The organism is Peribacillus sp. FSL E2-0159, from assembly GCF_038643155.1.
GTDB classification, from domain to species: domain Bacteria; phylum Bacillota; class Bacilli; order Bacillales; family DSM-1321; genus Peribacillus; species Peribacillus simplex.
Genome location: NZ_CP152053.1, coordinates 1,647,303 through 1,877,988 on the forward strand (window position 1 = coordinate 1,647,303; position 230,686 = coordinate 1,877,988).

At 41.3% G+C, this 230,686-nt stretch carries 219 protein-coding genes and 4 pseudogenes (2 of these 223 only partly in view); 211 read left to right on the forward strand and 12 right to left on the reverse strand.

Annotated features, from left to right (window positions below; all coding sequences use genetic code 11):
- On the reverse strand, window positions 1–578 hold the 5' portion of the coding sequence (gene ylbJ, locus NYE63_RS08215) for a sporulation integral membrane protein YlbJ (RefSeq protein ID WP_342604762.1). Its footprint begins 640 nt before the window's first position; the window shows 578 of its 1,218 coding nt (coding positions 1–578); the start codon lies at window positions 576–578; the stop codon falls past the left edge of the window.
- Window positions 579–887: 309 nt separating this feature from the next.
- Here ylbJ and NYE63_RS08220 point away from each other — a divergent pair, with 309 nt between their 5' ends.
- Both NYE63_RS08220 and NYE63_RS08225 read left to right on the forward strand, forming a co-directional pair.
- Window positions 888–1,685, forward strand: coding sequence for a patatin-like phospholipase family protein (locus NYE63_RS08220; protein ID WP_076366700.1), 798 nt, complete (start codon window positions 888–890; stop codon window positions 1,683–1,685).
- Window positions 1,675–2,700, forward strand: coding sequence for a SepM family pheromone-processing serine protease (locus NYE63_RS08225; protein ID WP_342604763.1), 1,026 nt, complete (start codon window positions 1,675–1,677; stop codon window positions 2,698–2,700). Before NYE63_RS08220 ends, NYE63_RS08225 begins: the two co-directional genes overlap by 11 nt.
- An 89-nt stretch (window positions 2,701–2,789) precedes the next feature.
- Here the strand turns inward: NYE63_RS08225 and NYE63_RS08230 are convergent, their stop codons facing one another.
- Window positions 2,790–3,995 carry a nucleotidyltransferase gene (locus tag NYE63_RS08230; RefSeq protein ID WP_342604764.1) on the reverse strand — a complete coding sequence of 402 codons (1,206 nt, stop codon included), beginning with the start codon at window positions 3,993–3,995 and terminating at the stop codon, window positions 2,790–2,792.
- Between the two features lie 218 nt (window positions 3,996–4,213).
- On the opposite strand from NYE63_RS08230, the gene NYE63_RS08235 reads away from it, so the two are divergent.
- From NYE63_RS08235 to NYE63_RS08250, 4 genes are all read left to right on the forward strand, one after another.
- Window positions 4,214–4,735 (forward strand): DUF177 domain-containing protein, encoded by a 522-nt coding sequence (locus NYE63_RS08235; protein WP_342604765.1) that lies wholly within the window; start codon window positions 4,214–4,216, stop codon window positions 4,733–4,735.
- Between the two features lie 65 nt (window positions 4,736–4,800).
- Window positions 4,801–4,974, forward strand: a complete 174-nt coding sequence (gene rpmF / locus NYE63_RS08240; protein WP_034313929.1) for a 50S ribosomal protein L32 — start codon at window positions 4,801–4,803, stop codon at window positions 4,972–4,974.
- A gap of 149 nt (window positions 4,975–5,123) precedes the next feature.
- Window positions 5,124–5,888, forward strand: a complete 765-nt coding sequence (locus NYE63_RS08245) for an enoyl-CoA hydratase/isomerase family protein (protein ID WP_342604766.1) — start codon at window positions 5,124–5,126, stop codon at window positions 5,886–5,888.
- A 78-nt stretch (window positions 5,889–5,966) separates the two neighbouring features.
- Window positions 5,967–6,587 carry an RsfA family transcriptional regulator gene (locus NYE63_RS08250; RefSeq protein WP_342604767.1) on the forward strand — a complete coding sequence of 207 codons (621 nt, stop codon included), beginning with the start codon at window positions 5,967–5,969 and terminating at the stop codon, window positions 6,585–6,587.
- Between the two features lie 44 nt (window positions 6,588–6,631).
- On the opposite strand, the gene NYE63_RS08255 is transcribed toward NYE63_RS08250, so the two are convergent.
- Window positions 6,632–7,120 (reverse strand): N-acetyltransferase, encoded by a 489-nt coding sequence (locus tag NYE63_RS08255; protein WP_063231944.1) that lies wholly within the window; start codon window positions 7,118–7,120, stop codon window positions 6,632–6,634.
- 466 nt (window positions 7,121–7,586) lie between these two features.
- Between NYE63_RS08255 and NYE63_RS08260 the strand changes: the two genes are divergently transcribed.
- The 42 genes from NYE63_RS08260 (at window position 7,587) to pyrE (ending at window position 53,129) form a co-directional block, all read left to right on the forward strand.
- A complete protein-coding gene (locus NYE63_RS08260) occupies window positions 7,587–8,471 on the forward strand; it encodes a 2-dehydropantoate 2-reductase (RefSeq protein ID WP_342604768.1) in 885 nt (294 codons plus the stop codon).
- Between the two features lie 4 nt (window positions 8,472–8,475).
- Window positions 8,476–8,868 carry a DUF3397 domain-containing protein gene (locus NYE63_RS08265; protein WP_230160907.1) on the forward strand — a complete coding sequence of 131 codons (393 nt, stop codon included), beginning with the start codon at window positions 8,476–8,478 and terminating at the stop codon, window positions 8,866–8,868.
- 109 nt (window positions 8,869–8,977) lie between these two features.
- Window positions 8,978–10,606, forward strand: coding sequence for a bacillithiol biosynthesis cysteine-adding enzyme BshC (bshC, locus tag NYE63_RS08270; protein ID WP_342604769.1), 1,629 nt, complete (start codon window positions 8,978–8,980; stop codon window positions 10,604–10,606).
- 342 nt (window positions 10,607–10,948) lie between these two features.
- Window positions 10,949–11,380: a division/cell wall cluster transcriptional repressor MraZ gene (gene mraZ, locus NYE63_RS08275; protein ID WP_034313914.1), complete on the forward strand. Its 432-nt coding sequence runs from the start codon at window positions 10,949–10,951 to the stop codon at window positions 11,378–11,380.
- 52 nt (window positions 11,381–11,432) lie between these two features.
- Complete coding sequence (gene rsmH / locus NYE63_RS08280; protein ID WP_144478625.1) at window positions 11,433–12,365, forward strand: 16S rRNA (cytosine(1402)-N(4))-methyltransferase RsmH; 933 nt, start codon at window positions 11,433–11,435, stop codon at window positions 12,363–12,365.
- A gap of 32 nt (window positions 12,366–12,397) precedes the next feature.
- Window positions 12,398–12,754, forward strand: a complete 357-nt coding sequence (gene ftsL, locus NYE63_RS08285) for a cell division protein FtsL (RefSeq protein WP_076366682.1) — start codon at window positions 12,398–12,400, stop codon at window positions 12,752–12,754.
- 2 nt (window positions 12,755–12,756) lie between these two features.
- Window positions 12,757–14,913 (forward strand): penicillin-binding protein, encoded by a 2,157-nt coding sequence (locus NYE63_RS08290; protein ID WP_342604770.1) that lies wholly within the window; start codon window positions 12,757–12,759, stop codon window positions 14,911–14,913.
- A 111-nt stretch (window positions 14,914–15,024) separates the two neighbouring features.
- The gene (locus NYE63_RS08295; protein WP_098371086.1) at window positions 15,025–16,947 is read left to right on the forward strand and encodes a stage V sporulation protein D; all 1,923 of its coding nucleotides are present in this window, start codon (window positions 15,025–15,027) and stop codon (window positions 16,945–16,947) included.
- 158 nt (window positions 16,948–17,105) lie between these two features.
- Window positions 17,106–18,578, forward strand: a complete 1,473-nt coding sequence (locus NYE63_RS08300; protein WP_342604771.1) for a UDP-N-acetylmuramoyl-L-alanyl-D-glutamate--2,6-diaminopimelate ligase — start codon at window positions 17,106–17,108, stop codon at window positions 18,576–18,578.
- 89 nt (window positions 18,579–18,667) lie between these two features.
- Entirely contained in the window at window positions 18,668–19,645 is a 978-nt protein-coding gene (mraY, locus tag NYE63_RS08305; protein ID WP_034313901.1) for a phospho-N-acetylmuramoyl-pentapeptide-transferase, read from the forward strand.
- On the forward strand, window positions 19,646–20,998 hold the full coding sequence (murD, locus tag NYE63_RS08310) for a UDP-N-acetylmuramoyl-L-alanine--D-glutamate ligase (RefSeq protein WP_342604772.1): 1,353 nt from the start codon (window positions 19,646–19,648) through the stop codon (window positions 20,996–20,998).
- Between the two features lie 159 nt (window positions 20,999–21,157).
- On the forward strand, window positions 21,158–22,258 hold the full coding sequence (gene spoVE, locus NYE63_RS08315) for a stage V sporulation protein E (protein ID WP_098371083.1): 1,101 nt from the start codon (window positions 21,158–21,160) through the stop codon (window positions 22,256–22,258).
- A gap of 353 nt (window positions 22,259–22,611) precedes the next feature.
- Entirely contained in the window at window positions 22,612–23,520 is a 909-nt protein-coding gene (gene murB / locus NYE63_RS08320) for a UDP-N-acetylmuramate dehydrogenase (RefSeq protein ID WP_342604773.1), read from the forward strand.
- A gap of 131 nt (window positions 23,521–23,651) precedes the next feature.
- Window positions 23,652–24,452: an FtsQ-type POTRA domain-containing protein gene (locus NYE63_RS08325; protein WP_342604774.1), complete on the forward strand. Its 801-nt coding sequence runs from the start codon at window positions 23,652–23,654 to the stop codon at window positions 24,450–24,452.
- Window positions 24,439–25,131: a DUF881 domain-containing protein gene (locus NYE63_RS08330; RefSeq protein WP_342604775.1), complete on the forward strand. Its 693-nt coding sequence runs from the start codon at window positions 24,439–24,441 to the stop codon at window positions 25,129–25,131. Before NYE63_RS08325 ends, NYE63_RS08330 begins: the two co-directional genes overlap by 14 nt.
- Window positions 25,132–25,173: 42 nt before the next feature.
- Window positions 25,174–25,884, forward strand: coding sequence for a DUF881 domain-containing protein (locus tag NYE63_RS08335; RefSeq protein WP_342604776.1), 711 nt, complete (start codon window positions 25,174–25,176; stop codon window positions 25,882–25,884).
- Window positions 25,884–26,249, forward strand: a complete 366-nt coding sequence (locus NYE63_RS08340) for a small basic family protein (protein ID WP_063231929.1) — start codon at window positions 25,884–25,886, stop codon at window positions 26,247–26,249. The genes NYE63_RS08335 and NYE63_RS08340 overlap by 1 nt, the downstream gene beginning before the upstream one ends.
- Before the next feature lie 262 nt (window positions 26,250–26,511).
- Window positions 26,512–27,810, forward strand: coding sequence for a cell division protein FtsA (gene ftsA / locus NYE63_RS08345; RefSeq protein WP_342604777.1), 1,299 nt, complete (start codon window positions 26,512–26,514; stop codon window positions 27,808–27,810).
- A gap of 44 nt (window positions 27,811–27,854) precedes the next feature.
- On the forward strand, window positions 27,855–29,012 hold the full coding sequence (gene ftsZ / locus NYE63_RS08350) for a cell division protein FtsZ (protein ID WP_134783292.1): 1,158 nt from the start codon (window positions 27,855–27,857) through the stop codon (window positions 29,010–29,012).
- 502 nt (window positions 29,013–29,514) lie between these two features.
- Window positions 29,515–30,441, forward strand: coding sequence for a sigma-E processing peptidase SpoIIGA (spoIIGA, locus tag NYE63_RS08355; RefSeq protein ID WP_342604778.1), 927 nt, complete (start codon window positions 29,515–29,517; stop codon window positions 30,439–30,441).
- 58 nt (window positions 30,442–30,499) lie between these two features.
- Window positions 30,500–31,219: an RNA polymerase sporulation sigma factor SigE gene (gene sigE, locus NYE63_RS08360; RefSeq protein ID WP_034313874.1), complete on the forward strand. Its 720-nt coding sequence runs from the start codon at window positions 30,500–30,502 to the stop codon at window positions 31,217–31,219.
- 150 nt (window positions 31,220–31,369) lie between these two features.
- Window positions 31,370–32,149: an RNA polymerase sporulation sigma factor SigG gene (gene sigG / locus NYE63_RS08365; protein ID WP_034313871.1), complete on the forward strand. Its 780-nt coding sequence runs from the start codon at window positions 31,370–31,372 to the stop codon at window positions 32,147–32,149.
- Window positions 32,150–32,381: 232 nt separating this feature from the next.
- A complete protein-coding gene (locus NYE63_RS08370; RefSeq protein ID WP_251427762.1) occupies window positions 32,382–32,651 on the forward strand; it encodes a YlmC/YmxH family sporulation protein in 270 nt (89 codons plus the stop codon).
- A 55-nt stretch (window positions 32,652–32,706) separates the two neighbouring features.
- Window positions 32,707–33,534 (forward strand): peptidoglycan editing factor PgeF, encoded by an 828-nt coding sequence (pgeF, locus tag NYE63_RS08375; RefSeq protein WP_342604779.1) that lies wholly within the window; start codon window positions 32,707–32,709, stop codon window positions 33,532–33,534.
- A gap of 2 nt (window positions 33,535–33,536) precedes the next feature.
- Window positions 33,537–34,208 carry a YggS family pyridoxal phosphate-dependent enzyme gene (locus NYE63_RS08380; protein WP_342604780.1) on the forward strand — a complete coding sequence of 224 codons (672 nt, stop codon included), beginning with the start codon at window positions 33,537–33,539 and terminating at the stop codon, window positions 34,206–34,208.
- A gap of 21 nt (window positions 34,209–34,229) precedes the next feature.
- Window positions 34,230–34,694, forward strand: coding sequence for a cell division protein SepF (locus tag NYE63_RS08385; protein ID WP_342604781.1), 465 nt, complete (start codon window positions 34,230–34,232; stop codon window positions 34,692–34,694).
- A 6-nt stretch (window positions 34,695–34,700) separates the two neighbouring features.
- Window positions 34,701–34,967 carry a YggT family protein gene (locus NYE63_RS08390; RefSeq protein ID WP_053345253.1) on the forward strand — a complete coding sequence of 89 codons (267 nt, stop codon included), beginning with the start codon at window positions 34,701–34,703 and terminating at the stop codon, window positions 34,965–34,967.
- Window positions 34,968–35,100: 133 nt separating this feature from the next.
- Window positions 35,101–35,874 (forward strand): RNA-binding protein, encoded by a 774-nt coding sequence (locus NYE63_RS08395; protein ID WP_342604782.1) that lies wholly within the window; start codon window positions 35,101–35,103, stop codon window positions 35,872–35,874.
- Window positions 35,875–35,959: 85 nt separating this feature from the next.
- Entirely contained in the window at window positions 35,960–36,475 is a 516-nt protein-coding gene (locus tag NYE63_RS08400; RefSeq protein ID WP_034313857.1) for a DivIVA domain-containing protein, read from the forward strand.
- Window positions 36,476–36,867: 392 nt separating this feature from the next.
- Entirely contained in the window at window positions 36,868–39,636 is a 2,769-nt protein-coding gene (gene ileS / locus NYE63_RS08405; protein ID WP_342604783.1) for an isoleucine--tRNA ligase, read from the forward strand.
- Between the two features lie 207 nt (window positions 39,637–39,843).
- Entirely contained in the window at window positions 39,844–40,314 is a 471-nt protein-coding gene (lspA, locus tag NYE63_RS08410) for a signal peptidase II (RefSeq protein WP_063231919.1), read from the forward strand.
- A complete protein-coding gene (locus NYE63_RS08415) occupies window positions 40,307–41,224 on the forward strand; it encodes an RluA family pseudouridine synthase (protein ID WP_342604784.1) in 918 nt (305 codons plus the stop codon). The genes lspA and NYE63_RS08415 overlap by 8 nt, the downstream gene beginning before the upstream one ends.
- Before the next feature lie 196 nt (window positions 41,225–41,420).
- Complete coding sequence (gene pyrR, locus NYE63_RS08420; protein WP_192203975.1) at window positions 41,421–41,963, forward strand: bifunctional pyr operon transcriptional regulator/uracil phosphoribosyltransferase PyrR; 543 nt, start codon at window positions 41,421–41,423, stop codon at window positions 41,961–41,963.
- Between the two features lie 176 nt (window positions 41,964–42,139).
- On the forward strand, window positions 42,140–43,429 hold the full coding sequence (locus tag NYE63_RS08425; protein ID WP_063231917.1) for a solute carrier family 23 protein: 1,290 nt from the start codon (window positions 42,140–42,142) through the stop codon (window positions 43,427–43,429).
- A gap of 196 nt (window positions 43,430–43,625) precedes the next feature.
- Entirely contained in the window at window positions 43,626–44,561 is a 936-nt protein-coding gene (locus NYE63_RS08430) for an aspartate carbamoyltransferase catalytic subunit (protein WP_342604785.1), read from the forward strand.
- Window positions 44,524–45,810 carry a dihydroorotase gene (locus NYE63_RS08435; RefSeq protein WP_342604786.1) on the forward strand — a complete coding sequence of 429 codons (1,287 nt, stop codon included), beginning with the start codon at window positions 44,524–44,526 and terminating at the stop codon, window positions 45,808–45,810. The genes NYE63_RS08430 and NYE63_RS08435 overlap by 38 nt, the downstream gene beginning before the upstream one ends.
- Window positions 45,807–46,913, forward strand: a complete 1,107-nt coding sequence (locus tag NYE63_RS08440) for a carbamoyl phosphate synthase small subunit (protein WP_063231915.1) — start codon at window positions 45,807–45,809, stop codon at window positions 46,911–46,913. Before NYE63_RS08435 ends, NYE63_RS08440 begins: the two co-directional genes overlap by 4 nt.
- On the forward strand, window positions 46,892–50,098 hold the full coding sequence (gene carB, locus NYE63_RS08445) for a carbamoyl-phosphate synthase large subunit (protein ID WP_342604787.1): 3,207 nt from the start codon (window positions 46,892–46,894) through the stop codon (window positions 50,096–50,098). Before NYE63_RS08440 ends, carB begins: the two co-directional genes overlap by 22 nt.
- Window positions 50,095–50,874, forward strand: coding sequence for a dihydroorotate dehydrogenase electron transfer subunit (locus tag NYE63_RS08450; protein ID WP_342604788.1), 780 nt, complete (start codon window positions 50,095–50,097; stop codon window positions 50,872–50,874). Before carB ends, NYE63_RS08450 begins: the two co-directional genes overlap by 4 nt.
- A complete protein-coding gene (locus NYE63_RS08455) occupies window positions 50,871–51,812 on the forward strand; it encodes a dihydroorotate dehydrogenase (RefSeq protein WP_342604789.1) in 942 nt (313 codons plus the stop codon). The genes NYE63_RS08450 and NYE63_RS08455 overlap by 4 nt, the downstream gene beginning before the upstream one ends.
- Entirely contained in the window at window positions 51,784–52,500 is a 717-nt protein-coding gene (gene pyrF, locus NYE63_RS08460) for an orotidine-5'-phosphate decarboxylase (protein ID WP_342604790.1), read from the forward strand. Before NYE63_RS08455 ends, pyrF begins: the two co-directional genes overlap by 29 nt.
- Entirely contained in the window at window positions 52,494–53,129 is a 636-nt protein-coding gene (pyrE, locus tag NYE63_RS08465) for an orotate phosphoribosyltransferase (protein ID WP_342604791.1), read from the forward strand. The genes pyrF and pyrE overlap by 7 nt, the downstream gene beginning before the upstream one ends.
- A gap of 52 nt (window positions 53,130–53,181) precedes the next feature.
- Here pyrE and NYE63_RS08470 read toward each other — a convergent pair whose 3' ends face one another.
- Window positions 53,182–54,903, reverse strand: a complete 1,722-nt coding sequence (locus tag NYE63_RS08470) for an NFACT RNA binding domain-containing protein (RefSeq protein ID WP_342604792.1) — start codon at window positions 54,901–54,903, stop codon at window positions 53,182–53,184.
- Window positions 54,904–55,326: 423 nt separating this feature from the next.
- Between NYE63_RS08470 and NYE63_RS08475 the strand changes: the two genes are divergently transcribed.
- The 17 genes from NYE63_RS08475 to spoVM all read left to right on the forward strand — a co-directional run bounded on the left by NYE63_RS08475 (window position 55,327) and on the right by spoVM (window position 73,331).
- Window positions 55,327–58,005, forward strand: coding sequence for a calcium-translocating P-type ATPase, SERCA-type (locus NYE63_RS08475; RefSeq protein WP_342605711.1), 2,679 nt, complete (start codon window positions 55,327–55,329; stop codon window positions 58,003–58,005).
- A 156-nt stretch (window positions 58,006–58,161) separates the two neighbouring features.
- Window positions 58,162–59,037, forward strand: coding sequence for a YicC/YloC family endoribonuclease (locus NYE63_RS08480; protein WP_342604793.1), 876 nt, complete (start codon window positions 58,162–58,164; stop codon window positions 59,035–59,037).
- A gap of 53 nt (window positions 59,038–59,090) precedes the next feature.
- Complete coding sequence (locus tag NYE63_RS08485) at window positions 59,091–59,354, forward strand: DUF370 domain-containing protein (protein ID WP_034313813.1); 264 nt, start codon at window positions 59,091–59,093, stop codon at window positions 59,352–59,354.
- Window positions 59,355–59,364: 10 nt separating this feature from the next.
- Window positions 59,365–59,979: a guanylate kinase gene (gmk, locus tag NYE63_RS08490; protein ID WP_034313809.1), complete on the forward strand. Its 615-nt coding sequence runs from the start codon at window positions 59,365–59,367 to the stop codon at window positions 59,977–59,979.
- 3 nt (window positions 59,980–59,982) lie between these two features.
- Entirely contained in the window at window positions 59,983–60,189 is a 207-nt protein-coding gene (gene rpoZ, locus NYE63_RS08495) for a DNA-directed RNA polymerase subunit omega (protein WP_098371057.1), read from the forward strand.
- 261 nt (window positions 60,190–60,450) lie between these two features.
- The gene (coaBC, locus tag NYE63_RS08500; protein WP_342604794.1) at window positions 60,451–61,659 is read left to right on the forward strand and encodes a bifunctional phosphopantothenoylcysteine decarboxylase/phosphopantothenate--cysteine ligase CoaBC; all 1,209 of its coding nucleotides are present in this window, start codon (window positions 60,451–60,453) and stop codon (window positions 61,657–61,659) included.
- A 6-nt stretch (window positions 61,660–61,665) separates the two neighbouring features.
- The gene (gene priA / locus NYE63_RS08505) at window positions 61,666–64,077 is read left to right on the forward strand and encodes a primosomal protein N' (protein ID WP_342604795.1); all 2,412 of its coding nucleotides are present in this window, start codon (window positions 61,666–61,668) and stop codon (window positions 64,075–64,077) included.
- 95 nt (window positions 64,078–64,172) lie between these two features.
- Complete coding sequence (def, locus tag NYE63_RS08510) at window positions 64,173–64,658, forward strand: peptide deformylase (RefSeq protein WP_063231903.1); 486 nt, start codon at window positions 64,173–64,175, stop codon at window positions 64,656–64,658.
- Window positions 64,655–65,614 (forward strand): methionyl-tRNA formyltransferase, encoded by a 960-nt coding sequence (gene fmt, locus NYE63_RS08515; RefSeq protein ID WP_342604796.1) that lies wholly within the window; start codon window positions 64,655–64,657, stop codon window positions 65,612–65,614. Before def ends, fmt begins: the two co-directional genes overlap by 4 nt.
- Complete coding sequence (gene rsmB / locus NYE63_RS08520) at window positions 65,601–66,953, forward strand: 16S rRNA (cytosine(967)-C(5))-methyltransferase RsmB (RefSeq protein WP_342604797.1); 1,353 nt, start codon at window positions 65,601–65,603, stop codon at window positions 66,951–66,953. The genes fmt and rsmB overlap by 14 nt, the downstream gene beginning before the upstream one ends.
- Window positions 66,953–68,047: a 23S rRNA (adenine(2503)-C(2))-methyltransferase RlmN gene (gene rlmN, locus NYE63_RS08525; protein WP_342604798.1), complete on the forward strand. Its 1,095-nt coding sequence runs from the start codon at window positions 66,953–66,955 to the stop codon at window positions 68,045–68,047. Before rsmB ends, rlmN begins: the two co-directional genes overlap by 1 nt.
- A 4-nt stretch (window positions 68,048–68,051) precedes the next feature.
- On the forward strand, window positions 68,052–68,801 hold the full coding sequence (locus NYE63_RS08530) for a Stp1/IreP family PP2C-type Ser/Thr phosphatase (RefSeq protein WP_342604799.1): 750 nt from the start codon (window positions 68,052–68,054) through the stop codon (window positions 68,799–68,801).
- 5 nt (window positions 68,802–68,806) lie between these two features.
- The gene (gene pknB / locus NYE63_RS08535) at window positions 68,807–70,840 is read left to right on the forward strand and encodes a Stk1 family PASTA domain-containing Ser/Thr kinase (RefSeq protein ID WP_342604800.1); all 2,034 of its coding nucleotides are present in this window, start codon (window positions 68,807–68,809) and stop codon (window positions 70,838–70,840) included.
- A 23-nt stretch (window positions 70,841–70,863) separates the two neighbouring features.
- Window positions 70,864–71,745, forward strand: coding sequence for a ribosome small subunit-dependent GTPase A (rsgA, locus tag NYE63_RS08540; protein ID WP_342604801.1), 882 nt, complete (start codon window positions 70,864–70,866; stop codon window positions 71,743–71,745).
- 1 nt (window position 71,746) lies between these two features.
- Window positions 71,747–72,394, forward strand: a complete 648-nt coding sequence (gene rpe, locus NYE63_RS08545) for a ribulose-phosphate 3-epimerase (protein ID WP_342604802.1) — start codon at window positions 71,747–71,749, stop codon at window positions 72,392–72,394.
- Between the two features lie 81 nt (window positions 72,395–72,475).
- Window positions 72,476–73,129, forward strand: a complete 654-nt coding sequence (locus NYE63_RS08550) for a thiamine diphosphokinase (protein WP_342604803.1) — start codon at window positions 72,476–72,478, stop codon at window positions 73,127–73,129.
- A gap of 121 nt (window positions 73,130–73,250) precedes the next feature.
- Window positions 73,251–73,331 (forward strand): stage V sporulation protein SpoVM, encoded by an 81-nt coding sequence (gene spoVM / locus NYE63_RS08555; RefSeq protein ID WP_034313769.1) that lies wholly within the window; start codon window positions 73,251–73,253, stop codon window positions 73,329–73,331.
- A 191-nt stretch (window positions 73,332–73,522) separates the two neighbouring features.
- Here spoVM and rpmB read toward each other — a convergent pair whose 3' ends face one another.
- The gene (rpmB, locus tag NYE63_RS08560) at window positions 73,523–73,711 is read right to left on the reverse strand and encodes a 50S ribosomal protein L28 (RefSeq protein WP_034313767.1); all 189 of its coding nucleotides are present in this window, start codon (window positions 73,709–73,711) and stop codon (window positions 73,523–73,525) included.
- A 253-nt stretch (window positions 73,712–73,964) separates the two neighbouring features.
- Between rpmB and NYE63_RS08565 the strand changes: the two genes are divergently transcribed.
- The 104 genes and pseudogenes from NYE63_RS08565 to NYE63_RS09080 all read left to right on the forward strand — a co-directional run bounded on the left by NYE63_RS08565 (window position 73,965) and on the right by NYE63_RS09080 (window position 177,582).
- Complete coding sequence (locus NYE63_RS08565) at window positions 73,965–74,327, forward strand: Asp23/Gls24 family envelope stress response protein (protein WP_048684651.1); 363 nt, start codon at window positions 73,965–73,967, stop codon at window positions 74,325–74,327.
- Between the two features lie 18 nt (window positions 74,328–74,345).
- Complete coding sequence (locus NYE63_RS08570; protein ID WP_342604804.1) at window positions 74,346–76,016, forward strand: DAK2 domain-containing protein; 1,671 nt, start codon at window positions 74,346–74,348, stop codon at window positions 76,014–76,016.
- Window positions 76,017–76,225: 209 nt separating this feature from the next.
- Window positions 76,226–76,888, forward strand: a complete 663-nt coding sequence (sdaAB, locus tag NYE63_RS08575) for an L-serine ammonia-lyase, iron-sulfur-dependent subunit beta (RefSeq protein WP_342604805.1) — start codon at window positions 76,226–76,228, stop codon at window positions 76,886–76,888.
- Window positions 76,889–76,925: 37 nt separating this feature from the next.
- A complete protein-coding gene (gene sdaAA / locus NYE63_RS08580; protein WP_048684931.1) occupies window positions 76,926–77,810 on the forward strand; it encodes an L-serine ammonia-lyase, iron-sulfur-dependent, subunit alpha in 885 nt (294 codons plus the stop codon).
- The gene (recG, locus tag NYE63_RS08585; protein ID WP_342604806.1) at window positions 77,807–79,858 is read left to right on the forward strand and encodes an ATP-dependent DNA helicase RecG; all 2,052 of its coding nucleotides are present in this window, start codon (window positions 77,807–77,809) and stop codon (window positions 79,856–79,858) included. The genes sdaAA and recG overlap by 4 nt, the downstream gene beginning before the upstream one ends.
- A gap of 119 nt (window positions 79,859–79,977) precedes the next feature.
- A complete protein-coding gene (gene fapR / locus NYE63_RS08590) occupies window positions 79,978–80,535 on the forward strand; it encodes a transcription factor FapR (protein WP_034313744.1) in 558 nt (185 codons plus the stop codon).
- A gap of 24 nt (window positions 80,536–80,559) precedes the next feature.
- On the forward strand, window positions 80,560–81,546 hold the full coding sequence (gene plsX, locus NYE63_RS08595; RefSeq protein ID WP_342604807.1) for a phosphate acyltransferase PlsX: 987 nt from the start codon (window positions 80,560–80,562) through the stop codon (window positions 81,544–81,546).
- A gap of 27 nt (window positions 81,547–81,573) precedes the next feature.
- A complete protein-coding gene (gene fabD / locus NYE63_RS08600) occupies window positions 81,574–82,521 on the forward strand; it encodes an ACP S-malonyltransferase (RefSeq protein ID WP_342604808.1) in 948 nt (315 codons plus the stop codon).
- Window positions 82,518–83,261, forward strand: a complete 744-nt coding sequence (gene fabG, locus NYE63_RS08605; RefSeq protein WP_063231889.1) for a 3-oxoacyl-[acyl-carrier-protein] reductase — start codon at window positions 82,518–82,520, stop codon at window positions 83,259–83,261. The genes fabD and fabG overlap by 4 nt, the downstream gene beginning before the upstream one ends.
- A gap of 57 nt (window positions 83,262–83,318) precedes the next feature.
- On the forward strand, window positions 83,319–83,552 hold the full coding sequence (locus NYE63_RS08610) for an acyl carrier protein (protein WP_034313729.1): 234 nt from the start codon (window positions 83,319–83,321) through the stop codon (window positions 83,550–83,552).
- Between the two features lie 264 nt (window positions 83,553–83,816).
- Window positions 83,817–84,557: a ribonuclease III gene (rnc, locus tag NYE63_RS08615; RefSeq protein ID WP_063231888.1), complete on the forward strand. Its 741-nt coding sequence runs from the start codon at window positions 83,817–83,819 to the stop codon at window positions 84,555–84,557.
- A 24-nt stretch (window positions 84,558–84,581) separates the two neighbouring features.
- Window positions 84,582–88,145 carry a chromosome segregation protein SMC gene (gene smc, locus NYE63_RS08620; protein ID WP_342604809.1) on the forward strand — a complete coding sequence of 1,188 codons (3,564 nt, stop codon included), beginning with the start codon at window positions 84,582–84,584 and terminating at the stop codon, window positions 88,143–88,145.
- A 27-nt stretch (window positions 88,146–88,172) separates the two neighbouring features.
- Window positions 88,173–89,189, forward strand: a complete 1,017-nt coding sequence (gene ftsY / locus NYE63_RS08625) for a signal recognition particle-docking protein FtsY (RefSeq protein ID WP_063231886.1) — start codon at window positions 88,173–88,175, stop codon at window positions 89,187–89,189.
- A 255-nt stretch (window positions 89,190–89,444) separates the two neighbouring features.
- Window positions 89,445–89,777, forward strand: coding sequence for a putative DNA-binding protein (locus tag NYE63_RS08630; protein ID WP_061462382.1), 333 nt, complete (start codon window positions 89,445–89,447; stop codon window positions 89,775–89,777).
- A gap of 11 nt (window positions 89,778–89,788) precedes the next feature.
- Window positions 89,789–91,129 (forward strand): signal recognition particle protein, encoded by a 1,341-nt coding sequence (ffh, locus tag NYE63_RS08635; protein WP_342604810.1) that lies wholly within the window; start codon window positions 89,789–89,791, stop codon window positions 91,127–91,129.
- A 153-nt stretch (window positions 91,130–91,282) separates the two neighbouring features.
- A complete protein-coding gene (rpsP, locus tag NYE63_RS08640) occupies window positions 91,283–91,555 on the forward strand; it encodes a 30S ribosomal protein S16 (protein ID WP_034313715.1) in 273 nt (90 codons plus the stop codon).
- A gap of 13 nt (window positions 91,556–91,568) precedes the next feature.
- Complete coding sequence (locus NYE63_RS08645) at window positions 91,569–91,799, forward strand: KH domain-containing protein (protein WP_048684915.1); 231 nt, start codon at window positions 91,569–91,571, stop codon at window positions 91,797–91,799.
- A 221-nt stretch (window positions 91,800–92,020) separates the two neighbouring features.
- Complete coding sequence (locus NYE63_RS08650) at window positions 92,021–92,407, forward strand: YlqD family protein (RefSeq protein ID WP_034313711.1); 387 nt, start codon at window positions 92,021–92,023, stop codon at window positions 92,405–92,407.
- A 10-nt stretch (window positions 92,408–92,417) separates the two neighbouring features.
- Window positions 92,418–92,936, forward strand: coding sequence for a ribosome maturation factor RimM (gene rimM, locus NYE63_RS08655; RefSeq protein ID WP_342604811.1), 519 nt, complete (start codon window positions 92,418–92,420; stop codon window positions 92,934–92,936).
- Window positions 92,936–93,670, forward strand: coding sequence for a tRNA (guanosine(37)-N1)-methyltransferase TrmD (trmD, locus tag NYE63_RS08660; protein WP_342604812.1), 735 nt, complete (start codon window positions 92,936–92,938; stop codon window positions 93,668–93,670). Before rimM ends, trmD begins: the two co-directional genes overlap by 1 nt.
- Window positions 93,671–93,800: 130 nt before the next feature.
- Entirely contained in the window at window positions 93,801–94,148 is a 348-nt protein-coding gene (rplS, locus tag NYE63_RS08665; protein ID WP_034313702.1) for a 50S ribosomal protein L19, read from the forward strand.
- A gap of 217 nt (window positions 94,149–94,365) precedes the next feature.
- Window positions 94,366–94,926 carry a signal peptidase I gene (gene lepB / locus NYE63_RS08670; protein ID WP_342604813.1) on the forward strand — a complete coding sequence of 187 codons (561 nt, stop codon included), beginning with the start codon at window positions 94,366–94,368 and terminating at the stop codon, window positions 94,924–94,926.
- 17 nt (window positions 94,927–94,943) lie between these two features.
- Window positions 94,944–95,816, forward strand: a complete 873-nt coding sequence (gene ylqF / locus NYE63_RS08675; RefSeq protein WP_342604814.1) for a ribosome biogenesis GTPase YlqF — start codon at window positions 94,944–94,946, stop codon at window positions 95,814–95,816.
- Window positions 95,817–95,980: 164 nt separating this feature from the next.
- Window positions 95,981–96,754: a ribonuclease HII gene (locus NYE63_RS08680; protein ID WP_342605712.1), complete on the forward strand. Its 774-nt coding sequence runs from the start codon at window positions 95,981–95,983 to the stop codon at window positions 96,752–96,754.
- Window positions 96,755–96,766: 12 nt separating this feature from the next.
- Window positions 96,767–96,898, forward strand: a complete 132-nt coding sequence (locus NYE63_RS08685) for a hypothetical protein (RefSeq protein ID WP_342604815.1) — start codon at window positions 96,767–96,769, stop codon at window positions 96,896–96,898.
- A 96-nt stretch (window positions 96,899–96,994) separates the two neighbouring features.
- Complete coding sequence (locus NYE63_RS08690) at window positions 96,995–97,522, forward strand: hypothetical protein (RefSeq protein WP_342604816.1); 528 nt, start codon at window positions 96,995–96,997, stop codon at window positions 97,520–97,522.
- A gap of 338 nt (window positions 97,523–97,860) precedes the next feature.
- On the forward strand, window positions 97,861–98,688 hold the full coding sequence (locus NYE63_RS08695; protein WP_342604817.1) for a hypothetical protein: 828 nt from the start codon (window positions 97,861–97,863) through the stop codon (window positions 98,686–98,688).
- Entirely contained in the window at window positions 98,685–98,957 is a 273-nt protein-coding gene (locus tag NYE63_RS08700) for an EscU/YscU/HrcU family type III secretion system export apparatus switch protein (protein WP_342604818.1), read from the forward strand. Before NYE63_RS08695 ends, NYE63_RS08700 begins: the two co-directional genes overlap by 4 nt.
- Before the next feature lie 490 nt (window positions 98,958–99,447).
- Window positions 99,448–100,608 carry an ADP-forming succinate--CoA ligase subunit beta gene (gene sucC, locus NYE63_RS08705; protein ID WP_061462395.1) on the forward strand — a complete coding sequence of 387 codons (1,161 nt, stop codon included), beginning with the start codon at window positions 99,448–99,450 and terminating at the stop codon, window positions 100,606–100,608.
- Between the two features lie 18 nt (window positions 100,609–100,626).
- Window positions 100,627–101,529: a succinate--CoA ligase subunit alpha gene (sucD, locus tag NYE63_RS08710; RefSeq protein WP_342604819.1), complete on the forward strand. Its 903-nt coding sequence runs from the start codon at window positions 100,627–100,629 to the stop codon at window positions 101,527–101,529.
- Between the two features lie 117 nt (window positions 101,530–101,646).
- A complete protein-coding gene (dprA, locus tag NYE63_RS08715) occupies window positions 101,647–102,513 on the forward strand; it encodes a DNA-processing protein DprA (RefSeq protein WP_342604820.1) in 867 nt (288 codons plus the stop codon).
- A 264-nt stretch (window positions 102,514–102,777) separates the two neighbouring features.
- Window positions 102,778–104,853, forward strand: a complete 2,076-nt coding sequence (topA, locus tag NYE63_RS08720; RefSeq protein WP_342604821.1) for a type I DNA topoisomerase — start codon at window positions 102,778–102,780, stop codon at window positions 104,851–104,853.
- A gap of 426 nt (window positions 104,854–105,279) precedes the next feature.
- Window positions 105,280–106,587, forward strand: coding sequence for an FADH(2)-oxidizing methylenetetrahydrofolate--tRNA-(uracil(54)-C(5))-methyltransferase TrmFO (gene trmFO, locus NYE63_RS08725; protein ID WP_063231875.1), 1,308 nt, complete (start codon window positions 105,280–105,282; stop codon window positions 106,585–106,587).
- Window positions 106,588–106,646: 59 nt separating this feature from the next.
- Window positions 106,647–107,549 carry a tyrosine recombinase XerC gene (xerC, locus tag NYE63_RS08730; RefSeq protein WP_342604822.1) on the forward strand — a complete coding sequence of 301 codons (903 nt, stop codon included), beginning with the start codon at window positions 106,647–106,649 and terminating at the stop codon, window positions 107,547–107,549.
- Window positions 107,550–107,569: 20 nt separating this feature from the next.
- On the forward strand, window positions 107,570–108,097 hold the full coding sequence (hslV, locus tag NYE63_RS08735) for an HslU--HslV peptidase proteolytic subunit (RefSeq protein WP_048684874.1): 528 nt from the start codon (window positions 107,570–107,572) through the stop codon (window positions 108,095–108,097).
- 12 nt (window positions 108,098–108,109) lie between these two features.
- Window positions 108,110–109,519 (forward strand): HslU--HslV peptidase ATPase subunit, encoded by a 1,410-nt coding sequence (hslU, locus tag NYE63_RS08740; RefSeq protein WP_048684871.1) that lies wholly within the window; start codon window positions 108,110–108,112, stop codon window positions 109,517–109,519.
- Window positions 109,520–109,627: 108 nt separating this feature from the next.
- Window positions 109,628–110,407: a GTP-sensing pleiotropic transcriptional regulator CodY gene (codY, locus tag NYE63_RS08745; protein WP_057278408.1), complete on the forward strand. Its 780-nt coding sequence runs from the start codon at window positions 109,628–109,630 to the stop codon at window positions 110,405–110,407.
- 766 nt (window positions 110,408–111,173) lie between these two features.
- Complete coding sequence (flgB, locus tag NYE63_RS08750; RefSeq protein ID WP_342604823.1) at window positions 111,174–111,569, forward strand: flagellar basal body rod protein FlgB; 396 nt, start codon at window positions 111,174–111,176, stop codon at window positions 111,567–111,569.
- Window positions 111,569–112,027: a flagellar basal body rod protein FlgC gene (gene flgC / locus NYE63_RS08755; RefSeq protein ID WP_342604824.1), complete on the forward strand. Its 459-nt coding sequence runs from the start codon at window positions 111,569–111,571 to the stop codon at window positions 112,025–112,027. The genes flgB and flgC overlap by 1 nt, the downstream gene beginning before the upstream one ends.
- 23 nt (window positions 112,028–112,050) lie before the next feature.
- On the forward strand, window positions 112,051–112,359 hold the full coding sequence (gene fliE, locus NYE63_RS08760) for a flagellar hook-basal body complex protein FliE (RefSeq protein WP_342604825.1): 309 nt from the start codon (window positions 112,051–112,053) through the stop codon (window positions 112,357–112,359).
- A gap of 94 nt (window positions 112,360–112,453) precedes the next feature.
- On the forward strand, window positions 112,454–114,052 hold the full coding sequence (fliF, locus tag NYE63_RS08765) for a flagellar basal-body MS-ring/collar protein FliF (protein WP_342604826.1): 1,599 nt from the start codon (window positions 112,454–112,456) through the stop codon (window positions 114,050–114,052).
- A gap of 13 nt (window positions 114,053–114,065) precedes the next feature.
- Window positions 114,066–115,085 (forward strand): flagellar motor switch protein FliG, encoded by a 1,020-nt coding sequence (gene fliG / locus NYE63_RS08770; RefSeq protein ID WP_342604827.1) that lies wholly within the window; start codon window positions 114,066–114,068, stop codon window positions 115,083–115,085.
- A complete protein-coding gene (fliH, locus tag NYE63_RS08775) occupies window positions 115,078–115,842 on the forward strand; it encodes a flagellar assembly protein FliH (protein ID WP_342604828.1) in 765 nt (254 codons plus the stop codon). Before fliG ends, fliH begins: the two co-directional genes overlap by 8 nt.
- Window positions 115,843–115,844: 2 nt before the next feature.
- A complete protein-coding gene (fliI, locus tag NYE63_RS08780; RefSeq protein ID WP_342604829.1) occupies window positions 115,845–117,164 on the forward strand; it encodes a flagellar protein export ATPase FliI in 1,320 nt (439 codons plus the stop codon).
- Between the two features lie 2 nt (window positions 117,165–117,166).
- On the forward strand, window positions 117,167–117,613 hold the full coding sequence (gene fliJ, locus NYE63_RS08785) for a flagellar export protein FliJ (protein ID WP_342604830.1): 447 nt from the start codon (window positions 117,167–117,169) through the stop codon (window positions 117,611–117,613).
- A gap of 4 nt (window positions 117,614–117,617) precedes the next feature.
- On the forward strand, window positions 117,618–118,235 hold the full coding sequence (locus NYE63_RS08790; RefSeq protein ID WP_342604831.1) for a hypothetical protein: 618 nt from the start codon (window positions 117,618–117,620) through the stop codon (window positions 118,233–118,235).
- Window positions 118,236–118,260: 25 nt separating this feature from the next.
- Window positions 118,261–119,562: a flagellar hook-length control protein FliK gene (locus NYE63_RS08795; RefSeq protein ID WP_342604832.1), complete on the forward strand. Its 1,302-nt coding sequence runs from the start codon at window positions 118,261–118,263 to the stop codon at window positions 119,560–119,562.
- An 8-nt stretch (window positions 119,563–119,570) separates the two neighbouring features.
- On the forward strand, window positions 119,571–120,206 hold the full coding sequence (gene flgD / locus NYE63_RS08800; protein ID WP_342604833.1) for a flagellar hook assembly protein FlgD: 636 nt from the start codon (window positions 119,571–119,573) through the stop codon (window positions 120,204–120,206).
- 11 nt (window positions 120,207–120,217) lie between these two features.
- Window positions 120,218–120,379: a hypothetical protein gene (locus tag NYE63_RS08805; RefSeq protein ID WP_342605888.1), complete on the forward strand. Its 162-nt coding sequence runs from the start codon at window positions 120,218–120,220 to the stop codon at window positions 120,377–120,379.
- Window positions 120,327–120,434: pseudogene (locus tag NYE63_RS08810) on the forward strand (flagellar protein); the annotation flags it as partial. The gene NYE63_RS08805 and the pseudogene NYE63_RS08810, both read left to right, overlap by 53 nt.
- Before the next feature lie 72 nt (window positions 120,435–120,506).
- On the forward strand, window positions 120,507–121,772 hold the full coding sequence (locus NYE63_RS08815) for a flagellar hook protein FlgE (protein WP_342604834.1): 1,266 nt from the start codon (window positions 120,507–120,509) through the stop codon (window positions 121,770–121,772).
- 49 nt (window positions 121,773–121,821) lie between these two features.
- On the forward strand, window positions 121,822–122,037 hold the full coding sequence (locus NYE63_RS08820) for a flagellar FlbD family protein (RefSeq protein ID WP_342605713.1): 216 nt from the start codon (window positions 121,822–121,824) through the stop codon (window positions 122,035–122,037).
- Window positions 122,034–122,462 carry a flagellar basal body-associated protein FliL gene (fliL, locus tag NYE63_RS08825; protein ID WP_342604835.1) on the forward strand — a complete coding sequence of 143 codons (429 nt, stop codon included), beginning with the start codon at window positions 122,034–122,036 and terminating at the stop codon, window positions 122,460–122,462. Before NYE63_RS08820 ends, fliL begins: the two co-directional genes overlap by 4 nt.
- Window positions 122,463–122,514: 52 nt before the next feature.
- A complete protein-coding gene (gene fliM, locus NYE63_RS08830; protein ID WP_342604836.1) occupies window positions 122,515–123,513 on the forward strand; it encodes a flagellar motor switch protein FliM in 999 nt (332 codons plus the stop codon).
- Window positions 123,503–124,720 (forward strand): flagellar motor switch phosphatase FliY, encoded by a 1,218-nt coding sequence (fliY, locus tag NYE63_RS08835; RefSeq protein ID WP_342604837.1) that lies wholly within the window; start codon window positions 123,503–123,505, stop codon window positions 124,718–124,720. The genes fliM and fliY overlap by 11 nt, the downstream gene beginning before the upstream one ends.
- Window positions 124,721–124,737: 17 nt before the next feature.
- Entirely contained in the window at window positions 124,738–125,100 is a 363-nt protein-coding gene (locus NYE63_RS08840; RefSeq protein WP_125161940.1) for a response regulator, read from the forward strand.
- A gap of 15 nt (window positions 125,101–125,115) precedes the next feature.
- Window positions 125,116–125,775 carry a flagellar biosynthetic protein FliO gene (locus tag NYE63_RS08845; RefSeq protein ID WP_342604838.1) on the forward strand — a complete coding sequence of 220 codons (660 nt, stop codon included), beginning with the start codon at window positions 125,116–125,118 and terminating at the stop codon, window positions 125,773–125,775.
- Window positions 125,772–126,437: a flagellar type III secretion system pore protein FliP gene (fliP, locus tag NYE63_RS08850; RefSeq protein WP_342604839.1), complete on the forward strand. Its 666-nt coding sequence runs from the start codon at window positions 125,772–125,774 to the stop codon at window positions 126,435–126,437. Before NYE63_RS08845 ends, fliP begins: the two co-directional genes overlap by 4 nt.
- 14 nt (window positions 126,438–126,451) lie before the next feature.
- On the forward strand, window positions 126,452–126,721 hold the full coding sequence (gene fliQ, locus NYE63_RS08855; protein WP_342604840.1) for a flagellar biosynthesis protein FliQ: 270 nt from the start codon (window positions 126,452–126,454) through the stop codon (window positions 126,719–126,721).
- 3 nt (window positions 126,722–126,724) lie between these two features.
- A complete protein-coding gene (gene fliR / locus NYE63_RS08860; RefSeq protein WP_342604841.1) occupies window positions 126,725–127,501 on the forward strand; it encodes a flagellar biosynthetic protein FliR in 777 nt (258 codons plus the stop codon).
- Window position 127,502: 1 nt separating this feature from the next.
- Window positions 127,503–128,585 carry a flagellar biosynthesis protein FlhB gene (gene flhB, locus NYE63_RS08865; protein ID WP_342604842.1) on the forward strand — a complete coding sequence of 361 codons (1,083 nt, stop codon included), beginning with the start codon at window positions 127,503–127,505 and terminating at the stop codon, window positions 128,583–128,585.
- Window positions 128,586–128,625: 40 nt separating this feature from the next.
- Window positions 128,626–130,662, forward strand: a complete 2,037-nt coding sequence (gene flhA / locus NYE63_RS08870) for a flagellar biosynthesis protein FlhA (protein WP_342604843.1) — start codon at window positions 128,626–128,628, stop codon at window positions 130,660–130,662.
- Window positions 130,659–131,816: a flagellar biosynthesis protein FlhF gene (gene flhF, locus NYE63_RS08875; RefSeq protein WP_342604844.1), complete on the forward strand. Its 1,158-nt coding sequence runs from the start codon at window positions 130,659–130,661 to the stop codon at window positions 131,814–131,816. The genes flhA and flhF overlap by 4 nt, the downstream gene beginning before the upstream one ends.
- Window positions 131,800–132,666, forward strand: a complete 867-nt coding sequence (locus tag NYE63_RS08880; RefSeq protein WP_342604845.1) for a MinD/ParA family protein — start codon at window positions 131,800–131,802, stop codon at window positions 132,664–132,666. The genes flhF and NYE63_RS08880 overlap by 17 nt, the downstream gene beginning before the upstream one ends.
- 10 nt (window positions 132,667–132,676) lie before the next feature.
- The gene (locus tag NYE63_RS08885) at window positions 132,677–133,774 is read left to right on the forward strand and encodes a chemotaxis response regulator protein-glutamate methylesterase (RefSeq protein ID WP_342604846.1); all 1,098 of its coding nucleotides are present in this window, start codon (window positions 132,677–132,679) and stop codon (window positions 133,772–133,774) included.
- Between the two features lie 21 nt (window positions 133,775–133,795).
- Window positions 133,796–135,838, forward strand: coding sequence for a chemotaxis protein CheA (locus NYE63_RS08890; protein WP_342604847.1), 2,043 nt, complete (start codon window positions 133,796–133,798; stop codon window positions 135,836–135,838).
- A gap of 107 nt (window positions 135,839–135,945) precedes the next feature.
- Window positions 135,946–136,401 carry a chemotaxis protein CheW gene (locus tag NYE63_RS08895; RefSeq protein ID WP_342604848.1) on the forward strand — a complete coding sequence of 152 codons (456 nt, stop codon included), beginning with the start codon at window positions 135,946–135,948 and terminating at the stop codon, window positions 136,399–136,401.
- Window positions 136,402–136,423: 22 nt separating this feature from the next.
- Window positions 136,424–137,024 (forward strand): annotated as a pseudogene (locus tag NYE63_RS08900) (chemotaxis protein CheC).
- Entirely contained in the window at window positions 137,021–137,524 is a 504-nt protein-coding gene (locus NYE63_RS08905) for a chemotaxis protein CheD (RefSeq protein ID WP_342604849.1), read from the forward strand. The pseudogene NYE63_RS08900 and the gene NYE63_RS08905 overlap by 4 nt, the downstream one beginning before the upstream one ends.
- A gap of 125 nt (window positions 137,525–137,649) precedes the next feature.
- On the forward strand, window positions 137,650–138,414 hold the full coding sequence (locus NYE63_RS08910) for a FliA/WhiG family RNA polymerase sigma factor (RefSeq protein ID WP_342604850.1): 765 nt from the start codon (window positions 137,650–137,652) through the stop codon (window positions 138,412–138,414).
- A gap of 255 nt (window positions 138,415–138,669) precedes the next feature.
- Window positions 138,670–139,308, forward strand: coding sequence for a hypothetical protein (locus NYE63_RS08915; protein ID WP_342604851.1), 639 nt, complete (start codon window positions 138,670–138,672; stop codon window positions 139,306–139,308).
- A gap of 154 nt (window positions 139,309–139,462) precedes the next feature.
- Window positions 139,463–140,176 carry a 30S ribosomal protein S2 gene (rpsB, locus tag NYE63_RS08920; protein ID WP_034313644.1) on the forward strand — a complete coding sequence of 238 codons (714 nt, stop codon included), beginning with the start codon at window positions 139,463–139,465 and terminating at the stop codon, window positions 140,174–140,176.
- A 299-nt stretch (window positions 140,177–140,475) separates the two neighbouring features.
- Window positions 140,476–141,360 (forward strand): translation elongation factor Ts, encoded by an 885-nt coding sequence (gene tsf / locus NYE63_RS08925; protein ID WP_342604852.1) that lies wholly within the window; start codon window positions 140,476–140,478, stop codon window positions 141,358–141,360.
- 125 nt (window positions 141,361–141,485) lie between these two features.
- Window positions 141,486–142,208, forward strand: coding sequence for a UMP kinase (gene pyrH, locus NYE63_RS08930; protein WP_057913387.1), 723 nt, complete (start codon window positions 141,486–141,488; stop codon window positions 142,206–142,208).
- A gap of 3 nt (window positions 142,209–142,211) precedes the next feature.
- Window positions 142,212–142,769 carry a ribosome recycling factor gene (gene frr / locus NYE63_RS08935; protein ID WP_034313637.1) on the forward strand — a complete coding sequence of 186 codons (558 nt, stop codon included), beginning with the start codon at window positions 142,212–142,214 and terminating at the stop codon, window positions 142,767–142,769.
- A 398-nt stretch (window positions 142,770–143,167) separates the two neighbouring features.
- Complete coding sequence (locus tag NYE63_RS08940) at window positions 143,168–143,941, forward strand: isoprenyl transferase (protein WP_342604853.1); 774 nt, start codon at window positions 143,168–143,170, stop codon at window positions 143,939–143,941.
- 25 nt (window positions 143,942–143,966) lie between these two features.
- On the forward strand, window positions 143,967–144,764 hold the full coding sequence (locus NYE63_RS08945) for a phosphatidate cytidylyltransferase (protein ID WP_342604854.1): 798 nt from the start codon (window positions 143,967–143,969) through the stop codon (window positions 144,762–144,764).
- Window positions 144,765–144,807: 43 nt separating this feature from the next.
- Window positions 144,808–145,968: a 1-deoxy-D-xylulose-5-phosphate reductoisomerase gene (gene dxr / locus NYE63_RS08950; protein ID WP_342604855.1), complete on the forward strand. Its 1,161-nt coding sequence runs from the start codon at window positions 144,808–144,810 to the stop codon at window positions 145,966–145,968.
- A gap of 7 nt (window positions 145,969–145,975) precedes the next feature.
- Window positions 145,976–147,244: an RIP metalloprotease RseP gene (rseP, locus tag NYE63_RS08955; protein ID WP_063231839.1), complete on the forward strand. Its 1,269-nt coding sequence runs from the start codon at window positions 145,976–145,978 to the stop codon at window positions 147,242–147,244.
- 267 nt (window positions 147,245–147,511) lie between these two features.
- Window positions 147,512–149,212, forward strand: a complete 1,701-nt coding sequence (locus NYE63_RS08960) for a proline--tRNA ligase (protein WP_342604856.1) — start codon at window positions 147,512–147,514, stop codon at window positions 149,210–149,212.
- A gap of 164 nt (window positions 149,213–149,376) precedes the next feature.
- Complete coding sequence (locus tag NYE63_RS08965; protein WP_342604857.1) at window positions 149,377–153,699, forward strand: PolC-type DNA polymerase III; 4,323 nt, start codon at window positions 149,377–149,379, stop codon at window positions 153,697–153,699.
- A 193-nt stretch (window positions 153,700–153,892) separates the two neighbouring features.
- Window positions 153,893–154,366, forward strand: coding sequence for a ribosome maturation factor RimP (gene rimP / locus NYE63_RS08970; RefSeq protein WP_342604858.1), 474 nt, complete (start codon window positions 153,893–153,895; stop codon window positions 154,364–154,366).
- A 43-nt stretch (window positions 154,367–154,409) separates the two neighbouring features.
- Window positions 154,410–155,540 carry a transcription termination factor NusA gene (gene nusA / locus NYE63_RS08975; protein WP_076366463.1) on the forward strand — a complete coding sequence of 377 codons (1,131 nt, stop codon included), beginning with the start codon at window positions 154,410–154,412 and terminating at the stop codon, window positions 155,538–155,540.
- 16 nt (window positions 155,541–155,556) lie between these two features.
- Window positions 155,557–155,832, forward strand: a complete 276-nt coding sequence (locus NYE63_RS08980) for a YlxR family protein (RefSeq protein WP_061462443.1) — start codon at window positions 155,557–155,559, stop codon at window positions 155,830–155,832.
- Between the two features lie 4 nt (window positions 155,833–155,836).
- Window positions 155,837–156,142: a YlxQ family RNA-binding protein gene (locus NYE63_RS08985; protein WP_061144653.1), complete on the forward strand. Its 306-nt coding sequence runs from the start codon at window positions 155,837–155,839 to the stop codon at window positions 156,140–156,142.
- A gap of 19 nt (window positions 156,143–156,161) precedes the next feature.
- On the forward strand, window positions 156,162–158,318 hold the full coding sequence (gene infB, locus NYE63_RS08990) for a translation initiation factor IF-2 (RefSeq protein WP_342604859.1): 2,157 nt from the start codon (window positions 156,162–156,164) through the stop codon (window positions 158,316–158,318).
- Window positions 158,315–158,596: a DUF503 domain-containing protein gene (locus NYE63_RS08995; protein ID WP_057913375.1), complete on the forward strand. Its 282-nt coding sequence runs from the start codon at window positions 158,315–158,317 to the stop codon at window positions 158,594–158,596. Before infB ends, NYE63_RS08995 begins: the two co-directional genes overlap by 4 nt.
- A 17-nt stretch (window positions 158,597–158,613) precedes the next feature.
- Entirely contained in the window at window positions 158,614–158,982 is a 369-nt protein-coding gene (gene rbfA / locus NYE63_RS09000) for a 30S ribosome-binding factor RbfA (protein WP_034313607.1), read from the forward strand.
- 169 nt (window positions 158,983–159,151) lie between these two features.
- A complete protein-coding gene (gene truB, locus NYE63_RS09005; protein ID WP_342604860.1) occupies window positions 159,152–160,072 on the forward strand; it encodes a tRNA pseudouridine(55) synthase TruB in 921 nt (306 codons plus the stop codon).
- A gap of 33 nt (window positions 160,073–160,105) precedes the next feature.
- Window positions 160,106–161,056 (forward strand): bifunctional riboflavin kinase/FAD synthetase, encoded by a 951-nt coding sequence (gene ribF / locus NYE63_RS09010; RefSeq protein WP_342604861.1) that lies wholly within the window; start codon window positions 160,106–160,108, stop codon window positions 161,054–161,056.
- Window positions 161,057–161,191: 135 nt separating this feature from the next.
- A complete protein-coding gene (gene rpsO, locus NYE63_RS09015) occupies window positions 161,192–161,461 on the forward strand; it encodes a 30S ribosomal protein S15 (RefSeq protein ID WP_053345367.1) in 270 nt (89 codons plus the stop codon).
- A gap of 319 nt (window positions 161,462–161,780) precedes the next feature.
- Entirely contained in the window at window positions 161,781–163,898 is a 2,118-nt protein-coding gene (gene pnp / locus NYE63_RS09020) for a polyribonucleotide nucleotidyltransferase (protein WP_342604862.1), read from the forward strand.
- A 158-nt stretch (window positions 163,899–164,056) separates the two neighbouring features.
- Entirely contained in the window at window positions 164,057–165,016 is a 960-nt protein-coding gene (locus NYE63_RS09025; RefSeq protein WP_342604863.1) for a polysaccharide deacetylase family protein, read from the forward strand.
- Between the two features lie 46 nt (window positions 165,017–165,062).
- Window positions 165,063–166,289 carry a pitrilysin family protein gene (locus NYE63_RS09030; RefSeq protein ID WP_342604864.1) on the forward strand — a complete coding sequence of 409 codons (1,227 nt, stop codon included), beginning with the start codon at window positions 165,063–165,065 and terminating at the stop codon, window positions 166,287–166,289.
- 161 nt (window positions 166,290–166,450) lie between these two features.
- Window positions 166,451–166,720, forward strand: coding sequence for a YlmC/YmxH family sporulation protein (locus NYE63_RS09035; RefSeq protein ID WP_342604865.1), 270 nt, complete (start codon window positions 166,451–166,453; stop codon window positions 166,718–166,720).
- A 226-nt stretch (window positions 166,721–166,946) separates the two neighbouring features.
- Window positions 166,947–167,849 carry a dipicolinic acid synthetase subunit A gene (gene dpaA / locus NYE63_RS09040; protein ID WP_342605714.1) on the forward strand — a complete coding sequence of 301 codons (903 nt, stop codon included), beginning with the start codon at window positions 166,947–166,949 and terminating at the stop codon, window positions 167,847–167,849.
- Window positions 167,846–168,448: a dipicolinate synthase subunit B gene (locus tag NYE63_RS09045; RefSeq protein ID WP_034313581.1), complete on the forward strand. Its 603-nt coding sequence runs from the start codon at window positions 167,846–167,848 to the stop codon at window positions 168,446–168,448. Before dpaA ends, NYE63_RS09045 begins: the two co-directional genes overlap by 4 nt.
- Window positions 168,449–168,660: 212 nt before the next feature.
- Window positions 168,661–169,716 (forward strand): aspartate-semialdehyde dehydrogenase, encoded by a 1,056-nt coding sequence (gene asd, locus NYE63_RS09050; protein WP_063231826.1) that lies wholly within the window; start codon window positions 168,661–168,663, stop codon window positions 169,714–169,716.
- 96 nt (window positions 169,717–169,812) lie between these two features.
- Window positions 169,813–171,039: an aspartate kinase gene (gene dapG, locus NYE63_RS09055; RefSeq protein WP_342604866.1), complete on the forward strand. Its 1,227-nt coding sequence runs from the start codon at window positions 169,813–169,815 to the stop codon at window positions 171,037–171,039.
- Between the two features lie 50 nt (window positions 171,040–171,089).
- The gene (dapA, locus tag NYE63_RS09060) at window positions 171,090–171,959 is read left to right on the forward strand and encodes a 4-hydroxy-tetrahydrodipicolinate synthase (protein WP_289324425.1); all 870 of its coding nucleotides are present in this window, start codon (window positions 171,090–171,092) and stop codon (window positions 171,957–171,959) included.
- Window positions 171,960–172,242: 283 nt separating this feature from the next.
- Entirely contained in the window at window positions 172,243–173,913 is a 1,671-nt protein-coding gene (locus NYE63_RS09065; protein WP_342604867.1) for a ribonuclease J, read from the forward strand.
- A 128-nt stretch (window positions 173,914–174,041) separates the two neighbouring features.
- Entirely contained in the window at window positions 174,042–174,788 is a 747-nt protein-coding gene (locus tag NYE63_RS09070; protein ID WP_094246577.1) for an ATP-dependent Clp protease proteolytic subunit, read from the forward strand.
- Complete coding sequence (locus NYE63_RS09075) at window positions 174,785–175,012, forward strand: YlzJ-like family protein (protein ID WP_063231821.1); 228 nt, start codon at window positions 174,785–174,787, stop codon at window positions 175,010–175,012. Before NYE63_RS09070 ends, NYE63_RS09075 begins: the two co-directional genes overlap by 4 nt.
- Window positions 175,013–175,251: 239 nt before the next feature.
- Entirely contained in the window at window positions 175,252–177,582 is a 2,331-nt protein-coding gene (locus NYE63_RS09080; RefSeq protein WP_342604868.1) for a DNA translocase FtsK, read from the forward strand.
- A gap of 30 nt (window positions 177,583–177,612) precedes the next feature.
- Here NYE63_RS09080 and NYE63_RS09085 read toward each other — a convergent pair whose 3' ends face one another.
- Window positions 177,613–177,912: a DUF6509 family protein gene (locus NYE63_RS09085; RefSeq protein WP_342604869.1), complete on the reverse strand. Its 300-nt coding sequence runs from the start codon at window positions 177,910–177,912 to the stop codon at window positions 177,613–177,615.
- A 305-nt stretch (window positions 177,913–178,217) separates the two neighbouring features.
- On the opposite strand from NYE63_RS09085, the gene NYE63_RS09090 reads away from it, so the two are divergent.
- From NYE63_RS09090 to NYE63_RS09185, 20 genes are all read left to right on the forward strand, one after another.
- A complete protein-coding gene (locus NYE63_RS09090) occupies window positions 178,218–178,943 on the forward strand; it encodes a GntR family transcriptional regulator (protein WP_283917434.1) in 726 nt (241 codons plus the stop codon).
- Window positions 178,944–179,103: 160 nt separating this feature from the next.
- Window positions 179,104–180,195: a BMP family protein gene (locus NYE63_RS09095; protein ID WP_342604870.1), complete on the forward strand. Its 1,092-nt coding sequence runs from the start codon at window positions 179,104–179,106 to the stop codon at window positions 180,193–180,195.
- A 211-nt stretch (window positions 180,196–180,406) separates the two neighbouring features.
- A complete protein-coding gene (locus NYE63_RS09100) occupies window positions 180,407–181,942 on the forward strand; it encodes an ABC transporter ATP-binding protein (RefSeq protein ID WP_342604871.1) in 1,536 nt (511 codons plus the stop codon).
- Complete coding sequence (locus tag NYE63_RS09105; protein ID WP_342604872.1) at window positions 181,935–182,978, forward strand: ABC transporter permease; 1,044 nt, start codon at window positions 181,935–181,937, stop codon at window positions 182,976–182,978. The genes NYE63_RS09100 and NYE63_RS09105 overlap by 8 nt, the downstream gene beginning before the upstream one ends.
- Window positions 182,979–183,938, forward strand: a complete 960-nt coding sequence (locus NYE63_RS09110; RefSeq protein ID WP_342604873.1) for an ABC transporter permease — start codon at window positions 182,979–182,981, stop codon at window positions 183,936–183,938.
- Between the two features lie 210 nt (window positions 183,939–184,148).
- Window positions 184,149–185,429 (forward strand): pitrilysin family protein, encoded by a 1,281-nt coding sequence (locus NYE63_RS09115; RefSeq protein WP_342604874.1) that lies wholly within the window; start codon window positions 184,149–184,151, stop codon window positions 185,427–185,429.
- Entirely contained in the window at window positions 185,429–186,715 is a 1,287-nt protein-coding gene (locus NYE63_RS09120; RefSeq protein ID WP_342604875.1) for a pitrilysin family protein, read from the forward strand. The genes NYE63_RS09115 and NYE63_RS09120 overlap by 1 nt, the downstream gene beginning before the upstream one ends.
- Before the next feature lie 18 nt (window positions 186,716–186,733).
- Complete coding sequence (locus tag NYE63_RS09125; RefSeq protein WP_307262650.1) at window positions 186,734–187,459, forward strand: SDR family oxidoreductase; 726 nt, start codon at window positions 186,734–186,736, stop codon at window positions 187,457–187,459.
- A 79-nt stretch (window positions 187,460–187,538) separates the two neighbouring features.
- Window positions 187,539–187,796 carry a DUF3243 domain-containing protein gene (locus NYE63_RS09130; protein WP_342604876.1) on the forward strand — a complete coding sequence of 86 codons (258 nt, stop codon included), beginning with the start codon at window positions 187,539–187,541 and terminating at the stop codon, window positions 187,794–187,796.
- Window positions 187,797–188,037: 241 nt separating this feature from the next.
- The gene (locus NYE63_RS09135) at window positions 188,038–188,829 is read left to right on the forward strand and encodes a DUF3388 domain-containing protein (RefSeq protein WP_063231810.1); all 792 of its coding nucleotides are present in this window, start codon (window positions 188,038–188,040) and stop codon (window positions 188,827–188,829) included.
- An 8-nt stretch (window positions 188,830–188,837) separates the two neighbouring features.
- The gene (locus NYE63_RS09140; protein WP_342604877.1) at window positions 188,838–189,746 is read left to right on the forward strand and encodes a RodZ domain-containing protein; all 909 of its coding nucleotides are present in this window, start codon (window positions 188,838–188,840) and stop codon (window positions 189,744–189,746) included.
- A 166-nt stretch (window positions 189,747–189,912) separates the two neighbouring features.
- Window positions 189,913–190,497, forward strand: a complete 585-nt coding sequence (pgsA, locus tag NYE63_RS09145; protein ID WP_034313524.1) for a CDP-diacylglycerol--glycerol-3-phosphate 3-phosphatidyltransferase — start codon at window positions 189,913–189,915, stop codon at window positions 190,495–190,497.
- A gap of 22 nt (window positions 190,498–190,519) precedes the next feature.
- On the forward strand, window positions 190,520–191,752 hold the full coding sequence (locus NYE63_RS09150; RefSeq protein WP_307262640.1) for a competence/damage-inducible protein A: 1,233 nt from the start codon (window positions 190,520–190,522) through the stop codon (window positions 191,750–191,752).
- A gap of 347 nt (window positions 191,753–192,099) precedes the next feature.
- The gene (gene recA / locus NYE63_RS09155) at window positions 192,100–193,146 is read left to right on the forward strand and encodes a recombinase RecA (RefSeq protein WP_207437422.1); all 1,047 of its coding nucleotides are present in this window, start codon (window positions 192,100–192,102) and stop codon (window positions 193,144–193,146) included.
- Window positions 193,147–193,499: 353 nt separating this feature from the next.
- On the forward strand, window positions 193,500–195,059 hold the full coding sequence (gene rny / locus NYE63_RS09160) for a ribonuclease Y (protein ID WP_063231807.1): 1,560 nt from the start codon (window positions 193,500–193,502) through the stop codon (window positions 195,057–195,059).
- 152 nt (window positions 195,060–195,211) lie between these two features.
- Window positions 195,212–196,009 carry a TIGR00282 family metallophosphoesterase gene (locus NYE63_RS09165; RefSeq protein ID WP_342604878.1) on the forward strand — a complete coding sequence of 266 codons (798 nt, stop codon included), beginning with the start codon at window positions 195,212–195,214 and terminating at the stop codon, window positions 196,007–196,009.
- 174 nt (window positions 196,010–196,183) lie between these two features.
- The gene (gene spoVS / locus NYE63_RS09170; protein ID WP_029281188.1) at window positions 196,184–196,444 is read left to right on the forward strand and encodes a stage V sporulation protein SpoVS; all 261 of its coding nucleotides are present in this window, start codon (window positions 196,184–196,186) and stop codon (window positions 196,442–196,444) included.
- Between the two features lie 134 nt (window positions 196,445–196,578).
- Window positions 196,579–197,514, forward strand: a complete 936-nt coding sequence (locus tag NYE63_RS09175; RefSeq protein ID WP_342604879.1) for a dipeptidase — start codon at window positions 196,579–196,581, stop codon at window positions 197,512–197,514.
- 217 nt (window positions 197,515–197,731) lie between these two features.
- The gene (locus NYE63_RS09180) at window positions 197,732–199,489 is read left to right on the forward strand and encodes a 2-oxoacid:acceptor oxidoreductase subunit alpha (RefSeq protein WP_342604880.1); all 1,758 of its coding nucleotides are present in this window, start codon (window positions 197,732–197,734) and stop codon (window positions 199,487–199,489) included.
- Window positions 199,476–200,342: a 2-oxoacid:ferredoxin oxidoreductase subunit beta gene (locus NYE63_RS09185; protein ID WP_342604881.1), complete on the forward strand. Its 867-nt coding sequence runs from the start codon at window positions 199,476–199,478 to the stop codon at window positions 200,340–200,342. Before NYE63_RS09180 ends, NYE63_RS09185 begins: the two co-directional genes overlap by 14 nt.
- A gap of 86 nt (window positions 200,343–200,428) precedes the next feature.
- Here the strand turns inward: NYE63_RS09185 and NYE63_RS09190 are convergent, their stop codons facing one another.
- Window positions 200,429–200,551, reverse strand: a complete 123-nt coding sequence (locus NYE63_RS09190) for a hypothetical protein (protein ID WP_342604882.1) — start codon at window positions 200,549–200,551, stop codon at window positions 200,429–200,431.
- A gap of 402 nt (window positions 200,552–200,953) precedes the next feature.
- Between NYE63_RS09190 and tdh the strand changes: the two genes are divergently transcribed.
- The 6 genes from tdh to mutL all read left to right on the forward strand — a co-directional run bounded on the left by tdh (window position 200,954) and on the right by mutL (window position 209,930).
- Window positions 200,954–201,994, forward strand: a complete 1,041-nt coding sequence (gene tdh, locus NYE63_RS09195) for an L-threonine 3-dehydrogenase (protein ID WP_342605715.1) — start codon at window positions 200,954–200,956, stop codon at window positions 201,992–201,994.
- 343 nt (window positions 201,995–202,337) lie between these two features.
- Window positions 202,338–203,882: a tRNA (N6-isopentenyl adenosine(37)-C2)-methylthiotransferase MiaB gene (miaB, locus tag NYE63_RS09200; protein ID WP_141992140.1), complete on the forward strand. Its 1,545-nt coding sequence runs from the start codon at window positions 202,338–202,340 to the stop codon at window positions 203,880–203,882.
- Window position 203,883: 1 nt separating this feature from the next.
- Window positions 203,884–204,312, forward strand: a complete 429-nt coding sequence (locus NYE63_RS09205; RefSeq protein WP_063231802.1) for a RicAFT regulatory complex protein RicA family protein — start codon at window positions 203,884–203,886, stop codon at window positions 204,310–204,312.
- Window positions 204,313–204,524: 212 nt separating this feature from the next.
- Window positions 204,525–205,064 (forward strand): outer spore coat protein CotE, encoded by a 540-nt coding sequence (locus NYE63_RS09210; RefSeq protein WP_057278378.1) that lies wholly within the window; start codon window positions 204,525–204,527, stop codon window positions 205,062–205,064.
- 272 nt (window positions 205,065–205,336) lie between these two features.
- Entirely contained in the window at window positions 205,337–207,967 is a 2,631-nt protein-coding gene (gene mutS / locus NYE63_RS09215) for a DNA mismatch repair protein MutS (RefSeq protein WP_342604883.1), read from the forward strand.
- 22 nt (window positions 207,968–207,989) lie between these two features.
- Window positions 207,990–209,930: a DNA mismatch repair endonuclease MutL gene (gene mutL, locus NYE63_RS09220; protein ID WP_342604884.1), complete on the forward strand. Its 1,941-nt coding sequence runs from the start codon at window positions 207,990–207,992 to the stop codon at window positions 209,928–209,930.
- 532 nt (window positions 209,931–210,462) lie between these two features.
- Here the strand turns inward: mutL and NYE63_RS09225 are convergent.
- Window positions 210,463–210,716, reverse strand: a pseudogene (locus NYE63_RS09225) (Tn3 family transposase); the annotation flags it as partial.
- A 368-nt stretch (window positions 210,717–211,084) separates the two neighbouring features.
- On the opposite strand from NYE63_RS09225, the gene NYE63_RS09230 reads away from it, so the two are divergent.
- Together NYE63_RS09230 and NYE63_RS09235 are read left to right on the forward strand one after the other, a co-directional pair.
- Entirely contained in the window at window positions 211,085–211,756 is a 672-nt protein-coding gene (locus tag NYE63_RS09230; RefSeq protein WP_251436268.1) for a hypothetical protein, read from the forward strand.
- Between the two features lie 304 nt (window positions 211,757–212,060).
- Window positions 212,061–213,458 (forward strand): annotated as a pseudogene (locus NYE63_RS09235) (IS4 family transposase).
- 366 nt (window positions 213,459–213,824) lie between these two features.
- On the opposite strand, the gene NYE63_RS09240 reads toward NYE63_RS09235, so the two are convergent.
- A complete protein-coding gene (locus NYE63_RS09240) occupies window positions 213,825–214,478 on the reverse strand; it encodes a cupin domain-containing protein (protein WP_342604885.1) in 654 nt (217 codons plus the stop codon).
- Window positions 214,479–214,787: 309 nt separating this feature from the next.
- On the opposite strand from NYE63_RS09240, the gene NYE63_RS09245 reads away from it, so the two are divergent.
- From NYE63_RS09245 to NYE63_RS09260, 4 genes are all read left to right on the forward strand, one after another.
- The gene (locus NYE63_RS09245) at window positions 214,788–216,680 is read left to right on the forward strand and encodes an oligopeptide transporter, OPT family (protein ID WP_283901894.1); all 1,893 of its coding nucleotides are present in this window, start codon (window positions 214,788–214,790) and stop codon (window positions 216,678–216,680) included.
- A complete protein-coding gene (locus tag NYE63_RS09250; protein WP_342604886.1) occupies window positions 216,670–217,035 on the forward strand; it encodes a PqqD family protein in 366 nt (121 codons plus the stop codon). Before NYE63_RS09245 ends, NYE63_RS09250 begins: the two co-directional genes overlap by 11 nt.
- A gap of 219 nt (window positions 217,036–217,254) precedes the next feature.
- On the forward strand, window positions 217,255–218,064 hold the full coding sequence (locus NYE63_RS09255) for an SDR family NAD(P)-dependent oxidoreductase (RefSeq protein WP_342604887.1): 810 nt from the start codon (window positions 217,255–217,257) through the stop codon (window positions 218,062–218,064).
- A 112-nt stretch (window positions 218,065–218,176) separates the two neighbouring features.
- Window positions 218,177–218,785, forward strand: coding sequence for a methyltransferase domain-containing protein (locus NYE63_RS09260; RefSeq protein ID WP_342604888.1), 609 nt, complete (start codon window positions 218,177–218,179; stop codon window positions 218,783–218,785).
- Between the two features lie 643 nt (window positions 218,786–219,428).
- Here the strand turns inward: NYE63_RS09260 and NYE63_RS09265 are convergent.
- Window positions 219,429–220,145 (reverse strand): GntR family transcriptional regulator, encoded by a 717-nt coding sequence (locus tag NYE63_RS09265; RefSeq protein WP_342605716.1) that lies wholly within the window; start codon window positions 220,143–220,145, stop codon window positions 219,429–219,431.
- A 288-nt stretch (window positions 220,146–220,433) separates the two neighbouring features.
- Here NYE63_RS09265 and NYE63_RS09270 point away from each other — a divergent pair, with 288 nt between their 5' ends.
- From NYE63_RS09270 to chbG, 5 genes are read left to right on the forward strand one after another with little or no spacing between them, the layout of a single operon-like run.
- Window positions 220,434–220,742, forward strand: coding sequence for a PTS sugar transporter subunit IIB (locus NYE63_RS09270; RefSeq protein ID WP_144478530.1), 309 nt, complete (start codon window positions 220,434–220,436; stop codon window positions 220,740–220,742).
- Window positions 220,743–220,746: 4 nt separating this feature from the next.
- Window positions 220,747–222,102 carry a PTS transporter subunit EIIC gene (locus tag NYE63_RS09275; RefSeq protein ID WP_342604889.1) on the forward strand — a complete coding sequence of 452 codons (1,356 nt, stop codon included), beginning with the start codon at window positions 220,747–220,749 and terminating at the stop codon, window positions 222,100–222,102.
- A gap of 8 nt (window positions 222,103–222,110) precedes the next feature.
- Entirely contained in the window at window positions 222,111–222,458 is a 348-nt protein-coding gene (locus tag NYE63_RS09280; RefSeq protein WP_063232121.1) for a PTS lactose/cellobiose transporter subunit IIA, read from the forward strand.
- Window positions 222,455–223,798: a 6-phospho-beta-glucosidase gene (locus tag NYE63_RS09285; protein WP_342604890.1), complete on the forward strand. Its 1,344-nt coding sequence runs from the start codon at window positions 222,455–222,457 to the stop codon at window positions 223,796–223,798. The genes NYE63_RS09280 and NYE63_RS09285 overlap by 4 nt, the downstream gene beginning before the upstream one ends.
- Complete coding sequence (gene chbG / locus NYE63_RS09290; RefSeq protein WP_342604891.1) at window positions 223,795–224,526, forward strand: chitin disaccharide deacetylase; 732 nt, start codon at window positions 223,795–223,797, stop codon at window positions 224,524–224,526. Before NYE63_RS09285 ends, chbG begins: the two co-directional genes overlap by 4 nt.
- A 90-nt stretch (window positions 224,527–224,616) precedes the next feature.
- On the opposite strand, the gene NYE63_RS09295 is transcribed toward chbG, so the two are convergent.
- Both NYE63_RS09295 and NYE63_RS09300 read right to left on the reverse strand, forming a co-directional pair.
- Complete coding sequence (locus NYE63_RS09295) at window positions 224,617–225,798, reverse strand: NAD(P)/FAD-dependent oxidoreductase (RefSeq protein WP_094246575.1); 1,182 nt, start codon at window positions 225,796–225,798, stop codon at window positions 224,617–224,619.
- 35 nt (window positions 225,799–225,833) lie between these two features.
- Window positions 225,834–226,271: a DUF1641 domain-containing protein gene (locus NYE63_RS09300; RefSeq protein ID WP_342604892.1), complete on the reverse strand. Its 438-nt coding sequence runs from the start codon at window positions 226,269–226,271 to the stop codon at window positions 225,834–225,836.
- Between the two features lie 1,183 nt (window positions 226,272–227,454).
- Here NYE63_RS09300 and NYE63_RS09305 point away from each other — a divergent pair.
- From NYE63_RS09305 to NYE63_RS09325, 5 genes are all read left to right on the forward strand, one after another.
- Window positions 227,455–227,910, forward strand: coding sequence for an SMI1/KNR4 family protein (locus tag NYE63_RS09305; RefSeq protein WP_342604893.1), 456 nt, complete (start codon window positions 227,455–227,457; stop codon window positions 227,908–227,910).
- A gap of 105 nt (window positions 227,911–228,015) precedes the next feature.
- Window positions 228,016–228,723, forward strand: coding sequence for a response regulator transcription factor (locus NYE63_RS09310; protein ID WP_342604894.1), 708 nt, complete (start codon window positions 228,016–228,018; stop codon window positions 228,721–228,723).
- Window positions 228,720–229,781 carry a sensor histidine kinase gene (locus tag NYE63_RS09315; protein ID WP_342604895.1) on the forward strand — a complete coding sequence of 354 codons (1,062 nt, stop codon included), beginning with the start codon at window positions 228,720–228,722 and terminating at the stop codon, window positions 229,779–229,781. Before NYE63_RS09310 ends, NYE63_RS09315 begins: the two co-directional genes overlap by 4 nt.
- Before the next feature lie 97 nt (window positions 229,782–229,878).
- Complete coding sequence (locus NYE63_RS09320; RefSeq protein ID WP_342604896.1) at window positions 229,879–230,655, forward strand: ABC transporter ATP-binding protein; 777 nt, start codon at window positions 229,879–229,881, stop codon at window positions 230,653–230,655.
- A protein-coding gene (locus NYE63_RS09325; protein ID WP_342604897.1) for an ABC transporter permease crosses the window boundary here: on the forward strand, window positions 230,633–230,686 show its start. The gene runs 1,887 nt beyond the window's last position; the window shows 54 of its 1,941 coding nt (coding positions 1–54); the start codon lies at window positions 230,633–230,635; the stop codon falls past the right edge of the window. Before NYE63_RS09320 ends, NYE63_RS09325 begins: the two co-directional genes overlap by 23 nt.

The window sequence follows — 230,686 nt, forward strand, 5'->3', positions numbered from 1 at the left end:
TGGCTAAAGGCTTGTCTTATGGAGGGGAGCTTGGTCATTACTTTTATATGGGATTTTTCTTCTTTCCAACGGTAAAAACGCATGATGATGCCTACACAAAAATTTCCTAGGTAGTGGGAAAGTGCAAGGATGATCCCTAAATGAGGATTGTGGAAAAACCCAACGGCAACCGCAACGAACAGGAACAATGGATTAGATGAATTAGTAAAACAAACGAGTCTTTCAGCTTCAATGCGGGTCAATTGTTCTTCCTGACGAAGCCTTACAGTGAACTTCGCTCCAGCTGGAAACCCTGATGCAAGTCCCATCGCCCAAACGAAACCGCCCACTCCCGGTACACGGAATAAGGGACGCATAAATGGCTCGAGCATGACGCCAATGAACCTGACAACCCCAAAACTGATTAATAACTCCGAGAAAATCAAGAAAGGTAGAAGCGAAGGGAAAACAATTGTCCACCACATATTCAGTCCGCCTTTGGAAGCTTCAAAGGATTCTTGGGGGAAGATGATCAAGCCAACTGCCATCATCGTGACGGAGGTAGCTAACAGTACTGTTTTAGATTTTGATTTTAGCAAAATTCAGCCTCCTCTTGAAGGTTACTAAATAAGGGCAGTTCGTTTCGTATATAATAATATATGAACTTCCTTTTCTCTAAAAGTAAGCGCATGATGGAATGTGGATTGTACCGACATGTATAAATGAGAATGATCCGCACAATGGAATTTCAATGCAGCCCTTCACTTCATTGGCTACATAGTTTATATCTGCCATGCTTGTTTCACTGTCAATATAAATAATATGCTTCTATAAATCCGTTTAAGACCATAACTTTGAATGAGTGTTATTTCAATATTTTGAACTAGTTATAGGCGGGAGGGTTTTCTTTGTCGAAACCAAAAGTCGGGCTTGCACTTGGGTCAGGAGGAGCTAGGGGATTTGCACATATTGGCGTGATAAAGGTATTGCAGCAAGAGGGCATTCCGATAGATATGATTGCTGGAAGCAGCATGGGAGCTATGGTTGCTGCCTTTTATGGAGCGGGTTCGGATATTGAGAGGCTGTATAAGTTGTCCCGTGCATTTAAGCGAAAGTATTATTTAGACTTCACCATACCTAAAATGGGCTTCATCTCTGGTAAACGTACAAAGGATTTAATCAGGGTATTTACATATGGTAAGAAATTTGAAGAACTTGATATTCCTGTGGCGGTGGTCGCCACTGATATAAAAACGGGGGAAAAAGTCATTTTTCAGGAAGGTCCCATCGCACCGGCTGTAAGGGCAAGCATCTCCATTCCCGGCATTTTCACTCCCGAAAAAATCGGAAACCGACTGCTTGTTGATGGCGGCGTTGTTGACAGGGTTCCTGTTTCAGTCGTGAAGGATATGGGAGCAGACATCATAATTGGTGTGGATGTAGCCCACGTGAAACAGGATATGGAGATAAATTCCATATATGATGTCATCATGCAAAGCCTCGATATTCTGCAAATGGAGTTGGTCAAAAGTAGGGAGTTTGCATCAGACGTCATGATACGCCCCAGGGTTGAGAAATACAGCTCTAAATCATTTACAAACGTACAGGAAATAATTAGTATTGGAGAAGAAGCTGCAAGAGGAAAAATAGATCAAATTAAGCAGAGCATTGTTACTTGGAAGGAGTCCTTTGAAGATGAGCCGTAAAATGTATGTACGCACTTTCCTGGTGGTGGCTATACTACTCATAGCATCAGCCCTTTATTCCCTACCTTTTTATGTATCAAAACCAGGAATGGCTAAAGAGTTGGAGCCAATCATTGAGGTATCCGGAGGAGATGAAGCAGAAGGAAGTTTTATGTTAACCACTGTAAGGATGGGCAGGGCGAATATATATTCCTACATGATGGCGAAGTGGAGCAAATATCAGGAGCTTTATCCGGAAAACTCCATTCGAAGCGAAGATGAAACAGATGAAGAATATAATATCAGGCAACTGCACTTAATGGATGGTTCTAAAAATAATGCCATTCAGATCGCATATGAAAAAGCAGGGAAAGAAGTCGATTACGAGTACCTGGGTGTATATGTTTTGGACGTGCTAAAAGGAATGCCGGCAGCTAAAGAATTGAAAGCGGGCGATCAAATCATTCAGGTCGATGATGTTAAATTCAAGTCTGCACAGGAATTCATGGACTATATTAACGGAAAAAAGGCTGGAGATGAAGTTAAAATAGTGTATAAGCGGGAAGAGACGGAGAAAACGGCCGTTCTTGCATTGCAGCCTTTTAAAGATGACCCAAATAGGGTCGGAATAGGCATTTCGCTAGATGATAACCGAAAAGTGATCACAAAACCTGCGATTGCCATAGATTCAGAACAAATAGGCGGTCCTTCAGCAGGTTTAATGTTTTCATTGGAGATTTATAATCAATTAACAAAAGGCGATCTTACAAATGGGTATGATATAGCCGGTACAGGAACGATGTCAGATGATGGGACAGTCGGTCCAATTGGCGGGATTCAACAGAAAATAGTTGCAGCCGATAAATCTGGAGCCGAAATATTTTTTGCCCCAAATGAAAACGGAGCAGCAGGTTCGAATTATGAAGATGCACTCATTGCAGCAAAGGATATCGACACGGACATGAAGATCGTGCCGGTGGACAACTTTGAGGATGCAATAGCCTATTTAACGAAGCTAAAAGGAAAAGAAAAATGAAAAAAGCGCAAGCAGTCATCTACTGTTTGCGCTTTTTTGATGATTAGATTTTTACTCTTAAGGATGGACGTGCCAAGCTTAACCATTCTTCACTTAAAAATGATGGGAGATTCATACTCCCGTTTCATCAAGGCAGCTTGATACGGTTCGGGCAAGCCCAGTGCATACACCTGTGCTGCTCGCAAGTCCGTATCGATGTTCTGCTTCTGATAGGACGAAAGTTTAGAGATGAGCGGGAGGGGTAAGCCTTTTTTTACTGTGCGAAGATATTCTTGTCCATGGCCATTCATGCCAAGAAGTCTGATATAGGCTGGTTGGTCATTGTGAATCATCTGTTCCTTTAATGTATGGGTCAATATATGGACACACATCCGTTGTAGACGTGTCCATGTGTAGCGTTTTGTCTTCAGAGCTGCCATGAATCCAGAAAAGCTCGAAGATTGCTTGGCCATCTCCTTAATTCTGTGTTCTATGCCTTCCTCAATTTCGTATATCCCTGCCAATTCGATTAAAGAGGAAGAAAGGATTCGGTATTTCAACATGGGCCAATACATTTCCCAGTCATGCAAGGCATGGTAGTCGGTTAAATATTGCTCAAGACCACTCATTGTCGGTTGAGGAATATAACTGGAAACAGAATTTAATTCCTGGTGTTCATGGATGGCTTTACGTATCCCCGTTGCACTGGCGATAGGGTCTTTAGACAACTTTGTTTCATGGTATCCGGCAGCGACCCTTTGAATCGTATAAGGGCGAATGGAGTAGCCGTTTGAAAGTGCAGCACTTACATATTCCTTTCCAAGAATATTATTTGGCTTCGTCAAATCCAATGCCGCATCACCATTGATGATCGATCGATAAGCCTGGGCAGCACTGGCTGGATAACTATTACCAGCATTCATAGCCATTTTAATTGCGGCATCGAATGCGGGGGAATTATCCGAAAGAATTCTGTGGGCGGTAATGAATGGTTCAATTCTGCCATCCTCGCTTCCGAAGCAAAAGGAGTCACAGCCAAGGGACTCCAAAAGAGAAATAGATCCTTTTGCAAATATTTCCGCCTTCTGTGTCGCGAAAGTATAGGGAAGCTCAATGACAAGATCTATACCTCCATTCAAGGCCATTTCGGCACGTGTCCACTTGCTGACGATAGCGGGCTCGCCACGTTGTAAGAAGGGCCCGCTCATAACAGCCACCACAACATCTGCCCCTGTTTTTTCTCTACTTTCTCTTGCATGTAAAACATGTCCATTATGAAAAGGGTTATATTCGACTACTAAACCGCAAGCTTTCATTCGTTCACCTCAGAGAAAAACTTTGTATTTTATCAACTTAGTGCTAAAATAGTATTTCAAGTAAAATACTATAAGTAATCGTCGGGATTTTTTGTTTGAAATGATTCTTAAAACTTAGACAATCAGTTAGGATGACTACATTATAGTGTAAAGAAAAAATATTGACAAACTTATAATTGAAAGCTATAATTATTTTTGTTGCCTTGAGGTGATTTCATTTGAAATGGACGATTAGTCAACTTCAAAAAATTCGGGACAAAGATTTACGGTTTGATGAACTGGTGGATGTCTTGGACATTAGAGAAAGAGACCCGCAAATTCGCGATGTTTCTCCTATCAGAGTAGCAGGAAGAGTTGATATCAGCTCGACCGAGATTACTTTTCACTTGCATCTTTCAGGTGAATTAACATTACCTTGCTCCCGTACACTGGTAGACGTTAAATATCCGATTGATATTGATACAAAGGAAACCTTTCTTTTAAAGGCAGATGGCACTGATTTCTACGGAGATGATGTCACTGTTGTGGAAGGTGATGTTGTAGACCTAATACCGGTAATTAAAGAAAATTTATTGCTAGAAATTCCGATGCAGGTTTTTTGTGAGGATGTCGATTCGAACGAAGCTGCTCCTCAATCTGGGAAAGACTGGGCTGTTATTTCTGAAGAGGAAAATGAGCATAAGGTTGATCCGAGATTTGCAAAGCTTGCCGACTTTTTTGACAACAATAAAGAATCTTGATTGGAACGAAAAATCGTTAATCCGATTTTTCCAGCTTTTTTATATTTTTTAAGGAGGTGGGAATAATGGCTGTACCTTTTAGAAGAACGTCGAAAACTGTAAAAAGAAAACGTCGTACGCACTTCAAGCTTCAAGTACCTGGTATGGTAGAATGCCCGAGCTGTGGTGGAATGACTCTTTCACATCACGTTTGTAAAGAATGTGGAACATATAAAGGAAAAGAAGTTGTCGCAAAATAATTTCTTGACCTACTTGAGAGCATTGCTTTCTTGATGCAACACGCTAATCAAAGCACAGGGATTTTTCTCTGTGCTTTTTTTACAAATATATTTGGCAGAATATTTTGAATCATCCGTGTTTTGCCGATGATTTTGGAGAAGGTGTTTACGTGGATCAGGTGATTGATGTAGAAAAGGATAAACGCGGTTTCATGAAACTCCTGTTTAATAGACCGGAGAAAAGGAATGCCGTGAATTATCAATTGATGGACGAACTTGAGTCGATATTGTCAGAAGCTGCATGCGATGATGAAGTCAAGTTGCTGGTCCTAACAGGGGCGGGCTCTGAGGCATTCTGTTCAGGTGGGGATCTAAGGGAATTTCAGGATTTGCATACAGAAAAAGAGGCCTTTGCTATGTTATCGAAAATGGGTGAAATTCTGTATAAACTAGCAGTTTTCCCTAAACCAACAATAGCGCTCATCAATGGAAGTGCTTTCGGCGGTGGATGCGAAATAGCGACAGCTTGTGATTTCAGATTAGCAAAGAGCGGAGTTAAGCTAGGATTTGTACAAGGTACTCTAGGAATAACGACAGGCTGGGGCGGAGCTTCACTTTTACTTGAGAAAATACCAGAGCAAAAAGCGCTAAAGCTATTATTGGATGCAAAAATACATAAAGCTGAGGAAGCAAAGGAATATGGTTTCGTAGATGAGATAGTCGGAGAAGGTACGGATGGATGGGAAAGGTTCGCAGATGATTTTCTTCGCCATGAGACAGGGGTATTGATGGCCTATAAACGATTGTTGGTCCATAAATGGCAGGGTAGCGGGCTTAAAGGAAGAATGGATGCAGAAATCCGGGAATGTTCTAAACTTTGGGCTAGTGATGAGCATCATGCTGCAGTCGATCGTTTTTTAAATAAGAAAAAATAAATATTACCCGCTCTATATATCTTCTATCTTTCCTAGCATGTGCATATTATGAATTAAAACTTGCTGGGAGGTAGAGAGATGACGATTGCGAGACAAGATGCATGGACTCATGATGAGGATCTGTTGTTGGCTGAAGTGGTACTAAGGCATATACGAGAAGGAAGTACACAATTAAAGGCGTTTGAAGAAGTGGGGAAACAGTTATCGAGGACATCTGCTGCTTGTGGGTTCCGTTGGAATTCCTTTGTAAGGAAGCAATATAAATCAGGGATAGAGCTGGCGAAAAAACAAAGGAAAGAACAGGTAATCAATACCCCTGGAATGGAAAGGGATTCGGTTGCACCAGTGGAAAATGTCACGATTGAAGAAAAAACACCCGAGCATGAAGATAAAGAATCTATTACCCTTCAGGAAGTTATATTATATTTAACCAAAATGGATGAATTCTTTCAGCTTGATAATAAGGAAAAAGAACGGATTTCTGAGCGGTCCCTATTTCTTGAACGGGAAAATGACCGATTACTGGAAGAGAATGTTTTGCTTAAAGAAAACCTGAAAGCTGTTGAGGAAGATTATCGTGCGTTAATGCAGATTATGGAGCGCGCAAGAAAGCTTAGTGTACAAGAGGACGAAAAGACGAATCCGAAGGTGAGTTTCCAAATGGATAAAAATGGTAATCTGGAAAGGGTCAATAAATAAAAAATGCGGGTGGAAAAATCCGCCCGCATTTTCTTGATATTCCCTTATTCTTGTGTATCTATTTCTTTATTATCTTGTATGTCAAATGGGCTCCAAATCAGCGGGTTTTCTCCGAGGTCCCTGTCCAAATCGTAGGAAACAGCAGAAAAACCCATCTTTTTCCAAAAGTCCTGTGAATGAACTCTTGGGTTGGTTTTGATAGGCATGTTCAGGCTTTTGGCGAATTCGACCAAAGCTCTTCCATAACCTTTTTTCTGATAGTTAGGCAGGACTTCAAGTTTCCAAAGAACAAGGAAGTCCCTAGAATTGTCAAAATACTGGTCGAATTTAGCGCTTCTTTTATACAGGCTCATGCGGGCTACAAGTTTGTCGCCATAAAAGATTCCGTAAAAAGGTGATTGGCTGTCATTTTCGATGATGTTACCCTCTAAATCATCTAGCATGGACAGTTCCTGTATCCCGTATTCTTTGAATTTTTTGAATTCCTCAAGCGTTTTAAAATTTACAAGTAATCGTTCCACCTTGTATTCCATAAAAAAGCTCCCCCTTAATTCTGATAAACCTCTTCCGATAGTACCCTTTGAAAGTCATCCCACTGATCTCTTTACCATGTGGAATTCCAGCTTAGGTTAAATCTAGTATGACATCATCGACTTATCCTAGCTGTCTAAATGCTTATAGCCTTTTATCCCCCGCCCTTTTCCCTTCAATTTCTTGTGGGGTGAGATTGGAGTTATCTTTTGTTCCTATAAAGTCTTCAAAATGGCTAAGCTTTTCGTATCTAATATACCATTAAATTAGGACTTAAAGAAGAAAATATATCTTCAATGGCGTATTAATAATTCTTCCCATTGATATTTATGGCGAGCCTTGTTGATGGCAGTTCCATTTCATTCAATCAGATTGGCTGCGTTTTCCAACGATGGGAAAATTGATGCAGGATAAAAAAGATAATGTGATAAAATAGTAAATATATTTCAAAAAGTAAGGAAGGTTATTATGAGAATTGGAATCGTTGGGGGAGGGGCCATCGGGCTGCTGTTTGCGTCTCATTTAAGTGAAAAACATAGTGTGACTCTCTATACCCATACTGCGGATCAGGCGTCAATCATTAAACGTGATGGAATCCGTCTTATTGCGGATGGTGAAAGCAGGCTGCTGACAGGCATCATTTCTAAGTGCCTGGGTGATGGGATATCGGATGTGGATCTTCTTATATTGGCCGTCAAGCAATATCACCTGCCGCAAATATTGCCCAGGATCAAAGGTATTCAGGTTCCATTGCTATTCTTGCAGAATGGCTATGGTCATATTTCTTATTTAAAGCAGCTTCAATCCCCGACCATATATGTGGGGGTAGTGGAGCATGGAGCGTTGAAACATGACGGAAATACCGTGGAGCATACAGGGCTCGGCATTACAAGGATCGCTTCCTTTAAGGGGGAACTTGAGCAACTATCGTTAGTGAATGAAGGGATCGATCATTTTCCTTTTTCGAAGAGTGATGATTTTCACTCGATGCTGATGGATAAGCTAGTTGTTAATGCAGTGATAAATCCATTAACAGCGATACTTGACGTGGAAAATGGCGGTTTAATCACTAACTCCTTTTACTACCGATTGTTTCAAGACCTTTTTGAAGAAATCTCCGATATTTTGGAAGTTAAAAATAAGGATGAGTCATTTGAACATGTGAAATCCGTTTGTATGGCAACAGCGGAAAATCGATCGTCAATGCTAAAAGATTTAGAAAATGGCCGTAAAACGGAAATTGATGCTATTTTGGGTCATATCCTCTCGGAGGCAAAGAGTAAAGGGAAAAGTGATTGCCTGACTTCTTCTCTATATAAGATGGTTAAAGGAAAAGAGTCTCAGGGGGGATGAGAATGTGCCGTACGTAGTATCAAGCCTTGCCGCGATATTTATTACCTTGCCTTTCGTGGGGTATATACTTTTTTTTATAAGTGCCAAACAATTCACTGGAAACCATAGGCGCTCTGTTCAATTTGCAATGGACATGAGTACGCTGCTGTTCGTATTATCCGTCCATTATTTGATCATTACCATTTGGGATAAGCAAATTCTTTGGGTGATCATGCTCGTCATGATCATCAACGCATTCGTGGTGGTCCTTGTCCATTACAAGGTAAAAGAAGAAATCATTTTCCATAAGGTATTAAAGGGTTTTTGGAGAGTAAACTTCGCCTTCTTTTTCGTAGCTTACCTACTATTATTTTCCATTGGCATAATTACAAGTATTACGAAGATATTGACTACATAATATAGAACATCGCATCAATTTTCTGCTGCTGGGCAACTTCTTTTGTTTTCTTAAACCGGAATGTTATACTCTAAAAAGAATTGTAGTTGCAGAGAAAGGGAGAACAGAAATGGAGATGAAAGATCTCGCGTTACCATCTTTAAACCGTTTTGCATCGGACTATTTACAAAACCGTCTTGAAACGGAGGATTATTTTCACTATGACTTGTCAAAGCCGGACATTTATCTCAATAAATATAATGAATTGATGAACCGCTCTTTTTCACGTGATGAATTGTCGGATTACATACAACAATACATGTCTCGTCTTTCATTCAGTGAGGCAGTTAAGGGGAATATTGAAAGGTTGCGCAGGGATGATTCCGTGGTTGTGATTGGAGGACAGCAGGCTGGGTTATTATCAGGGCCGCTGTACACCATTCATAAAGTGATTTCGATCATTAAGCTTGCGGAAGAACAAGAAAGGGAACTGGGGCAGCCAGTCATTCCAGTTTTTTGGATAGCTGGAGAAGATCATGATTTGGCTGAAGTCAATCATGTTTATGTTATGAAAAACGGTAAACCCGATAAAAAAACCTATCCTTCCTATCAGCCGTATAAAACAATGGTTTCCGATGTGGAGCTGGAAACGGAAAAGGCAGAGAAGTGGCTTGAGGAAATCATTGAAACATATGGAGAAACGGCCTTTACGAATAAACTCCTGATTGATATGAAGGAGACCATTAAGCAATCGAATACTTTCGTCGATTTCTTCGCCATGCTGATTCATGAATGGTTCAAAGAATATGGCCTTTTACTAGTCGATGCCGGAGATCCGGAATTAAGGCGAATTGAAAAGACATACTTTGAATTGATGGTCAATGAAAGTGGACGGATTGCTGAAGTGGTCGAGGAACAGCAATCATTCATGCATGCGAAAGGGTATGCAAAAATGATTGAAATGGATAAACGGGCAGCTAATTTATTTTATTATGATCCAGAAAAAAAAGATCGATGTTTACTCGAACGTGTAGAAGGCGGTTTCAGCGGAAAAAACGGTGAGGTATCATTTACCGAGCAGGAACTCTTGCAGATAGCCAAAAATCATCCAGAACGATTAAGCAACAATGTCATTACACGCCCGCTCATGCAGGAAATGCTTTTCCCTGTATTGGCTTTCGTTTCTGGGCCAGGGGAAATAGCCTATTGGGCAGAATTAAAAAAGGTATTTGAGTTGTTTTCCATGAAGATGCCGCCAATCATTCCTAGGTTAAACATCACGCTGATAGAGCGCGGTATCCATAGCGACCTTGAAGAAATGGAACTCAGTTTGGAAACTGTTCTGACTGAAGGAACCGCTAATTCTGTGAAAAGTTACCTTGATTCCGTGAAAGATGAGACGGTTGACAACCTGTTCGGGACGCTGAAATCACAGCTTGAAGAGAACCATGAAAAGCTATTTGCCCACGCTGTCGCTTTAGATAGAGGACTTGAGCCGATGTTGAACAAAAACATTGAATTCATTCAAAAGCAATTGAATTTCATGTATGGCAAAATCGGTGACCGTACTAAGGAACGACATTCGGTCATATTGAAAAAATATGAACGGATAGCAAATTCACTGTACCCTCTTGGATCACCCCAGGAGAGGATTTGGAATGTGTTTTATTACTTGAATCAATACGGGCCAGAGTTCGTACGGGATATGATGAAACTGGAATACCGGTTCAATAATCAGCATAAATTGATTTTCATTTAGAAAATCCATCCGTTTTGGGGAAAAGTGGCGGACACTTCAATTTGAATAGGGTTGCCACAAACCAATCCTGCCGGAGGGATTAAAAAGTGTAAAAAAGACAGGTGCTAAAGCCTGTCTTTTTTCTGTTTCCTGGGCTATTGTCAGGTAGTGCTTCGACAGTAATGGTGGGACTGCGTCTTAGTCTGAGTCCATTCGAGGGAATTGCACGTTTCTGTGAATAATTTGGCTAAATAAACTTAAGTAGAAAAGAAGGGAATTTTTACTTAGAAGGAGAAAGTAAAAACAAGTGGAGAAAGGTGGGGGAATGTGGTACATTGAGATTAGAATGTGGGGGTTGTGGGTATGTTCATGGGAGAGTACCATCATAACATCGATATAAAGGGCCGTTTGATTGTCCCAGTGAAATTCAGGGAAAATCTCGGGGAGCAATTTGTCCTTACCCGCGGACTCGATCAATGTTTATTTGGTTACCCTATGGAAGAGTGGAAGCTGCTTGAAGAAAAGCTGAAAGCCCTGCCTTTAACAAAAAAAGATGCCCGAGCCTTTACCCGTTTTTTCTTTTCTGCAGCTACAGAGTGCGAAATTGATAAACAAGGGCGAATTAATATCCCCACGCCGCTTACTTCATATGGCCAATTGGAAAAAGAATGTGTAATTCTTGGTGTTACCAATCGTATTGAGATTTGGAGCAAATCCCTTTGGGAAAACTATTTTTCAGCTTCTGAGGATTCTTTCGCTGAGATAGCAGAAAATATGATTGGCTTTGATATTTAAGGCTGCCCCCAGAAATAGGGTCACTCAATAACCGATTGGAAGGATGTCTAGCATGTTTCAACATACAACAGTGTTATTAAAAGAGACGGTTGATGGATTGAACATCAAACCTGATGGAATTTATGTGGATTGTACTTTAGGAGGAGCCGGTCACAGCGAATACTTACTTTCACAGCTCTCTGACAAGGGTAGGCTTTATGCTTTTGATCAGGACGAAACGGCGATTCGGAATGCTAAGGAAAAATTGGAAAGCTATGGCGAACGTATTGTTCTTGTTCCTAATAATTTTAAATACTTAAAAGAAGAGTTGAATGCCCGGGGAATCGAGAAAGTGGACGGGATCCTTTATGATTTAGGTGTGTCATCCCCACAATTGGATACACCAGAGCGTGGTTTCAGCTATAACCATGATGCACCTTTGGATATGAGGATGGACCAAAGTGCTGCCATTTCTGCCTATGATGTCGTGAATACTTGGTCATTCCATGATTTGCTGAGAATTTTCTTCCAATATGGCGAAGAAAAGTTTTCGAAACAAATTGCCAGGAAAATTGAAGCGGCACGTGAAATAAAACCGATTGAAACGACATTCGAGCTTGTGGAGTTAATTAAGGATGGAATACCGGCCCCGGCAAGACGTAAAGGCGGACACCCTGCGAAACGAGTGTTCCAAGCAATAAGAATCGCTGTGAATGACGAACTTGGTGTCTTTGAAGATTCCTTGGAGCAAGCCATATCGCTTTTGGATAAAGAAGGAAGAATATCTGTCATTACATTCCATTCACTAGAAGATAGAATTTGTAAAACGGTATTTAAAAAAGCAAGTGCCCTTCCGGACCTACCGCCCGGACTTCCAGTTATCCCGGATGAATTCAAGCCACCTATGAAAATAATTACGAGAAAACCGATTTTACCTTCAGAAGAAGAATTGGAAGGGAATAATCGTTCCCGGTCGGCTAAGCTAAGAATCGCCGAAAAGCAATAATTACAGAAAAAAAACAGTAAGGGGGAACATGAATGAGTTCCATAGCCAAAAAAATACAAGAACAGCAATATGAAGACCAGCAGCAGCAACAGACGCATCAAACAGTGGTCATCCGTAAAGCGAAGATATCCATTGGTGAAGTTTTCTTACTATGTGCCCTTGCTATCATGGTTACCTTTATGGGAGTGAAAATAGTCTCTAATCAAGCGGCCATCTATGAAACGAATAAAGAAATCCAGCTAGTGGAAACGTCGATTGAAAAACAGGGTAAAGTGAATGAAGATTTGAAAGTGCAGGTTGCTGAACTTAGTACATACGAAAGAATTTGGAAAAAAGCTGCAGCACTAGGGTTCAAGTTAAATGAGAATAATGTGAAGGGTGTGCAGTAATAATGCAGAAACAAAAAAATATGAAGCATGGGGCAGCCGGATTATTCTTCTTATTCGGCCTGCTCTTTTTTGTGTTAGTCTGCCGCTTTTTGTATATTCAGGTGACAGGTACAGCAGGCGGGGAGGTTCTGGCTTCAAAAATCGACAAGAAATATGAAAAAAAACAGGTCATAGAAGCCAAAAGGGGAAGCATACTCGATACTAAGGGTGAAGTCATCGCCGAGGATACTCCCTCCTATATCTTAAGGGCTGTACTCAGTGAAAAGGAGCCGGAGCATGTCAAGGATCCGGAGATGACGGCTAGTAAGCTTGCTAAATATATCGACATGGATGAACAGGACATTTATGAAAGACTTACGAAAAAAGGGGCATACCAGGTGGAGTTTGGCAGTGCCGGCAAGGATTTGACTCAGGTCGTCAAGCAGAAAATAGAAAAAATGGAACTGCCGGGAATTACATTCGGAAGTACGAATAAACGTTTTTATCCTAATGGAATTTTCGCCTCCCATCTGATTGGCTATGTAGAAAAGGATGAGGAAACGGAAGAAATGGCTGGTAAGTTCGGCATTGAAAAGTACCTCAATAAAGAATTACAGGAAACGAACGGGGAGCTGACATATGACAGTGACTCATGGGGCTTCCTCTTACCGGATAAAGAGGAAAAGGTTGTTGCTCCTGATAATGGCAATGATGTCATGCTTACAATCGACAAAAAAATACAAACGTTCCTGGAAGATTCGATGAGCAAAGTGCAGGAAAAATACGATCCCGAGCAAATCATAGCGATTGTCTCCAATCCCAAAACGGGGGAGATTGTGGCGATGGGGCAAAGGCCTACTTTCCATCCGACAACGAAAGTCGGGCTTACGGATACATGGCGTAACCTAGCTATTGAAGAATCCTTCGAACCGGGGTCAACCATGAAAACATTCACCCTTGCCGCGGCTGTTGAGGAAGGGGTCTTTAATCCGAATGAAAGTTTTGTTGCTGGAACCTACAAAGCCGGATCGGGGAAAATCGGAGATCATAGCGGAATCGAAAGAGGGAAGAGCATGACCTTTCTTGAAGGGGTTCAACGTTCCTCCAACGTCGCTTTTGCTACTCTTGCAATGGATAAGATAGGAGCGGATACTTTCCGTGAGTATTTGACAAAGTTCGGATTTGATAAAAAAACGGGAATTGACCTGCCGAACGAGATAACCGGTAAAATTCAATACAAGTATAAGCTTGAAAAAGTTACTACTTCATTTGGACAGGGTTCAACCGTTACACCGATTCAACAAATCCAAGCTGCATCCGCAATAGCCAATGACGGAAAAATGATGCGGCCGTACGTGATAAAAAGCATTTCCGATCAGGATACCGGAAAAATTTTGAAAACGACTAAGCCGAAAGTGACAGGGCAACCGATTTCGGAAGAAACTGCAAAACAAGTACGTGATTATTTGGAAACGGTAATTTCCGCGAAAAAAGGTACAGGGAAAAAATATGCCATTGATGGATATAAAGTTGCGGGGAAAACCGGTACTGCACAAATTGCGGGTCCGACAGGTAGATATTTAGAAGGGAAAAATAACTATGTATTCTCCTTTTTAGGTATGGCTCCAAAAGATGATCCGCAGTTGGTCATGTATGTGGCGGTTAAGCAGCCGAAGCTAGGTGTCTCTTATGTTGGGGCTGATCCATTGTCAGAGATATTTAATCCTGTCATGCAAAATAGCTTGCAATATCTAAACATCAAACCTTCTGATGTTAAAAAACAAAAAGCAAATAAAATCGTTGACTATACGAATCAAACCGAGAGTTCAGCTGTCAAAGAACTGAAGGAACTTGGATATGATGTAAGTACGATCGGAAGTGGACGTAAAGTGCTCGATCAATCTCCAAAAGCAGGGAGTATACTCTTACAGGGGGAAAAGATAATCCTGAGGACGGAAGGCGAAATGAAAGTTCCTGACATGAAGGGATGGTCCCTGCGCGATGTTATGAAATTGGCTAAGGTTGCAAAACTGGATCTGAAAACTGAAGGTACCGGATATGTGAGTAAGCAGAGTCTTGAGGCAGGGAAAAAGGTTAATGAGGGAGAGACCTTCAATATAGAATTATCCCAGCCTGACGGGGCTGGTGAAGAAATACCGACAAAAGAGAAAACAGAGTGAAGATAAAGAGGGGATCCGAATGGATCCCCTCTTTAATTCTTTCGAAGTTTCTAGTCTAGCATCAAGTAGACAAGCATATATTGAAGCATGTATGAAATGGAGGTGCCTTTTTTGCGTGTTTCGAATGTTACTGTCCGAAAACGGCTGGCAATCGCATTGGCGATCGGTATCGTTGTTTTTTTTATCATTGATATCCGATTGGGAATTGTACAGTTTTATCTAGGGGATAAGTTGACGGGGCTGGCTAAAGATTCCTGGAGCAGGAATATTCCTTTTGAAGCCAAACGAGGAGAAATTCTGGATCGGAATGGTGTCGAGCTAGCAACGAATATATCTGCGCCAACAGTCTATGTCATCCCAAGACAGATTGAGAATCCTGGGGAGACGGCGGAACAGCTTGCTTCAATATTGGATATGACAAAGGAAAAGGCTTATCAATGGTTAACGAAACAGGCGATGAGCGTCAGAATTCCGGAAGGCAGAAAGATATCTCATGAAAAGGCGAAGGAAATTAAAGCATTAGGGATAAAGGGTGTTTATATCGCTGAAGATTCAAAGCGCCATTACCCATTTGGGGAATATCTTTCGCATGTTCTTGGCTTTACAGGCTCTGACAATCAAGGGTTGATGGGTATTGAATTGTCTTATGATAAGGAACTAAGTGGGGAAAAAGGATTCGTTAAATTTTACTCGGATGCGAAAGGGAAAAGGCTTGAGAATATGGCCGATGACTATAAGCCCCCTGTTGATGGTGATAACTTGAAGCTTACAATCGATAGCAAAATCCAGACAATTGTGGAGAGGGAGCTTGATAATGCAGAGGCGACATATGATCCCGATGGTTTAATTGCCATTGCAATGGACCCAAATACAGGGGAAATATTGGCAATGTCAAGCAGGCCAACCTTCGACCCGGCCAATTTTCAAAATGTACCTTCAGAAGTATATAATCGTAATTTACCAGTTTGGAGTATATATGAACCAGGTTCGACCTTTAAGATTATCACGCTTGCTGCGGCGCTTGAGGAAGGGAAGGTCGACTTACAAAAGGAACATTTTTATGATTCTGGACATGTGGAAGTGTCAGGGTCTACACTGCATTGCTGGAAAAGCGGAGGACATGGGGACCAGACTTTTCTTGAAGTCGTCGAGAACTCATGTAACCCTGGTTTTGTAGAATTAGGGAACCGGCTAGGTAAAGACAAGCTGTTTAAATATATAAATGATTTCGGGTTTGGGCAAAAAACGGGGATTGATTTAACCGGAGAAGGAAAAGGAATCATGTTCAACATGGATCAAGTGGGTCCGGTTGAGCAGGCAACAACCGCGTTTGGACAAGGTGTAGCCGTAACGCCCATTCAGCAGGTGACAGCGGTATCGGCGGCTGTGAATGGAGGCACTTTGTATACACCTTATATCGCGAAGGAACTGGTGAATCCAAAAAATGGGGAAGTGCTGATGCGAAAGACCCCACAGGCGAAGAAAAAAGTGATTTCAGAAGCAACCTCGAAGAAAGTCCGTGAAGCACTTGAATCCGTTGTCGCCCAAGGTAGCGGTAAAGGAGCATTCGTCGAGTCGTACCGAGTCGGCGGGAAAACGGGTACAGCCCAAAAAGCTGAAAATGGCAGGTACCTTGAAAATAATTATATTCTCTCATTCATTGGTGTCGCACCAGCGGATGATCCGCAAATCGTCGTTTATATAGCTGTGGATAATCCGAAAGGAACGGTACAATTCGGCGGGGTCGTTGCCGCACCGATCGTTGGGAATATCATGGAGGATTCACTTAGGGCCATGGGCGTCAAGCCAAGGAAAAATCAGATTGAGAAGGAAACGGTCTGGACGGATCCCGTCATGGTCGAGGTACCTGACGTTGTGGGTCTCAGCAAAAAAGAGTTGCAAACCCAGCTCATCGACCTTAAGCTGGATATTGCAGGCAATGGGGATAAAGTCATAAATCAAGCCCCGGATCCAGGTGTTAAAGTAAAACAAGGCTCTACAATAAGAATTTATCTTGGCGAAAATACAGAATAAGTATAATATAATATATGAATAGTTAAAGCGGCTGAAGAATCATCAGCCGCTTTGTTTACGGAGTCGGGATAACCCCGTATAATTGAAATTGGTTTCTCGACAAGCCAAGGCTAATCACATATAATGAATCCTCAAATTAAGTTGAGAGGGATGGAAAAATGAAGCTTCACAAATTACTACCTTATTTACACTCCTTATTTACGTATGAAGGAGAAAATCCTGAAATCACCTCCATTGAAAATGATAACCGTAAAGTCATAGACGGAAGTTTATTTGTTTGTATAAAAGGTTATACAGTTGATGGTCATGATTTTGCCCAACTTGCTGTAGAACATGGAGCTGCAGCAGTCATTGCGGAAAGGCCGCTTGACCTCGATGTTCCCGTGATCGTAGTTAGGGATTCGAGCAGGGCGATGGCGGTGCTTGCCGACGCATTCTATGGCCATCCGACTCAAAAGATGCGCTTGATCGGAATTACGGGTACGAATGGAAAGACGACGACCAGTCACTTATTGGAAAAGATTTTCGAGGATCGACAAGAAAAAACAGGCTTGATTGGCACGATGTATACAAAAATTGCCGATACAGTATATGAAACTAAGAATACGACGCCAGATAGCGTTACGCTGCAGAAGGCTTTTCATGAAATGGCCGAAGCATCTGTCACCACGGCCATAATGGAAGTTTCATCGCATGCACTTGAGCTTGGACGCGTCCATGGCTGTGACTATGATATTGCCGTCTTTACGAATCTAACACAGGATCATTTGGATTTTCATAAAACCATGGACAGATATAGGCAGGCAAAATCCTTATTTTTCTCACAGCTCGGCAATGCTTACATAGAAAATCGTCCTAAATATGCTGTGCTTAATGCTGATGATGAGGCAACTGCTGATTTCATTAAAGCGACTGCTGCTACAGTCGTAACATACGGCATAGACAAAGAAGCAGATATCAGGGCCAAGGATATAAAAATTGATGCAAATGGCACATCGTTCACCTTGACAGCAGGTAAAGAAGAGCGTTACATTCAGCTGAAGCTAATTGGTAAATTCAGTGTTTATAATGTACTCTCTGCCATCTCTGCTGCTTTGTGCGCCGGTAACAATCTAGATCAGACAATTAAATCCATCGAGGAAATAAAAGGTGTTGCAGGCCGTTTTGAGCTCATTACAGCGAATCAGGACTTCCCGGTCATTGTTGACTATGCCCATACTCCGGACAGTTTAGAAAATGTTCTAAAGACTGTTGGTGAGTTTGCTAGAAAGAAAATCTTTGTTATAGTGGGCTGCGGAGGGGACCGAGACAAGACAAAGCGTCCCATCATGGCCGAAATTGCATGCAGCTTGGCGACTGACCCGATCTTCACTTCGGATAATCCACGCAGTGAAGATCCTGCCCAGATTCTACGGGATATGGAAGCTGGTGTAGCAGGCAAAGAATATACGGTTATTGAAGACCGCAGGCAGGCGATAGCTTACGCTGTTTCCAAGGCAGAAGAGGGCGACGTTATATTAATAGCTGGAAAAGGTCATGAAACCTATCAATTGGTCGGTGACGAAGTGCTTCACTTCGATGACCGTGAAGAAGCGGAAAAGGCGATTCAAGGTCGTTTGGGTTCAGTTTGAACCAACGCTGAAATTGCCCTGCAACAAATAAGAAAAGACATCAAGCAGAATTTTATATTTGAATTGTGTTAGGAATGAGGGAGTAAGGAATGTTGGAACAAGTGATTTTTTATACGATTTTGGTGGCGTTTTTAGTAACCGTTCTTCTTTCGCCGATTTTCATCCCGTTTTTAAGAAGATTGAAATTCGGGCAAAGTATCAGGGAAGAAGGCCCACAATCGCATCTTAAGAAAACGGGAACACCCACAATGGGCGGATTGGTCATATTATTATCTGTTACCATCGCAACACTAGTCATGACTTTGAAATTTTCGGCACCTTCAACCGAAACGTATTTATTATTATTCGTTACTTTAGGATTTGGTTTATTAGGTTTCCTGGATGATTTCATCAAAGTGGTCATGAAGCGAAACCTAGGACTGACTTCCAAGCAAAAACTGCTTGGACAAATTGTGATTTCGGTCATCTTTTACTTCGTCTTTAAGCAGACAGACCGTTTTAATCCTGAATTGACGATTCCAGGCACTGACTTTGCTTTTGATTTTGGCTGGTTTTATCTGTTTATCGTTATTTTCTGGCTGGTAGGTTTTTCGAATGCCGTCAATTTGACGGATGGGCTTGATGGACTTGTCTCAGGAACATCAGCCATTGCCTTTGGTGCTTTTGCCATTTTGGCCTGGAGTCAGTCACAATATGATGTCGCTATTTTTTCGGTGGCAGTAGTCGGTGCAGTACTTGGATTTTTGGTATTCAATGCACATCCAGCAAAGGTTTTCATGGGGGATACGGGTTCCTTGGCCCTTGGAGGAGCGATTGCAACCATCGCCTTGTTAACGAAGCTTGAAATCCTCCTGGTAATCATTGGCGGAGTCTTCGTCATTGAGACGCTCTCGGTCATCCTGCAGGTAGGGTCTTTTAAAACGACTGGTAAACGTATTTTTAAAATGAGTCCGCTTCACCATCATTATGAGCTTTCCGGCTGGTCGGAATGGCGCGTCGTCGTGACTTTCTGGACAGTAGGGCTGCTGTGTGCGGTACTCGGAATCTATTTAGAGGTGTGGATATAATTGAAAGAGACTGTAAAGTATTCAGAGAAAAAGATATTAGTATTGGGTTTGGCAAAAAGCGGAGTGATGGCAGCTTCGCTTCTACATAAATTAGGTGCTTTCGTGACGGTTAATGACATGAAGCATTTATCGGAAAATCCTGAGGCTCAAGGACTTCTTGAACAGGGAATAAAAGTCATCTGCGGTAGTCATCCGATCGAGCTTCTTGATGAGGGTTTCGAGCTGATCGTTAAAAACCCGGGAATCCCCTATCGGAACCCTATTGTAAAAGGGGCATTGGAGAAAGGGATTCCTGTTATCACGGAAGTCGAACTGGCCTATCAGATAAGTGAAGCACCTTTTATAGGAATCACTGGTACAAATGGGAAAACGACCACGACAACCTTGATATTCGAAATGTTGAAGACCGGTGAAAAATCCCCGCTGATTGCAGGTAATATCGGGACAGTGGCTTCAGGTGTTGCTGAAAAAGCAAAACCAGATGACTCGATCGTCATTGAATTATCATCGTTTCAGTTAATGGGAATAGACGAATTTCGTCCTGAAATCTCAATCGTGACAAATTTGTATGATGCACATTTAGATTATCACAGTTCCAAACAGGAATATGTCGAAGCAAAAGCTGCCATTACGAAAAATCAAATAGCCTCAGATTTCATGATTTATAATGCAGATCAAGATCTTGTTTTATCCATGGCGAAAAAGACCAAGGCTGAACTTGTTCCTTTTTCAGCTGAAATGAAACATGAGAATGGAGCCTATGTGGAAGATGGTGCAGCCTGTTTCCGAGGAGAAAAAATCATTGAAGTTTCAGAGATAGCCCTTCCTGGGAAGCATAATTTGGAAAATGTGCTCGCGGCCATCTCAGCGGCGAAACTGAAGGGTGTAGCTAACGAAGCCATTCAGACTGTACTGAAAACATTTTATGGTGTGGAGCACCGTCTGCAGTTCGTAGCAACGATCGATAACCGTAAATTTTATAATGATTCGAAAGCGACGAACATTCTTGCAGCATCCAAAGCGCTAACATCCTTTACGGAACCTGTCATCTTATTGGCAGGCGGTTTGGATCGGGGAAATGAATTTGATGAGCTGAAACCGGCGATGAAAAATGTCAAAGCCGTGATAACTTTTGGTGAAACGGCGGAAAAAATTGAACGGGTAGCCAAAGAAATAGGAATAGCGAATATAAAACGTGTCGATAATGTAGAAAAGGCCGTGCCGGCTGCATTTGAATTATCAAATGAAGGCGACTGCATTCTTCTCTCACCGGCTTGTGCAAGCTGGGATCAATATAAAACTTTTGAGCAAAGAGGAGACATGTTTATGGAGGCCGTGCATAAACTTAAGTAAGAGCTTTCGCAGAGAGAAGTGAACCTGCTTCTACGTTGACACCTTGGAAAAAAGCGATAATGAGCCGTTATCGCTTTTTTTTTGACTAAAGTGCTGACAAGCAATCAGCATTGATGTTTATATTCGTAGGCTCGAAAAACTTCCTAGAGGTGGATGTCCGTGCCATTAAAAAAATCGAATCCTGATCTCATTCTCATAATCGTCACCTTAAGTCTTTTGACTGTTGGATTAATCATGGTTTACAGCGCAAGTGCCATTTGGGCAACATATAAATTTGATGATTCGTTTTATTTTGCTAAAAGACAGTTGCTGTTTGCCTGCGTTGGTGTCATAGCCATGTTTTTCATCATGAATGTAGATTACTGGACGTGGCGGACATGGGCCAAGATCCTTATCATCATTTGTTTCATTATGTTACTGGCTGTGCTTGTACCAGGTATAGGGATGGCGAGAAATGGTTCGAGGAGCTGGATTGGTGTAGGTGCCTTTTCGGTCCAACCTTCTGAGTTCATGAAGCTGGCGATGATCGCTTTTTTAGCTAAGTTTTTATCAGAACGGCAAAAGCTGATCACCTCCTTTAAAAAGGGGATGCTTCCATCCTTGGGTTTAGTGTTTTTGGCATTTGGATTGATCATGTTACAGCCGGACCTTGGAACGGGAACGGTAATGGTTGGAACATGCATCGTTATGATTTTTATTTCCGGGGCAAAAATCAGTCACTTTGTCGGCTTGGGGCTAATCGGGGTAGCAGGTTTTATCGGTCTGATTTTGTCAGCGCCCTACCGGATAAAAAGGATCACGTCTTTTCTGGATCCTTGGGAAGACCCTTTGGGCAGTGGATTTCAAATGATTCAATCGTTTTATGCAATCGGGCCCGGGGGGTTGTTCGGATTGGGACTCGGGCAAAGCCGTCAAAAGTTTTTCTATTTACCGGAACCGCAGACTGATTTCATTTTTGCCATACTTTCCGAGGAACTTGGCTTCATCGGGGGCTCTCTGGTCATTTTATTATTTGCCCTTATGCTTTGGCGGGGCATTCGGATTGCACTTGGTGCCCCTGATTTATATGGGAGCCTTGTAGCGGTTGGAATCATTGCAATGGTCGCCATACAAGTTATGATCAATATAGGGGTGGTAACGGGACTGATGCCAGTTACGGGGATCACCTTGCCCCTCTTAAGTTATGGAGGTTCATCTTTGACACTTATGTTGATGGCGATTGGGGTGCTCCTGAACATTAGCCGTTATTCAAGGTTCTGAAATAAGTAAAATATATGGTGTGGCAAAAGGGAAGTCCTGTTAAACGCAGGGCTTCCTTTTTTACGTTAAAAACCCTTGCAGGAAAACGATTTTGGAGGGTGCTTCGCCGAAATTTAGAAATAAATGAAATGTCGCTTAAATATTACCATGTATGAATGTTGGGGAATCCACAATAAATATTGGCAATACGGCTTTGTTTAGACTATAGTATAAGAGGGTTAGGCCGTACTGGGGCTTGCTTCTGTTCATTTTTCTGCTAAAAAGGCGTTGTTAATCTTGTAATATAAGTGACCTCATGGAAGAGGAAATGAAAATCATAACTTGGAATTTTTGGAACAACAAGGAGGTTTATCATGGATAATGTGATAAAGCAATTAACTGAAATGAAAATCGGCAAAGTTCTAGAACAGGAACCGCTTGCGAATCATACAACTATGAAAATTGGGGGGCCGGCTGATTTATTCATCGTGCCGTCATCCATTGAAAATATAGAAAAAACGATGCAGGTCATCAAAGAACATGGGATGCCATGGAGGGTGGTCGGCAGGGGCTCGAACCTACTTGTCAGTGATGGCGGAATTGAAGGTGCCGTGCTTAAATTGGGTAAAGGACTTGATCATCTCGAGATAAATGGAACGGAGATTAAAGCAGGAGCTGGGGTATCACTTGTCAGCCTGTCCGTACAAATCAGTAAAAAAGGGTATGCAGGATTGGAATTTGCTAGTGGTATTCCTGGTTCCGTCGGCGGAGCTGTCTATATGAACGCTGGTGCACACGGTTCCGATATGAGTGAAATCCTCAAGGAGGCACATGTTCTTTTTGAAGATGGAACTCTAGCTTGGCTTTCTAAGGAAGACATGGAGTTTTCTTATCGAACTTCTCTACTTCAGAAGAAAAGACCTGGTATCGTACTAGAAGCAATTTTTCAATTGACAGAGGGCGATAAAACCGAAATCGTTGAAAGAATGCAGAATAACAAGAATTATCGTAAAGAAACCCAACCGTATAATCTTCCATGTGCCGGGAGCATATTTAGGAATCCACTTCCACATCATGCTGGTAAATTGGTCGAGAATGCGGGCTTGAAGGGACATTCTATTGGCGGAGCTCAGATTTCACCGATGCATGGGAACTTTATCGTTAACACTGGTAATGGAAGTGCAGCGGATGTTCAAGCCTTGATACAGCATGTGAAGGATACTGTGTATGATAAATTTGAAATTGAAATGGAAACAGAAGTGGAAATTATCGGCAGAAAATAATAGGATTCATTATATCCAAATATTGTGATATAATGTGTTACCTTTTAAAGTTTGTTAATAACCAAATATTGAGTTTGTCTTGATTGCGCACTGTCAAGAGCCATCCATTTTTTCAGGAAGAGGTGAAGGGGATGGAAAAGGGGAAAATCGTTTCCATTGAGGACCGCATCCCGAAATTAAAACAATTAAGAAAAAGCAAAGCAAACAGGCGACTTGTTCTTTTGCTTTCCCTTTTCTTCATTCTGGTTGCTTGTGTGCTATATTTCTTATCCCCGTTGAGCTATGTAAAATCTGTGCAGGTTGAGGGGAATCGTTATATTACTTCCAAACAGATCATTAAATTGAGTAAGGTGAAGATGGATCGTAGCATCTGGAAGGTTGATACAGGGACAGCCGCAGCCAATATCAAAAAAAATCAAGAAATAAAAAGCGTTAAGGTTACACCGGTATTTCCTAATTCCATTAAAATTACGGTTACGGAGCATAACAGGATGGCATATCTGTCCAATAATGGGAAGTTTGCACCTATTTTGGAAAACGGGTCCGTTTTAGAAGAGTTAGCAACAGGAGAAATTCCAGTATTTGCCCCTGTTTTAATTGGTTTCAAAGAGGGTAAAGCATTAAAGTTGCTTTTAGAAGAGCTGGACAAGCTTCCTGTCGAGATTCAGAATGCCATTTCAGAAATTCATTACGCCCCAACCAAAACCGATGTCTATCATATCGTCATGTTTATGAACGATGGGTTTGAAGTAAGTGCGACAAGCCGTACTTTATACGAGAAAATGATTCACTATCCATCGATTGTCAGTCAATTGGATCCAGAGGTAAAGGGAGTCATCGATCTGGAAGTGGGTTCTTATTTTAAGGCATATGAAGACGATGAACAAAAGGAAGACGATGAACAAAAGGAAGACGCTAATGAGGAAAATTAATGGCAAACAGGTGGTTTTACCCTTGGTTTGCGTGGTTCTCGGATTCATGATTGCCTTCTCTTACAATTTGACCAAAAAAGGTGAAGGAGCAGGAAAGGATAAAGCCTGGGATCAGGAATATGAGCTCAGGCAGCAGCTGATCGAACAAGAGAAACAAAACCGGGAACTTCAGAAGGAACTCCTTCAGAAGCAAGAAAATGTATCTCAAATAGAAAAGGACCTAGCTCAGGAAAAGCAGCTTTTTTTCAATTTGGCAAAGGAAACGGAAAAATACCGTATGTTTCTCGGAAAAGTGAAAGTGAAAGGCTCAGGCCTTCAAGTGACGCTTGAAGATGGTACAGATATGGATTCAGAAGCCAATGTTAATAATTACCTCGTCCATGAACAGCATGTCTTCAAGGTCGTCAATGAACTATACATATCAGGTGCAGAGGCTGTTGCGATTAATGGTCAAAGGTTAAATCATGATTCATACATAATTTGTAATGGGCCAGTGATTACAATCGATGGCCATCAGCATCCTGCTCCCTTCATCATATCTGCGATTGGGGACCCGGATGTCCTGGGTGCTTCACTAGACTTACCCGGTGGCATCAAGGAACAGCTTGTAAATGAGAATATTATCTTTACAGTGGAAAAGCAAAAGAATATCATTTTTGATCCAATTATTGGAGGGTGATCAGACCGTCGGATTCGATGAAAGATTGGTGAGAAACTGGAAATGAAAAAAAAGCTTTCTTTTAGTTTGGTTACGTTGATTGCTGGCTTCATGCTCGCTATTCAATTCAATTTGGTGAATCAGCCTGTCGTTTCCGATACAAGGGATATGTGGGAGCTGAAAAATGATTTATTGGAAGAACAGCAGACCCAGGCGGATTTAATAGAGGGTATCAGTAAGCTTGAGGGAAAAATAGCATCCTATGAAACAAAGAAAAATGAGAGTAAAGAAGAAGTATTGCGTGACACCCTGACCGAATTAAAGACTGACGCAGGTTTGACTGAAATAAAAGGAAATGGAGTAATCGTATCTATACAGCCTATCAAAGCAGATATCCTTCTTGGTGAGAAGGTCGAGTATATTTCACCTGTATTGATCATTCGGCTCATTAATGAAATGTATAGGTATGGTGCTGACGAAATTTCCATTTCAGGACAAAGGTATATATCGACATCTGTTATTCGTGATATAAATGGGCAGCCGAAAATGGACGGATATCCTCTTGTTCATTACCCGGTCGAAATTCAGGCAATAACGGTTGATCCAAAGAAACTGAAGCAGCGTATTGAAGGTTCCGAACTTATGGATGATTTCTTTATAGATAATTTTGAAGTGCAAATTAAGGTGCCTTCCGGTCAGTTGACATTGCCGGCCTACCAAAATGCTATTAATGTGGATCACATGGAACCCATTATGGATGGGGGGGAATCGTAATGTGGCTGCCAGTTTTTGGACTCTTGATTGGAATCACCCTCGGTTTTTTGGTTGATTTTGATATTCCCCATGAATATTCAAATTATCTCTCCATTGCCGTGCTTGCTGCTTTTGATACCTTATTTGGGGGCATACGGGCACACCTGCAAAATATTTATGATGAAGTTGTATTTGTAACAGGATTCTTCTTTAATATTGTTTTAGCTGCAGGTTTGGCTTTTCTAGGTGTACATCTTGGTGTAGACTTATATTTAGCCGCAATCTTTGTGTTCGGTGTAAGGCTCTTTCAAAATATCGCCCTGATTAGAAGGATCCTAATTGAAAAATGGTCTATTTCCCGGAAAAAGCAGAAAAAAAATCTATAATTTTAAAGGGAATTAAGTTGTAAATGACGAATAGTTTAAGGCAGTATCTAGTTTATTAAGTAGATCAGTCTTGTAGAGAAGCGAACAATAAACATCATAGAGTGAGAAATCTACGAGTTTTGTTCGGGAATACAAAATGAACCGCTTAATATGAAATTCGCGAGTTGTTGTAATCAGTTCTGTTATTCTATAATGTATAAGTCTTCGATATAAAAATGTTATTCTACTAATACATGTATAAAACTGAAGGAGGTGCCATGGAATGAACAGCAACGAAATATACGTAAGTCTTGACATCGGTACATCCAGTGTAAAAGTTATCATTGGGGAAATGGTCAATGACACATTAAATATAATCGGTGTAGGAAATATTAAATCAGAGGGGCTCAAAAAGGGTTCGATCGTCGGTATAGATGAAACCGTCCAATCCATTCAAAAGGCTATAGAGCAAGCAGAACGGATGATAGGGCTGGAGATAAAAAAGGTAATCGTCGGCATAAGTGGAAACCATGTAACGCTTCAGCCGTGTCATGGGGTAGTAGCGGTATCCAGTGACAATAAAGAGATTACCGAGCATGACGTTTTCCGTGTTAGAGAAGCAGCGGAGTTAATAACGATACCATCCGACAGGGAAATCATCGACGTGGTGCCGATTCACTACAAAGTTGATGAACTTGATGAAATCAGTGATCCAAGGGGCATGATAGGTGTCCGGTTGGAAATGAGAGGGATTTTAATCACAGGTCTTCGGACAATTTTACATAATACGCTGCGCTGTGTGGAAAGGGCAGGATTAGAAATAACCGATATCGCCCTTCAGCCCTTAGCCGCAGGTTCCCTTGTTTTATCCAAGGATGAAAAAGAACTTGGTGTGGCACTTGTCGATATTGGCGGAGGTTCCACGACTCTGGCAATTTTCGAACAAGGCTATTTACAATATACGTCTGTGATACCTATAGGCGGGGAAACACTTACTAAGGACCTTTCCATCGTTCTAAGGACAACGATGGAAGAAGCTGAGAAAATAAAAGTAAAGCATGGACATGCCTTTTATGATGACGCGTCTGAAGATGAAGTATTCCAAATACCGATCATCGGCAGCGATCAGCAGCAGACCTGCAACCAGTTAATGCTTTCGGATATCATTGAAGCACGGGTGACCGAAATATTCGAGTTGATTCAAGATGATTTGAGGAGACTTGGCTTCCAGGATATACCGGGTGGTTTCGTGTTGACCGGGGGCGTCGTCAAGATGCCGGGAGTCCTGGAGCTAGCTCAATATGTGTTCCAAAACCGAGTAAGGACAGCTGAACCAAATTACATCGGTGTTAGGGAACCCCAATACACGACAGCTGTTGGTTTGATTAAACACGCATGCAAGAAAGAGAGAATGCAAAAAAACACCGCTAATAAAACTCCTGTAGCAGCTGGACAAGCTCAAGAAGATAACGACCAGCGCAGCCAGAAGGTTTCTCAGAAAAACAAAGAGAACACGGCTAAAAAACAAGGTGAAAAAGGTGAATCTAAATTCAAAAAAATCCTGGGTTACTTTTTTGAATAACAATCATTAAGAATCGGGAATTTCGTCAAAATAGGAGGATTGTCATGTTGGAGTTTGATTCTAATCTAGAACAATTAGCAACGATAAAAGTAATAGGTGTTGGCGGCGGCGGAAACAATGCGGTAAACAGAATGATCGAGCATGGTGTACAGGGTGTTGAGTTTATTTCTGTCAATACTGACGCACAAGCTCTTAATCTATCAAAAGCAGAAATCAAAATGCAAATCGGTGGGAAGCTTACACGAGGTTTGGGTGCAGGTGCCAATCCCGAGGTAGGAAAAAAGGCTGCTGAAGAAAGCAAAGAGCAGATTGAAGAAGCGCTTAAAGGTGCCGATATGGTATTCGTAACGGCTGGAATGGGCGGCGGTACAGGAACGGGTGCTGCTCCTGTCATAGCGGGCATTGCTAAAGATCTAGGGGCTCTTACAGTGGGGGTAGTTACACGTCCATTTACTTTCGAAGGCCGAAAACGTGCAACACAGGCACAAGGCGGCATTTCATCCATGAAGGAATCGGTTGACACACTGATCGTCATACCGAACGACCGCCTCCTTGAAATCGTCGATAAAAGCACGCCAATGCTTGAAGCATTCCGTGAAGCCGATAATGTACTTCGTCAAGGTGTACAAGGGATTTCAGATTTAATTGCTGTTCCAGGTCTTATTAACTTGGACTTTGCCGATGTGAAGACCATCATGTCCAACAAAGGTTCCGCACTTATGGGAATCGGGATTTCCTCAGGGGAAAACCGTGCGGCGGAAGCGGCGAAAAAAGCCATTTCCAGTCCGTTGCTTGAAACATCGATTGATGGTGCCCAAGGCGTACTGATGAATATTACCGGTGGTACGAACCTAAGTCTTTTTGAAGTCCAGGAAGCTGCCGATATCGTGGCTACTGCATCCGATCAAGACGTAAATATGATTTTTGGTTCGGTTATCAATGAAAACCTTAAAGATGAAATCGTCGTTACGGTAATTGCAACAGGCTTTAACGAGGTTGAAGCTTCAATACGGCCTACTGGACGTCCAACACTCGGACAACAGCAGCAATCAAGACCTCAGACACAACAAACGCCACAGACAAACGTGAAGCGTGAAGTGAAGAGAGAAGAAGTCAACGAACAGCCTGCACGTAATGCCAATCAAGGTGATGAGGCTTTGGATATTCCAACCTTCCTTCGTAACCGTAATAGACGCCGTTAAAATCGATGTCATATGCCGTTCCCATTTGGGGACGGTTTTTTTGTCGTCAATAAATGAATTCCTTAATAGCATTAGTATCCAATGACCTTATAATAATGGGGCTTTCTCGAGCTTTATCACTTGGACTGAAGTGCTAAACGAAATCTGCATAATTGTATCCCTGATCTTGTCTTAATGTCCCTGGGCCCATAGATTACCGGATTGTGCTGGATGTAGTGCCTGGGCAGAAGCCCATCTTTAGTTCACTTCCATTCATTAATGTAAAAAGATGAGAGAGCAATAAATTATTAAACTTTTATAACATAAATCGACAGAAGTAAAAGGGAGCAGGATAGTCTCTAAGACAGTATCTAAAATATCAATAGCTGTTTTTCTACAAAAAGGGTAAAAATGACTGAAAAACTCTTAAGTTTTCAGTACAAAAAGTGACACACTTTCTAAGGGCAGGTACGCTATACTTTTTGCTAGTGGAAGGTTAGTTCATAAAAGGAGGGGAGGGCGTTTGACTTTATATTTAGATGTGATCTGGTTGTTGAATTGGTTATTTGACTGCCTCCTTTTATATTGGACCGCAATCATTCTCAAACGAAGGGTAGCTCTTTGGCGGGTATGCATCGGCGGGCTGGTTGGTTCTTTCATTATCGTATTGGCATTCACTCCTTTTTATGCAATTGCCGACCGAGTGTACATGAAGATTTTAGTATCCCTGGTCATGGTGCTGGCAACCTTTGGGTTTAATAGGTTAAAACTTTTCATGAAATCGGTGGCTACTTTATATTTCGTGACGTTTTTATCGGGAGGGATCCTTCTGGGACTTCACTACCTATTTGAATTTCAAATCGTGTCCAAGGACCCTGGCCAATATGCAGGAATCAATCGTTTTGGCGACCCTGTCAGCTGGATATTCGTCATGATCGGGTTCCCGCTCGCATGGCAATTTTCCAAGCGAACACTTGAAGGGATGGAGATGACCAAGCTTACACATGAACAAATGGTTTCGGTCTCGGTTAAAATTTCTGACTTTGAAGGAACGTTTCATGGATTGGTGGATAGTGGCAATCAATTATATGACCCGATTACACGTTCCCCAGTAATGATCATCTCTCTTTCAGGTGGGGAAACAGGAATTCCGAACGATATGCTAGAGCTCTTTAAAAACCCTGATAACCTGATTAGTCAGGAAGTGCAGCCCGAATATTCATGGACAGGAAGAATGCGTGTCATCCCTTATAAAGTCGTGGGTCATGAACATCAGCTGTTAACCGCAATCAAACCGGATTACATTAAAATCGTTCAAGGAGAAAAAGAATTTCATGTCAAGCAGGGTCTCGTTTCGTTTACCTTTCAGCAACTCTCTCCCGACAATAGCTATCAATCTATCGTTCACCCAAAAATGTTAACCGGGATACCGGTGCAAAATGCCTCCTGAACCATCGCTTCACTCTTAAATTTGACCCATAATCCGTTTATTAGAAGGGAGAATTATTTTGAAGAAATTCATTCTTCGGCTCACTTATTTTTGGTACAAACTATTGTTCAAGCTCGGATTGAAAACGGACGAAATTTTTTATATAGGAGGGAGTGAGGCACTGCCGCCGCCCCTTTCAAAGGAAGAAGAGGCAATACTGATCAATAAATTACCCAATGGCGATGAAGCTGCACGCTCGATCTTGATTGAACGTAATTTAAGGTTAGTGGTTTATATTGCCAGGAAATTCGAAAATACTGGCATAAATATTGAGGATTTAATCAGCATCGGTACGATAGGTTTGATCAAAGCAGTGAATACATTCAATCCTGAGAAGAAAATAAAACTTGCTACATATGCTTCGAGATGCATCGAGAATGAAATATTAATGTATTTACGCAGAAATAACAAAATCCGCTCTGAAGTTTCTTTTGATGAACCTCTCAATATTGATTGGGATGGAAATGAGCTTCTGTTATCCGATGTACTTGGAACGGACGATGACATTATCACGAAAGACTTGGAGGCAAACGTTGACCGTAAGCTGCTGACAAAAGCACTTACGCAGTTATCCGAACGTGAAAAACAGATAATGGAACTCCGTTTTGGACTTGCAGGCGGAGAAGAAAAAACCCAAAAGGACGTTGCCGACATGCTGGGGATTTCCCAATCTTACATTTCACGTTTGGAAAAAAGGATTATTAAGAGGCTTCGAAAAGAATTTAATAAAATGGTGTAAAAAAATAATGTGCTTAAATGTCAATCAAATCAATACTTTTGTAGCTAAAATGAAAAATAATGAAGATTTTCTGTTCTAGCCACGTGCATATTTTTTCCTCCCGCGGAAATACTGTTTTTTGTACAGCGCTCCTGTGAGGAGGGAATAATTTTGTCTCGTAATAAGGTTGAAATCTGCGGTGTGGATACATCAAAATTACCGGTTTTAAAGAATGAAGAAATGAGAAAACTCTTTAAAGAACTGCAAGATGGCGATATTTCAGCAAGAGAGAAACTGGTAAACGGGAATCTTCGACTCGTTCTTAGCGTAATTCAACGCTTCAACAATCGGGGAGAGTATGTAGATGATCTATTTCAGGTAGGCTGTATAGGGTTGATGAAGTCGATAGATAACTTTGACCTAGGTCAAAATGTTAAGTTTTCAACGTATGCTGTACCGATGATTATTGGAGAGATCAGAAGATATCTTCGTGACAATAATCCGATTCGGGTATCCCGTTCTTTAAGAGACATCGCTTACAAAGCTCTGCAGGTAAAAGAAAAGCTCATAAGCCAGACCCTTCGTGAGCCAACAGCTGAAGAAATCGCCAAGGTGTTGGAAGTACCTCATGAAGAAATTGTTTTTGCACTAGATGCTATACAAGATCCAGTTTCACTTTTTGAACCGATTTATAATGATGGCGGGGATCCGATTTATGTACTCGACCAACTGAGTGATGAAAAAAATAAAGATAGTACCTGGATTGATGAAATAGCTATAAATGAAGGCATGAGACGGTTGAATGACCGGGAGAAAATGATCCTTCGCAAACGGTTTTTCCAGGGGAAGACGCAAATGGAGGTAGCCGAGGAAATCGGCATCTCACAAGCACAGGTCTCCCGATTGGAAAAAGCGGCAATCAAGCAAATGAATAAAAATATCCAACAGTAGAAGCTGAGCATGAGAGAAAGTTAGCTTGAAGCGGGTAGGGCAAAAATGTCGATACCCGCTGACAGCTACTTTTCCATAGCGGCTTTTTTATTTTGTTGAAATTCCCTTTCGGTAGGTAAGTCGTGAATCGAGTGGACGTTTATTTATCGTATTCTTCATCCTTGAGCGCATCATGTCATATACATAGGAATAGGACCTTCATCTATGATGAAATTTTGAGGAGCTGAGTGATGTGACCAGGATTTCCGACTTTCAAATTAAGGATATCGTCAATATAGCGGACGGTAAGAAATTAGGTAATATGTCAGATCTTGAAATCAATACGGCCACGGGGAAAATAGAGGCCATCATCGTTTCAAATGGAACTAGGTTAATGGGTTTTTTTGGCAGGGAACAGGATATTGTGATTCCATGGCGGAAAATAAAAAAAATCGGTGCAGATGTCATTCTTGTTGAACATCAGACGGTATTTCAAGAAGAACTGAAAGATGAACGGTTTTAAAGGTACATGGCGCAAATATATGATACACTAGACTAAAAATAAAGAGGTTTATAGCATGAGAGAGCCATTTGTTTTAATAAAAGACCAATATATGCTCATTGACAGCTGGAGACAACAAAATCTCCAGCTCGTAGCGGGCTTCACCACAAAAAATGGGGGAGTCAGTACAGGTGATTTTCAAACGTTGAATACAGGTTTTCATGTCGGGGATAAACTTGAAGATGTCCAGGGAAACCGCAGGATTTTAGCAGGTAAGCTGATGTTTCCGCTAAATGGATGGATAGGTGCCGAGCAGACTCATGAAACGAAAATCCATCAAGTTACCAGCCGCGATGGCGGGAGAGGTGCAACGGATTATGATTCAGCCTTTAAAGCGACTGACGGTTTCTATACGAAAGACCAAAACGTTCTATTGACCCTTTGCTATGCCGACTGCGTGCCCTTATACTTTCTTGCTCCGGCACATGGTATGATTGGGGTGGCACATGCTGGCTGGAAGGGTACCGTTAATGGAATTGCACGAAAAATGGTTGAGGCATGGCTGAGTGAGGGTATAAAGGCAAGTGAGATATATGCTGTTATTGGACCGTCTATTTGTTCGAAGTGCTATGTAGTTGATGATTATGTCATGGATTTAGTGCAGAATTTGCTGGTAGATATTGACGAAAAGCCCTATAATTTAATCAGTGAAGGGCAATATGAGTTAGACCTTAAGCAACTTAATGCATTGATTCTTCAAAAATCAGGAATTCCAAAAAGTCAGATCGACGTTACATCATACTGTACAAGCTGTGATCATGAATTGTTTTTTTCACATCGCCGTGATAACGGGAAGACAGGTAGGTTGATGAGTTTTATCGGTTGGAAGGAGGATTTAGAGTAACAGTGAAAGTAGTGGACAATTTAAAAAACATCGAAGAAAAAATAAATATAGCATGTGAAAATAGTGGAAGGGACCGTGAAGCGATAAAGTTGATCGCAGTGACGAAATATGTTTCGGTCGAGAGAGCGTATGAAGCATTGGAAGCGGGAATATTTGATTTGGGTGAAAACCGTGACGAAGGGCTATTGAATAAATATGAAGTGCTGAAGGACAAGCCCAACTGGCATTATATTGGTTCTATGCAAACACGCAAAGTAAAGAATGTCATCGATAAAATTTCGTATATCCATTCATTGGATCGCATTTCTTTGGCAGAAGAAATTCAAAAACGCGCAAACGGGCCGATAAACTGTTTAGTGCAGGTGAATGTTTCTGGTGAAGAATCAAAACATGGTCTGAATCCTGAGGCGACAATGGATTTCATAAAAGGGTTATCTGATTTTGATAAGGTGAATGTTGCAGGATTGATGACGATGGCGCCATTGACCGATGATGAACAGGTTTTGCGGGAATGCTTCCGGAAACTTAAAGGCATCCAGGTTGAAATACAAAATTTAGAGTTGAAGCACGCCCCCTGCACTGAATTGTCCATGGGCATGTCCAATGATTTCATGATTGCCATTGAGGAAGGCGCTACAATGATCAGGATTGGTACAGCACTTGTAGGCGAATAATTTTAAGGAGGTACGCTATAGATGTCATTCGTATCAAAATTTAAATCTTATTTCGCGCTGGATGATGAGTATGAGTACAAGGATGAAGTGATGGAAGAAGAGGAGGCTGAACCAAAAGTCGTGAAGTCAGCTAAACAGCAGCAGTCAGCTTCTGCAGGGAATAATGCCAATCAGAATATCGTAAGTTTGCAAAGCGTACAGAAATCTTCTAAAGTAGTATTATTGGAGCCTCGTGCTTATGCAGAAGCCCAGGAGGTAGCTGACCATTTAAAAAACAGGCGCGCTGTAGTCGTGAACCTTCAACGAATCCAGCATGACCAAGGAAAGCGAATCATCGATTTTCTAAGTGGGACTGTCTATGCAATCAGCGGGGATATCCAAAAAATCGGAACAGATATATTCTTATGTACCCCGGACAACGTCGATGTTTCCGGTAATATTACCGGCTTCGCCGCCGAAGAGGAGTACGAAGAAGCGAGGTGGTAATGGTTAATGGGTTTAGTGCTTCAGGGTTTATATTATTTAATTGAAATTTATTCAATGGCATTAATCGGTTACATATTGATGTCTTGGTTCCCCAATGCAAGAGAGACATCGATTGGTCAATTTCTGGAAAAAATTTGCGAACCGTATTTAGAACCGTTCAGAAAGTTCATTCCGCCACTTGGCATGATTGATCTTTCACCTCTTGTGGCCTTGCTGGTACTTAATTTTGCCAGCGGTTATGGAATCTATTACTTACAGACATTAATAGGATGATCAACAATTAACCTGACATGCATATTACTACACAGTCGGAACATTCTCCGCTGTGTAGTTGCAACGCAGAACCGTTTAATCAATTCCTTATGATCGACCATTAATTTGATAACTAAGGAGCATTTATTCAATCATGAGTATTTATCAGCATTTCAGGCCGGAGGAAAAAGATTTTATTGACCAGGCTATGAATTGGATTGATCAGGTTAAAAATTCCTACGCTCCGAAACTATCTGATTTTCTTGATCCGCGTCAGCAGGAAATCCTTACTTCCCTAATAGGGAATGATCCGGAAGCGAAACTGCAATTCAATGGCGGAAGCGATTTCGTAGAGCGAAAACGTGTGCTCATTTACCCTGATTATTACTCTCCTGAACCATCTGATTTCAATATCTCCTTATACGATATCTCCTATCCAAAAAAATTTGTAACGCTTGAACATAGGCAAATACTTGGAACCTTGATGTCACTAGGGGTAAAGCGTGAAAAATTTGGTGATATAATAGTGACGGAGGAGCATATTCAATTTATAGCTGCCGAAGAGATGGATTCATATCTCACAGGAAATCTGGAGAAAATAGGTAATGCTTCCGTTTCCATCAAACGGCTTCCAATCGAGAATATCGTCCAAGTTAAGGAGAAATGGGAAGAGCAAGTAACCACCGTCAGTTCTCTTAGGCTTGACAGTGTGCTATCGTCCGTCCTGAACATGTCCCGTCAAAAAACGCAGGCCTTGATAACGTCAGGTAAAGTAAAGGTGAATTTCAAGCAAACGGAAAACGTCTCGGAAGAATGCCGTGAAGGAGATACACTTTCCATCAGAGGTTTTGGCAGATGTAAAATAGCTTCAATCGATGGGAAAACCAAGAAGGATAAGTGGAGAATCTCGTTAGGCAGACAAAAATAATTCAATAAAAAGCAGGATTAATAAATTTATTGTCGAATATAGAGTTTTAACATACTAGAGTAGAAACCGTTCTGGAGGTGCCGTAATGCCCTTAACCCCGATAGATATACATAACAAGGAATTTAACAAAGTATTTCGTGGGTATGATGAAGATGAAGTTAATGAATTCCTCGACCAGGTCATTAAAGATTATGAACTGATTTTGAGGGAGAAGAAAGAACTTGAAGATAAACTGAACGAGACTTTTGATCGTTTGGGACATTTTACGACAATTGAGGGTACACTTAACAAGTCGATTATTGTCGCTCAGGAAGCAGCTGAAGAATTAAGGCGCAATGCCCAAAAAGAAGCGAAACTGATCATAAAGGAAGCAGAGAAAAACGCGGACAGGATCGTCAATGAGTCACTCGTGAAAGCAAGGAAAATAGCGATGGATATTGAAGATTTGAAAAAGCAATCCAAAGTATTCCGGACGCGTTTCAAAATGCTTGTCGGTGCACAGCTCGATTTGCTGGACAATGACGATTGGGATCATCTTCTGGATTATGAAGTGGATGCGACTGAAATAGAATTAAATGAGAGAGTGGAAGAGGAAATTTAAACGATTCCTTGACTTTGAACACTTTTTTCGCATATAATTTTTTAACAATACTATTCATTATGAAATTAGACGATGACAGGGAAAGTAAATTCTTCACACACTTATTTTTAGCGAACCGGGGATGGTGAAAGCCCGGAATAAGCGAAGATATTGAAGATCACCCTTGAGTTCTGAGTTGAACCTGCTTTTGCAGTAAGTAAATGAAGCGTTTCATTCACGTTACGAATGCTCGAGAGGATGGATTCACTTGTGAATCTTTCTAGCCAGGGTGGTACCGCGGGAAGCTAAGCTTTCTCGTCCCTTTTTTAGGGATGAGAGGGCTTTTTATTTTGGCCGGATATCAAGTCATCGGTTCGAATGAATTTATGTAAAGACGGATGGAGGATTTAATGATGGAATACAAAGATACCTTATTGATGCCTAAAACTGAATTTCCAATGCGGGGGAATTTGCCGAAACGTGAACCGGAAATCCAAGAAAAATGGAATGAAATGAACATCTATAAAAAAGTGCAAGAACAAACGGAAGGACGTCCTTTATTCATTTTGCATGATGGACCTCCGTATGCAAACGGCGATATCCATATGGGCCATGCAATGAACAAGGTTTTAAAGGATTTCATTGTCCGATTTAAATCTATGAGCGGTTTTCAAGCTCCGTATGTACCTGGCTGGGATACGCATGGGCTTCCGATTGAAACGGCATTGACAAAAAAAGGCGTGAAACGGAAAGAAATGAGCGTTGCCGAATTCAGAAAGCTTTGTGAAGAGTATGCTTATGGTCAGATTAACAATCAACGTGAGCAGTTTAAGAGAATAGGGGTACGTGGTGATTGGGAAAATCCTTATATCACATTAAAGCCTGAGTATGAAGCACAGCAAATCAAGGTATTCGGTGAAATGGCGAAAAAAGGCTACATTTATAAAGGGAAAAAACCTGTTTACTGGTCCCCATCAAGTGAATCAGCGCTGGCCGAAGCTGAAATTGAATATCAAGATAAACGCTCTGCGTCGATCTATGTTGCTTTTGAAGTCACAGATGGCAAAGGTGTAATCGATGAAGGCGTCAAAATCATCATCTGGACGACAACTCCATGGACGATTCCGGCTAATCTTGGTATCTCATTGCATCCGCAATTAAATTATGTAGTAGTAGCTGTCGAAAATGAAAAATTCTTACTTGCTGAGGCACTGCTTGAATCGGTTACGGAAACATTAGGCTGGGAAAACCCGTCTATCCTGAAAACAGTAAAAGGAAGCGAGTTGGACCGTGCTGTTGCCAAACATCCTCTTTATGATCGCGAATCTTTAGTGATGTTAGGTGAGCACGTAACGACTGAAGCTGGAACGGGTTGTGTTCATACTGCGCCTGGCCATGGTGAAGATGACTTTATCATTGGGCAAAAATATGGCTTGGACGTACTTTGTCCTGTAGATGAAAAAGGAGTCATGACTGAAGAGGCAGGGGAATTTGCCGGATTGTTTTATGATCAAGCGAATAAACCGATTACCGAAAAATTAACTGAAGCAGGCGCGTTATTGAACTTGACGTTCATTACGCACTCTTACCCACATGACTGGCGGACGAAGAAGCCAACGATCTTCCGTGCAACAGCACAATGGTTCGCGTCAATCAAAGACTTCCGCAGTGATCTTCTGGAAGCGATTGAAGAAACCAAATGGGTACCGGCTTGGGGCGAAACGCGCCTATTCAATATGGTCCGTGACCGCGGGGATTGGTGTATTTCTCGCCAACGCGCTTGGGGCGTGCCAATTCCAGTGTTTTATGCAGAAAATGGCGAGCCGATCATTACGGATGAAACCATCAACCATATTTCAAACCTATTCCGCGAACACGGTTCAAACATCTGGTTTGAGCGTGAAGCGAAAGATCTTCTGCCTGAAGGCTATACACATGAAGGCAGCCCGAATGGTATCTTCACGAAAGAAACGGATATCATGGACGTATGGTTCGATTCCGGTTCTTCTCATCAAGCGGTACTTGAAGAAAGAGACGACTTGCAGCGCCCTGCTGACCTTTATTTAGAAGGGTCCGATCAATACCGCGGCTGGTTTAACTCATCACTTTCAACAAGTGTTGCGGTTACAGGAAAAGCACCATATAAAGGTGTGCTTAGCCACGGGTTCGCATTGGATGGCGAAGGCCGAAAAATGAGTAAGTCGATTGGTAACGTTGTACTGCCGTCCAAGGTCATGAACCAACTTGGTGCAGATATCTTACGCCTTTGGGTAGCTTCGGTGGATTACCAATCGGATGTCAGGGTTTCCGATCCTATTTTAAAACAAGTTTCAGAAGTTTACCGTAAAATTCGTAATACATTCCGCTTCCTGTTAGGTAACTTGGATGGATTTAATCCAAAAACCGATAAAGTTTCAGTCCAAGAATTGCCTGAAGTCGATCGATACATGCTAGTTAAATTGAATAAACTGATCAAACAGTCGAAGCTAAGTTATGAAAATTATGAGTTTGCTACAATTTATAATATGGTCAATAATTTCTGTACACAGGATTTAAGTTCGTTCTACCTTGATTATGCAAAAGACATTCTTTATTGTGAAGCACCAAATGGTAAAGAGCGTTTGGCCATTCAAACTGTCCTTTACGAATCATTGGTCAGCTTAACGAAATTGGTGTCACCGATCCTCTCTCATACAGCTGATGAAGTATGGGCGTTCATTCCTGGTGTAACGGAAGAAAGTGTACAGTTGACATTGATGCCTGAAGAAATTTCCATTGATGATGCTGAAGTCATTGAAGAAAAATGGACGGCTTTCATGGATGTCCGTGATAATGTTCTGAAAGCATTAGAAGAAGCCCGTAACCAGAAGGTCATTGGAAAATCACTGAACGCTAAAGTGATGGTATATGTTAATGAAGAAACGAAGAATCTGCTTGATGGCATCAAGGAAAGCTTTGAACAGCTATTCATCGTATCCGAATTCGAAATCGCTGGCGATGTGGCAAGTGCCCCAGCAGAAGCGGTTAAACTTGAGGATATAGCGATCCTTGTTACAAAAGCAGAAGGTGAAACGTGTGAACGTTGCTGGAATGTTTCGAAGGAAGTTGGTCAAGTGGAAGAACATCCAACACTTTGCCCGCGTTGCGCTACAGTCGTGAAAGAGCATTACGTGAATCAATAATTCCCACAAAAAAGCCGGTCCCTTCATGAGGGGCCGGCTTTTTTATGGGAATGAAAGCTGAAACCTCAATAGGGAATTTGGACTTTATTCAATCTTCCCTATATTCTTCAGGTACAGTTAGCATACTTCTGTTTTTCGGATTAGTCATTATTTCTAGTTTATGCTACAATTCAAAAGTGAAGATTTGATTAGTTTGGGGGAAAAAATGTGTTTTATTATTTGATTGCCCTTTTGGTCATAGCTCTCGATCAGCTGACAAAATGGATGATTGTGAAAAAAATGGAGTACGGAGAAAGCATTGAAATTATTGAAAACCTTCTATATATCACCTCGCATCGTAATCGTGGGGCAGCATGGGGAATTCTACAAGGTCAAATGTGGTTTTTCTACATCATCACCATCGCTGTCATTATTGGACTTGTCTATTATATTCAGAAAATGGCGAAGGAAAGCATTTTGCTTGGAGTTGCACTTGCTCTCATGCTAGGCGGTGCGATTGGTAATTTCATCGATCGTGTTGCTCGTCAGGAAGTAGTGGATTTCGTTCATACCTATATTTTCAGCTACAGTTTCCCGGTATTTAATGTTGCTGATGCTGCGCTTTCAATTGGTGTCGGACTGCTCGTGATTCATATGTTTTTAGAAGAAAAAAACGCTAAGGAGAAAGATAATGGATAAAAGGTTATACAGCATCGATGAAACGCTAAAAGGAGTTAGGATTGATAAGGCTCTTTCCACTTTGAATGAAGAATGGTCACGTACTCAGGTCCAGCAATGGATTAAGGATGATCATGTTTTGGTAAATGGCACGGCGATAAAGACGAATTACAAAGCTATTCCTGGCGATACAATCGAAGTGACGATTCCTGAACTTGAGGAATTGGATGCGGTAGCAGAGGAAATGAATTTGGATATATATTATGAAGATGCAGATGTACTCGTGGTTAATAAACCGAGCGGTATGGTCGTCCATCCGGCACCGGGACATGTATCTGGCACGCTTGTAAATGGATTGATGGCTCACTGCAAGGATCTTTCTGGAATCAACGGTGTCATGCGACCTGGAATCGTCCATCGGATCGACAAAGATACTTCAGGGCTATTAATGGTTGCCAAAAATGATATGGCACATGAAAAACTGGTACAGCAGCTTGTTGATAAAACGGTTACCCGTAAGTATCAAGCTGTAGTTCATGGTGTGATCCCTCATGACTTCGGAACGATCGATGCACCGATCGGCCGCGATAAAAAAGATCGCCAAAGCATGACTGTCACAGATTCGAATTCCAAAAATGCTGTCACGCATTTCCGTGTCATCGAACGCTTCAAAGCTTTCACTTTGGTGGAATGCCAGCTTGAAACAGGAAGGACACATCAAATCCGTGTTCACATGAAATACATTGGCTTCCCACTAGCGGGGGATCCGAAATATGGTCCGAAAAAGACCTTGAAATTAGATGGACAAGCGTTGCACGCCGGTCTTCTAGGTTTCATTCATCCACGTACAAATGAGTATATGGAATTCGAAGCTCCGATTCCGGAAGAGTTTGAAAATCTAATTAATCAATTGCGTAGAAGTAAGGATTGACAAATTCGTTTTTTTGATATATTATAATAACAACTTAATAAGAACCTTTAACACAGTTCAGAGAGACTGAGAAGGAAACGGATACGCAAAGTGGGATAATTCTGCCCATGGCGATAAAATCCTCATGCCTTCTTGGCATGAGGATTTTTTGTTGAAATTGACCTATCAGAAAAATGGAATCGGGGTGGCCGACGTGTTGAATGAGAAAGCCATAGTACTTGATGAGCAGGCCATTAGCAGAGCCTTGACGAGAATTGCCCATGAAATTATTGAGAAAAATAAGGGGATTGAAGATTGCGTCTTAATCGGGATACGTACACGCGGGATTTTCCTCGCTGACCGACTTGCAAAGCGCATCAATCAAATAGAAGGCAAGGAAATAGAACTGGGTGAACTGGATATTACACTTTATCGCGATGATCTTTCGAAAAAGACCAATGATGGGGAACCTATCGTAAAAGGCTCAGACATTCCGGTCAATATCACTGACAAGAAAGTGATTTTAGTGGATGATGTTCTTTTCACAGGCAGAACCGTTAGAGCGGCAATGGATGCTCTGGTGGACTTGGGAAGACCTTCGCAGATCCAGCTCGCCGTATTAGTAGATAGGGGACATAGGGAATTACCGATTCGCGCGGATTTCGTCGGCAAAAACGTTCCGACCTCCCAATCTGAAAAAATTACAGTTACTTTAACAGAAGTTGATGAAGTAGATCAAGTTACTATATTAGAAAACTAAACAACATGAAAATTTCATATTACCCTTTTAAAGACAGTCCAGAGAGGCTGGCAAAGGGGAGTCAATCGGGAGAGCTGTGCCTATGAATAGGCATTCACCTTCTGAGAAACCCTCTTTGTATACCGCAAAGAGGGTTTTTACAGTTTTGATGGAATTTTCATGAGGGGGATACGGAAATGGAAGAAACAAAAAGGGATATAGTATTGGATGTCGAGGACGTGCCAAAGGCTGGCCAGTGGATTACGTTAAGCATCCAGCATTTGTTCGCCATGTTCGGTGCAACGGTGTTGGTGCCATTCTTGGTAGGATTAAGCCCGGCGGTAGCACTGGTTTCAAGCGGATTGGGCACACTTTCATACTTATTGATAACCAAAGGTCAGATACCAGCATATCTCGGTTCATCTTTCGCTTTCATTACTCCAATTATCGCGGCAAAGGCCTTAGGAGGTCCGGAAGCGGCCATGATCGGCTGTTTTGCAGCAGGGTTCATATATGGGATAGTAGCTTTGATTATCCAAAAAGTCGGATTGCGCTGGCTAATGAATATACTTCCTCCGGTTGTGGTGGGTCCGGTGATTATCGTAATCGGATTAAGCCTTGCAGGAACTGCGGTGGACATGGCAATGTATGATCCACAAGATAAATACAGCGTCACATATATAGTTATTGCACTGATCACTTTAGCGGTAACTATCATCTGCAACGTGTTCTTTAAGGGATTCATTAACTTGATCCCCATATTAATGGGAATCATAGTGGGCTACGGCTGTTCGGCTGTTGCAGGAATAATAGATTATGAACCGATCAAGTCAGCACAATGGTGGGAAATGCCTGAATTCATGTTTCCATATGTAACCTATACACCGTCCTTCTCATGGGAGGTCATTGCCATCATGGTACCAGTCGCCATCGTAACTTTGTCAGAACATATCGGACACCAGATGGTACTGAGCAAAGTAGTCGGCAGAAACTTTTTGGAAAAGCCAGGTTTGCATCGCTCGATTTTAGGAGATGGAGCAGGAATCATGATTGGTTCCTTCATCGGTGGGCCGCCGCTGACTTCATATGGTGAAAATATTGGGGTCCTGACTATGACAAAGGCGTACAGTGTTTATATCATCGGAGGGGCAGCATTCACTGCAATCATCTTTGGTTTTAACGGGAAGATTTCAGCAGTCATCAGCTCGATACCTACAGCTGTGATGGGTGGCATTTCCATCTTACTCTTCGGTATCATCGCATCAAGTGGATTGAGGATGCTGATTGATAATAAGGTCGATTTTGACAAGAAAAGAAACCTGATGATAGCTTCAGTCATCCTGGTGTTAGGAATCGGAGGAGCGTTCGTACAACTATCGGAAACGGTATCGCTTTCCGGAATGGCACTTTCAGCCATCGTCGGAATCCTTCTTAACTTGATTCTTCCGGACCGGGAAAAAATATCCGGAGATATATTTGAAAAATAAGATACTGCATCAAAACAATAAATCACCTTTTAAAAGAAGTCCAGAGAGGCTTGAAAGGGTGTTGCTGTAAAGAAAATGAGAACGGGATAAAGTGTAAACCATTCCGTGTCCTCATAATCTTTATGACCTACACCCTGTCCTTAATGGCGGGGTGTTTTTTATGCCCCGCATCACAAATGTGAAAGGAGCAGGATCGATGAAAAATTTATTGACCATGAATGAATTGACTATAACTGAAATTGAAAGAATTTTACATGAGGCAGAGGGATTTGCCAACGGATCGAGCTGGAATCCTAAACAGCTTACCACTGTTGCCAATCTGTTCTTTGAACCAAGTACACGAACAAAATCAAGCTTTGAAATGGCTGAAAGAAAACTAGGACTGGAGGTCATTCCTTTTGATGCCGGTACATCATCCGTGTTAAAAGGGGAAACCTTATATGACACAGTTAAAACGCTTGAAGCAATAGGTGTCAATGCCTTGATCATCCGTCATGAACAGGATAATTATTTTGACGAATTGAATGAAAAGATCGGGATTCCAATAATCAATGCAGGGGATGGCTGCGGAAATCATCCAACCCAATCATTACTAGACTTATTAACGATAAAACAAGAGTTTAAAAATTTCAAAGGTCTGAAGATTGCAATAATCGGTGATGTAAGGCATAGTCGGGTTGCGAAATCGAATGCAGAAGCATTAACTCGTTTAGGAGCGAATGTCGTATTTTCGGGTCCGCCTGAATGGTTTGACAGAACAAACAGTTTAGGAAGGTATGAAGACATCGATCATGCGGTAGCTACATCGGATGTGGTCATGCTGCTCAGAATACAGCATGAAAGGCATATTGAAAAATACGATCAGGCAAATGGAGATTATCTGGAAAGTTTTGGCCTGACCAAACAACGTGAAAAGAATATGAAACCGGATGCGATCATCATGCATCCTGCACCAATAAACCGCGGTGTTGAAATAGACAGTGATTTAGTCGAATGCAGCCGCTCAAGAATTTTTAAACAAATGGAAAATGGCGTGTTCATTAGAATGGCCGTATTAAAAAATGTGCTTGAACAATCCGAAGGGGGAAACATTCATGAAAACAGTAATCAAAAATGGAGTATTGCTAGATAATCAAAACTCATTCAAAAAAGCGGACATTGAAATAGAAGGCAAGGTCATTACAAAAATCGGCGAGAACTTGGCGACGGAAAATTGTAAAGTAGTTGACGCTGAAGGGTTACTTATTACATCAGGTTTTGTTGACCTGCATGTCCATTTACGCGAACCGGGCGGTGAACATAAAGAAACAATCGCAAGTGGAACACTTGCAGCGGCAAGAGGCGGTTTCACTACGGTAGCGGCGATGCCTAATACAAGGCCAGTTCCTGATACAGTGGAGAACCTTGAAGCGCTTAACAGGAAAATTGAAGAAACGGCTCATGTCAGGGTACTTCCATATGCATCCATAACGATTAGGGAAGCAGGCAAGGAGTTGACCGACTTTACTTCGCTAAAACAAACGGGTGCTTTCGCCTTTACGGACGATGGCGTAGGAATTCAAGAAGCTGGGATGATGCTGGAAGCGATGAAACGGGCAGCTGCTCAAGATATGGCCATTGTTGCCCATTGTGAAGACAATAGCTTAATCAATAAAGGCTCCGTCCATGAAGGAAGATTCTCAAAAGAACAGGGGATCAATGGAATTCCGTCCGTATGTGAAGCTGTGCATATTGCCCGGGATATCCTCCTTGCGGAAGCGGCGGACTGCCATTATCACGTTTGCCATATATCCACGAAGGAATCGGTAAGGACGGTAAGGGATGCCAAACGCGCCGGTATCCGCGTCACAGCCGAAGTTACTCCGCATCACTTATTATTGTGTGAAGATGATATACCGGGACTTGATCCGAATTATAAAATGAACCCGCCATTAAGGGGCCGTGAAGATAGGGATGCGTTGATAGAAGGACTGCTTGACGGAACCATTGATTTTATAGCAACAGACCATGCCCCGCATACGGCAGAGGAAAAAGCGCAGGGAATGCAGCTGGCTCCTTTCGGAATAGTAGGTTTGGAAACGGCCTTCCCGCTGCTTTACACCGAATTGGTTAAAAAGGGCATCATAACATTAAAGCAATTGATCGATTTCATGACAATCAAACCATCTGAAAGTTTCTCCCTTCCTTATGGAGAGCTAAAGGAAGGTACTGCTGCGGATATCGTGCTCATCGATTTGGAAACGGAAAAAGAAATTAATACTGAAGAGTTTGCTTCAAAAGGAAAAAATACACCTTTTAATGAAAAGAAATGTTATGGCTGGCCAGTCATGACGATCGCAGAAGGAAAAATAGCTTGGGAAAAAGGACGTGTTCAAGGATGAAAAGACAGCTAATTTTAGAAGACGGGACAGTATTCCTTGGGGAAGCATTCGGAGGGGACGTAGAAAAAATAGGTGAAGTCGTTTTTAATACAGGAATGACGGGGTACCAGGAGATTCTTTCCGATCCATCCTATTGCGGTCAAATCGTTACACTTACGTATCCATTAATCGGGAACTACGGGATAAACCGGGATGATTTTGAATCCATCAATCCAGCGATATCAGGATTTGTCGTTAAGGAAACAGCAGAACTTCCTTCCAACTGGCGAAACCAATTATCACTTGATGAATATCTGAAAATGAAGAACATACCTGGAATAAGCGGAATCGATACGAGAAAGCTGACAAGAATCATCAGGAAATCAGGTGCACTTAAAGGGGCGCTCTGCAATATCAATAAAGATGCAAAAGAAGTGGTTTCCCAGTTGAAAGCAACGGTGATTCCTTCTAATCAAGTGAAACAGGTTTCAACAAAAGCACCTTATTCCAGCCCGGGCAGAGGCCCGCGGGTAGTTCTTGTAGACTATGGTATGAAGCATGGGATTTTACGTGAGTTGACGAAACGCGGCTGTGATGTCGTGGTTGTGCCTTATAACGTCACGGCCGAAGAAGTGATGCAATATCATCCGGATGGCGTGATGCTTTCGAACGGTCCTGGAGATCCGAAAAGTGTTCATGAGACGCTTGAAATGATCCGCACAATCCAAACGCAAGTGCCGTTATTCGGAATCTGTTTAGGACATCAATTATTTGCACTTGCAAACGGGGCGGATACAGAAAAATTAAAATTCGGCCATCGAGGTTCTAATCATCCGGTTAAGGACCTTCGTACCGGAAAGGTATCCATCACATCTCAAAATCATGGATATACAGTTGAAGAGCTTTCCATTGAAAGTACAGATCTTATTGTGACACATACAGCATTAAATGACGATACGATTGAAGGTTTGCGCCATAAAAAGTATCCGGCTTTCACCGTACAATATCACCCGGAAGCATCACCGGGGCCGGAAGATGCCAACTACTTATTCAATGAATTCTTACAAATGATTGAAGCTGCAACCAACAAGGGGGAAAAAACATGCCAAAACGCACTGATATAAAAAGCATCCTAGTAATTGGTTCCGGTCCGATCGTCATCGGACAGGCCGCCGAGTTCGATTATGCAGGAACCCAAGCGTGTATAGCCTTAAAAGAAGAGGGGTATCGAGTGATCCTGATTAACTCTAACCCTGCTACCATCATGACAGACAGTGAAATGGCTGACGCGGTTTATATCGAACCGATCACATTGGAATTTGTCAGCAAAATCATTCGTAAAGAGCGCCCGGATGCACTGTTACCTACCTTGGGCGGACAGACTGGCTTGAACATGGCAGTCGAGCTTGCCGAAGCAGGAATCCTAGAAGAATGCAATGTGCAGATTCTTGGGACCAAACTTTCAGCTATCCAACAAGCGGAAGACCGTGACCTTTTCCGTACGCTAATGAACGATTTAGGGGAACCAGTACCTGACAGCGACATTATTCATAACTTGGAAGAGGCTTATACATTTGTTGAACGAGTCGGCTACCCGGTCATTGTTCGTCCAGCCTTCACGCTTGGTGGAACAGGCGGTGGGATTTGTGATAACGAAGAGCAGCTGATAGAGATTGTTGAGGGTGGCCTGAAAAGCAGCCCGGTTCACCAATGTCTGCTTGAGAAGAGCATTGCCGGTTTCAAAGAAGTGGAATATGAAGTGATGCGTGATTCCAATGATAATGCAATAGTCGTTTGTAATATGGAAAACTTCGATCCTGTCGGTGTCCATACAGGCGATTCAATAGTTGCTGCACCAAGCCAAACATTAAGTGACAGAGAGTATCAAATGCTTAGAAATACCTCTTTGAAGATTATCCGTGCCTTGAAAATTGAAGGTGGATGTAATGTTCAGCTTGCGCTAGATCCAAACAGCTATCAATATTATGTCATTGAAGTGAACCCAAGGGTCAGCCGTTCGTCGGCACTTGCTTCAAAAGCAACAGGATATCCAATTGCAAAACTTGCAGCAAAAATAGCCGTTGGTTTGACGCTTGATGAAATGATGAACCCTGTCACTGGCAAAACGTATGCCAGCTTTGAACCGGCACTGGACTATGTCGTTACGAAAATTCCACGCTGGCCTTTCGATAAGTTCGAAAGCGCCAACCGTAGGCTCGGGACCCAAATGAAAGCGACCGGAGAAGTCATGGCAATCGGCCGTACATTCGAGGAATCAATCTTAAAAGCTGTCCGTTCCCTTGAAGCGGGTATATACCATCTTAATTTGAATGACGAGTTTGAGGATGGGAAAATAGAGAAACGAATCCGAAAAGCTGGAGATGAACGGTTATTCTATATCGGTGAAGCGTTAAGAAGGGGGAAAACGATCGAAACCATCCACGAATGGAGCCAGATCGATTTATTCTTCTTGCATAAGTTGAAAAAGATAATCGATTTTGAAAAGCAGCTTAAAGAACATTCTTTTGATTGTGAAGTATTGCAAAAGGCTAAAGAACTAGGGTTTTCTGACAAAACGATTGCAGAAATATGGGAAGTTCCCGAAATTGATGTCTATGAGTACCGGAAAAAGCAAGGAATCATCCCTGTTTACAAAATGGTTGATACATGTGCTGCCGAGTTCGAATCGGAAACACCGTATTTTTATGGGACATATGAAGATGAGAATGAATCCATCGTTACTGACAAGAAAAGTGTCATTGTTCTGGGATCAGGCCCAATTAGGATAGGGCAAGGAGTAGAGTTTGATTATGCGACCGTACATTCGGTATGGGCCATTAAAGAAGCGGGATATGAAGCGATCATCATTAACAACAATCCTGAAACAGTTTCGACGGATTTCAGTATCTCCGACAAACTTTATTTCGAACCATTGACTATTGAAGATGTCATGCATGTCATCGATTTGGAAAAACCGGAAGGGGTCATCGTCCAGTTTGGTGGACAGACAGCAATCAACCTTGCAGATGGTCTTGTTGAAAGAGGAGTGAAGATCCTTGGTACTTCACTTGAAGACCTGGATAGGGCGGAAAATCGCAATAAATTCGAAAGAGCACTTAAGGATTTAGGCATTCCGCAGCCAAAGGGTAAAACCGCAACATCGGTTGATGAAGCGATCATCATAGCTGAAGATATTGGTTACCCGGTTTTAGTAAGGCCATCGTATGTTCTCGGAGGAAGAGCGATGGAAATCGTCTATAAACAAGAAGAATTGCTTCATTACATGAAAAATGCCGTTAAAATAAATCCGGATCATCCTGTCCTGATAGACCGCTACTTAACGGGTAAGGAAATCGAAGTCGATGGAATTTCCGATGGTGAAACGGTCGTTATCCCTGGAATCATGGAGCATATCGAACGTGCCGGTGTCCATTCAGGTGATTCGATTGCAGTCTATCCGCCTCAAAATTTAACGGAAAAACAAAAAGAAGTAATCATCGATTACACGACCCGATTGGCAAAAGGCTTGAATATAATTGGTCTCTTGAACATTCAATATGTCATCAGCAATGAAGAAGTGTATGTGATTGAAGTGAATCCACGTTCCAGCCGAACCGTTCCATTCTTAAGTAAAATTACGAATGTGCCGATGGCTAACTTAGCCACGAAGGTCATCTTGGGCAACACACTTGAAAGCCAAGGTTACAAATCGGGGTTAGTGCCAGAACAAACTGGGGTTTATGTGAAAGTGCCGGTCTTCTCTTTTGCAAAATTAAGAGGAGTGGACATCTCACTCGGACCTGAAATGAAATCGACTGGTGAAGTTATGGGGAAAGATAGCACCCTTGAAAAGGCTTTATATAAAGGGCTTGTCGCTTCCGGTTTCAAAATTAAGGGGCATGGTTCGGTGTTATTGACGATATCGGATAAAGATAAGCAAGAAGCGCTACTTTTAGCAAGACGTTTCCATAATATCGGTTTCAAGCTGATAGCCACCAGCGGAACTGCTGCCCTATTGGAGCAATCCGGCATCCCGACTGCGATTGTCGGTAAAATTGGCGAAGAAGGTACAAACTTACTGGATGTTATCCGGAACGGGGAAGCACAATTTGTCATAAATACTTTGACAAAAGGTAAGCAGCCTGCCCGGGATGGTTTCAGAATCCGACGTGAATCGGTTGAAAATGGAGTGACATGCTTAACATCACTTGATACGGCAGAAGCTATTTTAAGAGTGATAGAATCCATGACCTTCTCGGCAGAAGCAATGGGAAAAACGGAAAAAAGTCGTGAGGTGAGCTATATATGATCAAGAAGGAAAGAATGAAGGTGTTAAATCATAAGGAACTGGCCCCATCCATCTTTGAACTTACTCTGCAAGGTGAATTGGTTTCAGAGATGAATCAACCAGGCCAGTTTGTCCAAGTCAAGACAACAGAAGGCACTGAGCCATTGTTAAGACGCCCGATTTCAATTTCTTCTTACAACAACAGTGAAAAACAGTTCACGATGATATACCGGGCTGAAGGTAAAGGAACGACGCTGTTATCACAGCGTAAAGAGGCGGAAGCGGTCGATATCCTTGGACCCCTTGGCAACGGATTTCCCGTTCATGAGGCCAAACAGGGCGAAACGGCATTATTGGTTGGTGGCGGGATTGGTGTCCCGCCCCTGTATCAATTATCACAGATGTTGGTTGCGAAAGGTGTTAGGGTAATCCATGTATTAGGCTTCCAGACCAAGTCAGCCATCTTTTACGAAAAAGAATTCAGTGAGTTAGGTGATACCTATATTGCCACGGTGGATGGTTCATATGGGACAAAAGGATTTGTTACGACTGTAATAGACAACCTGGAGCAAGAGTTTGCAACGATCTTTTCATGCGGGCCTACACCAATGTTAAGAGCGTTGGAAGCGGGCTATCGTGAGAAAAAGCTTTACCTGTCCCTCGAGGAAAGGATGGGATGCGGCATCGGTGCATGCTTTGCCTGCGTGTGTCATACAGGGGATGATCCAACTGGTTTCAGTTATAAAAAGGTATGCAGCGATGGACCCGTATTCCGGGCAGGAGAGGTGGTATTATGAGCAGGCTTTCAGTTGAATTACCAGGATTACACTTGAAAAACCCGGTCATGCCAGCATCTGGTTGCTTTGGATTCGGCCGTGAATACAGTCAATTTTTCGACTTGGATATTCTTGGGGCGATCATGATCAAAGCGACCACTCCTGAGCCGAGGTTCGGTAACCCGACTCCGCGTGTTGCAGAAACTTCTTCGGGAATGCTGAACGCCATCGGACTGCAGAATCCAGGTCTAGAAAAGGTCATCAGTGAAGAACTGGCCTGGCTAAGTGGGTATGATGTTCCCATCATCGCCAACGTTGCGGGTTCGCAAGTAGCTGACTATGTAAAGGTTGCAAGTGATATAAGTAAGGTGGGGAATGTAAAAGCACTCGAATTGAATATCTCTTGTCCGAATGTAAAAGAAGGTGGCATAGCTTTCGGTACGGTTCCGGAAGTTGCCAAAGAGGTAACCAAGGCGGTCAAGGAAGTATCTTCGGTCCCTGTATATGTGAAGCTTTCACCAAATGTCAGTAATATTGTGGAAATGGCCAAAGCAGTAGAAGATGGCGGGGCCGACGGGTTGACAATGATAAATACATTAGTCGGCATGCGATTGGATTTAAAAACTGGCAGACCGATCCTTTCTAACAGAACGGGTGGATTATCTGGTCCTGCAATAAAACCTGTTGCTCTCCGGATGATTTATGAGGTAAGCCAGCAAGTGTCTATTCCAATAATCGGAATGGGCGGCATCGCTACAGCGGAAGACGTCATTGAATTTTTCTATGCGGGTGCCAGTGCTGTTGCGGTGGGAACCGCGAACTTCGTGGATCCCTTTGTATGCCCGACCATCATCGAAGAATTACCGAAATTGTTGGATGAGCTGGGATTTGACCATATTTCAGAATGTACCGGAAGGAGCTGGAAGCAAAATGAAACAGTCACTAATCATCGCTCTTGATTTCCCTGACCTCATTCAAACAGAAGAATTCCTAAAACAGTTCCATTCGGAAAAACTGGCTGTAAAAGTGGGGATGGAATTATTTTATCAGAATGGACCATCAATAATATCTTTCGTAAAAGAGCAAGGACATGATGTGTTTTTGGACTTGAAGCTTCATGATATTCCGAATACGGTCAAAATGGCCATGACAGGATTGGCAACTTTAGGTGCTGACATGGTCAATGTACATGCTGCTGGTGGACAAAAGATGATGGAAGCAGCCATGGAAGGTCTGGATAAGGGAACGTCCGCCGGGAAAAAACGTCCATTATGTATAGGGGTTACCCAACTGACGAGCACGTCACAAGAACAAATGAATGTAGAGCAAAACATTGCCGGATCTCTAGAGGATTCGGTCCTCCAGTATGCAAAACTTACTAAACAGGCAGGATTGGATGGCGTCGTCTGTTCCACCCATGAAGTAAAGAACATACATGAACGCATCGGTCATGAATTCTTAACGGTCACACCTGGAATCCGAAGTGCAGGTGGACAGACGCATGATCAAAAGAGAATTGCCACGCCTGAACAGGCTAGGGATTTTGGAGCGGATGCCATCGTTGTAGGGAGAGCCATAACGGGGGCGGCAAATCCATTAAGGGCGTATTTGGATATGAAAGCAGCTTGGGAGGGAATATCATGTTAAATAATAAGATAGCTGAACATCTATTGGAAATAAAAGCAGTGTACCTACAGCCGAATGACCCCTTTACTTGGGCATCTGGAATTCAATCACCCATTTATTGTGACAACCGTTTAACCCTTTCGTACCCAGAGGTTCGCAATGAAATAGCGGAAGGATTGAAAGGATTGATTGAACAGCATTTCCCTGAGGCTGAACTGATTGCAGGCACAGCAACTGCCGGCATTCCGCATGCAGCTTGGGTGAGTGAAAAATTAAATGCACCGATGTGCTATGTTCGATCCAAAGCCAAGGAGCACGGAAAGGGCAATCAAATCGAAGGCCGCGCAGTTCCAGGACAAAAAGTGGTGGTTGTGGAAGACTTGATTTCAACTGGCGGAAGTGTGATTACTGCTGTTAACGCGCTGAAACAAGCTGGCTGTGATGTTCTAGGAGTCGTTTCGATCTTTACTTACGAATTGGAAAAGGGAAAAGAAAAATTCGAATCTGAGGGCATTATTAACCATTCGTTGAGTGACTACTCGACTTTGATAAAAGTCGCTAATGAAAAAGGGTACATCACAGCAGAAGAATTGGAAAAGCTAAAAAAATGGCGGGAAAATCCGGCTGATACGGCTTGGATTTCAGCATGAAAATAGAGGTGGCCCAATCAATAGGATTGGATCACCTCTATTTTTTTACTATTTATTCCTTTACCGTTTCCTTTAAGCGTATGACGGTATCGGCATCCGGTGTAATATATACGGTCTGCTGCTGGTCGTAGATCACGAACCCGGGCTTAGAACCATTCGGTTTCTTAACATGGCGAACTTGTGTGAAGTCAACGGGGACTGAGCTCGATTGCTTTGCTTTGCTGAAGAAAGCTGCTAATACGGCTGCCTCTTTTATCGTTTTTTCACTTGGCGATTCATTTCGGATAACGACATGTGAGCCAGGTATATCTTTGGTATGAAGCCATATTTCATCACGACGTGCAAACTTATTCGTTAGATAATCATTTTGTTTATTATTCTTCCCGACAAAAATGAGATCTCCATCTGTAGCATAATATGTTTCAAGTTGCGGTTTTGCATTTGCAGGCTTTTTCATGCCTTTTTTCTTTTTTTGCCTAATGTATCCTTCTTCCTGAAGTTCTTCGCGAATCTCCTCTATATCTCTGGGTGAAGCTGATTGGAGCTGCTGATGCAAAGCTTCAAAGTAGGCCAATTCCAATTTTGTTTTTTCGATTTGTTCTTGGACTACTCCGACTGCATTTTTGGACTTTTGGTATCTGGAGAAGTACTTTTGTGCATTATCTGATGGATATTTTAATGGGTCAAGCGGGATGGTGACCATACTTTGTTCTTCATCATAATAATTGACTACTTCTATTTCCTTCATGCCTTTTTTCATTTGATATAAATTAGCTGTAAGCAGCTCACCGAACAATTGATACTGTTCTCCGCGTTCCGTATCTTTTAATGTACGTTCGAGCTTCCCGATTTTTTTTGAGTTCTTTTCGATTTCATTAGTAATGAAACGTTCTACATCCTGGCTCTTTTGCTTAACCCGATCTCTTTCTGCCTTTCCGAAGTAATAGCGGTCGAGCATCTCGCTCAATGAAGAAAACGTACGTTGATTCCCAGTCAGATGCTCTAGTGAAAGCATATAAAAAACTTCTTTATTTCCATCTTGTTTGATTGTCGCAGCATAGTTCTGTTCCGAGATTTCTTGGATAATCCTTAAAAAAGCTGATGGAAGGGTCGTGCTGTTGGCAAGTCCAGCCCGGTAGACAGCTTCCTTTGCAACTAATGGTGAAACTCCTGAAAAATGGGCAACAAGCTGTCGATCCAGCTTTCCTGAATTGAAGTCAATATTCTTCCTGATATCGTCCTCGGTAGCCTCGAAGGGATTATTCTTTTCTTGTGCGGGCGGAGCCTTATATTCCTGGCCGGGCAATATCGCCCGATAACTGTTAACGGCATGCGAAACATGCTTAATGCTGTCCAAAATCATATTCCGTTCTTTATCGACTAAAACAATGTTGCTGTGACGCCCCATGATTTCGATGATTAACTGCTTTTGCGAGACATCACCGAGCTCATTGCGGCCCTTCACTTCAAAAATGATCATCCTATCAAGTTCATATTGATAAATATCTTCTATCGTATAGCCTTCGAGGTGCTTCCTGAGAAGCATACAGAACATGGGTGCTTCTTTGGGGTTTTCGTAACTTTCCTCGGTCAATTGCACCCTTGAATAACTTGGGTGTGCTGATAATAAGAGCTTATGGTTCTTACCTCCAGCACGAACAACCAGTATTACTTCATTTTTATAAGGTTGATGGACCTTATTGATTCGTCCACCTTTTAATAAAGAAGCGATTTCTTCCGTCATCGCTTTCGTAAATAATCCATCAAATGACATTCTATTTTTACTTCCTTTACATAAGATTTTCTAAGATACTCATTTTGCTAGGCGTTATCAATTCATCAGGGCTGCCCATTTTAGCTGTATCATAAATTTTTAGCGAACTGGGTGTAAAGCTGGAGTTGCAGTTCAGGTATATTGAATGGCTGCTTATTTTAGGTTCCTGAGATTAATTGCAAATTTTGTCCATTCATCATGATTAGCGGTCGTTCATTCATTATATTATCCGGATCGTTCTTCTTTCCGCAATTCTGTTTAATTATAGCATTATTTTGGACGAGTCTGAATAATCATGGAAGAAGAGCAGGTTGTTTTATGTATCGGTAAGCAGGCAGGTGTTGGATGAGTAAAGCAAAGAGCGCCTGTTGATATGTATACAGGAGCCTATTTCATTCTATTCAAAGGGATGTGTGATACTTGATGGAGTTCAAGGAAATGAATAATCAAGAAATGGAGAAAGCGCTTCAAACAAACGTTACACACGGTTTGGACGATGATGAAGTAAAGGACAGGCTGCGTAGGCACGGCTTTAACGAATTGAAGGAAGGAGAAAAACAGTCTGCCATTCTTTTATTTTTCGCCCAATTCAAAGATTTCATGGTCATAGTTTTACTTGCCGCGACATTGGTCTCAGGGATATTGGGTGAATATATCGATGCGATTGCCATTATGGCGATTGTTTTTTTGAATGGATTACTTGGTTTTTTTCAAGAACGGAAAGCTGAAAAATCCCTGGATGCGCTAAAGGAAATGGCAGCGCCGCAAGTTAACGTACTTCGGGATGGCCAATGGCTGAAAATCCCTTCGAGAGAAGTCGTTGTAGGGGATATCCTGAAGTTCTCTAGCGGTGACCGAATTGGTGCCGATTTACGGATCATCGACCATTCAAGCCTTGAAATAGAAGAGTCTGCACTTACCGGCGAGTCACTTCCTGCTGTTAAATGTTCTGATCCGTTGATGAATGAGGTCGAAGGTATCGGTGATCAGGAAAATATGGCTTTTATGGGAACGATGGTAACAAGAGGAAATGGAGTCGGAATCGTAACCGCTACAGGAATGAAAACGGCAATGGGCAAGATTGCGGACCTCCTACAGACTGCAGAAACAAAAGAAACACCGCTTCAACGGCGGTTGGAGCAGCTAGGCAAAATTTTGATCGTCACTGCTTTAATATTAACTGTAATCGTGGTCCTGACTGGCGTCATTCAAGGGCATGACCTCTATACGATGTTTTTGGCCGGAGTATCCTTGGCTGTTGCAGCGATTCCGGAAGGCTTGCCAGCCATTGTGACCGTAGCCTTGTCTTTAGGCGTTCAGCGTATGATCAAACAAAAAGCGATTGTCCGCAAGCTTCCTGCCGTAGAAACGCTTGGCTGCGCAACGGTGATTTGCTCAGATAAAACAGGTACACTAACACAAAACAAAATGACGGTGACGAAGGTTTGGAGTGGAGGGAAAACTTGGGATGTCGGCGGTACTGGTTATAATCCTGTCGGAGAGTTCTCTTTAGAGGGAGTTTCAGTTGCGCCGAAAAACCATAATGCCTTGCTTCAAATAATTACATTCGGCATGCTCTGTAACAAAGCTGAGTTAAAGGAGAAGGGTAAACAATATATTTTAGACGGTGATCCGACAGAAGGGGCGATGTTGGTCGCGGCAATGAAAGCGGGATTGACGAGGGAGCACTTGGCTAAGAGGTTTACGATAGTCAAGGAGTTTCCATTTGACTCGAGCCGCAAAATGATGAGTGTTATAGTGAAGGACGATAAAGATAATCATTTCGTCATCGTAAAAGGTGCCCCTGACGTATTGATCGCCCAGTCCGACACTATTCTTTGGGAAGGAAGGTCGGAAATATTAAATAGGGAGAGTAAGGAAAGGGTGCAACAGGACATGAATGGGCTTGCATCGCAGGCACTTCGAATGATTGCTGTTGGTTATAAACCCCTTTCAAAGGGAACTATTTTACTTCATGAAACCGAAGCTGAGCGCAATTTGACCTTCATGGGACTGCAGGGCATGATCGATCCCCCACGTCCGGAAGTGAAGCAGGCAGTTAAAGAATGCAGGGATGCCGGAATCAAAACTGTCATGATTACTGGCGACCATGTAATAACCGCAAAGGCAATAGCTAAAGAACTTGGTATTTTAAGAGGGAAAGACCGTGTACTTGAAGGTCGGCAATTAGCGGACATGGAGGTCGGGGAACTTGAGGAAGTTGTTGAAAGTGTTTCGGTATTTGCCCGCGTTTCCCCGGAACATAAGTTGAAAATCGTAAAAGCCTTGCAAAATAAAGGACATGTCGTTGCAATGACAGGGGATGGTGTCAATGATGCTCCTGCGATAAAATCAGCGGATATTGGTATATCCATGGGCATCACGGGGACTGATGTCGCTAAGGAAGCTTCTTCCTTGATATTGGTTGACGATAATTTTGCCACGATTAAATCGGCCATCAAAGAAGGCAGGAATATTTATGAAAACATCAGGAAGTTCATCCGGTACTTGCTTGCTTCCAATGTTGGGGAGATTTTGGTCATGTTTTTTGCGATGCTATGTGCCTTGCCATTACCGTTGATACCAATCCAGATCTTATTCGTGAACCTTGTAACCGACGGACTGCCTGCGATGGCGTTGGGCCTGGATGCCGCTGAAGAGGATGTAATGAAAAGGAATCCAAGAAATGCTAATGAAGGTGTTTTTGGAAGAGGGCTTGGCTGGAAGATCATCTCACGCGGATTCCTGATCGGGATTTCTACATTGATCGCATTTTATGTAGTATATCGTGCAAATCCGGATAACCTTGCTTATGCACAAACGATTGCGTTCGCTACCTTGGTCCTGGCTCAGCTAATACATGTATTCGATTGCCGAAGCGAACATTCGATCTTCTCGAGAAATCCATTTGGAAACCTTTATCTAGTGGGGGCGGTATTGTCCTCCCTATTATTGATGATAGCCGTCATGTATGTGCAGCCATTACAAACAATCTTTCATACGGTACCGATTTCGGGAAGGGATTGGCTATTAGTAATAGGAATGGCATCCATTCCAACTTTTTTACTGGCTGGAACCTTTTTAGCAAGAAAAGCACAATGATATATGATATAATCTTTAAGGTGGTAGAGTCTTGCTCTATTGCCTTTTTATTTTTGTAGTATTTTATTTGTGAGCTAACGTTTTCGTACTGTAGCTAATATATAATGAATGTTAAAGGCCAAATTACTACATTATGTTTGAATAGGATGTGGAACCATGGTTACCAGTATGACGGGCTATGGAAGAGATGAAGCGGAAAACCAACAGGTCAAGGTTTTTGCCGAAATTAAGACCGTGAACCATCGTTTTTGTGAATATACGATTCGTATGCCGCGCCAGCTTTTGGTTTTGGAAGAAAAGGTGAAGAGGAAGGCGAATCAATACATAAGAAGGGGACGGGTGGAAATCTTCATTACAGTGGAAGGTGAGAGCCTGGTTTCCAAAAAGGTGAAGATCGATTGGGATCTTGCTGATCAGTATGTGGGTTTGATGGATGAAGTTAAGGGAAAATACAATCTGGAAAGTTCCATTACATTACAGGATATGCTGCAACTTGAATCAATTTTCATGACGGAAGAAGTACCTGCAGTTCCTGCCGATTTGGAATCCCTGTTATTGAAGGCTGTCACAGGGGCATTGGAAAATCTGAAAAAAATGCGAAATCTGGAAGGTCAGGAACTGGCCTTGGACATGAAACGCCAGCTTGATAAGTTTGGTGAGATTGTAGCAGGGGTCAAAATGCATGCACCCTCAGTCGTCGAAAAATATAAAACCCGGTTGGAAATCAAACTGGCCGAGCTGACTGAAGGATTGATTGAAGATAGCCGCATTGTGACAGAAGCGGCCATTTTTGCTGACAAATGTGATATAAATGAAGAACTGACCAGACTCGATAGCCATGTACAGCAATTTTCAAGGACGCTTACCCATAGTGAACCAATTGGAAGAAAACTTGACTTCCTTGTCCAGGAAATGAATAGGGAAGTCAATACGATTGGATCAAAGGCAAATGATTCGGCCATTACCAAAGAAGTGGTGGAAATGAAAAGTCTGCTTGAAAAATTAAAGGAACAGGTTCAAAATATCGAGTAGTCGGTTTATGATGAACCTAACAAGGTGACAATAGATATGAATGGGGGACAAAAATGTCAATAAAGCTCATTAATATTGGTTTTGGGAATATCGTTTCCGCAAACCGAATCGTATCCATCGTGAGCCCTGAATCGGCTCCGATTAAAAGGATCATTCAAGACGCCCGAGACCGCGGATCCTTAATAGATGCTACATATGGTAGAAGAACTAGGGCCGTTATAATTACAGACAGCGACCATGTTATCTTATCTGCCGTTCAACCGGAAACGGTTGCCGCACGGCTTCAAGATAGAGATGACAGCGTAGAAGAGGGGTAACTGAAACAATATGAGAGAAAAAGGTTTATTAATCGTTTTGTCCGGTCCGTCCGGTGTTGGTAAAGGAACTGTAAGGAAGGCTATTTTTTCTCAGCCAGGAACGGCATTTGAATATTCAATTTCAATGACGACACGGCTGCCTCGCCATGGTGAAGTGGACGGAGTGGACTATTTCTTCAAAAAACGCGAGGAATTCGAAGCACTGATCGAAGAAGGGAAATTGCTGGAATATGCTGAGTTCGTCGGTAATTATTATGGAACACCCGTGGATTATGTCCGTGAAACAATCGATTCCGGAAAAGATGTATTTCTGGAAATAGAAGTTCAAGGAGCTAAACAGGTCCGGGAGAAATTCCCTGAAGGACTTTTCATTTTCCTTGCTCCTCCGAGTTTGACCGAACTCGAAAGCCGTATCGTTACTCGCGGAACCGAGACGGAGGAAGCGATAAAAGGACGGATGAAAGTGGCCAAAGAGGAAATAGAACTTATGGATCTGTATGATTATGTTGTTGAAAATGATCATGTGGATGCCGCATGTGCTAGAATTAATGCAATTGTAATTGCCGAGCATTGCCGTCGGGAAAGAGTTGCTGTTTTATATAAAAAAATGTTGGAGGCGGAATAAATAATGTTATATCCATCAATTGATTCTCTATTACTTAAAATCGATTCAAAATACTCACTTGTATCAGTGGCAGCTAAACGTGCCAGGGAAATGCAAATTAAAGATAATTGCCTTGTGACTAAACCGGTTTCCCATAAATCAGTAGGTCGTGCCCTTGAAGAAATTCATTCCGGTAAATTGACTTACGATAATTCTTACGAGGAAAACTAAAAGAACACATAGCTTGACCTATCGGGCCTGACACCCTAAAGCAAACAGGAGCGTTACATTTGGAAAGTGCTTCCTTCCTGCGGCCAAGGTGTCAGGCCTGTTTGTTTTGGTTTTTAAAAAAGTACCGGAGTCATTGATGAAAGCAGGCAAAGATATGGAATGTGTGGGAAATCCACAAGTTATTGGGCATTTCCAATGAAATTTCTTCGGTTTTCCGTCATAATTAAAAGAAAATAGAATGTATAGTTAGGGGAAATTTGCATGCTTATCGATAAAAAAGTACTTCTTTGTGTCACCGGCGGGATTGCTGTATATAAGGCTGCTGCCCTGACAAGTAAATTAACTCAGGAAGGTGCACATGTTAAAGTGATCATGAGTGAATCGGCACGTAAATTCGTGACGCCGCTCACCTTTCAAGCCCTTTCGAGAAATGATGTATACACAGATACTTTTGATGAGAAGGATTCTTCAGTCATTGCCCATATCGACTTGGCTGATTGGGCTGATATCATCCTGTTGGCTCCAGCTACAGCGAATGTCATTGGCAAGGTAGCCAATGGAATCGCGGATGATATGATCACGACCACACTACTGGCAACGGAAGCACCTGTTTGGGTTGCGCCGGCAATGAACGTGCACATGTACGCCCACCCAGCGGTTCAGAACAATATGGAGACACTACGGTCGTTTGGATATCAATTCATTGAACCGGGTGAAGGGTATTTGGCCTGCGGTTATGTAGGGAAGGGCCGATTGGAGGAACCAGAAACTATCGTAGAACACCTCAATCGATATTTCGGTGAACGCAAAACAGAGCAACAGCCTCTAAAAGGAAAGAAATATTTGATAACGGCAGGACCGACTCGTGAAGCAATCGATCCGGTGCGTTACGTGACGAATCATTCCAGCGGAAAAATGGGTTATGCCCTAGCTGAGCAGGCAATTGAAATGGGCGCTGAGGTAACATTGATTACTGGCCCAGTGAACTTGACGCCACCTTCCAAGGCTAGAGTAATACCAGTGGAATCAGCAGCAGATATGTATGATGCGGTATTCGATCAGTTCGATTCCAGTGACGTCGTAATCATGACGGCTGCAGTGGCGGACTATAAACCAAAGATTTATCATGCTCAAAAGATGAAAAAGCAGCCAGGAGAAAATGTGATTGAATTTGAACGGACAAAGGATATCCTTAAGGAACTCGGTGAAAATAAAACTCATCAGATCTTGGTGGGCTTTGCGGCTGAAACGAACAACGTTGAAGAATACGCCAGAGGAAAATTAGTTAAAAAGAACGCAGATATGATCGTTGCCAATAATGTTACCGTCGCAGGGGCAGGATTTGGAACGGATACGAACATCGTGACCATTTACGATAAAGATGGAAGTACGACAGAACTTCCAAAAATGAGTAAAGCGGATATAGCTAAAAGCATCCTGGCAGAAGTATCTCGCACGCAAAAGGAATGATGTCTTATGGATATAGCATCCGTCATTGTTGATGTACCTGCTAAACAAACGGATCGAGAATTCGACTATCGCATACCTGAAAAGTGGAACCAAGTCATCAAGCCCGGAATGCGAGTCATCGTCCCATTCGGTCCAAGAATGGTGCAGGGATTCGTCACAGACTTAAAAGCTAAAAGCGACTTTGCGAAATTACGCTATATAAAAGAACCAATGGATTTGGAGCCCATCCTTAATGATGAATTGCTTCAGTTGGGTGACTGGTTGACCAAAGAGGCGATGTGTTTTAAAATTTCAGCGCTACAGGCCATGCTTCCGGCAGCGATGAAAGCAAAGTATGAAAAAGTGATCAAAGTCGCTGAAGATAAAAAGGATCAGCTCCCTCCCTTCATTCAAAACCTTTTCGGAAAAAATGATTCAATATCTTGGAAAGACGTGATTGAAGGGGAGAACGCTTCCCTCTTCCAAAAGGAAATGCAAAATGGCAATCTTGAGCTCGTATATAATGTGAAAAACCGACTTAATAAGAAGACGGTCCGTGTCATTAAATCTTTGCTTTCCCCTAAGGAACTGAAAGAAATGGCATCAGCCATGTCCGGCCATGCAAAAAAACAACAGGAACTCCTTCATTATTTTATTGAACATCAAGAACCAATTCAGTTAAAAGAATTGCTTGAATTGATAAATACATCAAGCGGTACCGTCAAATCCCTAGTGTCAAAAGGGGCCTTTTCGGAAATGGACCAAGAAATATACCGTGATCCATATGAAAACCGTGTGTTCGAAAAATCCACTCCCTTTACACTAACTGCTGAACAAGCAGCTGCCTTGAAGCCCATTCACGAGAAAATTCATCATGATGAACATGATGTTTTCCTTTTATATGGTGTAACCGGCAGCGGGAAGACAGAAGTGTATCTACAGGCAATTGCCTCTGTCATCGAAAAAGGGAAAGAAGCTATCATGCTTGTACCTGAAATCTCCTTAACGCCACAGACGGTGAAAAGGTTTAAGGAACGATTTGGGGAGCAGGTAGCTGTCATGCATAGCGGTTTATCCGTAGGTGAAAAATATGATGAATGGCGGAAAATTCACCGTAAAGAAGTAAAAGTGGTGGTTGGTGCGCGTTCAGCCGTGTTTGCTCCTTTTGAAAACCTGGGACTGGTCATCATTGATGAAGAGCATGAATCCAGTTATAAACAAGAAGAAACGCCAAGGTACCACGCCAGGGACGTCGCCATTGAAAGAGCAAAATCATATGGGTGTCCGGTTATTCTTGGCAGCGCCACACCTACACTTGAATCTTTTGCGCGAGCCAAGAAAAATGTCTATAAATTATTGACCCTTAGCCAGAGGATGAATAAAAATGCGTTGCCAGCAGTGGATATTGTGGATATGAGGGAAGAACTAAGGACGGGAAATCGTTCCATGTTTTCGGAGCTGCTCTTTACCAAGCTGAAAGACCGGCTTGAGAAAGGGGAGCAAACAGTTCTGATGCTAAATAAAAGGGGGCATTCTTCCTTTGTGATGTGCCGAAGCTGCGGATTGGTCATCAACTGCCCTAATTGTGACATTTCACTTACATATCATCGCTTTAATGATATAATGAAATGCCATTATTGCGGTTTTGAAGAAGGGATGCCTTCCGTTTGCCCTGAATGTGAAAGTGAACATATAAGGTTCTTCGGTACAGGAACTCAAAAGGTTGAAGAAGAGCTTGCAAAAATCCTCCCTGAAGCACGGGTAATACGAATGGATGTTGACACGACGAGTAAGAAGGGTTCACATGAGCGGTTGCTGAATGCCTTTGGTGAAGGGAAGGCCGATATATTGTTAGGAACCCAAATGATAGCCAAGGGCCTTGATTTTCCTAATATCACCCTTGTTGGAGTCCTTTCTGCTGATACGATGCTACATCTGCCTGATTTCCGTTCTTCGGAAAAAACATTCCAGCTGCTGACACAAGTCAGCGGAAGGGCGGGACGTCATCAGCTTCCGGGAGAAGTGGTCATCCAAACCTATACGCCTGAGCACTACAGCATCGAACTTTCTGCGTTACAGGATTATGATGCTTTTTATGAACGGGAGATGCATCTAAGGAGGCAAAGTCATTACCCTCCCTATTATTATGTTGTCCTTATAACCGTTTCACATGAAGACTTAATGAAGACGGTGAGTGTTACTGAGAAAATTACCAATTATTTAGGCTCACGATTGAATCGGGATTCTATCGTACTAGGTCCAGTTGCTTCGCCCATTAGTCGAATCAACAATAGATATCGCTATCAATGTCTGATAAAATACAAACGAGAGCCGGACCTGAATCAGCATTTACGCACACTTTTGGAGCATTACCAAAAAGAAACCGCTCAAAATCATCTGCAGATTTCAATAGATTTAAATCCACAGATCATGATGTAATTGTTTAAGAGATGGATGATTACCGCGAGCTGTTACAGCTTGCGTTTTTATATAATGAAGTGTTGTTTTTCATATCTAGGAGGGTACCTTTAATTTTGGCTATTTTACCGATTGTCTTGTTTCCTGAAAAAATTTTACAACAAAAATGCGATAAAGTAACAAGTTTTGATAAAAAGTTGGCAAAGCTGTTAAATAACATGTATGAAACGATGGTGGAGGCGGATGGCGTTGGACTTGCAGCACCTCAGGTTGGCGTGAAAAAGCAAGTGGCCGTCGTTGAAATAGAAGAAGGGTCAGGTGCAATCGAACTGATTAATCCGGAAGTGGTGGAAATGGATGGCGAACAGACAGGTGTTGAAGGATGCTTGAGCTTCCCAAGTTTATATGGTGAAGTATCGCGTCCATACCGTGTCAAGGTCCGGGCACAAGACCGAAAAGGATCTTTTTTCGAGATAGAAGCGGAAGATTTCCTCGCAAGGGCCCTTCAGCACGAAATCGATCATCTGCAAGGAGTTTTATTTACAAGTAAGGTTTCCCGGTATATTTCGGAAGAAGAGTTAGAAAGGTTTGGAGAAGAATGACAAAAATTATTTTTATGGGTACACCGGACTTTTCAGTGCCGGTATTGAAAAGAATCATTGATGAAGGGTATGATGTGATCGCTGTTGTCACACAGCCCGATCGTCCAGTAGGCCGCAAAAAGGTGCTAACGCCGCCGCCAGTTAAGGTCGAAGCCGAAAAGCAGGGGATTCCCGTTTATCAGCCCGAAAAAATCCGTGAAAAAGAAGAACTTGAAAAGATCATTGCATTGAATGCTGACTTAGTGGTGACTGCGGCTTTCGGACAAATCCTTCCGAATGAATTGTTGGATGCCCCTAAGTACGGTTGTATTAATGTACATGCCTCCCTGCTTCCTGAACTGCGTGGAGGGGCGCCCATTCATTATTCCATTTTACAGGGGAAAGAAAAGACTGGGATAACCATCATGTATATGGCGGAAAAATTGGATGCCGGTGATATATTGACTCAGGCGGAAGTCACTATAGAGGAAGAAGACAATGTCGGTACACTGCATGATAAATTAAGTAAGATAGGGTCGGATTTACTTGCAGAGACACTTCCGAAACTTATTAATGAGGAGTTACAGGCGATCAAGCAAGATGAGACTAAAGCGTCTTTTGCACCTAACATCAAACGGTCGCAGGAAAAAATCGACTGGTCGAAATCAGGGGAAGACATTTATAACCATGTACGCGGCTTGAATCCTTGGCCTGTTGCTTATACAACCTTAGACGGTTCCATTTTGAAAATTTGGCAAGTAAAGAAACTAGAAGACGGCAAACAGGCTTTGCCGGGCACGGTCCTTGATGTACAAAATGATGGTTTCATCGTTTCGACAGGCAACGAGACGGCAATACTAGTGACAGAACTGCAGCCTTCAGGAAAGAAAAAAATGCCGGCGAAAGATTACTTGCGCGGAGCTGGTTCGTTCATTAAAGCAGGCATGAAGTTAGGAGAACAGAATGAAGCAAACTAAAAAGGGAGTACGTGAAATCGCTCTCGATATTTTGGAATCTGTAGAGAAAAACCAATCCTACAGTAACCTATTATTGAACAACTTGATTAAAAAGCACCAGTTATCCGTCGTGGACAGCGGTTTGCTTACAGAAATAAGCTACGGTACCATACAGCGGAAGATGACTTTGGATTATTATTTGAGCCCGTATATTAAACAACCTAAAAAAACGCAAAGCTGGGTCATCAACTTACTCAGACTTTCCGTTTATCAAATGGTCTATTTAGATAAAGTGCCTGATCATGCAATCATATTCGAGGCTGTCGAAATTTCCAAAAAGCGCGGACACAAGGGTACATCTTCAATGGTAAATGGTGTGCTTCGTAATATTCAAAGAAATGGTGTTCCTTCTTTAGATGATATAAAAAATGAGATGGAACGGCTTTCCATAGAAGTGAGTCATCCAATTTGGTTGGTCAAACGTTGGGTGGAGCAATTTGGTTATGAAAAAACCAAGGAAATGTGTGAAATAAACTTAACCGCACCATTACAGACAGGACGGGTTAATTTAAAGAAGATTTCACGCTCTGAACTAATCAGCATATTAACTGAAGAAGGATATGATGTTGAGGCAAGTGAAGTCGTTCCCGAAGCAATCGTCAGTTATAAAGGGAATCTTGCTCATTCAGAAAGCTATAAATTGGGGTATTTATCGATTCAGGACGAGAGTTCAATGCTTGTTGCACATGCATTGGGTGCGAATGAAAATGATGCTGTACTTGACTGCTGTGCTGCACCTGGAGGGAAAACGACACATATCGCAGAAGGTTTGACCACTGGACAAGTATATGCGCTCGACCTTCATGAGCATAAGGTCAAGCTCATAAAAGAGCAGGCGGAGCGCCTGAAACTCAGAAACAACATTAAGACAATGGCCCTTGATAGCAGAAAAGTGCAAGAACACTTTAATAAGGAAGGGTTTGACAGGGTCCTGATCGATGCACCATGTTCCGGGTTGGGAGTCATGCGCCGGAAACCTGATGTAAAGTACACTAAAACAAAAGATGATATAATGAAACTCTCAAGTATACAAAAACAATTATTGGAATCAGCTGCCCCGCTTGTTAAGCAAGGCGGGAGGTTAGTATATAGTACCTGTACGGTGGATAAAGAAGAAAATGAAAAAGTCGCTGCAGCATTTTTGGAAAGCCATCCGGATTTTGAAAGCGATGCAACCTTGTCCACAAGAATGCCTGAAATCGTTCAACCATTTATCGAGGGTCATACGCTGCAAGTTTTTCCGCAATATTTTAGCAGTGACGGATTCTTTATTGCGAGTTTTAGAAAGAAGGTGCTGTAATGGCAAAAATAACCAAATCATCAAGAGTAAGAAAAGACACGACACCAGAAAAACCATCGATCTACTCATTAGAGCTTCACCAAATTAAAGAATGGCTTATTCAAAATGGAGAGAAGGCATTCCGGGCCGATCAAGTATATGACTGGCTTTATAAAAAGCGTGTGTCCAGTTTTGAAGATATGTCCAACCTTTCGAAAACATTACGGGATAAGCTGGAATCACAATTCACCTTCACAACATTGAAAACGTTGATTCAGCAAACGTCAAATGACGGAACCATAAAGTTTTTATTTGAACTCCATGATGGATATTCGATTGAAACGGTGCTTATGCGCCATGAATACGGAAACTCCATTTGCGTGACAACGCAGGTAGGCTGCAGAATTGGCTGTACATTCTGTGCGTCGACACTTGGCGGTTTAAAGCGGAATCTTGAATCAGGGGAAATTGTTGCTCAGGTCGTTAAAGTTCAGCAAGCACTTGACGAATCGGAAGAACGTGTTAGTTCTGTCGTTATCATGGGAATCGGTGAACCGTTTGATAACTATGACAATATGATGTCATTCCTGAAGAATATAAACCATGAAAAGGGCTTGAACATCGGGGCACGTCATATTACCGTTTCCACAAGTGGAATCATACCTAAAATCTATAAGTTTGCCGAAGAAAGCATGCAAATAAACTTTGCTGTTTCCCTTCATGCACCGAACACGGAATTGAGAAGTAAATTGATGCCGATCAATAAGGCCTACAAACTTCCTGACTTGATTGAAGCCATCAAATACTATACAGAAAAAACAGGTCGCCGTGTAAGTTTTGAATATGGTCTATTCGGTGGCGAAAATGATACAGTGGAGCACGCAGAAGAATTAGCAAATTTAATAACCGGGATAAAATGCCATGTCAACTTAATACCGGTTAACTATGTACCTGAACGCAACTATGTACGTACACCTCGGGACCAAATTTTTGAGTTTGAAAAAACATTGAAGAAGCGCGGCATTAATGTAACGATCCGAAGGGAACAAGGCAGTGATATTGACGCAGCCTGCGGCCAGCTTCGGGCCAAGGAGCGCAAAGAAGAGACGAGGTGACCCTATGAGGGCAATATTTAAGACAGACCGTGGAAAAGTCCGCCAGCATAATGAAGATAATGGCGGGATCTTTAAGAACTCGGAAGGCGTTCGCCTTGCCATCGTTGCAGATGGCATGGGCGGCCACCGTGCCGGGGATGTAGCCAGTGCAATGACGATAGACCTTCTGAAAAAGGGCTGGGAAGTATCCACCGGTATCGAAACGGCAAATGATGCCGAGGGTTGGCTGAAGCAGCAAATCTTCTTGGTCAATCAGTTGCTTTTTGAACATGCAGAAGCGAATACGGAATGTAAGGGCATGGGGACCACCATTGTTGCAGCCATTTGCACCGACAAGTTTGCTACCATTGCCAACATCGGGGACAGCCGATGTTATTTGTATAATGAGAGCGGTTTTAAGCAGGTCACGGAAGATCATTCACTTGTTAACGAATTGGTCCGTTCCGGGCAGATTTCGAAGGAAGATGCAGAAAACCATCCACGGAAAAATGTTTTATTACGAGCCTTGGGGACAGAAATGCAAGTGGAAATGGACATTTTGACGGTCATCTTCGAAGAAAATGATTTACTATTGCTTTGTTCGGATGGTTTGACGAATAAAGTGAGTGAACAGGAACTGGAAGAAACGATAACCAATGGACGGCCACTTGAAGAGATGGCGAATTCATTAATAGATAAGGCCAATCACTACGGTGGGGAAGATAATATCACACTTGTGCTTGTTCAATTTACTGAAGAAAGTGAAAGCAGGTGAATTGAATGTTGATTGGTAGAAGAATCAACGGCCGCTATAAACTGATCGAGATGGTCGGCGGCGGCGGTATGGCGAATGTTTATCTTGCAAGGGATATGATCTTAGATAGGGATGTTGCATTGAAAATCCTTCGCATGGATTTTAATAATGACGAAGAGTTCATCAAGCGCTTCAATCGGGAAGCCCAATCGGCAACCAGTTTGGCCCATCCGAATATCGTAAGTATTTATGATGTTGGTGAAGAAGATTCCATCTATTATATTGTAATGGAATACGTGGACGGTTTCACACTTAAGCAATACATACAAAAATATTATCCAATTCCAATTGATGAAGCCTTGGATATCATGAAACAAATCACGGCAGCGATTTCCCATGCCCATCATAATGGGATCATCCATCGTGACATCAAGCCACAGAACATTTTGATTGATAAAGAAGGAACCGTCAAGATTACGGACTTTGGAATTGCATTGGCCCTAAGTGCAACAAACATAACGCAGACCAACGCAGTCTTGGGCTCGGTTCATTATTTATCTCCTGAACAGGCCAGAGGCGGTATGGCCAATAAGAAATCGGACATTTATTCACTTGGCATCGTCATGTTTGAATTGTTGACGGGTAGATTGCCTTTTTCTGGTGAATCAGCCGTTTCGATAGCTCTTAAACATTTACAATCGGAAACTCCTTCGCCAAAACGCTGGAACTCTGAAATACCTCAGAGTGTGGAAAATATTATCTTGAAAGCGACAGCCAAAGATTCATATTACCGCTATGAGAGCGTGGATTCAATGGAAGATGATATGCGGACGTCGCTTAATCCGGAGCGTTCAAATGAACTGCCTTTTGCGATTCCCGAAGATCATGATGCAACAAAAGCCATCCCCGTCATAACGGATGATCAGCTTTCAAGCATCGATGAGACAATCATTAGGGGTCCTGAAAAAAATCCATTAGTCTATGCGGACGAAGAAGAAAGTGAATCAGAAGCAGAGAGTAAATCGAAAAAGAAACAGAAAAAACAAAAGAAACAGAAGAAACAAAAAAATAAGTCGGAACACAAAGGTAAAAAACGAAAGAACATGCCTGCTATCTTGGTGACCACCTTTTTAGTTCTCGCCCTGCTTGCTGTTTTATCTGTCACTGTTGTACCTCCCCTCCTTGTTTCGAAGGAAGTGACGATCCCTGACCTAAAAGGGGAAGAATTGGATGATGCCATTACTGATCTGCTTGAATTGAAATTGGAAATTGGAGAAACGATCAAGATTGAAGATGAAGAGGTTGCAGCTGGTCTTGTAATCAAAACCAATCCTAAGGAAGGTAAGACGGTCAAGGAAGGCGCAGAAATCAATATTTATGAAAGCATTGGTAAAGAGACGATTTCATTGTCCAGCTATGAAGGCCGAGACTACTCAGATGTTAAATCCCTGCTTGAAAAAATGGGATTCAAAAACATAAGCGTGACTGAAAAATATGATGACAGTGCTCCCGGCACGATCATAGAACAATCGCCTTCGGGTGCCACTGGAGTCGTACCATCCGAAACGGAGCTTGAGTTAACGGTCAGTAAAGGGGAAGATCTGCTTAGCTTGAAGAACTTAACGGGGTTCAATAAAACTGGCCTTAATGATTATTCAAGTGAGAGTGGAATAAAGGTTGAGGTCGAAGAAGAAGTCTATGATGATTCCGTAGCAGAGGGGCTTGTCATTTCCCAGTCACCGGAACCTGCTACGAAGGTGGAAAAGGGCAGTACTGTGAAAGTAGTCCTTTCAAAAGGGAAAGAAGAGATTCCTCCTAAGAGTGTAACGGAGGAAGTCAAAATCGAGTATGATCCGGTTGAACCAGGCAAAGCGCAAAAAATACAAATTTTCATTGAGGATATCAATAATAGCATGACGGAGCCCAAAGAAACATTCTTTATCGTGGAAAATGCCAAGAGAACAATCGAATTAATGGTTTCCCCGGATAAGAAAGCAGGATATAAAGTCATGCGGGACAATCAGGTCATCATCGACCAAGCCGTCTCTTATCCAGAATAAATCTAATAATTAGGAGTGTGGTTATGCCCGAAGGAAAAATTATCAAAGCATTAAGTGGATTTTATTATGTCCTTGATGGTGAAGAGATATATCAATGCCGTGGACGGGGAGTATTCAGGAAGAATAAGGTAACGCCACTTGTGGGTGATTATGTGGTTTTTGAAGCGGAAAATAAAACGGACGGGACCGTGACCGAAATAAAACCGCGAAAGAATGAATTGATACGGCCGCAAATCTCGAATGTAGACCAGGCAATCCTTGTCTTTTCGGCAGTAGAACCTGATTTCAGTCCTGCCTTGCTTGATCGATTTCTCGTACTGATCGAAGATAACGAAATCGAACCCATTATCGTCGTGACGAAACTGGACTTGGTTACTGCTGAAAACCAAAAGAAATTGTCTCAGTATATCAAGGACTATCAGAAACTTGGCTATACTGTACTGGAGACATCTTCAGTTACCGCAGGAGGGATTGAAGAACTGGTGCCGTATTTAGAAGGAAAAACCAGTGTATTTGCAGGTCAGTCCGGCGTTGGGAAGTCGTCTTTGCTGAATGCAATCAATCCTGAATTGGCTTTAAAGACGGATGATATTTCTTCACACCTCGGACGTGGGAAGCATACCACCCGCCACGTTGAATTGATTCATATTGGCTCTGGACTTGTCGCGGATACTCCAGGATTCAGTTCACTCGAATTCATGGAAATGGAAGCTGAACGGTTATCCTATTGCTTCCCGGAGATGCATAAGCATGGGGAAGACTGTAAATTCCGGGCCTGCCTGCATGATAAAGAACCGAAGTGTGCAGTGAAGGAAGCGGTTGATACCGGGGAAATTCCCCGTTATCGATATGAGCATTATATGCAATTCTTAGAAGAAATCAGAGATAGAAAGCCGAGGTATTAAAATGGTTAAAATCGCACCATCCATTTTATCAGCTAACTTTGCAAAATTGGGAGAAGAAATTCTTGATGTGGAAAGGGGCGGAGCGGATTTAATCCATGTAGATGTCATGGATGGGCATTTCGTGCCGAATATTACGATAGGCTCACTAATTGTCGAGGCTATCCGACCGGTGACAAAGCTTCCGCTTGATGTTCATTTAATGATCGAACAACCCGATCGTTATATCGAAGCTTTTGCGAAAGCTGGAGCCGATTATATAACTGTACATGTAGAGGCATGCACTCATTTGCACCGGACGATCCAATTGATTAAGTCTTTTGGTGTAAAGGCAGGCGTGGTGCTTAATCCAGCCACTCCAGCTTCCTTGATCCAACCTATAATCGAGGATATTGACATGGTGTTGTTGATGACGGTTAATCCGGGTTTTGGCGGGCAAAAGTTCATTAAATCCGTACTGCCCAAAATTGCCGAAGTGAAGGCGATGGCAGGAATGTATAATCAGAATTTGGAAATAGAGATTGATGGCGGAGTAAATGAAGAGACGGCTAAACTATGTATTGAACAAGGGGCGACAGTCCTAGTGGCCGGCTCGGCAATATATAATCAAGAAGATCGACACGCAGCGATTCAAAAGATCCGGGGAAAGTGATATAAGCCGACACTATCATATTCGTATGATGGTGTTCGGCTTTTTTTATCAATTGAATATATATAGAAAAGGATGATTTAGATGATTATTAGTATAATGGCTGGAGGTCCTGAATGTCTTTGGCCGGATCTGACATGGTATAAGGAGAAGACTGATCTTTGGGTCGGGGTTGATAGGGGAGTATGGTCCTTGCTTGAAAAAGGTATCGTACCTAGGTGCGGTTTTGGGGATTTTGATTCAGTTTCGGAAGGTGAATACAAGAAGATTGAACAAAGGCTAGAACAAATCAATCTATATTCTTCGGAAAAGGATGAAACGGATTTAGAAATCGCATTTAAATGGGCAATAGGGAAAAAGCCAAGTGAAATTCACATTCTGGGCGCTACAGGGGGGAGAATGGACCATTTTCTTGGGAATATCCAGCTTCTCCAAAAGGAAAGTGTCCTCCCTTATCATGGCGATATAGATATATACATAGTTGATCAACAAAATATATTCACAGTAAAGACAGCGGGTTCATATGAGGTCACTGCTTTGAATGATAAGAAGTACTTGTCATTGCTCCCTGTAACGGCGGAAGTCACCGGCATTACTCTTTCGGGTTTCAAATACCCACTGAATGATGCAAGCTTGGAAATAGGTTCGACGCTTTGCATTAGCAATGAACTAATTTCCGAATCTGGGAATGTTTCATTTGAGAAAGGCATATTAATGGTGATAAGAAGCAGTGATTAAAATTCATGCTTAGAGCAGATTCGGATATAATTACGATCATCCTATATCCGCTTAAAAGCTTATGTTGTAATAGAAAAATTCCACTTCATCTTATTTGTGGGATGCAAAGAGGAGGGGCATGATGAAATTTTATACGATTAAATTGCCAAAAGTTCTGGGCAGTTTGGTAAGGGCTATGCTCGGAGCGTTTAAAAAAGGCTGATACTTATCTCCATGACACCTCTCGAATATAGGGAGGTGTTATTTTTCGGGAAAATGAAATGCGCGACCATCCATTAATGGGTGAAGGCTGCCTTTCTTGATGCAGGCTAGACCTGATCAAAGAATGATAACCATCCCCATTAAATACTGGCCAGTACAAGTAAAAAGGCATCCTAAGAGGATGCCGTAACATTATACGCGTTCTACTTTGCCCGATTTAAGAGCTCTTGCAGAAACGTATACACGTTTAGGTTTACCGTCAACTAAAATACGTACTTTTTGAAGGTTAGCGCCCCATGTACGCTTGCTAGCGTTCATTGCGTGAGAGCGGCTGTTACCAGAACGAGTTCTTCTTCCAGTGATTACACATTTACGTGCCATGTTAAATTCCCTCCTAACTACAACAAGCTTAAGTTTTTCGCAGTCGTCTTAAGTCTTTGTAAAATACTTTAATAATTTATCATACCTACCGTTAGAATGCAATACTTCAGTTAATTACTTTCAAGAAAAAAACCTTGACATACATACTTCAAAATTGAATTATATAGAGTGCCGTAAGACATTTACTTTTAAAACCATAGACATTATAGTAAAATGTCTTTAGTTGATTTGATTTTTTGGGAGGGAAAAGAAAATGTCTATCGAATTACAAACGAAGTATGGACAAATTGATATCTCTAATGATGTTATCGCTACTGTAGCAGGCGGTGCAGCCGTGGATTGCTACGGAATTATAGGAATGGCTTCCAAAAAACAATTTAAAGACGGCATTGCCGAAATTTTAAGAAAAGAAAACTTTACTAAGGGTGTAATTGTCCGTCAAGAAGAGGAAGAAGTTCATATCGATATGTATATTATCGTAAGTTATGGAACGAAAATCTCGGAAGTTGCACATAATGTGCAATCAAAGGTAAAGTACACTCTGGACAAAACTGTAGGATTAGCTGTTGATTCCGTTAACATTTTTGTACAGGGAGTTCGTGTGACGAACCCTTAAGTATAGGAGGAAAGTTTTGTGTCAATTACAAGTTTAAACGGAAAGCGCTTTGCAGAAATGATCATTCAAGGTGCCAACCATTTAGCGGCTAATGCCCAAATGGTTGATGCATTGAATGTTTTCCCTGTTCCAGATGGTGATACAGGAACGAATATGAATTTATCGATGACTTCGGGAGCGAAGGAAGTGCAAAATAACGTCCAGGAACACATCGGGAAAGTGGGTACGTCCCTTTCAAGAGGACTGCTGATGGGTGCACGCGGCAATTCGGGAGTTATCCTTTCGCAACTGTTCCGCGGTTTTGCTAAAGCGATTGAACATAAATCGGAAATCAATAGTGAAGAATTTGCCCAAGCTTTTGAAGCAGGGGTTCAGACAGCTTATAAAGCTGTTATGAAACCCGTTGAAGGAACCATTTTAACGGTTGCAAAAGATGCAGCCAAGCAAGCGGTTTCATCAGCGGCAAAGCACATAGACCTTATTCAGGTAATGGAAGAAATCGTTACGGAGGCCAATGCTTCATTAAAACGTACACCTGATCTTCTTCCAGTCTTAAAAGAAGTGGGAGTCGTTGATAGCGGCGGGCAAGGGTTGGTGTTTGTTTATGAAGGTTTCCTTGCTGAGCTGAAAGGTGAAGCCCTTCCAGTCAGATCTGCAAATGGCCCAAGCATGGATGACATAATCAGAGCCGAACATCACATGAATGTACAAGGGCATATGAACACGGAAGATATCGTGTATGGCTACTGCACGGAATTCATGGTCCGATTGGAAAGTGAAAAACTTGCCAATAAATCATTTGATGAAGAAAAATTCAGAAATGATTTAAGTGAATACGGAGATTCTTTATTAGTCATCTCAGATGATGAAGTTGTTAAAGTACATATTCACTCTGAACAGCCTGGCACGTGCCTTAATTATGGACAGCAATATGGTAGTTTAATAAAAATGAAAATCGACAATATGCGTGAACAGCATACTGCGATTGTAGGTGAGACGAATACACCGCTTCAAACTAAACCGTCCACCAAAGAGAAGTACGCTGTAGTGTCAGTGGCGATGGGTGCTGGGATAAGCGAATTATTCAAAAGCATCGGCACTAAGTCCGTAATCGAAGGCGGACAAACGATGAATCCTAGCACGGAAGATATCGTTAAAGCTGTCGAAGAGGCGTATGCAGATCATGTAATCATCTTGCCTAACAATAAAAATATCATCATGGCGGCTAATCAGGCTGCAGACGTACTTGGGGATCATGTGACTGTTATCCCATCGAAAACAGTACCACAAGGAATGGCTGCATTGTTGGCTTTCAACCCTTCCCTTGATGCTGAAGAGAATAAAAAAGCGATGAACGAAGCCCTTTCACATGTGAAAACGGGCCAGATTACTTATGCTGTCCGGGATACCAACATTGATGGTCTTGCAATCGAGACCGGGGACTTCATGGGAATTGCTGAAGGAACCATCAAAGTGAAGGATAAAGATATGACTAAAGCGGCAAAAGATCTTCTCTCCGATATGATTGACGAAGATTCAGAAATCCTTACCATTTTATATGGAGAGGATGCCACTGCTGAAGATGTCGAAAGTCTTGTTGCGTTTTGTAATGAGAATTTCGAAGACGTTGAAGTTGAAGTTCATAATGGGAAACAACCATTATATTCTTTTATTTTTTCAATTGAATAAGTAGAGAGCCATGAACATAAGGGAGACTTATTCGTTACATTGTTTGGAGTATCCTGAAAAAAAATAAAAGGCAATAAACTGCATATGTCATTAGGCTATGCAGTTTTATTTTTATGAAAAAGAAGGATTACGGACAGCGTAATTGTAATTACAATATATCAGGCATTATTATTAAACTAACTCCCAGTGTATAGAAGGAGGAGTAAATCATGAAATTTAGAAGTGTATTCGATATAATTGGTCCTGTTATGATCGGCCCCTCTAGTTCCCATACAGCAGGAGCTGCAAGGATCGGTAGGGTTGCCAGGAATTTATTCGACCGGGACCCAAAATGGGCCCATATTTCTTTTTACGGATCGTTTGCCAAAACCTATAAAGGCCATGGAACGGATGTAGCCATTGTAGGAGGCTTACTTGATTTTGATACATTTGATGAGAGAATTAAAGAATCGCTGGAAATAGCCCGCAAAAAGAAAATGAAAATTACTTTTCGAGAAGAAGAAGCCGTACCGGAACATCCCAATACAGCAAAAATAACAGTTGGTGATGAAGATGGTGAACTGGAACTTGTCGGAATATCGATTGGCGGGGGAAAGATCGAAATCGTCGAACTGAACGGGTTTAAATTGAGGCTCTCCGGGCACAACCCTGCCATACTCGTCGTTCATGATGATCGATTTGGAGCCATTGCCAATGTTTCTAACATATTAGCCAAGCATCAAATCAATATTGGCCAGATGGAAGTCTCCCGAAAAGAGAAAGGGAAGATGGCCTTGATGACGATTGAAGTGGACCATAACCTGGAGGATCACGTCATCGCTGAAATTACAGCACTCCCCAACATCACTCAAGTAGCAAGGATTGTGGATTGATAGGGCAATCGTTTCCACTTAGGAAGGAGAAGAAATCATGTTTCGAAATGTAGCGGAATTAGTAGAATTAGCTGAATCAAAGCAGAAAAAAATTTCAACGCTGATGATAGAGCAGGAAATGGAAGTAACGGGAAAAAGCCGTGAAGAAATCATCCGCCAGATGGGAGTCAACCTGGATGTAATGGAACAGGCAGTTGAAAAAGGACTTCAAGGTGTACGGTCCGTTTCCGGCCTGACGGGAGGGGATGCAGTCCTTCTTCAGAATTACATTAAATCCGGAAATTCCTTATCCGGTGAACTGCTGTTGGATGCGGTAAGCAAAGCTGTGGCAACAAACGAAGTGAACGCAGCCATGGGAACGATTTGTGCGACACCGACTGCCGGATCTGCTGGTGTTGTGCCTGGAACCCTTTTTGCTTTGCAAAATAAATTAAAACCGAATCGGGAACAGAAAATTGAGTTCCTATTTACAGCAGGGGCGTTTGGTTTTGTAGTAGCGAATAATGCATCGATCTCTGGAGCCGCAGGGGGCTGTCAGGCGGAGGTCGGTTCTGCTTCGGGTATGGCAGCGGCAGCCATCGTTGAAATGGCAGGAGGGACACCGGCACAAAGTGCAGAGGCGATGGCAATCACATTAAAGAACATGCTTGGTCTTGTGTGTGACCCTGTTGCTGGGCTTGTGGAGGTGCCTTGTGTGAAGCGTAATGCTATGGGTGCAGCCAATGCTATGGTTGCCGCAGATATGGCGTTAGCGGGGATCACAAGCCGCATACCGTGCGATGAAGTGATTGATGCGATGTACAAGATCGGGCAAACGATGCCATCGGCTCTTAGGGAAACTGCACAAGGAGGTTTAGCGGCTACACCGACTGGGCGGGAGTTGGAAGCGAAAATCTTTGGCTTACCGCTGAATAAGAAGTGAATTCGACTTTACAAGAACCCATAACAGCAGTAAAAGGTATTGGGGCCGAAACGGCAGCGGCATTGGGCGAAATGGAGATCCATACCGTCGCGGATCTCCTTGAGCACCTCCCATATCGCTATGAAGATTACCGATTGAGGGATTTAGAAACGGTCGAGCATGATGAGCGGGTTACAGTAGAAGGCAGGGTTCATACGGTGCCCACGTTAGGGTACTTCGGAAAGAAAAAATCCAGGCTTACGATTAAAGTGTTGACTGGAAGATATTTAATAAATGTCATTTTTTTTAACCAGCCATATCTGAAGCCCAAGCTTGCGATAGGCGAAACCGTAACAATAACAGGAAAGTGGGATCGTCATCGCCAAACCATTACAGGCTCGGAATGCCACGTTGGTGATCGTAGCCGGGAGAAAGAATTCGAACCGGTGTACTCAGTGAAGGGCAGCATTACAGTCAAAGGGCTCCGCCGCTTTATCTCCAAGGCATTTTCTGAATATGGGACAATGATAGAAGAAAATCTGCCTCCGCAATTACTGGTGGCATACAAACTGATGCCGCGTAACGATGCTCTTCGCACCATGCATTTCCCTCAATCGGCCAATGATGTAAAAAAGGCTCGACGACGTTTTGTGTATGAAGAATTTTTATTGTTTCAACTTAAAATGCAGGCACTTCGTAAAGTGCAGCGGGAACAGTCAAAAGGAATTGGCCAGGAGTTTGACATGGAGCAGCTGGAAGCCTTTGTTGGAACTCTCCCTTTTCCTTTGACGAATGCTCAGAATAGAGTCGTCGAGGAAATAATGAATGACATGAAATCTCCCTACAGGATGAATCGTCTGCTTCAAGGGGATGTCGGGTCTGGAAAAACGGTGGTTGCTGCCATATGCCTGAAGGCGACGATAACAGCAGGTTTCCAAGGTGCACTCATGGTCCCGACGGAAATCTTGGCTGAGCAGCATACACAATCCTTGAAGGCGATGTTGGAACCGAGTGGAGTAAAGGTCGCATTGTTGACAAGTTCGGTAAAAGGCAAAAAGCGCAAGGAACTATTGCAAATGCTCGAATCCGGAGAGCTAGATCTTTTGATAGGAACTCATGCGTTGATACAGGATGAAGTGAATTTTCGGAACCTAGGTCTTGTCATAACGGATGAACAACATCGTTTCGGAGTGGAGCAGCGCCGAATCCTTCGTGAAAAAGGTACAAATCCAGACGTGCTTTTCATGACGGCTACACCGATTCCTCGAACTCTCGCTATTACAGTGTTTGGGGAAATGGACGTCTCAACGATCGATGAAATGCCTGCCGGGCGTAAAGCGATAGAAACCTATTGGGCGAAACACCAAATGCTTGATCGGATCTTAACCTTTGTCGAAAAGGAACTAAAGAAAGGGAGACAGGCTTACGTCATCTGTCCATTGATTGAGGAGTCGGAGAAACTCGATTCTTTACAGAATGTTCTTGATGTTCATGCAATGCTGACACAATACTTTGCGAATAGGTACAAAGTGGGGCTTATGCATGGACGGCTGCCCGCTGATGAAAAAGACGAAGTGATGCAGCAGTTTAGTGCCAATGAAGCACAAATCCTTGTATCCACGACGGTTGTCGAGGTTGGGGTGAATGTTCCAAATGCAACGGTAATGGTCATTTATGATGCGGAGCGCTTTGGGCTTTCACAGTTGCATCAGTTACGCGGAAGGGTAGGACGGGGGAGTGATCAGTCCTTTTGCATCCTGCTGGCTGATCCAAAAACGGAAGTCGGCAAAGAACGGATGAAAATCATGACCGAGACAAACGATGGTTTTGCCCTTTCTGAAAAAGATTTGGAACTTCGTGGCCCCGGGGACTTCTTCGGTAAAAAACAAAGCGGCCTTCCCGAGTTCAAGGTAGCCGATATGGTCCATGATTACAGGACCTTGGAAGTGGCAAGGACGGATGCTGCAAAATTGATTGCCTCCCAAAGCTTTTGGCATTCCCCGGAGTATGCACCGCTGCGGAACTATTTAGAGGGAACGGGCGTATTTACGGGAGAAAAATTGGATTGATCTGAATAAAAAACCGATAGCAGATTGTGAGATTTCACGCAATATCTTGCAATCTGTTTTTAAAATATATATACTACTATTAGTACCTAGTCATAATACTACGGATGGTGACCTTCAAAATGCGAAGAAATAAGAAGGAACGCCAGCAATTATTAATCGAAACGATTAAACAGAATCCTTTTGTAACGGATGAGGAGCTGGCTGAAAAATATTCGGTGAGCGTCCAGACCATTAGGCTTGACCGTCTTGAATTATCGATACCGGAACTGCGTGAACGTATTAAAAGCGTGGCCGAGAAAAAATTCAGTGACGAAATCAGGGCATTGCCTTTGGATGAAATCATCGGGGAAGTAATTGATCTTAATTTAGATGACAATGCAATTTCGATTTTGGATATAAATAAAGAGCATGTCTTTAAGCGGAATGGAATTGCAAGGGGACATCACCTTTTTGCCCAAGCAAATTCATTGGCTGTAGCAGTCATAAATGATGAATTGGCATTAACTGCGAAAGCATCCATTTTATTTACTCGTTCTGTAAAGGAAAATGAAAGAGTGGTAGCTAAAGCGAGGGTCAAAAACGTGGACCACACCAATGATCGTTCCGTGGTGGAGGTTAGAAGCTACGTGGGTAATGAACTGGTTTTTAAAGGCGAGTTCGAAATGTATCGCTCTTAACTTGCTAGAAAAGGATGAAATAAAATGAAGATAACGATAGATGCAATGGGTGGCGATAATGCTCCCAAGGCACAGGTTTTGGGTGCGATGAAAGCTGTCGAGACTTTTTCCGATGTGGAAATCACCTTGATAGGCAATGAATCCGAGATTAACCAATACTTAACGAAACATGGCCGAATAAGGGTTATACATACTGATGAAAAAATATTAAGTACCGATGAACCTGTTCGTGCGGTTCGCCGCAAGAAAAGCGCCTCGATGGTATTGGCTGCACAGCAAGTGGCTGATGGAGAGACCGATGCATGCATTTCTTCAGGCAATACCGGGGCGCTAATGGCTGCAGGCCTGTTTGTGGTCGGAAGGATAGAAGGCATCGAACGTCCGGCATTGGCTCCCACCCTTCCGACAATCGATGGTAAAGGTTTTGTATTACTGGATGTAGGCGCGAACTCCGATGCGAAACCGGAGCATCTCCTTCAATTCGCTATAATGGGGTCTGTTTATGCCCAAAAAGTGCGGGGAATCGAAAAGCCCCGTGTCGGACTGCTTAATATCGGCACAGAAGAAAAAAAAGGGAATGAACTGACTAAGCATGCCTTTACATTACTGCAGCAATCATCGGAGATATCCTTTATAGGTAACGTAGAGGCAAGGGACCTCCTAAGCGGGCCGGCAGATGTTGTCGTAACGGACGGCTTCACGGGAAATATGGTGTTAAAGACGCTTGAAGGTACTGCTATGAGCGTATTCAAAATGGTGAAAACGGCCTTGATGAGCAATCTCAAGAGTAAGTTGGCTGCAGCAATGGTAAAGCCTGAACTAAAAGGCATAAAAAATAAAATGGATTACTCGGAGTATGGCGGTGCTGGCCTATTCGGTTTGAAGGCCCCAGTCATTAAGGCTCATGGTTCTTCAGATGCGAATGCGGTCTATAATGCTATACGCCAGACTCGCGATATGGTTGGAAATGACGTCATATCGACAATTGCGGAGACGATAGAAAAACAATAATAAATCATAGAGGCAGGGGAGTAACAGATGGGTAAAATTGCTTTTGTCTTTCCAGGACAAGGATCACAATCAATAGGAATGGGGCATGGCTTATTTCAGGAAAACGAGCGTGCTCAGCAAATTTTTCGAACAGCTGATGAAAAACTTGATTTTCCACTTTCTGAATTGATCTTTAATGGCACACAACAAGAATTAACGGTGACTTATAATGCACAGCCTGCTTTATTGACCACGAGTTATGCTTTTGTCAAGGAGTTGGAAGAAGCGGGGATCAAACCCGATTATACAGCCGGGCACAGTTTAGGTGAATATACGGCATTAGTGGCATCTGGTGCAATTTCTTTTGAAGATGCCGTATATACAGTGCGTAAGCGTGGTGAATTCATGGAAGCTGCGGTACCGAATGGACAAGGCTCAATGGCTGCGATATTGGGAATGGATCGGGAAGCACTATCTGATGTCACTTCTGAAATTACTGCCACAGGGGAATCCGTTCAATTGGCTAATATTAATTGTCCAGGGCAAATCGTCATTTCAGGCACCTCGGAAGGGGTTAAACTTGCTAGTGCAAAAGCCAAGGAAAATGGGGCTAAACGGGCTCTTCCTCTTGAAGTGAGTGGACCGTTCCATTCGGAATTGATGAAACCGGCAGCAGAAAAGTTACAGGGTGTCCTCGATGAAGTGAGCTTCAAACAGGCAGAAATTCCTGTCATTTCAAACGTAACGGCTAAGCCCATTACAGCACCTGCTGAAATAAAAGAAAAATTAATCGAACAGCTGTATTCACCGGTCCTTTGGGAGGACAGTGTGAAAAATCTACTTGAATTGGGCGTGGATACGTTCATCGAGGTGGGTCCGGGGAAAGTATTGGGCGGATTGATAAAAAAAATTGATCGTTCCGTTCAAATTCACTCGGTATCCGATATAGATACTCTAACTAAAACAATTGAAACTTTGAAGGGGGTACAAGCATGATCCTCGAAGGTAAAAAAGCACTTGTAACGGGAGCTTCACGAGGTATTGGCAGGGAAGTTGCATTAGAACTTGCCCGTCAGGGAGCAGACGTTGCCATCAACTATTCTGGCAGTGAAGCTAAAGCTAATGAAGTGGTTGATGAAATCAAGGCATTGGGCCGTAAAGCATTCGCCATCCAATGCGATGTTGCAAATAGTGAATCGGTGACAAGCATGATCAAAGAGGTCGTCGAACAGTTTGGCAGAGTGGATATCCTGGTTAATAATGCAGGTATCACACGTGATAACCTATTGATGCGTATGAAAGAAGATGAATGGGATTCTGTGATTAATACGAATCTTAAAGGCGTGTTCCTATGCACCAAAGCGGTTACAAGGCAAATGATGAAGCAGCGTAGCGGCAGGATCATCAATATGGCATCGATCGTCGGCGTCAGCGGAAATGCAGGGCAGGCTAATTATGTAGCGGCTAAAGCTGGTGTGATCGGCCTGACTAAAACCACGGCAAAGGAACTTGCTTCAAGAGGCATTACGGTCAATGCGATTGCCCCAGGTTTTATCTCAACGGATATGACTGGTGAATTGCCTGAAGACGTCCAAAAAGCCATGCTGGACCAAATTCCGCTTGCACGGTTCGGTGACCCTAAAGATATTGCTGCAGTGGCGTCTTTCCTCGCTTCTGAGGCCAGCAAATATATGACTGGGCAAACTCTTCATGTAGATGGCGGCATGGTCATGTAAGTTTTCTTTGATTTTTTTCGAAATTAATTTATAATGTCTTGAGGGGAGGTGAACACATTGGCAGATGTATTAGAAAGAGTAACTAAAATCGTTGTAGATCGTTTGAACGTAGAAGAATCAGAGGTAAAACTTGAAGCTTCTTTCAAAGAAGATCTTGGTGCCGATTCCCTGGATGTAGTCGAACTAGTCATGGAATTCGAAGACGAGTTTGATATGGAAATTTCGGACGATGACGCTGAAAAAATCGCCACAGTAGGTGATGCTGTGAATTACATACAAAGCACTATGTAATGAATGTCATTTGACTAAAAGCTCCGTTTTTTAACGGGGCTTTCTCTTATTGCATAAAGAAGTTTGATGCAGCTGCAGATAAGGGAATGAGCATGTACACGGGTAAGCTCCGCCTGCATGGCAGTGGCCTTTTGCCATTAGTTTTCTTTAGGCGGATAATAATGTATGATGGTACATAGGAAAGCTTGACAGGAATTCCTGCCAGGTTTCTTTTTATATTTTGGAAAAATATGCTTTTTGAACCGTTGTGGAGGGTTTTGTGTGATGCGTAGGAACGGAAATAATCGTAAACCATCAATGAAGGATAATAAATTTAAACAGTTGCAAGAAAATCTGGGTTTTCATTTTAAAGATGAAAATTTATTGAAACAAGCTTTTACACATTCATCTTATGTGAATGAGCATCGCCGTAAGCCTTATGAAGATAATGAAAGGCTTGAATTCTTGGGGGACGCTGTACTTGAACTGACCATCTCTAAATACCTATATCAAAAATATCCGATGATGAGCGAAGGTGAACTTACCAAACTAAGGGCAGCCATTGTGTGTGAGCCTTCACTTGTTGCTTTTGCCAATAGTCTTTCTTACGGGGAATATGTATTACTCGGAAAAGGGGAAGAAATGACGGGTGGAAGAGAACGACCTGCCATGCTTGCGGATGTATTCGAAGCCTACATTGGTGCTTTGTACCTTGATCAAGGATTAGAGCCAGTTGTGCAGTTTTTGACGAATGTCGTGTTTCCGAAGATAGACGAGGGTGCTTTTTCTCATGTGATGGATTATAAGAGCCAGCTTCAGGAGCTGATCCAGCGGGATGCCATCGGTGTCCTGCAATATAAGATTTTGCAGGAAAAAGGACCAGCTCATAATCGGGAGTTTGTTTCGACCGTCTCCCTGAATGGGGAAGAGCTGGGATCTGGAATAGGAAAGTCCAAAAAAGAAGCGGAGCAGCATGCTGCCGAGCATGCATTGATCGTTTTAAAAGAAAAAAAATCAACAAGATAGTTGAACAGTAGAGGGGGAAAGGTCATGTTCCTCAAACGTTTGGACGTTGTAGGATTTAAATCTTTCGCAGAGAAAATTTCGATTGATTTTGTACCTGGTGTCACGGCAGTGGTTGGACCAAACGGAAGCGGTAAAAGTAATGTGACCGATGCAGTCCGATGGGTACTTGGAGAGCAGTCTGCGAAATCACTGCGTGGAGCAAAAATGGAAGATATCATCTTTTCGGGAAGTGACACGAGGAAAGCGTTGAATTTTGCGGAAGTATCATTGACCCTTGATAACGAGACCAATTCCCTGCCGATTGACTTTCATGAAGTCAGTGTGACAAGGCGTGTATATCGATCGGGAGAAAGTGAATTTTTCATTAATAATCAAGGTTGCCGTCTGAAAGACATCATAGACCTTTTCATGGATTCTGGTCTTGGGCGAGAAGCCTTTTCAATCATCAGCCAAGGGAAAGTGGAAGAAATCCTAAGCAGTAAGGCTGAAGAGAGACGAGTGATCTTTGAAGAAGCAGCCGGTGTCCTGAAGTATAAAACAAGAAAACGAAAAGCGGAATCGAAGCTGACGGAAACACAGGATAACTTAAACCGTGTCCATGATATCCTCCATGAATTGGAGGGGCAGGTGGAGCCGTTAAAAATTCAGTCTTCCCTCGCCAAGGAATTTTTGGCGAAGAAAGAAGAGCTTGAGCAAATAGAAGTGGCTTTAACCGTTTTTGAAATAGAAGAACTTTATGAGAAATGGGAAAAACTGTCACAGGAACTCGAAAAGCATAATGAAATGGAACAGCAAATGGCAGGACAGCTTCATGACAGGGAAGCGCATCTCAAAAAGCTAAGGGATAGTCTTGCGACGCTTGAGACATCGATCAATGGACTTCAGGAAATTCTCCTGAATGCCAGCGAAGAACTTGAAAAACTTGAAGGCCGTAAAGAAGTTTTGAAAGAACGGAAAAAAAATGCTGCCCAAAACAAGTCACAACTAGAAAAAGCGATAGTGGAAGGTGAGGCTGCTGTCGAGCGTTTGTCTTTGCAAAAGGAAAGAGAAACGGAAATCCTGAATGCACTGAACTTGGAAGTGAAAGGGATTTCTGAAACCTTACATGAAAAACAAAAAAGCCTAGGCCTATTCAATAGTGATATCGAAGCGATGATCGAAGCGAAAAAGAGTGACTATATCGAGTGGTTGAACAAGCAAGCATCGGCTAAAAACGAAAAACAATACCTGCTCCAGCAGCTAACACAGCAGGAACATAAAAATGCTAAACTTGATATGGAAAATGAAAAGTTCTTAACCGAAAGAATGGATATCACTGCTAAAAAAATGGAATATTCCCAGCTGATGGACAATATGACAAAGCAGCTTGAAGAGCATGTCACTTATTTCCGAAATCAGCAGAATAAATTGAATGCGGCAAAAGATACGTATCAAAAACAAGAAACCACCCTTTATAAGGCCTATCAATTCCTTCAACAGGCAAAATCACGTAAGGAACTGCTTGAAGAAATGGAAGATGATTATGCAGGCTTTTTTCAGGGTGTAAAAGAGGTTTTGAAAGCGAAAGAAACCCTTCGAGGCATTGAAGGGGCAGTTGCGGAATTGATAAAGGTACCAAAGGAATATGAAACGGCCATCGAAACGGCTCTGGGCGGAGCGATGCAGCATGTTGTCGTGGAACGCGAAGAGCATGCACGGGAAGCCATTTCCTTCTTGAAGAAAAATAGGTATGGGCGTGCGACGTTCTTGCCTTTATCAGTCATAAAGGCAAGAGAAATATCAGCTAACCAATTATCGATGCTGAAGAGTCATTCAGCTTTTGTGGGGACGGGTTCCTCATTGATCCAATATGATGATAGGCATGCAGCAATTGCTGAAAACCTATTAGGAACCGTGATGATCACCACAGATTTAAAAGGTGCAAATGACCTGGCGAAAATGATGCAGCACCGTTTCCGCTTCGTAACACTTGAAGGGGATATCGTCAATCCAGGTGGTTCAATGACTGGTGGAGCCTTAAAGCAAAAAACGACCTCCCTGCTTTCAAGGAAAACGGAATTGGAAGAGCTCCATCAAAAACTTGCTGCCATGGAAGCCAAAACGAATCAGCTGGAAAAGCAAGTCAAACAGCTCAAAGTGGATGTGGGTGTTCAAGAGCAAACGCTTGAACAAACCAGAAAAACAGGAGAGAGTCTTCGATTACAAGAACAAACCCTTAAGGGAGAACTCCGTGAAGTTGAGCTGCAGGAAAGAAATGTGAATGAGCGGCTGCAGCTTTATGATTTGGATAAAAATTCATATTTAGAAGAACAAAAGCAAAAAACGGCAAGACTTGAAGAGCTGGAAGAACTTTTGGAATCATGTAAAACGGAGATTGAAGGGCTGGACCGGTTGATTTCCGAAATGACCGAGCAAAAGCAATCTCAACAATCCTCAAAAGAGAGCCTTGCTGAAGAAACGAATGAACTGAGGGTAATGCTGGCCTCTAAGCGTGGGCAGCTACAAAACCAAAAAGAGAAGATGGAACGCATTGAATCGGATCTTTCAAAGGAAACAAGCAGGCTTGCCGAAAACAAAGATGATTTAGGGCTTCTGACCAATGAAATGACAGACAGTTCAAGCGGGGAAGAGTCCCTGGAAGATATGGCTCAACAGAAATTGCTCGATAAAAATGGAGCAATTGAAGGAATCACCATAAAAAAACAGGAAAAAAACGAGCTTCTAACGGAAGTTGAAACGCTTGAACTGTCCTTAAAGGAAGAAAATCGAATTTATAGAGGCATTGTCGAAGTGATTAAGGATGAAGAAGTGAAATTAACTCGTCTGGATGTCGAACTGGAAAATCGCCTCGACCACTTGAGAGAAGAATATACCATTTCCTTTGAAGGTGCTAAAGAACAGTATCCATTAATGATGCCTGCAGAAGAGGCTCAAAAAAGGGTGAAGCTCATCAAGCTTGCAATCGAGGAATTGGGGACGGTGAATCTAGGTGCAATTGATGAATACGCACGTGTAGCTGAACGCTATGAATTCCTTCTTAGTCAAAAGGAAGACCTTCAACAGGCGAAAGATACATTATTCCAAGTCATCGATGAAATGGATGATGAAATGAAGCGACGCTTTGCGGATACCTTTTATTCGATCCGTGAAGAATTCGAACAAGTCTTCAAAGCTTTATTTGGAGGAGGCAGAGCGGAGCTAAAACTGACAAATCCGGATGATTTACTAAATACAGGGGTAGATATTATTGCACAGCCTCCTGGGAAAAAACTGCAAAATTTGAGCCTCTTATCCGGGGGAGAACGAGCATTGACAGCCATAGCCCTATTATTCTCCATTCTAAAAGTGCGTCCGGTGCCTTTCTGTATCCTTGATGAAGTCGAGGCAGCGCTTGATGAGGCGAATGTCGTCCGGTTCAGTCAATTTTTAAGGAAGTTCAGCAGGGAAACGCAGTTCATCGTTATTACTCACCGCAAAGGCACGATGGAAGAGGCGGATGTCTTATATGGCATTACGATGCAGGAGTCAGGCGTCTCCAAACTTGTTTCAGTCCGGATGGAAGAATCAGAAAACTTTATTGAAGTTTAAAATTCATGAATTAGAGGAAGTGGGACAATGAGTTTTTTCAAAAAGCTAAAAGAGAAATTTACGACCCAGGAAGAAAAAGAAAAATCAGTTGAAGCAGAAGTATCCATAGGGGAAAAATTCAAGCAAGGTTTGACAAAGACGAGAAATTCCTTTACTGGAAGGGTTAATGAACTTGTTGCCCGTTACCGGAAAGTGGATGAGGACTTTTTTGAAGAACTTGAAGAAATCCTGATACAGGCTGATGTAGGCTTTGACACTGTGATGGAACTAATTGATCAATTAAAAATGGAAGTCAAGCTTCGCAATATCTCTGATACGAGGGAAGTGCAGTCAGTTATTTCCGAAAAGCTTGTTGAAATCTACCAGGGTGATGATGAAGAGACTTCAAGCCTGAATATACAAGAAGAAGGTTTGACGGTCATTTTGTTTGTAGGGGTTAACGGGGTAGGTAAAACGACTACTATTGGTAAACTTGCCCATAAATTCAAAACGGAAGGTAAATCTGTCGTATTGGCTGCCGGGGATACCTTCCGTGCCGGTGCGATTGAGCAGCTTGAGGTTTGGGGGGAGCGTGTCGGTGTCAGTGTAATCAAACAGGGTGAAGGCTCTGACCCTGCAGCGGTCATGTTCGATGCCATTCAGGCCGCCAAGGCACGAAAAGCTGATATCCTAATCTGTGACACTGCCGGTCGCTTACAGAATAAAGTGAATTTAATGAAGGAATTGGAAAAGGTGAAACGTGTAATTGAACGTGAAGTACCAGGTGCACCACACGAGGTGTTGCTTGCCCTTGATGCTACAACTGGACAAAATGCCCTTATTCAGGCCAAGACATTCAAGGAAGCGACCAATGTTTCCGGTATTGTTTTAACAAAGCTTGATGGCACCGCAAAAGGTGGAATTGTTTTAGCAATTCGCAATGAATTGGCCATTCCCGTTAAATTTGTCGGGCTAGGTGAAAAAATGGACGATCTACAGGAATTCGATGCTGAGAAATATGTTTATGGCCTTTTTGCTGATATCATCGATAAAGAAGAGGTTTAAGAAAAATTGTAAGCCGGAAGAGATTATTCTCTTCTGGTTTTTTTTGTCCTTGCATAAATGAGCCCCATTCTTAATACAGGATTCAAAGTGGCTATTTGGAGGAACAATTGCAGAAAGGTCTAAAAAAAGCGAAAAAAAGAAAAAAATAATGCTTTGCAACAAGTGGTAAGGAGTTTAACTTGACATCAAATAAACAAGGCTTTACAATATAAACTTGTAAAGGGTTTTCACTTAACAGCAGGGAGGCTTGCTAAGATGCTTGAAAAGACAACGCGGATTAATTATTTGTATGACTTTTACCAATCGTTGTTAACAGAGAAGCAGCAGAGCTACATGTCCCTCTACTATCTGGATGATTACTCTCTTGGCGAGATTGCCGATGAATACGAAGTCAGTAGGCAGGCAGTCTATGATAATATAAAAAGAACAGAAGCGATGCTTGAGGAATACGAAGCAAAGCTATTGTTATTTCAAAAATTTCAAGAGCGTAACCAGTGGATTGCGAATATGAAGGGACTCATAGAAAAGGATTCCTTTTCAAAAGAGAAGCTGCTAGACGCAATCACAACGCTTGAGAAGTTGGATTAGGAGGCGGCAATATGGCATTTGAAGGATTGGCCGACCGACTGCAGAGCACGATGCAAAAGATCCGTGGAAAAGGGAAGGTCAACGAAGCGGACGTAAAAGAAATGATGCGAGAAGTTCGATTGGCCCTGCTTGAAGCGGATGTTAACTTTAAAGTCGTGAAGGATTTTGTAAAACGTGTCAGTGAACGTTCGGTAGGTCAGGAAGTGCTGAAAAGCTTAACCCCCGGTCAACAGGTAATTAAAGTAGTTAAGGAAGAATTGACGGAGCTGATGGGCGGCGAACAGAGCAAGATTGCCGTTGCCTCGAAACCACCGACTGTCATTATGATGGTAGGGCTTCAGGGTGCTGGTAAAACGACGACCACCGGAAAGCTTGCCAATCTTCTTAGAAAAAAATACAACCGCAAGCCATTGCTCGTTGCGGCTGATATTTACCGTCCGGCGGCGATTAAGCAGCTTGAAACACTTGGCAAACAATTAAGCATGCCTGTTTTCTCCCTTGGGGACCAGGTCAGTCCTGTTGAAATTGCCAAACAGGCAATTGAAAAAGCTAAGGAAGAACATCATGATTATGTGTTGATTGATACCGCAGGCCGCCTTCATGTTGATGAAAACTTGATGGGCGAACTGAAGGATATCAAAGAGTTGACAAAACCTGATGAAATCTTCCTGGTTGTCGATGCGATGACAGGTCAGGATGCGGTCAATGTAGCCCAAAGCTTCAATGAACAGCTAGGCCTGACAGGAGTCGTATTAACGAAACTTGATGGGGATACACGTGGTGGTGCGGCACTTTCAATTCGTTCAGTCACCGACACGCCGATTAAATTCGTCGGTATGGGTGAAAAATTGGATGCACTTGAAGCGTTCCATCCAGAACGGATGGCGTCAAGGATCCTCGGCATGGGTGATGTATTGACCCTTATTGAAAAAGCACAGGCCAATGTAGATGAAGAAAAAGCGAAAGAATTAGAGAAAAAGATGCGTACAGCCACTTTTACCTTTGATGATTTCCTTGAGCAGCTTGGTCAGGTGCGGAATATGGGACCGCTTGATGATATTCTGAAAATGATTCCCGGTGCGAATAAAATGAAAGGGATGGACAACCTTCAGATCGATGAGAAACAGATCGGTCATGTTGAAGCTATCATCCGTTCAATGACAACGCATGAAAAGGAACATCCAGAAACCATGAATGCATCCCGCAAGAAACGGATTGCCAAAGGCAGCGGCAGATCTATTCAAGAAGTGAACCGTCTACTGAAGCAATTCGAAGAAATGAAAAAGATGATGAAACAGGTTACGAACATGCAAAAAGGAAAGAAAAAGGGATTTAAATTCCCGTTCATGTAAGGTTAATTTTAGGTCAAAACTGAGGCGAAATACGGGTCGAAGCCATGTATTTCAACACTTTTTTTACCTGTTAAGAAAAAAACCTTTACAAACATACAAGACATTTGATATTATACTATCTTGTGTGAAACTATTCGGAGGTGCTTATTTAAAATGGCAGTAAAAATTCGCTTAAAACGTATGGGAGCTAAAAAATCTCCTTTCTATCGTATTGTAGTTGCAGATTCTCGTTCACCACGTGACGGACGTTACATTGAAGTGGTAGGAACTTATAACCCGGTGACTCAACCAGCTAAAGTTGAAATCAACGAAGAGCTTGCTCTTAAATGGTTACAAGATGGAGCTAAACCATCTGATACAGTTCGTAACTTATTCTCTACACAAGGCATCATGGAAAAATTCCATGTTGCAAAAAACAGCAAGTAATCGACGGTAGTTGATGAAAGCACTGATTGAAACGATTGTTTCAGCACTTGTGGATTATCCGGAAGAAGTTATCGTGACCTCCAAGGAAGAATCCGACCGGATTGTCTATATCCTCTCCGTTCATAAAGAGGACATGGGCAAGGTGATCGGTAAACAAGGGCGTGTTGCTAAGGCGATTCGGACTGTGGTATATGCAGCAGGATCTTCACAGCAGAAGAAAATCTATTTGGAGATTTCCGAATAAGGAGGGTTAATAGCCCTCCTTTTTTTGTACTTCAAGAAAGTGAAATTCCGACTTAGATCCTAATTGAATAGACCCGGACTTTAAACTTTACGCCTTTTTAAGACGCATCTTTTACCGATTTACGTTATACTTAAGAGAATGACCCCCATTTCAAAAAGATTACCCCATCATACATATTTTTTGAAGGAAATAAGAAATCATAGATAATAGGAGGTGCTGGAATGAAAATTCTCCAAAATGTAATCGTTAACCAAGTATTAACGGAATCCAGCAAGAATCAGCTCCTCGAGAAATACAAGTCAAAACGCCTTCAGCTTCAAAAAGAGAGTGAACAGCTTCGCTTTGAACTGAAAAAACTTGAAAAAACAAGAACTCTCCAACCTGCTAGTCTCCGTGCTCATTTCGAAAAAGAAATAAACCAGAGGCAAGAGAAAATTAAACTGCTTGAATTTCAAATGGAGCAGTTGGAGATCCTTCCTGCAGGTAGTGAATTGAAGGAACGGGAAGTTCAAAGTATTATTGATGTGGAAATTGGGGCAGATTGGGACGAAATTATGGCAACGAAGACCATTGTCATTAAAGATGGAATCGTCTCGGAAATTCGTTAGAGGTGAAAGAATGGAAAATTGGTTTAATGTAGGTAAAATTGTCAACACACATGGTCTTTTAGGAGAAGTCCGTGTTATTTCTTCAACAGACTTTCCAGAAAAACGATACAAAGTGGGAAATACTCTGTATTTGTTTAGGGACACGGAGAAAAAACCTTTGCCGCTAATCATCAGGTCGCATCGCACCCATAAAAACTTTAATCTATTGACGTTCGAGAACTATTATAACGTCGGACAGGTCGAGGCTTTTAGAAACGGGGTCCTGAAAGTCAAGGAAGCACAGCTTGGTAAATTGGACGAAGGTGAGTTCTACTTCCATGAAATCATCGGCTGTTCGGTATTTACTGATGAAGGCATGGAAGTTGGGGAAATCATTGAGGTTCTTACGCCTGGTGCAAATGATGTTTGGGTCATTAAGAAAGCTGGCAGTAAGGACGTCCTGATCCCGTATATTGAACAAATTGTAAAAGAAGTGGATATTTCTGCTAAAAAGGTCATCATTACACCGATGGAAGGACTTTTAGACTGATGAAAATCGATGTGCTTTCGCTTTTTCCAGAAATGTTCGAAGGGGTATTTGGTTCGTCAATCTTAAAAAAAGCTGCGGAAAAGCAGGCTGTCAGCTATAAGGTGACAAATTTTCGAGATTATGCTGATAATAAGCATTCGACGGTAGACGATTATCCGTATGGCGGCGGTGCCGGAATGGTATTGAAGGCACAACCGATCTTTGATGCTATGGAGGCTCTTAAAGGGCAAGGTGAGCTAACCCCAAGGGTAGTCCTGCTTTGTCCCCAGGGAGAGCGTTACACGCAGAAAAAAGCCGAAGAGTTTGCTGAAGAGGAACATCTCATTTTCATTTGCGGGCATTATGAAGGCTATGATGAGCGCATCCGGGAGCATGTCGTAACTGATGAAATATCGATTGGTGACTTTGTGCTTACAGGCGGGGAATTGGGGGCAATGGTCATTATTGACAGCGTTGTGCGCTTGCTGCCTGGTGTTCTGGGAAATGTTGACTCCCCGATTCTTGATTCCTATTCTTCTGGTTTGTTAGAGCATCCCCATTATACTAGACCTGCAGATTTCCGGGGGATGAAAGTTCCCGATCCGCTAATATCCGGGAATCATAAAAAAATCGATGAATGGCGGATGAAGGAATCTCTGCGCAGAACTTGGATTCGACGTCCGGATTTGCTCGATAGTTATGAACTATCGGAAGTTGAAAAAAAATTATTGTCCGAGATTAAAAAAGAAGACTGATGTCTATTGCATCGGCGTTTATAGTATGATAGGATATACCTTGTGACTTGGGCAAAATGCTCAGTCTTATAACGATGTTCCGCTGCAAACAATAAGTATTTGCAAGAGCGTCCAGGAGGAGTTGAAATCGATGCAAAATCTTATTAACGAAATCACAAAAGAACAACTTCGCTCAGATCTTCCATCATTCAGACCTGGTGACACAGTACGTGTACACGTAAAGGTTATTGAAGGAACTCGCGAACGTATCCAGTTGTTTGAAGGCGTTGTAATCAAACGTCGTGGCGGCGGAGTTAGTGAAACTTTCACAGTACGTAAGATCTCTTACGGCGTTGGAGTAGAACGTGCTTTCCCTGTTCACACACCAAAAATTGCGAAACTAGAAGTTATCCGTCACGGTAAAGTACGTCGTGCGAAACTTTATTACCTACGCGAACTTCGTGGTAAAAAAGCACGTATTAAAGAAATTCGTCGTTAATTCTTCGAATATCTTCAAGCGGGTTTACCATGATCCACATAAGGTGAATAACCAAACAGTATCATGCAAAAAAGGGAGCTTGTTTATCAGGCTCCCTTTTTGCACTTTAAGAAACGATGAATACACATACGGTGAAAACTATATAGAATCCTGCTCGCTATAGCGTCCGCAACATGTTAAAATAATTGTTGATATGCTTCAAAAAGGGTGGGTAAGGATGGCGAAAAAGAAAAATGAATTGTGGGAATGGACAAAGGCGGTCATAATCGCTGTTATAGCGGCGACGCTGATTCGTTATTTCCTCCTGGCTCCTATTGTTGTGGACGGCAATTCCATGATGCCGACATTAAAGGATACGGATCGCATGATCGTTAATAAAATCTCCTATTCGATTGGTGAACCGAAAAGATTCGACATTATCGTTTTCGAAGCTCCAGAAGGCAAAGATTACATAAAGCGGGTCATCGGGTTGCCAGGGGAAAAAGTGGAATATAGAGATGATACTCTTTACGTGAATGGAAAAGCTTATGATGAGCCATACTTGGATGAATATAAAAAACAATTGATTGATGGCGGTGCTTTGACGGAACCTTTTACATTAAGTGATGTCATAGAACAAGGAACGGTGCCTGAAGACCACCTATTTGTCCTAGGGGATAATCGCCGTTTTAGTAAGGATAGCCGCCATATTGGCGTAGGTGTCGTTCCTTACGATAAAGTGTTAGGAAAAACTAAATTAGTTTATTGGCCGATTGAAGACTTTCGATTGGCGGAATAGTAGGAAGGTGGATTCCATTGACAATACAGTGGTTCCCTGGCCATATGGCCAAAGCAAGACGGGAAGTAACAGAGAAATTAAAACTGATCGACATCATCTTTGAACTTGTGGATGCCCGGATTCCGGCATCTTCACGAAATCCGATGATAGATGAAATCATTCAGCATAAACCGAGGGTTATCCTTTTGAATAAAGCTGATATGGCCGATCCGGTAAAAACGAATATGTGGCTTGAACATTATAAATCGCAGGGGAAAACGGCGATTGCCATTAATTCACAGGCAGGAAACGGTTTAAATCAGATTACCGCCGCTTCCAAAAAACTTTTAAAAGAGAAGTATGATCGGATGGAATCAAGAGGAATAAAGCCGAGAGCGATCCGTGCCATGATAGTAGGTATTCCAAATGTGGGGAAATCGACATTAATCAATCGACTTGCCAAAAAGAACATTGCTAAAACAGGTAATACACCTGGCGTCACGAAAGCGCAGCAATGGATAAAAGTTGGTAAGGAATTGGAATTGCTCGACACACCGGGGATTCTCTGGCCGAAATTCGAGGATCAAGAAGTAGGTTTGAAGCTTGCATTGACAGGTGCGATCAAGGATACGATTTTAAATTTGCACGAAGTCTCATTATACGGCCTTCGCTTTTTGGAAAAAGAATATCCGGATAGATTGAAATCCCGTTATAACCTGGATGTAATTCCGCAGGAAACGCTCGAATTGTTCGATGCAGTCGGAAAGTTCAGGGGCTGTTTAGCATCTGGAGGCTTCATCGATTATGACAAAACCGCAGAGTTGGTCGTACGCGAAATCCGTTCAGAAAAGATGGGCCCGCTTACGTTTGAGGTCCCTATGGATTATGAAGAGGATGATATCCCCGAATAAGATTAGCATTGACTTGATTGTTGTAATACGGAGCTGGAGTTTGATGTCGAAAAGGCTTTTTCTTTTTGATGTCTCTTTTCCGCTCCGTATTTTTGTTTGAACTGTAGAATGGAAGCAAGACTGCCGATAATTAATATGATGGGTGATAAAAGATGATAACTGCAATGAGCATTAAGGAAATCTCCTCAAAGTTAAAGACAATAAGAGAGCCCGGAGATTTATTTTTACAAGAATGCCGGGAGGACGGACGAAAGGGAGTAAACGACTTAGTAAGTAAATGGCAAAGAGCTTATGAAAAAGAACAACAGGTAAGGGAAGCTTTCACGGAAATGACGGAATTTGAAAGGCAATTGCGAAAACAGGGGTTTTGCATTCTGGCTGGTATCGATGAAGTGGGAAGAGGACCGCTGGCAGGACCAGTTGTGACGAGTGCAGTCATCTTGCCTGAAACTTTTTATTTACCAGGGCTTAATGATTCTAAAAAGATTCCAGAGTCAAAAAGGGAACTGTTTTATGAAATGATTTTTAAGGAAGCACTATCCATAGGTGTAGGTGTTGTACATAGCGAAGTAATTGATAAAATCAATATTTATCAAGCTACGAAAAAGGCAATGGTGGCCGCATTGAACGATCTGTCAGAACTTCCTGATCATTTGTTGATCGATGCCATGGAACTGGATGTGCCGATTCCGCAGCTTTCACTCATAAAGGGAGACTCAAGAAGCATTAGCATCTCTGCGGCTTCCATAATAGCGAAAGTGACCCGTGATAGGATGATGAAGGAATATGGTGAAAAATATCCGGAATATGGTTTTGAAAAGCACATGGGTTACGGGACAAGCCAACATTTAGAAGCGCTCGACACGCACGGGCTTACACCTTGGCATAGAAGAAGTTTTGCACCAGTTAAGGAAATCGCTGCACGAATGAAAGACTAAGGGGGATGAGTGGTGCAATCCATAACAAGCGGTCAACCAGCATTTTCACCCATTGAAATAAAAGGAACTGCGAGTTTGAAAAACGGGCAAATCCTTTTCGGGAAGGTGAATAAGGTTTTTCCTAACCAAACGGCCGAGGTATAGATTGGCCATCAAAAAATGATTGCCACTCTCGATATCGCGCTTCGAACAGGAGAAAAGTATTGGTTTCAAGTGCAACACCCAATTGAGGGGAAGGTCGTGTTAAAAGCTTTAGATACCCCCGATTTGAACATTTCCGGCTTAAAGGGAACAGCTGTACATTTGATCGCTCATCTCGGCATAACGCCCGAACCGGCCGCAACGAAGCTTGCCGAATATCTCCTGACAAATAGCATGCCGATAACCAAGGAAACTTTTCAGTCCGCTTTGCAATGGTTAAAAACTTCTGATGCTGCAGAAGTAGGTCTGCCTGTAATAAAAACAATGTTCATTCAGCAACTGCCTTTTGTAAAAGAGGTTTTTGATGCATTATTAACACAGTCCAATGGTGAACCTTTCCACAAACTCCTCAGTGGCTTCAAGCAGCAGCTGCAGGACGGTGGGCCAGGAACGAGGATAGCAGTCAAGCTTATGGGGGTATTGGACTCTTTACATGTTGCTAATCAGAACCAGTTTCAACAAATCGGTTTGAAAAAACTAGTGACCACTTGGCTGAATTCTGATTCAACACCAGAAATGAAATCAGGTGCATTTTCCCTGCTTCAAAAGACGGGTTTCGTTCCATAGGGAATTACGGAATCTGTCTTTCTGGAAAATTTAATAGATGGAGCTGAGGCTAGTTCCGATATTCCTAAGAATTCAGCGATTGATAAATTATACCAAGGATTGCAGCTGCTTTCCGAGGCAAAAAGCGGAGCATTTGCAAAAGTTGAAGAGATCGAAATTGCTATTAATCGCATATTGAATAGTCATGATCATGAGGAGACAAAACTGCCAATTGATGTCCACTCGATTCAGAGAAAAAACATTTCTGTAGAAAAAAAATTTCCCCTCTTGCCTTACATTTACTTCAGAGTGCTTTTATCGAAGCGGCAGCTAAAAAGGCAGTAGGCGGAAAAATAGAAGTGAATGACCTTATAGGCTACTTGAATAAGAACACAGAGCAAGTAGCTAAGGCGAAGGGTAAGGCTGCTGAATTACTGTTTCAGTCGCTTAATAAGCTTCCTGAGGCCCAATACGCTAGAATTAATGAGAAGCTGGTCCTTTCACATGTATTGGATACTGAGTTTCAAACAATCGATTTCACAAATGGGGCTTCTGTTGCACACCAACTGAAAGAAATGACCAAGATTCTTGGTCTTCAGCTGGAACATGCACTCATTAATCTTTCTGGAGATGATATGGCGGATTTCCATAAGGATTTAGAGACACTTAAACCATTGCTGCTGAAATTGCTGAATGAGCAAATTCCAGCATCTATCAAGGAGATGGCAGAACAAATCCTAAATCGGATTACTGCGCAACAGATCCTTTCACAGGAAAACGGGCCGATTCATAATTTACTCCTTACACTTCCCCTCAATCTGGGATCTACTCAAACGGATCTAACGTTACAATGGAGCGGAAGAAAAACAGAAGATGGCAAAATAGATCCGGATTACTGCCGAGTCCTATTTTATTTAGAATTGGAACGCCTTAAAGAGACGGTCATCGACATGCAGGTTCAAAACCGAATCATAAAAGTGACGGTCATCAATGGGCATGGTGCGATCCTTGAAGAGGCAGCCGGTCAATATCTTGACATCCTGAGAGAGAATCTGGGAAAAATGGATTACAGATTATCAGGGGTTTCATTTGTAAATCCCGTGAATGACAAAGACCGGGACCTAAGAGTGAAACCGATTCCTTTTTCAGAATCCGGTTCATATAATGGAATGGATATACGAATATGATAAATGATAAACGAAAAGAAGCCATTGCTTTAAAGTATGATCAAAAGACATCAAAAGCGCCCGTCATATTGGCGAAGGGGAAAGGTAAAATGGCTGAAAATATTCTGGAAAAGGCCATGAAACTGGATATACCGGTTCAAAGGGACGAATCGCTTGCTGCACTGTTAGCACAATTGGATATAAATCAAACGATTCCGGAAGAATTGTATGGAGCTGTTGCAGAGGTATTTGCATTCATTTATAAAGTTGACAAGGACATGAATCGGTAGGAGCTTAATTATCCATTTGATTTTATCAAATGGATTTCTGTTGGTTTATGTAGAATATTAGGGAAATTACCGGCGAATTTTCATTATATTAAAAAAATACTAAACTATTTGCAAAAGGACAAGGCCGTGGCTTTGTCCTTTTGCTTTTCCTTTGAATCAAGACAAGGATAACCGTAATTTTTCTCGAAAAGATCTCTGAGTTAATATGATGAAAAGGCTTTCGTGAAAGTGTTTTTAATAGATTTATAACTGTAATTACTTTTTTTTGAATAGAATTTTAGAACCAAAATAAATGATTTCAATAAGAAAAAAACACAATGGCGAAGAAGGTTTTTACCATTTTACACAAGGGTATGGAAGTATATTATAATAATATTTTTAAAATTTTGTGAAAGAATATTATGCACGAAGGAGAATTTTGTTGTAATATGGTAGAGAAAACACGCATTAAATTTCAAGGTTGGTTTTTAGTAGATAAGGAGGATGGGAAATGAATATCCATGAGTATCAGGGGAAAGAGATATTGCGACAATACGGGGTATCCGTTCCAAATGGCCGGGTTGCCTTTACTGTTGATGAAGCAGTGGAAGCAGCGAAGGAGTTAGGTACGGAAGTTGTTGTCGTCAAAGCTCAAATTCATGCGGGCGGCCGCGGGAAAGCCGGCGGAGTCAAGGTAGCGAAGAATCTTGATGAAGCACGTACATATGCAGAAGAGATTCTTGGTAAGACGCTGGTGACCCATCAAACAGGACCTGCAGGCAAGGAAGTTAAGCGTTTACTTATTGAAGAAGGCTGCGACATTACGAAGGAATATTATATCGGGCTGGTCCTTGACCGTGCTACGAACAGTGTCGTATTGATGGCTTCTGAAGAAGGCGGAACGGAAATTGAGGAAGTGGCTGAAAAGACACCAGAGAAAATTTTCAAAGAAGTAATCGATCCGGTTGTCGGCCTGACTGGCTTCCAGGCACGTAGGATTGCATTCAATATCAATATTCCGGCTTCACTTATAAACAAAGCTTCCAAACTGATGGTTAACTTATATACTGCTTTCGTTGAAAAAGATTGCTCAATCGCAGAAATCAACCCATTAGTGGTTACGGGCGATGGCAATGTAATGGCACTTGATGCTAAATTGAATTTCGATGATAATGCGATTTATCGCCATAAAGACATCGCGGAGTACCGTGATCTGGATGAAGAGGATGCGAAAGAGATTGAAGCATCAAAACATGGCCTTAGTTACATATCGCTTGACGGAAATATCGGATGCATGGTTAATGGTGCCGGACTTGCTATGGCAACGATGGACATCATTAAACATTATATGGGAGACCCGGCTAACTTCCTTGACGTTGGTGGCGGTGCTACTGAGGAAAAAGTAAAAGAGGCTTTCAAAATCATCCTATCCGATCAAAATGTTAAAGGCATCTTCGTTAATATCTTCGGAGGAATCATGAAATGTGACATCATCGCGACAGGCGTAGTGGCTGCTGCTAAAGAGCTTGGCCTGGATGTCCCTCTTGTTGTTCGTCTTGAAGGAACGAATGTGGACCTTGGCAAAAAGATTCTAAAAGAATCAGGTTTAAATATTACGGCTGCTGAATCAATGGCAGATGGGGCACAAAAAATAGTATCACTTGTAGGATAATAGGCAGGGGGGAACATAATGAGCGTTTATATTAATAAAGATACGAAAGTGATCGTTCAGGGAATCACTGGTGCAACAGCATTATTTCATACAAAACAAATGTTGGAATACGGCACGAAAATCGTTGGAGGAGTCACTCCAGGTAAAGGCGGAACAGAAGCGGAAGGGGTACCTGTATTCAATACAGTTTCCGAAGCTGTCACTGAAACCGAAGCGACTGCATCTGTTATCTATGTACCGGCTCCATTTGCTGCCGATGCAATTCTAGAAGCCGTTGACGCAGAACTTGATCTTGTCATTTGTATCACGGAACATATTCCTGTCCTGGATATGGTCAAGGTGAAGCGGTACATGGAAGGCAAAAAAACTCGCTTGATCGGACCGAACTGCCCAGGTGTCATTACTCCTGAAGAGTGTAAGATTGGTATCATGCCAGGATATATCCACAAAAAAGGCCATGTAGGTGTAGTTTCTCGTTCTGGAACTTTAACGTACGAGGCCGTTCACCAATTATCACAAGCAGGCATTGGGCAATCTTCGGCTGTAGGTATCGGTGGGGATCCCGTAAACGGAACGGATTTCATTGATGTTTTGAAAGCTTTCAATGACGATCCGGAAACACATGCGGTGATCATGATCGGGGAAATCGGCGGAACGGCAGAAGAAGAAGCAGCAATCTGGGTGAAGGAAAATATGACTAAGCCAGTTGTTGGTTTCATTGGTGGCCGTACGGCACCTGCAGGTAAACGCATGGGACATGCTGGTGCCATTATCTCAGGAGGAAAAGGGACTGCTGACGAGAAAATCCGCGTTATGAACGAATGTGGAATTAAAGTTGCCGAAACTCCGTCCGTAATGGGTGAAACGTTGATATCTGTCTTGAAAGAAAAAGAAATTTACGAACCATGTAAAACACATTGATTTAAGCTGGGCCGACCTTTTTTGGGTCGGTCTTTATTTCCCTCCACTTTCCTCGGAGTGACCGAGTACATCACTATCAACCTACCTTTAAAAATATCCGATTAGGGGCGTTTCCTATTGAACACAAAAGAAAAGTTAATCCATCTCCATCATTGCCGCGGAGCAGGATGGAAAACAATCAAAACAATCATGTCCAAAGACCCGTCATTATCTTCCCTGTTCACGACGAATTACGTTGAATGGGCAAAAATGCTCCCTATCCCTTCAAATAAACTTAACCTCTTTTACAAGGATTTACATTCACTCAATACCATCGATAAACTTAAAAAATACGAAAATAGCCAAATCCATTGTTTGACGATCTTCGATGATGAATATCCTTTTTTGCTGAAGCAAATATTCGATCCTCCGTGGGTTCTTTATTTAAAAGGTGATAAGAAGCTTTTAACAAGGAAGAATACGCTAGGTGTTGTTGGAACACGTAAGCCAACCTCGTATGGTCTGGAGGCCTTAAAAACGATTCTAATACCGCTTGTAAAGAAAAAGTTCGTGATCATAAGCGGAGTGGCGGCTGGAATCGATGCAGAATCACATAAGATCGCATTAAAGGAAGGCGGAGATACGATTGGGGTTTTAGGTGGGGGGCTTTTGCAAATATATCCGAAATCCAATGTTACCCTTGCTGAGGAAATCATCAATAAAGGTCTGCTTATATCTGAGACGCGACCGGAAATGAAGGCGGAACCTTGGATGTTTCCGCTTAGGAATCGAATCATCAGTGGATTATCACAGGGAGTATTCGTGGTCGAGGCAAAAGAAAGAAGCGGTTCCCTTATTACGGCACAATCTGCTTTGGAACACGGCAGGGAGGTATTTGCACTTCCTGGTAATGTTACGAGCCCTGAATCACTGGGGACCAATCAATTGATTCAGGATGGTGCCAAACTTGTTTTGAGTTCCAGGCAGATCGAAGAAGAGTTTTGAACAATATAATATAGAAGATAGACGGAGAATCAAGCGGGAAATTAGAAAAAAAGGCGCTTTTTTAGAAGGATGGGTTGAATTATTAGACAAAAAGGTTGAAAATATTGTAAAACTGTTATAAGTTTTGCAAATGGCACCTCTTGTCAAAAACCTATAAATAAATGAATCAGCATGCTTTGAAAAGTAAAGAGGTGTTGACAAATGATTTTTGAATGATTAATAATAGTGAAGATTTATATTACCTCTTTGAGGAGGATTTATTGGATGTCAGAATACTTAGTGATTGTGGAATCGCCCGCAAAGGCGAAAACAATAGAACGTTACTTGGGAAAAAAATATAAAGTAAAGGCTTCCATGGGGCATGTACGCGATTTGCCTAAAAGTCAAATGGGTGTCGATGTTGAACATGAATATGAACCTAAATATATAACTATCCGCGGCAAAGGCCCGGTTTTAAAAGAATTGAAAACCGCTGCAAAAAAAGCGAAAAAAATCTATCTCGCGGCTGACCCCGACAGGGAAGGGGAAGCCATTGCCTGGCATTTGGCTCACAGTCTTGATGTTGACGTTAACTCAGATTGCCGCGTGGTATTCAACGAGATCACGAAAGAGGCCATCAAAGAATCATTTAAATCACCGAGGCCAATAAATATGAAATTGGTTGATGCCCAGCAGGCAAGAAGGGTCTTGGATCGTTTGGTCGGATACAATATAAGCCCGCTTTTGTGGAAAAAGGTGAAAAAAGGCTTAAGCGCGGGACGGGTCCAATCGGTTGCTGTGCGAATGATCATTGACCGGGAGAAGGAAATCAAAGATTTTATCCCGGAAGAGTATTGGACAATCAAGGCTGATTTTGTAAAAGGAAAAGAACAGTTTGAAGGTTCTTTCTTCAGCCTTGGCGGAGAGAAGAAGGAATTAAATACCGAAGAGGACGTCAAAAAAGTGCTCGCTTCTTTAAATGGCGGCGAATTTACGATAGGAACTGTGGCTAAAAAGGAAAGAAGGCGCAATCCAGCTGCACCTTTTACAACTTCTTCCCTGCAACAAGAAGCGGCACGTAAATTGAATTTCCGTGCAAAGAAAACCATGATGCTTGCTCAGCAGCTTTATGAAGGAATCGAGCTTGGCAAGGAAGGTACAGTCGGGTTAATCACTTATATGAGAACCGATTCGACCCGTATTTCAGATGTTGCGAAAGAGGAAGTCCATACCTTCATTCAAAATAATTATGGTAAAGATTATGTTCAGGTTGAACAACGCAAGGAGAAAAAACAAACCAATGCCCAGGACGCCCATGAAGCAGTCAGGCCAACCAGCACATTACGTGAACCGGGTGTAGTCAAGGAGTTCTTATCCAGAGATCAATTCCGTCTTTATAAATTGATTTGGGAACGATTCGTTTCAAGTCAAATGTCTTCGGCGGTCATGGATACGATGAGCATCGACCTGCATAACCAGGATGTCATCTTCAGGGCAAATGGTTCAAAAATTAAATTTCCAGGTTTCATGAAGGTATATGTTGAAGGGTCCGATGACTCGGTGGAAGAAAAGGAAAATGCACTTCCGGATGTGAAAAAAGGAGATCAATTCTTTTCAAAAGATATCGAGCCGAAGCAGCATTTTACACAGCCTCCGCCCCGATATACTGAAGCCCGTCTTGTCAAAACCCTAGAGGAACTGGGAATAGGCCGTCCTTCTACATATGCTCCTACCTTGGATACGATTCAAAAACGGGGCTATGTTACCTTGGATAATAAACGGTTCATCCCGACAGAGCTTGGTGAGATCGTTCTTGAATTGATACGCGAATTCTTCCCGGATATTCTTGATGCAGAGTTCACTGCCAAGATGGAACAGGAATTCGACAGCGTCGAGGAAGGCAGTATCGAATGGATAAAGGTCATCGATGAATTTTATAAAGAATTTGCAGTTCATTTGGCTAAAGCCGAAGTCGAGATGGAGAAAATTGAAATCAAAGATGAACCTGCAGGTGAAGATTGCGTGGAATGCGGACATGGGATGGTCTTTAAGATGGGACGCTATGGAAAGTTCATGGCATGCAGTAATTTCCCGGATTGCCGTAATACAAAACCAATCGTTAAAGAAATCGGTGTCAAATGTCCAAAATGTAAAGAAGGAAACATCATTGAAAGGAAAAGTAAAAAACGCCGCATATTTTACGGGTGTGATACCTATCCTGGATGTGACTTCATATCTTGGGATAAACCGCTGCCGCGTAGTTGTCCAAAATGTGAAGGTACACTTGTTGAGAAAAAACTCAAAAAAGGCGTCCAGGTCCAGTGCATGGATTGTGATTTCAAAGAAATGCCCCAAGCATAGAAAAGACCGTGAAATCGTTTACTTTCCTTGTGAACAATCGAAAAATCCAACATATAAATTGACTCGGCATCTGCCGAGTTTCTTTATGTTCAGGAAAGTATGATATCATAATACTATATGGATTTACTTCCAAGAAGAAAATGGATAAAGCTTGAAACTTTTTTATTTAGGCCATGTGATGTAAAATTCAGTGGACAAGTATATTCTTTTAAAGATATAATTCCTATTTGCGTCCGTTACCCTTTTTAGAAAAGATGGAATGCAGGAAGAATGCCGGCTTTAGGGCATATGCTTTAAAATTATCGTTAGCAGGAATGAGTATTTCGGTTTAAATACATAGATATCGTTAAAAATGAAACTTTTATGAAAGCAGTTTTAATGATAAATGATCCTGTCTTATCATATCTATACATGGAGGTTCGAAAAATGAAAGAAACAAAAGTAAGTGTAATCGGTGCTGGGCTTGCTGGAAGTGAAGCGGCGTGGCAGTTAGCTAAAAGAGGAATTAAAGTCGATCTATATGAAATGCGCCCTGTAAAACAAACGCCAGCCCATCATACCGATAAATTCGCTGAACTTGTTTGTTCCAATTCACTTCGGGCAAATACTTTAACAAATGCAGTTGGTGTATTAAAAGAAGAAATGCGTATACTGGATTCGGTCATCATGTCTGCAGCAGATGCTTGTGCTGTACCGGCTGGCGGTGCTTTAGCTGTTGATCGTCATGAATTTGCCGGTCTTGTTACGGAAAGGGTCAAAAATCATCCAAATGTGACGGTCATTAATGAAGAAGTGACGGAAATTCCGGAAGGTCCTACCGTCATTGCAACCGGTCCGCTTACAAGTCAGTCACTATCTGACAGCTTAAAGCAAATCATGGATGAAGAATACTTGTACTTCTATGATGCTGCTGCACCAATTCTTGAAAAAGACAGCATCAACATGGATAAAGTATATTTGAAATCCCGTTATGATAAAGGGGAAGCAGCTTATTTGAACTGTCCGATGACGGAAGAAGAGTTTGACCGCTTTTATGAAGCTTTGATTGCTGCTGAAACAGTCCCACTTAAAGAATTCGAAAAAGAAATCTTTTTTGAAGGCTGCATGCCGATTGAAGTGATGGCATCACGTGGGAAGAAAACGATGTTATTTGGTCCGTTGAAGCCTGTTGGCTTAGAAGATCCAAAAACGGGAAAACGTCCTTTTGCTGTAGTTCAATTGCGTCAAGATGATGCGGCAGGAACACTCTACAATATTGTTGGTTTTCAGACACATTTGAAATGGGGGCCGCAAAAAGAAGTATTGCAGCTCATACCTGGTTTGGAAAATGCCGAAATTGTCCGTTATGGAGTTATGCATCGAAACACGTTCATAAACTCACCTAATGTTTTGAAGCCTACGTACCAATTCAAGAATCGGGATGATTTATTCTTTGCCGGTCAGATGACTGGCGTCGAAGGGTATGTAGAATCGGCTGCATCGGGACTGGTTGCAGGTATCAATGCTGCAAGGATCGTTCAAGGATTGGAGCCTATCATTTTCCCTGCGGAGACGACGATGGGCAGCATGGCAAGGTACATAACGTCGACGAATGGAAAGAGCTTCCAGCCGATGAATGCCAACTTTGGGTTGCTTCCAGACCTTGAAGTGAGAATCAAATCCAAAAAAGAGCGGAACGAAACGCATGCTAAACGCGCTTTGGACACAATTCAGAACTTTGTGAAAAATTTGTAAAATATTTGCCTGCTGTTTTAAAGTATGATACTATTTATTAGCCTTTGCGAGGTGTTTCCATGATTAATCAAAAAAAGGCATTATCATCCTTCATTGAATATTTACAAATTGAAAAAAACAGTTCACATTACACCATTGAAAATTATAAACGTGATATTCACGAATTTTTTCTGTTCCTTAATGAACAGGGCATTGAGGATATCACGTCCGTTGAATATTTTGATGTCAGGTTGTATTTAACGAATTTATATGAGAAAAAACTTTCTAAGCGCACTGTAGCAAGGAAAACTTCTTGCTTGCGGAGCCTTTATAAATTTTTACTACGTGAAGGTGATGTGAAGGAGAATCCTTTTTCTCTTGCTTCTTTACCTAAAAAGGATCAAAGACTGCCACGTTTTCTTTATGAGAAGGAAATGAATCAGTTGTTTTCTTCTTTAAAGAAAGATTCACCGATAGGAATAAGAAACAGTGCCTTGCTGGAATTATTGTATGCTACAGGCATTCGCGTAAGTGAATGTTGTGAGATTAAATTGCAGGATATCGATCTTTCCTTAGGTACGGTACTGGTCCATGGAAAAGGAAAAAAAGATCGCTACGTTCCGGTTGGTAGATATGCACAGGAAGCGATAGATTTATACATACGTACAGCCAGGATGGAATTGACTTCGTCTGACGCCAAGGCGCATGTTTATTTATTTGTTAATTTTCGTGGAGACCCTCTGACACCTAGGGGAGTTCGCTATATATTGAATGAATTGATTAAAAAGTCAGCCGCAGATGGAAGTCTTCATCCCCATATGCTAAGGCATTCGTTTGCTACACACCTATTGAATAATGGGGCGGACATTCGCACGGTTCAGGAATTGCTTGGTCATTCTAAAATTTCATCAACGCAAGTGTATACGCATGTTACAAAAGACCAATTAAAAAAAGTCTACAATGCATCACATCCGCGGCCTTAAATGTTGAAAGGGGACACTTTATGACAACGATATTTGCAGTGCATCATAAAGGTGAATGTGCCATGTCCGGTGATGGGCAGGTTACTTTAGGAAATTCAGTAGTGATGAAGCATACAGCGAGGAAAGTAAGAAAAATCTTTAATGGTAATGTCCTTGCAGGTTTTGCAGGTTCCGTTGCAGATGCATTCACTTTATTTGAGATGTTCGAAGCTAAACTTGAAGAGTATAATGGCAATCTTCAGCGTGCTGCCGTCGAAATGGCAAAGCAATGGAGAAGTGACAATGTATTGAGAAAGCTGGAAGCCATGCTAGTCGTAATGGATAAGAACCATTTACTGCTCGTTTCTGGTACCGGGGAAGTAATTGAACCGGATGACGGTATTCTCGCCATAGGATCGGGAGGGAATTATGCACTGGCTGCCGGCAGGGCATTAATGCGATTTTCCAGTGACCATTTATCAGCAAAGGAAATCGCCCAATCATCTTTACAAATTGCAGCGGAAATTTGTGTATTTACGAATACGAATATAATCGTGGAAGAGTTGTAAGGAGGAGCGCAAATGTCAAAAAAAGCTAATTTAACACCGAGGCAAATCGTTGAAAAACTGGATCAGTATATCGTAGGGCAGCGTGAGGCAAAACGGGCAGTGGCAGTGGCTCTTCGGAATCGCTACCGACGTTCCCTTCTCTCGGATCAACTTCGTGATGAAGTCGTTCCGAAGAATATATTAATGATTGGACCGACAGGCGTTGGGAAAACAGAAATAGCTCGGAGAATGGCTAAATTGGTAGGTGCTCCTTTTGTAAAGGTTGAAGCAACGAAATTTACGGAAGTCGGGTATGTCGGCCGGGATGTAGAGTCCATGGTTCGTGATTTGGTTGAGACTTCCGTCCGCCTCGTGAAGGAAGAAAAGATGGCCAGCGTAAAGGAACGGGCAGAAGAAAATGCAAATCGCCGTTTAATAGAGCTATTAGTGCCATCAACTAAAAAACAGAGTAATTTCAAGAATCCTCTTGAAGTCTTTTTTGGAGGCAATAACAATCAAGACGAACAGGATCCGGAAGAAAATTCCGAAGATTTAAGTTTGCAGGAAAAGAGAAAAATCGTCGCTGAAAAGCTGGCTAATGGTGAGTTAGAAAGTGAAATGATAACGGTCGAAGTGGAAGAACAGGCTGCTTCGATGTTTGATATGCTCCAAGGTTCGGGAATGGAACAAATGGGGATGAACATGCAGGACGCTTTAGGAAGCTTGATGCCGAAAAAAAGCAAGAAGCGCAAATTGAAAGTAAGTGAAGCGAGAACCGTTTTAACAAATGAAGAAGCGGCAAAATTGATTGATATGGATGAGGTCACATCCGATGCAGTATACGGGGCTGAACAAAATGGGATTATCTTCATAGATGAAATCGACAAAATTGCCAGTAAGCAATCTGGAAGTTCATCAGCGGATGTATCAAGAGAGGGTGTCCAAAGGGATATCCTGCCAATTGTTGAAGGTTCGACAGTAGTGACTAAATATGGTTCAGTTAAAACGGATCATGTCCTATTCATTGCTGCAGGGGCCTTTCATATGGCTAAGCCATCCGACCTTATCCCTGAATTACAAGGTAGATTCCCAATTCGTGTAGAATTGAACAAACTGACAGTAGACGACTTTGTACGGATTCTTCATGAACCGGATAATGCCTTGTTAAAACAATATGTTGCTTTATTAGAAACTGAAGGTATAGAAATTGAATTTTCTGACGATGCTGTTCGTAAGATAGCTGAAGTGGCCTTCGAAGTAAATCAAAACACAGACAATATTGGTGCAAGACGACTTCATACCATTTTGGAACGGTTGCTTGAAGACTTATCTTTTGAAGCTCCGGAAATAACGATGGAGAAGATTACAATTACGCCCCAATATGTCGAAGGTAAGCTTGGTTCTATCGCCCGGAATAAAGATTTAAGCCAGTTTATCCTTTAATTAAGAAACAATTTTGGCAATGATTTGCCTACGCAATGAACATAAAATTACGGAAATACAACTTCATAGTTATTGTGAACCATGGTATTTTTAGGAGGAACAAATCAAATGAACTTATTAGCAAAAACAAGAAAAATCAATGCAATGCTCCAAAAAGCAGCAGGTAAAGCAGTTAACTTCAAGGAAATGGCTGAAAGTTTAAGTGAAGTTATCGAAGCGAATGTATTCGTCGTCAGCCGCCGTGGGAAATTACTTGGCATAGCGGTAAGTCAGCAAATTGAAAACGAACGCATGTACAAAATGTTGGAAGATAAACAATTCCCTGAGGAGTACACAAAAAACCTGTTCAATATACCTGAAACCTCTTCAAATCTTGATATCGAAAGCGAATATACTGCTTTCCCAGTCGAAAACAAAGAGCTTTTCGCAACTGGATTAACAACGATCGTACCGATTATGGGTGGGGGAGAACGTTTAGGAACATTGGTTCTTGCCCGATTACAAGAAAAATTTCACGATGATGATTTAATTTTGGCTGAATATGGTGCGACTGTAGTCGGTATGGAAATCCTACGTGAAAAATCAGAAGAGATAGAAGAAGAAGCTCGTAGTAAAGCTGTCGTTCAAATGGCAATTTCCTCGTTATCTTACAGCGAATTGGAAGCAATTGAGCACATCTTTGAGGAGCTTAAAGGTAATGAAGGTCTGCTTGTAGCATCCAAAATTGCAGACCGTGTTGGTATTACCCGTTCTGTTATCGTAAATGCACTAAGGAAACTGGAAAGTGCAGGAGTCATTGAATCACGCTCTCTTGGAATGAAAGGTACTTATATCAAAGTATTGAACGATAAATTCCTTCTTGAATTAGAGAAGCTTAAAAATAATTAACATATAGAAAGGCAGTCCTTGAAAAAGGGCTGCCTTTCTTTTGTGATATTTGGATGTGTTGCTGTCTGGGACTAACAGGAAAATGCGGGTGAATGACAGGGGGTTGAAAGGGAAAAGGGGTAATTAGTATTGATAATCTTATATCTGAAATGTGAATATAGGCGTGTTTCTATTAGAAGTTATAATAATAGCTAAATTTTTCTATAAAAAGGTAATTATATTATTATAAATGTTGAAATGATGAAAATGATCGTTGTTTTAATTTTTGATTTTAGAAAGTCTGTGGATACGGGTTTCAGTCATTAGGGAATTTTGTCGAATGGATCAGCACTTTGAATAAAACCGTTTTTTTTTTTTAAAAGAAAAAATGCATAAATTCTTTGTTATCTTATAAATCCTTATTTTAAAAGGGTGAAATCAACTAAAATTAAATGATTATTTGAAAGTAAATGTGAAAATTAGTCCTAAAGTATCAGGTATATGGATTCGTTTTTCGATATGATAAATAAGCTAATAGAAGTAAAATTTGGTTGATTTGTAGAAAAACATATTAAAATGTCATATAACGTAATATTAATCATGTAATCATACTAATGAAAACGACAAATTTGAGCAAATTATGACAATTTTCGACGATAATAGGTCTAAAGTCTGTGCATTGTTTATAGACATAGTTATAATGTTTCTTTAAAATTAAAACGGAAAAGTACTGGGTTATTTTATTGATAAAGTCATTATCTGTTAATTGTAGAAAGAGGTGATAGATGTGGAATTATTTTCAAATACTTTTCAATCATTAGAAAATGCCCTTAATTATTCTAATGCAAAACAAAAAGTCATTTCACAGAACATAGCCAATTCGGATACGCCTAATTATAAAGCTAAAGAAGTCGACAAAACACAATCCTTTAAAGCAGAGCTTGAATCTTCCCTGGAGTCATATCGTACCGATGAACGACATTTTACCTTCAAATCAGAGGGGAGTCATGTTTCTCACATCGTGACACAGAAAGATGTCCGATATAACAATAATGGAAATAGCGTAGATGTTGATAAGGAAATGAAAGATCTAGCTGCCAATCAGATTTATTATAATGCAGTAACCGACAGGCTTTCAGGTAAGTTTCAATCATTGCAGAATGTAATTAGGGGAGGTAAGTGATGGGAATATTCCAAAGTATAAACATGACCGGATCTAGCCTGACAAGTCAAAGGGTAAGGATGGATGTTATCTCTGCCAATATGGCCAATGCCGATACGACCAGGGCGGAATATGACGCCGAATCGAAAACATGGAAGCCATACACAAGAAAATCGGTTGTACTGCAAAGTAAGGAAAACGGTTTTTCGAGTTTCTTAAACGCAGCATCCGGAAGAACGAGCGAGGTAGGGAATGGAGTGAAGGTGACTGGAATAGTAAAAGATAAAACACCTTTTGAACTGGACTATAATCCCGAACATCCTGATGCCAATGAAGAAGGTTATGTTGAAATGCCAAATGTCGACCCGCTTCGGGAAATGGTTGATTTAATGAGTGTCACACGTTCATACGAAGCAAATGTGACAGTTTTAAATGCATCAAAGGGGATGATGATGAAAGCTTTGGAAATCGGAAAATAAAAGTTTGAAAGGAGATAGTTGATATGGAGGGGATTTCTCTTTCAGCAGTGAACAATGCAAATAATGTACTGAAAAAAGATCAAAGCAATACTAATACACCATACGAAGCACAGCAAAATTTTGCGTCGGTATTAAAAGAATCAATGAATAAAGTTAACGAAATACAAGTGGCATCTGATGATCTTACAACCCAATTAGTTAATGGAGCGGATGTTGAGCTTCATTCGGTGATGATAGCTTCACAAAAAGCCAGCGTTACCATGCAGGCTACATTAGAGGTTCGGAATAAGGTTGTGGAAGCCTACCAGGAAATGATGAGAATGAGTATATAGCATTCATTTTTTAACCTCATTAATATAGAGAAAAATGACCAGGGGGAAAAGAAATCCCCCAATCATAAATTCATAGACTGACCGGGGGATTTAAATGAATGAAGTACTAGTGAATATTAAAAACAAAATAACTGGTTATTGGACGAGCCGCAGTAAAAAACAAAAATTCATGATGTTTGGTTCAGCAGCATTAATTATCATCATCATTACAGCAGTTTCAATTTTAACCACGCGTACGACGCTGGTGCCCCTATATTCCAACTTAACTCCATCGGAAACGGGCAGCATTAAAGAAAATTTAGACAGTCAAGGGATTTTGAATGAAGTTTCTGAAAATGGAACGACAATAAAAGTTCCTGAAGAAAGACTAGATTCACTTAAAGTGGAACTTGCAGCTGAAGGAATTCCGGAATCAGGCAGTATCGACTATTCCTTTTTTAGTCAAAGTGCCGGTATCGGAATGACTGAAAATGAATTCAATGTCATTAAACTGGACTCGATGCAAACGGAATTGGCCAGTTTAATAAAAAAGATTGATGGTGTAGAAGATGCCAGTGTAATGATCACTCTTCCTGATAAAGGAGTTTTTGTCAGTGATTCAGCTGGGGAAGCGTCAGCGTCCATTGTATTGAATACGAAACCCGGTTATAAATTTGAAGAAAGTCAAATCAGCTCACTTTATCATCTGGTCTCAAAAAGTGTTCCGAATCTCCCTACAGATAATATCGTCATCATGAACCAAGAGTTTGAGTACTTCGATCTTGAAAATGAAAATTCTTCTTTCGCGTCCGCATTCGCTACCCAAAACGAAATTAAAAAAGAAATAGAACGCGATATTCAAAGACAGGTACAAAATATGCTTGGAACGATAATGGGGAGAGACAAAGTGGTTGTTTCTGTCACGACAGACATTGATTTCACTCAAGAAAACCGGGAAGAGAATTTAGTTGAACCGGTCGATGAAGAAAATATGGCTGGAATTGAGATTTCTGCGCAAAGAATCAATGAATCATATAGTGGGGACGCAGCAGGTGCAGGAGGCGTTCCGCAAAGTGAGGATTCCTCAGATTCATTGGGATCCAATTACGTTGAAGGCACAAACGGCTCCGGTGATTATGAAAAAGTCGATGAAACGATAAATAGTGAAGTGAACCGAATCAAGAAAGAAATAGTCGGAAGCCCATATAAAGTTAAAGATTTAGGTATTCAGGTCATGGTCGAACCGCCCACTGCCGCCGATCCGAATTCTTTATCTCAGCAGAGTGTGGATGATATTACACAAATCCTTGGTACGATAATACGCACGACAATCGAGAAAAAAGCTGAAGGGGAAGAACTGACGGACGAGGAGCTTAATAATAAAATTGCGATTTCCGTTCAGCCGTTCAACGGAAAAATGACGTTGCAAAAAGATGAAACGAATCCTTCGTTACCAATATGGGCATACATCGTCGGTGGAGTGCTAATACTTGCCATTATCATTCTCTTAATCTTATTCCTCCGAACCCGAAAGCAAGCTGATATGGAAGAGGAGTACGTGGTTGAAGAGGAGGAAGTCGTATTCGATGTTCCGGATTTGAACAAAGAGAAGGAAACGGAAGCATCTTTAAAAAGAAAACAACTGGAGAAACTTGCAAAAGAAAAGCCGGATGAATTTGCAAAATTATTAAGAAGCTGGATAGCAGAAGACTAGGAGGCTTTAGAAAGTGACAGAAAGAAAAAAAAAGGCCGGATTAACTGGCAAACAGAAAGCTGCCATCCTCCTCATTTCCTTAGGCCCGGATGTTTCTGCATCTGTATATAAGCATCTTTCTGAAGAGGAAATTGAGAGATTGACCCTTGAAATTTCAGGAGTGAGGAAAGTGGACTCCCATGATAAAGAAGAAATTCTGGAAGAATTCCATAATATTGCTTTAGCACAGGATTACATCTCGCAGGGCGGGATAGGATATGCGAAGCAAGTACTTGAAAAGGCATTAGGTACTGATCAGGCAACCGCCATCATTAACCGTTTAACATCATCCTTACAGGTTCGTCCATTCGACTTTGCACGAAAGGCAGATCCTGGACAGATCTTGAATTTCATCCAGAACGAGCATCCGCAGACCATTGCATTAATCTTGTCATATCTTGATCCCACGCAGGCTGGACAAATATTGTCTGAACTTCCGCAAGAGGTGCAGGCCGATATTGCAAGAAGGATTGCTTTAATGGATAGCACTTCTCCGGAAATCATCAATGAAGTGGAGCAAATACTCGAAAGGAAACTTTCTGCGACAGTAACCCAAGATTATTCACAGACCGGTGGAGTGGAAGCCGTTGTAGATGTGTTGAATGGTGTTGACCGCTCAACGGAAAGAACGATCTTGGATGTACTTGAAATCCAAGATCCGGAGCTTGCTGAGGAAATCAAGAAACGAATGTTTGTTTTTGAAGATATCGTGACCCTTGATAGCAGAGCGATTCAGCGCGTGGTCAGGGAATCTGATAACGAAGACCTTAAACTTTCTCTTAAAGTGGCTAGTGATGAAGTGAAGGAAATCGTTTTCCGAAACATGTCAAAACGTATGGTTGAAACGTTCCAGGAAGAAATGGAATATATGGGGCCTGTACGTTTGCGTGATGTAGAAGAAGCACAATCAAGGATTGTTGCCGTCATTCGACTACTGGAAGAAACTGGAGATATCGTGATTGCCCGCGGCGGAGGGGATGATATCATTGTCTAGGATTATCAAATCCCAGCAGGCTAACCAGGACAAAAGCAAAAAGATTGCGATAAAAGTTCGCCCTTTTGACTTACTTCAAAATGATGATGCAGATGAACGGAAAAACCATCATTATTTTCAATCTGATGAATTTCTCAATGATGCTAAACAAGAAGCGGAAACGTTATTGCTCGATGCTAAACAAAAAGCCCAAGCGATTGCTGCGGAAATCCAGCAAGACCGAGAACAATGGGAGAATCAAGAAAAAGCAATGTTTATCGAACAAGCTCAAAAAGAAGGGTATCAGCAGGGAGTCGAAGATGGTATCCAAAAGGGTTATAACGAGATTGCAGCGGAAATAGCCTTCGCAAAAGAAGTGGTAGGGTCCTCTAAAAAAGATTATCGGCACAATATCGAATCATCTGAAACCGTTATTCTGAATCTTGCCCTGAAGGTGGCAGAGAAAATTATCGGGCAACAGTTTGAAAAAGATGAAGAGTCTTTTTTATCCATAGTCAAAAGAGCCATCAAAGAGGTGAGGGATTACCGTGAAGTGCAATTGCATATCCATCCGATCCAATATCAATCGATTCTTTCTCATAAAGATGAGTTGATGGCAATCTTTCCGAAAGATACTGAGTTGTATATCTTTCCGGATGATGAGCTTGAAGTAGGCAGCTGTATCATCGAATCCGAAAACGGAAGGATGGACGCCAGTGTCGACAGTCAGCTGCAGGAAATAAAAGTGAAACTAACTGAATTGCTGGAAGGGGAGTAAAGATGAAAACTAGAGACCTATTGCCCTTAGTTGATGAAGTTGATCCATTCAAACACTATGGACGGGTCAAATGTGTCGTGGGGCTAATGATAGAATCTCAAGGCCCTGAAAGCTCTGTAGGTGATGTTTGTTATATCTATACAGGAATACAAAAAAAGAAAAATCGAATCTTAGCTGAAGTTGTCGGTTTCCGTGATGAAATGGTTATTTTAATGCCATTTACAGCAGTTAGTGATATTGCACCGGGTTGTATCGTGGAAGGGAGCGGACGGAGCCTTGAGATAAAGGTGGGAAGCGGGCTAATTGGCAAAGTAGTCGATCCCTTGGGACATCCCATTGATGACTCACTGCTTCCAAAAGATCTCGCGACAATTTCTGTGGATCAAGATCCGCCGAATCCGATGAAACGACCTCCCATTAATGAACCGATAGATGTAGGAGTTCGGGTGATTGATAGTTTATTAACGGTTGGAAAAGGACAGCGTGTTGGTATCTTTGCAGGGAGCGGTGTCGGGAAAAGCACGTTGCTTGGTATGGTAGCAAGGAATACGACGGCTGACTTAAACGTAATCGGTCTTATTGGAGAACGCGGCCGTGAAGTTCGAGAATTCATTGAGAAAGATCTTGGACCAGAAGGGCTGGCACGATCAATCGTTGTAGTGGCGACATCTGACCAGCCAGCGTTGATGAGGATAAAGGGTGCTTTGACGGCAACTGCCATCGCGGAATATTTTCGTGATAAGGGATTGAATGTGATGCTGATGATGGATTCGGTCACAAGGGTTGCGATGGCCCAGAGGGAAATTGGGCTTGCTATCGGGGAACCGCCGACGACCAAAGGATATACGCCATCCGTTTTTGCTATTCTTCCAAGGTTACTCGAAAGAACGGGAACAAATCAGTTGGGGACCATTACAGCTTTTTATACGGTACTAGTCGACGGTGATGATATGAATGAACCGATTGCTGATGCTGTCAGGGGAATTTTGGATGGTCACTTCATCCTAGACCGTAACTTGGCCAATAAAGGACAGTTTCCAGCGCTCAATGTATTAAAGAGCATTAGTCGTGTCATGAACAATATTGTTGGTGACAAGCATAAAAATGCCGCAGAAAAATTGCGGGCAAGTTTATCAACCTATATGGAGTCGGAAGATTTGATTAATATAGGAGCTTATAAGAAGGGTTCTTCCAAACAAATTGATAACTCGATTACACGCTATCCGGAAATCATTTCATTTTTGAAGCAAGGAACCCATGAAAAAGCTTCCAAAGATAATAGTATCAACGCCCTTGTCGAATTGATGGAGAAAGGTGATTAATAATGATTTATCAATATAAATTCGAGAAGATCCTGACCATCAAAGAAAAAGAAAAAACCGATGCACTAGCTAAATATAATGCTGCTTTAAAAAAATTTGAAGAAGTGGCAGAAAAGTTATATAAGCTTTTAAAGAAAAAAGAAGAGTTGCTTGAGTTTCAACAGGAAAAGCTGCGAAATGGATTATCCGTTCAGGAAATTCGTCATCATCAGTTATTTATGGACAACTTGGAAAAACTCTTAAGTTACTGTCAACAAGAAGTCATTGAAGCGCGATACAAGATGAATAATCAACGGGATATATTAATGGAAAGAAATATTGAGGTTAAAAAGTACGAGAAATTGAAAGAAAATGGTTTTCTTAAATTCCTCGATGTCATTAAGGAAGCTGAGAACAAACAAATGGATGAAATATCTATCCGGCAATTCTTAAGCAAAGGCGTAAGGTGATGGAATGCGTAAAAAAAGTGAATCTAATGGATTGGAAGAATTGGAAGAAAGCAAGATAAGTAAGTTTCAATGGTTTCTTGTCATCGTCATTCCATTAATCTTTGCGGTAACTGTAGCGTTGATCGTTTTTACAGTTGCAGGGGTGAATGTAGTGGAAAAGGCAAAGGAAATGTCTGCGAAAATACCCTTCATTGAATCGGATCAAAAGGATGAAGAGAAGGGGAAGCCAGCCAAGAATGATGAGAAAGTTTCCATGAAACTCGAAAAATTAGAAAACGAGATTGAAAACAAGGAAAAAGAGATAGAAAAGCTTGAGAACATCATTGATACACGTGACAAGGCCATTGCAAAGGCAGAAGCGGAAAAACAGCAGCTTCAAACAGAAATGAATCAATTTAGGGATAGTCAGAATAATAGTAAACAAGCGTTTAAAGATATAATCCGTACTTATGAAACTATGGCTCCCAAGAAGGCTGCACCTATCATTATGGAAATGAATGATGAAGATGCAGTGGAGATTCTCTCAAGTATGAAAGCAGCCACTTTAGCTAAGGTTTTGGAGCAAATGAATACGGCTGATGCTGCAAGGTTAACGAAGAAACTAACGGAACAAAGTTCTTAAGTGGAAAGAGTGAGAAGGTGAATATATGAATTCAGCGATTAATTCTTTACTTCCCTTGGCATCATTAGGTCTAAAGGGACCAGGTAAGCCAAATCAGCAAACTGATTCAGAGTTTGGTTCAGTCCTTCAATCAGCCATTGGGACAGAACCTCCCATTCCATCGGATATAGGCGCCATCACCGAAGGACGAATGTCTGTAATAAAGGATTTGCTTGGTTTTTTGAAACTTGAAAGGCTAAGTGAAACATGGGAAGAGAGAGTTGCCGAAGCCTCTTCTGTAAACCAACAAGACAACAACCTTATTTTACAGGTCCTAAAAAATGTAGCCGGAAATGATGAGGGTGCCCTTGATGATTTCTTTGGGAGCATCGAGGATCTGGATTTAGAACAAGAAGTGGATGACTTCAGCCTGAATCCACAAAGTTTGTTATCAGCCAATGTCATGGATCTGTATACCATCCTGAAAAAAATTACTGTTTTGAGCGAAGAAAAATGGCATGACCCCTCATTATCCGGTGTGGTGAATCTTTTGAAGCTGGTGAAAACTCAAGATCTTCACTCAGAAAATAAGGATATGACCCAAGATGAAGCGGCCATCCAGAAACAAATGAAACATCTGCTTGAAGGGTTAACGGGAAAGTTGGAGAGATGGCTGTCCAATCAGTCAAAAGCAGAACCTGATCAATCCTACACTCTGGAGAAAGGGCAAAATAAAACATTAGAAACATTGAAAAGTGCATTCTCGCAATTATCCGGGAGTGACAAGGGAAATAAAGACGGGACAGTAAGCAGCGGTGTGACTTTGCAAAGTCCGGATAGTGGTAAACATCAAGGGACTGGTATGCCTTTTCTCATGACAAAGCTGGAGCAATTCGTCTTGGCAGCTCCCAAAGGTGAGCAAACTGTAAGTCAAGAAGAGTTTGTTAAACAATTTGAAAATATTTTGAGTAAGGCGAACTTTAGCGGAACTAACGGTGTAAATAAACTTTTGATCAGATTGACTCCTGAATATTTAGGTTCCCTAAGAATCGAGTTGATTCAAAAGGATGGTATGCTGTCAGCCAAGATTATGGCCTCTACTGCTCAGGCCAAAGATATGCTGGAGAATCAGATTCATGGCTTAAAACAAGCCTTTAGCGGACAAAACATTCCAATTGAAAGAATTGAAATATCACAGGCCTTCAATGCTTTTAACTCTGAGAAATTCAGCCATAAAGATGCGGATGAACATAATGAACAACAGGAGAGTAAGGAAGAAAGCAATGATGAAACGGAAAGCGAGTTTACGGGATCCCTTGCCGATGCTCTGTTAAATCTGGAAGTGTAGGTGAAAAAATGACGACCATCGATACGTCACTATTATTATCAAAATCTCAAACTGAAAACAGAAAAACCGGGGATGCATTGGGAAAGGATGATTTCTTGAAATTGTTGCTTACCCAGCTTCAAAATCAAGATCCGTCAAGTCCGATGGACAATACGGAATTTATCGCCCAAATGGCCACTTTTTCTTCTCTCGAACAGATGATGAATATGGGAGTCCAAATGGAAGAAATAATCGGGATCAATCAACAAAATAGTTTAATGAACTATAACTCATTTGTCGGAAAGGAAGTCACTTGGCACAAATTGGATGAGGGCGATGATGACCTTGCGATAGAAGAAGGGAAAGGCATCGTGAAGTCGATCCAATATAAGGGTGATGGTGTTTATTTTCTTTTAGAAGATGGCACGAAGCTTGAACCCGCAAATATTTCAGCAATGAAACAAACAAGTTCCACGTCGAACAGCTTGACGGCGGCAAGTGAATTAATAGGCAAGCGCGTTTCCTGGATGGACGAAAAAAATGGAGAGTATTCCGCTGTTGTAATCTCGGTATCCATGAGTAATGGCAAGCTGGAAATTGAAGTGGATGATGAAAACAACACCAAGTTATCATCAGAGCAATTGATAAAAATCGCTGAAGCTTAAGGGACGGGAATATGAATGAACTTGGTTTTCAAGCAAATTCCGCTCAGCTTTTGCCACACCTCATTGGCTTAATGCTTTTGAAAGTCTTGCTGGATCACTGCCTTTGCCTTAACGGTAATTTTGTTAGTAAGCACGAAAAACAACAAGGTCATCACGGTCATGGACAGGGATGAAGCAACATCAATATTTTTCACGAACATCAATGGAACCATAATTTTAGATAAATAGGCTGGACCTAAAACAGGAAGCCTAGACTGTGGAATGACGGAAGCAGTCGTTATATGAAAGGGGAGCTTTTACATGCTTCGTTCAATGTATTCGGGAATAAGCGGATTAAAAAACTTACAAACAAAATTGGATGTTATCGGTAATAACGTCGCCAATGTCAATACATATGGTTTCAAAAAAAGCCGTGTGACATTCAGCGATGCGATGAACCAAACGGTATCTGGTGCAAGTGCAGCAACAGCCAATAAAGGCGGAACCAATTCTAAACAAATTGGATTGGGCTCCACGATTGCTACAATCGATACGATCCATACACAGTCAAGCCTGCAAACCACCGGCCGCGATCTTGATTTAGGAATATCTGGTGATGGTTATTTCGTCGTCAAACAAGGCGATTCTCTTTCATATACACGTGCAGGAAACTTTTATTTGGATGATAATGGTACGCTTGTTAATGCGAATGGTTTGAAAGTACAGGCTTACAATGTTGATGAAAACGGGAAACGATCAAAAACGATTGGCGATGTTGCTGTTAACGTCAATGCGATTTTACCTGCCATTACCACTACTAAAATATCAGTAAGTGGAAATCTAGCTGCTGACGCAATTGATGGTACCGTATTTAGCCAGCAAATGAAAGTCGTGGATGAAAAGGGGAAAGAACAAACGGCAACTATTTATTTCCAAAAAACGGGTGGTGATAAATGGGACCTTTTTGATGAAGAAACTGCTGCTTTGGGGGATACATCAACTACTAAACCAAAACCGTTCACTTCGGTAAGTTTCGATGCTAATGGTCAGATAGTGGCAGCTGATAAAACCCAGGCAGGTCAAACCATTAACATTTCAAGCGGCAAAGAGGATGACTTGGATACAGCGGTCGATGAAAGCGTTCAAAAAGTTAATTTGGATTTTGATTTCTCGAACCTTACTCAAGTTAAAGGTTCCACCACTGCTCTTGTCAATCCGAATGGTAATAAAGAAGGTAAACTGGAAAGCTTTAATATTGGTTCATCAGGGGAAATAAATGGCGTTTATTCCAACGGTCTGATCACAACCTTAGGTCAACTGGCCGTCGCCAAGTTTTCCAATGCAACAGGCTTGACGAAAACGGGTGGTAATACTTTTCAGGAATCAATCAATTCAGGTACTGCAAACATCAATATCGCAGGTGAGGGGCGAGGTGTGATTGCATCAGGTTCTTTGGAAATGTCCAATGTGGATTTATCCGAAGAGTTTACTGAAATGATCGTTGCGCAACGTGGTTTCCAGTCGAATTCAAGGATCATCACGACGTCGGATGAAATTTTACAGGAATTGGTTAACTTAAAACGATAGGATAAGGGAGGGAGGAACCGGGTGCTCTTTGCTCTGGCTCCTAAATATCATTATCAAAGTCACAAGGCTCAATGGAAAATGCTTTCATATCAATGCATTGTACATTGACACAGTCGAGGTATTTCCAGATACGACCATTACTTTTACAAATGGTAAGAAAATCGTTGTGCTAGAGAAGGAAGAGGAACTGGTTGAAGCTATTATACAATTTTATCGTACCGTTAATATTCTCGGTTTTCGTAAGGATGTGGAGGAAAGTCCATGAAAAAAAATCTAATGACTATTATGTTGATTATACTCGCGGCTATAACGCTTGTTGGTGTCATAGCGGTCGTGGTTGTGACAAAGTTATCTGATCCCACATCTGCCGAAGATAAACCTAGCATTGACGAAATTGTCAAATCATCAGTTGAGATTCCTGAAATTACTACGAATCTTGCCGGCAATGATTATATCAAAATCTCATTTATGGTCCAAACAGAAAATAAAAAAGCAAAAGAAGAGTTGGAAAAAAGAAATTTTCAAGTGAAAAATATTATCATTACCGAACTGTCCGAAATGAAAGCGGAAGAGTTAACCGGTAAAAAAGGCAAGGAAAAGCTTCAAGAAGTGTTAAAGACTAGATTGAATGAATTAATGGAAGAAGGAAAAGTTGAAAAGGTTTATATAACCTCCTCGATTCTGCAATAAGAACATCCTTGCTTCATTAAATAAGAAGGGGAAGCTTTGGAGGTGAGTGTTAATGTCCGGGGAAATATTATCGCAAAATGAAATCGATGCTTTGTTATCGGCCATTTCCACAGGTGAAATGGATGCAGATGATTTAAAAAAAGAAGAAGTAGAAAAAAGAGTGAAAGTATACGACTTTAAAAGGGCGCTTCGGTTTTCAAAGGATCAAATCCGCAGTTTGACTAGGATACACGAGAACTTTGCAAGACTGCTGACCACATACTTCTCTGCTCAGCTTAGAACATATGTCCAAATATCCGTTGCTTCGGCAGATCAAATACCATACGAAGAGTTTATCCGATCGATTCCGAAAATGACCATCATGAATGTTTTTGAGGTGCCGCCCTTGGATGGCCGAATCATTCTTGAGGTCAATCCGAATATAGCTTATTCCATGATGGATCGTGTTTTGGGCGGGCGGGGCATAAGCGTGAATAAGGTTGATAGTTTAACGGAAATAGAAACGAAAATCATGTCGAATTTATTCGAGAAGGCTTTTGAAAATTTACAGGAGGCTTGGGGAACGATTGTTGAAATCGAACCGGTGATGACAGAGTTCGAGGTGAATCCACAATTTTTACAACTGGTTTCGCCCAATGATACTGTTGTGGTCATTTCCTTGAATACACAAATCGGCGAAACGAGCGGTATGATTAATGTTTGCATTCCTCACGTCGTATTGGAACCGATCATACCAAAGTTATCTGCTCATTATTGGATGGAAAATTCCCAAAAGGAAAAAATCCCAGAGGAAATCATGATTTTGGAAAAGCGGATTCGAAACGCAGATCTTCCCATTATTTCTGAACTTGGTTCTACGGACATCACCATCGAGGATTTTTTGATGCTTGATGTTGGCGATGTCATCGATTTAAATAAGGCAATTGATGAACCTTTGAAGATTACAATTGGAGGGATCCCAAAATACAGCGGGCAGCCAGGAAAAGTGGGAAAAAAACATGCTATCCAGATTCTTGATATTTTGAAAGGGGGAGACGAAGATGGTAAGTGATGGAATGCTTTCGCAAGACGAGATAGATGCCCTTTTAAAAGGTACAAGTGATATAGAAGATGAGGTGATCCCTCTCTCGATTGACGACTATTTATCAATGATGGAACTTGATGCCCTCGGTGAAATTGGTAATATTTCCTTCGGAAGTTCGGCCACTGCCCTATCCACTTTGTTGAATCAGAAGGTGGAAATCACCACCCCGACGGTTACCTTAATTGAACGGGGACAGATTGCGGAAGAATTCCCGCATCCGTATGTAGCGATTCAAGTGCAATATACAGAAGGTTTTTCGGGTATAAATATGCTGGTCATCAAGCAGAGCGATGCTGCTATCATTGCAGATTTGATGCTTGGAGGAGATGGGGAGAACCCTTCTGGTCTGCTAGGAGAAATTCAATTGAGTGCTGTCCAGGAAGCCATGAACCAAATGATGGGTTCCGCTGCTACATCCATGTCGACCATATTTAGTAAAAAAGTGGATATTTCTCCACCTAGCATAGATTTACTTAACTTTCTAAAAGGTGAAGGTGAAAATGCGATACCGGACGAGGATTTATTTGCAAAAATCTCGTTCCGTCTCCGTGTCGGTAACTTAATTGATTCCAGTATTATGCAATTATTGCCATTAGAGTTTGCTAAAGGGTTAGTTTCTGAATTATTAAATGGGACGAGCGAAAGCGAACCTACCGATATGAAAACGAAAAAAGTACTTAGTGATCCAGTAACAAATATTCCAACTCAGGAGCCGGCACCATTCCAGGACGCCCGGTCTGATCGATCGGCAAATGAAACTTATGGACAAGGCGGTCGCCAAACGCAACCTACGAACCAAATACCGAATGTACCACAACATTTTGGAGTTTCATCCGTACCAACAGGACAGCCGGTAAATGTTCAGCCTGCCAGTTTCACTGATTTTCAGCCTTTTCAGCTTCAGGAGTCTGAAACGAAAAATCTCAGCATGCTGATGGATATCCCTTTGCAAGTAACTGTGGAGCTTGGAAGAACGAAACGCTCCGTCAAGGATATTTTGGAGCTATCCTCCGGATCGATCATCGAATTGGATAAATTAGCAGGGGAGCCAGTAGATATCCTGGTAAACAGCCGCTTGATAGCAAAAGGTGAGGTAGTGGTGATTGATGAAAACTTTGGAGTACGTGTTACGGATATCATGAGTCAAAGTGACCGATTAAATAAAATAAGATAATTCGGGGGACGAAAATAATGGCTAATAGAATTTTAATTGTGGACGATGCAGCATTTATGAGAATGATGATAAAGGATATCCTTTCTAAAAATGGTTTTGAAATAGTCGGGGAAGCGGCAGATGGCGCCCAAGCAGTGGATAAATATAAAGAAACCCTTCCGGATCTTGTAACGATGGATATAACCATGCCCGAAATGGATGGAATTACAGCATTAAAGGAAATTAAAAAGGTAAATCCTCAAGCTAAGGTCATTATGTGTTCAGCGATGGGGCAGCAAGCCATGGTCATTGATGCGATCCAGGCTGGTGCAAAAGACTTTATCGTGAAGCCATTCCAGGCAGACCGTGTATTGGAAGCCATAAATAAAGCATTAAGTTAAGAGGGTGTCTTCATATTGTTTTTAATTAAAAAATGGCTTCAGGTCTCACTGATGTTAGCAGTATTCTTCTCTGGGGCCATACAGGCCCATGCGGAAGATCTTGAAAAAACAGTGAAGGATGTTTATGAACAGCCAGATGATTTAAAGGTGGATAATGATGAATCAAAAGACTCGAAGTCTGCCAAACAGGCTTCGAATCCTGACAAAGTTGGGATAACTGTTTGGGAGTTTCTAAGGATGATATTTGCTACTATTTTTGTAGTGGCCCTTCTATATATCTTGTTAAAATTCATCAATAAAAAAAGTAAATCGTATCAAAAGGCAAATTCAGTGGAGAATTTAGGAGGTACGAGCCTTGGTGCAAATCGTTCTGTCCAGCTTGTTAAAGTCGGCGGGCGAATATTGGTGATCGGGGTTGGCGAAAATATTCAGCTCTTGAAAGAAATAGATGATCCCGAGGAATATGAACAGCTTTTGAAAGATCACAACGATAAGATCGATCATATGATCCAGCCTGGGGAACTTGCAATGAAGTTGAAAAATAAGTGGTTGAAGAAAAGCGGATCCGAAACCGCTAGTTTCTCCGCAGAGTTCAAAAATCAACTTGATCAAATGTCTGATAGCAGGAAAAAGCTGTTAAACGAGCTTGGTAGGAAAGGAAGAGACAAGGAATGAATGAGTTCATGGAGTTTTTTAATAACAGTGATCCCACTAATGTCTCTACTTCTGTCAAACTTGTTCTTCTAATGACTGTCTTATCGCTGGCTCCAAGCATATTGATCTTGATGACCTGTTTTACAAGAATCATCATTGTCCTGAGCTTTGTGAGAACGTCGCTAGCTACCCAGCAGATGCCGCCGAATCAGGTGTTGGTCGGCCTGGCACTTTTCATGACATTCTTCATAATGGCACCGACTTTTCAGGAAGTGAATGAAAAGGCATTAACCCCGTTATTTAATGAAGAGATAGATTTAGAAGAGGCATATGTACAGGCCTCGATACCATTTAAGCAATTCATGAGTGCCCATACAAGGCAAAAGGACCTGGCGTTATTCTTGGAGTATGCCAAGGTAGATAAGCCGGAAACGATACAGGACATTCCTTTGACTGCCTTTGTACCAGCCTTTGCCATCAGTGAAATCAAAACAGCTTTTCAAATAGGTTTTATGATTTTCATTCCATTTTTGGTTATTGATATGGTCGTAGCAAGTGTCCTGATGTCAATGGGAATGATGATGTTGCCGCCAGTTATGATTTCCCTGCCATTTAAAATCCTCCTTTTCATTCTTGTTGACGGATGGTATTTAGTAGTGAAGTCTTTATTACAGAGTTTTTAAGCAGGTGAGAAAAAATGAGTGCAGAGTTTGTTATTGATATAGCAGAAAAAGGCATTTATATGGTATTGATTATCGCTGGCCCATTGATGGTAATCGCTCTTATTGTAGGACTATTAGTAAGCATCTTTCAGGCGACTACACAGATTCAGGAACAAACCTTGGCATTTGTTCCAAAAATCGTCGCAGTCTTACTGGGACTCATTTTATTGGCTCCATGGATGCTGAGCCACCTATTAACATATGCAAATGAAATATTCGGTAATCTGAATCGATTTGTAGGGTAGGGCATGGAGGAATTATTTCCGCACTTTCCCGCCTTTTTATTAATTGTTGTACGGGTAACTACGTTTTTTGTGGCCATGCCGATTTTTTCGTACCGTTCAATACCGGTACAACATCGGGTAGGGCTTGGGATCTTCCTTGCCTGGATCATGTATTACACCATCGATACTCCGGTTCTGGAATTGGATGTCACATTTTATTTATTGATCATGAAGGAAGCGCTGGTTGGGCTTTTCATCGGTTTTGCAGCTTATATGATTTTATCGGCCGTTCAAATCGCTGGCGGATTGATTGATTTTCAAATGGGTTTTTCAATTGCGAATGTCATCGATCCCCAAACGGGGGCACAAAGCCCGTTGATGGGACAATACCTTTATACAATTGCTTTATTATTCCTATTGATTACTAACGGCCATCATTTGCTTTTGGATGGAATTTTTTATAGTTATCAGTTCATCCCGATAGACCAATTATTTGTACCATACGGAGATCATACACTGATAGAATATTTGGCCAAAGCTTTCAGCAAAGCTTTCATGATTGCTTTTCAAATGTCAATACCTGTAGTGGGAAGTATTTTTTTAGTGGATGTCACGCTAGGGATCCTTGCCAGGACAGTCCCTCAATTAAATGTGTTCGTTGTCGGGATTCCGGTAAAAATCATTGCCGGCTTAGCAGTTATCATACTGGTAATGGGGATGATGATGACGGTCGTAACCCAACTCTTCAATTTCTTGCTATTGACTATGCGTCAACTAATGCAGTTGATTGGAGGCGTTTGATATGGAGAGTTTTCAGCTGGATTTACAGTTTTTCGCTAGTGAGAAGACCGAAAAGGCGACTCCAAAAAAACGTCAGGATTCGAAGAAAAAAGGTCAGGTGGCAAAGAGTCAGGATGTAAATACCTCTGTGAATTTAATTGCAGTGTTTTCAGTGCTATTGCTTATGGGACCGTACATGTATAATCATTTGCTCGATTTCATGAAAGAATACCTGCACCATTTTACCTTGACTGGATTCAGCGAGGAGAATATGCAAATTATCATGATTGAGATTATAAAGGAGATGGGCCTTATCCTAGGACCCGTTTTCGCAGCAGCGATAGTGGCTGGGATATTGGCCAATGTCATGCAAATCGGTTTTTTGTTTTCGACTGAATCCATTCAGTTCAAACTTGATAAATTGGATCCCATTAAAGGATTCAAACGTATTTTTTCAATGAGGGCCATTGTTGAATTATTGAAATCCATTCTTAAAATATCATTTGTTGGTATTGTTACCTTTTATGTACTATGGCAGCGCATGGACGAGATTATGATTTTATCACAGATTTCTGTGGAAGATGCGATGGCAACATTGGCGGATATTACGATTAAAGTAGGATTTTATGCTGCCGTGGCGTTATTGTTCATTGCTCTATTAGACTATTTGTACCAAAAATATGACTTTGAAAAAAACATCCGGATGTCCAAACAGGATATTAAGGATGAGTATAAAAATTCCGAAGGGGACCCGCTCATCAAATCCAAGATAAAGCAAAAGCAAAGACAGATGGCCGCTCAAAGAATGATGCAGGAAATTCCCAATGCGGATGTCGTCATCACTAACCCGACGCATTTTGCTATTGCTTTAAAATATGATGAAGAAAAGGCTGATGCACCGTATGTAGTGGCAAAGGGTGTTGATTTTGTTGCTCAGAAAATTAAATTCATTGCTAAAGAAAACGATGTGATCATGGTGGAAAATCGGCCCTTGGCCAGATCTTTATATGATCAAGCTGAAGTAGGCCAGGCGATACCTGAAGAGTTCTTTAAGGCGGTCGCTGAAATACTGGCCTTTGTATATAAAACCAAAGGTAAACTGTAAAGAAGTAATAGGGTAACCCGCTAGTTAGGAGAGAAAAAACATGCGAGCAAGGGATTTAGTTGTTATATCGAGCGTCATCATGATCGTTGCCATGTTGGTCATACCATTGCCAACATGGTTGTTAAGTATTTTACTCCTTTTAAATCTCTCTCTTGCGTTGCTGGTTCTATTGACTACGATGAATATGAAAGAACCTCTCGAATTTTCAATCTTTCCTTCCTTGCTCCTTTTACTGACATTGTTCAGGCTGGGGTTGAATGTTTCAACGACTCGTGCCATTTTGACCTATGGTGATGCTGGAGGGGTTGTAGAAACCTTTGGGTCGTTTGTAGTCGGCGGAAACGTGCTTGTAGGATTAGTTGTATTCATCATTTTGGTCATCATCAATTTCATCGTCATCACGAAAGGTTCCGAACGGGTCTCGGAGGTAGCTGCAAGGTTTACGCTGGATGCGATGCCAGGGAAACAGATGGCCATAGATGCAGATTTAAATGCTGGGATGATCTCCGAAAACGAAGCACGTGCCAGAAGGGAAAAAATTAGTAACGAAGCAGACTTTTATGGATCCATGGATGGAGCGAGTAAGTTTGTTAAAGGGGACGCCATAGCGGGCATCATCATTGTCATCATTAACTTGATTTTCGGTATGATTATTGGCGTCATGCAATTGGATATGAGCTTTGGTGAATCAGCCATCCATTTTTCCATGTTATCGGTGGGTGACGGTATCGTGAGTCAGGTTCCTGCTTTATTGATTTCTACAGCTACGGGAATAGTCGTAACCCGGGCAGCCTCGAATGGAAACCTCGGAGCGGATATTGTTGAACAGTTATTTCAATTTCCCAAAATGCTTTACCTAACAGCAGCAACCATTTTCCTTTTAGGGTTATTCACTCCCATTTCCGACTTATTCACCATTCCGATTGCTGTTTTATTAGTCGTTGGAGGGTATACAATTTCAAGGATACCAAAGCAGGACGAAAGTGAAATACAAGAAATGGAAGAAGTGCTGGAAACCGATGAAATGAAAAGTCCAGAAAGCGTCGTTAACCTTTTAAGTGTCGACCCGATCGAATTTGAGTTCGGGTATGGATTGATTCCGCTTGCGGATGCCAATCAAGGGGGAGACCTGCTGGACCGGGTAGTCATGATCCGCAGGCAGCTTGCAATTGAATTGGGTCTCGTGATTCCTGTCGTCAGAATACGTGATAACATTCAGTTGAATCCCAATGAGTATCGTCTGAAGATTAAAGGAAGTGTCATGGCAAAGGGGGAATTGCTCCTTAATCATTTCTTGGCCATGAGTCCAGGGATGGAGGATGATTCAATAGAAGGAATCGATACGATAGAACCGTCTTTCGGTTTACCGGCCAAGTGGATTACGGATGAGATGAAAGAACATGCCGAGATGTTGGGGTATACAGTTGTGGACCCGCCAAGTGTTGTATCCACTCACTTGACGGAAGTCATAAAGGCCAATGCGCAGGAATTATTGGGCAGGCAGGAAACGAAACAATTGATTGATCATCTCCACGAATCGGCACCTATACTAGTTGAGGAAGTCACTCCGAATCCCTTGTCTATAGGAGAGGTACAAAAGGTATTGGCAAAATTATTGAAGGAAAAAGTTTCAATAAGGAACTTACCGATCATTTTCGAAACACTTGCTGATTATGGCAAGTTATCGACTGACACAGATTTGCTAACTGAATATGTAAGGCAGAATTTAGCAAGACAAATAACGAATTCTTTTATTTCGGATGAAAATAGAATTAAAGTCATAACATTTTCGGGAAAAGTGGAAAAGACCATCGCGGATGGTGTACAGCAAACCGAACATGGTAATTTTTTATCATTGGATCCAACTATATCGCAATCCATATTGGAGGCTATTGCAGCCAAATTGGAGGAGCTGACCCTAATGGATCACCAACCGATCTTGCTCTGCTCTCCAGCAATGAGGATGTATGCCCGGCAATTAACTGAACGTTATTTTCCTAATGTACCGATTCTTTCATACAATGAACTTGAATCGAATGTAGAAGTACAAAGTGTAGGGGTGGTGAATTTCGATTGAAGGTAAAGAAATATTTGGCACCATCAATGAACGAGGCAATGAAGCGAATAAGGGAAGAACTAGGCATTGATGCGGTAATCTTAAGCTCAAAGGCAGTATATACTGGTGGTTTCTTAGGATTATTCAAAAAGAGGAATATTGAAGTCATTGCAGCCATAGACCCTGTGTCCCAGCCGATCCAAACCGTAACCAAACAAAAGTCGAAGAAGTTGCCATCAAAGCTGGAAATAGAAAGTCATGCCCCAGAATCTAATGACGGCAGTAGGGATAGTGCTGACTTATTAAAAGAAATCGAAAGTTTGAAAGACATGCTAAAGAGTTTGCAAATCTATTCACCTAATAGAAAATTTCCGGGGAAACTGCAGAAAATCAACGAATACCTAACCGAGCAAGAAGTGGATATATCACTTAGGTCCCAAATCATGGATGAACTACTAGAAAAATGGTTCGTTTTTAAACAACGATCTACTGATGAAGAGGTTCAAGTTTGGTTAGAAGAAGCCATGTTCGCTATTTTGGAAAAGGTTGAAAACGGAAAACCCGGTCTGCAAAAAAAGTATATTAATATTGTTGGCCCAACAGGTGTGGGAAAGACAACGACCCTGGCAAAAGTAGCTGCGGAAACCATGTTGAAGCATGATAAAAAGGTGGCTTTCATTACGACGGATACATACAGGATTGCTGCAATAGATCAACTTAAGACATATGCCAAGATTTTAAACGTTCCAATTGAAGTCGCTTATAATTTGGAAGACTTCAAAAGGGCGGCTGAACGTTTCTCGCATTATGATTTTGTTTTTATTGATACGGCAGGAAGGAATTTCCGTAACCAGCAATATGTTAAGGATCTTAATGAAATCATCCATTTTACAGATGAGATGGAAACCTATTTAGTGTTGTCATTGACTTCTAAACAAAAGGATATGGAAGATATTTATCGTCAGTTTGCTACCATACCGATTAAACAGGTCATTTTTACAAAAGCGGACGAAACTTCCACTTTCGGGCCGATATTCAATTTAATACACACCCATAAATTAGGAGCCGCCTATATAACAGATGGACAGAATGTGCCGGACGATATTGAAATAGCTACATCATCAAAGCTATTGGAAACGGCTTTTGGGGCTAAAAAATATGAAAGATCAAGCTGAGAATTTACGAAGAAGATTGGAAGCCCGCCAAAATCATTCAATGGCCAAAACGATTGCCGTTTTAAGAGGTAAAGGTGGAGTGGGAAAATCAAACTTTTCTTTGAATTTTTCCATTGCCTTATCCAAAAGAGGCAAAAAAGTACTGTTGTTCGACATGGATATCGGTATGGGGAATATTGATATTTTGATCGGGGAGCACTCGCCCTGCAGTATTATAGATTTTTTTGAAAACGATTGTAGTTTGAAGGATATCATCATGGCAGGACCGGGAAATATTTCAATCATTACAGGTGGAACAGGGGTGACAAATCTCTTTTCACTTGATGAAGATAAGTATTCCCGTTTTAATGAAGAATTCAGTTTATTGTTGGCGAATTACGATTATATCATATTTGATATGGGTGCAGGCATCACTCAGGATTCCATGAAATTCATGTTATGTGTGGATGAATTAGTCGTTATCACCACGCCTGAACCTACTTCTATCATGGATACATATTCCGCAATGAAATATATTCATTCAGTAAATAAAGAGTTTCCATTGTTCCTAGTTTGCAATCGTGTTTTCACGAGTAAGGATGGCAAAGAAACGATTAAGCGGCTCCAAAATGCACTAGTGAAATTTTTGGGTCTGGAAACTGTAGCACTAGGGTACTTGCCAGATGATAGAACCGTACCCAAATCTGTTACAAAACAAATGCCCTTTCTCCTTTTCGATTCTGAAGCCGATGTATCCAAAGCCATTATGGACATTGCTTCGAGATATGTAAATCATTCATTTGGTGAAGAATTGACTTTGCAAAAAAGCCATTTCCTCCAAAATATGAAGAGATATTTTTTGGGAAAGTAGGTCTCCTAATATGGGTAAAGTAAAAGTGCTGATAGTGGACGATTCTGCGTTTATGAGAAAGTTGATTTCAGAGTTTTTAGCAGAAGATAGCAGGGTAGAAGTCATCGGGACTGCCAGGAATGGAAAAGATGCCATAGACAAAATAAAGGCTTTAAAACCCGATGTCGTGACTTTGGATGTGGAAATGCCGATTATGGACGGATTGGAAGCATTAAACCTGATCATGAATGAATGTCCAACCGCTGTAGTCATGTTATCAAGCACAACGAAAAAAGGAACGGAAAATACATTTGCCGCCATGAACAGCGGAGCCTTTGACTTTGTGGCTAAACCTTCGGGTGCCATTTCATTGGATTTACATAAAATAAAGAAAGAACTCCATGAAAAAGTTATGGCTGCCAGCAGGGCAAATGTTCACAAACTAGAAAAAAATACGTTAAATATTGAAAGAAGTCAATCCGTTTGGGGAAAATGTAGTAGAATAGATTCAATGAAATCAGTGAAAAACGAAAAAAAACAAACAAAATGGTCCTATGGTCATAAAAAGATAATAGTCATCGGGACATCCACAGGAGGCCCGAGAGCTCTGCAGACCGTCTTGACAGGACTCCCGGAAGAAATTGATGCTCCGATACTCATTGTTCAGCATATGCCTCCCGGTTTCACAAAATCCTTGGCAACACGCCTGAATTCATTATGCAAGATTAAAGTGAAGGAAGCTGAAGAGGGAGAACTGATTCAAAAAGGTGTCGCCTACATCGCACCTGGTGGTTTTCACTTGAAAGTGAGGAAAGTCGGAATGTGCTGGGCAATCCTTTTGGATCAATCCGAATTGCGTAATGGACATCGCCCGTCGGTTGATGTGCTATTTGAATCGGTAAGTGAAATGAATGATTCTGCAAAAATAGCCGTCATCATGACCGGGATGGGGATGGACGGGTCAATGGGGCTTATCAAGCTTAAACAAAATGGGCCATTAAAAGCGATAGCCGAATCACAGGAGACATCAATCGTTTTTGGTATGCCTAAGGCGGCAATCAATACCCAGTCAATAGATAGCATAGAGGATGTAGAAAAAATAGCTAAAGCAATAATAAGCTATTGCTAACACGTGGAGGTGTGAGATTGTATGGATATGAATCGGTATTTAGAGGTATTTATAGAAGAAAGTAAAGAACATCTTCAAACGTGCAGCGAACAGTTGCTGGTACTCGAAAAGAACCCGGAAGACCTCTCGATCGTAAACGAAATCTTTCGTTCCGCCCATACTTTAAAAGGAATGTCGGCAACTATGGGGTATGAGGATCTAGCCAATTTAACTCATAAAATGGAGAATGTGTTGGATGCTATCCGAAACAGTCAAATCGCCCTTTCGCCTGAATTGTTTGACGTGATATTTTTAGCTGTTGATGATTTAGAGGCGATGGTCATGTCCATTGCTGAAGGTGGAGATGGAAAAAGAAATGTGAAGGGGGTTATCCATCAGCTGGAAATGATTGAAAAAGGGGAGTCGCCCATTTCTTCCACCATTGCAGAGATTGCATCAGCTTCTGCCGTCCTTGAAAAGGAGGAAATGACTGCGGGAGAGTACGATGAATTTGAGTGGACAGTACTTCAGCAGTCCAAAGATCAAGGCTTCAACAGCTTCGAAATTTCGATAGGGCTGCGTGAGGACTGTCTTTTAAAAGCTGCCCGGGTGTTTATGGTTTTCGAGGTGCTTGAAAAGTCAGGTGAAGTAATCAAGTCACACCCACCCGTCGAACTTTTGGAAGAAGAGCAATTCGATCAGCAATTTACGGTCACGATGGTAACAACAGAATCGGTTGAAGAGATAAAGAAAAAAATCAAGAAGGTTTCAGAAGTGGATCAAGTTGTTGTAAATGCCCTCGATCTTGAAGGCTTGCGGCATGCACCCAATTCTAAAGAGGATAAAGTTGCTGAAATTCCGGAACAAGAGACAAATAATGCCTTGCTTCCAACTGATAATGATGAAAAGAAAAAACAGGCACCCGTTAAGACGCCATCAACCAAGACCATCCGGGTGAACATTGAGCGGCTTGATATATTAATGAACTTATTCGAGGAACTAGTAATCGATAGAGGCAGACTTGACCAAATTTCTAGTGATTTGGATAATCAAGAATTGCATGAAACAGTAGAAAGAATGTCCCGTATAACAAGTGATTTACAAACAATCGTATTGAATATGCGGATGGTGCCAGTGGAAACTGTATTCAATCGTTTTCCTAAAATGGTTCGTCAATTGGCAAGGGATTTAAACAAGAAAGTCAATTTAGAAATCAACGGTGCAGAAACGGAACTTGATCGTACAGTCATTGATGAAATCGGTGATCCTCTCGTCCATTTATTAAGAAACGCCATGGATCATGGAATTGAAACGTCTGAAGTACGTCTGGCGAATGGAAAGAATGAAGACGGTAAAATCCTGTTAAAAGCATATCACAGCGGCAATCATGTTTTCATTGAAATCGAGGATGACGGTGCAGGCATCAATAAAGATCGAGTCTTGAACAAGGCGCTATCCATTGGGATATTAACTAAGGAAACTGCCGCCACCCTAACGGATAAGCAAATCTATGAACTGATATTCGCTTCTGGTTTCTCAACAGCGGAAACCATTTCAGATGTATCGGGACGCGGTGTAGGGCTGGATGTGGTTAAAAATACTATTGAGTCCCTCGGTGGATCTGTCACGATCGATTCCAAAGAGTATGAAGGATCCATCTTCCTTATTCAACTTCCGCTTACATTGTCTATTATTTCTGTCATGCTGGTTGCAATCCAAAACGAAAAATATGCCATACCGCTTTCTTCCATTATAGAAACAGCAATCATAAAAAAAGCAGATATCATGAATGCCCATAATCAACAAGTTATTGACTTCAGAGGGAAGGTTCTACCGCTTCTGTTCTTGAAAGATATATTTGAAGTGCCTATCAGTCAGGAAGAAGAAGAGTCCCTCTCTGTAGTCATTGTAAGAAAAGGCGATAAATTAGCAGGATTAGTAGTAGATTCATTTATCGGGCAGCTGGAAATCGTTCTGAAATCACTAGGTAATTATTTAACTGGTGCATTTGCAATATCGGGGGCAACGATACTTGGTGATGGTCAAGTTGCTTTAATCATAGATTGCAACACATTGATTCATTGAATGATAGATAAATGGGGCAGGGGAATGGGACGTTGGTTCGAAGGTGTCGATTCAGATTTCGTCAAGACTACACAATCATCATGAGTTTTTTTAAAGGAGGGGAATAGATGTCGGAGGATATGAAAGTAATCGTATTTCAAATTAAGGATAAAGAATATACAATTCCAGTGGATAAGGTTAGTAGTATCGAAAAGCTTCTGCATATTACCAGAGTTCCAAAGGCTGTAAAATTTGTTAAGGGAGTCATAAATTTAAGGGGTGTAATCACTCCAATTATTGATTTACGGGTTCGTTTTGGTTTCGAAGAGGTGGAATACGATGAATCAACAAGGATTATCATCGTCATTTTAGATGATATGAAGGTTGGGTTGATAGTGGACTCTGCCAATGATGTTTTGGATATGCCAGTGGAAAGTATCGAACCTCAGCCTGAAGTTGTGGGACATTTGGCTTCAGAATACATTAGCGGAGTGGCTAAAATTGAAAAGCGACTGCTCGTCCTAATTAATTTGGAGAAGGCCTTAAGTATAGAAATGACTGAAAATATGTTAAGAGAAGGATAATCATATGTCGTTCATCGGGTAAATCAATCCTCTTCGACTCGATATTTTGAAGGAAATCGGTAATATAGGTGCAGGGAACGCAGCAACTGCGCTTTCTACCATCCTTAATAGGAAATTTGATATGAAAGTTCCTAATGTCCGTATCGTTTCCTTTGATGAAATGATGGAAATGGCTGGCGGGGCCGATCACGTCGTTGCCAGCGTTTTCCTTTGAATAGAAGGTGATGCTTCAGGGAGTATGTTTTTTATCCTTTCGCTACCTGTAGCTGAATTCTTAAGATAATTGGTGATGAGGCCATTTTGATAGTTCCGTACCCTATACTGAATTGGCACTCTCTTGCCTTCAGGAATTAGGGAATATTTTATCGGGATCCTTTCTCTCTTCCCTTTCTGAATTCACCCGATTGAATATCTATCCATCCGTTCCATTCTTGAGCATCGATATGGTAGGGGCAACGATCAGTTATGGATTATTGGAATTATCTCAAGTAAGTGACACAGCTATAGTCATTGATACTGTACTTGAAAAAGACCAGCTTTATGCTGACTCCATTAATGGTCATTTCTTTCTATTACCTGATCCCGAATTTTTTGATATCATTTTTTCTGCTTTAGGAGTGTGACTGAATTGTTAAAGGTACAGGTTGTTAAGGTTGGAATAGCGGATATGAATATAATAAAACCTCCTTATACGATTCGTACTACCGGGTTGGGGTCGTGTGTTGGCGTTGTGATTTATGATGAAAAAAAAGAAATTGCTGGTTTGGCCCATATTATGCTGCCTGACTCTTCACTCGCTAAATCGGGACAGAAAAACGTTGCCAAATTTGCAGATACGGCTATAAAGGAATTAGTGCAGATTTTAGTAAAAGAAGGCGCAAGGATGCAATTCCTAAAAGCGAAGTTGGCTGGCGGAGCGCAAATGTTTCAATTTGCCTCCGGAGTGGATTTAATGAGAATAGGACCCCGGAATGTGGAAGCTGTCCGGAAAGAGTTATCTGACTTGCGCATTAGAGTCGTTGCCGAAGATGTTGGCGGGAATAGTGGAAGAACGATTGAATTCAATTTAAATGATTGTTTGCTAAATATACGGACCGTTTCAAAAGGGACTAAAAACATATAGGATCGGATTTGGCTTTTATAAGCCAAAAATATGACAGGTACACTTGCAACCGTATTATTATTGCATTTATGGCTTTAGGGGCCGTTTTGATTACAAATCGTATAACAATGTTAGGAGGATGTCCAATGTCTCATCTGACCATCGAAGAAGAGCAGTTATGTTGGAAAAATTGGGTGGATTGCAGAGATCCGCTAGCCGGGGACATTTTGGTGAAGAAATACATACCACTCGTATCGTATCATGTTCAACGTATTTCAGTAAGTCTTCCTAAAAATGTGAGCCGGGATGATATAAGGAGTTTAGGGATGATGGGGTTATTCGATGCCCTGGAACGTTTTGATACGAAGCGTGACCTGAAGTTTGACACATATGCTTCATTTAGAATTCGTGGTGCTATTTTAGATGGATTAAGAAAAGAGGATTGGCTTCCACGGAGTGCAAGAGATAAAGCCAAGAAAATTGAATCTGCAAAAGAAAAGCTGGAGCAGCAATACATGAGGAACCTTTCGCCAAATGAGATTGCCGTTGAATTGAATATCCCGGAAGATGAAGTATATGCTGCATTAAATGAGAATTTCTTTGCCAATGTACTATCAATGGATGAAAATCCCCAAGAGGACGATAAAGAAAGCGCGAATTTTCATATAAAAGATGAAAAGGCGGATTTACCTGAGGAACATGTATTAAGGGAAGAATTGTATGTGGAATTAGCCAAAGTCATAGAAACCCTTAATGAAAAAGAACAGTTGGTTTTACAGCTTTTTTATAAAGAAGAACTGACATTAACCGAAATCGGACAAGTGATGAGCCTATCTACGTCCCGGATATCCCAGATTCACTCGAAAGCGATATATAAATTAAGAAACACGATGCAAGATCAAAAGATTTAATCATGATATTTTGATTGAAGAGGGCTATGGAGTCTGAGAAGCATAAAGATTGATCGAAGAAACCACTATATGTCAACTTGAAAGAATTCTTACGCGTACCCGCTTCAATAAGTGTTTCGAAATCACAGAATGTTCGAACTGTACTTTGTCAAGAAGAGCATAGAGAAAGTAATCAAGAATAAAACAACAGTGAAAAAAGATCCCCTTCCGTATAAAGGTAACAGGATTGACTATTCCGGTTAATTAGGAGGCAAAATGTCAGCATTTTTTATATTTCTGTTTTTTGTATTAAACATATTCACCATTTTTGCCATCATCGTTTTATATCTTCGTCAAAATCGTTTAAGCAAGATGGAAAAAGACCAAAAAGCCATCATTGGAGAAATGGAACAACTTTTGTCTGGTTATTTAATGGAGATGAAAGAGGACAACGAGACATTGGTAAAGGCATTCACCAATTCGGTGGCGATGAGTCCCGAGCGTGGACAAAAAGGACAAGAACATGGTTCAATCAAAGAAACAAAGGAAGATAAAGAAGTAAAACAAGAACAAAACATGCTGCTAGAGTATAAAGAGGGAAGCCGTGCCGCCGCTAAAAAGCAGGCGATTAACGCCTATAAAATAATGGCTGAAGAAAATGACGCCAATGCATTACCCGTAAAAGTCGAGGACAAATTGGAGCTTTCATCAGCTGCCACTTCCCCACAAAACGAGGGGAAGGCGGCTCGCATGGAATTTCAGGACATGCTGCAGGTTTCTTTGAATGAACAGTCATTACATGAAAAAGTGGATATGTTAGCGGATCAAGGACATTCAGTAGAGGAAATCGCCAAAAAGTTAGGTTGCGGTCAAACGGAGATAGAGCTATTACTAAAGTTTCGCATGAATAGATAAAGATATCTCTTGATTGTGCAGAGTCATTATGATATATTATGAAATGGTGTTAATACACACGCCCCGTGATTCTTGCAGATGGTGCTGTTACGACAGTTTCTGTATGAAAATGATCGGTGCGGAGGAAAAACAAAACCATTTAGGAGGAACTAAAATGTCAGTCATTTCTATGAAACAATTGCTTGAAGCTGGTGTGCATTTCGGACACCAAACACGTCGCTGGAACCCGAAAATGAAGAAGTATATCTTCACTGAGCGTAACGGCATCTACATCATCGACCTTCAAAAAACAGTTAAAAAGGTTGAAGAAGCTTATAACTTCGTGAAAGAACTAGCTGCTAACGGTGGTACTGTTCTTTTCGTCGGAACTAAAAAACAAGCTCAAGAATCTGTTAAAGAGGAAGCTATCCGTTCTGGTATGTACTATGTAAACCAACGTTGGTTAGGTGGAACTTTAACAAACTTTGAAACAATCCAAAAACGTATCGCTCGTCTTAAAGATATCGAGAAAATGGAAGAAAACGGAACTTTCGAAGTACTTCCTAAAAAAGAAGTTATCCAACTTAAAAAAGAATGGGATCGCTTAGAGAAATTCTTAGGCGGTATTAAAGATATGAAGACTCTTCCAGATGCGATCTTCGTTATCGACCCTCGCAAAGAGCGTATTGCTGTTGCGGAAGCACACAAATTACACATTCCACTTGTTGGTATCGTTGATACAAACTGTGATCCGGATGAAATCGATGTAGTTATTCCTGCGAATGACGATGCAATCCGTGCTGTTAAATTATTAACAGGTAAAATGGCAGATGCTATCCTAGAAGCTAAACAAGGCGAAGAAACAGCAACTGAAACAACTACTGCTTAATAAGTAAAAAAGGTTGCTTATTCAGTAAGAAAAAAAGGTGATAAGAGGATAATGCCTTTTATCCCTTTTTTTTGCACTAAATAAACATACATAAAATCACTGTACTTAAAAAGGTATGGGCGATTTTTAAGGGATGAAAATCATCAGCTAGTTTAGTATCGTCAAATTGACTGAAAAAGTGGATGTTTTTTCTGAAATATTGTCAAGGCTCGTTATTTACTATGATGATAACAAGTATTTTTTGGCAATAATGGGTAAAGATTGAATAAACTGCATTTAATTTGAGGAGGATATATATTATGGCAATCACTGCACAATTAGTTAAAGAATTGCGTGAAAAAACTGGTGCCGGTATGATGGACTGTAAAAAGGCACTTGTACAAACAGAAGGCGATATGGAAAAGGCAATCGATTTCCTACGTGAAAAAGGAATTGCAAAAGCTGCTAATAAAGGCGACCGTATTGCTGCTGAAGGTTTAACTTCAATCGTTGTGGAAGGAAACCAAGCGGTTATTCTTGAAGTGAATTCAGAAACTGATTTCGTTGCTAAAAACGAAGGCTTCCAAACTCTTGTTAAAGAATTGGCTGCATTCCTTCTTGCTAACAAACCTGAAAGCGTTGAAGTAGCTCTTGAGCAAACAATGGAAAATGGAGCAAAGGTTGCAGATCATATCAATGCTGCTGTTGCTAAAATCGGGGAAAAATTAACTCTTCGCCGTTTCCAAGTTGTTTCTAAAACAGATAACGACGCATTTGGTGCATACCTTCACATGGGTGGACGCATCAGCGTACTATCAGTTCTTGAAGGTACAACTGACGAAGAGGCAGCTAAAGGCGTTTCAATGCATATCGCTGCAATTAACCCTAAATATATCTCTCGCGACCAAGTAGATGCTAGTGAATTAGAACGCGAACGCGAAGTTCTTACTCAGCAAGCGCTTAATGAAGGAAAACCTGAAAAAATCGTTGCGAAAATGGTTGATGGACGTATCAATAAATTCTACGAAGAAATCTGTGTTAACGAACAAGCTTTCGTTAAGAACCCTGATCAAAAAGTGGGACAATTCGTTGAATCAAAAGGCGGAAAAATCCAATCATTCGTTCGTTATGAAGTAGGGGAAGGTCTTGAAAAACGTCAAGAGAACTTTGCTGAAGAAGTAATGAACCAAGTTAAAAAAGACTAATTGTCAGATAATTAATAATGGGGAACACTCTTGTGTTCCCTATTTTTTGAAATATCATGAATTTTTGGTAGTATTGCAAGAAAGCATGATGAACGAATGAAAAGATTACATAGTTGGAGGTTCTCATGAGTAACGCTAAATATAAACGTGTCGTTCTAAAACTAAGTGGCGAAGCATTAGCCGGTGAAGAAGGATTTGGAATTAACCCTGCAGTAATTAAATCTATTGCTGAACAAGTCAAGGAAGTGGCTGAGCTTGATGTGGAAGTGGCTGTTGTTGTCGGCGGCGGAAACATTTGGCGCGGGAAAATAGGCAGTGAAATGGGCATGGATCGTGCTAATGCCGATTATATGGGTATGCTGGCTACAGTCATGAACTCATTGGCATTACAAGACAGCCTTGATCAGCTTGGAATTGAAACGCGCGTGCAAACTTCCATTGAAATGAGACAAGTCGCAGAACCATACATTAGACGCCGTGCAATCAGACATCTGGAGAAAAAGAGAGTGGTGATTTTTGCAGCTGGTACAGGTAATCCATATTTCTCAACGGATACCACTGCCGCCCTGCGTGCTGCTGAAATTGAAGCTGATGTCATCTTGATGGCGAAGAATAATGTTGATGGAGTCTACAATGCAGATCCGGTTAAGGACAAAAATGCAGTGAAGTATGATGAACTTTCCTATCTTGATGTGATCAAAGAAGGGTTAGAAGTAATGGATTCAACTGCGTCCTCACTATGCATGGACAATGATATTCCATTGATCGTCTTCTCAATCATGGAAAAAGGTAATATTAAACGGGCCGTTTTAGGCGAAACGCTTGGAACTATTGTAAGGGGGAAATAAAAGATGCCGAAACAAGTTATTTCGAATGCGAAAACGAAAATGGAAAAAGCCATTGGAGCGTACACACGTGAATTAGCAAGCATCCGTGCCGGAAGGGCAAACGCCTCATTGCTTGATAGAATCTCGATTGATTATTATGGTTCGCCGACTCCAGTTAATCAGGTGGCTGGTATTTCTGTCCCTGAAGCTAGACTATTAGTAATTCAACCATATGATAAAACGGTATTGGGTGAAATCGAAAAGGCGATTTTGAAATCAGACTTAGGCTTAAATCCTTCTAATGATGGATCGATCATCAGGATAGCCATCCCGGCGTTAACTGAAGAGCGCAGAAAAGAGCTTGTGAAAGTTGTGAAAAAAGAAGCGGAAGAAGCGAAAATAGCTGTCCGCAATGTGCGTCGCGATGCTAATGATGATTTGAAAAAGCTTGAAAAAAGTGGTGAAATCACTGAAGATGATTTACGTGGCTATGCTGATGACATCCAAAAGATGACAGATGGAAATATCACGAAAATCGATGAAATTACAAAAGATAAAGAAAAAGAAATTTTGGAAGTATAATTTTCAATGAAGAATTGATTAAATAAAGAGGGCCGAATCCATACTGGGTCATGTCTTGGTTCTAACATATAGGTGTGCTTAAAGGAGAAAACTGTTATAATAAGGTTTCTCCGATAATGATTACTCCTTGAGTTAGTATGTTGCATGCAAACGTTGGAGGTGGTCCTTTTTTTGCATTTTTCAAGGTAATCATAACCGGTTTTAAAAAAAAGAAGTAATGATTTCTCCCTTTCTAGCTTCTAATGAAGAAATAATTTTCATAATAATAATTTGAGAACCAGTTTTTTTTTGATATTATAATATAGATTCTTTTTAAGCGGCAGAAAGCTTGATATACATAGTGCACGATAACTTTGCCTTTGTAGAGAGATAAGTACAACCTGATGGGGGACTAACATATGTATTCACTTTGGAAGCGTTTCGTTAAAAAAGATGCTTCTTCCGATGTAACAAATAGGATTCAGCATATTAAACAGTTTGATGTTCCTCAGCATATCGCCATCATTATGGATGGGAACGGCCGTTGGGCCAAAAAGCGTGCATTGCCACGTGTGGCGGGTCATCATGAAGGAATGAAAACCGTTCGTAGAATTACGAAAGTTGCCAATAAATTAGGTGTCAAAACTTTGACAGTCTATGCGTTTTCCACTGAAAATTGGAAACGTCCGAAAAGTGAAGTCGACTTTTTGATGAAGCTTCCCCAGGAATTCCTTGGGACATTTTTACCTGAGCTCATTTCCGAAAATGTAAGAGTTGAAACGATTGGGGACTTGTCACTCATTCCGTCACATACTCAAAGTGCCGTTATACGGGCGATGGAAGACACGAAAGACAATGATGGGATGATTCTGAATTTTGCCCTGAACTATGGAAGCCGTGGGGAGATTGTATCTGCAGTGAATAGCATCATTCAAGATGCTAAGAATGGTATAATAAAGGAAAAGGTAACTGAGGAAATGCTATCCAGTTACCTGATGACCAAACATTTGTCGGATCCTGATTTACTGATCCGTACAAGCGGTGAAATCCGATTAAGTAATTTCATGCTATGGCAAGCGGCTTATACTGAGCTGTGGTTTACTGAGGTGCTATGGCCGGATTTTAGTGAAGAGCATTTATTGCAGGCAGTTGAGGAGTATCAAAAGCGTTCACGAAGATTCGGTGGCGTTTAATGTAGAAGGCGAGGAAAATGGAATAATGAAACAACGAATTATTACGGCGGTCGTAGTTGCCGCTATCTTCATTCCACTAGTCATTTTAGGGGGCACTCCCTTTTTACTGACGGTTTATCTGTTAGGGTCAATTGGTTTGTATGAACTGATGAAAATGAAAAAGTTACGTGTACTATCTTTTGAAGCATTTCTTTCTCACATATTATTGTGGGTGCTTTTATTGCCTAATGAGCATACCGCTTTTTTAGCAGAAATAAATTACGATAAAGTTCAAGTCTTCTTAATCGGGGTTTTGCTGCTGTTGCTTTATACAGTCGTTTCAAAAAACCGTTTTACTTTTGATGACGCAGGCTTTCTAGTGATTTCAATCCTATACTTGGGGATAGGGTTCTACTACCTATTTGAAACACGTGACTCTTTGGGGTTGGGGCTGATCTATATCCTGCTTACCCTATTTACGATCTGGGCAACCGATTCCGGAGCTTACTTCATAGGTAAATCATTTGGTAAAAGAAAGCTATGGCCAGAAATAAGTCCAAACAAAACGGTGGAAGGATTTATTGGCGGGTTAATTTCCGCGATGGTAGTGGGTGTTCTATTTTACGCCTTCTCTAGCCTTGACTACACGTTATTACAATTATTATTGATTTCATTAATCATTGGTGTATTCGGCCAATTGGGTGATCTCGTCCAATCGGCGTATAAACGTCATTATGGCGTTAAGGATTCAGGGAAGCTTCTCCCGGGACATGGTGGAATTTTGGACAGGCTTGATAGCGTGATATTCATTTTACCGATTTTGCATTTATTGCATGTTTTATAATATAAATATAGGCAAGCGTTATATGAATTAGGAGATGAACAATTTGAAAAATATCAGCCTTTTGGGCGCGACAGGATCGATTGGTCAACAAACAGCGGATGTAGTTAGGTCCCATCCAGATCAATTCAAGATCGTGGCGCTTTCTGCTGGAAAGAATATAGAATTGGTCAGGACTTATATACAAGAGTTTGAACCGAAACTGGTTTCAGTCCAAACGGAAGAAGATTATCATGTTTTGAAAAGTGAATTCTCCAGCAGCAAAGATATCGAGTTCATGTATGGAGATGAGGGATTGACTGCTGTTGCTGTTTATGGTCAGGCTACGATATTGGTCAATGCAGTCATCGGAAGCGTAGGTCTTTATCCGACACTTCAAGCAATAAAGGCTAAAAAAGATATTGCTATCGCCAACAAGGAGACTTTGGTGACTGCAGGTCATTTGGTCATAAGTGAAGCAAAAAAAGCGGGGGTCAGATTGCTGCCGGTTGACAGTGAGCATTCCGCTATTTTTCAGGCATTGCAAGGTGAAAAGGAAAAAAATATAGAACGTCTTGTCATTACTGCTTCAGGAGGCAGTTTTCGAGATCGGACCAGGGAAGAATTGAAGGATGTAACGGTGGAAGAGGCTCTGAACCATCCGAACTGGTCAATGGGAGCTAAAATCACGATTGATTCAGCATCAATGATGAATAAAGGATTGGAAGTAATTGAGGCTCACTGGCTATTCGATCTTCCCTACGATAAAATTGATGTATTGCTACATAAGGAGAGCATCATCCATTCCATGGTTGAGTTTCATGACTCCAGCGTGATAGCACAACTGGGGACACCGGATATGCGGGTGCCGATACAATATGCACTTACTTATCCAGACCGTATTCCGCTAGAAGGTCGCAATCGACTTAACCTTGCTGAAGCAGGCAAACTGCATTTTAGCGATATGGATTTCACCAGATATCCTTGTTTGCAATTCGCCTATAAAGCAGGTAAAATGGGCGGAACGATGACTACTGTGTTGAATGCCGCCAATGAAGCCGCAGTCTCTGCATTCTTATCTGGAAAGGTAACCTTTCTTGAAATTGAAACGTTAATTGAAAAGGCGCTGAATCAGCATTCCGTCATAGCCCTTCCGGATTTAGAAACGATTCAGGAAGTGGATCATATGACAAGGCAGTATATAGAATCTTTAGTGAAAGATAGGTGACCGGTACATGCAGACTTTAGAAACGATTATAGCGTTCATCATCATTTTTGGCGCTCTTGTATTTTTCCATGAGCTTGGGCACTTAGTGTTTGCAAAGCGTGCAGGAATTTTATGCCGTGAGTTCGCAATCGGTTTCGGGCCAAAAGTATTCACATACAAAAAGAAGGAAACCGTGTATACCATTCGGTTGCTTCCTCTTGGCGGGTATGTGCGCATGGCTGGTGAAGACGCAGAGAATATAGAATTGAAGCCCGGCTATCGAGTGGGATTAATGTTTGATAATGAAGAGAATGTTACAAAAATCATTTTGAACAATAAAGATAAATATCCTGATATTCGCCTTGTAGAAGTTGAAGTGATCGACCTTGATCATAAACTGATCCTTACTGGTTATGAAGAGGGCGAGGAAGATACACTTAAAACGTTTGCCATTCATAAAGAAGCGGTGATCGTTGAAAATGGTGTGGAGAACCAGATTGCTCCGTTTGACCGGCAATTTGCCTCAAAGTCGCTTGGGCATCGTTTCCTAACGATTGTAGCTGGACCGGCAATGAATTTTGTTTTGGCTTTTGTCATTTTTGTGTTGATAGGCCTGTTTCAAGGAGTCGTGGTGGATGAAGCGAAACTTGGTGAGTTGACTCCAGATGGTTCGGCAGTAAATGCCGGTTTAAAATCGGGGGATGTCATTCAATCCATAGAAGGGACGGAAGTCTCCACTTGGGGAGATGTTCAGGAAAGCATTCAAAAGAACCCTGGGCAAGAGATCGAGTTTGTCGTAGACAGGGACGGGAAAACTTTAGAAGTTCCGGTTGTTCCACAAGAAGTGGAGAGGGAAGGGAAGAAAATCGGGATTATCGGTGTTTATCCTCCGGTTGAAAAAGCACCGATTAAAGCAATACAATATGGTTTTACAGAAACGTATTTTTGGACAAAACAAATCTTCATCATCCTTGGTGACCTCGTAACCGGTGGATTTACGATTGACAGTTTATCTGGCCCTGTAGGAATATATAAATCAACTGAGGAAGTAGCGAAACAAGGTTTATTCACGTTAATGAAATGGGCGGGACTGCTCAGCATTAACCTGGGAATCATGAACCTGCTTCCGTTACCGGCATTGGATGGAGGAAGACTGCTATTCTTTGTGGTCGAATTCTTAAGAGGGAAACCAATTGACCGTCAAAAAGAAGGAATGGTCCACTTCATCGGCTTTGCTTTGCTGATGTTATTGATGATTGTCGTTACATGGAATGACATCCAGCGATTCTTCCTGTAAGACATGTTTGGATAATGCAAAACAGGCCAGCAGATTTATCTGTTGGTCGTTTTCTTATCTAAAGGGATTTCCTAGTTTTTTAACCGTTTTGGGGAAATTGTTTGTTTTCTAGGGAAATCGTAAGTATAATCGAGAATGAGTATATTAAATTAGCTTTTCTGAATAACGCGGAAAGTCTTTTTTGTATGAAATGACCGTATTAATGTTGCGGTATGAATTTTACCGTAGCTGCAAGTAATTTAAAGGAAATATTGAAGAGGTGCAGATATGAAACAAAGTATGACGTTGATCCCTACATTGAGGGAAGTGCCTGCAGATGCTGAAATTAAAAGTCATCAACTGCTATTACGTGCAGGATTTATGAGACAAAACTCCAGCGGGGTTTATAGCTTTATGCCGCTTGGAAAAAAGGTGCTTCAAAAGGTTGAGGCGATCGTTCGGGAAGAGATGGAAAATGCTGGCGCGGTAGAACTGTTGATGCCGGCTTTACAACAGGCCGAATTCTGGCAGGAATCTGGACGCTGGTATACCTATGGTCCAGAGTTGATGCGGCTAAAGGATCGCAACAACCGTGAATTTGCGCTTGGTGCCACACATGAAGAAGTGATAACCAGCTTAGTTCGCGATGAGGTGAAATCTTATAAGCGTCTTCCATTAACGGTTTACCAAATCCAAACCAAATTCCGTGATGAAAAAAGACCGCGTTTCGGATTGTTGCGCGGACGTGAGTTCATCATGAAGGATGCTTATTCTTTCCATGCTACTCAAGAAAGCCTGGATGCTGTTTATAAAAATTTATATGCGGCATATTCGAATATATTTAGCCGTTGTGGGTTGAACTTCCGTGCCGTCATTGCCGATTCGGGTGCAATGGGTGGTAAGGATACACATGAATTCATGGTCCTGTCTGAAATAGGGGAAGATACCATCGCATATTCGGATACTTCCGATTATGCAGCTAATATTGAAATGGCACCGGTGAGTGTGAAATATGAAAAAAGCTCCGAAGAACAAATTGCACTTGAAAAAGTTCATACACCAGGTCAAAAATCGATTGAAGAAGTTGCTTCATTCTTGAATACTGATGCAGAGAAACTAATAAAATCGTTATTGTTTAAAGTGGATGAAAAGTATGTGCTTGTTTTGGTACGAGGAGATCATGAAGTAAATGATATCAAGCTGAAGAATTTCTTTAACGCTTCAATTGTTGATTTGGTCGAACCAAATGAGACGAAAGAAGTCTTAGGATGTACAATTGGATCTCTTGGACCAATCAATGTCACTTCTGAAGTGGAAGTGATTGCGGATGCTGCCGTCGAATCCATGGTAAATGGAATTTGTGGTGCAAATGAGGAAGACCACCATTATGTGAACGTAAATCCCGCTCGTGATTTTAACGTGGCCAATTATATAGATCTTCGTTTCATCCAAGAGGGTGACTCATCACCGGACGGAAACGGAAAAATTAAATTTGCCAAAGGTATTGAGGTAGGCCACGTATTCAAATTAGGAACTAAATATTCTGACGCTATGAATGCGACATTCCTAGATGAGAATGGACGGTCGCAGCCTATGATCATGGGCTGTTATGGCATTGGTGTTTCCCGTACACTTGCAGCTGTTGCTGAACAATTCAATGATGAAAAAGGATTGGTCTGGCCAGCTAATTTAGCGCCATACCAAGTCCATTTGATTCCAATCAATATGAAGGATGACGCTCAGGCTGCCCTGGCAGAAGACTTATATAATGATTTAAAGGCACAAGGCATGGAAGTTCTTATGGATGATCGTCAAGAACGTGCGGGCGTAAAATTCGCAGACTCTGACTTGATCGGCCTTCCTGTCAGGGTGACTGTAGGTAAAAAAGCATCCGACGGAATCGTCGAAGTGAAAATCCGTAAAACGGGTGAGGTTCTTGAAATTGAAAGAGCGGAACTAACTCAAAAGCTTCTCGAAATACTGGGATAATATAAAATAGGGGAATTAGGCATCATTCAATTGGATGATGCCTTTCCTTTTCATGGATTTGGATACTAGTGAAACATTCGTGATATGTTATAATAGCCTCTGATATCAAAACGAAGATGATAGTGAATAATATCTAAAGAGATAGTAGATAGGGGAGAGAGGAAATGGATCAAAATCCAAATAGCGGTAGAGAGAGATTTCAACTCTTGCTCCAGCAAATGGACTTGACTGAGGATGCCTTTGTGAATTATTTCATAGGTGCCGAAATTGATAAACTCTCAATCGAGAGGGAGTCCAAAACATGGCATTTTGCCTTTAATATACCTGCATTAATTCCTTGCAGTGTTCATACAAGACTTGCTACTCATCTAGCAAGTACGTTTTCCCATATTGCAAAGGTCACGTTCAACTTGAATGTGGCCAATCCGCAAGTGACCGAACAATTGGTGAAGGAGTATTGGAAAAATTGCATTGGCGAGCTTGAAGGCATGTCTCCAGCACTGTTATCACTTCTGAATGAACAAGTGCCAACGGTGAATGGATATAAGCTTATCGTAAGCGCCCGTAATGATACGGAGGCTGGTCAGTTGAAACGAAAATACTCCGGCATCATTTCGAATATCTACCAAACATTCGGTTTTCCTCCGCTGACACTTGAAGCGGAAGTGAAGGAAACGGTTTCGAATCCTGATTACCAGAAGTTCTTAGAAGAGAAACAAAAGGAAGACGCAGAAAAGGGACTTGCTGCCCTAGTGGAAATGCAGAAAAAAGAATCGGAAAAAGGCGGCGACGATGGCGCCTTCGAAGGACCGGTTAAAATTGGCTATACGATTAAAGAAGATGCGGATTTCCGCAGAATCGAACAGATTATCGATGAAGAGCGCAGGATTGCCATCGAAGGCTTCGTATTTGATGCAGAAGTTCGTGAGTTACGCAGCGGACGAAGCCTGCTGACTTTTAAAGTCACCGATTATACGAGCTCGATATTGGTCAAAATGTTTTCGCGTGATAAAGAAGATGCTGCCATACTTGCCCGAGTGAAAAAAGGGATGTGGGTACGTGCCCAAGGCAGCATCCAAAATGATACATTCGTACGTGACCTGGTAATGATCGCAAATGATATAAATGAAATTTCTAAACAAGGGCGGCAGGATAAGGCTCCAGAAGGTGAAAAGCGTGTCGAACTGCATATGCATACCCCAATGAGCCAGATGGATGCAGTGACACCTACTTCTGCGCTTGTTGCCCAGGCTGCAAAGTGGGGGCATAAGGCTGTGGCCATTACAGATCATGCGGGAGCACAATCATTCCCTGAAGCTTATAGTGCCGGGAAAAAGAATGGTATCAAAATCCTTTATGGCGTAGAAGTGAATCTTGTAAATGATGGTGTACCAATTGTTTATAATGAGGCGCATATCGCACTGTCAGATGCCACCTATGTTGTGTTTGACGTAGAGACGACAGGACTGTCAGCCGTTTATGATACGATCATTGAATTTGCCGCAGTGAAAATTCGTGACGGTGACATCATTGATCGTTTCGAGTCATTTGCGAATCCGCATCACCCACTATCCAATACGACGATAGAATTGACTGGAATCACTGATGATCTTGTAGAAAATGCTCCAGAAGTCTCGGAAGTACTAGAAAAGTTCAAGGACTGGGCGGGCGATGCGATCCTGGTTGCCCACAATGCAGCCTTCGATATGGGCTTTTTGAATATAGGTTATAAAAACTTGGGTTATCCTAAAGCTCCCAATCCTGTTCTTGATACATTGGAACTTGCCCGTTTCTTATATCCGGAGTTTAAAAATCACCGGCTAAATACTTTATGTAAAAAGTTCGATATTGATTTGACCCAGCATCATAGGGCCATTTATGATGCCGAAGCTACAGGTTACCTTATGCTGAAGATGCTGAAGGATGCAATGGAAAAGGAGATTACCCATCATGATCAACTTAATGACAATATGGGTAAAGGAAATGCTTATCAACGTTCCCGGCCTTCCCATTGTACGTTGATCGCGCAAACACAGGCGGGCTTAAAAAACCTTTTCAAATTAATTTCAATATCACACATCGATTATTTCTATCGTGTGCCCCGACTACCACGCTCACAACTTAAAAAGTATCGTGAAGGAATCTTGGTCGGATCGGGATGCGATAAAGGGGAAGTTTTTGAAGGGATGATGCAGAAGGGTTTTGAGGAAGTCGTCGATATTGCCGAATTCTACGATTATCTTGAAATCCATCCGAAGGAAGTGTATCAGCATTTGATTGAGCTTGAATATGTACGGGATGATAAATCGTTAGAAACGATCATCTCTAATATCGTCAAGCTTGGTGAAAAATTGGAAAAGCCAGTCGTAGCCACGGGAAATGTGCATTATTTGGATCCGAATGATAAAATTTACCGTAAAATCCTTGTGAATTCACAAGGTGGCGCAAATCCGCTGAATCGTCATAAGCTTCCTGACGTACATTTTCGGACAACAGATGAAATGCTACGGGAATTCTCCTTCCTCGGTTCTGAGAAAGCCAAAGAGGTCGTGGTAACCAACACGAATAAAATCGCTGATATGATTGAAGAAATCAAGCCAATCAAGGATGAGTTATACACGCCTAAAATTGAAGGTGCAGAAGAAGAGATGCGTGAAATGAGTTATGGCATGGCAAGGAAGATTTATGGAGAGAACCTGCCGGAAATAGTGGAAGCCCGTCTTGAGAAAGAATTGAAAAGCATCATTGGCCACGGTTTTGCCGTTATTTATTTAATTTCACACAAGCTTGTTAAAAAATCATTGAATGATGGTTATCTAGTTGGCTCAAGGGGATCGGTTGGGTCATCTTTCGTTGCCACAATGACTGAAATTACAGAGGTAAATCCGCTTCCGCCGCATTATGTATGTCCGGAGTGCAAGAAATCCGAATTCTTTAATGACGGTTCTGTAGGTTCCGGATTTGACCTGCCCGATAAAGACTGTCCCGATTGTGGCATTGCTTATACTAAAGACGGGCATGATATCCCGTTTGAAACATTCCTTGGATTTAAAGGGGATAAGGTTCCCGATATCGACTTGAACTTCTCAGGTGAATATCAGCCGAAGGCCCATAACTATACGAAGGTCTTATTCGGTGAAGAATATGTATATCGTGCCGGAACGATTGGTACCGTCGCGGAAAAAACGGCTTATGGATATGTAAAAGGGTATTCCTCTGATAATAACATCCATATGCGTGGAGCCGAGACTGATCGCCTAGTTGCCGGTTGTACTGGTGTGAAACGGACGACAGGACAGCATCCGGGTGGAATCATCGTTGTACCGGATTATATGGATATCTATGATTTCACACCTATTCAGTTCCCTGCGGATGACAGGAATTCTGAGTGGAAAACAACTCACTTTGATTTTCATTCCATTCACGATAATATTTTGAAACTTGATATACTTGGACACGATGATCCGACTGTAATCCGGATGCTTCAAGATTTAAGTGGCATCGATCCAAAGACCGTTCCTACCGATGATCCAGAAGTAATGAAAATATTCAGCAGTACTGAATCTTTAGGAGTTACCGAAGAACAGATCATGTGTAAAACGGGTACGCTTGGCATCCCGGAATTTGGTACTCGTTTTGTCCGTCAGATGCTTGAAGATACGAAACCTACGACATTTTCCGAGCTTGTTCAGATCTCAGGGCTTTCCCACGGTACGGATGTATGGCTTAGCAATGCACAGGAACTGATCCACAACCGGATATGTACACTAAGTGAGGTTATAGGTTGCCGGGATGATATTATGGTCTATCTGATTTATCAAGGTCTCGATCCTTCCCTAGCGTTTAAAATTATGGAATCTGTACGTAAAGGGAAAGGGCTCTCGGAGGAATTCGAAGAGGAAATGAGGAAAAATGAGGTGCCGGAATGGTATATCGATTCATGTAAGAAGATTAAATACATGTTCCCGAAAGCCCATGCTGCAGCTTACGTCTTGATGGCTGTCCGGATTGCCTATTTTAAAGTGCATCTGCCTTTATTGTATTATGCTGCCTATTTCACAGTACGTGCCGATGATTTTGAAATCGACGCGATGACTCGGGGATCGCAAGCGATCAAATCAAAAATGGAAGAAATCATGGTAAAGGGATTGGATGCATCCACAAAGGAAAAGAATACATTGACGGTTCTTGAACTAGCTTTGGAAATGTGTGAACGCGGATATGCATTCGCTAAAGTGGACTTGTACAAATCCAGTGCAGATCAATTCTTAATTGAAGGGAATACTTTGATACCGCCTTTCAATTCAATTCCTGGTCTTGGAACAAATGCGGCGATCAATATCGTCAACGCGCGGAAAAATGGTGAATTCCTCTCAAAAGAAGATCTTCAACAACGGGGGAAGGTTTCGAAGACCATCCTTGAATTTCTTGATAAACAAGGCTGTCTGGAGTCATTGCCTGAACAAAATCAGTTATCTTTATTTTAAAGAGGAAACTGATTTCAAAAAGGAAGAAACAGACATGGTATTTGCATAAAAATCATGATTATGGTATATTTTTATTGGAAATACTAAGAGGAACCAATGGCAAGAGTGGGGAAACCCACTCTTTCGTGTTGTATTGACCATTTAATTTTGAATCCGAAACCAAGCGCATACAACGCACGTATGGAGGAAACAAATGAGTAAAAAGGTAACGGAAGTCGTAGAGGAATTAGCATTACCAATTCTTGAAGAATTGCAGCTTGAATTAGTCGAAGTGGAGTATGTGAAGGAAGGTAAAAGCTGGTTCCTTCGAGTGTACATTGATAAAGAAACAGGCGTAGATATTGATGATTGCGGAAATGTGAGTGAAAAACTCAGTGAAAAGCTTGATGAGGTTGATCCGATTCCACAAAATTATTTTCTCGAAGTTTCATCACCCGGAGCTGAAAGGCCTCTGAAAAAAGAGAAGGATTTCCTTAATGCTATCGGTAAAAATGTTTACATAAAAACATACGAGCCCATTTTAGATGAAAAAGAATTCGAAGGAACCTTAACCAGTTTCGATGGTGAAGAAGTGACACTCGAAGTCAGAATCAAGACAAGAAAGAAAACGATCGTCATACCATTCGAAAAGGTAGCCAAAGCAAGATTGGCGATTACCTTCTCTTAAGTCAAGCAAATCATTAATTTAAATATCCGTAAGGGGGATCACCATGGGCAATGAGTTATTGGATGCTCTCTATATTTTAGAAAACGAAAAAGGAATTTCCAGGGAGGTTTTGATCGACGCGATTGAATCTGCCCTTATATCGGCATATCGCCGTAACTTTAACCAAGCACAAAATGTACGTATCGACTTGAATCTTGGTAAAGGAACTATGCGTGTATTTGCCAGAAAAGACGTTGTTGACGAAGTGTTCGATTCGCGTCTGGAAATTTCTGTTGAAGAAGCAAGAGCAATTGATCCCAACTATCAGTTAGAGGATATTGTCGAAATGGAAGTAACACCTAAGGATTTCGGCCGTATTGCTGCACAAACAGCAAAACAAGTCGTTACTCAAAGGGTGCGTGAAGCGGAACGAGGCATCATTTATGCCGAATTCATCGATCGTGAAGAGGATATCATGACTGGCATCGTTCAACGCCAGGATTCCCGATTCATTTATGTGAGCCTAGGTAAAATCGAAGCTTTGCTCCCGGTGAATGAGCAAATGCCGAATGAACAGTATAAACCTCACGATCGCATTAAAGTTTTCATCACTAAAGTTGAAAAGACTTCCAAGGGCCCGCAAATTTTTGTATCCCGTTCACATCCTGGCCTTTTAAAACGTTTATTCGAAATCGAAGTGCCTGAAATTTTTGATGGAACAGTAGAAATTAAGTCAGTTGCCCGCGAAGCAGGCGACCGTTCAAAAATCTCCGTGCATTCCGATAACGAAGAAGTCGATCCTGTCGGTTCCTGCGTAGGTCAAAAAGGTCAGCGCGTTCAAGCCATCGTCAACGAATTGAAAGGTGAAAAGATCGATATCGTTAAATGGTCGGAGAATCCGGTCATTTTCGTTGCGAATGCTTTAAGCCCTTCAAAAGTACTTGAAGTTATTGTTAAAGAAGAGGAAAAGGCGACGACTGTAATCGTTCCGGATTATCAACTTTCCCTTGCAATTGGTAAGCGTGGACAAAATGCCCGTTTAGCTGCCAAGCTTACAGGCTGGAAAATTGATATCAAGAGTGAAACGGAAGCCCGCGAAGCTGGTATTTATCCTGTGGAAGAACAGGAATTCCTTTTGAGCAGAGATAGTTATGTTACTGAAGAGGAAACAGATTTCGAAGAGGATAACGAGTAATTCGAGGTGAAAAAAGATGAATAGCCGAAAAAAAATCCCGATGCGTAAATGTGTGGCTACAGGCGAAATGAAGCCGAAGAAAGAACTCATTCGCATCGTTCGATCTAAAGAAGGGGAAGTCAGCCTTGATCCGACCGGAAAGAAATCGGGAAGGGGAGCTTATTTGACTCTTGATCGGGATGTTATCGAGCTGGCCAAAAAGAAAAATGTGCTGGCTAATCACCTTAGTACCCAAATCGATTCTTCCCTTTATGAACAATTGCTTGAATTAGTGAATAAGGAGAAAAACTAACATCATGACCCAACAACAACAATGGATGTCTCTATTAGGTTTGGCCAATCGAGCACGCAAGCTAATTTCGGGTGAAGAATTAGTGGTTAAAGAGATTAGAAGCGGTAATGCCAAAGTTGTTATTTTATCCGCGGACGCTTCAAAAAACACTGAAAAAAAAATATCTGATAAGTGCGCATTTTATCAGGTTCCTTTAAAAAGAGTCGAAAGCAGGTCAATGCTCGGCCATGCGATAGGTAAGGATGCAAGAGTTGCCGTCGCAGTTCTGGATGAAGGTTTTGCACAAAAACTCCGAACGCTGCTCGATTAAATTTTACGGGGGTGAACGTATGACAAAATTGCGTGTATATGAATATGCAAAACAGAAGAACGTTTCAAGCAAGGATGTAATAAATAAACTTAAAGAAATGAATATAGAGGTAACAAACCATATGACAGCATTAGACGATTCAACTGTAAATAAATTAAACGATTCAATCAAACCTAAAAACGAAGATAAAAGCCAAGCTGCTGAACCAAAAGCTAACGCTACGGTCGCAAAGTACGAAGCTGAAGCGGATGAAAAGAGCACAGTCAATAAAGAAAAACTGAAGAAGAAACCACCAGTTAAACCTGTAGGGACGAAAAAACCAACAGGTCAGTTCAACAAGGGTCGCAATAACAAGAATAAAAATAATAAACAAAGACAACAAGCGCCTCAGGCACCTGTTACAAAACGTAAAGAAAGAGAACTTCCTGAGAAAATTACGTTTTATGAGTCTTTGACGGTTATGGAACTTGGAAAAAAACTTCACCGTGAACCTTCTGAAATCATTAAAAAGCTCTTTATGCTTGGTGTTATGGCAACGATCAACCAAACTTTGGATAAAGATGCAATTGAATTGATTTGTGCGGAATACGGTGTAGTGGCTGAAGAAGAGATTCGTGTCGACCTAACAGACCTTGAATCACTTGTCACTGAGGACGCTTCTGAAGATTTGATTGAACGTCCGGCTGTCGTGACGATCATGGGGCACGTTGACCATGGTAAAACGACATTGCTTGATTCTATACGCCATACAAAAGTTACTGAAGGAGAAGCGGGCGGAATCACTCAGCATATCGGTGCTTATCAAGTTAAAGTTAACGATAAGAAAATAACATTCCTGGATACACCAGGACATGCTGCGTTTACAACAATGCGTGCCCGTGGTGCACAAGTTACCGATATCACCATTCTTGTCGTCGCTGCGGATGATGGCGTAATGCCTCAAACGATTGAAGCGATCAACCATGCTAAAGCGGCAGAAGTTCCAATTATCGTCGCTGTCAATAAGATGGATAAAGAAGCTGCCAATCCGGACCGTGTCATGCAAGAATTGACAGAACATGGTTTAGTTTCTGAAGCATGGGGCGGAGACACAATTTTCGTACCAATTTCAGCTAAAAACGGTGAGGGTATCGATAGCTTGCTTGAAATGATTCTTCTTGTAAGTGAAGTGGAGGAGTATAAAGCGAATCCATCTCGTAAAGCAAATGGAACGGTTATCGAAGCACGTTTGGATAAAGGCCGCGGATCGGTTGCCACTTTGCTTGTTCAAAATGGAACGTTGAAAATCGGTGATCCGATTGTTATCGGTAATACATTCGGACGTGTTCGTGCGATGGTTAACGATCTTGGACGCCGTGTTAAGGATGCAGGTCCTTCAACACCGGTTGAAATCACTGGATTGAACGAAGTGCCACAGGCCGGCGATCGTTTCATCGTCTTTGAAGATGAGAAAACGGCCCGTCAAGTTGGGGAAGTGCGTGCACAGAGACAACTTGCTTCACAACGTAATGAAAAATCCCGTGTAACCCTAGATACATTGTTCGAGCAAATGAAAGAAGGGGAAATTAAAGAATTAAACATCATTTTAAAAGCTGATGTTCAAGGTTCTGCGGAAGCAGTAGCCGCTTCCCTGAATAAAATAGAAGTGGAAGGCGCTAAAGTGAAAATCATACACACTGGCGTCGGTGCCATTACAGAGTCTGACATCATCCTTGCTACAGCTTCGAATGCAATCGTCATCGGATTTAACGTCCGTCCTGACGTGAATGCGAAGCGTGCAGCTGAATCAGAAAATGTTGATGTCCGCCTTCACCGCATCATCTATAAAGCGATCGAAGAGATCGAGTCGGCTATGAAAGGGATGCTTGACCCTGAATTCGAAGAAAAAATTATCGGTCAGGCTGAAGTTCGTACGACTTTCAAAGTATCTAAGGTAGGTACGATTGCCGGTTCTTACGTTACAGAAGGAAAAATTACACGTGATAGCGGAATTCGCTTAATTCGTGAAGGTGTCGTCATTTACGAAGGTGAAATTGATGCATTGAAACGTTTTAAAGATGATGTAAAAGAAGTGGCAACGAACTATGAGTGCGGTATTACGATTAAAAATTACAACGACCTTAAAGAAGGCGATGTAATTGAAGCGTATGTAATGGAAGAGATCGAACGTAAATGATCGTTGGCTCTGTCCAATGTGAATGCATCATCCATGACACCCATTCTTTGAAAGAAAAAAGGGCCGTGCTTCAGCGAGTCATGACACGGCTTAAGCAGAAGTTCAATATTTCTGTAGCAGAGACCGATTTTCAGGATTTATGGCAGCGGACAAAGATTACTATCGTAACCGTAACATCCTCAAGGAAGGCTACTGAACGGGAACTTCAAAATGCCCTTAAATTTCTAGATTCTTTTCCGGAACTAGAGCGAACAATAACAGATATAGACTGGCTTTAGGCTATCGAGGTGATATTATGAGCCTTCGTTCAAATCGTGTTGGCGAACAAATGAAAAAAGAGCTGAGTGAAATTATCGGCCGAAAAATTAAAGATCCAAGAATCGGATTTGTTACAGTGACGGATGTCGCGGTTACAGGCGATTTACAGCAGGCAACAGTTTATATTTCCGTTTTGGGTGACCAGGAACAAAGGGAGAAAACCCTTCAAGGTCTAGCTAAGGCGAAAGGATTCATGCGTTCAGAAATTGGGCAGCGAATCCGCCTGCGCAAAACACCTGAGCTGTTTTTTGAATTTGATGAATCGGTCGATTATGGTAATCGTATCGAGTCATTAATTTCCCAAATCAATTCAGAGGATAAACCGGCTGAAAAAGACGAGGAATAAGCAAGCAGTAAAAGGAGGCCGACTCAATAAGTGCTTTGCACTTCTTGAAGTCGGTCTCTTTTTTTTGAAAACTGAATATGTAAAATAGCGAAAAACACCTTTCGGAATTGGAATTCATTTTGCTTTATGATAGTAGTTTAAGGTGTTTTATAAATGATGAGGTGAAAGCGTGAACGGTATTCTTCCATTATGGAAACCCAAGGGGTTGACATCCCATGATTGTGTTTTTAAATTAAGAAAGATTTTAAAGACAAAAAAGGTTGGGCACACAGGTACTTTAGATCCTGATGTAACAGGGGTTTTACCTATTTGCATTGGCAGGGCAACTAAGGTAGCCGAATATTTGACAGAAGCCGGTAAAGCGTATGAAGGGGAAGTGACCCTTGGTTTTTCAACGACAACTGAAGACGCAAGCGGTGAAAAAGTGGAAGAGAAAAAGATTGATCAAGTGATTCAGCGTAAACGGATTCTGGAAGTGCTGGAATCATTGACTGGAAAAATCGAACAGACGCCGCCGATGTTTTCAGCGGTAAAGGTAAACGGGAAAAAGTTATATGAATATGCCCGTGCAGGGGTGGAAGTCGAGAGGCCGACAAGGGAGGTCACCATCTATGATATTACCCTTCTCGATGATCGTTCTGAATTTAAAGGGGAAACCATTTCTTTTCGTTTTCGCGTCAAATGCAGCAAAGGAACATATATTCGGACGCTTGCAGTCATGATGGGTGAAGAACTGGGGTATCCTGCCCATATGTCTGATTTGACTCGCATTGAATCAGCAGGTTTTAAGCAGGAGGACTGTTTCACATTTTCTGAAGTGGAAGAGTTCATGGAAAGTGGACAATCGGATGAATTTCTGTTGCCTTTGGAGCGGGGATTATTTCATTTGCCCAAATTTCAGATTAGTGATAAAGTAGCAAAGAAAGTACTTAACGGTGCGGTATTGGAACAAACAAAGGATGTTGTTGTTGAAAAAGGGAAGCCTTTTGTGATGGTCGACCCAACAGATAAGGCCATTGCCATTTATCAAGTACATCCGACAAAAGAGGGATTAATTAAACCTGTAAAAGTATTGGCACAAGAATTATAGACTGTTTTACCGCCGGAAAGAGGAGATTGAAAGGTGAAAGTGATCGCAATAGAGCATCCTCATCAATTTAATTCGGATGATTTTCCCGAGCTTGTAATGGCGCTTGGATTTTTTGATGGTATACATAAAGGTCATCAGATTGTTATTCAAACAGCCAAGCAAAAAGCCGATGAAATGAATCTTAAGTCAGCAGTCATGACATTTGACCCGCATCCTTCTGCAGTACTGGGTAGGAAAACGGAAAATATCCGCTATATCACTCCACTTGAAGATAAGGTGGATATCATAGAGTCGATGGAGATAGATTATTTATTCATTGTCCATTTCAGCAAGGAATTCGCTTCGGTACTGCCGGAACGGTTCGTTGACGAGTACATTGCCGGGCTGAATGTCCGTCACGTAGTTGCAGGCTTTGATTATTCATACGGTCGCTATGGTCAAGGAACGATGGAAGATTTGCCTGTTTACGCACAGGGCAGATTTTCGCAGACAGTCGTTGCAAAACAGACACTTGAAGATGAAAAGGTTAGCTCGACGAGAATCAGGGAAACTCTCGGTAATGGTAACTTTTCCGACTTTTATCATTTGGCTGGACGACGCTATTTAACGAAAGGTCATGTCATTCACGGTGAAAAACGGGGCAGGAAGTTGGGATTCCCCACCGCTAATATTGAAGTAAGTGACGATTATATCTTCCCTGCTGCAGGCGTATATGCCGTCAGGATCAAAATAAGCGGTACATGGTATAATGGAGTTTGCAATGTCGGTTACAAACCTACGTTCCACGAGGAAAAACCCAAATATCCCAGTGTAGAGGTTCATGCCTTGGAGTTCTCGGGAGATATATATGGCAGGCAGGTTTCGGTTGAATGGCATACAAGACTTCGGAGTGAGCAGAAATTTTCCGGGCTTGAAGCATTGGTCGCTCAGATCGAAACGGATAAGCAAAATGCAATCGCCTATTTTGCAAAGCTTGAAGCATAAAAGACAAGACTTGCAATTTTAATGAAAAACATGTATTCTATTGTATGTATGAAAATAACCATTGCTTGGCTAGTCGAGACTCCGACGCTGGCTCGGTAATAGGTGATTTTACAGAATTTTAGGAGGAATAATAACATGGCAATTACACAAGTACGCAAAAACGAACTTATCGCTGAGTTCAGAACTCACGATACTGACACTGGGTCTCCAGAAGTTCAAATCGCAGTATTAACAGAAGAAATCAACAACTTGAACGGTCACTTACGCACACACAAAAAAGACCACCATTCACGTCGCGGTCTTCTTAAAATGGTAGGTAAACGTCGTAATCTTTTAACTTACCTACGTAACAAAGACGTTACTCGTTACCGTACACTAATTAACAAATTAGGTCTACGTAGATAATTTTTTCAGGAAGGCGGGAAATTTCCCGCTTTTTTGATGTTAATCAAATGATTTGGACGTATTCTACATAAGGCTGAGCCTTCGTCCTTGGGACTCGGCAGGAGCCGGGTCCTTTTCCATTTATAGATGATCAGGATATACATAATCAAATGAATGAAATTTTTATTCATTTTACTGTTAATGCTTGTTTTTTTCGTGCATAATAGGAATAGTTTGGTTTTAACTTGAGTTCAGTTACTTTCACATATAAATGATTTAATCCAATACAGGTTTAGGTAAACTAAGCCTCTAAGTGAAGATTCAGAGAGGGGTTTAATAAATGGGACAGGAAAAACATACGTATTCATTTGACTGGGCCGGCCGTAATGTAACGGTAGAGATAGGGCAATTGGCCAAACAAGCAAACGGGGCAGTTTTAGTCCGTTATGGAGAAACTGCCGTATTAAGTACAGCAACAGCTTCGAAGGAACCAAGAAATGTCGACTTCTTCCCTTTGACAGTCAACTACGAAGAAAGACTTTATGCAGTCGGTAAAATTCCGGGAGGCTTCATCAAACGTGAAGGACGGCCGAGTGAAAGGGCCATTCTTGCAAGCCGTTTAATTGATCGTCCAATCCGTCCGCTTTTCGCCGATGGCTTCAGGAACGATGTTCAGATCATCAGCATGGTCATGAGTGTCGATCAAGATTGCTCTACGGAAATGGCAGCTATGCTGGGTTCTTCCCTTGCACTTTCAGTTTCCGATATACCGTTCGAAGGTCCAATTGCTGGTGTTGTAGTGGGGAGAATCAATAATGAATTCATTATTAACCCTACTGTTGACCAACTAGCTCAAAGTGACATCAATCTGACGGTTGCCGGCACTAAAGATGCTATCAACATGGTTGAAGCAGGAGCAAATGAAGTACCAGAGGAAACCATGCTTGAAGCAATCATGTTTGGACATGATGAAATCAAGAAGATCATTGCATTCCAAGAGAAAATCGTTGCTGAAATCGGCAAGGAAAAAATGCAGGTCACTTTATATCAAGTGGATGCTGAACTGGAAGCAGAAGTGAAAGGCCTATGTGGAGCAGACTTGAACAAAGCTGTACAAGTTCAGGAAAAACATGCTCGTGAAGACGCGATCAAAGAAGTAAAAGATCGTGTATTGGTTCATTATGAAGAAGAAACTGATGAAGAAAAATTAAAGCAAATCAAAGAAATCCTGAATAAATTGGTCAAATCCGAAGTCCGCCGTTTAATCACGGAAGAAAAAGTGCGTCCGGATGGCCGTAATCCAGACGAAATCAGACCATTATCATCAGAAGTTACCATTCTGCCCCGTACACATGGTTCCGGTTTGTTCACGCGCGGACAAACCCAAGCGCTATCCATCTGTACATTAGGTGCACTTGGTGATGTGCAGATTCTGGACGGACTTGGAACCGAAGAGTCAAAACGTTTTATGCATCACTATAATTTCCCGCATTTCAGTGTTGGTGAAACTGGCCCTATCCGTGGGGCAGGACGTCGTGAAATCGGTCATGGTGCACTTGGTGAAAGAGCATTGGAGCCTGTCATTCCAAACGATAAAGACTTCCCATATACAATCAGACTTGTTTCTGAAGTGCTTGAATCAAACGGTTCAACATCACAAGCAAGTATCTGTGCAAGCACTTTGGCAATGATGGATGCCGGTGTTCCATTGAAAGCTCCAGTTGCCGGTATAGCTATGGGTCTTGTCAAAACAGGTGAGCACTATACGATCTTAACGGATATTCAAGGTATGGAAGATCATCTGGGAGACATGGACTTTAAAGTCGCAGGGACTTCAAAAGGTGTTACTGCCCTACAAATGGATATTAAGATTGAGGGTCTTTCAAGAGAAATTCTTGAAGAAGCTTTACTTCAAGCCAAACATGGCAGGATGCATATTTTGGAATCAATGATATCAACAATCAATCAACCGCGTGAGCAGTTATCAAAATATGCTCCAAAAATCGTTACAATGTCCATAAATCCGGATAAGATCCGTGACGTCATTGGACCTAGCGGAAAACATATCAACAAAATCATTGAAGAAACTGGCGTGAAAATCGACATCGAACAAGATGGAACGGTATTCATATCTTCTACTGATGAACCGATGATTCAAAAAGCGAAGAAAATCATCGAAGATATCGTACGTGAAGTCGTAGTCGGCGAACTATACTTAGGTAAAGTTAAACGTATCGAAAAGTTCGGTGCCTTCGTTGAAATCTTCAATGGTAAAGACGGTTTGGTACATATTTCCGAACTGGCTGAAGAAAGAGTCGGAAAAGTGGAAGATGTTGTTTCACTTGGCGATGAAATATTGGTCAAAGTTACTGAGATTGATAAGCAAGGAAGGGTAAACCTTTCCCGTAAAGCAGTCTTGAAAGAGCAAAAAGAGGCAGCCAACCCTTCTCAATCGTAATGGAAAATGAAAATCCGGCATGCGATTCCTTGTGAATCTGCATGCTTTTTTTGTTTAAAAATTATTGGAATATCCATAGTGTGAATGGCGTTAAAAGGATGTCATGTTCTACCTTGTCCGTTTTCTTCATACATTTTGGTATGAAGGGGGCGTAAAAAATGAATAATAAATGGAAGCAGATAGTTGCGATAAGTGCCATTGCAGGTATATCATGGTTATTAGTGCAAAATCCATATACACAAATTTATTTGACCCAATTAACCAATGATTCAGTTGCTTCAATGAAGCAAGAAGACGAGCTTCTTTTACAAATAAAAGAATCAACAAAAAAATATGAGATTGCACCACAGGACGCACGAATAGATTCTGTTTGGAAAACCGTTCCTGCATATAACGGCCTGAAGGTAAATATTGATGATTCGTATAAAGCCATGAAGAAGGAGGGTGTGTTCGATAAGGATAAGCTGGTGTTTCAGCAGGTACCTGCAAAGATACATATGGAGGATCTGGATCCGGCTCCGATTTACCGGGCCCACCCCGAAAAGCCAGTGGTTTCATTTTTAATCAATGTGGCCTGGGGGAATGAGTACTTACAAGATATGTTGGCCGTGTTAAAAAAGAATAATGTCAAGGCCACTTTTTTCCTTGAAGGGAATTGGACCAAGAAAAATCCTGATTTGGCCAAGATGATTAAGGGTGGCGGACATGAAATTGGAAATCATTCTTATTCACATCCCGATATGAAAAACATATCCGCACAAGCTACACGTGAGGAAATTAGAAAAACGAACGAAGTCATTGAAGCGGTGACAGGTTTGAAAATGAAATGGTTCGCCCCACCAAGTGGAAGCTACCGGGATGAAACGGTGAAAATCGCGGATTCTTTGGGTATGGAGACAGCCATGTGGAGTGTGGATACGATCGACTGGCAAAAGCCAAGCCCTGAAGTCCTTCAACAAAGAGTGCTTTCTAAGGTACACCCAGGAGCATTTATATTGATGCATCCGACGGAATCCACTGCAAAATCATTGGAAACGTTAATAATTGAAATAAAAAAGAAAGACTTAGATGTAGTTACCGTTTCGGAAGCAGTAGATGAAGAGCGATCGAATCCATAATGTATTGGTAACGATAGCAGCATAGAATGATTGGGAGGAATGTTAGTTGATTAAGAAATACACGTGTCAAAATGGAGTTAGAATTGTATTGGAAAATATTCCAACTGTACGCTCAGCAGCAATTGGAGTATGGATCAAAACAGGTTCAAGAAATGAAACACCAGAATTGAATGGGGTTTCACATTTCCTGGAGCATATGTTCTTCAAAGGAACAACTACGAGAAATGCGCGTGAAATTGCCGAGTCGTTCGATAGTATTGGGGGACAGGTGAATGCATTCACTTCAAAAGAATATACATGCTATTATGCAAAAGTAATGGATAACCATGCAAGCTATGCGCTTGAAATCCTTGCTGATATGTTCTTCAACTCAACATTTGATGGGGAAGAATTGAAAAAAGAAAAAAATGTCGTCTACGAAGAAATCAAAATGTACGAAGACACACCCGATGACATTGTCCATGACCTCTTAAGCAAGGCGGTATATGAAAATCACCCCCTTGGCTATCCTATACTTGGGACGGAAAATACGCTTGAAACGTTCAATAGTGATACATTAAAAAAATACGTCCATGATATGTATACACCCGATAAAGTAGTAGTGTCCATTGCTGGGAATGTGGATGAAAAATTGATTCAGGAAGTCGAAAACTACTTTGGCTCGTATCAAGGAGGGGAAGAACGTCTTGAATTGGTCAAACCTTCCTTCCATGAAAATAGGATCACCCGTAAAAAAGATACGGAACAAGCCCACTTATGCCTTGGTTACAAAGGTTTGGAAATCGGTAATGATAAAACATACAGCCTGATTACCTTGAATAATATTCTTGGAGGAAGCATGAGTAGCCGCCTATTCCAGGACGTCAGGGAGCAACGCGGCCTTGCCTATTCCGTTTATTCCTATCATTCCAGCTATCAAGATAGCGGTATGGTGACAGTATATGGGGGGACAGGCACAAATCAGCTTGACAGCCTGTATGAAACCATTCAGGAAACACTGGATACTTTAAAAAGGGATGGCATTACGGAAAAGGAATTACGAAATAGTAAAGAGCAACTTAAAGGAAGCTTGATGCTCAGCCTTGAAAGCACGAATAGCCGCATGAGTCGGAACGGAAAAAATGAGCTGATGTTGGGTGAGCACCGTTCCCTTGATGATATCATCATTAAGATTGACGCGGTGACAGAGGATACCGTCAATGAATTGGCAAACCAGATCTTTACGGAACATTCCTTGTCATTAGTGAGCCCGTTAGAGAACTGGGACAAATAATAACGAACAAGTCTGCACCTCTTTTTTTAATGGGGAGGTCAGGCTTTTTTCTTTGAATGCGGGAGGGTCCAGTGTATTGGACAATATTTGGATAAATTCCTTCTAAGTTTACCTTTTTCGGATATAGATTGAATAGAAGGCGAAAAAAGGGGGAACCAAAATTGAGGTTGAGCGAATTGAGCGGTAAGGAAATAGTCGATGTGAATAGGGCGGAAAGATTAGGAATCCTTGGTCAGACGGATTTGGAAATAGATGAAACTGGACAAATTACCTCGTTGATCATCCCATCTGTTAAATGGTTCGGCTTTATAAGGAATGGCAGTGAAATAAGAGTGCCATGGGACCATATAAAAAAAATCGGTGCGGATATGGTCATCATTGATTTTCAGGAAGGACTTTCACTTAAAGACGGAGAGCATATGGACGGTTAATGACGCTCGCACCATACTCATTGGAACTTTTCGAAATGCACTCTCGAAACGCCTTAGCTGCAATAGCTAGGGCGTTTTTTCTTTTCTTATCACCGTTTTTTAAGTGAAAACATAAGATGGCAGGGTAACTAGAGAATGTAGCAAAAACCGAATTGCTTCCTGAAGGAATTGTATCATGAGGCAAGGAATGTTTAGGATCTTTTATATAAAGAAGGTGACGGTTTTAATGCTCACAGGCATGCAAATCGCTGTAATTGGTGGAGATGCGCGTCAGCTGGAAGTTGTCCGTAAACTGACGGAGCTTGATGCAAAGCTATTATTGGTAGGTTTTGAACAGCTCGACCATGCTTTTACCGGCGCAGTTAAGGAAAAAATGGAAGATATAAATTTCATGGAATTAGATTCAGTTATTTTACCTGTCCGGGGCACGGATTCAGATGGGAAAGTAGAAACGATCTTTTCCAGTGAAGAGGTTGTTTTGACTGAAGAAATGATAAAAAACACCCCGGCACATTGCATTTTTTATGCAGGAATCAGTAACGATTACCTGGATGAGATATTCAAGAAAGTGGATCGCAAACTCGTTCTATTGTTCGAACGTGATGATGTGGCTATTTATAATTCGATTCCCACTGTTGAAGGTGCAATCATGATGGCCATTCAACATACGGATTTTACTATCCATGGATCGAATGTAGCCGTTCTCGGGCTGGGAAGGGTTGGTATGAGTGTAGCCCGGTCATTCCAGGCACTTGGAGCAAAAGTAAAGGTGGGGGCAAGAAAAAGTGAAGATATTGCGAGGATCAGTGAAATGGCATTAACCCCTTTTCATTTAAATGATCTTGCTGCAGAAATGAAAAATGTTGATATATGTATCAATACGATTCCTTTTCCGATAATTACAGCAAAAGTTATAGCTAATATGCCCGTTCATACATTAATCATCGACCTTGCTTCAAAACCGGGGGGGACGGATTTTCGTTACGCTGAAAAAAGGGGAATTAAGGCGCTGTTGGCACCGAGCTTGCCGGGTATAGTTGCCCCGAAAACAGCTGGTCAGATATTAGCGAATGCACTGGGACTATTGATTCAAGACGAGTTCTTGAAAAGGAAGGGGAAAATAATATGAGTCTCAAAGGGAAACGGATTGGTTTCGGATTAACAGGATCACATTGCACATATGATGAAGTGTTTCCGGAAATAGAGAAACTTGTAAATGAAGGGGCGGAAGTCATTCCAATCGTAACATCGACAGTACAAAACACGGAAACCCGTTTTGGAAAGGGCGAGGACTGGGTCGAAAGAATAGAAAAATTGACGGGGAATCATGTCGTTGATACAATCGTCAAAGCAGAGCCATTAGGACCTAAATTGCCACTTGATTGTATGGTGATCGCTCCTTTAACGGGTAACTCAATGAGTAAAATGGCAAATGCTCTTACCGATTCACCTGTACTTATGGCTGCAAAAGCGACGATGAGAAATCATCGTCCAGTCGTGGTCGCGATATCAACAAATGATGCACTTGGGTTAAATGGTGTCAATCTAATGAGGCTGATGGCAGCAAAAGATATTTACTTTGTTCCATATGGCCAGGATAATCCTACAGGCAAACCAAGTTCCATGGTTGCAAGGATGAGCATGATAAGGGATACGATCATATCGGCACTGGAAAGGGAACAGATTCAACCTGTCATCGTCGAAAGGTTCAAGGATGATTTAGCCTGAACAAGTTTCTGTCACGGATCTAGCTTTGTAACGACTGACATATATGCATAAATTTGTAGGTTGAAGTTATAAAAAACCACTCCACTACCAGAATATTTTGTTAAAGTGCGACCCTTTGGAATGTTAATGTGATAAAATAAATGATATTCTGAACAAGAAGTAATAAATCCAACAAATAACTAATTTAAGAGATAGAAAAGGAGTATGTATAAATGACTGAGACACAGGGATTGCGTATTGCAGTTGTGGGAGCAACTGGAGCAGTAGGACAACAAATGATTTCAACACTCGAACAAAGGGACTTACCGATTAAGAATATCATCTTTTTATCATCGGCTCGTTCCGCAGGAATCAAACTTACGTTTAAGGGCGAAGAAATCGAAGTGCAGGAAGCAAAACCTGAAAGCTTTGAAGGCATCGATATCGCTTTATTCAGTGCTGGAGGAAGCGTGTCTAAGGAATTGGCTCCAGAAGCAGTGAAACGCGGTGCGATAGTAGTGGATAATACGAGCGCTTTCCGCATGGATGAAAATGTGCCGCTAGTCGTTCCTGAAGTAAATGAAGAAGACTTGAAACAGCATAATGGGATCATTGCAAATCCGAATTGTTCAACTATCCAAATGGTTGTTGCATTAGAGCCTATCCGCCAGACTTATGGCTTATCAAAAATTGTTGTTTCTACCTACCAGGCTGTTTCAGGTGCAGGTGCTGCAGCGATAAATGAATTAAAGGAACAAGCTCGCGACTTGCTTGATGAAAAAGAAATAGAACCGAAAATTTTACCGGTAAAAGGGGACGAAAAGCATTATCAAATCGCATTTAACGTCATTCCCCAAATCGATAAATTCCAAGATAACGGGTACACATTCGAAGAGATGAAAATGATTAATGAAACAAAGAAAATCATGCATATGCAAGACCTTCCAGTAGCTGCAACTTGCGTAAGGCTTCCTGTTGTAACAGGTCATTCGGAATCTGTATACATTGAAGTTGAAAAAGAAGGCATAGCGGCTTCTCAAATCAAAGATTTAATGAGAACGGCACCTGGAATTGTGTTAGAAGACGAACCGGAACAACAAGTTTACCCAACTCCTGCTTCATCCGTCGGCAAGAATGATGTATTCGTCGGTCGAATTCGCAAAGATTTGGATGAAGATAAAGGCTTCCATTTATGGGTGGTTTCCGATAATCTATTAAAAGGAGCAGCTTGGAATTCCGTTCAAATTGCTGAAAGCCTTTTGAAATTAGGTTTGGTTACCGTTAAGTAAGAATTTGAACTCGACAGAAAATTAATTTCCAATAGGATAGAGAGTTTTTGTCAGCTTCCCGGATCGGGAAGCTGGCTTATATTTGGGGTGCATATTATGAAAATTATTGTCCAGAAATACGGAGGGACATCCGTTCGAGATGAGGCAAGCCGTTCATTTGCCAAGGGACATATTGAAAATGCGATTAAAGAAGGCTATAAAGTGGTGGTTGTGGTTTCAGCAATGGGAAGAAAAGGTGATCCTTATGCAACGGATACCTTACTTTCCCTAGTAAATGGAGCGAAAGCCAGCCTTTCAAAACGAGAACAGGATTTACTTATGTCAGTAGGAGAAACCATATCATCTGTCGTATTTACGAACATGCTCTTGGAAAATGGTATTGATGCGGTCGCTTATACTGGAGCTCAAGCGGGATTCTTGACGAATACCGACTATTCAAGTGCGAAAATAATCGAAATGAAATGCGATCGTCTCATGAAAGAACTTGAAGTGAAGGATGTCGTCGTTGTAGCAGGTTTCCAGGGAGCTGCTAAAAACGGGGACATCACGACCATCGGCCGTGGTGGAAGTGATACTTCAGCTGCTGCACTAGGTGCCGCATTGCAAGCTGAACGGGTCGATATTTTTACGGATGTGGAAGGAATCATGACGGCAGATCCACGTATTGCCGATCAAGCTCGTCCATTATCAATCGTTTCATATACAGAAGTTTGCAACATGGCTTATCAAGGGGCGAAAGTCATTCATCCGAGAGCCGTTGAAATTGCGATGCAGGCAAAAGTCCCGATTCGGATAAGGTCAACATACAGCGACGGTTTGGGGACACTTGTTACAAGCTTGAACAAGGGAAGCCAGGGCAGTGACATACGTGAAAGGCTCGTAACCGGGATTGCCCATGTTCCAAAGATCACTCAAATCAAGGTCCGTGCGAAAAAAGATCAATATAATCTACAGGCAGAAGTTTTCAAAGCAATGGCCAATGCCTCCATTTCAGTGGACTTTATAAATATATATCCTAGTGGCGTAGTTTATACCGTTTCGGAAGAGATGACAGAACTTGCCCTCTCGATTTTGTCCGAGCTTGGTCATGAACCGGTCATAGAGCGGAACTGTGCCAAGGTTTCAGTTGTTGGTGCAGGCATCAACGGAGTGCCGGGCGTTGCAGCGAAGATTGTTACAGCGCTTTCCGAAAAGGAAATTGCCATTCTCCAGTCGGCGGACAGTCATACGACAATTTGGGTACTCGTAAAAGAAGAAGATTTAATAGAAGCTGTTAATTCCCTGCACTATGCATTTCAATTGCATGAAAGTGAATTACATTAATCATAGGGCTTTTAATAAATTAAAGGTTTTAAAAATTAAAGAGGTGTTAGATGATGATATTTGGTAGAGTATCAACCGCAATGGTCACCCCTTTCGATAGCAAGGGAAATGTTGATTTTCAAAAGACGACTTCATTGGTTAATTACTTATTAACGAATGGAACGGATTCGCTTGTGCTTTCGGGAACGACAGGTGAATCCCCAACTTTATCTTCGGAGGAGAAAATCGCGTTATTACGCCATGTTTCTAAAGTTGTTGAAAAACGTGTACCCATCATTATGGGTACAGGAAGCAACAATACGTATGCTTCCATCGAGTTGACAAAAAAAGCGGAACAAAATGGCGCCGATGCGATAATGCTGGTGGCCCCGTATTATAGTAAAACGAATCAAGAAGGTCTGTACCAGCATTTTAAGGCTATTGCAGCTAGTACGACGCTCCCTGTTATGGTATATAATATTCCTGGGCGCGCTTCGGTTAACATTGAACCGGAAACGATCATCCGCCTTTCAAAAATCCCTAATATCGTAGCCGTTAAGGAAGCGAGCGGGGATTTAAACGCTATGACCCAAATCATAGCCGGCACGGATGAAGATTTTGCATTATATAGTGGGGACGACGCTTTAACACTCCCAGTATTGGCGATTGGTGGTGTGGGTGTAGTTTCGGTTGCTTCACATATTGCTGGTAATGAGTTGCAGAAAATAGTGGAGGCCTTCATCAGTGGGAATTTGAAAGAGGCAGCCCGGCTGCATCAGGAACTGTTACCGCTTATAAAAGGTTTGTTTGCGGCGCCAAGCCCTGCACCTGTCAAAACAGCACTTCAGTTATATGGAATTGACGTTGGATCGGTGAGACTTCCAATCGTGCCATTGACGGAGCAGGAGCGCCTTGCATTAACCAAGGTATTAAAAAAATAAAAAGACACGGAACAAGCTGATCGTTGAAGATTGGCTTGTTTTTACATAATGATGTATATGAATGGGATTTACTTTCCGATTTCGGGATGAAAATATTGAATTTTTTTTATGATCGATCGAAACTGGATAAAAGTACAAAGGATCTCTTACATAATAGGTTGTTTTTTTGAATTAAATGAAAAAGTCCCTCTGAAAATGGTAAGTGTTGTCATGTTTTTTGAACATCGGTTATAATGAAATCATTGGGAAATTATGAACGGGATTTTTTAAGGAGGATATTCGATTGGGTAAAGATAAAAATAATGGAATAAAAGTGATTTCTCTTGGAGGACAAGGGGAACTTGGTAAAAATATGTACGTCGTCGAGGTGAACGAGGACATCTATCTTCTTGATGCAGGGTTAATGCTGCCAGAAGACGAAATGCTCGGAATCGATGCGGTTATCCCTGATATTTCTTATTTGATGGATAATAAGGAACGGGTACAGGGGATATTCATTACTCATGGTCATGAAGACCATATGGGAGCGCTTGCTTATGTCTTGAAATATTTACCGGTCCCTGTTTATGGAACAAAGCTTACACTTGCTTTAATCAAAACGAAATTAAAGGAAGATGGCTTTAACGGCAGGGCAATATTCACTGAAATCGATTCGGATTCTCTTTTAAGTTTCTCTCAAGCAGCCGTGTCTTTTTTCCGGACTAACCATAGTATTCCCGATTCCGTCGGAGTCGTGATCCACACTCGTGAAGGTGCAATCGTTTATACAGGGGATTTCAAATTCGACCAAGCGGCAACAGATCTATATAAACCGGAAATCGGTAAAATGGCTAGTATCGGTGAAGAAGGTGTCCTATGCTTGCTTTCGGATAGTACCGGTGCCGAGAGGCCAGGTTATACCACATCTGAAGCAGTTGTGGCCAAAGATATTACAGAGGCTTTCCATGCTGCCTCCGGAAGGATCATCGTTGCGTGCTTCGCTTCGAACATCAACCGGATTCAACATGTTTTCAATGCAGCGGCAGCAAGTCGCAGAAAAGTGGCAGTGGTAGGAAAAAGCCTGCAACGCGTTTATGAAACTGCCTTGAACCTTGGCTACTTAAAGGTCGAAGAAGAACTGATAATCCCAATTAATGAAATTAGCCAGTATGACGACCGTGAAATCGTCGTGTTATCGACAGGTCATCAGGGGGAGCCCATTGCGGCACTTCAAAAAATGGCTAAACAGACCCACAAGCAGGTAACGATCAAAAAGGGAGACACAGTTTTGATCAGTGCATCACCCCTACAAGGCGGCGAACTTATTTTATCCAAAACCGTCGATTTGCTATACAGGGTAGGTGCGGAAGTGGTATCTGCAAATAAATATAAAGTGCACGTAACAGGGCATGGCAGCCAGGAAGAACTTAAAATGATGATTAATTTGATGAATCCTAAATTCTTCATCCCTGTACATGGGGAATACCGCCATTTATATGCCCATCAAAAAGTTGGGCTAGCCGCGGGGATTAAACGAGAAAACATCATAATTGCCGAAAAAGGTGATGTCATTGAACTAAAGGGCAATAAAATGGGTCTTTCCGGCAAAGTCTCTGCAGGAAATATCTTGATTGATGGCAGCGGTGTTGGAGATGTGGGTAATATCGTTCTTCGTGATCGGCGCTTGTTATCCCAAGATGGCATTTTGATTGTAGTGGTCACGTTGAACCGTCAGGATAAAAGCATTGCAGCAGGCCCTGAAATCATTTCAAGAGGCTTCGTATATGTTCGCGAATCGGAAAAAATGATTGGGGAAGCAACTGAAATAGTAAGTGAAATTGTAAAGAAAAATGGGTCGCGCCAACCTTTTGATTGGTCCACGCTGAAGCAGGAAATGCGTGATGCGTTAAACCAATTCTTCTATGAAAAAACGAAACGACGCCCAATGATTTTACCAATCATCATGGAATATTAAGTAAGGAACCCCTGATTTGAACAGTCAGGGGTTCTTTTTTCTGTATCAAACCTCTTTTATCTTGAAGAATGAAGTCCGAGACTCGAGACATAATAAAGCTATAGGCTTAAGAGAAAGGGGTTGGCATAGTGGATAATGCACCATTACCAAATGAAAATGAAGGCAAGCAGGAAGGTAAAAATTCAACTTTAATCGAAAAGATCCAGCAGCTGGGGGCTACTAATGTTCCGCAACTATCTCAGGACTCAAAAATCCATTGTTTGACGATCATTGGACAAATTGAAGGACATATGCAGCTGCCGCCTCAAAATAAAACGACCAAATATGAACATGTTATTCCGCAAATTGTGGCAATTGAACAAAATCCCAATATAGAGGGGCTGCTTGTCATTTTAAATACAGTGGGAGGAGATGTCGAAGCGGGACTGGCCATCGCAGAAATGCTGGCTTCCCTTTCAAAGCCATCCGTCTCGATTGTACTTGGCGGGGGGCATTCGATCGGGGTGCCGATTGCGGTTTCGTGTGACCATAGCTTTATAGCAGAAACAGCAACGATGACGATTCATCCCATTCGTTTGACAGGGCTAGTCATTGGCGTGCCTCAAACCTTTGAATACTTGGATAAAATGCAGGAAAGAGTCATTAAATTTGTTACGAGGCACTCTAACGTTACGGAAGAAAGTTTTAAGGATTTAATGTTTGCTAAAGGAAATTTAACCCGTGATATCGGCACGAATGTAATCGGGGCAGAGGCAGTTGAAATTGGTATGATCGATGATGTAGGAGGAGTAGGCCAGGCCATGAGAAAACTAAATAGCTTCATGGAAGAAAGAAGGCCCAAAATTGCTGGTGAAGAGGAGGGGCTTCTGCAATGACGCTTTATACGATTGTTCCTGAAGAAATAATTTTCCCTCATCACCATGAGAAGACGGCAAATTTAATAGAAATGATCTATAATGGTGTACATGTGATGGTTGAACATGACGGTGGCCGCACGTTTCGAATTGATCGAATTGTAAGCACGGATCCTGAAGATTATATGAATGTACACATTCAGCCGGGGGCTGTCATAAATGTGTTCGAACAGATGAATCCTTAGTAATAACGACTAACTGAGGTAAATTATGATATACTGGAATGAAAATCAGCAGCCGCTTGGCTGCTTTATTCATTATATGGGAAAATTGTCCACCTTAAGGGTAAATGGTATATATATCAAGGACAGGGACATTTTTATTTGGTATAATCAGTGAGCGAACGTTTGTTTCGTGAAGGGAAATCATGTAGAGATGTTGAATAGGAAAGTTAGAATAGTTTCATGAAGAATCAGGTGATATTATGGCAAAGAAGAAACGCAGAAAAAAGAATAGTACAGAGAAGTTAAAACTAACGCTTAAGTATGAATTGATTGGCCTAACTTTAATAGGTCTGGCCATCATTGCCATTGCCAAGCTTGGAGCAGTGGGAAATGGGACGGTCTTTTTAATCCGCTTCTTCATGGGGGAATGGTATATCCTCTTTTTATTGGGAGCAATTGCAGCTGGCTTCTATTTGATGATCAAGAGAGAGGTCCCTTACCTGTTAAAACGGCAATTCGTCGGGATGTACTTCCTTGTCGCGAGCATGCTCCTACTAAGTCATGTGACGCTGTTTAACATGCTTGCAGATGGAGGACCGTTTACGAAGCCCAGCGTCATTTCGAATACATGGGAACTGTTCTGGATGGAAGTGACCGGCAAGGCCAGCACAAAGGACCTTGGGGGCGGTATGATTGGAGCGATATTATTTGCAGCCTCATACTTTTTATTCGACGAAGCTGGATCGAAAATCGTTTCATTCCTTTTTATCATTGTAGGTGCCGTCCTATTGACCGGGAAAACTTTAGGTGAAACCCTCGGGAAGTTTTTCATGGGTCTCGGCGGCTTTTTCAAAAAGCAATGGTCCGCATTCAGAGATGATATGAAAACGTGGAATGAAGACAAAAATGAAAAGAAAAAGAATCCCGTGAAAAAGAAGAAACGGGAAAAAGATCCGGATGAAGAAACTGATCAGCCCCTTCATCAAGAAGAGGAAACACAGCAAATGGCGACGGAACGGATCATTTCCAGCTTTGCTGATAAAGCTTATAGCGACGAAAATGAAATAATTCCGGTTGTTACGGAACCTGCAGCTGAAAGTACAGAGGACCAGGATGATGCCGTCCCACCTATGAATTTTACGGAAGTGGAGAATAAAGAATATCTTTTACCGCCTCTTTCATTATTATTGCAGCCCAAAAAAACGGACCAAAGCGGAGAGTACCAATTGATCCATGAAAATGCGGCAAAACTTGAGCGCACCTTTCATAGCTTTGGAGTGAAAGCGAGGGTCACGCAAGTTCATCTAGGCCCAGCAGTTACCAAATATGAAGTTCATCCGGATGTAGGGGTGAAGGTAAGTAAAATTGTCAGCCTATCCGATGACTTGGCGCTTGCACTGGCTGCAAAGGATATTAGGATTGAAGCTCCGATTCCCGGAAAATCGGCTATCGGCATAGAAGTGCCTAACTCCGAAGTGGCAATGGTGTCATTAAGGGAAGTATTAGAGGCCAAAGAAGTTGACAAGCCTGACGCAAAACTGCAAATAGGCTTAGGGCGGAATATTTCTGGTGAAGCGGTTAAAGCGGAGCTCAATAAAATGCCGCATTTATTAGTGGCTGGTGCTACTGGGAGCGGGAAATCCGTTTGTATCAACGGGATTATCACGAGTATTCTGATGCGGGCAAAACCGCATGAAGTGAAAATGATGATGATCGATCCAAAAATGGTGGAGCTGAATGTCTATAATGGAATTCCCCACTTACTCGCACCTGTAGTGACAAATCCAAAGAAAGCTGCACAGGCTTTACAAAAAGTGGTCAGTGAAATGGAAAGGCGCTACGAGCTATTTTCTCATTCCGGTACACGTAATATTGAAGGCTACAACGATTATATTAACCGGTATAACATAGAAGAAGATGCAAAACAACCTCTCTTGCCTTATATCGTAGTCATTGTCGATGAGCTGGCGGATTTGATGATGGTCGCCTCAAATGATGTAGAGGACGCCATCACACGTCTTGCACAAATGGCACGTGCCGCTGGCATCCATTTGATAATTGCCACTCAGCGGCCATCCGTAGATGTAATTACAGGGGTCATTAAAGCGAACATCCCATCTCGGATTGCTTTTAGTGTCTCTTCAATGACCGATTCGAGAACGATACTCGACATGGGCGGAGCCGAAAAACTGTTAGGCCGGGGTGACATGCTCTTCCTGCCTGCAGGAGCTTCAAAACCGGTTCGCGTCCAAGGGGCCTTTTTATCCGACAATGAAGTCGAGGAAGTAGTCACATATGTCATTTCACAGCAAAAAGCACAATATAACGAAGAAATGATACCAGATGAAATTGCAGAAACTTCAAATGGTGAAGTCGAAGATAGTTTATACGGGGATGCGGTGTCCTTGATCGTAGAAATGCAGACTGCATCTGTTTCCATGCTACAGCGACGTTTCCGGATTGGCTATACCCGGGCAGCAAGATTGATTGATGAAATGGAAGCGAGGGGAATTGTCGGTCCATATGAAGGCAGTAAACCACGAAATGTATTGGTTACTAAAGATGAACAGGATGAAGCGCATTCATCATAGGTAAAAAAAAACCGGGCAGCAGCCCGGTTTTTAATTATTCATCGCCTCGTCTATATGTTTAAGGCAGAAGTCGGTAATCATCGCTTCTTCATCTTCTTCTAAATCGAATTCGAGTGCGCTTTCGTTCCCTTTTTCAAAAATATCATATTTAATCAATTTGCCTATTTGTTCTTCCACAGCAAAAAGCACGCGGATATATAAACCATTTTCTGAAAAGAGCTCATCCTCTTCAGGCACTTCAATATCCAAGAACAATTCGTAACGTTCCCCGGACAAAATACCAAATGGATCATTCAATTTTTCAATCGTGTATTCTGTAATCTTTAACATCTTGTGTACATCCCTTCAAAGAAGATAAATCCTATTATACAGGAAAACAGCATCTTGAACAGAGCTGCATTCATTTTGCATTTTCAAAAATAAATTTATCTGATTTAGGAGAATAATCGTACAAATTACGAGGTCTTCTCTAGATTGAAAGACACAGGGAAGGGTAATTTCTCCTAAATTCTTTTAAAGTAAATAGTAAAACACTATTTATTTATATCAAAAAAAATGTTATATTATTTTCGATTAGTAGGAATGATTCAACATCAGAGGTCTGATGTCTTAAGAAATTAGCTGGGGGAAACTGTATGTCAATAAAATCAGATAGTCGACATTTATATTTGCAGGTCATTGATTACCTGAAGCAGGATATTGAAGCAGGAGTCTATCAGGAAAATGAAAAATTCCCTTCAGAATTCGATCTTGCAAAAAAATTGGGAGTTAGTAGGGCGACACTTCGAGAAGCGCTGCGAATTTTAGAAGAAGAAAACATCATCATTCGCCGCCATGGAGTTGGGACTTTCGTCAATCCGAAACCTCGGTTCACTTCAGGTATCGAGCAATTAAAAAGTGTCACGAACATGATTGAAGAGGCAGGAATGAAGCCGGGTACGATTTTCTTAAGCTCGACGGCCCTAGAACCTACAGAAGAGGATATACGCAGGTTCTCTTGTTCTACAGATGAACGCATCGTCATCATCGAACGTGTAAGGACAGCGAATGGGGAGCCAGTTGTCTACTGTATTGACAAAATTCCTGAATCTATACTATCAGAAAATTTTGACCGTAATGATGAGTCTCTTTTTGATATTTTGGAAAGAGATGCGCATCGAAAAATTACGCATGCCGTAGCAGAGATTGAGCCTATTGGATATCATGAGAAAGTTTCTCCTATCCTTAAATGTTCGCCAGAAGCCGCACTACTCGTTCTAAAGCAGATGCATCTGGATGATTGGGACCAGCCTATCCTGTATTCTGTTAACTACTTTAAAGCCAATATGTTCAGCTTTCATGTTCTTCGTAAACGTGTGTAGGCCTTGGCCCTGCATACGGGTGAATGCAAGCGTTTGTTTCGATTCCGTAAAAGTCGATCAAACGTATGCAAAAAAAATTAACGAGAAGTGAAAACGCAAACATAAATGACTTTTCAGAACATTCCTGCTCAAAAAACTATGTATATTAGGGGGATAAAAATTGAAAAAGCGCAAATTAGGTCTAGCTCTTTCACTTGTTCTTGCAGCTGGTACGCTACTAGGGGCATGTGGTAATTCAGAGAATGATGATAAAGAATCTTCAAATGGGAAAGACAAAAAAGATAACTTCACGGTTGCGATGGTAACTGATACTGGCGGCGTGGATGACGAGTCGTTCAACCAATCCGCTTGGAAGGGCATTCAGGAATTCGGTAAGGATAATGGTCTGGAAAAAGGTAAAGATGGCTATAACTATCTGCAATCTAAATCTGATGCCGATTACGCTAAAAACCTGAATACGCTTGTACGTGAAGATTACCAACTAATCTATGGTATCGGTTTTCTTTTAGCTGAAGCTGTTGGTGAAGTGGCTGACCAACGTCCGGATTCACACTTTGCTATCGTGGATACAGTTGTTGATAAAAAGAATGTAGCCAGCATTAATTTTAAAGAGCAGCAAGGTTCATTCCTTGTAGGAGTAATTGCCGGATTGCAAACGAAAACAAACAAGGTCGGTTTTATCGGCGGAGTTGAATCTGAATTAATCAAGAAATTCGAAGTTGGCTTTAAGGCTGGGGTTTTATCTGTAAATCCGGATGCGAAAGTTGAAGTTAAATATGCCGGAGATTTCAATAAAGCTGATATCGGTAAATCCACTGCAGGCTCCATGTATTCTTCAGGTATCGATATTATTTATCATGCTGCTGGCGGAACTGGAAAAGGTGTATTCACTGAAGCTGTCGAGCAAAAGCAAAAAGATCCAAAGAGAGAAATCTATGTTATCGGTGTAGATAGCGACCAAGCTAAATTAGGGGCAGTTCCAGGAACTGACGACAACATCACACTGACTTCCATGCTAAAACGTGTTGACGTAGCAGTTAAAGACCTTTCCGAGAAAGCGAAAGAAGGAAACTTCCCAGGCGGAAAAGTAATTGAGTACGGTATCGAAGAAAATGGTGTAGGCATTTCCGATACAAAAGATAACGTAACAGAAGAATCTTTAAAAGCGGTCGAAGAGTGGACAGAAAAAATTAAATCAGGTGAATTCGTAGTACCGGGTACGGATGAAGAATTCGAAAAACTTGGTTTATAAGCTGTAATACCAGAAAGAATAGGGAGGCAGAATTGCCCTCTATTCTTTCTTTTCCCAATTGCCTCTTTGTAACTGAGTAACTGAAAAATATCGAATGAAAAACTATGATAGAATCGTAGTTTTTCATTTGGTTTTTTTAAAAAATCAATAAGCTAGTAGAAGCAATTAAATAACTAAGAATATTTACACTCATTTTAGGAGTTGATAATACGTGGAATATGTAATTGAGATGCTTAATATCCGTAAGGAATTCCCTGGCATCGTCGCAAATGATAACGTTACCCTTCAGGTTAAAAAAGGGGAGATTCACGCATTATTAGGTGAAAATGGCGCGGGTAAATCCACTTTGATGAATGTTTTATTCGGCTTATATCAGCCTGAGCAGGGAGAAATCCGTGTGAATGGCAAGCCAGTCAAGATTACTAGTCCTAACATTGCCAATGATTTAGGGATTGGGATGGTCCATCAGCATTTTATGCTCGTTGACCCTTTTACAGTAACAGAAAATATCATTTTAGGAAAAGAACCATCAAAAGCGGGTAAGATCGATTTAAAAGAAGCGAGCGAGGAAGTTAGGAAACTATCAGAACAATATCAGCTTCGTGTTGACCCCTATGCAAAAATTGCCGATATTTCAATTGGGATGCAGCAGCGTGTTGAGATTCTTAAAACGCTTTACCGTGGTGCGGAGATATTGATTTTTGATGAACCGACCGCTGTATTGACTCCTCAAGAAATCAAGGAATTGATTTATATTATGAAAGCCCTTATCAAAGAAGGGAAATCTATCATTTTAATTACACACAAACTTAAGGAAATCATGGAGGTTTGTGACCGGGTAACTGTTATACGCAAAGGGCAAGGAATTGGTACAGTGAATGTCAACGAAACGAATCCTAACGAATTGGCCAGCTTAATGGTCGGTAGGGAAGTTCTATTTAAGACGGAAAAAACGTCAGCTACTCCTTCGGATTTAGTTCTGGAGGTTCGGGAACTGGAAGTCAAGGATTCCCGGGGCGTTTCAGCTGTCCGGAACTTGGATTTAACTGTCCGTTCAGGAGAAATTGTTGGTATCGCTGGTGTAGATGGGAATGGACAATCCGAACTAATTGAAGCATTGGCTGGCCTTAGGAAGACAACAGCAGGTTCGATAAAGCTAAATGGAAAAGAGATCAGGAATCTTAAGCCGCGTAAAATCACAGAAGCAGGTGTCGGCCATATTCCAGAAGACAGACATAAGCATGGTTTAGTTCTCGATTACAGCATTGGGGAAAATATAGTCTTGCAAACCTACTATCAAAAGCCATTCTCAAAAGCCGGTATCTTGAACTCAAAGAAAATATTTGAAAAAGCCCGTTCATTGATCAAAAGTTACGATGTTCGAACTCCAAGTGAATATACCCCGGCCAGGGCGCTTTCAGGCGGGAATCAGCAAAAAGCGATCATCGGCCGGGAAGTTGATAGGAACCCGGATTTATTGATTGCCGCACAGCCAACACGAGGGCTTGATGTAGGAGCAATCGAATTTATCCATAAACGTCTAATTGAACAGCGTGATGCAGGAAAAGCGGTACTCCTCATATCATTTGAATTGGAAGAAATCATGAATGTGAGCGATAGAATTGCCGTTATATACGAAGGGGAAATCGTCGCAATTGTCGATCCGAAAGAAACGACTGAACAGGAGCTTGGCCTTCTTATGGCCGGCAGTAAACGGACGGAAGCAGGTGGAAAACAAAATGTCTAAGTATTTATCTAAATTAACGAGTCCGTTAATAGCAGTTATCCTTGGCTTAGTCGTTGGGGCCATAATCATGTTAGTAAGCGGCTATGACCCAGTTGCCGGCTATGGCTCCATGATAAATGGAATTATTGGTGATTCTTATTATCTAGGGGAATCCGTAAGGACAATTATCCCTTATATTCTTGCTGGTTTGGCAGTGGCTTTTGCTTTTCGTACGGGCCTTTTCAATATCGGTGTAGAAGGTCAATTAATTGTAGGCTGGCTGGCGGCAGTTTGGGTCGGAATCGCTTTTGATCTTCCTAGGATCATCCATTTGCCGTTTGCCATCTTAGCTGGTGCAGCTGCTGGCGCCTTGTGGGCATTTATCCCTGGTTATTTAAAAGCTAAGTTCCGTGTACATGAAGTAATCGTTTCGATCATGTTGAATTATACAGCTTTATATGTGACGAATTATTTAATTCGGAATGTAATGACTGACAAGCTGGATAAAACAGAAAGAATTGCCGATACAGCATCACTGCGGTCTCCTTTTTTTGAAAGCATTACGGATTTTTCCCGGATGCATTGGGGAATAGTGGTAGCAATTATTTGCGTAATCATCATGTGGTTCCTTCTTGAAAGGACAAAAACTGGCTTTGAACTGAAAGCGGTAGGTTTCAATCAGCACGCGTCCGAATATGCAGGGATGAGTGTAAATAAGAACATCATACTTTCCATGGTTATTTCAGGTGCGTTTGCAGGGCTTGCAGGTGCGATGGAAGGTCTTGGAACTTTCGGTTATGCCGCAGTCAAAGGTGGGTTCACAGGTATGGGCTTTGATGGGATTGCTGTTGCCTTACTAGGAGCTAATACGGCTATTGGTGTTGTGCTGGCGGCCTTATTATTTGGGGGACTGAAAGCCGGAGCCTTAAATATGCCGCTAGAAACCGGAATACCTAGTGAAATTGTAGATATTGTCATAGCATTGATCATTTTCTTCGTTGCATCCAGTTATTTTATTCGTTGGATTGCCGCTCGATTTAAGAAAGGGGTGAAATAAGTGGATTTTTACCAAGTATTACAAATTATTATTCCATCTATGATTGCTCTAGCTGCTCCACTTATTTTTACTTCACTCGGAGGAGTGTTTTCTGAACGGGCTGGTGTCATAAACATCGGTTTAGAAGGATTGATGGTCATTGGTGCCTTTACAGGGATTGTTTTTAACTTAATGTTTGCTGATGTATTTGGGGAATGGACTCCTTGGCTCGCAGTCTTAGCGGCAATGATTGCTGGCTTGCTGTTTTCCATTCTGCACGCTGTGGCATGCATTACGTTCAGGGCGGACCAAACAGTTAGTGGGGTAGCCATCAACTTGTTGGCAGTAGGTCTGACCATGTTTTTGGTGAAGCTGATTTTTGACAAAGGTCAAACTGATAGAATCACAGAAACATTCCCAAGGATTGATGTTCCGTTACTAAGTGATATTCCATTTATAGGACCCATCTTTTTCGCAAATGGTTATTATATCGTATATATAGCGATTCTAATATCTTTTGTCGTTTGGTATGTACTTTATAAAACACCATTCGGGTTAAGGGTCCGTGCAGTGGGTGAGCATCCCATGGCTGCTGACACAATGGGTGTCAATGTTACGAAAATCCGCTATGCAGCCGTTTTATTATCGGGTGCTTTTGGAGGTATCGGCGGAGCGATTTATGCTACCATCTTTTCGAATGAATTCAATCATGCGACAATCAATGGTCAAGGTTTCATGGCCATTGCCGCCATGATTTTTGGTAAGTGGCACCCGATCGGGGCAATGGGTGCTGCGTTATTCTTTGGTTTGGCTCAAAGTTTAAGTATCGTTGGTTCGAGCCTTCCCTTCTTTAAGGATATTCCATCGGTTTACCTCTTGATCGCTCCTTATGTTCTGACGATTATTGCACTGACTGGTTTCATTGGACGTGCAGATGCTCCAAAAGCATCCGGACAGCCATACATCAAAGGGAAAAGATAAATATTTAACCGGTCAGCAAATTGCGCTGGCCGGTTTTTTCTTTTGAGGTTGAGCAGTAAGTGATGGTGAGCTGGTGAAAAACCAAAAAAAGTAGCTGTAACTTGCATGATTTTTCCTTTCACATGTATATTTTAAGTAGATGTTTAAAAGAGTTCCAATCTACAAACAATAAGCTAATAAAGGTGATTTATATAATGAGGAGGATTATTCATGTCTATTGCTTCCGATACAATTACGGAAAAAAGCGGCTACAAGCTTCATGTGGTCCGGACGGATAAATATAAAACGAATACTCTCGTGCTGAAGATGAAAGCCCCATTGACAAAAGAGGACGTTACATATCGTGCATTGCTGCCATATGTATTACAAAGCAATACAAGTAAATATCCTACAACACCCGAGCTTCGATCTTATCTTGATGATTTATATGGAGCAGGGTTTTATGTCGATGTAGCTAAAAAAGGAGAATATCAAATCATAAGTTTTACGATCGATATCGTAAATGAAAAATTCCTTAGTGATTCAACCCCGCTTCTCGAAAAGGCTTTTGGGCTATTATCAGAGGTGATCTTTAATCCGAAGAAGAACGGCGAAGCCTTCGACTCTAAAACGGTTTCCAATGAAATCCGTTCTTTAAAACAGCGGATTCAATCCATTTCCGATGACAAAATGCGATATTCAGCCACACGCCTTGTAGAGGAAATGTGCAAAAACGAACCATATGCTTTAGAAGCGAGCGGTAATCTTCAAGACTTGGAAACGATAACTCCAGAGTCCCTTTTCGCCTATTATAAAAAAATGCTGACGGAGGATGAAATCGATTTATATGTAATCGGTGACATCAATGAATCGGAAGTGGAGACTCTAGCTGACAAGTATGTGTCGTTGCAAGAACGAGTTCCTGTGAGACTGCCAAGGAAGACGGGCAAGGTAGTGGAGAAGGAAAAAGAAATCATTGAGAATTCGGATGTGAAACAAGGGAAGTTGAATATCGGTTATCGAACCCAAGTTGCATACGGTGATCCGGATTATTATGCTCTTCAGCTATTCAATGGGATTTTTGGTGGCTTTTCACATTCGAAACTTTTCATTAATGTCAGGGAGAAAGCCAGCCTTGCTTATTATGCAGCTTCAAGGCTCGAAAGTCATAAAGGACTTTTAATGGTCATGGCCGGCATTGAAAATGCCAACTACAAGCAGGCATTGGATATCATTCATGCACAAATGAAGGAAATGAAGCAAGGGAACTTTTCCGAAGAAGAACTGGCACAGACAAAGGCGGTTGTTAAGAACCAACTCCTTGAAACCATTGACGTTTCGAGAGGACTTGTGGAAATTTTATATCATAATGTGGTTTCCGGGCAGGATATATCACTTGACGAGTGGTTTGCAAAAACAGAGCGGACGACAAAGGAAGAAATCATTGCAGTTGGTCAAAAGATTCAGCTTGATACGATTTATTTCCTAACGGAAGGGGAGGTGCAAGGGTAATGGAAAAAATAGCATTCACTCAATTGAAAGAAGAACTTTTCCATGAAAAAATGGATAATGGTCTCGAAGTATATATTCTTCCGAAAAGTGGGTTCAATAAATCATTTGCGACTTTCACGACGAATTATGGTTCAATCGACAACCATTTCAAACCATTGAATGAAACGGAATTCTCTAAAGTACCCGATGGGATTGCCCATTTTCTTGAACATAAGCTGTTTGAAAAGGAAGATGGTGATGTTTTTCAACAATTTTCAAAGCAGGGAGCATCTGCAAATGCTTTTACTTCTTTCACCCGTACAGCTTATTTATTTTCCAGCACGTCCGATTTCGATAGGAATTTAACTACCTTAATTGACTTTGTTCAGGATCCTTACTTTTCGGAAAAGACGGTAGAGAAGGAAAAAGGAATCATTGGGCAGGAAATCAATATGTATGATGATAATTCAGACTGGCGATTATATTTCGGGACTATAGCCAATATGTATCATCAGCATCCAGTGAAAATCGATATTGCCGGTACTGTGGAATCCATTGCAGATATTACGAAGGATATGCTTTATGAATGTTATAATACGTTTTATCATCCTAGCAACATGCTCCTATTCGTTGTAGGACCGGTAGATGTCGAAAGTACCATGAAACTTATTCGGGATAATCAAAATAATAAAGGGTACAAAGAACAACCTGAAGTGGAACGTAAATTTGACGAAGAGCCGGAAACCGTTGCCAAGGATAAGGAAGTCTTAAGGATGAATGTTCAGACACCAAAAGTGATGCTGGGCATCAAGGCCATCAATGTGCATCAATCCGGTTTACAGCTTTTGAAAAGGGAATTGGCGACAAATATTTATTTGGAAATGCTGTTTGGCAAGAGTTCACCTTTGCACGAGGAGCTTTATGAGGAAGGGTTAATTGATCAAAGCTTCTCTTATGATTATACACAGGAACAAGGTTTTGGGTTTGCGTTAATTGGCGGGGACAGTGCCAAACCTGATGAGTTGACGGAGTCTTTATTTGGTATCCTGCAAAAATCAAAAGGCGGAACAGGCCTGAATGAAGAAAGCCTGCAAAGGACAATCAAGAAAAAAATCGGTTCTTTCCTTCGTTCCCTGAATTCGCCGGAATATATAGCGAATCAATTCACCAGATATGCATTCAATGACATGAACTTGTTCGATGTTGTATCGGTATTGGAAAAACTAACGATCGAAGATATCAGGGAGGTCGCCAAGGAATTAATATCCGATCAACGGATGACTGTCTGCCAGGTACTTCCTAAATAATATAAAGGGGGCGGGAATGTGGGGAAACGTTTTGCCCTTATTACTGGAGCCAGTGGAGGAATCGGCAGGGAAATCGCTATAAAGCTAGCCGAGGAGAATTACTCACTTTATTTACATTATAACAGCAATGAAGAAGCGATACTTGAACTGATTGAAGAACTGAAGCCTCATCAAGTCGAACTTATTCCGGTTCAAGCGGATTTGGCTGCACCGTACGGCTACAAGAAATTGGCGGAAAGTATTTTTGCCCTCCATGCAATCGTCCTTAATAGTGGCAATAGCTATTATGGGCTTATATCGGACATGGATGAGACAATCGTTAATGAAATGGTCCAGCTGCATGTAACGAGTCCTTTCCAATTAACAAAGGAACTGCTTCCAAAGCTTATGTACCAAGAACAGGCTGCCATCGTTGCGGTCACATCGATTTGGGGGCAGACAGGTGCATCTTGTGAAGTATTATATTCTATGGTCAAGGGCAGTCAAAATGCTTTTATCAAGGCGCTTAGCAAAGAAGTATCGCTTAATGGAATCAGGGTGAATGCCGTTGCCCCAGGTGCGATTTCCACTTCCATGCTCGAATCATTCAGTGCAGAAGATCTGGAAATCATCAAAGGCGATATCCCGATGGGCAGGATGGGGCATTCCAAAGAAGTCGCCGAGGCCGTATACTATTTGCTTTCCGACAAGTCGTCTTATATAACCGGGCAAATCTTAGGCGTAAATGGCGGCTGGTACACATGATTTTTTTTAGACATGTATAATTTTCTCGGTTCCTTCACAAAATATCTATGTACTATTTTGAAGGAAAGGGTGACCATACATGTCTGTACTGGACAATTGGGATCAATGGAAAAATTTCTTAGGCGACAGATTAAATCAAGGTGAACAACAAGGTTTGTCAGAAAGTGCTGTTAACAACTTGGCTTTCGAAATCGGTGATTACCTGGCTAATCAGGTTGAGCCCCAGAATGATCAAGAGAAAGTGCTTGCTGATCTTTGGTCGGTCGCAAGCGATGAAGAAAAACATGCCATGGCAAATGTCATGGTCAAGTTAGTCGAGAACAATGGAACGAAGTAAAATATCAATCCGAAGGCCCTGTTATTAATTAACAGGGCCTTTTGGATTTAAGTGGATGACTATTTATCCTCTTATATAAAAATGAATATTTTTCTAGGGTTTTTCCTTTTAACTTATCACGAAATGCTATATTATAGAAGCTAGACAATTAATATTAAAGTGTTCAGACCTTGAAATTTACGATGGATAAGTTTTTTGCCCCTGAGTAGGGTAAAAACTTTTAGGCTTAAGGAGTGTTATCGTGGAGAATAAAGAATGGTATTTTGAATATGAAATTCAAGTCAACCGTCCTGGTTTATTAGGGGATATTTCATCCCTTCTGGGTATGCTTTCCATTAATATCATCACCATTAATGGGGTCGATGAAGGCAGGCGTGGTTTACTTTTGTTGGCGAAAGACAGCCGTAATATAGAAAGATTCGAGTCAATCCTCCGCACGATGGATACGATAAAGGTCATTAAGCTTAGGGAACCTAAATTGCGTGATCGCCTCGCAGTCAGGCATGGACGTTATATTCAGCGCGATGCCGATGAGAAAAACACCTTTAGGTTTGTTCGTGATGAACTAGGCTTGCTTGTCGATTTCCTGGCCGAGCTATTTAAACAGGAAGGTCATAAATTAATTGGGATACGAGGGATGCCTCGTGTCGGGAAAACTGAATCTATCGTAGCCTCGAGTGTATGTGCTAATAAGAGATGGTTGTTTGTGTCATCGACCCTTTTAAAGCAGACTATCCGCAGTCAGCTTATTGAGGATGAATATAATAATGATAATTTGTTCATTTTAGATGGAATTGTTTCAACTCGCCGTGCAAATGAGCGTCATTGGCAGTTGATCCGCGAAATAATGAGGCTTGATGCTGTCAAAGTAATCGAACATCCGGATGTTTTTGTCCAAAATACGGAGTATACCCTCGAAGACTTTGATTATATTATTGAATTGCGAAACAATCCTGAAGAAGAAATAACATATGAAGTTGTCGACCAAAAAGACCAGTTTTCAGGGTCCGATTTTGGTTCCTTTGACTTTTAAAATGGCAGGTGTTTTATTTGAGTGAGTTAGGTAATCGATTAAAGGAAGCTAGGGAAGCCAAACGTCTTAGCTTAGAAGATTTGCAGGAATTAACAAAGATTCAAAAGCGTTACCTCATTGGCATTGAAGAGGGAAATTACAGTATGATGCCTGGAAAGTTCTATGTACGGGCATTCATAAAGCAATATTGTGAAGCGGTCGGACTGGATTCAGAAGAGATTTTCGAACAATATAAGAGTGAAATACCATCGGTCTATAGCGAGGAATTGCCAGAACAGCTTTCAAGGGTCCAATCCAGAAAAACGATACCGACAGGGGACTCGAAGGTTGTAGAAATGTTACCGAAGATCTTGGCTGTCGTTTTAGTAATTGGTGCGGCCGTTTTGATTTGGGTGCTGGTATCGAACTATATGAGTAACCCAGATAATGAAGATAAAAAGAACGTTAAAGAGAATGAAGCCGTGGGCTACAATAAAAGTGATGGTTTTAACGAAGAAAAAGGGAATGCAGACCAAAAACAGAATGAAGAAAAATCAGATTCATCTGATGTGAAGAATGAAGATGATGCAGTTGTCAAAGATGAAAAGAAGGAGCAAAAACTTGCCGTCACCAGTTCCAGCGGTAAAAATAGTACGTATGAATTAAAAAATACCGATACCTTTAAATTAAAGGTGACCTCCAAAGGCTCACCATGGGTCGGCATAAAAAATGGTGAAGGCAAATTACTTTTCCAGGGCACCATCGACAAGGACAAAAGCCAGGAAATTGATTTCACCAATGAAAAAGAAGCTGTCATCAATATAGGCAGAGCATATGAAACTGAGATTTATGTGAATGATGAGAAGCTGGAGTATTCCATTTCACCGACTGAAGTGAATACGCAATTGGTTACGATACAATTTACGAAAGCCGAATAGTCATCTTATAGATGACTATTTTTGCTCTATATAAATAGTAAGGCGGCGGGAAATGGTTTACCCGGCATATAAGATTGGATTTTGAGTTAAATTATACATATAAGCATTATTTCAGATCTAAGACGCATTGCCCAAAAGGCAGGCGTAAATTTTGGAGGTAAAAGTTTTGAATCTGCCTAATAAGATTACAGTAGCAAGAATCTGTTTAATACCAGTATTTTTAATCATCATGCTCGTTCCTTTTTCATGGGGGACGCTGACTTGGGGAGAATACAGTTTGCCAGTGGCGCACTTAGCTGGAGCCATCCTCTTTATTATCGCTTCCACTACGGATTGGATCGATGGCCATTTTGCCAGAAAATATAATATGATTACTGATTTAGGGAAATTTTTAGATCCATTGGCTGATAAACTTCTGGTTTCGGCTGCCTTAATCGTTTTGGTTGATCTAGATTTAATGTACGGTCAATCTTGGATTGCCATCGTGATCATAAGTCGCGAGTTTGCAGTCACCGGATTGCGTCTGGTGTTAGCGGGTACAGGGGAAGTGGTTGCAGCGAACCAGCTTGGTAAAATTAAAACATGGGCACAAATCGTTTCTATTTCGGCATTATTGCTGCATAACCTTCCTTTTGCCCTCATTTCACTTCCATTTGCTAATATCGCATTATGGATTGCATTAATCTTTACAATCTGGTCAGGTTTGGATTATTTTATAAAAAACAAAGAAGTATTTGTTAATTCAAAGTAAAACGAATGGTGGTTTTGAAAAGATGGATGCAGAAATCATTGCAGTGGGCTCAGAGCTTCTTTTAGGACAAATCAATAACACTAATGGAAGATTCTTATCGCAGCAGTTTGCGGAAATGGGGATCAACGTTTTTTACCATACTGTGGTCGGGGATAACGACCGCCGTTTACAACAAGCTATAGAAATCGCTGAATCGAGGGCGAACTTGATTGTCTTTACCGGTGGACTTGGTCCTACCAAAGATGATTTAACGAAAGAAACGATTGCTCGCCATATAGGGAAAAAGCTCGTTTTTAATGATGAAGCTTTGCAATCCATTGAAGCTTACTTCCAAAAACGGGAACGGCCGATGACGGAAAACAATAAAAAGCAGGCCCTTGTCTTAGAAGGCAGTGAAGTGTTGGCAAACGATCATGGCATGGCACCGGGAATGGTTTTGTCCAAATCTGGGATTACATATATGCTTCTACCTGGTCCGCCAAGTGAAATGGAGCCAATGTTTTTAAGTTATGGTTATGAAAAGATCATGAATAAATTGGAAAAGCATGAACGGATCGATTCCAAGGTTCTTCGGTTCTACGGTATAGGTGAAGCTGAACTTGAAACGGTGATTGAAGATCTCCTTGTCAATCAAACGAATCCGACAATTGCTCCGCTTGCAGCCGAAGGGGAAGTGACGTTAAGGATCACCGCTAAAGACTCTTCTAAAGAAAAATGCGAAGAGCTTATTTTAGAAGCGGAAAAAGAAATTCTTAGCAGAGTCGGCAAGTTCCATTATGGAAGTGATAATACTTCGCTAATAAAGGAACTTGTAAAAGAATTAACGGTCCGCAAGCTTTCAATCGCGGCAGCTGAAAGCTTGACCGGAGGGATGTTCCAAGAACAGCTGACAACCATCCCGGGTGCCGGTAAAGTATTCAAAGGCGGAATTGTCTGCTATACGAATGATGCGAAGTCGAATGTCCTCGGCGTCAGTGATGATACGATATCTGAGCATGGGGTGGTCAGCGGTGAGTGTGCAATGGAAATGGCCTCTAATGTCCGGAGCAAGCTCGATGCGGATGTAGGCATAAGCTTTACGGGTGTTGCAGGGCCGGATGAACAAGAAGGCAAGCCTGTAGGGACAGTATTTATTGGCATTTCCTATCGGGATGGGAACACTCATTTCAAGGAGTTGAATCTTTCCGGAAGCAGGGCGCAAAACCGTATTCGGAGTGTGAAGTACGGCTGTCACTACCTATTAAGGGATTTATAATCGCTATAAGCAGAGCTTTTTACAGCTCTGCTTTTTATTTGGTCTGAGAAGTTTGTTTCTTGAAAAATAGGGAAAAAAGAAGAAAGTTAATTCAATGAAAATGTTTTTTTTAGGGAGTACGAGAAACGAAATGGGGATTTCCTTAAGATAAAACGCTTTTTTACAAAGAATATCCCGAAAGAAAAAAACGAATGAATGTTCGACTTTTTGCTTGGCAAAATAGTAAAAAGAGTATATAGTAAAGATAGGTTTTGAGACAGGATACAAACCTTGATCTCAAATAATTGCTAACGTAAGTACACCTTTAATCGGACAGCCGATTATTTGAATATAGAGGAGGAAATTGAGTGAGTGATCGTCAAGCGGCTTTAGATATGGCGTTAAAACAAATTGAAAAACAATTTGGTAAAGGTTCCATTATGAAACTTGGGGAACAGTCTGATCGTAGGATTTCAACGATTTCAAGCGGTTCTTTAGCATTGGACGTAGCATTGGGAGTGGGCGGATATCCAAGAGGCCGGGTCATTGAGATATATGGACCTGAAAGCTCCGGTAAAACGACTGTTGCTTTACATGCTATTGCAGAAGTACAAAAGACTGGCGGCACGGCTGCATTCATTGATGCAGAGCATGCCTTAGATCCAGCATATTCAGAAAAACTTGGTGTGAATATCGATGAGTTACTGCTTTCACAGCCTGATACGGGTGAACAAGCCTTAGAGATCGCTGAAGCGTTAGTTCGAAGTGGAGCGGTGGATATAATTGTCATTGACTCGGTGGCAGCACTTGTTCCTAAAGCTGAAATCGAAGGCGAAATGGGAGATTCCCATATGGGTCTTCAAGCCCGGATGATGTCTCAGGCACTAAGAAAACTATCAGGTGCCATTAATAAATCAAATACCATTGCCATTTTCATTAACCAAGTCCGTGAAAAAATCGGTGTTATGTTTGGGAATCCTGAAACGACTCCGGGAGGCCGGGCATTGAAGTTCTATTCAACTGTTCGTCTGGAAGTGCGTCGTGCGGAACAACTAAAACAAGGAAATGAAATTGTCGGTAATAAAACCAAAATCAAAGTTGTAAAAAACAAGGTTGCTCCACCATTCCGTCAAGCGGAAGTTGACATCATGTATGGTCAAGGGATTTCCCAGGAAGGTGAAATCATCGATATGGGTGCAGATCTTGATATCGTCCTTAAAAGCGGCTCGTGGTATTCATACAATGAAGAGCGTGTCGGACAAGGCCGCGAAAATGCGAAGCTGTTCTTGAAAGAAAATCAGGATATCGCTCAGGAAATTTCTCAGAAAATCAGAGATCACTATAATCTCGATGGCGAGCATGAATTACCACCAGAAGAAAATGAACCAGAAGAGCATTTTGAATTGCTTGATTAATGGTATTTGGAAAAGGCCTAAGCTTGTTCGCTTAGGCCTTTTCTATATATTTTGAGAAAAGTGTGAAATTTCCAGAGGTTTATATGGCATTGAAATCAGATTTACAGACTTCTTCCATAATGAATGCTGTACATTATGATGGTTAATATTAAGAAAACTTGAATAATCATTGATACATAAGGGACAAACGCTTGACAATAAAAATTCTCAACTATACAATTAATATGTATATTTTACAATTTTTCAAACTAAAATTTTGAAAATTAAGTGCTGTATATTGAATTTATGTGCAATGTACTTGCCGACAGTTCAACATTTTATGTAAAAAGTTCATAGCAAGGGGAGGTGAAACGATGGAACCCATGACAATCATCTTCACTTTGCTTGGCCTAATCGTCGGTGCAGTTGTTGGTTATTTTATTCACAAATCAAAATTTGAGAGTAAAATAGCAGGGGCAAAGGGCTCTGCAGAACACATCCTTGAGGATGCAAAACGTGAAGCGGAAGCACTTAAGAAAGAAGCCTTGTTGGAAGCAAAAGATGAAATTCATAAAGTTCGTGCCGATTCGGATCGGGAAGCCCGTGAAAGAAGGAACGAATTACAAAAACAAGAAAATCGGTTATTGCAAAGAGAAGAGAATCTGGACCGCAAGGATGAAACGTTAGACAAACGTGAAAGCCTTTTGGAGAAAAAAGAAGATTCTCTAAACCAAAGACAACAGCATATTGAAGAGATGGAAAGCAAAGTGGACGAGACGGTTCGTAAGCAGCAAACAGAGCTTGAACGTGTTTCCGGTTTAACTCGTGAAGAAGCTAAAGCAATCATTATAGACCGAATGGAAAACGAGCTGGCTCACGATGTTGCGCTTATGATTAAAGAAAGTGATACCCGTGCCAAAGAAGAAGCTGATAAAAAAGCAAAAGAAGTCCTTTCTCTTGCCATTCAGCGTTGTGCGGCTGATCATGTTGCAGAAACCACCGTTTCTGTAGTAAATCTTCCAAACGATGAAATGAAAGGACGGATAATCGGACGTGAAGGACGAAATATCCGGACGTTAGAAACGCTAACAGGTATTGACCTTATTATTGATGATACTCCTGAAGCTGTCATTTTATCTGGATTCGATCCAATTAGACGGGAAACGGCACGCTTGGCTCTTGAGAAACTTGTTCAGGACGGACGGATCCATCCGGCTCGTATTGAAGAAATGGTTGACAAAGCAAGACGTGAGGTAGATGAACATATTCGTGAAATTGGTGAACAAACAACTTTTGAAGTTGGAGTTCACGGTCTCCATCCAGATCTCATCAAAATACTAGGGCGTTTGAAGTTCCGTACCAGTTATGGGCAAAACGTACTTAAACATTCAATTGAAGTGGCCCAGCTTTCAGGTTTACTGGCCGCTGAGCTTGGTGAGGATGAAGTTCTTGCCCGCCGTGCAGGTTTATTGCATGATATTGGGAAAGCGATTGATCATGAAGTGGAAGGCAGTCACGTCGAAATTGGCGTTGAATTAGCCACCAAATATAAAGAGCATCCAACTGTCATTAATAGCATCGCTTCACATCATGGCGATACGGAACCAACTTCCATCATTTCAGTGCTTGTGGCTGCCGCTGATGCATTATCAGCTGCAAGACCGGGAGCTAGAAGTGAAACGCTTGAAAATTACATTAGAAGACTTGAAAAACTTGAGGAAATTTCCGAATCCTATGATGGAGTGGAAAAATCCTTTGCGATTCAAGCCGGACGAGAAGTGCGGATTCTAGTGAAACCAGAACAGATCGATGATCTTTCGGCCCATCGACTCGCACGTGATATCCGGAAAAGGATTGAAGAAGAGCTCGATTACCCAGGTCATATAAAAGTCACGGTCATCCGTGAAACAAGAGCAGTCGAATACGCCAAATAATGGTTAATGAAAGACGAAGTGGTGCAAACCACTTCGTTTTTTCTATTTCCGATATTAGTCGTTAAGCGTAATTCCTATAATTACCCCAAATTATGTTACAATACATACTTGAATAATTCATATTATTAGGTGAATCTAGAAAGGATTTTACAATGAAATTGCTATTTATTGGAGATGTAGTGGGATCTCCTGGTCGTGACATGATCCAAGAATACCTTCCTAAGTTAAAAGAAAAGTATCGTCCGCATATCACGGTCATCAATGGCGAGAATGCAGCAAGTGGCCGGGGAATTACTGAAAAGATTTACCGCAGTTTTTTAGAATGGGGAGCGCAGGCGGTGACCATGGGAAACCATACATGGGATAATCGTGATATTTTCAATTTTATTGATGAAGCGAAATATCTCGTCCGTCCTGCAAACTTTCCAGACGGGGCACCTGGAGAAGGAATGAAATTTTTAAAATTGAACCAGCATGAAATAGCGATCATCAATTTGCAAGCGAGAACGTTCATGCCTGATTTGGATTGTCCGTTCAAAAAGGCGGAAGAACTCGTGGCGGAGGCTCGAAAAAAGACACCGATCATCTTTGTCGATTTTCATGGAGAAGCTACAAGTGAAAAGCAAGCTATGGGGTGGTTCCTGGATGGGAAGGTTACAGCCGTTGTCGGTACACACACACACGTCCAGACAGCCGATAACCGTATATTACCTGCAGGCACCGCTTACATATCAGATGTAGGCATGACAGGACCATATGATGGCATTCTTGGTATGGAAAGAGGGGCAGTCATCCATCGGTTCCTAACTAGCTTTCCTGTTCGTTTCGAAGTGCCAAAAGAGGGGCGGACCCTATTAAGTGGGGTTCTCCTTGAAATTGATGATAAAACTGGCAAGGCTAAAAAAATAGAAAGGATATTGATTAACGAAGATCATCCCTTTTATCATTGATTCGAACGGATGGACAGTCAAACTGGCCATCCGTTTTTCCATTTACTAATAAATGGTGTACAATCCCAGTTTTCTTTGTCATACAAGTTTTACTTGATGAATATAGTAGCAGTGGAAAGTGTTATAACTATTGAGCCAAGTTAGAATCGGCAGGGAAAACAAGGAGGACTAGGAATGGAAATATTAAAAGTTTCAGCAAAATCTAATCCTAATTCTGTAGCAGGCGCACTAGCGGGAGTGCTCAGGGAAAGAGGAGCAGCCGAAATTCAAGCAATCGGTGCAGGTGCGTTAAATCAAGCCGTCAAGGCAGTAGCAATCGCAAGAGGGTTTGTCGCACCTAGTGGAGTTGACTTGATTTGTATTCCTGCCTTTACAGATATACTTATTGATGGCGAAGAGAGAACGGCAATAAAACTAATCATTGAGCCAAGATAATTCCATGTTTGGATGTCCTGTTTGTCGGATGGCGAGCAGGCTCTTTTTTGTCGTGAAATCCAAATGACGAAAGACCAGTGTCCCTTTATAATGGAATATATAATCATAAAAAAGGTACAGGAAGGGGGATTACTTTGGAGATTTTTGATGCACATTGTGATGTGCTGATGAAGATGTTCATCGATCCGGATATTTCTTTTACGAATAGTGATAAATTACATATAACAAAGCGGGGTTTATTGGATGAAGGGGGAAAAGTCCAATGTTTTGCAATATATATTCCTGAAAAAGTCCACCCTGATATGAGATTTCAAGCGGCTTTGGCGATGGTGGATATTTTTCGTGAAAAGATTTTATCAGAGCCGGAAATGAAATTTATAAAGACCAAGGCAGACATCGAGTCATTAAAAGAAAAGGAAATCGGTGCAATGCTAACTTTGGAGGGGTGCGATTGCATTGGGAATGATTTGTTGAAACTGAAAACCCTTATTCATCTTGGAGTGTCCTCCGTAGGTCTAACTTGGAATTACGCTAACTTGGTAGCGGATGGGGCATTAGAAACAAGAGGGGGCGGCTTGACAGGATTCGGAACGGAGGTAGTCTCGCTATTGAATGAGAAGTCGATTTGGTGTGATTTATCCCATTTGTCCGAATCTGGATTTTGGGACGCCCTAAAGTTGGCGAAATTCCCAATCGCTTCTCATTCGAATGCTTATCATCTTTGTCCGCATCCGCGAAATTTAAAAGACACCCAGATAAAAGCCCTATTGCAGAAAAATGGGGTGATCGGCGTAACCTTTGTCCCGCAATTTCTGGCAAATGATGATTCGGCTACGATAAAGGATATCTTGAAACATATAGAGCATATATGCAGTTTGGGCGGGGAAAGACAAATTGGATTAGGGTCTGACTTCGATGGAATCGATCATATGGTAGAAAATTTAATGTCATATAAGGATTATCATAACTTAATCAATGAACTGAACAGGCTTTATTCAAGTGAGTTTGTAAAAGGCCTCCTTTTTGATAATTTCACTCGTGATTTTCCGCTTGAAAAGGAAATATCTTAAGTGATTTTCAATTCTTACTATATAGATATGAATAAATATTCTGAAAATATAAAAAATAAAAGCAAAAAGGTTGCAATTTAATGATTTAACCGATAGAATTGAAAGCGTTTAGTACACCTTTCCTAAATTAGAACGATTAATTATACATAGTTTAATGTTCTAAAGAGAGGTGCGGTTAAATGCATTTATATACGAACGTCCTAAAGGAGTGTAAGACATGATCAATCAACTTTCATGGAAAGTTGGCGGACAACAAGGTGAAGGTATTGAAAGTACAGGAGAAATATTCTGTATTGCCCTCAATCGCTTAGGTTATTACTTGTATGGCTACCGTCATTTCTCATCCCGAATCAAGGGTGGACACACGAATAACAAAATTCGTGTAAGTACTACGGAAACTCGTGCTATCTCTGATGATTTAGACATCTTAGTTGCTTTTGACCAAGAAACAATTGACGTCAATTATAAAGAATTACATGAAGGTGGCATCATAATCGCAGATGCAAAATTCAAACCTGTCTGCCCAGAAGATACAAAGGCGGAATTATATATTGTTCCATTTACCGAAATAGCAGCCGAATTAGGAACATCATTAATGAAAAATATGGTCGCCATCGGTGCAACATGTGCTGTTCTAGGTATGGAAATTTCCGTATTCAACGATGTGGTTGATGAAATATTCGGCCGTAAAGGTGAAGAAATCGTTAAGAAGAATATGGATGCCATTACTGCTGGCTATAAGGCAATGGAAGTGATGCTTGGAGAAAAACTTGGCACAATGGAGCTGGAAAAGGCAGACGGCCAAAAACGAATGTTCATGATCGGAAACGATGCCATCGCTTTAGGCGCAGTTGCAGGCGGTTGCCGCTTCATGGCAGCTTACCCGATTACTCCGGCCTCGGAAATTATGGAATACTTAATTAAAAAACTTCCTCAATTTGGCGGGACGGTCATACAGACTGAAGATGAAATCGCGGCGGCTACAATGGCGATCGGTGCAAACTATGGCGGAGTACGTGCAATCACAGCTTCAGCTGGACCTGGACTTTCCTTGAAAATGGAAGCGATTGGTTTAGCGGGCATTACCGAAACGCCAATTGTCATCGTCGATACTCAACGTGGCGGTCCATCTACGGGACTTCCTACAAAACAGGAGCAATCCGATTTAATGGCCATGATTTATGGTACACATGGTGAAATACCTAAAATCGTCATGGCTCCAAGTACTGTTGAGGAAGCTTTTTATGATACAGCGGAAGCATTCAACCTTGCAGAGGAATATCAATGTCCAGTTATCGTTTTATCCGACTTACAGCTATCATTGGGTAAACAAACGGTTCAGCCGCTTGATTACGGCAAAGTGGAGATAAGACGCGGAAAATTGGTTGACTTTGAAATCGAAGAGGCTGAAAACAAATCTTACTTCAAGCGTTATGAAGTAACGGAAGACGGAGTCTCACCACGTGTAGTGCCTGGTATGAAAAATGGAATTCACCATGTTACAGGTGTTGAACATGATGAAACGGGCAGACCTTCTGAGACGGCTTTGAATCGTAAATTGCAAATGGATAAACGGATGCGTAAGCTGAATAATTTAACTAACACATTCCAAACACCAGTATACAAAAACACACCGCATGAAGAAGCGGATTTATTAATTCTTGGCTTTAACTCAACACGCGGGACGATTGATGAAGCGATCGGCCGGTTAGAAACGGATGGAATGAAAGTGAATCATGCACAAATCCGTTTGATTCATCCTTTCCCAGCTGATGAAGTCCTATCATTGGTGCAAAGTGCTAAGAAAGTAGTAGTTATTGAAAATAATGCGACTGGACAATTGGCTAATATTATCAAGATGAATGTCGGACATGTTAATAAAATTAAAAGCATCCTAAAATATGATGGCAACCCATTCCTCCCGCATGAAATTCACACACAATGCAAGGAGATGTTCGAATATGGCAACGTTTAAAGAGTTTCGGAATGATGTAAAACCTAACTGGTGTCCTGGCTGCGGAGATTTCTCCGTTCAGGCTGCCATGCAGCGTGCGGCAGCCAATGTAGGATTGGAGCCGGAGAATTTGGCCGTTGTTTCCGGTATCGGCTGTTCAGGGCGTATATCCGGCTACATCAAGTCATATGGTTTCCACGGCATCCATGGCCGCTCACTGCCAATTGCACAAGGAGTTAAAATGGCCAACCGTGAATTGACCGTTATAGCTTCAGGCGGTGACGGAGATGGTTTTGCAATCGGGATGGGACACACCATCCATGCGATCCGCCGTAATATCGACATTACGTATATTGTCATGGATAACCAAATTTATGGATTGACAAAAGGCCAGACTTCTCCTAGATCCGCTGCTGGATTTAAAACGAAATCCACTCCAGAAGGATCAATAGAACAGGCTGTTTCGCCGATGGAATTAGCATTATCAGCTGGCGCTACGTTTGTCGCCCAAAGCTTTTCCACTGACTTGAAAGACCTGACGGCAATCATTGAAGCCGGGATAAACCATAAAGGGTTCTCCTTTATCAATGTTTTCTCTCCTTGCGTAACATACAATAAGATCAATACGTATGATTGGTTTAAACAAAACTTAACTAAATTGAGCACGATTGAAGGCTATGATTCATCAAATAAAGAACAGGCCATGCAGACTTTGATGCAACATGACAGCCTTGTGACAGGGATTATTTATCAAGACTCTTCACGCCCTTCGTACCAGGAATTAGTGCCAGGGTATGCTGAAAAAGCGTTAAATAAATCAGATCTGACATTGGATCAAGCACACTTTGATAAGCTTGTTGCTGAATTTATGTAAAAAATTAAAAGGTTCACCCCTAAACATGGGGTGAACCTTTTTTGTGATTTATTTGAAAACTCATGTTGTGAGAATCATTATACTCTCTAAATTAGCTTACCACCAACCGTTATTGCATCAAAAGCCGAAGAAATTGCAACGATTCCTTCTACGACAACAACAATTGTGATGGCGGTCCCGATCGCGGTCCCGATCACGATCACGGTCACGGTCGCGGTCCCGATCGCGGTCCCGATCGCGTCTATTACAGCCCCTCACAGCACGACAAAAATCGTCTGCGATTCTATCGTTATTTCTGTCCCGATCCCGATCCCGATCCCGATCCCGATCCCGATCCCGATCCCGATCGTGGTCACGCCTATTACATCCACATGACATATAAGTCACTCCTTCAATTATATTGTTCTACAAGATATCTTATTCAAGACCGGACAAGATGCTATAGATATATGACCCATTTAACAAAATGTACGAATGCCCCAAAATCATCATTATTTATGTGAAAAGGCCGGTACAAAAGCGATTATGGTATTTTTGTGATTGATTTTTCATATCTTTACATATTAAGGTAGAGGAAAAAGAACAGCCCTATTTCAGGGGGAATGTACATGTTGAGAGGTAAAATGAAAGCAGTCGTTAAACACCACCGAGGTTATGGGGCACAATTACAAGTTGTCGATATACCGGATATTCGTGATGAAGAGGTCTTGATTCGAGTGAAAATGACCTCGATCTGCGGAACGGATATTCATATTTTCACCTGGGATGAATGGTCACAGGGAAGAGTGAGTCCACCATACGTATTTGGGCACGAATTTGCTGGGGAAGTAATCGAAGTAGGTGCAAGTGTCAGCAATGTTTCGGTTGGTGATTGTGTATCTGCCGAGACACATATAGTTTGCGGTACATGCAGGCAATGCTTAACCGGGCAATTCCATATTTGTAAAAAAACAAACATTATCGGTGTTGATAAACAAGGATGCTTTGCAGAGTATATAGCTCTGCCAGCCAAAAATTTATGGAAAAATCCAAGTGATATGCCACTCGATATAGCTACCATCCAAGAACCGATGGGTAATGCAGTCCATTCAGTGCTAGCTGGCGAGGTTCTGGGTAAAACGGTGGCAATAATCGGCTGTGGTCCAATTGGGCTTATGGCGATTGCTGTAGCAAAGGCCGCTGGTGCTGATAAAGTAATCGCTCTTGATATTAATGATTATCGACTTCAGCTTGCTAAAAAGATGGGTGCTACAGACGTCATTCATTCAATTAAACAGAATCCATTGGAAATCACGAAAAGCCTCACAAATGCGGATGGGGTGGATGTTGTTTGCGAAATGAGCGGTAATCCTGCAGCTATCCAACAAGGGTTTAAGATGGCGACGAATGGTGGAAGAATATCAATACTAAGTCTGCCTACCAAGCCCGTCACGCTTAATATAACAGAGGATATAGTATTTAAGGGTCTTACTGTCCAAGGGATTACTGGAAGGAAGATGTTTTCAACCTGGCAGCAGGTTTCAAGTCTGCTTGAAAGTGGCAAGGTTGATGTAAAACCAATGATTACCCACCGGTTTTCACTTAGTGATTTTGAAAAGGGATTTGAACTGATGATCAAAGGTCAGTGTGGTAAGGTTCTCCTTATACCTTAAACATTTGAAAAGGTGGAAATTGCATTGTCTGCATTTGAAAAATCTTGAAAGAGGAAGGCGTCATCCAAAAATGATAAGAAGAGGCTAATTTCGTCATAGCCTCTTATTTCATGTTCTTATTTTCCGGTGTTTGTGAAAAATTTCTTACAATTAAAGAAGCCACGACAGAATGATTGTTTCTTGCTGTTAAAAGCTTTATACTATGATAATGTGGATATATCACACTTAATAGCTAATATTTACTGGTAATTCTTAATAAGGAATCCGTATAAATCCATTTGAAGATAGGTCTTGAAATAGTTGGTGAAAGAAATAAACTAACTATTTTGAAAGGAGATTAACTATGAACGAGAAACAACGATTAGAATCACAACAAGTACAGGCTGAGAATCCAGCGGACAAAAAATCCGAGAAGGACTTCAGTAAGTATTTTCAAGCCGTTTATATTCCGCCTTCCTTAAAAGATGCGAAAAAGCGAGGAAAAGAAGAAGTAGAATATCATGATGACTTTGCAATTCCTGAAGGTTTCCGTGGAATGGGAGAAGGTAAAAAGTTTTACATTCGTACTTACGGCTGTCAAATGAACGAACATGATACAGAAGTCATGGCGGGCATCTTTATGGCACTTGGTTATCAGCCGACAGACACGGTGGATGATGCTAACGTCATTTTACTTAACACTTGTGCGATTCGGGAAAACGCAGAGAATAAAGTGTTCGGTGAATTGGGGCATTTAAAATCATTGAAATTGGAAAAGCCGGATCTATTGCTTGGGGTTTGCGGTTGTATGTCACAAGAGGAGTCAGTTGTAAAGCGGATTCTAGAGAAGCACCATTTTGTAGATATGATATTCGGAACGCATAATATCCACCGGCTGCCGCAAATTCTTAATGAAGCTTATCTTTCCAAGGAAATGGTCATTGAGGTTTGGTCTAAAGAAGGTGATGTAATCGAGAACCTTCCGAAAGTGCGTAAAGGAAAAACGAAGGCATGGGTCAATATCATGTATGGCTGCGATAAGTTTTGTACATACTGCATCGTACCTTACACAAGAGGGAAAGAAAGAAGCCGCAGGCCTGAAGATATCATCCAAGAAGTCCGTCATTTAGCGGCACAGGGTTACAAGGAAATAACCTTGCTTGGACAGAATGTGAATGCTTACGGTAAAGATTTTACGGATATAGAATATCGTTTCGGCGATTTGATGGATGAAATCCGCAAAATCGACATTCCGCGTATTCGTTTTACGACAAGCCATCCCCGTGATTTTGATGATCACTTGATTGAAGTACTGGCTAAAGGCGGAAATCTCGTTGACCATATCCATCTTCCAGTTCAATCGGGAAGTACGGACACACTTAAAATCATGGCCCGTAAATATACACGCGAACAATATTTAGAGCTAGTAAAAAAGATCAAGGAAGCTATCCCAAGTGCATCGTTAACCACTGACATCATTGTAGGCTATCCTAATGAAACGGAAGAGCACTTTGAAGAAACGATGTCTTTATACCGTGAAGTTGGTTTCGATGCAGCATATACTTACATCTATTCACCACGTGAGGGGACACCGGCTGCGAAAATGCAGGATAATGTACCGATGGAAGTGAAAAAGGAACGTCTGCAACGCTTGAATGCCCTTGTCAATGAAACGTGCGCATTGAAAATGAAAGAGTATGATGGACAGATTGTTGAAGTGCTCGTTGAAGGCGAAAGCAAGAAGAATGCGGAAGTATTAGCAGGTTATACAACGAAAAATAAGCTCGTGAACTTCAAAGGACCAAAATCCGCTATTGGCCAAATCGTAAAAGTGAAAATCACCGGAACGAAAACATGGTCATTAAATGGGGATATGGTTGAAGAAGCAACGGCGATTGAGGTGGAGTAATATGACTAAATATACTAAAGATGACATTCTGAACAAGGCGGCCGAGCTTGCTGAAATGATCGCCAGCACGGAAGAAGTCGATTTCTTTAAACGGGCAGAAGCTCACATCAATGAAAACCAAAAAATCCGTGAAATGATCGCCAGCATCAAGAGTTTGCAAAAACAGGCTGTAAACTTCCAGCATTACGGCAAAGAGAAAGCATACAGTCAAGTTCAGGCCAAAATTGATGCACTGGAAAAACAATTGGATGAACTTCCGATCGTGCAAGAATTCAAACAATCCCAAGTGGATGTAAATGATCTTTTACAAATGGTCTCATCACAAGTTTCAAATAAGGTGACGGACCTGATTATTGAATCGACTGAAGGAGACATCCTTCGCGGTGAAACAGGTTCACAAGTACAAGCAGGCGGCGGAAGCTGTTCATGAATATAAAAAAAGCCCTTCTGATTTCAGAAGGGCTTTTTACTATGCGTAAATCCTTATACAGTGCCCATTCGTGACACATATCCCAAAACATGCGCATAAAATAACCTAGGTTTAAAACATTACAGCAGTTTTCAAACAATTAAAATTCTACGCACAATAGACTTTTACCACGCATAGGATGAATGGAAACTGTATGAGGAGGGTTCGCTAGCATGTCACAATATAGAGAGATAATTACTAAAGCGGTGGTGGCAAAAGGACGTAAGTTCACAAAGTCCTCTCACACCATTTGCCCGGCTCATCATCCTTCTAGCATTCTAGGTTGTTGGATCATCAACCATAAATACGATGCAAAGAAAGTCGGCAAAAAGGTAGAAATTCACGGCAGCTACGAAATCAACGTTTGGTATTCTTATAACCATAATTCGAAGACGGAAGTTGTAACTGAAAAAGTGCAATATACCGACGTTATTTCGCTGAAATACCGTGATCCCGATTATCTTGATGACCATGAAATCGCTGCAAAAGCTGTCCAACAGCCGAATTGTTTAGAAGCTTGCATCTCCCCATGTGGACAAAAAATCATTGTCCATGTGGAAAGGGAATTCTTTGTGGAAGTCGTCGGCGAAACGAAAATTTGTGTCGCTGTAAGTCCAGATGGCCGCTGTGAGGATGACTGGGGCTCTGATTTCGATGATGAGGATTTCGAAGATTTAGATCCGGATTTCCTTGATGAATTCGAAGACGAATAGAATATAGAAATTAATACCGGATGACATTCCCTTCATCCGGTTTTATTTAATTTGAAGCGGGACAAGTCTCTTGAAGGACTGGCAAAGAGCAAAAAATAGGAATGTAATGTTACTATATCCGTGCGTATGGCTTTGCAGATACAGCTAGCTCACAATTTAAAGGATAATTGATTTACCATGCAATTTCGAATACAGGCAATGTTGCTTTCCCGTATGTTATAATGAAGGACATAAATGTGTAATAGATTTTAGTTTGGAAAGGTTTTGAAGGAATGGCTGGATATACTCCGATGATACAGCAATATTTAAAAATTAAGGCAGAGTATCAGGATGCCTTTTTATTTTTTCGTTTAGGCGATTTTTATGAAATGTTTTTTGACGATGCACTGAATGCATCACAAGAGCTCGAAATCACATTAACGAGCCGAGAAGGCGGTAGTGAAGAGCGAATTCCTATGTGCGGCATTCCGTATCACTCGGCTGCTAATTATATTGATATATTAATAGAAAAAGGTTTTAAAGTAGCTATTTGTGAACAAACCGAAGATCCGAAGCAAGCCAAAGGTGTGGTACGCAGGGAAGTTGTCCAGCTGATTACTCCGGGAACGAAAATGGATAGTAAGGGTCTTCGTGAAAAGGAAAATAATTATATTGCCACCATCTCTTATTTCACGGATGGTCAGTTTGGCTTTGGATACAATGATTTATCGACAGGTGAAAATAAGGTCACTTTGATTGAGAGTTTCGAGGAAGTCCTGAATGAATTTGCCATCCTTGGTGCGAGCGAAGTGGTCATTTCCGAGGATTTCAATGAAGAATGGAAAAAAAAGCTGCAAGAACGGGGCGCTGCCGCTCTATCCCTAGAGAGTAATTTGGTTCAAAGCGAGTCATTCGTTGCATTGCTTCATCCGTTAAAAGACCAGAAACTGATGACAACGACCTCACGTTTATTGAATTATCTATACCGTACCCAAAAACGCAGCCTAGATCATTTACAGCCAGTGCTTGCATATGAAACATCACAATATATGAAAATTGATTATTATAGCAAACGCAATTTGGAATTAACTGAAACCATTCGTTCCAAAGGTAAAAAAGGCTCATTATTATGGCTGCTTGATGAAACAAAAACAGCCATGGGCGGAAGGATGTTGAAACAATGGATTGATAGACCGCTCATTAATAAAAAACAGATCGAGCGGAGACAAAGCCTTGTTGAAACCCTGAAAAATCAATACTTCGAACGGCAGGACTTACGTGAACGCCTGAAGGAAGTGTACGACTTGGAGCGGCTTGCCGGAAGGGTGGCCTTCGGGAATGTAAACGCTCGGGACATGATTCAACTGAAACGTTCATTACAACAGGTGCCGATCATTCGTGAAATCGTGAAGTCAATGGCTTCCAATCAGGATATTTCAATTCTGGCCGATAAATTGGATCCTTGCGAAGAAGTGACGGATTTGCTTGAAACGGCGCTTGTAGAAAACCCGCCATTGTCCGTGAAGGAAGGGAATATCATTCAGGACGGTTTCCATAAGGAGCTGGATACATACAGGGATGCCAGCAGAAACGGGAAAACCTGGATTGCACAGCTTGAACGCGAAGAGCGGGAACGCACCGGGATCAAATCATTGAAAATCGGATATAATCGTGTATTTGGCTATTACATTGAAGTCACACGAGCCAATTTACATCTGCTTGAAGAAGGCCGTTATGAACGGAAGCAAACTTTAACGAATGCCGAACGATATATCACACCTGAATTGAAAGAAAAGGAAGCTTTGATTTTACAAGCAGAAGAAAAAAGCATCAGTTTGGAGTATGACCTATTCCTCAATCTTCGTGAAGAGGTCAAAAGCTATATCCCGCGCTTACAGGATTTAGCTAAAGGCGTCAGTGAACTGGATGTCCTGCAGTGCTTTGCGACGATTAGCGAAGAACGCCATTACGTGAAGCCTGTCTTTTCTGATGATCGAAGAATCGTCCTGAAGGAAGGCAGGCATCCAGTGGTCGAGAAAGTCCTTCAATCACAGGAGTATGTCCCCAATGACTGCTTTATGGATGGAGACCGGGAGTTACTCTTGATCACAGGGCCCAATATGTCGGGTAAAAGTACGTATATGCGTCAAATTGCGCTGACATCGATTCTAGCGCAAATTGGATGCTTCGTGTCCGCAAGTATAGCTGAATTGCCTATTTTTGATAAGGTATTTACTAGGATTGGCGCGGCTGATGATTTGATTTCCGGTCAAAGTACATTCATGGTCGAGATGCTTGAAGCAAGAAATGCCATCATGAATGCGACAGAAAACAGTTTGATATTATTTGATGAAATTGGTCGAGGAACATCAACTTATGATGGAATGGCGCTTGCTCAGGCCATCATTGAATATATTCATGAGGAAATTGGGGCAAAGACTCTCTTTTCGACTCATTATCACGAATTGACTGTTTTGGCAGCGGAACTGCCAAAATTAAAAAATATCCATGTCAGTGCCATTGAGCAAAATGGAAATGTCGTTTTCCTTCATAAAATTAAAGAAGGGCCAGCAGATAAAAGCTATGGAATTCATGTGGCTAAGCTAGCGGATTTACCGGAGCAGTTAATAGATCGGGCGGCCGCTATTTTAGCGCAGCTAGAGAATGAAAATGGACAGGCAAAGGCGTTGCCTGAACTACAGCCGGCTGCTGCTGTAAAAGCACCTATTGCCGAAGCCGCACCGGTAGCATCCGACAATGAGGCACAGCTGTCCTTCTTTGGGGAAGAGTCTCCTAAAGGTAGAGTGAATTCTTCTCCTAAGGAAAAAAAGGTGCTGGATGACATAAAATCTCTGGATATCCTTGAAATGACGCCGCTTGAGGCAATGAATACCCTTTATAAATTACAAAAGAAACTTAAATGAGAATTAAAGCGAGGCGATAAAAATGGGGAAAATCATACAGCTTGATGAGGCTTTATCTAATAAAATCGCAGCTGGAGAAGTTGTTGAACGCCCAGCCTCAGTCGTTAAGGAACTTGTGGAAAACGCAATAGATGCAAACAGTACCATTATAGAGATTGAATTGGTGGAGGCTGGACTTGGTTCCATTCGGATCGTGGATAATGGCGATGGGATTATGGCTGATGACATAGAAGCGGCATTTAAACGCCACGCCACAAGTAAAATAAAAGATGAAAATGATCTTTTCCGAATTCGAACACTTGGCTTCCGCGGTGAAGCAATGCCCAGTATTGCTTCAGTTTCCCGTTTTGAAATGAAAAGCAGCACTGGCGAAGGTGTAGGAACGCGCATACTTCTTGAAGGCGGCATGGTTAAGGAACTCGAGGCTTCATCCAGCCGTAAAGGAACGGATATCCTGGTTTCCGACTTGTTTTACAATACTCCTGCAAGGTTGAAATATATGAAAACCATTCATACCGAGCTAGGAAATATTACGGATGTCGCTAACAGGCTCGCACTTTCCCACCCGGATGTTTCTATACGGTTATCTCACAACGAGAAGCGTATTCTGCATACGAATGGTAACGGTGATGTCAGGCAGGTGCTAGCCGCAATCTATGGTACGAATATTGCCAAAAAGATGATTCCGGTTCAGGCAAGCTCCTTGGACTTCAAATTATCCGGATATATCGTTATGCCTGAGGTCACCCGGGCTTCAAGGAATTATATTTCAACCATGATAAACGGCCGCTTCATAAAAAACTATGCACTCGTGAAAGCAATCCTGGATGGTTATCATACACTTCTTCCAATTGGACGTTTTCCAATTGCTTTGTTGAATATTGAAATGGATCCGATTCTTGTCGATGTCAATGTACATCCATCCAAAATGGAGGTAAGGCTCAGCAAGGAACAGGAATTGTACAGTCTTGTATCGGAAACGATTAAATCTTCGTTTAAAAAGATGTCTCTAATACCAAGTGGGTATACACCAACAGCAAAGCCGGAACAGGTGAAAAGTGAGCAAACTACGCTGGAATTGGACCATGTTGTGGAAAGCGGCAAGCGGGTCCTTGAAGAAGCCAAGAAAGAAGCTTCACTCTTGAAGGATACCTTGATTCGGGAAAAGCAGGAACAAAAGAGTTACGTGGATCATAATGAAGATTTCAATCTTGAACCAATAAAGGAAATAATCTATAGCAATGAACAGCAGCAAGAGGCAGATGCCTATATACCGGTCTTACAAGATGATGAAAGCAAAACTTATTTCGAGTCAGCTGAAAAGTATACAACCTATACTGTCGAAAAAGAGGAAGAAATCGAGGCGAATGAACCGGATAGCCGAATCCCTCCGATGTACCCGATTGGGCAAATGCATGGAACATATATTTTCGCCCAAAACGAAAAAGGTTTGTATATCATAGACCAGCATGCTGCCCAGGAACGGATTAAATACGAATATTTTAAAGAAAAGGTCGGACGTGTTGAAAACGAGCTACAGGATATGCTTGTCCCCATCACCCTTGAATTTTCAACAGACCAATGTATCCGGATAAATGAATATCGGCATGAATTGGAAAAAGTCGGCGTCTATTTAGAGGAGTTTGGATATAACGCTTTTATTGTCAGATCGCATCCACAATGGTTCCCTAAAGGAATTGAACAGGAAATCCTTGAAGAAATGATCGAACAATTGCTATCGATGAAAAAGGTCGACATCAAAAAATTGCGCGAAGAAGCAGCTATCATGATGAGCTGTAAAGCCTCCATAAAGGCAAACCGTCATCTGCGGAATGATGAAATCCAAGCACTGTTGGATGAACTAAGGCGGACAACAGATCCCTTCACATGCCCTCATGGAAGACCTATCATCATCTCTTATTCCATTTATGAAATGGAGAAAATGTTCAAGCGGATCATGTAATAAAAGCAATGGAGAACCCTTATGTAATCGGGTTCTCCATTGCTTTTTAATTTAAATGACCACATTAAAATGGGTCCATACTCTTTAAAACAAAGAGTTTGAAAAGTTTTCAGCCTAAGAGTACTGAATATTCTGAGTAATATGATTATATTTCATCAATGGTTATATAAACTTTTGAATGTCCTAATCTTTCTGATACCACTATAGGATTTTCTCCGATCTCCAACATTTTAATTGCATTTGTATTTCGTAAATCATGCTTGTACTATATCACTCTTTTATTACGATAATCTTGCTTTGAAAAGGCGTACCCCATGCCCATCAAGGTAAGATAACATAATACCCCCAGAACGAAAATTTTGTGCATCTTACTCGTTTTTATCGTTTTGGGGTAACTCGTTATTGTTAGTTTGATAGCGATGGGGTCCCGCCACATTTTAACGAAAATATACGCTAAGCCTTCGGATGTGACCGGCTTAGCGTTTTTTCTTACTCTAAGCCCAATAGTCCGGGCGGTATACCCGAACACCAGTCACTCATCCTCTTGTTGTTTCAGCGGTCGTAATGAATCGAGAGAAGAATTTTGCCTGAAATTGAATTTGTATTCGCCCAAGAAATTGATATGTTCCCATCCAATATGGTTTAGTAGTTCTTCCTGAAGTTTACCTTGCTTTTTGCGGTGTTTTGTTGCTTGCTCAGCGTGTTCCAAACACTAATCGCATTGATGATAATGTTTAATGCACTTGCCCGTTGGAGTTGAACTTGTAACGCACGTTCTCGCAGCTCGGCATGTTTGCATCCTTTGAGCATATAATCAGCTCGATTCTCCGCTTTACCACTATTTATGATACGGTTCCCAGAATAAAAAATAATAACAAGGTTAATTTTGAACACAAAGTATTCATATCTATATAGCATTTTCCCACAATCTTGTTGTGGGTTATATTTTTTCCTCAACATTGACTTCTTTAAAAAGCTTATTTTGGATATCTAATGATAGATTACTTATTTCCTGCTTCAGTTAAATTAATTTTTTATAAAATTATTCGAATTTAGACAAAATTACTAATTTTTGTTTCTCTATTATGGAAACCTGTTATGTCCAAACTCACTTATTCCTTTTCCATATACTAATAAAAAAAGGAGGTGAGAAAGTGAGTAAAAATAAGAATAGCTCTTCACGCAAGGATGAAGAGAAAGTAAGTAATAATGAGCATAGCTCTTTACGTAAAGATAAAGCGAAAATAGAATCGGCACACCAAGAGTGTATTGACCGTGCTTATCGTATTCCTATATTTTTAAGTACGACAACTCATTTAAATGACAACCAACAACGGTTTCTAAACCGTTTAATTTTAGAGATTGAGAATGCTTTGCTTTTTCCGCGTACATTACCATTAAGCGAAAGTTATCCCGAATCCATTTTAACTGATATTCGTCGGTTAGTTTCATCAAGCTATGGAATGTTGGCAGTAAACCTTCGTCGTTTTAAAATTCAAACAGTTGATGTCAATGCAGGACCACTTCCACCATCCACTCCATTCTGGATAGGATCAGTTTATTCACAAGTAGAACCTTCAATGGCTTTTCAATTTGGTCTACCCTTATTATTAGTAAGGGAAGAAGATACTGACGCAAATAATGGAATTTGGGCAGGAGGAATTGCCCCACTCAACCTATTTATAGTTTGGCATTCTGAAACTCAAACTGTAGATCAATTCTTTAACACTCCTGAATGGAGATCAGCCTTTGCAAATTGGAGTGCACAAGTAAGAAATGCTTTTTATATACAGACAGAGCCTCAGTTCAAGTACAGATGTGAATGATACACTGGTACTTTAGCAACAAGTCGAAAATATACAGGGTTTTGTTCACCTTTATATATTTTCGACTTATTCACACGAAAACAAATATTCCCATTTTGTTATCAAAAACAAAAAGATTTACTTCATAAAAACAGCCTTTATAGAAGAGAGACGGCCGGGGCCGGTCACATCCGAAGGCTTAGCGTATATTTTCGTTAAAATGTTGGCGGGACCCCACCGCCATCAAGCTAAGGTGAATTTGTATCATCATTACAAAAAAACGCTATTCTTTTTGTAGAAATATACAGGAAGGATGGCGTTTTCTATGAGTTTTTCTGTTTCAGACGAAATGAATCTCTTTTTTCAAGAACTTCAAAACTACTTATCTCCATCTTCTCTACAACAATTAGCTAAAGAAGTTGGTTTTGTTCAACCTCAAGTAAATATCAAGCACAAGAATTAATTGCTTTATGTGCATGGCTTAGTCAACAGGTCGCGAGTACACCACTCACACAATTGTGTAGCCGTCTCGAAGCATCTACAGGTGTCCTCATGAGCCCCGAAGGGCTTAATCAACGATTTAATGGTTCAGCCGTACAGTTTCTTCAACAAGTTCTAGCTAATCTTCTAACTCAAAGAATTCATTCAATACAAGAAATACTTCATCCATACTCCACGACTTTTAAACGTATTCGGATCCTAGATTCTACAACATTTCAACTTCCAGATAAGTTTGCTTCACATTATCAAGGTTCTGGCGGAAGTAGCCATACCGCAGGTGTTAAAATCCAACTTGATATGACTTATTGAGTGGGAAGTTCCTCCACGTTTATGTAGGAAAAGGGAGAGAAAATGATAAAACCTTCGGTTCCACAAGTCTACTAACCATTCAACCGAAAGACTTATACATAAGGGATTTAGGGTATTTCGACTTACACGACTTACAGAAAATGAATGATGAAGGTGCTTACTATGTCTCACGTTTGAAGTTGAATTCTCGTATATATCGTAAGAATGATGAACCAGAGTTTTTTCGGAATGGGACTGTGAAGAAAGGTACTCTCTTTATTCAGTTAGACACGGAAGAGCTTATGAATCAACTTCAACCTGGTCAAACACTTGAATTTTCAGAAGCATACATTGGGCTGTATCAAAAACTACCCGCCCGAGTAATTATTCATCGATTAACTGAGGTACAAACAGAGAAAAGATTGAAAGAACAAAGAAGAAGGGCATTACCTATAAAGACCGAAGCAAACGATTAAGTGGAATGAACGTATATATTCAAATCTTTCTTTAGAAGACGTTCCAACGGAACATATTCATGAACTGTATTCGTTACGTTGGCAGATTGAAATTCTATTTAAGACATGGAAATCTTTCTTACAAATTGACAAGTGCAAAGAGATTAAGAGGGAACGCTTAGAGTGTCACTTGTATGGGCAACTTATTAGCATTTTACTCTGTTCATCTACGCTGTTTAGAATGCGTCAGTTACTTTTAGAAAAGAAAAAGAAGGAGTTAAGTGAATATAAATCCATCTAAATGATAAAAGACTATTATTTATTGTTTGATTACAAAAGGACGCCAAAGAACTTTTTTCCGTCTGTTTCACCTTTTGGAGAAAAACGGACGGAAATGTCATCGTTATAACAAGAAAACGGTCTTTGATATCTTAGGTATTGTGTATGATTGTACGTCACAAAAACTTAAAGCTGTCTAATATTTTTTTAAAAAACCTATTTGATGGTTTTTTTTGTCATGCGATATTTATAGTGTTACCATAGCAAATTAAAGAGAACACACTTTTATATTATATTATAAGAAGAAACTCGGTAGAATATATAGAAAATTGTATAATAATTGTATCCAAGTTTGTTATGGATTTTATAATACTTTTAAAACCGCATTGGCTGACCACCTTAATGTAAGATGTCGCGGAGAAAATAAGTTCGGCTTATTAAACGGGTCATGTAATTAAAAGCAATGGAGAACCCTTATGTAATAGGGGTCTCCATTTTCGATTCCGATTTTTCAGACGTCATCCATGAAGGTGTATAGGCCCTTGAACAGGCCATGAATAAGGTCATCAATAATAATAATATGGGGGATTAGGCTGGAATTGATGGTTGTACGCCGGGTCAGTATACATTGGGTTATCATAGTGATTAATATATTGTGGATATTGCTGCATGTCTTCTTCGGCCGCTCGATGGCAGTTTGCTGGCGGACCGATGAATGTTGAGGGTTGAACCGGTGCAATTGCTTTTTTCCATTGATTTTCATCCATGCAATACGTATGTGCCATAATATTTGCAGGTGTCAATTTCAAGATATCCGAACCCAGGATCACCTCAGGTGTTGGTGCATTAAAAATGGCCAGCAGATGAGTATTATCAGTATTAGCCACTTCATAATGCCACCAACCTTGTGGAACGTTGGCTACTTGGCCAGGTTTAATGGGATAATTTTGTATTTGCTTAGTAAAAGGGTTCAGTAATGAAACGGTTGCCGCTCCAGAAATGCAATACACTAGCTCTGCAGCATTTTGGTGATAATGTGGTTCTACGACATTGTTTACACTAAGGTAAATATCTAATAAAGAAACATTTTCGAGTGTATTCAATTGTTTGATACCTAATACATTTATATAGTTTTGATTGTCTTTTTTCATTAAATTGCTTTTATTAACATCAAAAAAGTATTGTGTGGATGGTGAAGTATAGTCCATATAGGAGACCATGGATTTATCATTCCTTTTTTTAAGACTTGATTTTTCAGGATATGTTAGTTCTCATTTTAATGTGCAATAACCCAGTGGGTTATTTGCTTATGGAGTTAATGAAATGAATGAGAGCATGGATTTCGTGTAACGTATTAGCCATGTTATTAGATGAATATTATTTTTATATATTTTAAAACTAAAACCACTAAACTGAATTTTTGATATAATCAAACTTTTGATAAGCAGATTTTTCCCATTGCGTGACTTTAAATTACAGTGATATAATATTCTCTGTGATTTTAAAGTTTAACATAGGAAGTGGCTAAATTGTCGAACAATTCAAAAGAGAGTAAATTCGTTCCGTACGTCTCTGCATCTAAATCTCTACCGGAATTAACTGCAACTGCAATCATTCTAGGGATCATTCTTGCAATCGTATTCGGGGCGGCAAATGCATACTTAGGCCTACTTATTGGTTTAACTGTCTCTGCTTCAATACCCGCGGCGGTAATTTCAATGGCTATCTTAAGAGGGGTTTTTCGCAGGGATTCAATATTAGAAAACAATATTGTGCAAACGATGACCACGGCAGGTGAGGCTATCGGTGCCGGTGCTGTATTTACCATACCAGCATTATTCATGTGGGACATGGACGTGAGTCAAGCATTCATCATTTTCGTTGTATTAACTGGGGGATTTTTAGGGGTCTTCATGATGGTTCCCCTTCGCCAGCTTTTGATTGTAAGGGAACATGAAACATTACCATATCCTGAAGGTACGGCATGTGCCGAGGTCCTGAAGTCAGGAGAAAAGGGTGGTACAAGCGCGAAACTAATCGGAGCCGGTTTGGTTATCGGCGGTGTCGTTAAAGGGCTTGGTGATGGGTTTAAGCTTTTCAAGACAGAGGTTGAAACAGGAATCACGAATTTTAAAAATGCAGTGGTTGGTCTTGATGCCTTTCCTTCCCTTTTGGGTGTAGGTTATATTATTGGACCGCGTGTTGCAGGACAAATGCTAGGTGGGGGTTTATTAGCCTGGGTTGTACTAATACCGGCCATCAGCTTTTTTGGCGGAAGCAATGGAACAGCCATTTTCCCTTCTGATGTACCGATCGGTGAATTGGATGCATGGGGAATTTGGGATAATTATATACGCTATATTGGTGCTGGTGCCGTTGCAACTGGCGGATTGATCACATTGATCAAAACATTACCAATACTTTTTAGTTCAGTTTTTGATACTCTTAAAGGCGTAAAAGCCAATAAAGGACATCTAAAATCAGGTTCGATCCGTACAGAACAAGACATACCGGCTAAATACGTTTGGTTGGGAACGATCATCGTTATTTTAATCATTGCTTTCACACCTATAACAGATGTGGGAATCATCGGTGCGATTGCAATTGCGATTTTTGGATTTTTATTCGTGACAGTGGCTTCAAGGGTTGTTGGGATCGTCGGAAGTTCATCTTCCCCTGTTTCTGGAATGACAATAGCTACGCTATTGATTGTAGCGATTGTCTATAAAGCTACTGGTTTTACTGGTACGACTGGAATGGTAGCCGCTTTAACTGTTGCTGCGATCATTTGTACAGCACTTGCGGTTTCAGGTGATGTTTCTCAAGATCTAAAAACAGGATATATCGTCGGCGGAACACCATGGAAACAACAAGTTGCCATGATGATCGGTGTTGTTGCGTCCGCTTCTGTCATTGGTTTTATCCTGGTTCTAATGGATAACGCATATACGATGGGATCTGCAGAACTACCTGCACCTAAAGCGGCACTAATGAAAATACTTGCTGAAGGTGTTCTTGGGGGAGATTTACCTTGGACTCTCATCTTTATCGGTGCGGCTATTTCCATCACATTAGAGTTTTTCGGTCTGAATTCACTTGTTGTTGCAGTCGGCATTTACTTGCCGGTTCATACCAGTGCCCCGATCATGATCGGTGGATTTATTCGATTCTTCGTTGAGTTCTTCTCGAAAACAAAAGAAGCACTTAAAGCACGGGTTGATAGAGGTGTATTATTTGCCTCTGGTTTAATAGCGGGTGAATCATTGATTGGTGTACTTATTGCCATATTGATCGCAGCAGGTGTCCAAGTTCCGGCTGCGGCTAAATTAGCCAGCAATTTGCTGCCTTTCCTACTATTCCTTGCTCTAGCTGGATTGCTTTGGTTCGTATCCAGTAAAGGGAAAAAAGAAGATGCTTCGTAAACGCCAATCAAAAAAGAGGAACCTGTTAACCATGGTTCCCCTTTTGGAAAAACGCGTCACTATGGTACAAGAATCTTCGGAAGCAACTTTTTTAGTCATTCAAAGGACCAATTTTGTGGAACGAATTACAATTCGTTTCTTTAAACAACCATCAGTCCGTAAAATCAAGCTTGATAAGTTTGGTACATATGCGATTAAACAGATGGAGTTCCAAAGCAATGTAAATCAGATTTCAGAAGCGATGAGCGAACATTTTGGTGAGGAAGCAGAACCAGTCTTACCGCGGTTGATGAAATTTCTGGAAATACTTGAGGTCCATGATTGGATCATATGGGATGATCAAGAAGAAAAATGAAAAAAAGCTGAAGCTCTTTATGATGCTTCAGCTTTTTTCTGTTATGGATTTGGTAAACAAAATTTTCATTAGGGTTACGACATTCTAATAATCTACATTTTACGAAAATAGACTATGGGTATAATTATTTGTAACGACTTTATATATGTTGTATTCTTGTACTGTTAGTCATGATTAATAAAGCAGTAATATTCAATTTTGAAGAGCAGGTGGGTTATTATGGGGAGAGTACAAGATAAAGTAGCATTAGTGACAGGTGGAGCTTCAGGTATTGGGTTATCCATATCCACGCTAATGGCTAAAGAAGGCGCAAAAGTCGTGATTGCTGATTTTAACGAAGCAGGAGCAAAAGAAGCAGCTGAAAACATTAAAAAACAAGGTGGGGAAGCGGCTGGAGTATTCTTGGATGCTGGACAAGCAGATTCCATCCAGTCAGCAGTCGACTTTACAATTGAACAATATGGAACGGTTACGGTACTTGTTAATAATGTGGGTTTAACTAACCTACATAAAGATCTGGATGTCGTGAATTTAGATTTGGAAGAATGGGACCGACTTATGGATGTGAATTTAAAAAGTGTCCTATTGGGAAGCAGGTTTGCCATTCCTCACATGATTAAAGCGGGAGGGGGATCGATAATCAATACGGCATCCATGGCTGGATTTACGGGTGACTCCGTACGTTCTGCATATGGTGCCTCCAAAGCGGGGGTAGTGAATTTGACCCGTTATATCGCTGCGCAGTATGGTAAAGATCATATTCGTTGTAATGGAGTGGCACCAGGCCTTATTCTAACTCCTGCAGCGAAAAATAATATGCCTCCGGCCGTACTCGATATTTTTGCCAAATTTAATGCATTGCCATATCATGGTGAAGCGGATGATATCGGATATACAGTTCTATTCCTTGCATCTGATGAGTCCAAATTCATTACAGGTCAGACGATCCAAGTGGAAGGCGGTCATTATATGGCCAACCCAAGCATCTCTGATTTTAATGATTATGTAACTAAAGCAAAATCCAATTAATTGTCTGGACATCCATATAAAAAGACTTTACCCTGGATAAGATCAACCTTATTCGGGGTTTTTTAATTAGGAATCCCTTTATGAAAAAACCATGAAGCAGGTGCAAATAACAATGGAAGAAACGAATTATGATGAAATGCTGAACATCAAGACGGAAGGTGAACAAAAAAATTTCAATGATTCTTTGCATTATCACAGATACGAGCCTACGCCATACAGCGCATTAGAACATTTATTCAAAAAATATGCACTGAAAAGAAATGATCGCATTGTGGATTTTGGATGCGGTAAAGGACGCTTGAATTTTTTTATCCATCACTTATATCAATCATCTGTGGTTGGCGTGGAGATGAATGAAAATTTCTATAAAGAAGCGATCGAGAATCTAAATGGCTACATGAAGAAAAGGAAAAACAACAATGGCAATATAGAATTCCACTGTTGTTTGGCAGAAGAATATGATATTGATACGAAAGACAATCGTTTTTATTTCTTTAATCCGTTCTCGGTACAGATTTTCATGAAAACCATCAATAACATATTGCTTTCCTTTGAAAAAGAACCGCGCCAAATCGAACTTATATTATTTTATGCTTCTCAGGATTATATTTTTTTTCTCGAAAATCAAACCGTCTTCGAGCTGAAAAACGAAGTGATGTTACCTGGCTTTACTGAATCTAATCCTTTTGAGAAATTCGTCATATACCAATTGTTAAATTGAATGGATACTCGTTATTGGGTGATATTCAAATATAAAAGGCACCCAAGCAATCATTAATTGATGCTTGGGTGCAATGAGTAAACAAGCCAATAATGGTACTTTATTTACAGCATATTGTTTTTTTATATAAATTTGATGCCAAATCATAAAAGTTAAAATGTTCCAGAGCTTTCGGCTGTTGTCCGCTTTATTACTTCTGTCAGGTTAGGTTATTGTGCTATATTTGTAAATTTTACTCGTTTAATGAATATATTTGTAAGTGTGAAAAGAGGTAATCGTTATGATTTCCTCTCAGACTGTAGTCGAATTCGATGAAAAGTCGTTTGCCTAGAGTTTTTTTATATAAAAAAGTTCCAGATGATTTTAGAATTTCGCTCCCTTTCCGCCGACTGACTGTCAAGCCTCCTTGCCGCAAGCGTCTGTGGGTTTTTGGCTAGCCAGCTATTCGACAGGAGTGTCGCAAAATCTAGTGAGGGTTTCTTTTATATAAAATAAATAGCATGAAGGATAAACAAGTCTTCTTTTAAAACCATGGTTCGGGATGGGGGCATACCGAATTAGAATCAATATGCCGTATAAAAATCGCACAAAAAATGGGATGCCTTAATTAATAGGGCATCCGTCTTTTTTTATCTATTAATAATCAATAGTTCCGCTCGATGACAAAGTGTGCACGATCGCCTCTAAAGAGAGTTTTAGAGAATTCAATGACCGATCCATCATTCTCATATGTGTAAGTTTCTAAGGAAAAACAAGGTGAACCGTTTGGTACATCCAATTTATTAGAAATGGAATCGTCAGCAAGTGAAAACTCCAAGTGTTCAACCGTTTTTTTTACTTTTAAATTGAATTGTGTTTCAAGTACATTAAAGAGTGATTTTTCACAGGCTTCGATATTAAGCCCAGGTGTTTTATACCAAGGGAGAAAGGCGATTTCATATTGAAGGGGGATGTCGTTTACGTAACGTATCCGTTCCAGTTTGTTTACGGGGTCTCCAATATTTTGTTTAAAAAGCTTGGCAAGGGTAGCATTTGCTTCAATCACTTTTAAGCTAATGACCTTTGTAGAAGGGTTTTTTCCTTGCATCGTGACTTGCTCAGAGAACTTTTCAACAGTGCTTGTAAGAAATTGCTTAACTTTATTCTCCGAAACGAAGGTACCTTTTCCTTGAACACGGTAGATATAGCCTTCGACGTTCAATTGCTGTAAGGCCGTGCGAACTGTTGTCCTGCTTACTCCGTATATTTTACAAAATTCGGCCTCAGTCGGTAATTTCGTATTTGTTTGATATTCGCCATTTTTTATGAGATCGATAATCGATTCCTTAACTATGGAATGCAATGCCGCTTCTTTATTCATGGTCTCCACAGTGATTCCTCCTAAGTTCATTCCCATTATATACATATAGATTATCTCGGATAAGTTCAATAATCAACTTTAATTCACAAATTTGTAGTAACAAATTAAAAATTGTGTTGATATTTTTTAGATTTGTAACTACAATGTATGTATGGAGGTAATAATACCCATTTCATATATCCTTTCAAGGGAAGTGATAAAACAAAGTAACATCCATTATTATAAAAATGCGGTTTAGTCTCACTTGAAAATACTGAATAATCAATCATTAAAAGGGGGGTAATTTCAATGAATATCTTATTATGTTGTTCTGCAGGGATGTCTACTAGTTTATTAGTTACCAAGATGGAGGAAAGCGCTAAAAAACAAGGGATAGAATGTCATATATGGGCTGTGGGTTCTACAGAAGTGAACAATGAAATAGATAAGGCTGATGTGATTTTATTAGGTCCGCAGGTTAGATATCTTCTTTCCAAGTTACAGGAAGCGGGGAAAGAAAAGGGAATTCCAGTTGCAACCATCAATCCAATGTTCTATGGACTATGTAATGGTGAAGAAGTACTAAAACAAGCCACTACTTTAATAAAAGGAGAATAAGGATATGATGACTTTTATTGATAAGTATATTATGCCTGGGGCGGTAAAGGTAGGAAATAACCGGCATTTGCTTGCGATTCGTGACGCATTGATTGGAATGATAGCGATTACAATGATCGGGTCATTCGCCGTCCTGTTTAATAATCTTGGGCAAGTCATCAAGCCTTATGGAAGAATGATGGAGGCTATCTTCGGTCCTGCATGGAATACGCTGGGCGGTGACATTTGGTTTGGAACCTTTGCATTCATGACTGTATTCGCTGTATTCGGAATCTCTTATAAATTGGCACAATCATACGGTGACGATGGTTTTGAAGCGATGCTGGTTTCCGCAGCCTGTTTCTTTTTATTATTACCTCAAATCGGAAATGTCACTTTAACTATCAATGATAAGGATGTTACAGGCGGGGCATGGGGTTTTGTAAGCGTGAACTATTTTAATGCTACTGCCCTATTTACAGGAATTGTCGTTGCCTTAATAGCCACTGAAATCTTTGTGAGACTTTCCCGAGTGAAATATTTAGTCATCAAGCTTCCTGATGGAGTACCTCCAGCGGTAGCCCGTTCATTTGCAAAGTTAGTGCCGGGTATGGCAACGATCTTTATCGCTGGTGTATTTGGACTGCTATTCCGTAAAATTACGGATGGGCAGGTACTGAATGACTGGCTGAGTAAAGTGATTGTATCTCCATTACAAAGTGCAGTAGATTCATTGCCATTCGCTATTTTACTAGTATTTCTTGTTCATTTATTATGGATGATCGGTTTGCATGGACCCAATATCCTTGGCGGGATAACGACACCGCTTTTTGAAAGTTCGGGAGTGAAAAATATCGATTTATATGCAAAAGGCGTCAAAGACATGGACCAATACGGGGTATTGGCGGGTTCTTTCCTGGATGCATTTGTTTATTTAGGCGGATCTGGTGCAACATTGGGCCTTATCATTGCAATGATCATTGCCGGTCGGAAACGGTATAAACAGATGATTGCACTCGGAGGGGCACCAGGAGTGTTCCAGATTAACGAACCCATTCTTTTCGGATTGCCTATCGTTCTGAATCCAATGTGGTTCATCCCATTTGTTCTCGGCCCGGTAATTACAACGGTGATCTCTTATATCGCAGTAAGCAGCGGAATGGTTTTCCCGATCGTTGCTAAGATTCCATGGGTTACCCCTCCGATTGTAGGTGGATTCCTGGCAACAGGCGGGCATATGTCTGGAGCGGTTTTGGCTGCAATTAACTTAGTCATTTCAACAGCGATTTATTTACCATTCGTTTATGCTCAAGTGAAGATAGACACCAAAAATAAAACTGAGCTTACAAAAGATTCAGAAACGCTCAGTTTAAGAAAGTAGTGATAAAAATGGAAAAAGAAGAATTATATCAACTATCCTTTCAATTGATTTTATATAGCGGGAATGCTAGGAGCTTTGCAATGGAAGCGATGCAGGAAGCAAAGAAAAGGAATTTTGATTCTGCTCGCGTGAAAATAGCCGAGGCAGAAACGGAATTACTGCAAGCCCATAAATACCAAACCCAATTAATCCATGCTGAGGCGGGCGGGGACCATTTTGATCTTCCCATTATACTGGTGCATGCACAAGATCATTTAATGACAGCGATGACTATAAAGGATCTTGCAATTGAAATGATTGATCTACGCGAAGAATTCTTACATGCAGATGCTGTGAAGGAGAGGACTGCTGAATGAGCAAGGGGCTGAAGATTGTCACGATTGGCGGAGGTTCGAGTTATACACCTGAACTGATCGAAGGTTTCATCAAATATCATGAAGAACTTCCTGTGAGTGAAATTTGGCTCGTGGACATCGAAGCGGGAAAGGAAAAGCTTGAAATTGTCGGGAATTTGGCAAGAAGGATGATTGAAAAGGCTGGTGTGAATATTGAAGTCTATCTCACGCTAGACAGAAAGAAAGCACTTAAAGGCGCTGATTATGTAACAACCCAATTGCGGGTTGGCCAGCTCGCAGCAAGGGCGCTTGATGAAAAGATTCCATTGAAACACGGAGTGATCGGACAGGAGACGAATGGACCAGGCGGGCTTTTCAAGGCTTTTAGAACGATTCCCGTCATTCTGGATATTGCTTATGAAATGGAGGAATTATGTCCGGAAGCATGGCTGATTAACTTCACGAATCCTGCAGGTATGGTAACGGAAGCAGTTCTGCGTCACAGTAATATTTCCAAAATCATCGGCCTTTGCAATGTGCCGATTGGTATGGAACGAGGTGTTGCGGATCTGATGGATGTAGAGCCATCAAGAGTCCGGATCGACTTTGCTGGCTTGAACCATATGGTTTTTGGCTTGGATGTATTCGTTGATGGCGAGAGTGTCAAAGATCAAATCATCCATTTGATTACAGATCCAGCTAAAGCTGTCACGATGAAGAATATCCATGCAATGGGCTGGGAACCGGAATTCCTTAGAGCGTTAAATCTGTTTCCGTGTCCATACCACAATTACTATTATAAAACGGGAGATGTGCTAGCCCAAGAATTGAAGGATGCAGAAAAAGGGGAAACACGTGCAGAGGTCGTTCAAAGACTTGAAGCAGGTTTATTCGAGCTATACAAAGACCAGGATCTAGCTATCAAGCCGCCGCAGCTTGAAGAGCGCGGAGGTGCGTACTATAGTGATGCGGCTGTGCGGTTGATTTGCTCGATGCATACGGATAAGCGAGATATTCAAGCGGTAAATACCGTAAACCATGGTGCGATTGAAGGCATCCCTTACGGCTCGGCGATTGAAACCAGTTGCGTGATAACTAAGGATGGTCCTAAGCCAATCAATGTAGGAGAGCTTCCTGTCGCTGTCCGCGGATTAATTCAGCAAATCAAATCCTTTGAAAGGGTAGCCATCGAAGCTGCAATCTCAGGGGACTATGATACTGCGTTGCTTGCCATGACGATCAATCCACTCGTTCCAAGTGACAGGGTTGCAAAACTTATCTTAGACGAAATGCTGGAGGCACATAAAGATTATCTGCCGCAGTTTTTTGAAAAAAAGGAGTTGCAGGATAATTTATCATGATTGAAGTCCTTGTAAATGCAGATGATTTCGGGTTAACTAAAGCGGTGAATTATGGGATTTTGGATAGCCACAAATATGGAATTGTCAATTCGGCAACAATCATGATGAATGCGATAGCAACGGAGCATGCGATTGAAATCGCAAAGAAGACACCTTCGTTGAAGGTAGGTATACACTTAGTGCTGACATGGGGTAAACCTTTATTGAGTGATGTTCCGAGTTTAGTAGACGAATCTGGTTTCTTTAAGAAGCAAGGGGGGGTATATGGGGATCCTACCGGTATTTCCTTGAGCGAATTGGAGAGGGAGTGGTCGGCACAAATCGAAAGATTCTTGGAATTTGGTCTATTTCCGACTCATTTCGACAGCCATCATCATGTACACGGGATCACAGCATTTCTACCTGTTATTAAAAAGCTGTCTGATAAATACGGCTTGCCAGTGCGTAATGCCGGAAGGCAACTTGCTGGGATTCAAACCGTTACAGATGTATTCCTGGATGATTTTTATGGAGAAATGGTGGTTGAAAATTACTTTCAAAACTTGAAAGGGAGGGTAATGGATGGGGCGAGCGTGGAGATAATGACCCATCCTGCGTATATGGATGAAGAATTGATGGAAGTCTCCTCTTATAATCATAAACGCATAAAAGAAACCCGGATATTGACAAATGCAAAATTACCTGAGGGATTTTTCCTTAGATTCAGCATCAACCAAGTTAAGATTTGATCTCATTAAATAGCCCTTTAATTACAAAAGAGGACCATTCATCAAATGATGAATGGTCCTTTTAAATTCAATGAGTGCTTTATCTTAAAATTAATAAGCCAGGCTGAATAGGGCCTTGATGTGTGATAGATAGCGAACATTACTTGCTTCTTTCATCAATGTAGCCGGCAGACCTTTAAGGGACGTGTTATTGGCCCCAACGGTTGCCACCGCATCCTTACGGCCAAGGCTCGCAAGTGTACCTGAGTTGACTGGTGAAAATTCTTCAAGTTTCTTGCCTTCAAAGGCTGCATATAAGTTGTATCCAACAAGCTCGCCCATTTGCCAAGCATTTTGTGCAGTAGGAGCGTATGGACGTCCGCCTTCTGGAGGGAAAGCAACGGCACTGTCCCCGACAACGAATACGTCATTATGGGATTTGGATTGCAAGAACTCATTAACGGTTGCTTTGCCTCGATCCACTTCAAGGCCTGATTCGCCTACGATAGGAAGAGCCGCAACTCCGCCTGTCCAAACAAGCGTATTAGCAGTTATCGTTTGTCCATCTTTCAATTCGATTTGGTTTCCTTTAACACCCGTTACAGGCAGACCTGTCAAGAATTCAACACCGCGTGCTTCCAAGCTAGTCATCGCACGTTCGATTAAGTGATCAGGCAGGACCGGAAGGATTTTTGGACCAGCTTCTACAAGCTTGATTTTCAAGTCCTTGAAGTCCACTCCGAACTTTTTGGCGATTTTAGGGAAATGATCCACGATTTCACCGATTAACTCGACGCCTGTTAATCCGCCGCCGCCGATCACGATGGTTGCGTCCGCTTCATTATTCGTTTGTGCATATTCGCGGATGCGATCTTCGATATGTTTGTAAATCTTGTTTGCATCATTTACGGATTTCAAGACCATGCTGTTTTCCTCAAGTCCCGGAATGCCGAAGAATCCTGTTTGGCTTCCCAAAGCAACAACCAGGGCATCATAAGATAAAGTGGAACCATTGGCAAGTTTCACTTCTTTGTTATCGACTGAGAAAGACTCCACTTTGGAAATGATAAGGTCGATATCTTTTCCTTTGAAAAGCTTTTCCAAAGGAATGGAAACGGCTTGTTCAGAAATGGATCCGCCTGCAAGACGGTGCAATTCGGTGATGATTTGGTGCGTTGGAAATTGATTCACCACTGTAACCTGCACTTCATCTTTATTGTAATATTCACGTACGGATAAGGCAGATAGCAATCCTGCGTAACCTGCACCTAAGATGACGATTTGTTTTGACATAGTTAATCCCCCGTTCTTACTGAAAGTTTATCAAATTATTTTTGGTTTTTACGTTCTGAAGAGACTTCAAGAAAAGCTTGGGCGAAACGGAAAAGTTTTTGTGCTTGCGGATCTTTCATCATCCTTAACAGACCAAAAAGACCGATCACATCATTATTCACTTCAGCACGATCCTTAGCTTCGATGGCATTAGCCGCAAGCCCTTTCACTGAATCGACTACAGGTGTCGCGATTTCCGTAATGGCGCTGACCGTATCATTTTTCAAAACATCATCAGTCGCAACCGATTGAGCGAAATCATAAGACTTTGTTAAAATATTCACTAACTCAGTCAGTTTTGGTAACTGCTCAACTAAAGTGTTCAATGATTCCTGAACCTCAGGCTTTAAAAGCTGATCTAGGATATCCAATTGTTCTTGGTTTGCAGAAATATTAAATGTTTCTTGTTCAGGTTTTGAGACTACATCTACCATATCTAATTCCCCTTTAAACTTAATTATTTTGATTTATGTGTTTTCCGCCGATACTACTAATCATACGACTCTAATCTCTTAATTTCAAATATTTCTTTTGTGATACGAATATAATTTTATCGTTATAATAAAGAGATATTAGGTGGGCTTTATGATTTATCTTAATATTCCAAAAAAATATTAAGATTATTCTGGTTATAATACCTTAAATAAAGAGACATCCTATAAGATTCACCGCATTTTTAATAGGAACAACCTTATCATTTCTTATAATAATAGATCTATAGGTTGTTCAAACAATTATGCCAGCTACCGGCAGCGATTACTCTGTGAATATGTAGACATCTTTTGTTTTGCATGTATGTTTGTTTTGCTATAATGTCCATAATCTGTGAATATGCCATTCCTGAATAGCCTGAAGAATTTTTTATCTGATTTAGGGTAAATAATATTATCGGAATTGGAGATGATGCCCTTGGTAGAACGCAGGATGTTAAAAGTACGTGGTGAGATTATCGAAATATCCTCTAGGTATAATGAAAAGTATAGTAAATGGAATTGTACAGCTAAAATTCCCAATAGTTCCATCATTGCTTATTGTCGTGATAAGAATAAGCTTCGTGCTGAGACAGTTTCTATGAGCAGGTTATTAATTACTTATGATGACTATAAAGTTGTCTGAGATGTAATGGGATTAATTCAAGGCGCACAACCTCGAAGATGATGGTTGGGCGCCTTTTTTATTGAATATTATAAGGAAGAATGAATAATGCTAATTTTCATTTATCTGCGAAATCGGGAATATATCTTCGAAAATGGACATATATCTACGAAAATACCTGATTTATCTGCGAATTATACGATTTATCGATTTTTCGACAAAGACTCTTTTTTAAAAAAAGCTATTTTCTTAATGAAAAGAAACGAAATTGTCAAAAAAAATATCAGAAAATACTGAAAAGAATAGTAAAATTATGTTAATATATTTAAAAAAAGTATTATTTTCTAAGTAATTATGAATAAATTATTTTTAAGGGATCTCCATTAAGAAAAGTAAATTTTAGATTAACAGAGTTGTAATGGAGTGTAGAACCCGGCCATTTTATAAACTGCAATTAGCAAGTGAAATAGAATAAGATTATCAATTGATTTTACTACAATAAAATGAAATGGAGTCGATACAATGGTGAATATTACTGGTTATGGCAAAGCGACACAAGAAGCAGTGAATAATTTTCAGGAATTTGTGGGTTTTGAAATCCCTGCAGATTATAAACAATTTCTACTTAAGTATAATGGCGGCACAACTGCGGTTCAAAACTGTAAGTTTTATGTGGATGGATTAGACACACTCGTTTGCTTAAATGTACTTTATGGATTAGAGCTTCAAGATAAAGAACGGGATTTACAGAAATGGCATGAAGAAAACAGAGAAGACTTACATAAGAATTGCATTATAATAGGTAATGATACATGTGCAGGTAAAATCTTGCTGATAAATAACGAAGAGGAAAAGGGAGTTTACTTCTGGGATCAGGGTTGGTATTCAGATCCATCAAGCCAGGATGAAAATATTTATAAAGTTGCATCCAGTTTTAAATCCTTTATTGAGGGATTGAAAATCCCGGAGGAAATCTAATTTTATTGAAATCCCCTTGATTGGCTCATACCATTCAAGGTTTTTTATTGTCATTTCAAAAGTCAGATTAATATGTAGGATTGTCATGTTAATGAGGAGAAAAAGATGTATAAAATATTATTGGTTGAAGACGATTTCAAAATAGCTGGAATCTTGGTCAATTTTTTAAAAAGGTATGGGTATGAGGTTTTAGAAGTGAAGCAACTGGACCAAGTCTTTGCGGAGTTCCAAGAGATAAAGCCAGATTTGGTTTTATTGGATATTAATCTGCCCTTTTATGATGGATTCCATTGGTGCCGACTAATAAGGACGGTGTCAAAGGTTCCCATTATATTCATCTCTGCAAGGACAGATGAAATGAACCAAGTCATGGCCATTGAATATGGGGGAGATGATTATTTAACCAAACCATTTCATTTGGAAGTGGTACTAGCGAAAATAAAGAGTGTCCTACGTAGGGTTTATGGTGAATATGCGGAAATATCTTCATTAGACCACCAAATAAAGGAAATGGATGGATTAACGCTTTATACGGAAAAAGCGATGATTGAATATCAAGACAATCAGGTAACGTTAACTCAAAATGAGTTGAAATTATTGAGTTGTTTACTACGACAGTATGACACCATTGTCTCGCGTGAAGATTTACTTGAAGCATTATGGAATGATGATTCATTTGTTGATGACAATACATTGACCGTCAATGTCACAAGGGTACGGAGAAAACTAGAGGATATTGGCGTAAAGCATGCCATAACAACCAGCAGGGGAAAAGGATATCGACTAAAAATAGTGCAAGGTGAAGAAAAGTGAAGCTAAAATCCTTTATTATAGACCGTCTTTATTTTATATTTTATACCGTTCTATTGGTAAGCCTGCTTATTATTGCTTATTCATTAGCCGTTCTGGAAGCGGGGAATCACATATCGATTTCAAATATCATCTATTTAATTATTCTCGCGTTGTTTATGATGATTCTATTTTTAGCGGCCGATTACATAAGGCATTACCGTTTTCTTAATCAATTAGCAAGGATGAAGCAAGAACCAAGCTTGTCGTTTGAATATGTCGAAGCCTTTAGGGACCCCTTGTCAAATGAACAAAAGTTGTGGATGGAGCTTTTTCAACAAATGAACCAGGAAACAATTGGACAATTACAAGAACAAATCAAACAGAAGGAGCAATATGAGCTGTTGATTCATCAATGGGTTCATCAAATGAAGACACCTGTTTCAGTCATTTCCTTACTGATTCAAGAAGGCAGAAGGACATTTTCGAATGAGCCGATGAAGGATTATCTTAAAGAGATAGAAGAAGAAAATGATCGATTTCGCAGAGGGCTGGAAATTATATTGCATGGAGCAAGGCTGCAGCGTTTTTCGGAGGATGTAAAATCGGAGCGGGTTGACTTAATTAATTTAGTCAAGCAAGTGATTAACGAGGAAAAAAAACAGTTCATCAAACGGTTCATATACCCCAGGCTTGAAACGGAGCTTGAGAATTTATATGTGCATTCGGATCGTAAGTGGCTCCACTTCGCCATTAGTCAGGTGGTCTTTAATGCACTGAAGTATTCAAGGCAGGAAGAGCATGACAGCATAACGTTCAACTTTGTTGAAAAAGAGTCGGAGATTTTCCTAAGGATAACAGATCAGGGAATTGGAATTGTCCCACATGATGTAAAACGAGTGTTTGATCCATTTTTTACTGGAGAGAACGGGCGAGTCCAACAAGAGTCAACCGGAATGGGACTATATCTAGTGAAGGAAATCGTCAACAGACTTGGGCATGGCGTTACCATTCAATCGACTGTATCCGAAGGGACTACTGTGGAATTTCTTTTTAAGACAAATACCTTACATGAAAGGTGACAGAATTGTAAGGGTGTTAAACGATTATGTAATAAACTTCGATGGGAGCCTCCCGCTTTATTCATTATACTTACGGTAAGAAAGGGAGGTATTCAGGATGTCGATTTTAAAAGCGGAACAACTATCCAAAACTTATTTTCAAAAGCAGGGGAATTTATTTCATAAAGCGTTACATAATTTCACCATGAATGTACAGAAAGGGGAATTTGTCGGAGTGATGGGTCCATCAGGCAGCGGGAAAACCACTCTGCTTAACTTAATGGCCACGATTGATAAACCCACCACAGGTAAAGTCATTCTAAATGATCAGAATCCTAATGAATTAAACAATCAGGACCTGGCTTTGTTTCGCAGGAGGGAAATTGGATTTGTTTTTCAAGACTTCAATCTTCTTGATACACTTACCGTTCGCGAAAATATCCTTCTTCCTTTAGCGTTAGATCAGTATAAACTGCAGGAAATGGAAAATAGGGTAAGCCAATTGGCGAACCTTCTTGGTATAGAAGGGATTTTAGAAAAGCGGACTTTTGAAATTTCCGGAGGTCAGAAGCAACGAACGGCTTGTGCAAGAGCGATCATTCATGAACCTTCCATTATTTTAGCGGATGAACCTACTGGTAATTTGGATTCCAAATCTGCCAAGCAGGTAATGGATACCCTCGCGACACTTCAAGAGAAAAAGGGAGCAACAATCCTCATGGTCACTCATGACCCGACTGCCGCCAGTTTCTGTGACCGGATTCTATTCATAAAGGATGGCAAGTTCTTTTCGGAGGTTCACAGCGGAGGGGAAAGACAGAGCTTCCATCAAAGGATTTTAGATACGTTAAGCGTTTTGGGAGGAGTCTATCATGAACATCCGACTTCTCGCTAAGAGAAATATCCAAGGAAATGCACAACGTTAT

Excerpts from the sequence above, each read along its gene's own strand:
- NYE63_RS08225 (WP_342604763.1), top strand. The coding sequence starts at position 1,675 with ATGAGCCGTAAAATGTATGTACGCACTTTCCTGGTGGTGGCTATACTA.
- NYE63_RS08230 (WP_342604764.1), bottom strand. The coding sequence starts at position 3,995 with ATGAAAGCTTGCGGTTTAGTAGTCGAATATAACCCTTTTCATAATGGA.
- rpmF (WP_034313929.1), top strand. The coding sequence starts at position 4,801 with ATGGCTGTACCTTTTAGAAGAACGTCGAAAACTGTAAAAAGAAAACGT.
- NYE63_RS08250 (WP_342604767.1), top strand. The coding sequence starts at position 5,967 with ATGACGATTGCGAGACAAGATGCATGGACTCATGATGAGGATCTGTTG.
- NYE63_RS08255 (WP_063231944.1), bottom strand. The coding sequence starts at position 7,120 with ATGGAATACAAGGTGGAACGATTACTTGTAAATTTTAAAACGCTTGAG.
- NYE63_RS08260 (WP_342604768.1), top strand. The coding sequence starts at position 7,587 with ATGAGAATTGGAATCGTTGGGGGAGGGGCCATCGGGCTGCTGTTTGCG.
- bshC (WP_342604769.1), top strand. The coding sequence starts at position 8,978 with ATGGAGATGAAAGATCTCGCGTTACCATCTTTAAACCGTTTTGCATCG.
- mraZ (WP_034313914.1), top strand. The coding sequence starts at position 10,949 with ATGTTCATGGGAGAGTACCATCATAACATCGATATAAAGGGCCGTTTG.
- rsmH (WP_144478625.1), top strand. The coding sequence starts at position 11,433 with ATGTTTCAACATACAACAGTGTTATTAAAAGAGACGGTTGATGGATTG.
- ftsL (WP_076366682.1), top strand. The coding sequence starts at position 12,398 with ATGAGTTCCATAGCCAAAAAAATACAAGAACAGCAATATGAAGACCAG.
- NYE63_RS08290 (WP_342604770.1), top strand. The coding sequence starts at position 12,757 with ATGCAGAAACAAAAAAATATGAAGCATGGGGCAGCCGGATTATTCTTC.
- NYE63_RS08300 (WP_342604771.1), top strand. The coding sequence starts at position 17,106 with ATGAAGCTTCACAAATTACTACCTTATTTACACTCCTTATTTACGTAT.
- mraY (WP_034313901.1), top strand. The coding sequence starts at position 18,668 with ATGTTGGAACAAGTGATTTTTTATACGATTTTGGTGGCGTTTTTAGTA.
- murB (WP_342604773.1), top strand. The coding sequence starts at position 22,612 with ATGGATAATGTGATAAAGCAATTAACTGAAATGAAAATCGGCAAAGTT.
- NYE63_RS08325 (WP_342604774.1), top strand. The coding sequence starts at position 23,652 with ATGGAAAAGGGGAAAATCGTTTCCATTGAGGACCGCATCCCGAAATTA.
- NYE63_RS08330 (WP_342604775.1), top strand. The coding sequence starts at position 24,439 with ATGAGGAAAATTAATGGCAAACAGGTGGTTTTACCCTTGGTTTGCGTG.
- NYE63_RS08335 (WP_342604776.1), top strand. The coding sequence starts at position 25,174 with ATGAAAAAAAAGCTTTCTTTTAGTTTGGTTACGTTGATTGCTGGCTTC.
- NYE63_RS08340 (WP_063231929.1), top strand. The coding sequence starts at position 25,884 with ATGTGGCTGCCAGTTTTTGGACTCTTGATTGGAATCACCCTCGGTTTT.
- ftsA (WP_342604777.1), top strand. The coding sequence starts at position 26,512 with ATGAACAGCAACGAAATATACGTAAGTCTTGACATCGGTACATCCAGT.
- ftsZ (WP_134783292.1), top strand. The coding sequence starts at position 27,855 with ATGTTGGAGTTTGATTCTAATCTAGAACAATTAGCAACGATAAAAGTA.
- pgeF (WP_342604779.1), top strand. The coding sequence starts at position 32,707 with ATGAGAGAGCCATTTGTTTTAATAAAAGACCAATATATGCTCATTGAC.
- NYE63_RS08385 (WP_342604781.1), top strand. The coding sequence starts at position 34,230 with ATGTCATTCGTATCAAAATTTAAATCTTATTTCGCGCTGGATGATGAG.
- NYE63_RS08390 (WP_053345253.1), top strand. The coding sequence starts at position 34,701 with ATGGGTTTAGTGCTTCAGGGTTTATATTATTTAATTGAAATTTATTCA.
- NYE63_RS08395 (WP_342604782.1), top strand. The coding sequence starts at position 35,101 with ATGAGTATTTATCAGCATTTCAGGCCGGAGGAAAAAGATTTTATTGAC.
- NYE63_RS08400 (WP_034313857.1), top strand. The coding sequence starts at position 35,960 with ATGCCCTTAACCCCGATAGATATACATAACAAGGAATTTAACAAAGTA.
- ileS (WP_342604783.1), top strand. The coding sequence starts at position 36,868 with ATGGAATACAAAGATACCTTATTGATGCCTAAAACTGAATTTCCAATG.
- NYE63_RS08415 (WP_342604784.1), top strand. The coding sequence starts at position 40,307 with ATGGATAAAAGGTTATACAGCATCGATGAAACGCTAAAAGGAGTTAGG.
- NYE63_RS08425 (WP_063231917.1), top strand. The coding sequence starts at position 42,140 with ATGGAAGAAACAAAAAGGGATATAGTATTGGATGTCGAGGACGTGCCA.
- NYE63_RS08430 (WP_342604785.1), top strand. The coding sequence starts at position 43,626 with ATGAAAAATTTATTGACCATGAATGAATTGACTATAACTGAAATTGAA.
- NYE63_RS08435 (WP_342604786.1), top strand. The coding sequence starts at position 44,524 with ATGAAAACAGTAATCAAAAATGGAGTATTGCTAGATAATCAAAACTCA.
- NYE63_RS08440 (WP_063231915.1), top strand. The coding sequence starts at position 45,807 with ATGAAAAGACAGCTAATTTTAGAAGACGGGACAGTATTCCTTGGGGAA.
- carB (WP_342604787.1), top strand. The coding sequence starts at position 46,892 with ATGCCAAAACGCACTGATATAAAAAGCATCCTAGTAATTGGTTCCGGT.
- NYE63_RS08450 (WP_342604788.1), top strand. The coding sequence starts at position 50,095 with ATGATCAAGAAGGAAAGAATGAAGGTGTTAAATCATAAGGAACTGGCC.
- NYE63_RS08455 (WP_342604789.1), top strand. The coding sequence starts at position 50,871 with ATGAGCAGGCTTTCAGTTGAATTACCAGGATTACACTTGAAAAACCCG.
- pyrF (WP_342604790.1), top strand. The coding sequence starts at position 51,784 with ATGAAACAGTCACTAATCATCGCTCTTGATTTCCCTGACCTCATTCAA.
- pyrE (WP_342604791.1), top strand. The coding sequence starts at position 52,494 with ATGTTAAATAATAAGATAGCTGAACATCTATTGGAAATAAAAGCAGTG.
- NYE63_RS08470 (WP_342604792.1), bottom strand. The coding sequence starts at position 54,903 with ATGTCATTTGATGGATTATTTACGAAAGCGATGACGGAAGAAATCGCT.
- NYE63_RS08475 (WP_342605711.1), top strand. The coding sequence starts at position 55,327 with ATGGAGTTCAAGGAAATGAATAATCAAGAAATGGAGAAAGCGCTTCAA.
- NYE63_RS08480 (WP_342604793.1), top strand. The coding sequence starts at position 58,162 with ATGGTTACCAGTATGACGGGCTATGGAAGAGATGAAGCGGAAAACCAA.
- NYE63_RS08485 (WP_034313813.1), top strand. The coding sequence starts at position 59,091 with ATGTCAATAAAGCTCATTAATATTGGTTTTGGGAATATCGTTTCCGCA.
- gmk (WP_034313809.1), top strand. The coding sequence starts at position 59,365 with ATGAGAGAAAAAGGTTTATTAATCGTTTTGTCCGGTCCGTCCGGTGTT.
- rpoZ (WP_098371057.1), top strand. The coding sequence starts at position 59,983 with ATGTTATATCCATCAATTGATTCTCTATTACTTAAAATCGATTCAAAA.
- coaBC (WP_342604794.1), top strand. The coding sequence starts at position 60,451 with ATGCTTATCGATAAAAAAGTACTTCTTTGTGTCACCGGCGGGATTGCT.
- priA (WP_342604795.1), top strand. The coding sequence starts at position 61,666 with ATGGATATAGCATCCGTCATTGTTGATGTACCTGCTAAACAAACGGAT.
- fmt (WP_342604796.1), top strand. The coding sequence starts at position 64,655 with ATGACAAAAATTATTTTTATGGGTACACCGGACTTTTCAGTGCCGGTA.
- rsmB (WP_342604797.1), top strand. The coding sequence starts at position 65,601 with ATGAAGCAAACTAAAAAGGGAGTACGTGAAATCGCTCTCGATATTTTG.
- rlmN (WP_342604798.1), top strand. The coding sequence starts at position 66,953 with ATGGCAAAAATAACCAAATCATCAAGAGTAAGAAAAGACACGACACCA.
- NYE63_RS08530 (WP_342604799.1), top strand. The coding sequence starts at position 68,052 with ATGAGGGCAATATTTAAGACAGACCGTGGAAAAGTCCGCCAGCATAAT.
- pknB (WP_342604800.1), top strand. The coding sequence starts at position 68,807 with ATGTTGATTGGTAGAAGAATCAACGGCCGCTATAAACTGATCGAGATG.
- rsgA (WP_342604801.1), top strand. The coding sequence starts at position 70,864 with ATGCCCGAAGGAAAAATTATCAAAGCATTAAGTGGATTTTATTATGTC.
- rpe (WP_342604802.1), top strand. The coding sequence starts at position 71,747 with ATGGTTAAAATCGCACCATCCATTTTATCAGCTAACTTTGCAAAATTG.
- NYE63_RS08550 (WP_342604803.1), top strand. The coding sequence starts at position 72,476 with ATGATTATTAGTATAATGGCTGGAGGTCCTGAATGTCTTTGGCCGGAT.
- spoVM (WP_034313769.1), top strand. The coding sequence starts at position 73,251 with ATGAAATTTTATACGATTAAATTGCCAAAAGTTCTGGGCAGTTTGGTA.
- rpmB (WP_034313767.1), bottom strand. The coding sequence starts at position 73,711 with ATGGCACGTAAATGTGTAATCACTGGAAGAAGAACTCGTTCTGGTAAC.
- NYE63_RS08565 (WP_048684651.1), top strand. The coding sequence starts at position 73,965 with ATGTCTATCGAATTACAAACGAAGTATGGACAAATTGATATCTCTAAT.
- sdaAB (WP_342604805.1), top strand. The coding sequence starts at position 76,226 with ATGAAATTTAGAAGTGTATTCGATATAATTGGTCCTGTTATGATCGGC.
- sdaAA (WP_048684931.1), top strand. The coding sequence starts at position 76,926 with ATGTTTCGAAATGTAGCGGAATTAGTAGAATTAGCTGAATCAAAGCAG.
- fapR (WP_034313744.1), top strand. The coding sequence starts at position 79,978 with ATGCGAAGAAATAAGAAGGAACGCCAGCAATTATTAATCGAAACGATT.
- plsX (WP_342604807.1), top strand. The coding sequence starts at position 80,560 with ATGAAGATAACGATAGATGCAATGGGTGGCGATAATGCTCCCAAGGCA.
- fabD (WP_342604808.1), top strand. The coding sequence starts at position 81,574 with ATGGGTAAAATTGCTTTTGTCTTTCCAGGACAAGGATCACAATCAATA.
- fabG (WP_063231889.1), top strand. The coding sequence starts at position 82,518 with ATGATCCTCGAAGGTAAAAAAGCACTTGTAACGGGAGCTTCACGAGGT.
- rnc (WP_063231888.1), top strand. The coding sequence starts at position 83,817 with ATGCGTAGGAACGGAAATAATCGTAAACCATCAATGAAGGATAATAAA.
- smc (WP_342604809.1), top strand. The coding sequence starts at position 84,582 with ATGTTCCTCAAACGTTTGGACGTTGTAGGATTTAAATCTTTCGCAGAG.
- ftsY (WP_063231886.1), top strand. The coding sequence starts at position 88,173 with ATGAGTTTTTTCAAAAAGCTAAAAGAGAAATTTACGACCCAGGAAGAA.
- NYE63_RS08630 (WP_061462382.1), top strand. The coding sequence starts at position 89,445 with ATGCTTGAAAAGACAACGCGGATTAATTATTTGTATGACTTTTACCAA.
- ffh (WP_342604810.1), top strand. The coding sequence starts at position 89,789 with ATGGCATTTGAAGGATTGGCCGACCGACTGCAGAGCACGATGCAAAAG.
- rpsP (WP_034313715.1), top strand. The coding sequence starts at position 91,283 with ATGGCAGTAAAAATTCGCTTAAAACGTATGGGAGCTAAAAAATCTCCT.
- NYE63_RS08645 (WP_048684915.1), top strand. The coding sequence starts at position 91,569 with ATGAAAGCACTGATTGAAACGATTGTTTCAGCACTTGTGGATTATCCG.
- NYE63_RS08650 (WP_034313711.1), top strand. The coding sequence starts at position 92,021 with ATGAAAATTCTCCAAAATGTAATCGTTAACCAAGTATTAACGGAATCC.
- rimM (WP_342604811.1), top strand. The coding sequence starts at position 92,418 with ATGGAAAATTGGTTTAATGTAGGTAAAATTGTCAACACACATGGTCTT.
- trmD (WP_342604812.1), top strand. The coding sequence starts at position 92,936 with ATGAAAATCGATGTGCTTTCGCTTTTTCCAGAAATGTTCGAAGGGGTA.
- rplS (WP_034313702.1), top strand. The coding sequence starts at position 93,801 with ATGCAAAATCTTATTAACGAAATCACAAAAGAACAACTTCGCTCAGAT.
- lepB (WP_342604813.1), top strand. The coding sequence starts at position 94,366 with ATGGCGAAAAAGAAAAATGAATTGTGGGAATGGACAAAGGCGGTCATA.
- NYE63_RS08680 (WP_342605712.1), top strand. The coding sequence starts at position 95,981 with ATGAGCATTAAGGAAATCTCCTCAAAGTTAAAGACAATAAGAGAGCCC.
- NYE63_RS08700 (WP_342604818.1), top strand. The coding sequence starts at position 98,685 with ATGATAAATGATAAACGAAAAGAAGCCATTGCTTTAAAGTATGATCAA.
- sucC (WP_061462395.1), top strand. The coding sequence starts at position 99,448 with ATGAATATCCATGAGTATCAGGGGAAAGAGATATTGCGACAATACGGG.
- sucD (WP_342604819.1), top strand. The coding sequence starts at position 100,627 with ATGAGCGTTTATATTAATAAAGATACGAAAGTGATCGTTCAGGGAATC.
- topA (WP_342604821.1), top strand. The coding sequence starts at position 102,778 with ATGTCAGAATACTTAGTGATTGTGGAATCGCCCGCAAAGGCGAAAACA.
- trmFO (WP_063231875.1), top strand. The coding sequence starts at position 105,280 with ATGAAAGAAACAAAAGTAAGTGTAATCGGTGCTGGGCTTGCTGGAAGT.
- xerC (WP_342604822.1), top strand. The coding sequence starts at position 106,647 with ATGATTAATCAAAAAAAGGCATTATCATCCTTCATTGAATATTTACAA.
- hslV (WP_048684874.1), top strand. The coding sequence starts at position 107,570 with ATGACAACGATATTTGCAGTGCATCATAAAGGTGAATGTGCCATGTCC.
- hslU (WP_048684871.1), top strand. The coding sequence starts at position 108,110 with ATGTCAAAAAAAGCTAATTTAACACCGAGGCAAATCGTTGAAAAACTG.
- codY (WP_057278408.1), top strand. The coding sequence starts at position 109,628 with ATGAACTTATTAGCAAAAACAAGAAAAATCAATGCAATGCTCCAAAAA.
- flgC (WP_342604824.1), top strand. The coding sequence starts at position 111,569 with ATGGGAATATTCCAAAGTATAAACATGACCGGATCTAGCCTGACAAGT.
- fliE (WP_342604825.1), top strand. The coding sequence starts at position 112,051 with ATGGAGGGGATTTCTCTTTCAGCAGTGAACAATGCAAATAATGTACTG.
- fliF (WP_342604826.1), top strand. The coding sequence starts at position 112,454 with ATGAATGAAGTACTAGTGAATATTAAAAACAAAATAACTGGTTATTGG.
- fliI (WP_342604829.1), top strand. The coding sequence starts at position 115,845 with ATGAAAACTAGAGACCTATTGCCCTTAGTTGATGAAGTTGATCCATTC.
- fliJ (WP_342604830.1), top strand. The coding sequence starts at position 117,167 with ATGATTTATCAATATAAATTCGAGAAGATCCTGACCATCAAAGAAAAA.
- NYE63_RS08790 (WP_342604831.1), top strand. The coding sequence starts at position 117,618 with ATGCGTAAAAAAAGTGAATCTAATGGATTGGAAGAATTGGAAGAAAGC.
- NYE63_RS08795 (WP_342604832.1), top strand. The coding sequence starts at position 118,261 with ATGAATTCAGCGATTAATTCTTTACTTCCCTTGGCATCATTAGGTCTA.
- flgD (WP_342604833.1), top strand. The coding sequence starts at position 119,571 with ATGACGACCATCGATACGTCACTATTATTATCAAAATCTCAAACTGAA.
- NYE63_RS08805 (WP_342605888.1), top strand. The coding sequence starts at position 120,218 with ATGAATGAACTTGGTTTTCAAGCAAATTCCGCTCAGCTTTTGCCACAC.
- NYE63_RS08815 (WP_342604834.1), top strand. The coding sequence starts at position 120,507 with ATGCTTCGTTCAATGTATTCGGGAATAAGCGGATTAAAAAACTTACAA.
- fliL (WP_342604835.1), top strand. The coding sequence starts at position 122,034 with ATGAAAAAAAATCTAATGACTATTATGTTGATTATACTCGCGGCTATA.
- fliM (WP_342604836.1), top strand. The coding sequence starts at position 122,515 with ATGTCCGGGGAAATATTATCGCAAAATGAAATCGATGCTTTGTTATCG.
- fliY (WP_342604837.1), top strand. The coding sequence starts at position 123,503 with ATGGTAAGTGATGGAATGCTTTCGCAAGACGAGATAGATGCCCTTTTA.
- NYE63_RS08840 (WP_125161940.1), top strand. The coding sequence starts at position 124,738 with ATGGCTAATAGAATTTTAATTGTGGACGATGCAGCATTTATGAGAATG.
- fliP (WP_342604839.1), top strand. The coding sequence starts at position 125,772 with ATGAATGAGTTCATGGAGTTTTTTAATAACAGTGATCCCACTAATGTC.
- fliQ (WP_342604840.1), top strand. The coding sequence starts at position 126,452 with ATGAGTGCAGAGTTTGTTATTGATATAGCAGAAAAAGGCATTTATATG.
- fliR (WP_342604841.1), top strand. The coding sequence starts at position 126,725 with ATGGAGGAATTATTTCCGCACTTTCCCGCCTTTTTATTAATTGTTGTA.
- flhB (WP_342604842.1), top strand. The coding sequence starts at position 127,503 with ATGGAGAGTTTTCAGCTGGATTTACAGTTTTTCGCTAGTGAGAAGACC.
- flhA (WP_342604843.1), top strand. The coding sequence starts at position 128,626 with ATGCGAGCAAGGGATTTAGTTGTTATATCGAGCGTCATCATGATCGTT.
- NYE63_RS08880 (WP_342604845.1), top strand. The coding sequence starts at position 131,800 with ATGAAAGATCAAGCTGAGAATTTACGAAGAAGATTGGAAGCCCGCCAA.
- NYE63_RS08885 (WP_342604846.1), top strand. The coding sequence starts at position 132,677 with ATGGGTAAAGTAAAAGTGCTGATAGTGGACGATTCTGCGTTTATGAGA.
- NYE63_RS08890 (WP_342604847.1), top strand. The coding sequence starts at position 133,796 with ATGGATATGAATCGGTATTTAGAGGTATTTATAGAAGAAAGTAAAGAA.
- NYE63_RS08895 (WP_342604848.1), top strand. The coding sequence starts at position 135,946 with ATGTCGGAGGATATGAAAGTAATCGTATTTCAAATTAAGGATAAAGAA.
- NYE63_RS08910 (WP_342604850.1), top strand. The coding sequence starts at position 137,650 with ATGTCTCATCTGACCATCGAAGAAGAGCAGTTATGTTGGAAAAATTGG.
- NYE63_RS08915 (WP_342604851.1), top strand. The coding sequence starts at position 138,670 with ATGTCAGCATTTTTTATATTTCTGTTTTTTGTATTAAACATATTCACC.
- rpsB (WP_034313644.1), top strand. The coding sequence starts at position 139,463 with ATGTCAGTCATTTCTATGAAACAATTGCTTGAAGCTGGTGTGCATTTC.
- tsf (WP_342604852.1), top strand. The coding sequence starts at position 140,476 with ATGGCAATCACTGCACAATTAGTTAAAGAATTGCGTGAAAAAACTGGT.
- pyrH (WP_057913387.1), top strand. The coding sequence starts at position 141,486 with ATGAGTAACGCTAAATATAAACGTGTCGTTCTAAAACTAAGTGGCGAA.
- frr (WP_034313637.1), top strand. The coding sequence starts at position 142,212 with ATGCCGAAACAAGTTATTTCGAATGCGAAAACGAAAATGGAAAAAGCC.
- NYE63_RS08940 (WP_342604853.1), top strand. The coding sequence starts at position 143,168 with ATGTATTCACTTTGGAAGCGTTTCGTTAAAAAAGATGCTTCTTCCGAT.
- NYE63_RS08945 (WP_342604854.1), top strand. The coding sequence starts at position 143,967 with ATGAAACAACGAATTATTACGGCGGTCGTAGTTGCCGCTATCTTCATT.
- rseP (WP_063231839.1), top strand. The coding sequence starts at position 145,976 with ATGCAGACTTTAGAAACGATTATAGCGTTCATCATCATTTTTGGCGCT.
- NYE63_RS08960 (WP_342604856.1), top strand. The coding sequence starts at position 147,512 with ATGAAACAAAGTATGACGTTGATCCCTACATTGAGGGAAGTGCCTGCA.
- NYE63_RS08965 (WP_342604857.1), top strand. The coding sequence starts at position 149,377 with ATGGATCAAAATCCAAATAGCGGTAGAGAGAGATTTCAACTCTTGCTC.
- rimP (WP_342604858.1), top strand. The coding sequence starts at position 153,893 with ATGAGTAAAAAGGTAACGGAAGTCGTAGAGGAATTAGCATTACCAATT.
- nusA (WP_076366463.1), top strand. The coding sequence starts at position 154,410 with ATGGGCAATGAGTTATTGGATGCTCTCTATATTTTAGAAAACGAAAAA.
- NYE63_RS08980 (WP_061462443.1), top strand. The coding sequence starts at position 155,557 with ATGAATAGCCGAAAAAAAATCCCGATGCGTAAATGTGTGGCTACAGGC.
- NYE63_RS08985 (WP_061144653.1), top strand. The coding sequence starts at position 155,837 with ATGACCCAACAACAACAATGGATGTCTCTATTAGGTTTGGCCAATCGA.
- infB (WP_342604859.1), top strand. The coding sequence starts at position 156,162 with ATGACAAAATTGCGTGTATATGAATATGCAAAACAGAAGAACGTTTCA.
- NYE63_RS08995 (WP_057913375.1), top strand. The coding sequence starts at position 158,315 with ATGATCGTTGGCTCTGTCCAATGTGAATGCATCATCCATGACACCCAT.
- rbfA (WP_034313607.1), top strand. The coding sequence starts at position 158,614 with ATGAGCCTTCGTTCAAATCGTGTTGGCGAACAAATGAAAAAAGAGCTG.
- rpsO (WP_053345367.1), top strand. The coding sequence starts at position 161,192 with ATGGCAATTACACAAGTACGCAAAAACGAACTTATCGCTGAGTTCAGA.
- pnp (WP_342604862.1), top strand. The coding sequence starts at position 161,781 with ATGGGACAGGAAAAACATACGTATTCATTTGACTGGGCCGGCCGTAAT.
- NYE63_RS09025 (WP_342604863.1), top strand. The coding sequence starts at position 164,057 with ATGAATAATAAATGGAAGCAGATAGTTGCGATAAGTGCCATTGCAGGT.
- dpaA (WP_342605714.1), top strand. The coding sequence starts at position 166,947 with ATGCTCACAGGCATGCAAATCGCTGTAATTGGTGGAGATGCGCGTCAG.
- NYE63_RS09045 (WP_034313581.1), top strand. The coding sequence starts at position 167,846 with ATGAGTCTCAAAGGGAAACGGATTGGTTTCGGATTAACAGGATCACAT.
- asd (WP_063231826.1), top strand. The coding sequence starts at position 168,661 with ATGACTGAGACACAGGGATTGCGTATTGCAGTTGTGGGAGCAACTGGA.
- dapG (WP_342604866.1), top strand. The coding sequence starts at position 169,813 with ATGAAAATTATTGTCCAGAAATACGGAGGGACATCCGTTCGAGATGAG.
- dapA (WP_289324425.1), top strand. The coding sequence starts at position 171,090 with ATGATGATATTTGGTAGAGTATCAACCGCAATGGTCACCCCTTTCGAT.
- NYE63_RS09075 (WP_063231821.1), top strand. The coding sequence starts at position 174,785 with ATGACGCTTTATACGATTGTTCCTGAAGAAATAATTTTCCCTCATCAC.
- NYE63_RS09080 (WP_342604868.1), top strand. The coding sequence starts at position 175,252 with ATGGCAAAGAAGAAACGCAGAAAAAAGAATAGTACAGAGAAGTTAAAA.
- NYE63_RS09085 (WP_342604869.1), bottom strand. The coding sequence starts at position 177,912 with ATGTTAAAGATTACAGAATACACGATTGAAAAATTGAATGATCCATTT.
- NYE63_RS09090 (WP_283917434.1), top strand. The coding sequence starts at position 178,218 with ATGTCAATAAAATCAGATAGTCGACATTTATATTTGCAGGTCATTGAT.
- NYE63_RS09105 (WP_342604872.1), top strand. The coding sequence starts at position 181,935 with ATGTCTAAGTATTTATCTAAATTAACGAGTCCGTTAATAGCAGTTATC.
- NYE63_RS09115 (WP_342604874.1), top strand. The coding sequence starts at position 184,149 with ATGTCTATTGCTTCCGATACAATTACGGAAAAAAGCGGCTACAAGCTT.
- NYE63_RS09120 (WP_342604875.1), top strand. The coding sequence starts at position 185,429 with ATGGAAAAAATAGCATTCACTCAATTGAAAGAAGAACTTTTCCATGAA.
- NYE63_RS09130 (WP_342604876.1), top strand. The coding sequence starts at position 187,539 with ATGTCTGTACTGGACAATTGGGATCAATGGAAAAATTTCTTAGGCGAC.
- NYE63_RS09150 (WP_307262640.1), top strand. The coding sequence starts at position 190,520 with ATGGATGCAGAAATCATTGCAGTGGGCTCAGAGCTTCTTTTAGGACAA.
- rny (WP_063231807.1), top strand. The coding sequence starts at position 193,500 with ATGGAACCCATGACAATCATCTTCACTTTGCTTGGCCTAATCGTCGGT.
- NYE63_RS09165 (WP_342604878.1), top strand. The coding sequence starts at position 195,212 with ATGAAATTGCTATTTATTGGAGATGTAGTGGGATCTCCTGGTCGTGAC.
- spoVS (WP_029281188.1), top strand. The coding sequence starts at position 196,184 with ATGGAAATATTAAAAGTTTCAGCAAAATCTAATCCTAATTCTGTAGCA.
- NYE63_RS09180 (WP_342604880.1), top strand. The coding sequence starts at position 197,732 with ATGATCAATCAACTTTCATGGAAAGTTGGCGGACAACAAGGTGAAGGT.
- NYE63_RS09185 (WP_342604881.1), top strand. The coding sequence starts at position 199,476 with ATGGCAACGTTTAAAGAGTTTCGGAATGATGTAAAACCTAACTGGTGT.
- miaB (WP_141992140.1), top strand. The coding sequence starts at position 202,338 with ATGAACGAGAAACAACGATTAGAATCACAACAAGTACAGGCTGAGAAT.
- NYE63_RS09205 (WP_063231802.1), top strand. The coding sequence starts at position 203,884 with ATGACTAAATATACTAAAGATGACATTCTGAACAAGGCGGCCGAGCTT.
- NYE63_RS09210 (WP_057278378.1), top strand. The coding sequence starts at position 204,525 with ATGTCACAATATAGAGAGATAATTACTAAAGCGGTGGTGGCAAAAGGA.
- mutS (WP_342604883.1), top strand. The coding sequence starts at position 205,337 with ATGGCTGGATATACTCCGATGATACAGCAATATTTAAAAATTAAGGCA.
- mutL (WP_342604884.1), top strand. The coding sequence starts at position 207,990 with ATGGGGAAAATCATACAGCTTGATGAGGCTTTATCTAATAAAATCGCA.
- NYE63_RS09240 (WP_342604885.1), bottom strand. The coding sequence starts at position 214,478 with ATGGTCTCCTATATGGACTATACTTCACCATCCACACAATACTTTTTT.
- NYE63_RS09250 (WP_342604886.1), top strand. The coding sequence starts at position 216,670 with ATGCTTCGTAAACGCCAATCAAAAAAGAGGAACCTGTTAACCATGGTT.
- NYE63_RS09255 (WP_342604887.1), top strand. The coding sequence starts at position 217,255 with ATGGGGAGAGTACAAGATAAAGTAGCATTAGTGACAGGTGGAGCTTCA.
- NYE63_RS09260 (WP_342604888.1), top strand. The coding sequence starts at position 218,177 with ATGGAAGAAACGAATTATGATGAAATGCTGAACATCAAGACGGAAGGT.
- NYE63_RS09265 (WP_342605716.1), bottom strand. The coding sequence starts at position 220,145 with ATGAATAAAGAAGCGGCATTGCATTCCATAGTTAAGGAATCGATTATC.
- NYE63_RS09270 (WP_144478530.1), top strand. The coding sequence starts at position 220,434 with ATGAATATCTTATTATGTTGTTCTGCAGGGATGTCTACTAGTTTATTA.
- NYE63_RS09275 (WP_342604889.1), top strand. The coding sequence starts at position 220,747 with ATGATGACTTTTATTGATAAGTATATTATGCCTGGGGCGGTAAAGGTA.
- NYE63_RS09280 (WP_063232121.1), top strand. The coding sequence starts at position 222,111 with ATGGAAAAAGAAGAATTATATCAACTATCCTTTCAATTGATTTTATAT.
- NYE63_RS09285 (WP_342604890.1), top strand. The coding sequence starts at position 222,455 with ATGAGCAAGGGGCTGAAGATTGTCACGATTGGCGGAGGTTCGAGTTAT.
- chbG (WP_342604891.1), top strand. The coding sequence starts at position 223,795 with ATGATTGAAGTCCTTGTAAATGCAGATGATTTCGGGTTAACTAAAGCG.
- NYE63_RS09295 (WP_094246575.1), bottom strand. The coding sequence starts at position 225,798 with ATGTCAAAACAAATCGTCATCTTAGGTGCAGGTTACGCAGGATTGCTA.
- NYE63_RS09300 (WP_342604892.1), bottom strand. The coding sequence starts at position 226,271 with ATGGTAGATGTAGTCTCAAAACCTGAACAAGAAACATTTAATATTTCT.
- NYE63_RS09305 (WP_342604893.1), top strand. The coding sequence starts at position 227,455 with ATGGTGAATATTACTGGTTATGGCAAAGCGACACAAGAAGCAGTGAAT.
- NYE63_RS09310 (WP_342604894.1), top strand. The coding sequence starts at position 228,016 with ATGTATAAAATATTATTGGTTGAAGACGATTTCAAAATAGCTGGAATC.
- NYE63_RS09320 (WP_342604896.1), top strand. The coding sequence starts at position 229,879 with ATGTCGATTTTAAAAGCGGAACAACTATCCAAAACTTATTTTCAAAAG.